This is a genomic window from Rhizobium leguminosarum (genome assembly GCF_001679785.1).
Taxonomy (GTDB): domain Bacteria; phylum Pseudomonadota; class Alphaproteobacteria; order Rhizobiales; family Rhizobiaceae; genus Rhizobium; species Rhizobium leguminosarum_R.
Map to the genome: position 1 here is coordinate 114095 of NZ_CP016287.1, position 229973 is coordinate 344067.

Sequence of the window (229973 nt, forward strand, 5' to 3'; positions counted from 1 at the left end):
ACTGTAGCGCTTTGCAGTAGGCCTCGTCCGCGGTTCGCGATTCCGTTGTTCCGCGACAGACCATGCCTCCCGATATCAGGCGAGGCAAGCCTATCCTGGCTCAACAAGCTCTTATCCAACGCTTATCTAATTCTGCGGGATATTCGACACCGTATCCATCCCGCTCACGGACGAGGACGGCTGCTAATACCGCCGGTAACCTCCGGGCGGAGTGCCGCCTGATCCTGGTTAGAACGGTTGAACACCACCATCTTGGCGTCGGCCATCTCTCAGACCTACAATATATCAGGGAGCCGTTCACGAAGCTCCTTCACCAGCACGCGCTCATTTTCCGAATAGTCGACCGGAACGTTCACCAGATGGACGCCACCTCCGGAGAATGCCTCTTCGAGAACCTGTTTGAACTGGCCGATATCGTCGACCCTGGTTCCCTTGGCGCCATAGGATTCGGCATATTTCACGAAGTCGGGATTGCCGAAGGTCATCCCGAAATCCGGGAATTCGTCCACGGCCTGCTTCCAGCGGATCATCCCATAAGCATTGTCCTCGATGACAAGAACCACGAGGCTGAGCTTCAGCCTGACGGCCGTCTCGAGTTCCTGGGAGTTCATCATGAAGCCGCCGTCACCACAGATCGCCATGACCCGCCGCTCGGGGTATAGCATCGAGGCAACCATCGCCGACGGCAGCCCGGCTCCCATCGTTGCAAGAGCATTGTCGAGCAGCAGCGTGTTCGCCATCCGCGTCCGGTAGTTCCGCGCGAACCAGATCTTGTACATGCCGTTATCGAGCGCCAGGATGCCGTCATGCGGCATCACCTCTCTTATATCGTGAACCAGCCGCTGTGGCGTGAAGCGATCTTCTGTTGCCCGCGCGGCGATGCGCTCGAGAATGCGCTCGCGGAGATGAAGAAGCGCCTGCGCGTTTGGCAGCTTGCCGTCGAGGCGATCCGCCAGCGCCTTGAGCGAAGGGCCGATGTCGCCGATGACTTCGGATTGCGGGAAATAGACCTGCTCGACGGTCGCCGGCTGATATCCGACATGGACGACCTTCGGGCCGCCCTTGCCCATGATGAAGGGTGGCTTCTCGATCGTGTCGTGCCCGATCGTGATGATAAGGTCTGCCTGTTCGATGGCCTCGTGGACATAGTCCCGCTCCGACAGCGCGGCGGTGCCCATATAAAGTTCGGTTCCGCCGGGCACCGTTCCCTTCCCCATCTGAGTGGTAAAGAACGGAATGCGCGTACGGATCACAAACTGCGCAATATCCGATGTCGAGCGGGGACGCGAGGCGGCGGCCCCGAACATCAGAAGCGGACGTTTGGCTGCGGCGATGAGGGCGGCGGCGCGATCGAGGGCCGCATCGCTCGCCGTCGGCAGTTCGAGCTGATGCGGTGCAATCAGTGCCACTTCCTGGCATTCTTCGGCCGCAATATCTTCCGGAAGCTCCAGATGTACCGGCCCCGGCCTTTCCTCTTGGGCGATGCGGAACGCCTCCCTGACCGTCGTCGGGATCATCTGCGGCGACACGATCTGCCTTGCGAGCTTGGTCAGCGGCTTCATCGACGCGACGACATCGACCACCTGGAAACGCGCCTGGCGGGACGAGAGGATCCCCTTCTGGCCGGTTATCATCACCATCGGCATCGCGCCGAGCAAGGCATAGGCGGCACCTGTCGAGAGGTTCAGAGCGCCAGGCCCGAGCGTTGTCAGGCAGACGCCGGGCTTTCCAGTCAGGCGGCCATAGGTCGCGGCCATGAACGCCGCCGCCTGCTCGTGTCGGGTGAGGACGAGCTCAATCGACGATTTTCGGATGGATTCGACGACGTCGAGATTCTCTTCGCCTGGGATGCCGAAAATGCGCTCGACACCTTCGTTCTCAAGCGCTGCCACTAGAAGATCGGAGCCTTTGATCATGGATGTGTGCCCGTGCTGTTTGGATCGAGGCTTCCAGAAAGGAAGGCCCCCTTGAAGATATGTTCTTTTCCGGGCCTGTCCATGCGTTCGGCGGCATCGGGTTGCCTCTATCTTAGTCGCCGAGAATTTCTAGATAGGACTTGCCGCGGGAATAAAAAAGCTCTCCGCGGTTCTGCTGGCAAACAGCTTTGACTGATGATGTGAGATGTCGCGGTTCAAGCCGGCACCTCCCGCCCGCAGCGCGCAGAGCCCTGTTTTGCTGTATCGAGGATATCAATGGCCTGGCGGCTAACCGGCTACAAGAGCCCCTTGGCCTTGAAGTCGGCGGCGAAGGTGGCAAGCGGCATAACGAGGGTGAGCGGTTTCCCTTGCAGCGGTTCGGCGCCATAGCTGGCATACCAATGGGCGGCGCGTTCGCTCTTGGCATCGATGATGAGCAGGATCCCGCCGCCCTCGCTGGCGAGCCGCAGGCAACGGAGCGCTGCAGCAGCGATGAGCTGGCCGCCTAAACCCTTTCCCGCCACCTTTATGTCGGTTGCCAAGCGCGCAAGCTTGAAGCCTGCGACTTCATGGCGTGCGAGGCCTCTCGTCAGCTTTGGAGGCACGGCCTCATGCGTAACAGCCGAAGGCGCGACTGTGTAGAATCCGAGGATGCGATCAGGTTGGGCTTTGTCGATAGCGCAGAAGGTCTTCGCCGCATTCTGCTCATGGCTCTGCCGAGCGAAGCGCCGAATGAACTCGTTCATTGCCGCATCACCGCAATCGAATGAGGCCCGATCGTGCGACTTAGCGATCGGCTCTTCATGCCAGACGGGGAGGGTCACAGGGCATCCGGTAGAGCAGAGATCGCAGCGCGTAGTTTCGCGTTCGGTTTGGGCGGGTGTTCAAGCAGGTCGAGGATGCGGATGAAATCGCGGCTCGACACGGTCTCAACTTCAGCAGCCTGGATGACGGCTTCGGCTTCAGGTACTATCTTATCGAGAATGAAATCGGCCATATCCTTGTTCGAGAGGGCAGCCGCGCGCGCGATCATTGCCTTCTGCTTTGGCGGGATACGCAGCTGGTAGCGTTCGGTTTTGTTGTCCGCGGTTCTCGGCATAATTATCTCCTTAATCGCAATGTAGCGTACACATAGTATGTGTACAAGAAGTTTCCTGAGATGATCGCAGCATTCATGGAATGTTCAGCGAACACTACTTCGAGAGCCTTCGGCGGGCTTGCGACCTCCTGACCCATTGCCCGTCCATTATCCTTCAAGCGTCCAGTTCGGCTGCTCGGCGTGACGCTTTCATCGCTCAATACGATGAAATCGTCGATGTTCAGCCACAGTTGCTTGATCTTGGATTGTGACGGGTGCTAGCGACGTCATTGAGCGCAGGTGGCTGATATGGACGTGCCCGAGCGCTCCCTGAGGATGAAGCTCGCTGGAACACGACGGGCATTCGGAGCCAGCGCTCGGTCGAAAAATACGCCTTAGTCCTCACCTGCGAACTTGATGTCGCCTTAAGACCAAGAACAAAATTAAAGATATTTGCGCCGCCGGCTTCGCGCGTGAAGCTGAGATAGGAGCCGAATCGGTCGTATTCAACGTTTTGAAGGTTTTGGATCGAGGCAAGAGTATCCTCGAAATCACGCCAGCACGCCTGCTTCACAATGATCTCGAAAATGCGCAGGACGGCTGGGGCGAGACGCCCCTGAGCGTCGGTCGTCGGCCCAATGATCTTGGCGCGGATCTCAAGAATATCGCCCAATTCATCTCCACGAACCTTAAGGAAGGTCGAGCTGAGTGGACGCACCTCGTCCCGTTCGTAGATGCGCTGAAAATAACATTCATAGCTGCGATTGCGCATCGATGCGGCTTTCCATTCGCTCATCTCGATGCCGGCTTCTCGAAGAGCACCGCAAAAGTTCGACCCCGAGACGCGCCACATCCGCAGAAATTGACTTGCCAACTCCAGCTTCGGGATCTCGATCAGCTGCAGCGACATCGACGTCGGCGGGAGTGGAGAAGGAGCCGCCGGATCAGGGCGGGCTGCTGTGCGAGATGATCGGGGAGCCTTATTGAGCGCTCGATTTTCGAAGGGTCCGACCGGATCTTCGAGATGATTTAATTCACGGTAAAAAACGACGATGCCTGCAAGGAGCGAAATTGATATCAAAAGCCCTGGCCAAAGCAGGGACCAGCGGTTCCTCGGCATTGGGAAATTCCGGCGCCAAGGTGGACTTTCGCGAGGAGGATCGACTGCTGATGGCACTTTATCCACGGCGCGACCTCACAAGCAAAATAGGAGCGGCTGCGAGTTCGAACTCAATCAACCTCGATCCTATTTGCAACCAACTGTCGGTCGGCGCTCGGACCAATCAGCGCCCTGCTGGCAACTCCTTCTGAGGTGAGCAACGGATGCGAAACGGTACAGTCTGTCCGACTCACCTCACTGCAAGTGTGAAGTCGCGTGCGTGGAGCGTCAAGCAGCAACCCCAGTGGATGGCGCTCGTCCTCTAGTATTCCCGTGGCGGCTTTGCAATGTCGGGAGCATCGGCGGGCGTTTCAAAGAACGAACGCAATCTGCGAGCAGACGGCAGCCCTAGACAATACTTTGAAGCAATGGTGTCACGCCGTCATATGACGCGCTTGACGCCAGGCCTCATAACGTTCGAGGGTCTCCTTGTTGGGCGGGTATACCCCCAAGGTCGATTTCCCTGACTCGATTTCCAGCTTGAGAAACTCTTCCTGCTCCTCCATCGCAACAGCTTCTTCGGCAATGTCATCGACATATTCCCGCGGAATAACGATCACCGCTTCGCTGTCGCCGAAGATGATGTCATCGGGATAAACGGCGACGCCGCCGCAGGCGATTGGCTGGTTCATGTCTGACGCATGGTGGGCAACCAGGTTCGCCGGCGCTGCCGGTCCCATGCAGTAGGTCGGGAGCCCCAGCTGCGCGACGTCGGCTGTATCGCGGACGCCGCCGTCGAGCACGAGGCCGGCGGCGCCACGATAGACGAGGCGGCGGGCGAGCATGGCGCCGATGCCGGCGACTTCCGCCAAGGAGCGGCAATCGAAGACGAGAACATGGCCCTCGGAGATCGTATCGATGGCCTTGCGCTGCTGATTGGATGGATCAGAACTATACGTCGAACCGTCGATATCTTCCCGTGCGGGAATGTAGCGTACGGTGACGGCTGGGCCGATCATCGGCCTGCCGGCGCTCGCCAGCGGCCGCACGCCACGAACCGCGGTGTTCTTCAGGCCACGCTTCAGCAGCAGAGTGCTAAGACTTGCAGAATTCGTCCGCAAAAGCTTTTCGTAAACCGATGGGTCCAAAGCCGTCATGAGATCCTCCATTGTCCGCAGGAAGCTCTAGCATAACGAGAAGATAGTTCAATACTGAATTTGATGTTTGCTATTTGGATCATGGCTGCTTGCCATTGATCACCTTTGTCAAGATGGCGGCACCGTCCACAACCTCGCGCTTGATTGCCCGTGCCCTGTCCGGCGTCGCTTCACCAATGAATGGGACGCTGATCGTCGCGACAAGCCGACCTTCGGAATCGAAGACGGGCGCGGCAAAAGCCCGGAGGCCAAGGTTGGATTCCTGATTGTCCTCGGCGCATCCGTTGCGCCGAATTTCAACGAGTGCTTCCTTCAGCGCCTCCGGATCGGTAATCGTATATGGCGTCTTCGACTCCAGCCCGCCGCTGCAGTAAGCCTCGATGTCACCGTAGTCCGAATAGGCAAGGGCGAGCTTGCCGGCGGCGCCGACATGTTTACGCGAGCGACTGCCGACCTTAATGAAAAGCGAATAATCGCCCGGGCTGGCGGCCGCAAATATCGTTATCATCTCGTTGCCTTCCGGGGCAGCCAACCTGAAGGACTCGAAAATGCGGTCGGCCGCAGCCGTTAGGATCGGCCTTGCCGCTTCGATCACCGTTGCCCTGTCGGCGCCGGGCGAGATGCGCCGCGCAAGCTCGATGAATTTTGGCCCCAACTCATAGGAAGCCCCACCATTCACCCGTGCCACGAGGCCGTGCGCGGCCAATGAATTGAGGATCCGATAGACGGTCGAACGCGGAGCTCCCAGCTGATCCACCAGCGCGGCCAGGGAAATTCCCGTCTTCGCATCGGCAACGGCCTCAAGCAGGTGGGCGGTCTTTTCAACGACGGGTGATCCGTGTTTTGGTTCAATCATGAACTTTGAAATCCATATAAGAATTATAATATTGACTTCGCTGGGCGGAGCGAGCATGTTCAGTGGTGCGGATGTCACATTTGACACTACGCGCTTGGCGGAGGAAGTAAAGCCATTTGGATACCCGCTGCGGCGGTGCGCAACCGGATGGTTTTCACAAGACGGCACTGCGATGGACGGGATGCCGCTCGTTTGGATCTGGAGGAGGGATTTCATGAAGAAGATGAAGGGAATTGGTGCGCTGAGCATTGGCCTAGCATTTCTGCTGGCTCCGGGCAGCGCAATTCACGCCGACGCTGCCTCGGATAAGCTGACGGTGGTGGTGACCGATGAACCGAAGTCGCTCGATCCTTGTGACACCGACCTTTCGGGCAATTCTCGCATTCTGCACAACAACATCACGGAAGCGCTGGTCAATCTGAGCCCGGCCGACGGATCGGTCGTCCCGAGCCTAGCCACCGGCTGGCGGCAATTGGACCAACTGACCTGGGAATTCAAGCTCCGCGACGACGTCACCTTCCATGACGGCAAGGCGTTCGATGCCAGTGCCGTCGTTGCCGCTCTCAAGCGGGCGCAGGATCCGGCACTGGCCTGCGAAGTCGGACTTGCGACGTTGAAGGGCGTCAAGTTCAATGCAGAAGCGGTGAACCCGACGACCCTCCTCATCAAAACGGATATCGTCGAGCCGATCCTGCCGAACAAGATGTCCGCCGTGGACATCGGTTCGCCGGCGACCCCGAACGACGGCAAGTCGCGCTCCCCGGCCGGAACCGGACCTTACAAGCTTGCAGCGTGGACGCCTGGGCAATCAGTCGACCTCGTGGCCTATGACGGCTATTGGGGCGACAAGCCGGCGATCAAGAACGCGACCATCATCTGGCGCGCCGAATCCGCTGTTCGCGCGGCGATGGTCGCCACCGGGGAGGCGCAGATCGCATATGAAATAGCGCCCCAGGACGGCACCACGGAACAGGATCATGCCTTCCCGAACGCCGAAACCTCGCTGCTGAGGATCGACGCAGAAATTCCGCCGCTCAACGACAAACGCGTGCGCGAAGCCCTTAATCTTGCGATCGACCGGGACGGCCTTGTCGGCACCATCTTCCACCAGGATGCCCAAAAGGCGATGCAGGCTGTGCCGCCGTCAGTCTTCGGCTTCAATCCCGACATCCCCATCTGGACGTACGATCCGGAAAAAGCGAAATCCCTGCTCGCCGCGGCGAAAGCCGATGGCGTGCCGGTCGACAAGGAAATCGTCATCTACGGCCGCATCGGCATCTATCCCAATTCGTCCGAAAGCCTGGAAGCCATTCAGGCGATGCTCGCGGATACCGGCTTCAATGCCCGGCTCGAAATGCTTGAAACAAGCCCGTGGCTGAAGAAGCTGCTGAAGCCTTGGGACAAGGAACGTCAGCCGTCGATCCTGCAGACGCAGATCGACAACACCGAAGGCGACGCCGTATTTACGCTGCCGAACCGTTTTACCACCGACGGCAACCAGTCGACCATCGCCGATACCAGGCTCGACACGTTGATTGCCGGCGCGTCGAAGGCAACCGGCGACGAACGCAAGAAACTGTTCGAGGAGGCGTTCAGCTACATCGCCGTCGATGCGGTCAATATCGTCCCGCTGTTCCACATGGTCACGATTGCCCGCGTCGCCGAGACCGTCACCTACACGCCCGATGTGCAGGCCGGCAACGAGATCAAGCTTAAATCGATCAGCTACCGCTGACCGCCAGACTGGTCGCCGAACGTCCCTTGAGGAGAGCGGATGTCCTTCACCTACTTCCTGAAACGTGCGGCCTTTGCGGCACTCGCGCTTGCCGCACTGATGACATCTGCCTTCTTCCTGGTGCGATTGACGGGCGATCCCGTCAACCTCTACCTGCCCGTCGATGCCTCGGATGCCGCGCGCGAAGCCATGCGTGTCCGTCTCGGCCTCGATCGCTCCCTCCCGTGGCAATTCCTCGATTGGGCCGGGGACATGCTGAGCCTCGATTTCGGCACGTCGCTTTGGCACAACCGCCCGGCCATGGACGTTGTCCTGGAGGCGTTGCCGAATACGCTGGCGCTCGGTGCCATCGCCTTGACCCTGGCCTTCATCGCTGCCGTCGTCATTGGATCGATTGCCGCTGTGAATGCCGGCGGCTGGATCGACCGGGCTGTCAACGTGCTGTCGCAGGCAGCGGCCAGCGTGCCGGATTTCTGGCTCGGGCTGATGGGCGTCCTGCTGTTTGCCGTCACCTTGCGCATTCTGCCGACATCGGGTTTCGGCGGTCCGATCTATTGGATCCTGCCGGTCGCCTGTCTTTTTGCCAGACCGTTCGGGACGCTGGTGCAGATCGTCCGCGGCTCGATGATCGAAGCACTGAATGCGACATTTGTCCGGACTGCGCGGGCCAAAGGCGCGCGCGGCGGCCGGGTTACCTTCGTGCATGCGCTGCGCAATGCCCTGCTGCCCGCGGTGACCGTCACCGGTGACCTCGCCGCCCAGTTCGCCGGTGGCGGTGGCGTCGTCGAGGTTGTTTTCGGGTTTCCCGGCATCGGCAAGCTGCTGATCGATGGCATCCTGAAGCGCGACTTCGCGATCGTCCAGGCATCGATCTTCGCGGTCGCCGTCGTCATCTTCTGCATCAATATCCTGGTCGACATGCTCTATGCATCGATCGATCCGCGCGTGAGGGTCGAATGACCAGCACGTCCGCCGACTTCCTCCCTGCCCGCGAGCGCCGAAGCCGCCGCATCTTGTGGTTCATGCGGGCGCTCGCGGGTGACCCGATGGCCGTCGCTGCGACAATCTGGCTGCTGATCGTCGTCCTTGCCATTCTTGCGGATGCATCGTCGCTGCTCGGCGAAAACCGTATTTCGCTGAAGGCGCGCAACCTGCCGCCCTTCGACTTTGGCCAGTCCTGGACGTTGTGGCTGGGCGCCGACGCCCTCGGGCGCCCGCTCCTCGTTCGCCTCATCCAGGCGGCATCGACGACGATCGGCATAGCGCTTGTGACTGTTCTGACGAGCCTGATCGGCGGAACGCTGCTCGGCGTGATCGCCGGTTACTTCGGTGGCATCATCGGCAACCTTGTCATGCGGATCTGCGACATCATCCTGGGTTTCCCGACGCTGCTGGTGGCGCTCTTCGGGCTCTACCTGTTCGGCCCGAGCGTCGGCAACCTCATCATCGTGCTCGCCGTTACCCGCATGCCTGCCTATATCCGCGTCGCAAGAGCCGAAACTCTGGAAGTCCGGGAGAGGCTTTTCGTTGATGCGGCGCGCGTCTTCGGCGGCGGGCCTGTCTGGATATTGCGCAATCACATTCTCCCGAGCGTCGCTCCCACGATGCTGACGCTCGCCTCGGTCAATCTCGCCATGGTGATGCTGTTCGAATCCGGGCTGAGCTATCTCGGTCTCGGCATCCAGCCGCCTGCCGTGAGCTGGGGTCTGATGGTGGCGCAGGGCCAGGGATATCTGTCATCCGCCTGGTGGCTCGGCTTTTTCCCCGGTCTGGCTGTGATGCTCACGACCATGTCCTTCAATCTCCTCGCCAACTGGTTCCGGATCGTCAATGACCCGTCGCAGCACTGGCGTCTTGTCAGCCGGAGGCGCTGATGGCTCTTCTCGAAGTCAAGGACTTGCAGGTCAGTTTCGATACGGCAGCCGGCCGCATCCTGGCGCTCAACGGCGTTTCTTTCTCGCTCGAGCGTGGGGAGGTCCTGGCGCTTCTCGGCGAAAGCGGCTCAGGGAAGTCGGTGACCGCATCGGCCATCATGGATCTCGTTCCCAACCCGCCGGGCGAAATCAATCAAGGATCGATCCGTTTCGACGGTGTCGAGCTGTTGCAGCTCTCGCGGAACGAGCGGCGCGATCTTTGCGGCGATCGGATCGCCCTGATTTTTCAGGATGCGCTCGCAGCGCTCAACCCGGTCTATTCCGTGGGCTGGCAGATTGCCGAAATGTTCCGTATCCACGGCCGCACTCCGGAAGGTGGCGTCGAAAAGGCCGTGATCGACCTTCTGACGGCCATCGGCATTCCTGACCCTGAAAGCCGTGCCAGGCAATATCCTCATGAGTTTTCGGGCGGTATGCGCCAACGCATCATGATCGCCATGGCAGTGGCGTTGGAACCGGATGTCATCATTGCAGACGAGCCGACGACAGCGCTCGACGTCACGATCCAGGCGCAGGTGGTCGATCTTCTGGAGACGATCCGCAAACGCAGCGATGCCGGCATGATCTTCATCACCCATGATCTCGGCGTCGTCGCCGAACTCGCCGATCGGGTCGCCGTCATGTATGCCGGCCGCGTCGTCGAGACCGCAGGCGTCTTCGAACTGTTCGAAGATGCCCGCCATCCCTACAGCGTCGGATTGCTTGCCTCGCAGCCGCGCATGGACACGGATGAAGACGAATTGGTGCCGATCCCCGGCTCCGCCCCCAATCCTGTCGCCCTGCCCTCCGGCTGCGCCTTCAGAACCCGCTGTCCACGCGCCGAAGGGCTCTGTGCCGAGGTCGTCCCCCATCTCGAAATCGTAGGGCCGGGCCGCCAGGCCGCCTGCCACTTCCCGGTATCACCAGTATGATCGAACCTCTGCTCAAGGTCCAAAACCTTTCCCGGCACTTCGGCAGCGCCTCGGCGCCGGTGCGTGCCGTTGACGATGTGAGCTTCGAGATTGCCAAGGGAGAGACGCTCGGCCTCGTCGGCGAAAGCGGTTGCGGCAAAACCTCGCTGGTTCGGACGCTCTTGAAGCTTGGGCCGGCGACAAGCGGCAGCGCTTTGCTCGACGGCGTGGACATTACGACAGCCAGCGGCCGGCGGCTGCATGAATTGCGCCGCAAGATGCAGGTCGTTTTCCAGGATCCTTACCAGTCGCTCAATCCCCGCATGCGAGTCGACCGGCTGATTTCCGAACCCTGGGCGTTGCACCCGGGGGTCGTGCCCAAGAGCAGCTGGCGGGAGGAGACGGTCAAGCTGCTCGAATCCGTCGGGCTGCGCGCCGAACATGCGGACCGTTATCCCTCGGAATTTTCAGGCGGCCAGCGGCAGCGCCTTGGCATTGCCCGCGCTCTCGCGCTTAATCCGACACTACTTGTCTGCGACGAGCCTGTCTCGGCCCTCGACGTCTCGGTCCAGGCGCAAGTGATCAACCTGCTCGCCGGACTGAGGCGCGAGCGCAATCTGGCGATGCTGTTCGTCGCGCATGATCTCGCCGTCGTGCGGCATGTCTCCGACCGTGTCATGGTCATGTATCTCGGCAAGATCATCGAAACGGGGCCGAAGCAATCGATCTTCAGCGCAGCGGCTCATCCCTACACGCAGGCGCTGATGTCGGCGGTCCCGACACCGGATCCGAGGCGTCGCGCGCAGCGCAAGCGCATCGTCCTGCAGGGCGATCTGCCGAGTCCCGCAAATCCGCCTAGCGGATGCCGTTTTCGAACGCGTTGCTGGAAAGCAACGTCGATCTGCGCAGAACAGGAGCCTACGCTGACCACGCGAACGGCGGCCCCTGGTCTTCTGACCGCCTGTCATCACGCCGATCCGGAAATCGCCACCGAGATCCCTCGTCTTGAAAGGACCTGAACCCAGGCCCATTATGCCAAGGTGATCGCAAAGCTGCGCATACTGTCACGCCGGTCAGCTATGACTATTTTCCGTTCGTGTTTCCCGTTTGTTTTATGGCTGCCTTGAGCACGCCTTCCTGCAGATCCGCCTGGTCTGCAAGAATGGCGGCGGCCTCGTTCAGCAAGACGTCTTTTGCATTCTTGCGGGCATTCTCGATGGCAATATCAGCGCTCAGGCTGCGCTCGCCTGCCTCCAGGCCGTCATCTCCAAGATCCTCGCCATCCCCTGCTTTCGCTCGATCTTTGAACCGTTTCTCGCGCGCCGTCGCTTCTTTGCGACGTTCGGCTTCATTGAGGGAAACAATTCCTTTTTCCCGCTGCGCCTTGAGGTCGGCAATGTCTTTTATCAGGCGTTGGAAGTCCGGATCGCTCTCAATCCGCGCATCATGGCGGCTTTGCAATGTCGGCAGCAACGTCGTGACAGTGTCGGCGGCCGTGTACTTCGCAGGTTTGATCTGCGCCCACGGCAGGGCATTGTCATAACTGGTCTCGCCGAAGCTCGTCGGATCGGAAAGTCCTGGCAAGGCGATATCGGGCGTTACGCCGTGCAGCTGCGTCGTACCGCCGTTGACCCGGAAAAACTGGGCAATCGTCACCTTCAGCTCCCCTAACTCGGGTTTGCTGTTGCGGACGATCCGGTCAAGATCGACGACGGTCTGAACGGTGCCCTTCCCGAAACTGGGTTCGCCGACGATCACGCCTCGGCCGTAATCCTGGATTGCCGCGGCAAAAATCTCCGAAGCCGACGCCGACCCGCGATTGATCAGGACACCCACCGGGCCTGTCCAGACAGGCGCTGCAAGCTCCGAGCTCCTCACTTCGACCTTGCCATCGCTGCCGCGTTGCTGAACGACCGGGCCATTGCCGATGAACAGGCCAGTCAAATCGATCGCCTCGTCCAACGAGCCGCCACCGTTGTTGCGCAGGTCGATGAGAACGCTGTCGACCTTTTCTTGGCTCAGCTCGCCGAGAAGCTTGGCGACATCGCGGCTTGCGCTTTTGTAATCCTCGTCTCCTTTGCGCTTGGCTTCAAAATCCTCATAGAATACCGGCAGAGTGATGATCCCGATTTTACGCGTGGCGTCGCCCGCTTTTACGGACAGCACAGTCTTCCTGGCGGCCTGCTTGTCGAGACTGATCTTATCGCGCACCAGGCTGATGACGCGATGCGTGCCATCTGCTCCGGCATCTGCCGGCAGGATGTCCAAACGCACGACGGAGCCTTTTTTCCCGCGTATCATCTGCACGACTTCATCAAGGCGCGTGCCCACCACGTCCTTGATCGCGCCGTCCTTGCCTTGACCAACGCCGGTGATGCGGTCTCCGACCGAGAGGTTGCCGGACAGCTGTGCCGGTCCGCCAGGCACGAGCTCGCGGATCGTCGTGTAGTCATCGCGCTCCTGCAGGACCGCACCGATACCAAACAGCGAAAGCTTCATCGAGACATTGAAGTCGGCTGAAGCGGCCGTACCGAAATAGTCCGTGTGCGGATCGATCGACGTTGCGTAGGCGTCCATGAACGATTGGAAAACGTCGTCGCTTTTGAACTTGTAAGCGCGCTCGAGTGTGTTTTCATAACGCTTGTCGAGTGTTTCGCGAATGGCCGCGTCATTTTGGCCGCCCAGTTTCAACCGCAACCAGTCGCTCTTGACGCGCTTGCGCCAAAGCTCATTGCTCTCGGCCTCCGACTGCGGCCACGGCGCTTTATCGCGCAGCACCGAATAATCTTCCTGCGCGCTGAAATCGAAGTCCTGCTTAAGCAGGTTGCGCGCATAGTTCATGCGGTCGACAACGCGCTGCTGATACGCTTTGAAGATCGCAAACGGGATCTTCAAGTCTCTCCGTTCGATCGCATCGTCTATTTCGCTGCGGTCGGACATGAACCCGTCGATGTCGGCTTGCAGGAAGAGCATGCGGTCCGAATCAAGTGACTTGATGAACCCATCCATGATCCTGGCCGACAAGGCATCGTCGAGTGGAACGGGCTTGTAGCTATACCGCGAAAGAAACTGTGCGCTCAACTCGGCGGCTTGCGCCTGTCGCTTTAGAGGCGCCAGAGCCGGCGGTGATGCAACTTCAGCATATGCGGACTGTGCAATTGCAAGAAATGCACCAAGGAAAAAGTAGGCTATGCGCATTCAGCGTTGTCCAATTCTTAATGCCGAGTGTCGATGTGCGATCTATGTGACGCAATCATGGTTTTTTGGCAACCAAATGGCAAACGACATGGTTTGCAAAGCTGCGGACATATCCGGCGCCTGGTTGGGGTCTCCGCAGCCGGCGCTCAATCCGCCTGCACGTCTTGCCAGGAATCGAATGTCGCAGCCTGACCGCGACGGCACCCGCTGCGGTCGACAAGATCCCAAACGATGGCTTTTTCGATATAGAAACGCCGCCCTGACTTGGCGATGCGAAGTCCGCGGTAGTCGGCGATAAAGCCATTCGCCGCCACGGCATTCAACAGCCTCTCACGTTCGGCGCGATCGGGCGCCTCTGCCGAAAGACGCGATGGCAAAGTGACGAACTCGTCCCATGAATATTCAAAGCAAGACTGGGCCGCGCGGTTGGCGTAGATGAAGCGCGGATCGGCGTCGGTGTTGTGGGCAAGGACAACTGCCGGCGACTGGTCGTAGAGCCATTCAGCACCCTCGCCTTCCGGCGTCAGGCTGCGTCCCACGCTTCGTTCGAAGCTTTCCGCCATCAATGCGTAAAATTCGAGATCGTAGGACAAGTCGAGTCCGGAGTCGCTATAGTTGGCAATCATGCTGCGCATCCTGGATAGCGGCGAGAAATGTCGAAAATGATGTTCTCGCTTGAAAGGCTAGCTCCAAATGCGACACGGTCAAGCTGGGCGAACGGGACTTCAGGCGTGATCCTGGAGGTAGCGTTCCGCGAGCCTTGCCCACATGGCTGCGCCAACCGTCAGGCTGGCATCGGCGAAGTCATATTTGGGGCTATGCAGGATGGCGGAATTCATGCCGTTGCCGAGACGCAGGAAGCTGCCCGGCTTGTGCTCGAGAAAGTGCGAGAAATCCTCGCTGCCGGGAATGAGCGGGCAGGTCGCGACCTTGTCTTCGCCGACAAGTTCTGCCGCGACGATCCGGGCAAAATCCGTCTCATGAGGCGAATTGACGACGACAGGATTGCCGCGATCGTAGTCGATCTCGATGGAAGCATCGTGACCTTCGGCCACCGAGCGGGCGAGCTTGGTGATGCGTTCCTGCAGCAGGTCGCGAATGCCAGGCTCGAAGGAGCGCACGCTCAATGCGAGCTTGGCATATTCCGGAATGACGTTGACTGCATCGCCGGCATGGATCGTGCCGACGGTGATGACCGCCGTCTGGGTCGGATCGAGGTTGCGCGAGATGATGGTCTGCAGCGAGACGACGAGGCTGCACGCCACGACCACGGGATCGACGGTCAGGTGCGGCCGCGACGCATGGCCGCCTTTGCCCTTGATGGTAATTTCGACGGTGTCAGACGCCGCCATCATCGGGCCGGATCGTAGCAGGATGGTGCCTTCGGGAGCGCCGGGGTGGTTATGGAGGCCAAAGATGGCGTCGAACGGAAACCGCTCGAACAGGCCGTCGGCGATCATCGCCTGGGCGCCGCTATTCTTGCTCGCCTCTTCCGCAGGCTGGAAGATCAGCGTCACCGTGCCGTTGAAGCGGCGGGTGCGGGCGAGATATTCGGCGGCACCAAGCAGCACGGTCGTGTGGCCGTCATGGCCGCAGGCATGCATCTTGCCGGGGGTGCCGCTGGCATAGGCAAGTCCGGTTTCCTCGACGATCGGCAGCGCATCCATATCGGCGCGGATGGCGATGCCCTTGCTGCCCTTGCCTGCGCTAAGGCGGGCGACAACGCCGTGACCGCCGACATTGCGGGTCACGTCATAACCCCAGCCTTCCAGCTTTTCCGCGACATACCGCGCTGTTTCCGCTTCTTCGAAGGAGAGTTCCGGATGGGCATGCAGGTATTGGCGGGTCGCTTTCAGCTCCGCCTCCATGGCTTCGAAATCGGAAACGCGGGCATAGGCATTGTCGAGCGTGGGCATGAAAACATCCAGTCTTGATCGAAAAGGGCGATTGCTCCGGCCCGAGGGTTGAAGCAGAAGCTGACACCAGTCAGAGAAAACGGGCGAGAAAAGCCTGTGTCCGGGGATGTTGCGGATTGCCGATGACATCCTCAGGCTTGCCCATCTCGACGACATTGCCGCCGTCCATGAACACGACGCGATCGGCCGCCTCACGGGCGAAACCGATCTCGTGGGTCACAACGATCATGGTCAGGCCCTGCTTGGCGAGATCGCGCATGGTGGAGAGAACTTCGCCGACGAGCTCTGGGTCGAGCGCCGAGGTGGGCTCATCGAACAGCATCAGCTTTGGCTTGATCGCCAGGGCGCGGGCGATGGCGACGCGCTGCTGTTGCCCGCCGGAGAGCTGACGGGGATAGCTGCCCGCCTTTTCCGACAGCCCCACCCGCTCCAAAAGCCGCATGGCGTTCTCCGTTGCGGCCTTGCGGCTTTCTCCGTGCACGCCAATCGGGGCCTCGACGATATTTTGCAGCACCGTCATATGCGGATAGAGATTGAACTGCTGGAACACCATGCCGATCTTGCGCCGCTGGCTGGCGATCCCGTTGCTCGACAGCTTTTCCAGCCGGTCTTTGCGAAGGCGATAGCCGATCTGCTCGCCATCGACTTCGATGAACCCCTTGTTGATCGCCTCGAGATGGTTGATGCAACGCAGGAAGGTCGACTTTCCCGAGCCGGACGGGCCGAGCACCACGACGACTTCACCCGGCATGACGTCGAGGTCGATCCCCTTCAGCACTTCGAGCTGGTCGAAGGACTTGTGGACATTGCGGGCTCTGACGAGAGGCTTTGCAATTTCGGCACCGGTCAATGGCTTGCCTCCTCGACAAGGGTCTCGGATTTGGCGGCGGCGGCATTGTTGCGCCGTTCGCTGCGGCCGTAATAGGCCTCGATATAGCTCTGGCCGAGATTGAGGATGGAGGTGATAAGCAAGTACCAGAGGACCGCGACCAGCAGCATCGGCACGATCTCGAAGGTGCGATTGTAGATCGACTGGACGGAATAGAGCAGATCGGCCATGGCGATGACGCTAACGAGGGACGTTGCCTTGATCATGCTGATCAGCTGGTTGCCCGTCGGCGGTACGATCGAGCGCATGGCCTGCGGAATGATGATCCGCCACAGCGCCCTCGCCTTGGTCATGCCGAAGGCTTCCGCCGTCTCGAACTGGCCGCGATCGACCGAGAGCAGGCCGCCACGAATGATCTCGGCCATGTAGGCCGCTTCGTTCAAGGCCAGGCCGACGATCGCGGCCGTCATCGGCGTGATCACCGAATTGGTCTCCCAGCTGGCGAGCGTCGGACCGAACGGAACGGTGATCGAAAGTTCGGGAAAGAGGGTCGAGAGATTGTACCAGAAGATCAGCTGTACCAGGAGCGGCGTGCCGCGAAAGAACCAGATGAACAGTGACGCCAGCGAACTGGCGAGCCGGTCATTCGACAGCCGGGCGATCGCCAGTCCGAGGCCGAGCACGATGCCGATGGCCATCGCGACCACCGTCAGCCCCAAGCTGACGTAAAGGCCGCTGATGACAGTCGGATCGAAGAAATAAGCAGCGACGACAGGCCAGCCGAAATTCTCGTTATGAGCGACGATCCACAGGAAGTTCGCGGCAATCAGAAGCACCACCACCCACAGGGCGAGCCGGCCCGTTTGAAAAGGCTTGTGGGCGTGGGCAACATCCCGGAAGTCCGCACCGCCCGAAGGCGGTGCGGCAGTCGTGCGGTCATTGCTCATTTCGGCACGGCTCCACCAAGATTGAGGCCGGGCTGCTTGATCATGTTGTTCTCAAGACCCCATTTCTTCATGATGGCGGCATAGGCGCCGTTATCCATCAACGCCTTGATCGAGTCGAGCAGAACGGGGCCGAGCGGCGAGCCCTTCGGCACGACGGCGCCCTGATAGAGATCCTCAAACCCGTTTTTCTGGCCGACGCCGCTCAATTCCAGCTGGCCGTTTGCCTGAGACACGAAATAGGTCAGCGGTGCTTGCGAGGAGAAGAAGGCATCGGCGCGTTTGGAGCGGACCGCCAGGATCGAGCTCGGCTGGTCGGTGTAGGACTGCACTTCGGGCTCGGGCTTGCCCGCCGCCTTGCACTTTTCGACCTGGGCCTGGATTACCTTTTCGGCGGAGCCGCCGGCCATGACTGCAATGCGATTGCCACAGGCGCTGTCGAGCGAGGTGATGGCCTTCGGATTGCCCTTCTGGACGGAGAAGACCACGTATTCCTGAACCCAGTCGACGAAATCATTGGCCTCTTCACGGGTCTTGAAGTCACCGATGGGGCCGAAGGCGAATTGGTATCGGCCGGAATTGATGCCGGCGAGCAACGCACTCAACCCGCTGACGGTTTCGTGCTCGATCTCGACGCCGAGCATCTGGCCGATCGCATCGGTCAGATCGGCGCTGGCGCCGGTCAATTTCGTACCGGTGACGATCTCATAGGGAGGAAAGGAACCGTTGTTGACGGAAATCATCTTGCCGTCCGTGCGGATCTTCTCCGGCAGGCGGGCGCGAAGAGCGTCGTTGACGGTCTGTTTTGGCACGGCCGTCTCCTGAGCGAAGACCGACGTCGTCATCATCAGGCCCAGCAGGGCGGCGGAAGCGGTCAGTTTCAAATGCATGTCATTCCCCTTTTTTCGTTTGCTAGTTTGGTGGTCAACGATGAGGCCGCTTTCACTACGCCATCTTCACCGGGACTTGGCGTGCCACGGAAACAGCTCGGCGGGCGTCAAAAGGCGCGGCATGATCTTCTGTTCATAGAGTTCCTCGGCAAAGTCGGCGATCATCGCCTCGTTCTCGGCAAGCCCGCTGGCCCTCCAGGTCGGCGGCAGATCGGCCGCGCAGCGGCGCAGTTCGTCGATCATCCAGGGCGTGGTTTCGGCGTATTTCTCACGCTTTTCCAGCCAGATACGCTGGGACTCGTCGATCAATTCGCTGAGTTCATCCATGATCCAGGGATGCTCCTGGACGATGTCAGCCTTGAAGCCGATCAGATGCATGCCCGGGACATAGCCGACCTCGTTGAGGTAAGCGACTTCAGCGGCGCGGAAATCATCTAGCACCTGGCGGAGCGGCGATTCCTGATCGAAGAAACCCTTCGGCATGAAAGGGGTGAACACGGCATCGAGCCCACCATCCAGCAAAAGGTCGACCATAGGGCGCTCGCCGGGAGCAGCCTCGATGCGGCCGGGCCGTCCAAAACCATCGAGACGGTCGACGATCGGATGAGCCTCCGTCAGGCGCCCGGCATACCACATCACGTCCTCGACGCCGACGCCTTCCCGGCGCAAAGCGGCACGGGTCCAGGTATTTCCGGAATCGCGCCAGCCGGTCACGCCGATGTTCTTGCCAGTGAGATCGGAGAGCTTGCGGATCGGACTTTCCTTGGTGGTGATGATGCAGCGATGGCGGAAGCCGCGCATGATGAAGTTCGGCATGCCAATGACCCGATCATCCCCGTCATGGCGCATCTGCGAATAGCGGCTGAAGGACATTTCCGCGGCGTCATGCGCCGCGTCATCGGCGAGGCTTGAGATCAGCGTGCCCACACGATCCACTTTGATATCGAGACGGGAAGAACTGACGTCACCGAGCACGAGCGGTGTCATGTAATCCCAGTCCCGGAGGGCGATGCGAAGCGTCACAGGCATGCAGAAGCTCACTGAAATGGCTCGACGAGGGGCAAATTAAATGTTCAAAGTAGAGAGTACAAATGTTATTACGTTATTGAACATTTAAAGTGAGCGAAAAATGGGCGACACCGTCGAAGCCTCCTGGTTTGCCGAAAAAATAGCCGACCGCAGCATCCGGGGGATCGCTCTCGAAACGAGCGCGCTGATCCGTGCCGGTGTCCTGCCCATTGGAACGCGGCTGCCGGCGATCCGCGATATCGCTTACGAATTGCATGTCAGTCCGGCAACAATCTCCGAAGCCTGGAGCGAATTGCGGCGGCAGAAGATCATCAGCGGCCGGGGGCGCAACGGCACCTGGGTCAGCGGCGACCGCTTTGTGGCCAAGCCGGAACGTCTCGCCAGCTCGGGAAATTATGCGGCAGGTGTGCTCGACCTCACCTTAGCCGGGCCGGATGCAGCACTTCTTCCGCGCCTCGCCGAAGCAATGGCCTATGGCGCGACCGTCGATGATCTCAACAGCTATGAGCGCAGCCGGATCGTCCCTGAGTTGAAGGACGCCGTTTCAGAGCGATGGCCTTACGAGGCGGAAGCCTTTCTGGCCACCAATGGCGGTTACAACGCCGTCTATACGATATTGCATGCTCTGGTTTCCTCGGGTTCGTCGGTCGCGATCGAACATCCGACCGCGATGCGGCTGCTCGATATTCTGGAAGATCTCGGCGTGAAAATCATCCCTGTCGCCTGCGACGGCGAAGGCCCCCTGCCGGATTCGCTGCGCGAAGCATTGCAGCAACGTCCGGCAGCTTTCCTGTTCCAGCCGCGGCTGCATTCCGTGACCGGCGTTACGGTCAGTTCATCCCGCCTCGGTCAGCTCGGCGATGTGCTGGAAGACAGCGATACGCTTGTCATCGAGGATGACGGCGTCGGCGACGTGTCGGCGGCACCTCCGCAGTCGCTCGGCGGCCGATTTGCGGAGCGGACGATCCATATCCTCTCACTCTCGAAAAGCCTCGGCCCGGATCTGCGTCTCGCGGTCCTGTCGAGTTCCGCGCCGATCGTCGACCAGATCCAGTCTTACCGCTCCTTCAGCGCCGGCTGGACCAGCCGTATCCTGCAAGGTGCCGCCGCCTGGCTACTGCGCGATCCGGCAACCTGGCGGCTCATCGCCGAGGCGCGTGAGATCTATCAGCAGAGGCGGGACGCTCTTGCCGATGCGCTCAGCGAACGGGGCATAGCGATAGCGGCAGGGCAGGGCCTGTGCCTTTGGGTGCCCGTCGTCTCCGAACCATTCGCGATGGTGACGCTCGCCGCACGCAATATCGCCGTCAACCCGGGCAGCAAATTCTCCGTCCTGCCAAGCAGTCATATCCGTGTCGCGACCAGCACGCTCGGCGATCGCTGCGAGGAAGCCGCCGATGCGATCGCGCTGGCTCATGCGCCGTGAAAGGCAGGGCCGCAGCCTCTCTGATTCCCAGTCATTCCACACAAATCCGGAAACTACTTTCCCTCAAGCCATTCCTGCAGCTCTGCCTCAGCCCGCTCCAGTGCGCTGTAGTTCAGGAGTTTGCGCAGGAAAGCGACGGTGACGGCGCGGGCGCGTAGATTGAAGCGGCCGTCCTCGTGGTCGTCGCCGGCGCTCTGGTAGACGTCGAGCTTGTCGTAGAGCTGCTGCAGGCGGTTCTGCACGCTGCGCAGCGAAAGGCCCCGACGTTTGGCGATGGCCCGGTCGGTGAGGCCGAGCGCGATATCGACGAGGATTTCGTATTCGGAATCGGTAAAGCCGTTCGTCTGGCCGAGGCTCTTCTGCTGCAGGCCCCGCACCTCGCGGTCGATGACGCACTGGCTCTCGATGAAGATCGAGCGCAGCGCAAGCTTCAGCCGCTCGTCGGAGGCGGATTTCAGCACATAGCCATAGGCGGCGCCATCCGGCACGATGCGGGAGACGCCGCGCACATAGGCCTCGTCCGAGTAGTTCGACCAGAACAGGATGCGGGTCTCGGGCCGCTCCTTCCAGATGGTGCGCGCCGCCTCGATGCCGTTGCGGTTCGCCATCTGCAGGTCCATGACGATATGCGCCGACTTGTGGTCGCGGGCGAGCTTCTCGCCGACGGTTCCGTTCTCCGCCTCGATCACCGTGTCGCATTCGGGCAGAGCCGCGTTGACCGCCTCGTGCAGATAGGATCGGTGCAGCGGGTCGTCCTCGACGATCAGAACCTTCATTGTGCCCTTCTCCTCAGTTTGGCCCGCTCGGCGGGTCGTTCGATGCGAGCGGCAGCACGACGCGCACCGCAGTCCCGCGATTGTTGTGGCCGGGCCCGGTCGTGAAGCGCGCCGAAATCAGCCGCGCACGGGTCTTCATATTGTCGATGCCGCCGCCGATCCGTCCCCGCGCCTTGGCGAGGCCGGTCCCGTCGTCGGAGATTTCGATCGACAGTCGATCGTCGTCGATCTCGAGCCGCACCATGACGGCCAGCGGGGCAGCATGGCGCACCGCATTGTTGATCGCCTCCTGGGCGATCCGGAACAGCGCGACGCTGACGGTCGGTTCCAGTCGCTCCAGCGCGCCATGCGTCTCGTCGACGAGGCCCCACTCGATCCCCGATCCCGTGTCGCGGGTCGATCGGTCCAGATGATGCTCGATCGCCTGGGCGAGGCCGAAGAGCTGGAGCACGGAGGGTTTTGCCTGCTCGATGATCTGCCGCAGATCCTGCATGCAATGCTGCAGCGAACGGGAGACGGGCTCCAGCGCCTCAGGCGCCACCTCGCCATTGCGCGACAGGCGATCGATCCGGCGGGCGAGCCGCGTCAGGTCGGCGAGCGTCTGGTCGTGCAGATCCATGCCGATGCGCTGGCGTTCCTGCTCCAGCGCTTCGGTAAGCTTCAGCGCACCTTGCCGCAAGCCCTCCTCGCGGGCGCGGGCCTCTGCCTCGACAATGGCCGAGCGTTGCGCCTGCTCGGCCGCCTGCAGCGCAAAGAAATAGGGCGTCAGCAGGTCGGCGATGATGCGGGCGCGTTCGATATCCTCCATCGTATAGACGCCCGCCCTGTGCGACGAACAGGAAAGTGCCGCGATGATCGTGCCCTGCACCTTCATCGGCACATGCAAGCGGCTCCTCAGCGACTGTTCGACGATCGGCCGCTTGAAGGCGCCTTCGAAGTGGAAACGCGGGTCGGTCATGGCGTCGTCCGCCAGCAGAAAATCCACCTCGCCCCAGAGCAGCGAACGGATGGGGCTGTTGACAACAGGCGCGCCGGCCAGGCCGCCCCAAGCGGTCTCGATGCCCGTCTCATAGGCCGTGTGGTAGTTGCCGCCCTCAAGCAGCACGCAGACATCGAGATGGTCGTGCGGGATGATATGGGCGACCTCGGCCGCGACGGAACGGATAGCCGAGCGGAAGTCGAGCTGGCCCGCGAGCAGCCGGGAAATGCCGAGATAATGGTCGAACATGGCTGCGGGTACGAGATGCAGCATCGTCAGTTCCTCCCCGAGGCGGCAGCAGGCTCCTCAACCCGCCGCGACCCTTCGCAGTAAGCGCCCGCGGAAGCGCCGCCGTCTTGCGTAAACCCGCAGCTTGTTGCGCAAATCCCGCAAACGGATTGCAGCCTTGCCCCTGTACAGGCCGGTCGATCTCCCGCATCCTGCCCTTACTGAGAGGAGGAAGCTCAGTGCAAGAACAATTTTCACTCGGACCCAATTGGGCCGGCAGGAGTGAAGCGATCCGCCGACCAGCGCGATCATTAGGGAGGAAGACATGACAATCCGTAAGATGCTTCTGGCATCGGCCGCTATTGCTTGCGCCGCGATGCCCGTTTCCGCCTTTGCCGACACGTCGGCCAAGAAGATCGCCCTTTCCAACAACTATGCCGGCAACTCGTGGCGCCAGGCCATGCTGACGAGCTGGGGCAAAGTGACGGGCGAAGCCGTGAAGGCCGGCACCGTTGCCGCAGCCGACCCTTTCACCACCGCCGAGAACCAGGCGACGGAACAGGCCGCGCAGATCCAGAACATGATCCTGCAGGGTTATGACGCCATCGTGCTGAACGCCGCCTCGCCGACGGCGCTGAACGGTGCGGTCAAGGAAGCCTGCGACGCCGGCATCACCGTCGTGTCCTTCGACGGTATCGTCACCGAACCCTGCGCCTGGCGTATCGCCGTCAACTTCAAGGAAATGGGCCGCAGTGAGGTCGAGTACTTGTCGAAGAAACTTCCGGACGGCGGCAACCTGCTCGAGATCCGCGGCCTTGCCGGTGTCTTCGTCGACGACGAAATCTCGGCGGGCATCCACGAGGGCGTCAAGCAGTTCCCGCAGTTCAAGATTGTCGGCTCCGTTCACGGCGACTGGGCGCAGGACGTGGCGCAGAAGGCTGTTGCCGGCATCCTGCCGAGCCTGCCTGACATCGTTGGCGTGGTAACGCAGGGCGGCGACGGCTATGGCGCCGCACAGGCGATTGCAGCGACCGACCGGAAGATGCCGATCATTATCATGGGCAACCGCGAAGACGAACTGAAGTGGTGGAAGGAGCAGAAGGACGCGAAGGGCTACGAGACCATGTCCGTGTCCATCGCGCCCGGCGTTTCCACGCTCGCCTTCTGGGTGGCACAACAGATCCTCGACGGCAAGGAAGTCAAGAAGGACCTCGTCGTGCCCTTCCTGCGCATCGACCAGGACAATCTCGAAACCAACCTCGCCAATACCCAGGCCGGCGGCGTCGCCAACGTGGAATACACGCAGGCAGACGCAATCAAGGTCATCGAGTCAGCAAAGTAATTCTCCCGGCGACTGCCGCGCGGCCGCAGAAGGTCGCGCGGCATTTTTTGCAAGCAGGCATGGCGGGCAGCATGGATGACGTTTTGAAGGCGGTGATCGCCGTCGATGGCGCCAAGGTGAGTTTCGGCGCAGTCAGGGCACTCGATGGCGTGACCCTTCGCGTCATGCCGGGCGAATGCGTCGGGCTTGTCGGGCACAATGGAGCCGGCAAGTCCACCATCGTCAGCGTCATCAACGGCGGTCTCACCCCGCACGAAGGAAGCGTTGCGAGCGACGGCGAACGGCTGGAGCGTTACGGCATCAACGCTGCGCGTGCCCGCGGCGTGCGCTGCGTCTTCCAGGAGCTTTCGCTCTGCCCCAACCTTTCGATCGTCGAGAACACGCGCATCATGCATCGCCATCTCGGAGGCTTCGGCTGGCGACGGCGCGCCGCAAAAATCATCGAGACGAGCCTCGACGCCGTCTTTCCCGGCCACGGCATCGACAGCAGCAGGGCCGTGGGAGATCTTTCGATCGCCGAGCGGCAGATGGTCGAGATCGCTATGGCCTTTTCCGACTCCGGCATTGCGCCGAGGCTGGTGATCCTCGACGAACCAACCTCGTCGCTCGATGCAAGCCTTGCCCGCCAGATGCTCGACCATGTCCGCCGCTTCATTGCCACGGGCGGGTCCGTCATCTTCATCTCGCATATCCTGCACGAGATCCTCGAAACCTCCGACCGCATCGTCGTCATGAAGGACGGCCGCGTCGTCGCCGAACGCCCGGCGCGGGGCTTTGACCATCACGGCCTCGTGGAGGCCATGGGAACCGTTGCGAAGGAGGAAACCAAGCGCTCGGCCCGCGAACAATCCACCGCTCCGCTCATTCTGTCCCATCAGGCGAAAGGCCTTTCCTTTGCGGCCCGCAAGGGCGAGATCATCGGACTGGCGGGCCTGGCGGGCCATGGGCAGACCGAGCTCCTGCTCGCCCTGCACACCGCCCAGTCCAGCAACTGGCTGCCTGAGCGCGATCCGCTCGTCACCTTCGTTGCCGGCGACCGCCGCCTCAACGGCGTCTTTGAACTCTGGAGCATCCTGCGCAACTTCTCCATCGCCTCGCTCGGTGACCTCTCCCGTCGCGGCCTCATCCTCGCGGGCGAAGAAGAGGCGAAGGGCGCCGACTGGAAGCGGCGGATCGAGATCCGCACCCCCGATATGGACAACCGCATCCTGTCGCTTTCGGGCGGCAACCAGCAGAAGGTGCTCTTTGCCCGCGCGCTTGCGACGCGCGCACCTGTTGTCCTGATGGACGATCCGATGCGCGGTGTCGACGTCGGCACCAAGCAGGAGGTCTACGCGATCATCCGCGAGGAAGCGGCGCGCGGCCGCACCTTAATCTGGTATTCGACCGAGATGGACGAGGTTCGCCTCTGCGACCGCGTCTACGTCTTCCGCGAAGGCCGCATCACGGCCGAACTCGCCGGCGACGCCGTCAACGAGAAGAACATCATCGCCGCCTCCTTCGAAGGGGTCGCCGCATGACGTTCCGGCTGTCGTCCGACGCCCTGCGTCTTGCCATTCCCGCCCTGTCGTTGACGCTGCTGCTTGCCGCCGTCTTTTGGCTGCAGCCGCGCGCCATGAGCTATGTCGGGCTCAACCTGCTGTTCAACCTGGCTGTGCCCATCGCGCTTGCGACGATCGCCCAGATGATCGTGATGGCGGTCAACGATCTCGATCTCTCGATGGGCGCCTTCGTCAGTTTCGTCGCCTGCGTCACCGCGACCTTTCTGCGGGATGCTCCCGTGATCGGCGTGCTGATCCTTGCCGGCGCGATCGCAACCTATGCGGCGCTCGGCGTCGTCATCTATCTGCGCAACCTGCCGTCCATTGTCGTGACCCTCGGCATGAGCTTCGTCTGGGGCGGCCTTGCCGTATTGCTGCTGCCGGCACCCGGCGGGCAGGCGCCGGACTGGGTGCGCTGGCTGATGACCGTCAAGCCGCCGCTGGCGCCGATGGCGATCGTTGCCAGCATCGTTATCGCTTTGGTCGCCCACCTTCTCGTCATGCGGTCGTCGCTCGGCGTGCTGATGCGCGGCATCGGCGGTAACCAGCGTTCGGTCGAGCGCGCCGGCTGGTCGATTGTCGGGGCGCGCGCTGCCGCCTATGGTCTTGCCGGCCTCTTTGCCGTGCTCGCCGGCATCGCCCTCGTCGGACTGACGACCTCGGCCGATGCCAATATCGCGCTGCGCTACACGCTGCTGTCGATCGCCGGCGTGATCCTTGGCGGCGGCGAGTTTATTGGCGGCCGCGTTTCCCCGATCGGCGCCGTCATCGGCGCGCTGACGCTGACGCTCGCCGGCTCGTTCCTCTCCTTCCTGCGCATCTCGCCGGACTGGCAGATCGGAGCTCAGGGCGCGATCCTGATCATTGTGCTGGCACTTCGGCTGATGCTGAACCGCCTGGAGAAGCGGGAGAAACGCCGATGACCCCGCTCCTTCGCCTGTTCCGCAAACCCTGGATCTGGTCGTGGCTTGCCGCCTTTGTCGTCTGGTTCCTGACGATCATGGTGACGCTCGGCGCCAGCACGCTTGGCCTGTCGCAGGCAGCCCTCACCTTCGCAGCCTTTTCGGTGATCGTCGGCATCGGCCAGATGTTCGTCATCACGCTCGGCCCCGGCAATATCGATCTCTCGGTTCCCGCCACCATGACGCTTGCCGGCACGGTGGCGCTGAAGCTGATGAATGTCGAAAACGGCATGATCCTGCCTGGTCTTCTCGTTGCCATCGTCATCGGCCTTGTCGTCGGCCTCGGCAATTATGCGCTCATCAAGGCGCTGCGCATTCCGCCGATCATCGCGACACTGTCCATGAGCTTCATCGTGCAGTCTGCGGCGATCTGGACGAACCGGGGCTTGCGCATAAAGCCGCCGAGCGTGCTGGCGGAATTCACCACGTCGACCACGCTCGGCGTGCCGAATGTGGCGATCGTCGCATTCCTGATCTCGCTGCTTGCCTGGTTCCTGCTCGAGAAGACGATCTACGGACGCTGGATTTCGGCGATCGGCCAGAGCATGCCGGCTGCGCGCATGGCCGGCATACCAGTCGACGGCACACGCTTCGTCACCTACCTCTTCTGCGCCGTGCTCGCATCGGTCGCAGGCTATCTGCTCGCCTGCTTCTCCGGCGGCGCGGCGCTCAACATGGGCTCGGAATATCTCCTGATGTCGATCGCCGTCGTCGTGATCGGCGGCACGGCGGTTGCCGGCGGCGATTCCAACGTGCCGGGCATCTGGGGCGCATCGCTCTTCATGTTCCTGGTCGTCTCCATGCTCAACACCTACGGGCTCGGCGCGGGCATCCGCCTGATCATGACCGGCCTCATCATCATCAGCGTCATCATGCTCGCCGGCGGTCGCCGGGCCGGCATGCGATAAACGGAAAGACCGCCATGGCCGAGGCCAGTATCTACGAAATCCACGACCCGCGCTTCCGGCAGATGATCGTAACGAGCGCCGGTCTCGACGAGCTCTATTCCGGCTGCCGCTGGGCGGAAGGTCCCGTCTGGTTCAACGATGCGAACCAACTGCTCTGGAGCGACATTCCCAACCAGCGCATGCTGCGATGGACGCCCGAAAGCGGCGTCTCCGTCTATCGCCAGCCGTCCAACTTCACCAACGGCCATACGCGCGACCGGCAGGGACGGTTGATCTCCTGCGAACATGGGACGCGCCGCGTCACACGCACCGAAATCGACGGCTCGATCACCGTGCTCGCCGACCGTTTCGAGGGCGCAAGACTCAATTCGCCGAACGATGTGGTGGTGAAATCAGACGGCACGATCTGGTTCACCGACCCCACCTACGGCATCATGTCGGACTACGAAGGCTTTCGCGCCGAGCCGGTGCAACCGACGCGCAACGTCTACCGGCTCGATCCGGCGACCGGCGAAATTGCGGCTGTCGTCACGGATTTCATCCAGCCGAACGGCCTTGCCTTCTCGCCCGACGAGACAATCCTCTATGTGGCGGATTCGGCCGCCAGCCACGACGAAAGCCTGCCGCGCCACATCCGCGCTTTCGACGTGGTCAACGGCAGCAGCCTGGCAAACGGCCGCGTCTTCTGCCTCATCGACAACGGCATCCCGGACGGTATCCGCACCGACGTGAACGGAAACCTCTGGTCGAGCGCGGGCGATGGCGTGCATTGCTTCGACCGGGCGGGCAAACTGATCGGCAAAATCCGCGTACCGCAAACCGTCGCCAACCTTACCTTTGGCGGCCCCCAACGCAACCGGCTGTTCATCGCGGCGACGCGGTCGGTTTATTCGGTCTATGTTGCAGTGAGTGGGGCTCAGGTGCCGTAACATCACGATTTCATCCCGCGTTGATCGAAATTGAATCGGGGACCCGCGGGTTAGGAGGACGGCGCGCCAGTCATTGACAGGCGCGCTGCAGCCGCGACATGCACTGGAACCAGCAGACGTACCCCATCATGGCGCTTGCGATCTCACTGCGTTCAGCAAGCCGACCCGACCTGCTCCTTCCCTTTACCGTCTTCCTGCTACTGCGCCGGCTCCAGAATCGCGCAATCCTCCCCGCCGGTGCACTCTCCCGAGAGAGTGCGCTGACCGAGGGCAATGATAAGGACGGTCGCGGTCCCGGCCGCCGCGGACACCCAGAATCCGCTCTGGGGACCGTAGCTGTCGACGACCCAGCCCGTGACGAAGGCGCCAAGCGCCATACCGATGCCGATGCCGGTCATCACCCAGGTGACACCTTCCGTCAGCACCGATTCCGGCACGCGACGTTCAATCAGTCCGAAGGCCGTTATAAAGGTCGGCGAGATCGCGATGCCGCTGACGAAGACGGCGATAGCAAGCAGGGTTACCGAACTGCCGGCGACGAGCAGCGGCAGCGAGGTCAGTGCGAGGATCGCAACGGCGATCAGCAACTGACGGTGCAAGGGGATACGCAGATTAAGCGCGCCGAGGGTCAAACCCACTAGGAAGGAACCGAGGGCATAGACACCGATCACTAGGCTTGCCGCATTCGGCTGACCAAGCTCCTTGGTGATGGCGACAACACTCACTTCAGCGGTTGCGAAGATCGCGCCGACGAAGATCAGCGCGAGCGTGATGATCTGCACCGGACGCTGGCGGATCGCGGAGCCAACCGAAGCCGCGCCGGCGACATGACGCACCTTCGGCTCGGTGCCGCGCTGCACGATGAAGGCGGCCGTCCCGAGCGCCAGAAAAGCTGTGCTCACCATCATGCCGGCTTCCGGGAACAGGGCCACGGCCAGCCCGACCGACAGCGAGGCGCCGGCGATATAGACCAGTTCGTCCGCGGCACTTTCGAACGCGAAGGCGGTGTTGAGCTCGGGCCGGTTGCGAAAGAGTTCCGTCCAGCGCGCCCGCATCAGCGCCGGAATGCTCGGCATGGCTGCCGCGAGGAAGGCTGAGGCGAACAGCGTCCATACCGGCCAGTTCTGGTTGGTCGCGGTGATCAGCGCGATAAACGCCAGCACGGATACGATGGTTGTGGGAACGACGACTGCCGTCTGGCCCAGTCGGTCGACCGCTCGCGAGATCTGCGGCGAGATCACCGCATTGGTGAGCGCATAGGTCGCCGACACGGCGCCTGCCAGCCAATATTCGCCGTGTGCCTGGGAGAGCATGGCAACGATGCCGATCGGCGCCATGGCGATGGGAAGCCGTGCGAAAAAGCCGGCTGCGGAGAAGCCCTTGGCCCCAGATGCCGCGAATATTTGTTTATACGGATTTGACATAGGATGATCCTTCCAGCTATCGGATAGAACACTTATATACGGAGCGTATGCGTTTAGATAATGCATACGTCCCGTATGTCAATGAAAAAGATACGCGGCGTATGCCAATGGAGAAGCCATGCGCAAACCGCGCCAGGAGATGATCGCAGAGACCCGCGGCAAACTGATCGCAGCCGGGCGGCGTGCCTTTGGCACGATCGGCTACGCGGAAGCCTCGATGGACGATTTCACCGGCGAAGCGGGACTGACGCGCGGGGCCCTTTATCACCACTTCGGTGACAAGAGGGGTCTGCTCCAGGCGGTGATCATGGAAATCGACGCGGAAATGACGGAGCGGCTGAACGAGGTCTCGGCCGCCGCTCCCACGCGCTGGCAGGGTTTTGTCGACGAGTGCTCCGCTTATATCGAAATGGCGCTTGAGCCCGAAATCCAGCGTATCATGTTTCGCGATGGCCCGGCTGTCCTCGGCGATATCTCGCAATGGCAGAACACCCCGGCTGTATCGCCGCCCTCTCCCGCAGTCTCGACCGTCTCAAGGCCGATGGCGAGATCATCGACATCGACACCGAAACCGCCGCTCGCCTCATCAATGGCGCCAGCAGCCATATGGCGCTTTGGATCGCCAATGCCGAGAGTCCGGAGGCGGTTTCGAAGCGGGCGGTCGCCGGATTCAAGGCTATGCTGGGGAGCCTTCGCAGGCAGGCATGAGGTGTTTGATGTCCTGTTCGGGAGCTTGGCGAGAGTTCCGATTGCGGCGCGGCACCGGGGCCACCTCGCTGTCTTCCGCAGGTCAGTTCATTACGCCACCGGCAGCCAATACCTCGTCCGGCGTGTCGACGTCGAGCAAGGCCGCGTCGCCAACATCGACATCGAGAACGGGCATGCCTGATGTGGCGATGATACCGCGCGCGCCGACATCACCTTGAAGTCGGAGGACTGCCTGATTGAGAGAACGTGGCAGAATGACGGGATTGCCGGGCTTACCCCGCGAGACGGCGCGCACCACAGCCTCGCCGCCCGAGTTGCGAAAGGCGGAAATCAGGGCATCGAGATGCGTCGTGGTAATGCCGGGCATATCGGCGAGCATGACGAGAATGCCTTCGGCGCTGTCAGCGTCCCTCGATGAGAATCCTGCTATGAGCGAGCTCGCCATGCCGCTGGCGTAATCGGGATTATCGATGAAAGTCAGAGCGAGCCCATCGAGCGCGGCCTCGATCTCGCTCCTGCGATGGCCCGTGACGACAATAACGGACGCGGCATCCGCAGCGAGCGCAGTCAATGCTGATCGCCGCACGAGCGGCACGCCGTCGAATTCGGCCAACAGCTTGTGCTTGCCGCCCTCACCCATCCGGCTTGCCTTGCCGGCAGCGAGAATGACGATCGCGACTGACGCCTTACGCATAAGCCACCAGTCTTGCCGCGGCGACATCCGCCAGAACCGACAGGGCGAGCGAGGTTGCATCTCGCGTCGGGCCGAACATCCCGATGGGCGCCTTGATACGACCGATGTCGTCGCGTCTGAACCCCATGGCTGTCAATCGCTCGACACGCCGATGATGCGTCCGCGCGCTGCCGAGTGCGCCGATGTAAAAGGCAGGCGAGTGAAGCGCAGTCTCGAGAATGGCGGCTTCGGCGTCGAGGTCATGATGCAGGAGCACAACGGCCGTGAAGGGGTCGATGATCTCGGCTGCGACCCTGCCCCCCTCGCCCTGTTCCCTGACGATCACGTCGTAGCCGGAAGCCTCGGCCAGTCGTGCAACGGCCTGCGCTTCGATCGTCTGCCCGGAAAGGACGACGCGGGTGCGGGGACGGTAGACGGTCACGAACTCCCGCTCGAGCCAGCATGCCCGTGGCAGTGGGTCTACCGGTTCGAGGGTCTGCCGCTCTGGCGAATATGCAAGGCGGGCTGCCTGCCTCCGTTCGAGACGATCCAGAACATGCCGCAAAGCGCCGACATCTTTGAGGACATGGATTGCAACGGTGATCCCGCCGCCGCAGGGAAGGACAATGTCGAAGAAGGGAGAGCCATCGCCGAACTTGACCGTGCGGTCGCGCCCTTGCGCCATGGCCAGAAGCGCTTCGGAAGCGACGGCGGCTTCGACGCATCCGCCGGAGACATAGCCGCAGAACCGCCCGTCCGCGGCAACCGCCATATGAGCGCCGAGCGCCCGCGCAGCGCCGCCGCGGATGTCGACAAGGGTGGCAAGTGCCGTCGCGCCAAGACCCTGGGCGTCTATTGCGAAGCGAAGCAGTTCCGCAGGATCGTCGGTGGACGATGCCCTGACGGGAATTGGCGCCGTGATGGGCGCGAGCGTCTGATCCATCGGAAATCCTACAGGAAGCGACGGCGGTCCGGGTTTGAGACCGCGGTAGTACAAGATGTCTCAATTCAGCGAAAGCACAGTGCGGCCCATCCACTTGCCGTCTTTGTTGAGGAATAAATCCACATCACGGCAACGGCCTGATAGTCCCACGCTTGAATCCTGTTGCTTCCAAACGCTCGCGCAAGTTTCTGTCGACCCGCCCGCGAAGCGACTGGCTCAGGACAGCGGCCGGAAACCCCTATGTCCGTAGCCGTGATCGTAGCGAAATCGGGTGCTAACCGTCAATGGCGTGGCTGGCCTGCTTTAACCCCCGCCTTGAAGGCGGTTTGAACTGCGGAGCCGGTTACAAGTCGCAGTGAGGACATCATCCGTGATCGGAGAGAGAGATCAACCAACGCTCTATATCGTCAGCATCCGTCACGTCTGCGTACTTCTGATGCATGTCGTAAAGATTGGCCTCATGCGGCGCCTGGGCCCGATCAGCGCAGCAATCGGCCGGGACCAACACGTTGAAGCCTGACTGCACGGCATCGACGACGGTTGCCCGGACGCAGCCTGAGGTCGTCGCACCGGCGACAACCAGCGTGTCGACGCCGGCACCGGTGAGAAGCGCGGCAAGAGACGTCCCATGGAATGCGGATGCGCCCTTCTTGGTGATCACAGGGTCGCCGGGCTGGATACCGGTGGCCGCATCGATCTCCACAAGCCGGCTGCCCTCGATCAGCGCCGTCATGCCGGTTGCCTTGCGCAACCAGGGCAGTTTGTTCAGTTCACCCGGATGATAGGCGATGGTCGTATAGATCACCGGCATCCCCTTGACGCGGGCAATATCGGTGAGCTGCCGTGTGGCAGCAATAGCCGTCGTCATGTCGGCAGCCGTCGGATAGGTCGTGTCGGTGAACCCGTAGGTGAAATCAACGACGACGATTCCCGGGCGAATGCCCCGCGGGACGGGCTGCCCGAACCCCGCGGTCTTGTAGGTTTCCTGCTGCGACATGTGTTACCCCTCAGGCTGGAAAGAGTGCTCGTCAGCCACGCACCATCTGGATTTCCTTCACAACAATGTCGCCGTCGATGACGACCGGTTCGTCGTCTAGGAACAGCGAGCATCCGCGCATGGGAATATCGAGGTGGCAGGCCGTATCGTTGGGGCCACCCAATTCGTTGTTGGGGCCGGTGGAGAACATAACGTTGCCATAGAAGCTGCGCGGTTCCATGCCCATGCCGCCCGGGAAGGCGCCGGGGACCAGGTTGTGCCATTTCGCATGCGGGTTCATGCCCCAGCCGACATGGCTCATGCCCATGCCACGCGGATCGTTGAAATCCTCCATGTAGGATTTGACCAATTGCGCGTCGAGCCCGCCACGAATGTCGGTCACCCAGCCCTTCTCGATGGTGTAGACGATCGGATCGCGGACGTAGATGTTCTGCGGCAGGAGAATGTCGCCGGGTGCCACCACGATCTGACCGTCCACACCGTCGTCGTCACCACCGGTGAAGACGAAGCCTGACGGCCAGTGGTCCCAACGGCCGGGCTCGTCGGTACAAGCATATTCGGTGATCGTCGGATAAGTATTGAGTTTGTAGCTAATGTCGGTTCCATGTGGCGAGGTGATCCGCATGACCTTGGCCTTGGCCAACATGACACCGGCGATTTCGACCTTCTCGCGGATCTCCTTCGTCGGCAACATGCGAGCCAGCAGTTCTGGTGGCTCCACGGCGGTCAGGATGCGCGTTCCAGCCGCCTGGATTGCCATCTGCTCCGGCGAAAACAACAGGAAGATGCAGTCGATCAGCATATCGCAGGCCTTCAGCGCCTCGACCGCATCGGGCATGGCGGCAAGGCCAGTGACGCCGACATTCCAGCCGCCGACCGGCAGGGGTGCGGGCAGGCGCATGTGATACATGCTTGCGCCGAGGCGCTGGCCCGCCGCCATGAAGGCGTCCGCATAGTCCAGTCGATCACTACCCTGCGTAAGCACGATCAGTTTTTCGCCTTCGCGAACACCAGACATCTTCAACTGGTGCAGGCAGATTTCGGTGAAGCTCGCATGGTCCATGGCTGGGTCCTTTTCAATTCGTCGCGCGGATGGGCTGGAAGTCGAGGGTGGCGGAGAGGAACCCCTCGAGGTCGTCCCAGGGGATCATGTGGCCGGCCTTTTCGACGATGCGCACGTCGATGCCGGGCTTCAGTTGCCGGATTTCGTCGATGTCGGCCGCGCCGATCACGGTCGCGCCACCGGCAACGACCAGTCGGGCCGGCGCGGTGATCTCGGGAAGGTCGGCATGGATGTCGTCGATGTGGAAACCGTCATAGGCGGTGCGGATCGCATCGAGCTGGCAAGTGTGCAGCCACTCGGCTCGCAGGGCATTCTGCCCATCTGTCCAACTCGGACAAAAACTGCGCATGTCTTGTCCCGAACAGCCCTTCTGCGCCATCCGGATGGAGTCCTCGTACCAGCTCCAGGCTGAGGGATAGGCACGCCGTCCCGGGCCTGAAACCGGAGGATCGACGAGTATCAAGCCCGAAAATGCATCGGGAGCCTGGCGGGCCGCACGGATAGCCGTGCGCGCACCCATTGAGTGGCCAAGCACAACCGGACGGCTGATCCCTGCCGTCGTCGCCAATGCCACGACGTCCGCTGCCATGGCATCCAGCGAATAATCAAGGTTGCCCGCCTCACTCAGTCCGCGACCGCGCACGTCGAGTACATGCACATCGAAGGCCTCGGCCAATCTCTCGGCCACAAAACCCCAGGTGATGGCAGGCGAAGTAATGCCGGGAACCAGCAACATTGTCGGCCCGTGCCCCGGGAAATGCAGGAGATGTTGGCGGATTCCATTTGCATGAACATGATATCCCTTTGCCATCTGTCCGCCCTCCTCAATAGGCGCCGGACAGCAGTGTGCCGCCGCCCGGTACCCACCTATTTAGATCAAGGGCCTGCAGCATCTGCCAGGTGGTGGCAATGGCGGCCGTCAGAACCGGCTTGCCCGTCATCGCCTCGACCATGGAAACGGCCGGCAGTGACGGCATCTGGACGCAAGCCGAAAGCACCACGACATCCACGTCGTTGGTTTTCATGCCCTTGACGATTTCCGGCAGGTTCATCGGGTCATGGGCGGCCACAGCCAAGTTGTCCGGGATTTCCAGCGCGCGCCAGTCCGAGACTTCGATCCCTTCGTTGCGAATGTAGGAAACGACCAACTCCGTGAGCGGCTTCATGTAAGGCGCCACCAGCGCGATGCGCTTGGCGCCGATAGCCTTGAGGCCGTCTACGAGCGCTCCGGCAGACGTCACCACCGGCGCCGGATTGCCGTTCGCGACCGTGATGCCATGCAGGCGCGCCTGGCTTTGGCGATGATATCCGAGCCCCATCGCCATGATTGCCACCAGACAGGCATAACCCATCACATCGACCCGGGCATCGGAAAGTTCTAGCGCGCAGCGGTCGCTGTCTGCATCCATGGCCGCCAGCTCCTCCTTCGTCACGTGCTTCATCCGCATGCGCGAGGAATGAAAGGTGAAGCGTTCGGGCGCGATCATCTCGCGTGCACGCAGCAGCGCCGGGATTTCCGTCTCCATCGTAACGTTCGAGCTCGGGACGATCTGGCCGATCCGATAGGTTCTCATTGCATGGCTCCATCGATCTGATGGAGGGATGTTAATTATTCATTTGAATAATAACAAGCACAAATTTTCGGCTGGCCTAGGAATTGGGCAGCGGCCGTCTAGACGGGTGCGCGCAGTCCCGCTGCGAGGAAGCGGACGAGCTGGTCGAGCATTTCGTCCTTGCCGAAGGATATCAGGTGACCTTCGGTGAGATCGCTGATGCGCCCCAAGTCGTTGAGCATGAAAAGATATGCGCCGACAAGAAAGGCCATACGCACGCTGATGATGTCCTTGGGAACCTGCGGCAGCACCTGTGAAAGCGCCGATATATAGCGCTTGACCGAAGCGTCGTAGACTTCCCTTCGAAGACGTAGCGCATGCTCCTCAGGCTCAGCATGCAGCCGCGCCTGCATCGCGACGAAGGCTGCGCCATTGGGGCTCGAATACTTCATGTCCCACTGTGGTTTGAGGTAGGCAAAAACAAGATCCTCGACCGATGGGTTTTCGCTGATCTCTAAAAGCCGATCCAGGTTGACGTGTCTATGTCCCGCCAAAACTCCGCCGCGCCGCCTGAAGCATTCATCGAAGAGGTCGGCCTTCGAGCCGAAATAATACCGGATCAGCGCCTGATTGACCCCCGCAAGAGAGGCAATTTCCCGCAGATTGGCACCTTCGAAGCCTGCTTCCGCGAACGCCAATTCGGCATGATCCAAAATACTGTCGCGCAAGTCCGAGGCCTTCCCAAAGCTATCGGTTCTCGGAGGTCGCCCCGGACTGCGGTTTTTTGTTTGGAGCTTTTGCTCGGCCACGCGATCGTCCTCGTCAGGCGCTTGCGCGCTTTTTCACTGGCAGTGTTTAGGCCGTTTATTATCTTAATGTATAATTTTATATCAGACGTTTCAGCAACTGCAGAAGTTGCTCCCTTTCCGAAGGCGCTAAAGGGGCAAGCGTAGTCTCGCTGCTGCCTTTCACGTCCGGCAGCACTGCATCGAGCAGCCGGCAGCCGGTGTCGGTGATGAAGAGCGTGTAGCGTCTTCGATCTTCGCCGTCCTTCTCCACATGGATCAGATCTCTCGCCAGCAGGCGCGACACGACGCCCTTGGTGGTGGCGCCATCCATCCCGACAAGACGGCCGAGAGCGTTTTGCGAAAGCGGCTCCGACGCCTCACGCAGCCGGTAGAGTGTGGAGAATTGCGTCGGCGTCAATCCGCCCGTCATACGTTCCATGAAGAGGGCCATATGCCTCTGATAGGCGAGACGCAGCAAGAAGCCGACCTGCTCGTCAAGGACGTAACTTTCGTTCGGGTCGGTCATCGGCGATTTCCAGCTTCTGAAGAAACATGGTCGAACTGCAACATCCCAATGCCTGACGTCAAGCCGGAATCCCGCATGCGCTGTCGATGAAGCGGCCGCTGGCGCAGCAAAGGCAAGCGCGGGGTACAGACTGCTTAAAAATCCAACAACCGCGTTTATTGCCTGCCGATTATGCAAAAAATCCGCTGGTGCCGCGCAAATTCGTTTGCATACAAACAAGTTTTCTGCTGAATTCCGGACAAGGGTCAAAAAGAGAGCCCGAGGGAACCGATGACGAATACGCTCGAACTGACGGTGAATGGGACAGTGCGCCTCCTTCAGCATCCCGGGGAACGAACACTTCTCGACGTCTTGAGAGATGAACTCGGTCTCAAGGGGGCAAAGTATGGCTGCGGCAAGGCGCAATGCGGCGCCTGCACCGTGCTCATCGACGGTTCGCCGGCACGGGCATGCATGCTGCGTGCAAAACGTGCCGTTGGACATGACGTTACCACGCTCGAAGGCCTAGCCGATCCTGTGACCGGAGCTCTTTCTTTGGTCCAGAGGGCCTTTCTCGAGTGCGAAGGCGCGCAATGCGGATACTGCCTGAACGGAATGGTCATGACCGCTGCCGCGCTCCTGCGAAATAACCCGTCACCGACGCGAGAAGACATTCGCGCGGCTCTGCGCCACAATCTTTGTCGTTGCGGAACGCATCTGGAGATCATCGCTTCCGTCGAACGCGCGGCCGAGCTGATGCGTGGAGCCCAGCATGACTGAAAGTCTTCCCCCCGGCAGCCTCTCGATCTATGACGAATTCTCGGTCGGCCCGGCCGTCTTCCTGAGAATGGACGAGCGTGGTGTTGCCACTGGTTACAACGGCCACGTGGATCTTGGCACCGGCATCGACACTGCGCTCTCCCAGATCGTCGCGGAGGAACTGGATCTGCCGTTGAGTGCGGTGCATATGGTGCTTGGCGATACGGCTTCGACCCCGGACCAGGGGCCGACCATCGCGTCCGAAACGATCCAGGTCGCCGCCATTCCGCTGCGCCTGGCAGCCGCCCAGGCCCGCCTCTTCCTGGCGGCGGAGGCTGCCCGTCGCTTCAACGCCCCCATAGATGGCATCGCGATCGAGGCAGGCTGCGTCGGCTGGCAAGACAAATCCTGTGGTTATGGTGACCTGATTGCCGGACAGGATGTTGCGCTCAAGCTCGACCGGACAACTCCGGTCAAGCCTCCGGCGAACTATCGCATCGTCGGCCAAAGGACCGGACGCCGTGACCTTTCGGACAAGCTGCGCGGGACACATCCCTACATTCATGACGTAGACATTGCGGGTATGGTGCACGGCCATGTCATCCGGCCGCCTTATGCCGGACGCGACAGCGGAGCCTTCGTCGGACACAGCCTCATCCGTTACGACGAAGCCGCCGTGCGAAACCTTCCCGGTTTCATCGCGGTCGTCCGCCACGGCGATTTCCTTGGTGTGGTGGCAGAGCGGGCCGACCAGGCCCAACTCATCGCGGAGGCCTTGCCGGCGCATTGGCACCTGCCGCCTGACATCCCTGACATGGCCGATCTGCGCCAGACGCTGAAGGATCATCCCTCCACGCCGCGCAGTCTTGATCGTGCCGGTGATTTTGACCGGGCTATTGCCGAATGCGACGTGGCCCGGCAACGCACCTATGTCTGGCCTTATCACGAACACGGTTCCATCGGCCCGTCCTGCGCCATCGCCGACTGGAACGGAGGCACGCCACTGGTCTGGTCCGGCACGCAGAACCCGCACATGCTGCGCGATGATCTGGCCATCCTTGTCGGAGTGCCGACTGAGCGGATCGAAATCCGCCGCTATCAGGCTGCCGGCTGCTACGGGCGCAATTGCGCCGACGATGTTTGCGGCGACGCGTTGCTTCTGTCGCGCGCCACCAGCCGGCCAGTCAGGGTCCAGCTCACCCGCGCGCAGGAGCATCTTTGGGAGCCCAAAGGCGCCGCGCAACTCATGGAGGTGAACGGTGGGCTAAAGGCCGGCGCGCTGCATGCCTATGCCATCGACACCTGGTATCCATCCAACCGGGGGCCGAACCTGTCGCTGCTGCTGACAGGCAGCACCAGCTCGGAGGCGCGACCTTCCGACATGGGCGACCGCACCATTATCCCGCCTTATCGGGTCCCTCACAGGCGCATCACGGTGCATGACATGGCGCCGATCGTGCGGGCTGCATGGATGCGCGGTGTTTCCGCCCTGCCCAACACCTTTGCCCATGAGAGTTTCGTGGATGAAATGGCTTACGAGGCCGGCGAGGATCCGGTTGCCTTCCGGCTGCGTCATCTCGACGATCCGCGGGAGGCCGATCTTGTCCGCCGCACGGCCGAACAGGCAGGATGGGCGGAGCGCGTCGGTCCGCGCCTGCGTCGCGAAGGTCGTATGGCCTTCGGTCAGGGTTTTGCCTTCGCCACCTATGTGCATGGCACCTTCCCCGGCACGGCGGCGGCTTCCGCCGCCTGGGTGGTGGATGTCGCTGTGGACACGGAAACCGGCGAGGTCGCGCTCACCCGCATCTTCATCGGCCAGGATCAGGGACTCGTCATCAATCCGGATGGCGTGCGCCAGCAGATCCATGGCAATGCCATTCAGACGGCAAGCCGGGTGCTGCTCGAGGAAGTCACCTTCAACGAAATTTCTCCCACACCGCGAAGCTGGGCGGCTTATCCGATCCAGACTTTTCCTGCCGTGCCCGAGATCGAGACCATGCTGATCGCGCGGCCGGACGATCCTCCGCTCGGCGTTGGCGAAAGCGCGGCGGTGCCGAGTGCGGCGGCCATCGCCAATGCTATTTTCGACGCAACGGGCGTGCGCATGCGCGAAGTGCCGTTTACACCGGAGAAAATGCGCGCAGCGCTCGCAGCTTCGGGGACCATGCCCGCCCTCGCCGCCGCAGAGGCTCGCCCGCTCCGGAGCCGGAGCCCGCTGCGCAAGAAACTGCTCGGGCTTGGCGCCGTCATCGGCGGCATGCTTGCGATGGGTACGATCGCCCTGCCGCTCAATCGGTCCATTGCACCTTCCGCTGCGCCTGCGTCCGGCATTTTCTCCAAGGAGACACTCGAACGTGGCCGGCAGGTGTTTGCGCTTGGTAACTGCGCCACATGTCACACCGCCGATGGTGGGCTGCCCAATGCAGGCGGGCGCCCAATGGTCACCCCCTTCGGCACGGTCTATTCCACCAATATTACCCCCGAGCCGGAAACAGGTCTTGGCCGCTGGAGTTTCGAGGCGTTCGAGCGTGCGATGCGTCATGGCATCAGCCGCGATGGCCATAACCTCTACCCGGCCTTCCCCTACACGTCCTTTGCCAGGATCAACAGCGAGGACATGCTCTCGCTTTACGCCTACATCCAGACGCTGACGCCCGTGCGCCAGGAAACGCCACCGTCACGAATGATCGCGCCGACCAACCTGCGCCCGGCCCTCGCCGCATGGAACTGGCTCTATCACGACGCCGCGCCCTTCACGCCCGATCCGGTCCGTAGCGAGACATGGAACCGCGGCAAATATCTGGTCGAGGCGGCGGGCCACTGTTCCGCCTGCCATGCCCCGCGCAATATCGCCGGCGCAGAACTGCCCGAGCTGACCGGAGCCATGATCAAGGGCTGGTATGCCCCGGCCCTTGCCGGGCCGCTGGCCGCCGCCCGCGGCTGGAACGAAGACACGCTGTTTTCCTATCTGCGCCGCGGGCATTCCGAAGCAGCAACTGCATCCGGCCCGATGGCGGAAGTCGCTGCCAGCCTTACCGCCCTGCCTGATGGTGATATCCGCGCTATGGCCACGTATCTGGCCTCATTGAGCGGAATTGATACCGCACCCGCCGTGTCCGTGCCTGAGGCCAGACTTGCACCCTCGCGGGCCAGCCGGATCTACGAAAGCGCCTGCGCCGTCTGCCATGAGCCCGCGCTTGCCGGGACAGTCACGGCGGCTCTTGCGCCGATCAGCCGGTCGGCGGCACTGCGCGCGCCCCTGCCCGATGCCCTCTTCTCCGTTCTGGACGAGGGTCTGAAGGCGCCGGACGGGCTGGATCTGCGCGACATGCCGTCCTTTAACGGCGAATTCACAGACACGGAGCGGGAAGCCCTCGCTAGCTATCTGCGGCAGCGCTTCGCCCCCGATTTGCCACCCTGGTAGCGCCGGAGGACCGCGATCGCGCTGGGTCCCCGGCCGATCAGGGTTCACTTCCGACAACGACAACGGCCGGTTCGCATTAGCATTGTTTGTTAGCCAACAATATGCCTGACAGAAGAAGGACAAACCCATGAGCATGAATATTGAGAAGGTCGAGATCGCCGTCATCGGAGCGGGCCTTGGCGGCGCCGCGGCAGCAGCCCTGCTGGCCGGCGCCGGGTTCTCCGTGCATAGCTTCGAACAGGCCCCCGCCTTCACGCGTCTGGGCGCCGGCATTCACATTGGCCCGAACGTGATGAAAATCTTCCGCCGCATCGGCATTGAGAAGAAGCTGGAGCAGATCGGCTCCCATCCGGATTTCTGGTTCTCCCGTGATGGCATGACCGGCGACTATCTCTCGCGCATTCCTCTCGGCGATTATGGCCGCAAGGAATACGGTGCCTCCTACATCACCATCCACCGCGGCGACATGCATGCGGTCCAGATAGACGCGCTGCCGCAGGACAAGGTTCATTTCGGCCACCGCCTGACCGGCATCGAGGAGCGCGAGACCGACGTGCTGCTCACATTCGAGAATGGACGGCGGGTTGCTGCCGGTCTTGTCGTCGGCGCCGACGGCATCAATTCCATGATCCGCGACATGCTGCTCGGGCCCGAAAAACCGCGCTTCTCCGGCTGGATCGGCCACCGCGCTCTCGTCAACATGGACAAGCTGGGTGGTTCCGGCCTCGAGTTCGAAGCTTGCGTCAAATGGTGGTGGGAAGCCTCTCGCCACATCATGGCCTATGCCACCAAGGGCAATGGCAGCGAATATTATTATGTCACCGGCGTGCCGGTGGACAGCTGGGAGCATGAAACCAGTTTCGTCGACAGTTCGCGAGAGGAGATGGAAGCGATATTCGGAGGTTCCCATCCGATGGTGCAGGCACTGGTCGATGCCACCGAAACCGTCACGAAATGGCCTTTCTGGAACCGCGACCCATTAAACCTTTGGAGCCGTGGCCGTCTCGTGATGCTGGGTGACGCATGCCACCCCATGCGTCCGCATATGGCGCAGGGCGCCTGTATGGCCATCGAGGACGCAGCGATCCTGGTGCGATGCCTCGAAGAAAGCGGCATGGCTGACTATAGGGACGCCTTCTCGCTTTATGAGGCTACACGGCGTGAACGGGCCACCAAGGTGCAGACCATATCCAACGCCAACACCTGGCTGAAGCAGCCGGAAGATCCTGCTTGGGTCTATGCCTACGACCCGCTGACCGCCCCCCTCGGCTGAACCAGCGACCGTTCACACTTTCGAAACAAGGCGCCGAGCGGGCCTGCCGGAAATAGTCCGGCCGGCCATGCAGCTGTTTTGTTGTTCGGAGCGATGGCCCGGGCATCAGGCGTTTGCGATAAACTCGACTTTTCCATCCACGACCAATTGCATGTGAGGGGCGTCCGGCCGCTCGATCTGGCGTACCAGCCCCTCGACCAGGCTGCGCCCGACGGCCACCATATCGACGGTATGGGCGATGAGAGGGGCGGACAGGTAGCGACACATATGCGTGTTGTCACGAACTACGATGTGAAAATCGCGACCAACGGTCAGGCCTTTTCGGCGCGCAGCACTCAGCGCTCCGAGAAGGCCGAGTTCGTTGGCACAGACCAGGCCTGTCGGCGGTTCCGGAAGATCCAGCAGACGCGCGACCCAGCGTTCACTCGCCTCCATGGTGAAATCCTCGTGCCCGATCAGCTGAGGATCGATTGAAAGCCCCGCTCCAGTCATGGCCTTGGCATAACCGGCCATACGCACGGTGCTGTACTGGTCCTCGCGGGTCAGCAGTTGAAGCGCAATGCGCCGGCACCCTCGTTCGAGCAGCATATTGGCGGCCTGGAAGGCTATGCCCTCGTTATCGACATCCACGAAAGCGTAGTCGAGCGCACTGCCGCTGCGGCCGAAGGCGATGAACGGAATGCTGCGGTCGAGGAGAAACGGTATGCGCGGATCTTCCGAGACCATTCGGGTAATCACGATTCCATCGGCGCCGCCGGCATGGATCAGTCGACTGAGATTCTCCTGCGGATCTTCCTCGGGTGTCGTGGAATATATCGAGAGGCTATACCCGTGTTCTCGTGCGGCGAGCGTCAGCCCTTCGATCAGTGGCAGCTTCGCGATGTCCGACAGGTAGTCGCGGGTTTCCATCGGAAGTATTGCGGTCAGCGCCTGTGTGAGACCTGTGCGCAAAGCCCTGCCATGGAAGTTCGGGACATAGCCCGCAGCGTTGGCGACAGCCTTTACACGCTTGATGGTGTCTGGATGAACCTCCGGTCCGTCCTTCAATGCCCTGGAAACTGTCGTCACCGAAAGACCTAGCTCTGTCGCGATCTGCCTCAGATTGGGTCTCGAATTCACTGCCATCGCGTCTGTCAATCTTCCGTGGTTCGCTTCTTCAATACACTGCCCTTTCCGCCGGAAGATTGGAAGTGGGATGGTTGAGGGACAAGATTCCACTTGACGAAAGCGCCGACATCTATCAATCGTAACGTTACGATTTCGAAAAATCGGGCGTTAGACCCCAAGAATCGTCATTCAGAGGTGAACAAAGGAGATATCGAATGTTTCGTATGCTGCGCCTATCCGTGGCTGCTATCGCCATGACCGCCGCCGGCCCGCTGGCTGCACAGACACTGACCATCACAACCGCCGGCGGGGACTATGGAACCGCCATGAAACAAGCCATGTGGGAACCTGCGGCCCGCGAGCTTGGCCTCGACGTGCGTGAAGAAACCCAGAGCGACGGCTTTGCAGCACTCAAAATGCAGGTCACTTCAGGTGCAGTCACGACCGACATTATCCACCTCGGGTCGCCGGAAGGTGCGCAGGCTGCCGCTCAAGGACTGCTGGAGCCGCTGGACTATTCCGTCATCGACGGCAAATCACTGCCGGCAGGCGCGCAATCGGAGTACTGCTATCCCTTCAGTTCCTACGGCACTGTGATGGCGTGGAACACAAAGACCATCGGCAACAATCCGCCGAAGACCTGGGCCGAATTCTGGGACGTCAAGGCATTTCCCGGAACCCGCGCGCTACGCGCCAATGCGCAGGATCTCATAGAGATAGCACTTCTCTCGCAAGGGGTGGCGCCAAATGAAGTTTACAACGTCCTGAGCGCATCAGGGGGGCTGGAGCGTGCAATCGCCCGTCTCGAAGAGCTGAAGCCAAATGTTGCGATCTGGTGGACGTCGGGTGCGCAATCGGCCCAGATCCTGAAGGACGGCGAAGCCGATCTGGTCGTCACCTGGAATGGTCGCGCCCAAAGCGTCAAGACAGACGGCGGTGCTGCCGACTACAGTTTCAAGGGCTCAGTCATCGGTACAGACTGCCTTGCCGTTCCGAAAGGCGCGGCAAACAAGGATGCCGCCATGAAGCTCATCGCGGCGATGACGAAGCCAGAAAGAGGCGCGAAGCTGACGGATTTCATCGCTTATGGACCGGTCAACCCGAAGGCCTATGAGGGTGGATTGATCCCGGCGGAACGGATGCAACTCCTCGCCACCGCTCCCGGCAATGTCGAGACTTCCGTTTTCTCCAAGGCCGACTGGTGGCTGAAAAATGGTGAAGCTGCCCAGGTCGCCTTCGACGAAATGATGAACCGTTGACGGACAGGGAGCAGGTATCAAGATGGCCATAACCTCGCTTCCCATAACCATCGACACCGTAAGGAAAGTCTTCGGTTCCTATGTGGCGCTGAACGATGTTTCGCTGGAGGTTGCTGCCGGCGAATTCCTCACCCTGCTCGGTCCTTCAGGATCGGGCAAGACAACGCTGTTGATGGCACTTGCGGGGTTTGTCCGTCCGGATAGCGGCTCCCTAACCATCGGCGGCCGGGATGTCACCCGGCTGTCCCCGGAAAGAAGGGAAATCGGAATCGTCTTCCAGAATTACGCGCTCTTCCCACACATGAGCGTGCTTGCCAACGTAGCGTATCCACTGATGCTGCGTCATGTGCCAAAGGTCGAGGCTCGCGAGCGGGCAATGGGCGCCTTGGCTAGGGTCGAGCTATCAGGTTACGGCGACCGCAACATCGCCGCCCTGTCGGGCGGCCAGCGGCAGCGCGTTGCACTGGCGCGTGCCATTGTATTCGAGCCGCGTGTCATGCTGATGGACGAGCCCCTCTCCGCGCTGGACAAGAACCTGCGTGAACACATGCAGTTCGAAATCCGACGCCTGCACGACGATCTCGGTATCACGACGATCTATGTGACGCATGATCAGAGGGAGGCACTGACGATGTCCGACCGAATTGCAGTTATGGATGCCGGCGAGATCCAGCAGATCGGCGCACCCTCCGAGATCTATCATCATCCGACCAACCGCTTCGTCGCGGAATTCATGGGCGAAGCCAACATTCTTCCCGCAGCAAGCCTGACGCGGATGAACGGATCGACGCAAGCCCCTCAGGGATTTGCAATGATCAGGGCAGAAAGTTTCCATCTTGACGCCGCCGATGCGGAACCTGACGCGATCGCGATCACAGGCAGCCTCTCCGCCAAGGCTTTCCGCGGCGAGAATTGGCTTCTCAATGTGGAAACCGAGGCCGGCGCTCTGGTCATGTTGAGCGTGCCCGCAACCCGCGCTGCGGGCTGCGCTGAGCTGAAAACCGGTCAGGTGATAACCGCCTATGCGGCGGCCGCGAGCGTGCATAGATTGCCCGAGGGGGCCGGGAAATGAACACTGCAGCTCTTTTGCAGGACGTCCGGCGAGAACGCCGCTTCTTCCTGTCGCTTGCCGTGCCGGCCTTGGTGCTTGTCGGTCTGGCGGCTATCCTGCCGGTGATATGGATCCTGCGCCAATCGTTCCTGACCATGGCGGGCGACTTAACGACCGCCAATTACGAAAAGATCCTTTCGAGCGGTCTCACCTGGTCCGCGGTCGGCACCACCCTCGCCTTGTCTGGCGCGACGTTGGTCATCTGCATGGTCCTTGGCATTCCTTTGGCATTGACCTTGGCCAGCACCAAAACGCGCATCGCAAACAGGGTCCTGATCCTGATCATGCTGCCGCTTTGGACATCCATCCTGGTCCGCACCTATGGCTGGCTGGTACTCCTGCGGCGTGACGGTCTCGTCAATTCTACCTTGCAGAGCCTCGGCCTCACGGACACGCCTTTGCCGCTGGCCTACAATTTCACCGGCACGCTGATCGGCATGGTTCACTACATGCTGCCGCTCTTCGTTCTGCCGATCTATGCCGCGATGCGAGATATCGACAACAATGTGATCCGCGCTTCCGCCAGTATGGGTGCGAGCCTCTGGCACTGCGTGCGAACCATCATCCTGCCGCTTTCAGCCGGCGGAATCCTGTCAGGCTCAACCATCGTATTCATCTACACGCTTGGTTTCTTCATCACGCCTGCAATTCTTGGGGGCGGCAAAGTCAACCCGATCTCCGTCCGCATCGATCGCACCCTCTCGACATTTCAGGACTGGGGTTCGGCCAGCGCGCTTGGCGTTCTGCTCCTTGTTCTGGTGCTGCTAACTGGTGGCATGCTGTTCGGCCTCCGCTGGTTTCTGATGAAGGGTGCACGCCATGCTTGACGCCTATTACGGCAGCCGACTGACCAAGGTGGCCCTTTGGATCTTCTCAGCACTCGTTCTCGTCTTTCTCATGCTGCCCACTTTGATCGTGGTGCCACTGTCCTTTTCGGCCTCGGATCTCCTGGAATTTCCGCCGAGGGCCTGGTCGCTTCGCTGGTACGAGGCTTTCTTCTCGTCGGCCGTGTGGATGGCTGCGTTGAGAACCAGCCTGCTTCTGGGTGTGCTGACGGCCGCGATTGCGGTGCCGATCAGCTTTCTGGCATGTTTCGCCATCAACAGGTTCGGCGGGCGAAGCGCGGGAGCGATCTACGGTTTTCTCCTGTCTCCGTCGGTGACGCCCGGCATCCTTCTGGCGATCGGGCTCTTCTTTATCCTCGCGAAGCTCGGCCTCGTGGGGACCCTTACCGGCGTGCTCGTGGGACATGTGGTTCTGGCAATTCCGGTGGTGGTGATCGTGCTCTACCCCGCCATCAATCGGTTCGACTGGGCTCAGGCCCAAGCGGCCCGCAGCCTTGGGGCGGGGTGGTTCCGCACCATGGGCGGCATCATACTGCCGCAGCTGGGCCTCAGCTTAATGACCGCCGCATTGATGGCGTTCCTGACGTCCCTTGATGAGGCGGTCATCTCGATCTTCGTGGCCAACGGCCCAAGCAGCACCTTGCCGAAGCTCATGTTCATGTCCCTGCGGGATCAGATCGACCCGACCATTGCCGCCATTTCCACCTTTTGGACTCTCCTGATCTCCGTCGCGCTCTTGTTTTTCAACTTGCGCGAACGCCGTCAGACGCCGTGAAAGATAATCCATGACTGATCCTGCAATTACTCCCGTCATTCCGAAGACCGAGCTGGCGATCATCACCGGTTCAGCCAATTGGGGCCTTGCCTTTCCCGAGGATGTCGCCATGGCGGGGGTTCGCGTGCTCGCCCGTGACCTATCGTTCGATACCCCCTATGGTGTGTCGGAGAACTGGAAACTCCTGGAATTCGACGCAAGCATTGTGCAGGATCGACAGAGCAAGCGCGCGCTCTGCATGTATTCCCATGGCAATCCCCGCGATCGCATAGACCACTCCTGCCATCAACGCGCTTTCTGGGTCCTCATGGAATCTGGTGTTCGTCACGTGCTGTCCTGCTCGACGCTTGGTGCTGTCAACAAGGCCATTCAGCCTGGTGATATGGTGATCAATGCCGACATCATCGAGTTGACCCAGACCCCGTACTCACTTCTTCCTGGCCGGCAGCGTTTCGATTGTTCCGGCAAACAGATCGTCTGCCCGCATTGCGCCGCCGTCTTGGCAGACACGGCCCGCAGCCTCTGGCCCTCATCCTGCCGTGTCCATGGCATCGAACAAGGGTTGGTTGCGGCGCACGCCTATGGGCCGCGCCTGACAAGTCCCGCGGAGGCGCTGGCCTTTCGCTCGATGGGCGCAGATGTGATCAACCATTCGATAGCGCCCGAAGCGACGCTATCGCGCGAGATCGGCGCGTGCTTCGTGCCGTGCGCATTCGTCACAGCCGGATTTAATGACTATATGGATCGGAGCCGCGGCACCTTGCTCCAGGAAGGCGTGCTGCCTAGCTTGTCCATGCTAGCCTCGCGCGTCGCCCTGGAAACGGCAGCACGACTGCCGTCAGACTCGTCCTGCGGCTGCCAAGCGCTAAAATCGCCCCAGCCTGAAGAACGTTACATTCGCTTCTGAACGGTGCCCAGAGGTGATGGGCCATCAGATGAGCAGCAACGTTTTCTTCAAGGTACCCATGTCCCCCATCAGATAGCGGGGGCGTGAGCGGCTCGGATTTTGACGAGCTCTCCGGGATAATGTCGACACCACAGTGTCGGATAAAAGTCACTGCAATCGTGACGACAATAACGGACGCGGCATCCGCACCGAGCGCGGTCAATGCTGACCGCCGCACGAGCGGCACGCCGTCGAGCTCGCCCAGCAGCTTATGCTTCCCGCCCTCACCCATCCGGCTTGCCTTGCCGGCAGCGAGAATGACGATCGCGACTGACGCCTTACGCATAAGCCACCAGTCTTGCCGCGGCGACATCCGCCAGAACCGACAGGGCGAGCGAGGTTGCATCTCGCGTCGGGCCGAACATCCCGATGGGCGCCTTGATACGACCGATGTCGTCGCGTCTGAACCCCATGGCTGTCAATCGCTCGACACGCCGATGATGCGTCCGCGCGCTGCCGAGTGCGCCGATGTAAAAGGCAGGCGAGTGAAGCGCAGTCTCGAGAATGGCGGCTTCGGCGTCGAGGTCATGATGCAGGAGCACAACGGCCGTGAAGGGGTCGATGATCTCGGCTGCGACCCTGCCCCCCTCGCCCTGTTCCCTGACGATCACGTCGTAGCCGGAAGCCTCGGCCAGTCGTGCAACGGCCTGCGCTTCGATCGTCTGCCCGGAAAGGACGACGCGGGTGCGGGGACGGTAGACGGTCACGAACTCCCGCTCGAGCCAGCATGCCCGTGGCAGTGGGTCTACCGGTTCGAGGGTCTGCCGCTCTGGCGAATATGCAAGGCGGGCTGCCTGCCTCCGTTCGAGACGATCCAGAACATGCCGCAAAGCGCCGACATCTTTGAGGACATGGATTGCAACGGTGATCCCGCCGCCGCAGGGAAGGACAATGTCGAAGAAGGGAGAGCCATCGCCGAACTTGACCGTGCGGTCGCGCCCTTGCGCCATGGCCAGAAGCGCTTCGGAAGCGACGGCGGCTTCGACGCATCCGCCGGAGACATAGCCGCAGAACCGCCCGTCCGCGGCAACCGCCATATGAGCGCCGAGCGCCCGCGCAGCGCCGCCGCGGATGTCGACAAGGGTGGCAAGTGCCGTCGCGCCAAGACCCTGGGCGTCTATCGCGAAGCGAAGCAGTTCCGCCGGATCGTCGGTGGACGATGCCCTGACGGGAATTGGCGCCGTGATGGGCGCAAGTGTCTGATGCATGGGAAATCCTACAGGAATTAACGGCGGTCCGGCTTTCGGACCGCCGTCGACATAATTAGGCCACGTCCGGCAAGCCGCCGATGAGCTTGTCAAGCGTCAGTGGATAGTGCCGAACCCTGACGCCGGTCGCGTTGTAGACGGCGTTGGCGATTGCTGCCGCGACGCCGCAAAGGCCAAGCTCGCCGACGCCCTTCGCCTTCATCGGCGAGGACATCGGATCGGTCTCGTCCATGAAGATCACCTCCTGGTGCGGAATGTCGGCATGCACCGCCACTTCGTAGCTGGCGAGATCGTGGTTGACGAAGAAGCCGCGGCGGGTGTCAACCGCCAATTCCTCGGACAGCGCGCCGCCCGCCCCCATCGTCATCGCGCCGATGACCTGGCTGCGGGCCGTGATCGGGTTGAGGATCCGACCCGCCGCGCAGACTGCGAGCATCCTGCGAATGCGGCTTTCTCCCGTGGCAATGTCGACGCCAACCTCCACGAAGTGCGCGCCGAATGTCGATTGCTGATGCGTCTCGGTAAGCTCGCCCCACTTGATGGTGTCCTCGCCGACAAGACCATCCGGACCGGCAGTCTCGGCAAGAGGCACCGAGCGATTGCCCGACCGCACCGCGCCATTCTCGAAGACGACGTCTTCGGAGTTGAAGCCGAGCTTCTTGGCGATGGCCTCACGCAACTTGACGCAGGCGGCGTAGACGCCTGACGTAGAAGAATTGGCGCCGAACTGACCGCCCGAACCCGCCGACACCGGAAAACGCGAGTCGCCCAATTGGACGGCGACCTTGTCGATCGTGACTCCCATCATCTCGGCGGCCGTCTGGGCGATGATCGTGTAGCTGCCCGTCCCGATGTCGGTCATGTCGGTTTCGACCGTCACGACGCCTTCCCGGTCGAGTTTTACCCGGGCTCCGGAGGGAAGGACGAGGTTGTTGCGGAAGGCAGCGGCAACGCCCATGCCGACCAGCCAGCTGCCGTCCCGCCTGGAACCCGGTTCCCCTTTCACCCCAGCCAAACCGCTCGGCACCGAGCGTCAGGCAGCCGACGAGATTGCGCTGGGAAAAAGGCCGCTGCGGCTTTTCCGGATCGACCTGCGTGTCGTTGACGATCCGAAACTGCACAGGATCGATCCCAACTTTTTCGGCAATCTCGTCGATGGCGATTTCGAGCGCCATCAATCCGGGGGCTTCGCCCGGAGCGCGCATGGCATTGCCCTCCGGGAGGTTGAGCGTCGCCAGTCGCATCGCGGTCATCCGGTTCGCACCCGCATAGAGGAGCCGCGTCTGGTTGACGGCGGTCTCCAGTCCGCCGCCCGGAAGGTCGCCGGACCAGCTTTCGTGCGCAATGGCGGTGATCTTGCCGTCACGCTCGGTTCCAATGCGGATCCGCTGGATCGTCGCCGGCCGGTGGGTGGTGTTGTTTATCAGGAAGGGGCGGGGCAAGGCGACCTTGACGGGCCGTTTTACCGCACGCGCGCCGACAACGGCCAGCACGGCATCGGCCCGCAGAAACAGCTTGCCGCCGAAGCCGCCGCCGATAAAGGGCGACATGAGGTGGATCTTCTCCTTGTCGATGTCGAGCGTCGTCGCAAGGTCGGAACGCCACCAGTCGATCATCTGGCTGGAGGTCCAGACGGTCACCTCGTCGCCGTTCCAGGCTGCGATCGATGCGTGCGGCTCCATCATCGCATGCGACTGGTCGGGCGTCGTGTAAGACGCGTCGAGAGTGACGGGAGCTGACCTGAAGGCAGCCTCGAAGTCGCCGACCGCGGTATCTGGCTGCTGCGATTCATCCGGCTTGACGGCTGAATCCTTTGCCTTGGCGAGGTCGAACACACCTTTTTCTTCGGCATAGTCGACCTTGATCAGGGAGGCTGCGGCGCGTGCCTGCTCGAAGGTCTCGGCGACGACAACCGCGATTGCCTGGTGATAGTGTTGAACCTCGTCGCCACCGAAAAGCTTGGCGGTGTTGAACCTGCCCTTCTTCCGCTCGCCGACGTCGAGTGTCGTCACGACGGCAAGCACACCCGGAGCCGTCTTGGCGGAGGAAACGTCCATGGACCTGATGCGGCCCTTGGCGATGGCCGCACCGACAGGATAACCATAGGCGTAGGACATATTCGGATCGTGCCACTCATAGGCGTACATCGCGCGGCCGGTCGTCTTGAGCTGACCATCGATGCGGTGGATCGGCTGGCCGACGACCTTCAGATTGTCGATCGGGTTGGTTGTCGCTGGCGTATCGAACTGCATGGCTCAACCCCTTGCTTCGGCAATGACCGCGCCGAGCGTGCGCTCGACTAGGTCCACCTTGAAACGGTTCTGTTCGGTCGGGCGGGCGCCGGCAAGAAGCACGCCTGCCACCGCCCGCGCGCCTTTCGGCAGCTCGGCTTCGGCGGCCTCGATGCGCCACGGTTTGTGGGCGACGCCGCCGACGGCGACCCGTCCTGTGCCATCCGGCTGTATCACGGCTCCGACCGAGACGAGCGCGAAGGCATAGGAGGCGCGGTCTCGCACCTTGCGATAGATGTGCTTGCCGCCGATCGGGGGTGGCAGCAGGACCGCCGTGATGAACTCGCCGCGCTCAAGAACGGTTTCGATATCAGGCGTGTCGCCGGGCAACCGATGAAAGTCGGCGATCGCAATCGCACGGCGACTTCCGTCGGCCTTGACCGTTTCCACAACAGCATCGAGCGCCCGCATGGCGATGGCCATGTCACTCGGATGAGTGGCGATGCAAGCTTCGCTGGTGCCGACGACGGCATGCTGGCGGCTGAAGCCGCCGATGGCGGAACAGCCGCTGCCCGGCTGCCGCTTGTTGCACGGCTGGTTCGGGTCATAGAAATAGGGACAGCGCGTGCGCTGCAGGAGGTTGCCGGCCGTCGTCGCCTTGTTGCGCAGTTGCCCGGAGGCACCCGCGACAAGCGCCCTGGAGATCAGGCCGTAGTCGCGGCGAACGGTCTCATGAGCTGCAAGATCGGTGTTGCGGACCAAGGCGCCGATGCGAAGCCCGCCCTCCGGCGTGGGTTCGATCTTGTCGAGGCCGACACCATTGACGTCGATCAGATGCGTTGGCGTTTCGATCTCGAGCTTCATCAGGTCGAGGAGGTTGGTGCCGCCGGCGATGAACTTGGTTTCAGGATTTAAGGCAGCCGCCTTGGCCGCGGCCTCGACGGACGAGGCACGTTCATAGGTGAAGGCTCTCATGCTTTTATCCCCGCGACTTCCGAAATGGCATCGACAATGTTGGAATAGGCGCCGCATCGACAGATATTGCCGCTCATGCGTTCGCGGATCTCGGCCGGAGTGACGGCCGCCTGCGCCGTAAGATCACCAGTGACGTGGCTTGGTATGTTCGCCTTGATCTCCTCGAGCACCGCCACGGAGGAACAGATCTGTCCCGGCGTGCAGTAGCCGCACTGGAAGCCGTCATGCTTCACGAAGGCCGCCTGCATCGGATGAAGGTTTTCAGGCTGGCCGAGGCCCTCGATCGTGGTGATTTGATCGCCTTCGTGCATGACCGCCAGTGTCAGGCAGGAGTTGATGCGGTGGCCGTCGACCATGACGGTGCATGCACCGCATTGGCCGTGGTCGCATCCCTTCTTCGTGCCTGTGAGATGCAGGTGCTCGCGCAGTGCGTCGAGCAGCGACGTTCTGTTGTCGACCTCGAGATCGCGCTTCTCACCGTTCACGGCGAAGGAAACTTTGGATGTATAGGCCATGTCATTTCCTGGGGACTGTGCCGCCGCGGGCGCGACGGCTCCGGTGACCGCAATCGTCGCGGCCGACGAGATAAGTAGGTCTCGCCGGGAAATTTCCAGTTGTGTCTGGCTTGGCATGAACTGTTCCACCTTGCTCGTTGGACATAGGCGCGTCAACGCCGTCTGCAGACTTAGTGCAACTCCGCCTCCTGATTAGACCCCTTCCGTTGCATACGGTTATCGATCTGGCTCATGAATTTCCCGAGCCGCGGTCATAAGATGCCGCGAGCCACGACTTCAATGAAGTTGCCTTGGACGGGGAAGCGCCAGCGGAGCAACGCCCGCCGATGCGCGCGAAAAAAAGCAGCGCCATGCGCAAAAAATGATGCTTTTCGGGCTCATCATTATTCCCTACTCCCTATCGAAGCAGGTGACGAAAGGGGAAGACCGCATGCCCACGCCGTTTTACTGGAACGAGCTCAATACATATGATTTTGCCGGCCTCTCCCCCGAGACCACGATTGCCGTTCTGCCCATCGCTTCAACGGAACAGCACGGCCCGCATCTGCCGATCGCAACGGATGTCGCCATTGCGACCGGCATGCTGACGGAACTGAAGAGGCAGCGGCCGGAGGATCTGGACATGCTGGTCCTTCCGACACAGGAGATCGGCAAGGCCAACGAACACATCTACGGCCCCGGCACGCTGTCACTCAGTGCCGAGCTGCTCATCCCCGTCTGGACGGCGATCGGTGCAAAGGTTGCCGAAGCCGGGCTGCGGAAGATGGTGATCGTCAATTCCCACGGCGGCAATGTCGACATCATGAGCATCGTCGCGCGCGAACTGCGCGTGCGCCATCAAATGGCGGTCGTCTCCACGCAATGGGGTCGTTTCGGCCATCCGGAAGGCATGGTCAGCGATCACGAGAGCAAATACGGCATCCACGGCGGCGATGTCGAGACGTCGTTGATGCTGCATTTCCGCCCCGAGCTGGTGCGGATGGACAAGGCCCAAAACTTCGCTTCGAAGGCCGAAGGGATGCGGGAGCAATCCAAATTTCTTCAGCCTCTGCCGCCGCATTCGCTGGCCTGGATTGCGCATGACCTCAATCCCCTCGGCGTGGTCGGCGATGCCTCGATCGCAACAGCCGAAAAGGGCGAGGCGATCTGCCGCCATCAAGTCAACGGGTTCGTCGAGCTGCTCCGGGACCTCAAGGCCTATCCGCTTTCGAATCTCTATGTGAAATAGGCTCAGCCGCGGGTTTCACATCCGCTGGGATATGACCCTTGGCCTGCAATTCCTGCACCAGGCCGAGAAGTTCGGCGAGCAGATATTCGACGAAAAGGCTGGTGGCTGCGTCGAGGGGCGCACGGGCACGGGCAAACAGCTTCATCTGCTGGTAACGCGCATGCGGCTCGGCGATCGGCCGGAAGACGAGTTCACCGCGCCGGCATTCGGTGATGACGTCGAGCGGATTGAGCAGCGTCAGCCCCGTGCCGCATTTGACGAGCTGTTTCAGCATCTCCGATGCATTCGTTTCCAGTACCGGCTCGACCGAAATGGGCAGGCGCGCAAAAGCAAGGTTGATCACCTCGCGCAGGCTGGTGCCCGGCTGCGCCAGAACCAGTTTTTCTTGGGTGACATCGGCGAGGTTGATCGGCCCGGGACCGATCAGCTGATGCCCCGGCGGCAGCACGACACCGATCGGGATATCGAAATTTCCGAGCGTGCGGATGCCGGGCATGGCGGGGATGTTGAAGCCCAGACCGATATCCACCTCGCCTGATACAACGGGGCTGGCCGTCGTGCCGCCGGTGTCGTTGCGCAGCTGGACGAAGACGCGCGGATGCTCTGACAGAAAGCGCGCGATGATTTCGGGAAGCGGCCCGGCGGCAAGCCCAACGGTCGTCACCATGCGCACCTTGCCTGCCTGCTGCATCTTGAGGCTGCGGATGCGTCCCTCCAGGCGCTCGTAATTCTTCAGCACGTCGCGAATATGCTCAATGCAGAGTTCGCCGGCAGCCGTCAGCCGCAGGCCACGCGGCAGCCGCTCGAAAAGCGGCGCCCCGATCTCCTCCTCCAGCGCCAAAATCTGCCTGTTGACCGCCGACGACGCCACGTTAAGGCGCGCGGCCGCCTTGCGGATCGAACCGCAACGGGCGATCTCGTTGATGTAGAGAAGGCGTCTGGAGTGCAGCATGGTCTCTCCGATGCATAAATTTTGCGCAGGGCGCACAAATTATTTTCAGCTTTCCGACAGATGCCGAAAAGGCATCAATGCGCACGAATTTTGATGCTTTTCAAAGCGCATGGCAATGGCTCAAATTCCCACAAAAGGAGGCCGAATAAGGCCTCCCTCGGTTACAAAAGGGGAACTGCCGACCATGTTGAAAGTACAGACGAAGATCCAATTCCTGAGCTGCCTCGGCCTCGCCTCGATGCTTGCCGCCGCCTCGCCGGCGCTTGCCCTCGACAAGGTGAGCTACGGGACGAACTGGCTTGCCCAAGCTGAGCATGGCGGATTCTACCAAGCCGTCGCCGACGGCACCTATGCGAAATACGGCCTCGACGTCACCATCGTCCAGGGCGGTCCGAACGCTGCAAACAGCGCGCTGCTGATCTCCGGCAAGCTCGACTTCTACATGGGTGGTCCTCAGGGAGAGATATCCGCCGTCGAGCAGGGCATTCCGCTGGTCGATGTCGCCGCGATCTTCCAAAAGGATCCACAGGTGCTGATCGCCCATCCGGACAATGGCGTCGACAAATTCGAGGACCTCGCCAAGCTGAAAACGCTGTTCCTCAGCAAGGACGGCTACCTCACCTATTTCGAATGGATGAAGGCCAACTTCAAAGGCTTCAAGGATGAGCAGTACAAGCCCTATAACTTCAGTCCCGCCCCCTTCCTCGCAGACAAGGAGTCTGCCCAGCAGGGGTACCTGACCTCCGAACCCTACGAGATCCAGAAGCAGGCAGGCTTCGAACCGAAGGTCTTCCTGCTCGCCGACAACGGCTACTCGCCCTATTCGACGATGATCACGACGACGCAGGCGATGATCGACGGCAAGTCCGACGTCGTGCAGCGCTTCGTCGATGCCTCGATCGAGGGCTGGTACAACTACCTTTACGGCGACAACGCCAAGGCGAACGCGCTGATCAAGAAGGACAATCCTGAAATAACGGACGGCCAGATCGCCTATTCGATCACCAAGATGAAGGAATACGGCATCATCGAATCCGGCGATAGCCTCGACAAGGGCATCGGCTGCATCACTGACGCCCATTACAAGAAGTTCTTCGACGAGATGGCCGCCATCAAGGTGTTCAAGGCCGATACCGATTACACCAAGGCCTTCACGACGAAGTTCGTCTGCAAGGGCGCCGGAATGGCGCTGAAGAAGTAGGCCGACCGACAGCTCTCCTGGTCCGCCATTGAGGACGTGGCGGGCCGTATCCTCCCGCATGAACGAGACAGCAATGCTCCCAGCAGAAGCCCAGGCGGTATCCCCGAAAGAGACGCGCAAGCGGCCGCTTGTTATCATGCAGTCGGTCTCGAAGGTCTTTTCCAGCGGCACTGTCGCCCTTTCGAACATGTCGCTCACGGTCGAAAGCGGCGAGTTCGTCAGCCTGCTCGGTCCTTCCGGCTGCGGCAAGTCGACGGCGCTGCGCATCATCGCCGGTCTCGGCGATGTCACCTCGGGAACGATCGACTGGCCGAGTTCGCGCATCAATTCCAGAGGTCTGCCGGAGGGCGATATCGGCTTTGTCTTCCAGGAGCCGACGTTGATGCCCTGGAAGAACGTATTCGACAATGTCCATCTGCCGCTGAGGTTGAGGCGCGTTTCGAAGGCAGCCGCACATGATCAGATCATGGAAGTGCTAACCACCGTCGGCCTTCAGGATTTTGCCAAGGCCTATCCGCGCGAACTTTCCGGCGGCATGAAGATGCGCGTCTCGATCGCCCGTGCGCTGGTGACGAAGCCGAAGCTGCTGCTGATGGACGAGCCTTTCGCCGCGCTCGATGAGATCACCCGCCAGAAGCTCAACGACGACGTGCTGCGGCTGAGGAAGGCTACCGGCATTACAGTGATTTTCGTGACGCATTCGGTCTTCGAGTCCGCCTATCTCTCGAACCGTATCGTCGTGATGAAGGCAAGGCCCGGGCGCGTGCATGCCGACGTCCCGCTGATCACCAGCCTCGAACGCGACGCGCACTACCGCACCTCGGAAGAATACCGCAAGGCCTGCGAAACGGTATCGCATTCGCTGATCGGGGCGATCAATTCGGCAGGGGATCATTGATGAGTGACGAAACAGACACATCGCCGCTGCTCGTTAAGGGTACCGCAAGCGCAAGGCGCCGCGATCGTGCGCTGCGCATCGCCATTCCCTTCCTCGTCATCGCCCTGTTGATCCTCGTCTGGTACGCCTATGTGAAACTGTCCGGCGTGCCGCCCTATATCCTGCCAGGACCGGCCGCTGTGGCAAACGCCTTCGTGACAGATTGGGGTACGCTTGCCCCTGCCCTCTGGGTCACCACCAAGATCACCTTCATGTCGCTGATGCTGGCGCTTGTCGGCGGCGTGGGTTTTGCGATCTTCCTGGTGCAATCGCGCTGGGTCGAGCTTGCCTTCTATCCGCTCGCGGTCATCCTGCAGGTAACGCCGATCGTCGCCATCTCGCCGCTGATCCTGATCTATGCGCCGTCGACGCAGGTTGCGCTGCTGATCTGCGCCTTCCTCGTCGCATTCTTCCCGATCCTGTCGAACATGGTGCAGGGCCTGAAAAGCGTCGACCATAACCTCATCAACCTTTTCGAGCTCTATGACGCCTCGCGCTGGCAGACGCTGCTCTTTCTCAAATTGCCTGCCGCCCAACCCTATTTCATGACCGGCCTCAGGATCGGCGGCGGCCTCGCACTGATCGCCGCCGTCGTCGCCGAATTTGCCGCAGGCTCGGCCGGTGCCGGATCCGGCCTCGCCTTCCGACTGCTCGAAGCGCAGTACCGGATGAACATCCCGCGGCTCTTCGCCGCCCTGTTGATGCTCTCCATGCTGGGCGTAGCGATCTTCGGCCTCACCACCCTCATCGCCTGGCTGAGCCTCCACCGCTGGCATGAGAGCAGCATCAAACGGGAAAACTGATGACCTATTCTTTCATATCCCCGCCGAATGCGGCTCGCTTCGTGCTGAGCAATGCGACAGTGCCCGCTGTCACCCTCGAGCATGTCGACGTGCCGGTCGCGGAAGGGCTGGCCACGGTCGATATCGTCATCAGCGACGGCATGATTGCCGCCATCCGGCCGGCCGGCGCCGCACCCGCTGATTATGCCAGGACCGATCTCAGGGACGGCATGGTCTGGCCGTGCTTTGCCGATATCCATACCCATCTCGACAAAGGCCATATCTGGCCGCGCCAGGCCAATCCCGACGGCAGCTTCATGGGCGCGCTCGATGCCGTCAGGGCCGACCGGGAAGCCAACTGGTCGGCGGCAGACGTCAAACGGCGCATGGAGTTCTCGCTCCGTTCCGCCTATGCCCATGGCACCAGCCTGATCCGCACGCACCTGGATTCGCTTGCGCCTCAGCATCGCATCTCCTTCGAGGCCTTTGCCGAAATCCGGGATGCCTGGAAAGACAGGATCGCATTGCAGGCAGTCGCCCTCTTCCCGCTGGATGCCATGTCAGACAGCACCTTCTTTGCCGATCTCGTCACGACAATCCGACAGGCCGGCGGCCTGCTTGGCGGCGTCACCAGGATGGGGCCGGAGCTTGTCTGGCAGCTTGACACCCTCTTCAGGACTGCCGCGGCGCATGGCCTTGATGTCGATCTGCATGTCGACGAGACGGATGATCGCGGCGCCGAGACGCTGAAGGCAATCGCCGAGGCCGTGCTGCGCAACGGGTTCGAGGGCAAGGTGACCGCCGGCCATTGCTGCTCGCTCGCCCGCCAGGACGAAGACACCGCCGCGCGCACCGTTGAGTTGGTCGCTAAGGCAGGTATCGCCGTCATCGCGCTGCCGATGTGCAACATGTATCTGCAGGACCGCTATCCCGGCCGCACCCCGCGCTGGCGCGGTGTCACGCTGTTCAAGGAGCTGGCCGCCGCCGGTGTCGCGACCGCGGTCGCATCCGACAATACCCGTGACCCCTTCTATGCCTATGGCGATCTCGATCCGGTGGAAGTCTTCCGCGAGGCCGTGCGAATTCTGCATCTCGACCATCCGCTCGATACCGCCGCCCGCGTCGTCACCGCCTCGCCTGCCGCCATCGTCGGACGGCCGGAGAAGGGCCGCATCGCCGCCGGCAATCCTGCCGATCTCGTGCTCTTCAGCGCGCGGCGCTGGAGTGAATTCCTGTCCCGTCCTCAGGCTGACCGCGTCGTGCTTCGCCGCGGCAAGGTGATCGACCGCAGCCTGCCGGATTACCGTGAACTCGATAGCGTCGTTGGAGCCTGACATGGCCGATTATCAGAAGATCAAGAAGGAACTCGAAGGCATCGCCGTCGAGGACAATCCGGCGCTCGTTCGCCAGAAGAGCCGGGATTTCTATTGGTACTCGCCGATCCTGAAGGCGCAGCTCGACAATGTGACGGCCGATCTCGTCGTCACGCCGAAGACCGAGGAAGAGGTCATCCGGACGCTGAAGGTCGCCTATGCCCATGGCGTACCGGTCACGCCGCGTGGCGCCGGCACCGGCAATTACGGCCAGGCCATGCCGCTTTCTGGCGGCATCGTTCTCAATCTTGCCGCCATGGACAAGATCAAGGAGATCCATCCCGGCCGCGTCATCTGCGAACCGGGCATCGTGCTTGCCCAACTCGACAAGCAGACCAAGGCCCATTCCGGCCAGGAGTTGCGCTTCCACCCCTCCACCGCCCAGACAGCGACGGTCGGCGGCTTCATCGCCGGCGGTTCCGGTGGCGTCGGCTCGATCACCTGGGGCGGCTTGCGCGACCTCGGGAATATCCTGCGCCTGCGCGTCGTCACCATGGAGGCCGAACCGCGCGTGCTTGACCTCACCGGCTGGGATCTGCAGAAGGTGAGCCACGCCTATGGCACCAACGGCATCATCACCGAGATCGAGATGCCGCTTGCACCCGCCTATGACTGGGTCGATGTGCTGGTCGGCTATGACGACTTCATGGAAGCGGTGCGCTTCTCCGACGCACTGGCGAAATGCAACGGCATCCTCGTCAAGGAGATTGCGCCGATCGCCGCTCCCATTCCTCACGACTATTTCACCCGCCACAAGCCTTACATCCGTCAGGGCCAGTCGATCGTCGTGCTGATGATCGCGCCGCACTCCATGGATGCCTTTCTCGCCTTCACGGCGGCGCAGAAGGGCGAGATCATGTTCCGCTCCGACAAGGTGGAAAGCATGCGCGGCATCCCGCACGCCTACGAGCTTGCCTGGAACCATACGACATTGCGTGCGCTGAAAGTCGACCCGAGCTTCACCTATCTGCAGGTGCAATATCCCGGACCCGATCATGTCGCCAAGGTTCGGAAGATGGTCGAAATCTTTGGTGACGAAGTGCCGGGTCATCTCGAATTCATCAAATTCGACGGCCAAATCCAGTGCTCTGGCCTGCCGCTGGTGCGCTATACCACCGAAGAGCGGCTGGAGGAGATCATCAAGATCCACCAGGACAATGGATGCCCGATCTTCAACCCGCACCGCTATACGTTGGAAGAAGGCGGCATGAAGCGGACCGACGCGGTGCAGCTCGCCTTCAAGCAGGAAACCGATCCAAAGGGCCTGCTCAATCCCGGCAAGATGATCGCGTGGGAAAATCCCGATTTCGATTTCAACGCCGGCAAGAACTATCTCTTCCCCGGCCTGGCGGCCCTGATGGAGGCCTCATGAGGGTTCTCGTCCTCCACTCTCACCCGGTCGAGGAAAGTTACGGCAAGGCGCTTTACCGGCAGACCGTCGAGAGCCTTGAGAAGGCCGGGCATATGGTGGATGGCTGCGACCTCTATGAAGAGCGGTTCGATCCGGTGCTCTCGCGCCAAGACCGGCTCGTCTATCACGACTATCCGGAAAATCTGAAGCTGGTGGAATCGCATGTCGAAAGGTTGAAGGCGGCCGAGGGGCTGGTGATCTGCACCCCGATCTGGAACTTCGGCTTTCCGGCAATCCTGAAGGGATATTTCGACCGAGTCTGGCTGCCGGGCGTTTCCTTCGAGCTGGTCAACGGCAAGGTGGAATCGCGGCTGCGCCACATCCGCAAGCTGGCAGCCGTCCTGACCTATGGCGCAACGCCCTTCCGGGCCTTCGCCGCCGGCAACCCGCCGAAGAAAATCGTCAAGCGCGTGCTGAGGGCGCAGATCAATCCGGTGAGGCCGGTGACGTTCCTCGCCCATTACGACATGAACAATTGCACGCCGAAAACGCGGGCAAAATTCCTCACCCGCGTCGGAGATGCGATGGAGCACTTTTAGAAGATTTTCGCGGCCGTCACTTCCACTTCGACCAGGAACTCAGGGCGCGTAAAGCCGCCGATGACGAGCAAGGTGGAAACAGGCTTCGGATCGAGCGTGTAGCGATCCCGTACAGCCATATAGGCCGGGAAATCCTCGCGGCGGGTGACGAAGCCCGAAATGCGGATGACGTCGGCAAAACTCATTTCCGCCTCTTCGAGGATCGCCTTGATCGCCTCAAAGCAGAGTTCAGCCTGAGCACTGATATCGCTCGGAACGGCATCGTCGAGACCGATACCAAGCTGGCCCGAGGTGACGAGAAGCGATGCGCCGGGCGGCACGAGCAGGCCGTGATTGTAATTTCCAAAAGGTCGGCGCACCGAGGCCGGATTGAAGGTCTTTTTCATCGATTGCTCTAAGTTTCCCATAGGTCCGCAGATCACGCGACCCTACAGGATGCGGCGGGATATGAGAATATCGCCGTCTTCCATGGTGCCTTGCGACAAAAGAGGCAGGATGACCGTGGCGGTATCACTTCGGGCTATGGGACTTGCGCTCGCCTGAATTTCGGCCAAAATCCTGATCGTAATCCGCAGGCCCCTGACAGCAGTGCGGCGTGCCTGGAGATATTCATTTAATAAATCAAAGATGATTGCAGATTGGCACCGTGGCGGCGGCAATCGGCCCGCCGAGTCCGAACAATTCGAGTTTAGATCTATCTTCGCGGCGTGGATGCGACATGACTTTCGTAGAATCGCAAGGGGACAGAAAGTATCGGACCAGCGAGCGGGTGGGCGGGCTCGTTGAATACTCATCGCTGCAGGTCGAGCTCCGGCGTTTCGATCCGGGCTGGCAGGTCGACCTTACACTCGAATGCACGGAGATAGCCGTCCTGCTGTCGGGTCAGTCGAAGATCAGGTGGACCGGTGACGGTCACAGGCAGGAGGCCATCGCTCGCCCCGGTGTCGCCTGGATATGTCCGGCGGGTGTCCATGAGAGCGATGTAGAAATCATCGGCACCATGCCCGAGTCCCTGCACATCTTCCTGCCGCCGTCGCTCGTCGGTGAGAGCGCGCTTTCGAACTTTGACATCGACCCGGCCAGGGCGCAGCTCGCCTATGCGGGCGGCGTCCCCGATCCCATGGTGCTGCATATCGGCCAGCTCTTTCGCGGTTTGTTGAACAGAAGCCTGGAGCCGACTGATCGACTCTTCCTCGATGGCATTCAGATGGCGCTGGTGGCGCACCTGCTCGGCACCTATTCGTCTGGTCGGTGGCATCCTGCCGTGCGGGTGCCGACCATCGATCCAAAAAGGCTGCAACGCGTCTTCGATTTCATCGAAGCCCGCATCGCCGCAGAGATCTCGCTGAATGACCTTGCTGCCGAGGCCTGCCTTAGCCCCTTTCATTTTGCCCGTATGTTTCGCAAGGCCACCGGCCTGACCCCGCATCGCTACGTCACCGAGCGACGGATCGAGGCGGCCAAGGAAAAGCTGCAGCTTGCGCGATCCTCGCTCGTGGAGATCGCGCTCGATACCGGCTTCGGCTCGCAGGCGAATTTCACGCGCGTCTTTCGCAAGATGACCGGTTTGACGCCCGGCCAATACCGCGCGCTCATCACCGGTTAGCGGTTTCTGCGTGCCGGAGAGAGTTCGCCGTTCGTGAACGCACGCACGGCGGAGCGCAAGATTTGCGCATAGCGCAGCAAGAGCTGAAAATACTGCAAAACCCTTTTCGGCCTACACCTGTCTTATCGAGCGGGGGCTCTAGTCCCCAAACGAAAGAGGAGGCAGGCAGATGATTACCATTGACGACGCTCGCCGGATCATCGCCGCAGGCGAGTCGCGGGCTAAAGAAATCGGCGTGCCGGTCAATATCACGGTCCTGGACGCCGGAGCCCATCTCAAGGCGTTCAGCCGAATGGACGGCGCCGTGCTCGGCTCGATTGACCTTGCTATGGGCAAAGCCCGGACGGCCGTATTGTTTCAAACCACAAGCGAGGCCGTCTGGGAATATTGCAAGCCCGGCGCTCCCGCCCATGCCCTCGAATTATCCAACGGCGGCCTGGCTCCCTTTCCCGGTGGCATCTCGCTTTTTGCTCACGACGGCACGGTGATCGGCGCCGTTGGCGTTTCCGGCGGAGCGGTTCCGCAGGATCTGGAAATCGCGCAGGCAGCCGCTGCAGCCGTCGCGTGATGCTCTTGCCAGCGCTTGATTTTAACCAACCCCAAAGTATCGAAAGGAATGTCGCATGACCAAGACCATTTTGATCACTGGTGCAGGCTCCGGCTTCGGCAAGTCTGCCGCCATCGGCATGGCCAAGAACGGCCACAGCATTATCGCGACCACGCAGGTTTCGTCACAGGTCACGCCGCTGCGTGAGGAAATCGCCGCCCTCGGACTCAACGACTTCCGCGTCGAGCGTCTCGACCTCACCGACCCCTACGACATCAGGCAGGCGCAGGGCTGGGACTTTGACGTCCTCTGGAACAATGCCGGCATGGGCGAAGCCGGCCCGGTTTGGGAAATCCCGATCGAGCTCGTTCGCAAGAACTACGAAGTCAATGTCTTCCTGCCGCTGGTGCTGACCCAGGGCGTCGTCCAGAAATGGGTACGTGAACGCAAGAAGGGCAAGGTGGTCTTCACGTCATCGATGGGTGGCCTCTTTACACCCGCCAACTGGGGCACCTATGTCTCCACCAAACACGCTTTGGAATCGATCGCCGAAGCGCTGCAGCAGGAACTCGCCCCGTACGGCATCAAGATCCAGACGATCAATCCGGGCGCCTACTACACCGGCTACAACGAGACGATGGCCGACAATCCGTTCCGCTGGCTGGATGACAGCAAGAACTTCACCAAGCGCGCAGATCTGCGCAAGGGCTTCGACGATTTCTTTGCCACCCCCGAAGGTAAGATGGACCCGAAGGAAATGATCGACCGTATGATCGGCGTCGTTCCGGCCGACACCGGCAGATTCCGCAACGTGGTTCCGAAGGTCGTCGAGGACATGTTGAAGGAGCATCAGTTGAAAGCCTGGGAAAACCAGATCTAAGCAGAATTTTGGCGACGAGCTCTGCAAGCGGCACCCGGCCAGCGGGTGTCGCGCCACCAACTCGACCCATTGAGGAAACTATGTCCAACGCCACAACCGCAACTGTCCGCAGTCCGGCATCCTTTGTCCGCCGCATCTTCAACGCTGCCCTCGGCATCGCCGCCACCATACTGGCTCTGGGTGGGTTGGAGGCACGCGCCGCATCGCAGACGCTGACCGAAACCGAACGCCGCAACAAGACGACCGTCGAGGCTGGCTTTGAAGCGTGGGCGGCCGGCACAGGCAGCCCTTATGACCTCCTCGCCGACGACGCCCGCTGGACGATCGAGGGCTATTCGCTGGCATCGAAGACTTATCCCAGTCGCGAGGCGTTCTTGCGCGAAGTGGTCCGCCCGTTTAACGCCCGCATGAAGGCGCCGCTGAAGCCCGCGATCCGCAACGTCTATGCTGACGGCGACACTGTGATCGTCTTTTTCGACGCCCGCGGAATCGCTCGCGACGGGGAGCCCTACGCCAACACCTATGCCTGGTTTCTCGACATGCGCGACGGCCGTATCGTCCGGGCCTCGGCCTTCTTCGATTCGATCGTGTTCAACGCGTTCTGGACCCGCGTGACGCCGGCCGACTAGCCGGAATCAATATGCCGTTCCCAAGTGGCGCGGCGGACATCTTGCGTAGATCGCCCAGATACCCGCCGCCTCTAAGCTTTTGATGGAATGAGAGGCGGGAACAGCAGTCAGAGGCATTCGATATCAAGCGGTATCTGATCCGACCTCAGTCGCGCTTCATCTGTGGATGACGCGCCGCTGAGCGACCAAGTGGATTGGGCTGTTGCCCTCAAAGGCTCGCCCGCCGCGCTGTACGTCCGCCGCGCTTTTGTTGCCGTCCAATTGGAACTGGTTGACCAGATCACGCAGGCGGCCTGCCTCGGAGGACAATGAGGCAACTGCAGCTGTCGACTGTTCGACCATCGCCGCATTTTGCTGAGTCGCCTGGTCCATCTGATTGACTGCCGTGTTGATCTCGGCAAGTCCAATCGATTGCTCACGCGCGGATGTGGCAATCGCATCCATGAGTTGGTTGATCTGTATGACGTATTCCCCAATCGACTTCAGCGACGTTCCGGTTTCGAGAACCAGTTTCACGCCATTTTCCACCTCAGTCGATGACTTTTGAATGAAGCCCTTGATCTCCTTGGCGGCTTGAGCTGCCCGCTGGGCAAGCTCGCGGACTTCCTGTGCGACCACGGCAAAACCTTTGCCCGCCTCACCCGCACGCGCGGCTTCAACGCCGGCGTTAAGCGCCAGGAGGTTCGTCTGGAAGGCGATTTCATCAATTGCACCAATGATGTTCGAAATCTGCTGTGAACTGTCTTCGATGCGGCGCATGGCCTGTTCCGCCTCAGAGACGACCGTTGCCGACCGCTGGGCACTGATATCGGCTTCTTTGGCGACATTGCGCGCCTCGTCGGTGCGTTTGGTCGCCATCGTCACATTCGACGTGATCTCGTCCAAGGCTGCAGCAGTTTCTTCGAGAGAGGCTGCTTGCTGTTCGGTGCGTTTGGAAAGATCCTGTGCGGCAGATGCAATCTCACCGGTGCCATTATCGATGCTGTGTACCGTCTCGAGCACGGCACCGATCGTCGCACCCAATTGCCGGAGCGAAGCGTTGAAGTCTTCCCGCAAGGTTTCGTATTGGGCCGCAAACTGCTCCGAAAGCTGGAAGGATATGTCGCCTGCTGCAAGCCGCCGGAGCCCTTCGCCCAAGGTCGTGGTTGCGAAGCGCAACTGTTCCGCCTCGCGTTCGGCGCGCTGCTGGGATGCGGCGCGCGCTGCCTCACTCTCGCTACGGGATTCGGCGGCTTCCTTCTCAAGCCTGACGACGTTGAGAGCATTCTGGCGGAAGATTTCAACCGCACCGGCCATTTCGCCGACCTCGTCGGCGCGACCGGCATAGGGAATATCGCTGTCAAGATCGCCATCGGACAAGCGTCTCATGGCGGAGGCGATGCTTCGGATTGGGCTGGCGATGCCGGAAATTGCAAAGAAGATGCCGGCCACGGCAAGAAGCACGGCCAGCGCTGCGATCGTGGCCGTCAGCATGAACGCGGATTGTGCGGAAGCACCGCTCGCGGCCACAAAGCCTTCGGCCTGGCTGAGAATAAAAGCAGCCAGATCTGCCACCGCCTTGTTCACCAGCTCGGCTTGTGGCTCCATATTTTCCTTGAAGAAGCGGATTGCTTCAGGCGTCTTTCCGTCATTTTCAAACGCGATCATCTGCTCTGCCAGCGCGCGATATTTGGCGAGTTCCGGCTTGATCTGATTGATCAGTTCGCGCCCCCGCTCGGTGCGGACGCCTTTTTCGTATTCGGCGACAACTTTCTCGAGCGCGGCAACGGCGGCATCGATTCGTTGCTGCCCGACATTCCGCTCCTCCGCTGTATCCTCCAGGAGGTAGTGGGCATGGACCAATTTCAGGTTGAGGAAGTCATCCTTGATCTCGCGAGCCGTCACAAGCCGCTGCATCCAGAAGGTCCCGATCTGCTCGGTATTGGCGCGAAGTGTCGAAATCGTGCTCAGCGAGACATAGGACAGGCCAACTAGGAACAGGCTGATGATCGAAAGCTTTAAGATCAGGGCTTGCTTGATGCTCGGGCGCTTCATGCGGGTCTCCTCGAAGGTAGCTGGGACGACGGGCGTGCCGACTGATGCAAGATCTCGCACCAGATTCAATAATTTAGTATTAACTAAAAAATGTTCCGGCCTCATTTTCGAAGATCTTCTGAGTTGACCAATACTTCCGCGATCAATTAAACGCGTTACGACCCAGAGTTCCTGAAAATTCAGGAAGATAGCAGCCACGGCGAGCGGAAATGCACCAACCTGAAGACCATGCCGCCGGCATTGAAATCGCGCTCTGGCAGTATTCTAAGAACGAAGGCGACCGAAACCGCTGGATGCAGTCGCTTTCACCGGATGAACGGGAGCGCGCCGCGACCTACTATTTTGACCGGGATCGGGCCTCCTTCGTTGCCGGCCGGTATCTCCTGCGGCGGCTGTTGAGCGTGCATACCGGGATATCGCCGAGCAAGCTCCTGTTGTCCCCGGACAACCGCGGCAAGCTGAGGCTTGAGGGTGATGACAGGCTGCAGTTCAGCCTCGCCAATGCCGATGGGCTTGTGGCCGTCGCTGTCGCTTCAGCATGTGACCACCTGGGAATAGACTGCGAACGCGTCGATACGGAGATCGAAGCGGCGGCAGCAGATAGCTATTGCAGTGCAGACGAACGGCGCTGGCTCGCGGAATTGCCTGCGTCCGAACGCGGGCGCGCGGCGGCCGCACTCTGGACGCTCAAGGAGAGCCATCTGAAGGCACTCGGCGTCGGGCTGCGCGAGGATCCCCGCAACGTCGCCTTTTCCTGGAAGGATGGCATCCCAGTCATGGTCGATGGCGGCGATCGTGACCGGCAATGGCATCACCGTCTGGTCGAAAGTGGCAGCCAGCACGTCGTTGCGCTGGCTGTTTGCTCTCAATCCGGGTTCCCCGGCATTTCGACGCGCCTGTTTCAGGACGACAGCATGCCGTCCGAATAGCCGGTTCGGAGCTGATGAGGCATTGCAGAAGCGGTCTCCGTCGCCCAGGCGAGTTGCCCGTTGTCGGGTTCCGCATCGAAGTGCTGCCGGCCGAGAAGCGTATTGACGATGGTTGCGCTGCGCCAAGCCATGAGGCTGAGCTGAGAGTCGGCGATACCGTGCGAGTACCGCCCCGCATTCTGCGCAAACAATCGGTTGGCCCTCGGACCCGTCCACTGCATCGTGTAGTCGTCATTGAGAAGCGGATAACCGTTTCTATCGAGCGTTATCCTGTCGCCCAGCGAGCCGAGAGCATCCGGCAATCGGAACCGGTATCCGGTTGCCAGAACCACCGCATCCGCATGAAGCACCTCGATTCCGCCGTCGAATTGGTTCCTGACGATGAGCCGATAGGCATTGCCGTTCCGCTCCATCTGGATCACATCGCGATTTGGCGCCAGAGATGCATTGAGCGTGCTCGGTTCGAGATAACGCAACGCATAAAGGCGGCGATAGATCGAATGAATCGTCGAAATCGACAAGCCGTCGCTGGTCAGGATCGAGTTCCTCAACGCGGCCTGCTTCTGCTCGCCGCTAAGCTTCAGATAGGCCTGCACGTATTCCGGTGAGAAGACCTGGTTTGAAAACGGTGTATCGTTAATCGGCTCGAAATTATGACGCCGGCTGATCCATGTCAGCTCCTTCATGGAACCGGGATCGGCAAGCAAGGCTTCGACGACCTCGCCGCCGCTTTGACCGCCGCCGACCACGACGATGCGGGCGGCGCCGAGATCGCTGAGACGCGACTTGGCCTCGCTGTTATGAAAGCAATCGGCACCCAGGAACGGTTTTGCCCAGTCTGGCACGAAGGGCGACGACCCCGTGCCGATCACCAGGTTTCGCGCCTCCTCCTGACCGTTGTCGAACCGCAGGAAGAACCGGTCGTCGCGGTGCTCGACGTCGCGGATCTCCGTTCCAAAGCGCAGGCCGTCCACGCCGTTAGCGACCCAGGCGAGATAGCGCGCGAACTCCTGCCGGGGAACGGCGTCATAATTGGCGTTCAGGAAGGCGTAGAGCCTCTTATGGGCAACCAGATAGGAGACAAATGACCAGCGGCTGGTCGGCAGGATCGGGGTGACGAGGTCTTTCAAAAAGGACGACTGCAGTTCGACGCCGGGCATCATCATGCCGGGATGCCAATCGAACGATGGGCGCCGCTCGAAGAAGCAGCTCCTGATCTCGGGCACCGACTCGAACAGGCAGGCGAGGCTCAGATTGGAGGGCCCGATACCGATGCCGGCAATATCGAGCGGCTCGCTCACGGCATCCCTGCGAGCAAAAGCGACGGTCATGCGATATCCTTCTCTGTTTCCTTGAGACGCAGGGCAAGCCTTGAGTGGAAGGCGGGAGACCCGATCATATGCAGATGGTTGGTGCCGGTGATGATTTCGGCCGCATGCGCCCGCGGCGACAGGCGGCGCCAATCGATCAGGTTGAGGCCGCGGTTGAGGCTGTCGTCGGCAGCCCAGGGATAGATCGGCACATCGTGAGGAACGAGCCGATGCTTGCGGAAGATCAGGGCATTGTCGATCAGCACCCAGAAGGTATGCTCCCGGCTGCTGATATCAGGCCCGTCGTTCGGAAGCGGGTCCTTCTCGTCGCCGACGAAACGCAGGAATTGATCGTAAGTATCCGCGTCCATCGTCGACAGCAGCCGGTCCCATTCGGGACGCATCGCCGTTTTTCCTAGCCACGCCTCTACGTCTCGATGAAGTTCGTCGCGCTCGCCCGGCCGGAACTTCGGCTTTGCGCCGATCGCAAATTCCGATCCGAGATCGCAAACGTCGACCATCGCCATCATCCTGACGTCGACCTCGTTGCCGAGGGTGCGGGCAGCCTCGTAGGCCAGCAGACCGCCCCAGGACCAGCCGAGGAAATAGCAGGGTGCTCCCTGACTATGTGTCCTGATATGGTCGACATAGCTCTCGATGATGTCTTCGATCGGAGCGCCGACTTCCTTTTTCTCGGAAAGCGAGTGGCAAATGAAGCCGGTCGCCGGCTGATCTGCCCCGAGATAGTCGACGAGTTTGACATATTCGCGGGTGCTGACGAGCAAGCCCGGGAAGCAATAAAGCCGCGGCTTGGCGCCGGAAGCGCGCAGCACGATCACCTCCGACAGATCCCGTTGGTCTCCCTGCTCCATCACGCCCGCAAAGGAGCGTATGGTCGGGTTGTTGAAGATATCGGCGACAATGAGCGGAATTTTCGGCCGGCGTTGCCGCAGCAGCGAAAGGATGCGGATCGCGCCGAGCGAATTGCCGCCGATCGCGAAGAAATTATCCTCGACGCTGATTGCTTCCAGCTTGAGAACCTGCCGCCAGACATCCAGCACCTCCTCTTCGAGCGCTGTCGCCGGCTCGACGATTGTGCGTTTGACCGGTTGTGGCGCTGGCAGCGCAAATCGATCGAGCTTGCTGTTCGGATTGGTCGGCATTTTCTCCAGTTCGACCACGGCCGCCGGCACCATGTAGGATGGCAGGCTGCGCTCGAGGGCGGCGCGGATCGTCTCGACGTCCAACCTCTCGTCTTTCTTGGGAACGACATAGGCAACGAGCGCCTTGTCGCCGCCGGCATCGTCATCGCGCAGGACGACCAGGGCTTCGCCGACGCCGGGCTGCTGGAGCAGAGCCGCTTCGATCTCGCCGAGCTCAATCCGGTAACCGCGAAGCTTCACCTGATGGTCGACACGGCCGACGAATTCGACGGTTCCGTCATCACGCCAACGCGTCAGGTCGCCGGAGCGATAAAGTCGGCCGCCATCGCTCGAGAACGGATCGGGAATGAAGCGATCCGCCGTCGTGTCCGGCTTGCCGAGATAGCCGCGTGCGATGCCTTCGCCGCCGATATAGAGCTCGCCGGTCACGCCGATCGGGCACGGATTGAGATCGGGGTCGAGCACATAGACGCGCCTTAACCCGACAGCGCGGCCGAGCGGAGCATAGACCCCCTGGAATTTCGTGCCGGCCCTCACCTTCCAGACCATCGGCGTCATGATGGTTTCGGTCGGCCCGTAGCCGTTGATCAGCCATTCCGATTTCAACGCCCGCGACAGCAAATCGAAGGTCGGCTGCGCCAGCCCCTCGCCGCCGAAGGAATAAAGCCGCATCGGCGGCGCGCCATCGGTTATATCGGCCCATTCCGCCAGTTGCTGCAGATAGGTTGTGGGAATGCTGGCATTGTTGGCGCCGTGCTTGCGCATGGCCGTCAATGTCTCTTCCGGCGTCCACAGCGGCTGGTCCGGAAGAATGATACTGCCGCCCTCCATCAGCGGGTTCATCCACCGCTCGTGCCCGCCATCCGAACTGAAAGGCAGGAACGGCAGCTCGCGGGAGGCCGAGCTCATGCCGTAGACACGCGAGGTGTTCTGCAGATGGTGCGTCAGCGGACCGTGCTCGACGGCGACACCCTTCGGCAGTCCGGTCGATCCGGAGGTGTACATGACATAGGCGAGCTGATCCTTGTGAGTGGGAATATCAAGTGGCGTATCCGGCTCGCCGTCGAGGTCGATCTTGTCGAGTTCGAGGATGATGGTGTCGAGTTCTTCCGGCAGCCGATGCCGAAGCCAGCTATGGGTCAGAACGATCTTGACACCGCCGTCGCGCAGAATGTGATGATTGCGGACCGGCGGATGGTCAGGCTCGACCGGGATATAGGCGCCGCCCGCCTTCACCGTCGCGAGGATACCGACGATGGCCTCCGGCGAGCGCTTGATGAAGATGGCGACCGTCACCTCGGCGCGAACGCCCAGATGCCGCAACCGGTGTGCGAGACGGTTGGTGCTGGCCTCCAGCCAGCCATGGCTCCATTCCTCGTCGCCGTAGACGATCGCCGTCTTCTCCGGCGTCTGGCGCGAATGGGCCGATATCAGCTCGTGGACCGGCCGGTCATCGTTGACGACCTCGTCTTCGTAGGGCGCCGACAACTGGTCGAGTTCATCACTCCCCACGAGTTCGATGTCCTTGATTCGCACATTCGGCCGCACAACGATCTGTTCGAGCACAAGGGTGAAATGCCGGGAGACACGGGCAATCAGCGCGCCGTCATAGAGATCCTGCGCATAATCGATCAGCCCGGATGCGGCCCCATCCAGACGTGCCTCGATCACTAGGGAAAGCTCGCTGTCGGCACGCGCGCCCAGAGGTTCCAGATTTGTCGCATGGCGGGGGACCGGATACGGCTCGCGGAATTCGAACAGCGCCTTGACCACGGCTTCCTGGGCAGCCGCTTCGTCGACGACCAGTTCCTGGGTGATGCGCTCCAGCGGAACGAGCCGGGCAAGCCCCTCCTCCGTTGCCGATGAGATCGCTGCGATGACATCGTCGAGAGAGCTTCTTGATGTCAGCGACAGGATGAGGGGAAGGACCTGTTCGGCACGGCCGCGGTTCGCAAGGTGTTCCTTCTCCGGCCGCGCGATCAGGAGCCCGGTCAGCAAAGCATAGTTGCCGCTGTAGCGCGCCAGCAGCGCGCAAAAGGCGGCGTGAAGCACGGGCTCGACCTGATATCCATTATGCTGCGCATGTCGACCGAGCTTTGCCCAGAGATCAGGCTCGATCGAAAATCGATGTTGAGCGCGCGCCACACCTGCCAATCCGCCACTGTTGAAGCGGGTGGGAAAGGTCGAGGCGGCGTAGTCGAGACCGATCGTGTTCCGCCAATAGGAGAGGGATTCCTGCGCCCGCTCGGTCTGCAGCCATTCAGCCTCCCGCGTTCCGGCCAAGATTTCGGCCGGCTGTGTGTCGCCGGCGGGTGCGCCGTCGAGAATTCGCGTCAGGGAGCCGGCAAGAAGCGACTTCTCGCGATCGTCCGAGATCACAGGATGAAGCATGATCGTCAGAAGCGACTGCCCATCGGCAAGCAAGACAATCTGAACACGCGCCGGCGGGCCAGCAAGGAGATCGAAGCGCCTGTCGCGGAAGGCTTTCTGGGCGGCGAACGCGTCGGCCTCCGCAAGAGCAGCGCCTTCGCCGACCATCTCGATCGGTATTGCGGTCAATGCGCCGCAGTATTGCTCGACGCGGCCGCCCGCCAGCCGGCGGAAGCGAGTGGCAAGGGACGGATGTTGCGCCACGAGCGCCCGGCAGGCGCCGGTAATGGTCTTGACGTCGACGGCCGGGCTTAATCGCAGCGAAATAACCTGGTCGGGAAACACCGTGCCGTTGCCGATCTGCTCCAGCGACCAGATACGCTTCTGCGCGATCGTCAGCGGGAAGCTCTCGAAGACTGCGTCCGTCGCGACATCGGTCGGGTAGGCATCTGCGAAGTTTGTGATCTGTTTGTTCATCCGTGCCATCCAGCCGTTTTCAGAGACGCGCATCGCCGGCGATTGCCGAGCGCAAGGAGAGGGGGCGCGGATCCGCCCAGACGTCAGCGATATGCGCCAGGCATTGCTGGCGCGAACCGGCAAAGCCCGCCGGCTCCCAGCCCAGGGGAATCCGCTTGTCTTGCGGCCAGACCGAGTAGCGACGCTCGGTGTCGATGACGGCGATCCAGAGATCGTCGCGAGGGTCAAGATTATCCATTCGCAGCTCCTGCGGTGATGATGGTCATGCGCAAGTGACGGATCCGGCAGGCTGCAGTTTAGAAAATTGATGAGAATTTTTTTCTTCGCTTCCCCCTAAACTCAGCGGGAGATGGATCGTCATTCTACTAAATCGGCGCGAGAGCACGCTTCATGCTCGCAGCGCCAAAAGCCCGACCGGTCCTCGACCGGCCAAGGAGAACATCATGGATTTCGACGCCGTCAAACAAAGGCGCGCTCTTCAGTCGCGCAGCTACGTCAGCCTCGCCCCCAATCTCATCCACCTCAAGACCGCTTACGGCCACCACGAAGCCGTATTCGAGGTCGATGCCGGCATCGCGTCGGTCACCTTCTACCATGGCGATCCGGTGCAATCGGCAGAGCTTCTCATGGCGGCCGCCGAAGCCGTGACGGCAGAAGATCGCTCGATCACCTCAGTCGTCTTCGAAGGGCATCAGACAAGTCTTCCCAGACACATTGCGGATGCAAGCGGAAGGCTCGATTCGGCGATCCTGTGGCAATGGCCTTCACTGTGGCTGCCGCAACTGTCCTATCCGCTGCCGCCCATGCAGGAGATGACTGCGGGCCGGTATCATCCGCGCCGGCCCGCAAAGCCGAAGGGCACGGTCTACAGGCGTTTCATCCCCTGGCTGGAACGGGAAATCATCTTCACGGTGGCCGATCCGGAGACCGATCTTGCAGCATTTCATCGCTGGATGAACGACGAACAGGTCAACACAATCTGGGAGGATGCGGGTTCGATCGACAAGCACCGGGAGATCCTGGAGGAAAGGATCGCAGATCCGCATGTCCTGCCGCTGATCGGCAGTTTTGCGGATATTCCCTTCGGCTATTTCGAGGTTTATTGGGCGAAAGAGAACCGGCTCGGCCCCTTTTACGATGCCGACGACTATGATCGTGGATGGCATGTGGCGATCGGCGAGCCCGGCTATCGCGGCAAGAAATGGATCAGCGCATGGCTTCCTTCGCTGATGCATTTCATCTTCCTCGACGATCCACGCACGATGCGCATCGTCGGTGAGCCGCGCGCCAGTCACGAGCAGCAGATCCGCAACCTCGATCGTTCGGGTTTTGCCAAGGTCAAGCATTTCGATTTTCCGCACAAGCGGGCGCTCCTGGTAATGCTCGGCCGCGAACGTTTCTTCGGCGATCGTCTCTGGGTGCCTGCGTCATGAACGATATGAGCGACGTCAGCGGCAGCTTTCGGAGACGGCAGCGCCTCGCACCGGAGGACCTTGCCAGTCCTGAGCTTCTGAGGCTGCTGCTTCGGCTCGGACTGCCGGCCATGTTCGGCCTGTCGATCAATGCCGCCCATCATACGATCAACATGATCTTCGTCGGCATGATCGGTGAAGACCAGATCGCGGCGATCATGATCGTCCTGCCGATCCTCATGCTCATAGCCGCCTTCGGCGAGGGGATCGGCGTCGGTGTTGCAACGGAGGTCGGACGCACGCTCGGAGCCGGCAACCGATCCCGGGCCGGCGCTATTGCCTCGATCAGTCTTGCTGCCGGCGTCGTTTTCGGCGCGGCAAGTGCCATCGCAATCGTCGCATTTCCAGATTTTTTGCTGTTCGGCGCCATGCCTGCCCTTCAGCCGCTCGCGCAGCATTATCTGATGATCATTGCGATCTCGGTGCCGCTGACGATGGCGCAGATTATTCTCGATTTCCTGGCGATCGCAGAGGGCAATGCCCGCTTCGGCATGTGGACGCTGGTCGCCTGCTTTGCGCTGAACATGATCCTCGACCCGATCATGATCTTCGGCTTCGGCCTCGGCCTGCAGGGCGTTGCAATCGCAACCATCCTGTCCCAGCTCGTCGCGCTTTGCATCTATGCTGCCTACCACGCCAGGCGACTTGGGACGGTCCGGCTGACGTTTGGCCGGCGGTGGGGAGATATCGGCTATCTCAGGCCTGTCCTTGCTGTGGGCGCACCGACGACGCTGACCAGTCTCGCAACCGCAGGCGCGATTGCGGCAATGGTATCGCTCGCCGGCACCTATCACGGAGAAGCCGGCATCGCCGGCGTCGGGATTACCTTGCGGCTGCTGGCGGTCGGAACCCTCCCCGTCATCGGCATCTCACTCGGAGCCCAGTCGATCCTGAGCTTTGCCTGGGGTCGAGGCGATACCGCGCGGATGCTGTCGGCAGCCCGCATCCTCACAGTGGTCACAACTGCCATGAGTGGCGCCTATGGATTGGCCGCGCTCGTTTTCTCCGAAGAACTTGCCTCGTTCTTCACCGACGATGCGGTGGTGATCGGGATCGCCGGGCAAGCGATCATCGCGACCCATCTTCCGCTTCTGCTGTTCGGTTTGCGGCAAACGGTGCTGATCCTCTTCCAGGCCCAGGGCAGACCGAAAGCGGCGGTTGCCATCGGCCTGGCGCAGAATGGCTATCTTCTCTTTCCGCTGCTGGCGCTCTTGCCGCCCTTTTTCGGCTTTTCAGGCTTGCTGGCAGCCATGTTCCTGGCCTCGGCCCTGACCGGCTTGCTGTCGGCCGTCTGCCTGATGTGGGCACTTCGCGCGCTGCGGCAGCGCTCCGCCGACCATCTGACCTCCATCCGTCCATATCCCAGCTTTTGTCCATGAGAGGATGACCATGAACCAGTCGATCAACCCGCACGACCTTGGCGCTCATGCGGCCGCTGACGATCTCTTTACACCTGTCGATCCGGCGGCATTCAACGCCGTGTCTCCGCCGATCTTCCAGACGTCGCTCTTCACCTACGACAGTTATGAGGCGATGGAGGATGTTTTCGCCGGCCGCACGCGCAACTACATCTATTCGCGCGGCGACAATCCGACGGTCCGCGAATTCGAACTCCTGGTCGCCCGCCTCGAGGGCGCGGAGGATGGACGTGCCTTCTCGAGCGGAACGGCCGCCATTACATCGACAATTCTCAGTCTTGTTGAGGCGGGAGACCGGGTCGTTGCGGTCCGCCATCTCTACAACGATGTCTACCGCCTTCTGGTGAAGCTGCTCGCCAGGCTCGGTGTCGCGGTGGATTTCGTCGATCCCGCCGACCACGACGAGGTCCGCAAGGCGCTGTCGGGTGCCAAGCTGCTCTACCTTGAAAACCCCACATCCTTCGTCTTCGAGCTGCAGGACATTGCGGCGCTGTCGGCCATGGCAAAGGGGGCCGGCGTCACCACCATCATCGACAATTCCTGGGCAACGCCGCTCTTTCAGAAACCGATCCAGCATGGCGTCGATATCGTCATTCACGCCGCCTCGAAATATCTCGGCGGTCACAGCGATACGGTCGCCGGCGTCGTCGTCGGCTCGAAAGAGGCCATCGCCAGGATCAATTCAACGTCTTACCCCTATGTCGGTGCCAAACTGTCACCGTTCGAGGCCTGGCTGCTGCTGCGCGGCATGCGCACGTTGCGTGTCCGTCTCAAGGAGCATGAGCGCAGCGGGCTTTTGCTGGCCGGGCGGCTGAAGGAGCATTCTGCGATCGGACGCGTTCGTCACCCGGCATTCCAGGAGCATCCCGGAAGGGCGACGCTGACGGGTTATGCCGGGCTGTTTGCCTTCGACCTCAATCCCGATATCGATGTCGCACGCTTTGTGAATAGCCTTCGCGACATCCGTCTCGGTGTCAGCTGGGGGGGACCAGAAACGCTGGTGGTCCCCGCCAAGGTCGCGCTGCAGATCCCCGACCGGATGACTTCCTTCATCCGGTTCGGCGTGAGCGAGCAGACGGTTCGTTTCGCCGTTGGCCTGGAAGAGCCGGAACTGCTGTGGAGCGATTTGCAGCAGGCGCTGCACGCAGCGAAACGGTAGGCTCCTGCCGGTGCGCATGATCGGGGCGGGAAGCAGGTTCGGCGATCGCCAGATGGCAATGTTCCTCTGCCGCCTTGATCATGAAGTTGACGAGCGTCCTTGAGACGCCGAGTTCGGCTGCAATATCCTTCTGCGGCACGCCGTTGAGGCGATGGCGAATGAAGGCATCGTTGGTTCGCTTCGGCAGCGCCTCGAGCGAGGCAAGCACATTGCGCAGGGTCTCGGCAGCGACGAGCTGGTCGAGCACGGTGGGGATGGGAGCCGTGATCTCCTGAATCTGGTCGATCGACCTATGGTTGTTCATCTTCTGGCGTCGCCGGCGGCTCTCATCGAGTGCGAGATTGTAGACCATTCGGAAGGCGTAGCCGATCGGGCAACGAATATCGTCGGTCTTGACCCCATAGGCTTTAATGACTCCATCTTGAAAGATATCCTCGGAACATGACTTTGATTTGACAACGCTTTCAATCGTTTTAAGGAGCTTGTCCTTGTTTTCGATCATGGCATTGACCACGGCATTTCCGTTCACATCACGATGCAATGTGTGCATTGTCCTGTACCCTTTTTACAAATGGAAAATCAGGCGCTGTCGTTTCTGGCTGGTTCGGTCTTAGCCTTCCTTTTTCGAGGAAAGTACACGATTTGATTGCAGTGTCTATTTTAAGGTGATAACAGGAGTCAAGTTTAAATCGACCGATCGGAGGCGAGAAAAAATGGGAAAAACAATTGAGATCCTGACCGGCAAGGCAGAGCTCTGCCGATCGATCATGGGGGCTTTGCCGGACTGGTTTTCAGAACCTGAGGTCATCGATGCGAGCGCCCAGGCGATCGAAGACCTGCCGGTGTTCGGCTATGTCGAAGCGAATGTCGTGACCGCGTTGATCGCCTTGAAGCCGCACCCGCCCGACGCCGTCGAGATCGCGTTGATTGCGACACGACCGGAACATCACGGTCGCGGCGCCGGACGCCATCTCATCGATGCGGCCGAACGTTTCGGCCATGAATCGGGTGCCCGGCTGCTGACGGTCAAGACACTCGCCCCGCGCGGCCTCGACGAACCCCAGTTCGAGGCGACGCGGCGCTTCTATGACCGGAACGGCTTCGTTAGGGCCGAGGTCTTTGCAAAGCTCTGGCACGAGGACCATCCATGCCTGTTCATGGTCAAGCCACTCGCCGACGCCGAGGCAGGTGAGGCTGCGCTTTGAGACGACGAGACTTCTGTTTGGCGCATTCGCGATAACTGGTGCGCAGGGCACCCGTCTCTGCGCGCGGTAGACGATAGGAGCTAGTGGCGCCCCTCAGGCAGCGGGCAGGCTTCGCCGCAGCCGCCGACGCCCGGCAGGTTATAGCGCAGGCAGCAGACTTTCCGGCGCACGAATTCGAGCCCGCATTGCTGGCGCGCAATGCGGATCATGCCGAACATCGGGTTGCGCCCGCCGCCCGGCCATTGAGCTTCTTCCAGCAGCGCCAGGCCGCCTTCGGCGAAGACGGGCTCACGGCGATGAGCGATCTCTTTCAGAATCCAGGAGAGATAGGCCGCGACATTGTTCCAGAGAAGCTTCGGCGCAACGCCGGCGTTGACGGCGATCGCCGCGATGACGGGCCGGGCATGACCGAGCATCAGCCGGTGAAGCTCGCCGGCCGGGTCACTTGTCACCTCGGGCCTGCCGGACATCACGAATGCTTCCGGTTCGCCTGTCTGCTCGTTGCAGACGAGCGAAAGCCGATCGATCTCCATCCGCAGCGCGATCCGGTGCACGAACATGTGGACGCTGGGGGCAATCGTCAGCATGCTGAAATAGTAGAGCGTCCACATGGAGACGATCGCGCGGCGGTCGCTGCCCGGAAATTTTTGCGCATATCGGCCAATGATCTCGTCGAAGATCGCTCGGTCGCAAAGATCCCTGCAGGAAACGACGATGCCCGTCTGCGGGAGAGCGCTGAGCAGCTTGCCGCGGCAATAGGAGAACGGGCCGTCGCCCACCAGACCGTCGAGGTCGACGGCTTGGTGGGCGACAGGATAGTCAGCGATTAAGGTCGGGCGTTGGAAGACCCAGTTTGTCTCCATTGCAGTGCCTTACCACCGGTATTTCAGGGTTCCGGTCATGTTGCGGCCCTGGCCGAGATAGCAAAAGCCCTCTTCGCAAACTGTTTCGCGCTCATCGGCGATGTTGCGGATGGCGAAGGCTGCAGTCAGGCCCTCGTATTTCTTGTCGACTGCGCCGAAATCATAGGAGGCGGATGCATCGACGTAGAAAGTCGCAGGATTCTTCGAGGTATTGGCCACATCCGTCCAGGTCTCACCGATGTAGCGCACGCCCGCGCCAACCGACAGACCGTTGAAGGGATTGCTTTCCTGGAAAGTGTAGTTCGCCCAAAGGCTCGCAATATGGGTCGGGGTGATGGCCGGAGTATTTCCGACGTTGTTGCCCCCGGTCACTTCGGAGTCGTTGTAGGTGTAGGCCGCAACAATATCGAGACCGTCGGCGATCGCCGCGCGGGCTTCAAGCTCGATACCCTTTCCGGTCACCTCTCCCTGAGAATCGTAGGCAAATGTCAACGGATCAGCGAGCCTCGGCTTGTTCTGCTCGACGATGTGATAGGCGACGGCCGACAGCAGGATATCGGAGCCGGGAGGCTGGTACTTCACGCCGACTTCGTATTGCTCGCCCTTCGTCGGCGGAAGAATTGTGTTGGTGGCCGATCGGTTGGTGACCGGATCGAAGGAGGTCGCGTAGGAAACGAATGGCGCGATGCCGTTGTCGAAGAGGTAAAGCGCGCCGGCCTGTACGGAGAAGGCGTTCTTGTCGACCTCCTCCGAGCTGACCGTGGGCAATGTCGCATCTCGCGTCTGATTCACCCAGGTCTGCCGGCCGCCGAGGTTGAAGCGCCAATTTCCGACCTCGATTTGGTCCATGACGTAAATGCCCACCTGCCGCATGTCGGCATCGGAAGCCAAGACATTATAATCCGGCGTAGCGCCCGAGACTCCATAGGTCGGATTGGCGATATCGAAGTCGAATGCCGGATCGGCAGCTCCGGCGCCATAGCCAAAGCTCGACTGGAGATTGGAATAGTCGAGCCCGAACAGCATCGTATGCGCAAGCGGGCCTGTGTCGAATTTCGTCTCCAGTTGATTGTCGACCTGGAAAACGTTCATCTCGTCCCGGATCGCATTCGTGCCACGATGCGCGACTGTCCCGGTCCAGCTGGTAACGCCGAGGTAGCGAGCCTCCAGATCGAGGTGCGAATAGCGCAGGTTCTGCCGGAAGGTCAGGCCGTTGTCGAATTCATGCTCGAACTGATAGCCGACCTGCTGCTGCTTGACCTTCTGGTAGTCATAGTCGGGATCGCTCGCCCTGATATCGAGGATCCTGCCGTCCAAGGTCGTGATCGCGCCGACATTGGAGTCGGTCTCATCTGCCTGCGCCAAGCCGTAAACCGTGAAGGATGTGCCCTCGTCAGGCTTCCAGGTAAAGGACGGCGCTAGCAAATATCGGTTGTCGGCAATATCGAAATTGGTGTCGCCGCGGCGGGCGACGCCGACGATGCGATAGAGAAAATCCTCGTTGTCTTCGCTGATCGGCCCGCCGAAATCGAACATCCCCTGCACCCGATCTTCGGTGCCGTAGCTAATGCCGACTTCGCGGATCGGCTCCTCGGTCGGAAGCTTCGATATCTTGTTGACGAGGCCGCCCGGCGAACCAGAACCGTAAAGAACGGAAACCGGTCCCTTTATCACTTCGACCCGCTGCAACTGATAGGGTTCGGTGCGGAACATGCCGTAATTGATATAGGGCTGGCGCAATCCGTCGCGATAGTCACCGACCGTCGTGGCGTTGTAGCCGCGAATGTAGACCTGGTCGAAACGCGGATCGAAGCCGCTCGTTCCTGTCGTCACGCCAGCCGAATAGCGCACAGCCTCGATGATGCTCTGGGCGCCGCGCTGCTCGATTTCCTTCTCCGTCGTCACCGAGATCGAACGCGGCGTCTCGACGAGCGGCGTGCTGATCTTGGTTGCGCCAGCGCTGTTTTTGGCTGTCACCGACGTCCGGTCGGTCTTGCTATCAGAGGCTGCACCTTGAATGACGATCGGTTCCAGCGCGGTCGCGTTGGCATCTTCGGAAGCGGTCTGGGCGAAGGCCGGCGGCACCGCAACGCCAATCAGGAGGATCGCTGTCGTGGCAAATAGCGTCTCTCTGTAAATTGTTGGTAGATTATTAGAAACGTTCAAAAAAACATACGCCATTGCTTGGTCCCTACGTCACGGATGCGGGCGGAACCTATGGAGCGAAATTCGCCTTGTCAACATAAGATGATTATTTTAGTCACCTTTTAATCCATAAATTCCCGCACCCACATTCTCGAAGAGGTTGCACGTAGCATCGAGGCCTCGTAACTTTCTGTGCTAGGTGAAATGCCCAACGCAGGCGGTTCTGTCGTGCGAGGAAGGGCCTAACTGCGGACCGAGACGACTGTCAACCTACCGCTCTTGATGGGTCGAGCTGGCGATTGCGGCTCCGCAATCATCTGACGCTTTGTCGCTGCTATGTTGGTGCGTACCACGGGTTGATAACGTTAAGTCCTGCGGCTTCGAAGGGACTAGTGTCGCGGGTGGCGACAATAAATCCGTTCGCCGCGGCAGTTGCGGCGATATAGGCATCTGCTTTACCGATTGCCCGACCTGCTACGCGTGCTCGCGCCATCAATTCCGAATAGCTCTGTGACGCAGCCATGTCGAAGGATAGAACGCGCCCTGAAAATAGAGGCAGAACTTCCTGTTCTAGTCGATCGTAGAGGACGGTCTTTCGTCTTCCGCTAGGCATCGCGGCAATGCCGAACCGCAACTCAGCTACTGTAATCGCTGAAACGAACAGCGTTTCCACTGCTTGAGCATCGATCCACGCCAGCACCTGATAATCGGGTGTGGGCTTCCATGGCTCCGAGATGACGTTGGTATCGATCAGGATCATTCGAAACTCATAGGTTCCGCAGCTGCTTTGTCTCGGACGAGCTGCAGATTATCCACGTCGTTGTTGGAAAGCCCTGCCTCGCGGCCGATCGATGCTAGCAACGAGCCCAACATGACGCGCTCAGCTGGCCGTACCGCTGTTTCAAGGATGTCACGGATTTCTGCTTCTGTACTGCGGCCGTGATGAGCTGCTCTCACTCTTAAGGCACGATGTGTCTCGTCAGACAAATTGCGTATTGTAACTGCAGCCATCGATTGCACTCCCTTAACACTGATGGTTATGCTATCAATATATGGAGTGCGATATCACCTGGCAACTCTCGCGTGGTTTGAAATGGCGCTTTTGGAACTGCGACAAATTGCAGCCGTCATCCACCATCCATTTGCCGCTGAAGTGGCTCGCCGGATAGGTCGGCCGCCGGATTTGCGCAAAACCCTATCGCGCTCAGTTGAGCAACTGCCACTCCCATTACAGCCGCCGGTCAAGAGGCCCGTATTGTCCGGTCATAGATGCCGATGTCAGCGATGGGAGTGAGCAGCCATCGAGATGCACCACAACGCAGCGCAGACGGTCAAGATCCTGCTCAACGAGGGCTGGCTGGAAATCAGGTCACTCGGCTTTTTGGCGAACGCTCCTGGCCGCGGACTGCCAAGATCATCCGCGCGTGGATGGTTTGGGTTATCGTGCTCGACGTCCTGACGTTGGGCCTCAACGCGATCTTGCTTCCGACTGAAGCCGTCATGTCGATGCTCTGGCCTGCGTCCATCCTTCCCCGCGGCGCTTGTCGCCGCGATAGCCTTCCTGCGGCCGCGTGCTTTGTGGGTGCAGGGAGTTTTCCTGCTCTCTGCTGTTTTTCTCATCCTCCTGTCGGTCGCCTTGGTGGGCGTTAATACGGGTGGCGAGTTTTATGAGCGGCATTTGACCATCATGCTTTTTGTGGCCGTCACTGCCATTATCATATTTCCCATTCCACTCGGTTGGGCGATGGCGATCGGTGCATCTGCCCTCGCTATCTACCTTGTGTTTCAACTGCGCAATCCAGACATTGAAGCGGGAACTGCTCTGGCCGGGACGCTGTTTTTCGCCAGCGGTGTGGCTGCAACCGTCGTCGCTCGACGCACCGCCACCATCTTCGCTCAGAAGACCTTCTTGCTCGAGTTACGAGATCGGAGTCGCCTCGCGGAGCTTACCGACGCCAACTCGCAGCTGGAATTGCTGGCAAGGACCGACCCGCTGACGGGTGTCGCCAACCGGCGTTCGATGATGGAAACGCTAAATCACTTCTGGAACAAGGACCTGAAACGAACGAGCGGCGCGGCGATGCTGATGTGCGATGTCGACGACTTCAAGCATCTCAACGATAATCTCGGACATGCCGAAGGCGACCGCTGCCTGGGGAAAGTTGCCGGCATCATTCAGAGCAGCATGAGAGACGAGCGGGACCAGGTCGCCCGGTATGGAGGCGAAGAATTTCTCGTCTTTCTCCCAGGCTCCGATCAACAAGAGGCCGGGGTGATCGCTGAGAGAATTCGCAGCCGAGTAGAAGCTGCGTCTCTTCCAAACCCTACCTCCCGCGTCGTTCCCTATGTCACTGTCAGCATTGGAGTGGCCACGATGATACAAGACAGTGAGCTTGTGTCAGCAGAGCACATGCAACGCCAAGCGGATGCGGCGCTCTACCTTGCCAAAAAGACCGGCCGCAACCGTGTGGTGGTCCATGCCCTAAAGGTCGACCAGTCCTCACACTAAAGCCGTTCGGCTATCGTGGTGTCCAAGAACGGCTGCCTTAAAAGGCCGCAAGCTGGGTCCTGTGTTGGCCCTCTCTCAGCCTGACCATTTGACAGATATCCTACAAGTCGATATGTAACATGCGTCTTATCGGCGATGCGGGAAAGTGACCGGCCATGACATTGAAATCGATGAAGCCGCTGACGCGCGCGCCGCTGTTGCATGTCTCCGTGCAGGAAAGTCTTCGCGCCTATATCGATGACAATGGCCTTGCGCCCGGAACCTTGCTTCCGGCGGAAGGAGAGCTTGCCACCCAGCTCGGTGTCAGCCGCAATTCGCTGAGGGAAGGCATCAAGGCGTTGGAATCGCTCGGCGTGCTGGAGACTCGGCGCGGTGTCGGTATCTTCGTGAAGGCCTTTTCCTTCGAGCCGCTTCTCGACAACCTCGCTTACGGCCTCGGCGGCGCCCTGCGGCAGATCGAGGAGGTCCTCGAAATCCGGCGTACGCTGGAAGTGGGATTGATCGGCAAAACGATCGACGTGATCGGCGAGGAGGATATCGCCGAGCTGCGCGCCACGGTCAATCGGATGCGCGCCCATGCCGAGCGGGGCGAAACCTTTGCGGAAGACGATCAGCTGTTCCACCGGCTGCTGTTTCGCTGCCAGGACAATGAAACGCTGGTGCGGCTGATCGATGTCTTCTGGCTCGCCTTCTACAAGGCGTCGGATTTCGTCAATCTTGAAAATGCCGATCCGATGGCGACGTGGCGCGACCATGCCGCAATCGTCGATGCGATCGAGGCAAAAGATCTGGAGGAGGCGCGCAGACGCCTGGATCGTCACTACGAGGGCATTGCCCGGGTGATTGCCAACAACAAGACAAGTTCAAACGTGGGAGGAACACATGAAAAGACTGTCTAGACTATCCGTTATTGCGCTTGGCGCCCTGCTGTCGACGGCTGCCGTTCCGGCTCTTGTCGTTTCGGGCGTTGCGACCCAGGCTCAGGCAGCCACGCTATCGGGCGGCTTCGATGTCGGCCCTGGAGGCTTCCAGGGCAACTTCAATCCGCTCGCCGCGACCGCCGGCTTCACCTGGCTCAGCGTCTACTACGAACCGCTGATCGCCTATGACGAAAAGCTGCAGAAGGTCGTCGGCGCGCTGGCAAGCTCGTATGAGGTCAGCCCGGACCAGATGACCTACACGTTCAAGCTGGCGGACGCCACATGGCATGACGGCAAACCGTTCACTGCCAAGGATGCGAAGTTCACCATGGGCCTTGCTATGGATGCGAAAACCGGCTCGGTGCTCGCTGCCCGGCTGAAAGGCATATCGTCCGTCGAGACACCGGACGATGACACTGTTGTCATTAAGCTCAGCGCGCCGAGCAGCAGTTTTCCCGACACGATGACCAAGGTGATGATGCTGCCCGAGCATGCGCTCTCCTCGATTCCGGCCGACCAGCTGGCGAAGAACGCCTGGTGGTCCACAGCTCCGATCGGCACCGGTCCGTTCAAATTCACCAAATACGTCTCGGATCAGTATGTCGAACTTGCCGCAAACACCGATTATCGCGGTGGCAAACCCGCACTGGAGCGCGTCATCAATCGCTATTTCGCCAACCCGGCCGCAGCAATCGCTGCGCTGAGATCCGGCGAAATTCAGTTCACCTATGTCGATTCCAATGACGTGCCGACCTTCAAGGACAACAAGGACTTCCAGGTCATCGAAGGCAACTCTTTCGTCGTCAACTATCTCGGCTTCAACCACGATTCCTCGCTCTGGAAGGATGTGCGCGTCCGCCAGGCGGTGATGTACGCGATCAATCGCGATGCCATCATCCAGAGCCTTTATGGTGGTGCGGCCAAGCCCGCTAATTGCGCTTATGTCGCCGAACAGCTGATACCCCCTGATATCGACAGCTATGCCTATGATCCCGAGAAGGCCAAGCAGCTTTTGACGGAAGCCGGCTGGGACCAGATCAATGGCAGCAAGCCGATCACCCTTCTGACTTATTACACCACGCCGCTGGCAACCAACGTGCTTGCCGCAGTCCAGGCAATGCTTGCCCAGGTCGGCATCAACATCGTCCCGCGCGCCGTGGATGCCCCGACCTATAACAGCATCGTGCTCAATGCGACGCCGGATATTGCCCAGTTCCAGTTGGTTTATGCCGGGCTGCAGAATGGGCCGGATGCCGGAAGCATCAATGTCGGCCTCAACGAGAAGCAGATCCCTCCGGCCGGACCGAATGTCGCCAGGGTTCGCATGCCTGACCTCACCAAGGCGCTCGATAGTGCCTTGGCCGAGCCTGATAGCGCCAAGCGGGATGCCGCCTACCAGGACGTCTGCAAGGTGATGAACACGAACCTACCCTGGGCGACGCTCTGGGTGGCAAACCGCTACGGCATCGTCTCGACCAAGGTGAAGGATTTCGTCTGGACGCCGGCGCCGGGCGGCGGCCCCTACCAGGCCAACCCGCAAAAATGGTCGATCGCCGAATAGGCGTTTTCCGGGAAAGCTTGAGGTGGCTTCGGCCACCTCACAACGGCCCGGCAAGACGGCCCGGCACACGGATTGACGATGCTACAATACAGTCTCAGACGCCTGATCATAGGATTAGGCATGCTCGTCGCCCTCAGCATGCTGATCTTCCTGCTGCTGCGCCTGACACCCGGCGATCCGATCGATGCCTATATCGATCCGAACCTGCCGATGTCGCCGTCAGACCTTGCCGATCTGCGCCGAAGCCTCGGGCTCGATCAGCCCTTGCCCGTGCAGTATTTGGGCTGGCTGCAGCAGGCGCTAACCGGCAATCTCGGCTATTCGATCAAGCGTCTCGATCAGCCGGTTCTGGGCCTGGTGCTGTCGCGGATCGGCCCGACAGTACTCTTGATGGGCACCGCACTTGTCTTCGCCATCGTCGCAGGCATCACCTTCGGGGTGATCGGCGCCGTTCGCCGCAATTCGATTGCCGATCTCTCCTTGTCGGTGGTTGCACTTGCAGGGATTTCCAGTCCGGCCTTCCTCAGCGCGCTGATCGGCCTTTATATCTTCTCCGTCCGTCTGCACTGGATGCCATCAGGCGGCATGCTGACGCCGGGCGAGGAATTCTCGGTGGGTGATCTCCTCCATCACCTCATCCTGCCGGCGGCACTCCTGTCTGTCGCGCAAGCCGCATTGATCATGCGTTACATGCGCGCTTCGCTGCTCGAAGTCCTGAACCAGGATTACGTGCGCACGGCCCGCGCCAAGGGCGTTCGCGAGTTCTGGGTCATCACCAAGCATGCCTTGCGCAATGCCCTTCTTCCGATCGTCACGCTGATCGGCTCCACCATCGGGCTTGCAATCGGCGGCGCCATCTTCATCGAGAGCGTCTTCAACTGGCCGGGCATGGGTCTGTTGCTCGTCGATGCCGTGCAGACCCGCGATTACCCCGTCATCATGGGAGCAACGCTCGTCATCGGCACCTGCGTCATCGTCGTCAATCTTCTGACCGACATCACCTATGCGGTCGTCGACCCGCGCATCAAGGTGGGCTGATCATGCTGGCACGCTCTTCCGAACGCCGGAGCCCAGGCCCGCTGGCCCGCGCCTTCAGCCGGTTTCTGCTCAACCGCGCAGCCGTTGCCGGCGTCTGCATTGCCATTCCAATGCTGCTGCTGATCCTCTCCTATCCGCTATGGTGGGCTTTCCGGCCGAACGACATCGATCTTCTGGCCATGAATAGCGGCCCGACGGCAACGCACTGGTTCGGAGCCGACGGCGTTGGACGCGACGTCTTCGCCCGCGTGCTCGAAGGCGGCCGCATTTCGCTGCTGGTCGCCGTCGCATCGACCGCGATTTCCGCGGTCATCGGGTTTCTTTTCGGGGCAATCTCGGCGCTTGCAGGACGCTGGACGGACGCCGTCTCGATGCGCTTCGTCGATCTGGTGATGACCCTGCCGCCCGTCATCTTCCTGCTTGTGCTCGCCTCGATTGCCGGCACCGGCATCTGGCCGACGGTGCTGGTCATCTCGCTGCTCTCCTGGCCGCTGCTTGCCCGCATGATCCGCTCGCGGCTGCTGGAATTGCGTGAACGGGACTTCGTCATGGCCGCCCGCGGCATGGGCGCCGGCATCGGACATCTGCTGTTTCGCCACGGCCTGCCGAACTCGATCGATATCCTCGTGGTCTATGCAACGCTGCAGATCGCCAATGCCATCCTGCTCGAGGCGGGGCTGTCCTTTCTCGGTCTAGGCATCGCCCCGCCGGCGGCAAGCTGGGGCAACATGCTGAATGCGGCCCGCTCAACCGCCGTGCTCGAACAATATCCTTGGCAATGGCTCTTCCCCGGCGCCGCGCTGATCCTTGCCGTCCTGGCAATCAACTTCATTGGCGATGGCCTCAGAGATGCCTTCGACCCGCGTGCCGAACTGAATTGACAATCGAAAGAAGCGAAAATGACCAAATTCAAGGGTGTCGTCCCCCCCGTCGTAACACCGCTCAATCCGGATCTCACCGTCGACTACGCCTCCTATACACGCGTGCTCGAGCATCTGATCGGTGCCGGCTGCCATGGCGTATTCGTACTCGGCTCGACCAGCGAGGTGATATTCCATGACGAGAAGACCCGGCGGGAAATCATCGAACATTCGGCCAGGGTGGTGAATGGCCGGGTGCCGCTGATCGTCGGCGTCATCGATCCGACCACGGATCGCGTCATCGCCCATGCGAAGGTCGCAAAGGCCACCGGCGCCGATGCGGTCGTGGTGACGGCGCCATTCTATACGGTCACCAGCCAGTCCGAGATCCTCGACCACTTCCGTTATATCCGCGACGCGGTGGAAATTCCGCTGGTCGCCTACGACATTCCCGTCTGCGTTCACGTCAAGCTGCAGCGCCAGACCGTGGTCACGCTTGCCAGGGAAGGCGCCATTATCGGCCTCAAGGATTCCAGCGGCGACGACGGCAACTTCCGCTATGCGCTCCTCGATCTTGCCGAACAAAAAGACGTCTTCCTGATGACCGGCTCCGAGATCTCCGTCGACACCGCCCTGCTGATGGGCGCTCATGGCGTTGTCCCCGGTATCGCCAATGTCGATCCGCACGGCTATGTCCGCCTTTGGGATGCTGCCCAGCGCGGCGACTGGATCGCCGCGAAGAAGGAGCAGGAGCGACTCTGCCGTCTCTTCGAAATCGTTTGGGTCGCGCAGGGCCGCGTCAGTGGCGGCGCGGCGGGTATCGGCGCCTTCAAGACCGCCATGCGTAGCCTCGGCATCATCGATTCCGCCGTCATGCCGCGGCCGCGTGCCTCCCTCAACGAAGCCGAAACCGCGCGGATCGATGAGATCCTGCGTGCAACCGGTCTGCTGAACTGAGCCAGCTGATGGAACAGATCGCCGAACCCGTGCTCGACATCAGAGGATTGCGAACGATCTTTCGCATCCGCGGCGGCGAGATCACGGCGGTCAACAATATCGACTTGACCGTTGCCGCCGGCGAGACGCTTGCGCTCGTCGGCGAATCCGGCTCGGGAAAGTCGGTCACCAGCCTGTCGGTCATGCGGCTGCTCACCCGCAACATCGGCGTGATCGCCGCAGGCAGCATCCGCCTTGCGACGAGCGACGGCATGGTCAGAGATCTCGTCTCCCTCGACGAAGAGAGCATGCGCAGGATCAGGGGCGACGACATCGGCATGATATTCCAGGAGCCGATGTCGAGCCTCAATCCCGTCTTCACCGTCGGCGACCAGATTGGCGAACCGATCCGCATCCATCGCGGCGCCGATCGCAAGGCGGCGATGAACGCAGCCGTCGCGTTGCTTGAAAGCGTCGGCATACCGGACGCTCGACGCCGCGCCGGCCAATATCCGCACGAACTCTCGGGCGGCATGCGGCAGCGAGCGACGATCGCCATGGCGCTCGCCTGCGATCCGGCGCTGCTGATCGCCGACGAGCCGACCACGGCGCTCGACGTGACGATCCAGGCGCAGATTCTCGACCTGCTCCTCAAACTGCAGCGCGAGCGCGGCATGGCCATGCTCTTTGTCACCCACAATCTCGGCGTCGTCGCCGAAATCGCCCATCGCGTGGCTGTGATGTATGCTGGCCGGATCGTCGAAGAAGGGCCGGTCGGCGAGGTTTTCCGCAATCCCAAGCACCCTTACACGATGGGCCTTCTCGCCTCCATGCCGCGCCTTGGCGATGCCGCGCGGATGAAGCTAGTCGGCGAAAAGCTTGCGGCCATTCCCGGCATGGTACCGAGCCTGATGAACATGCCGAGCGGCTGCGCCTTTTCCCCGCGCTGCAAATTCGCGATCGATGCCTGTCGCGCTGCCGTTCCCGCGCTCGAACAGGTCAATCCGCAGCACCGCAGCCGCTGCATCAGATGGCAGGAGATCTAGATGAGCGCACCGCTGCTCTCCGTCCGCGACCTTTCGAAACATTATACCTCCCGCGGTACGCGGCTGAACATCCTCCAGGGCATCTCCTTCGATATCGGCAAGGGTGAAGTCGTCGGGCTTGTCGGCGAATCCGGCAGCGGAAAGACCACGATCGGGCGTTCCGTCCTTCGCCTCGTCGAACCGTCTTCCGGCAGCGTCCGTTTCGACGGGACGGAACTCACAGCACTTTCCGCCTCGGCGCTCAGACGGCAACGGCCGCGCATGCAGTATATTTTCCAGGACCCCTTCGCCAGCCTGTCGCCGCGTATGACCATCGGCGAGATCCTGACGGAAGGCCTGAAGATCCAGGGGATCGGCACCGCCCGTGACAGGCTCGAACGGGCGCAGTCGGCCTTGGCAAAGGTCGACCTGCCCGCCGATGCGATCAATCGATATGCCCATGAATTTTCGGGTGGCCAGCGCCAGCGCATCGGCATTGCCCGTGCGCTGACCTTGTCGCCAGAATTCATCGTCGCCGACGAGCCGGTCTCGGCGCTCGACGTGTCTATCCAGGCGCAGGTGATCAACCTGCTGCGCGACCTGCAGCAGCAGCTTGGCCTGACTATGCTGTTCATCTCGCATGACCTTGCAGTTGTCGAATATATCTGCGACCGGGTGATCGTGCTCTATCTCGGCCGCATCATGGAAATCGCGCCGAGTGCCGATCTCTATGCGAGACCGCAGCATCCCTATACGCGCGCGCTTCTCTCGGCGATTCCGTCGCCTGATCCGGATGCCCGCCGTAACAGGCAGATCCTGAAAGGCGATATTCCCAGTCCGGCCAATCCGCCGAGCGGATGTGTTTTTCGCACGCGCTGTCCGAGCGCGCTCGATGCCTGCGCCGGCGCCGTTCCGCAATTGCGGGAAATTGCTCCCGGTCACTTCAAGGCCTGCATCCGCGACGACCTCAACTGATCCGTCATCCATCGGAGAAACAAGAGATGAACGCAACGACGCCGCGCCCCGCCATCGGCGGAAATTGGGCGAGCCTGCTTCTGCCGATCGCAGCCGATGACAGCATCGAATTCGACAAGCTCCGCGAAGAGATCGACATCCTCATCGATGCCGGCGTCGATGGTATCTATTCGAACGGTACTGCCGGCGAATTCCACAATCAGACCGAAGCGGAGTTTGACAGGATCCAGGCAATGCTGGCCGAACGCTGCAAGGCATCCTCAACGCCATTCGTCATCGGCGCCTGCCAGCCCGACCCGCTGATCATGCTCAATCGCGTCCGCCGCGCCGCCGCGTTCGATCCCCGCGCCATTCAGGTCATATTGCCGGACTGGTGGCCGCTCACCGATGCCGAAGCGGTCGACTTCCTGAAACGAGCGGCCGAGGCTGCCGACGGAATTCCGCTCATCCTCTACAACCCGCCGCATGCAAAACGCGTGCTGGCGCCAAAGGAGCTCGGCATGGTCTGCGCAGCAGCGCCTGAGGTGATCGGCATCAAGCTCGCCGATGGCGACGCCTCCTGGTATGCCGAGGCACGCCGGCATCTGTCCGGGCTTTCGCTCTTCGTCCCCGGCCATCATCTCGCAACCGGCATCAAGGAAGGTGTGGCAGCAGGCTCCTTTTCCAACGTTGCCTGCCTTAGTCCCCGCGGTGCTCAGGCCTGGACGGTCTCGATGCGAAACGAGATCGACGCCGCACTCGATCTGGAGCGACGCATCTGCACGTTTATGGACGCGCATATCGGCCCGTTTCGGCAGGAATTTGGCTATTCGAACGCCGCTCTCGACAAGCTTTTGAGTGCGATCGGCAATTGGGGACCCGTGGGCACCCGTTTGCGGTTTCCCTATCGTTCGATAGACGCGGCAGAAGCGGTCAGGCTGCGCCGCATCGCAGGCTCCGAACTCCCCGAACTCTTCCCCTGAGTTGCTCAAAGGACGGGCTTGGCACGAAACAACCTGCGTTGGCTCGCCTTGATGGGCGTCGACCGAAGAGACCAGGTCCGATATGGCGCAGAACGAAAAGCTCTACCATCCCAGCCGAGCCGATATCTTGCTGGAGGCCTCCTTCAGCAGAACGATGAAGCGGTCGACATCGCTTTTTTGCGTGCGGAAGGCCGGGGCGCCGACATTCACCGCGGCGATCACGGATCCGTCGAATGCCAGAACCGGCACTGAGACGGAGACGAGTTGCTCGCTGACTTCACCATAGCTCACACAAAATCCCTGGCGGCGGATTTTATCCAATTCAGCAACCAGCTTGCCACGATCCGTAATCGTGCGCTTGGTCAGCCGCGGCAAAGTCTCGGGGATCATTTGCAACTGCACCTGGGGGTGGAGATAGGCGAGAAGCACCTTGTACGAGCCGGCCGTGAGCGGCCGCCTTCGACCGATCATCGCCTGCACCCGCAAGTCGCGCATCGGTTCGAACTTTGCAATGCACAGGGATTCCCCATTGTCGATGATCCTGAGCTGGGTCGTTTCGTTCGCCTTCTGGCCGACTTCTTCAAGAATAGGATTGGCTATTCGCACCAGATCAACCTGTGTTGAGGCAGCGGTCCCGAGAATGATCGCAGTCGTCCCCAGCCGGTAAGTGCTTGTATCGCTCTTCCGCACCACGCCGCGCCGTTCCAGTGTGCGTAACATGCGCAAAATTCTCGGCTTGGTTTCCCCGAGGTTCTGCGCCACCTCGGTCAGTCTGATATCCGGGTTTTTAGCGACATTCAGCAATACGTCGATGCAGACATCAACAGATTGCACAATATCGCTTTTTGATGGTTGTCTTTTGTCCATGGGACCAGAATTTTCTCCGCGACCAAGGCTGAAGGATTGGCTTAGTTTCAAGTTACGCCTAGCGTAACGCGCTTGTTTTCCGTTTGACAGCCCCCTTGAGGCCCCCTTACCAATTTGTGTCAAGAGCGGACGGGAACCTGCTCGTACCGACCAGCAAGGTCGGCCCAAAAACGCTAAACCGGGATGGAAGAAATGGCCGCAAAAATATTGACGCGGGCAGCGATCGGGCTGCTCGGAACGATTGCTATTCCTGCAATGGTCGTCGCACAGGAAACCCCGCTGACGATCGGGATGTCGACTACGCCGACGACGCTGGATCCTCATGAAGACAGTTCGGCGCCAAACAATGCGACCTCGCGCCATATCTGGGACAGCCTCATAAACCTCACGGGAACGTCGGCAAATGCGCCGGAACTCGCCACCGAATGGAAAGTCGTCGACCCTACCCACTGGGAATTCAAGCTGCGGAAGGGCGTGAAATTCCATGACGGCAGCGAGTTTAACGCCGATGACGTCATCGCTTCGCTTCTGCGTGCCCGCGACAAACCCAGCCAGAGCTTTGCTTCCTACACCCGCAATATTGTCAATGTCTCGGCCACCGATCCCTATACCATCGTCGTCGAGACAAAGGTTCCGGATCCGATCCTGCTGAATTCCGTCAGCCGAATTCGCATTGTCAGCGCCGATTGCAAGGAGGCACCGGTCCAGGATTTCGACAACGGCAAGTGTGCAATCGGAACCGGGGCCTATTCCTTCGTCTCCTATTCGCCAGGCAGCAACCTGACCTTGAAGCGCAATGACGGCTATTTCGCTGGCCCCTCGCACTGGTCGAACGTTTCGCTGCGCTTCCTGCCCGATGACGGCGCCCGTCTGGCATCGCTTCTTTCCAACGAGATCGACATTGTCGAAACTCTTCCTGCCGATGGAATGGCACGCGTCGAAGCGAGCGATAATCTGCAAGTCATCAATGGCCTGTCGTCCCGCTTCGTTTATCTTGGCCTCGATGTCAGCCGCGATGTTTCGCCTTTCGTGAAGGCTGCGGACGGCTCCGATCTCGACAAAAACCCGCTCAAGGATGAACGGGTGCGTCGCGCAATGCTGATGTCGATCAACCGGCCGGCAATCGTCGACCGCGTCATGCAGAAGAATGGCACGGTGGCCGATCAATTCGTCGTCCAAGGCTATGCAGGCTATTCCGAAAAAGTCGAGAAGGTGGGCTATGATCCTGCTGCAGCCAAGGCGCTTCTGGCTGAGGCCGGTTATCCGGATGGCTTCAGCCTGACCCTGCATGGCCCCTCTGGCCGTTACGTCAAGGATGCCGAAGTTCTGCAGGCGGTCGGCCAGATGTTTACGCGCATCGGCATCAAATCGAAAGTCGAGGTCCTGCCCTGGTCGATGTATTCGGAAGCCTATTCCAAGGGCACCTACAGCACCTATTTCGGCTCCTGGGGTGTGAACACCGGCGAAACCACCAACCCGACTGTTGCGCTCGTCGCCACGCGCGACGAGAAAAAGGGGACCGGCAGATATAATGGCGGCGGCGTGTCCGATCCGAAGATCGACGAGGTGCTGGCCAAGGCCAGTTCGACGCTCGATGAAGCTGCACGCGCGCCCCTTCTCGAGGAACTGTCGACCGAGACCTTCAACAACCTCTGGCTCCTCCCAATGCATTACGAAAACGTCGTGCTGGGTGCAAAGAAGACCGTGTCCTACACCCCGCGCGGCGACAAATATACGCTCGCTTACGATGTGAAGCCGGTGGATTAATGCATGGCGCCCAAAAGCGCGCAGCAGTTTTGGGCACCAGGCATCCAGTAAAGACTTGAAGTGCGTCGCATGGATCCATTCGATGCGACGCGGTTTAAGAACAGCAGCATGGGGCTGCACCAGGGCCGTCCCTTTCTTCATCTCCCAGGAGACATTCATGCAGGAACTTGGAACGGGCGAAGCCGTCGCCCGGGCGAAGGCCATCTATGACTATGGCCAGACGGCCATCTTCGCCTCTCAGGCCGATCCCCGCCTCCATATAGTGCTTTATGTGCCGCCGACGGCGGCAGACGGCCGCAAGCTCGACCTCCTGGTCGCGGTCCACGGCACCGGGCGCACGTCGGCAATCGACTTCCGCGACGGTTTTGCCGAATTCGGGCTCTACAACGACTGCGCCATCCTTTGCCCGATCTTCCCGGTTGGCGTTCTCGGCGATGGCGCCCGTTCCGGCTACAAGTTTCTTGAGGAGGGCGACATCCGCTACGATGAGGTCGTCCTCGCCATGGTCGCGGAGATGGCCGACAAATACCGCCAGGACTGGTCCAAATTCGCCATGTTCGGCTTCTCCGGCGGCGGGCATTTCGTGCATCGTTTCACCATCCTGCATCCGGAAAAGCTCTGGGCTGCATCGATCGGCGCACCTGGTTCCGTCACCCTTCTGGATCCGACGCGTGACTGGTGGGTCGGCATTCGGGATCTGGAAGCGCGCTTCGGCAAGTCCTTCCGGCCCGAAGATCTCGCCAAGGTGCCGGTGCACATGATCGTCGGGGACGCCGATCTGGAGACCTGGGAAATCACCCACAAGCCGGGCGGCAAATATTATATGGATGGCGCAAACGACGCCGGCAAAACGCGGCCCGAACGCCTTGCTGCCCTAGCGAGCTCATTCCGCAAAGCGGGTGTCGACGTGACGTTCGATCGTGTTCCGGGCGTCTCCCACGACCGGATGAAAGTTCTCGGTCACGTCAAGGCCTTCCTGGCAAAGGTGCTCGAGGAGCGGCGCGCGAAATGAGAAATGCAACGATCGTGGCGCCTCAGCCGGAGGCAGTCGAAGCCGGCGCGGAAGTTCTCGAACGCGGCGGCAATGCCGTCGACGCAGCACTCGCCTGTGCTTTCGTCCAGGGCGTGGTCGACCCGCAGATGGCCGGCATCGGCGGCTTCGGCTCCATGCATGTCTACATGCCGAAAAAGGGCGTGCACGAGATCCTCGAATTTTATGCGCGCGCGCCGTTGAAGGCCGCGCCGGACATGTGGCTCGACAAGATCAAGCACCAAAGCCGCGATGGCTTCGGCTATGTGCTTGAAGGCAATATTTCCGATATCGGCTACCTTGCTGTCTGCACCCCCGGCTCGCTCAAAGGTTATGAGGCTGCGCTGCGCGACTACGGCACCTTCGATTGGGCCGATCTCATCAAGCCGGCTATCCGCCTTGCCCGCAACGGTTTCATGATCCGAAACCACATGCACTGGTATTGGGCAAAGGACCAGTCGAATGACGGTTTTGCCAACACGCTCGACAAGCTGCGCTTTTCTGAAACGGGCCGGAAAGTCTATTTCCACGACGACGGCACGCTCAAGAACGTCGGCGATCTGCTCGTCAACAAGGATTTGGCAGAAACCCTCGAACGCATCGCGCGAAGCGGCGGCTCGGACATCTTCTATCACGGCGAACTGGCCGAACAGATCGCCGGCGATTTCAAGGCAAATGGCGGCTTGATCGATGGGGAGGATCTGGCGCGTTACGAATTGTCGAAGGTAGAGCCCGTTTGGGGCGACTACCGCGACAACCGCATCGCCACCTCACCTCCGCCAGGCTCGGGCTTCCCGATGCTGGAACTCCTGCATATCATGGAGCAGTTCGACGTCGGCTCGCTGCAGCATGGCAGCGCCGAACATGTGCGCATCCTGTTCGAAGCCATGAAGCGGATGACGATCGACAAGGACGCGCATATGGGCGATCCCGCCTATGTCGACGTACCCTATGCAAAGCTGCTGTCGAAAGAGCATGCAAAGGCGCATGCCGGCGCGATCAAGGCGGGTGAGATCGCCAGTGTTTCGCGTCTTGATGGCTCGCAGCGCGACACCACCCATATCTCGGTGATCGACAAGGACGGCAATGCCGTCGCGATGACCCATACCCTCGGCAGTCCCTCGGGCGCGATCACCGATGGCCTCGGCTTCATGTACAATGGCACGATGAGCCGCTTTAATCCGCTTCCGGGCAAGCCCGGCTCCATCGCGCCCGGCAAGCGGCGTCCCAGCTCGGCGGCACCGACGATCGTCTTCAAGGGCGACGAGCCCAGCATCGTCATCGGAGCGCCAGGCGGCAGCTATATCGCGCCGGCCGTTGCGCAATGCCTGATGAACATGATCGATTTCGACATGTCCGTGCTCGAAGCCGTCTCGGCGCCAAGGATTGTAGGGGTGTCAAACACGATCGACATCTGCAACCGCATTCGACACTCTGTCGAAGACGAGCTGCGGGCGCAGGGCTATCAAGTGGCGCGGTCGCCGCAGACATATGCGTTCGCCGCAGTCCACGCGATCAAGATTGACGGCGGCATCTCGAAAGGCGCGGCCGATCCACAGCGCGATGGGATGGCGATCTCCGTCGGCTAAAGCATGTCGCGCAAAAGTGCGAAGCGGCTTTGCGACAACGACATGCGTAAAAACAAAGACGTCGATTCAAAATGTTACAGCGTCCTTTGCGGTTCTCGAAAAAGACGCGCGGCGCTGTAGGGAGAGGCTCAAATGGTCACATCCATTATCAGGCGGTTGATACAAGCGCTGTTCGTCATTGTCGCGATGACGATCATTGTCTTCATCGGCGTCAATGTGATCGGCAATCCGGTCGACATCCTGATCAACCCGGACGCCAATCAGGCGGAGCGGGCACTCGTTATCGCGCATTACGGTCTGGATCAGCCGCTGTGGAAACAATATCTGCTGTTTCTCCAAGGGCTTCTGCACGGGGATTTCGGCAACAGCTTCGTTTATGGCCGGCCGGCGCTCGGTCTGATCCTCGAACGTCTCCCGGCAACGCTCGAACTGGCGATCACGGCTCTCGGCATCGCGCTGCTGTTCGGCCTGCCGCTTGGACTATATGCCGGGCTCTACCCCAATCGGATTTCCTCCAAGCTGATCATGAGCGGCTCGATTCTAGGCTTCTCGCTTCCGACCTTCTGGGTCGGCCTCATGCTGATCATGGTATTTTCCGTCGAGCTCGGCTGGTTGCCGACGAATGGCCGCGGCCCAACGCGGGAGCTGCTTGGCGCACAATGGTCGTTTCTGACCGGGGACGGCATCCGGCATCTTCTATTGCCGGCCTTCAACCTGGCTCTGTTCAAGACGTCGCTCATTCTTCGGCTGACCCGCGCCGGCGTGCAGGAGGTCCTTCCCCAAGACTATGTGAAGTTTGCCCGCGCCAAGGGATTGCGAGAGCGGCGGATCATTTCCGTGCACGTTCTCAAGAACCTGATGATCCCGGTGGTGACCATCATCGGTCTCGAGTTCGGCTCACTGATCGCCTTTTCGGTCGTCACCGAAAGCATCTTTGCGTGGCCGGGCATGGGCAAGCTCATCATCGACTCGATCAACCTTCTCGATCGCCCCGTCATCGTCGCCTACCTGATGATGATGGTGCTGCTCTTCGTCGTTCTCAACTTCATCATCGATATCTGTTATACCCTTCTGGATCCGCGGGTCCGGCTGGAAGGAAAGGCTTGACCCCATGGCCGAACCACAAACGCAAGACACAAGCGCTCCAACGCCCGAACCCAGTCGTCTGTCGAAAGGGATCGCGGATTTCTTCAGCTCTCCGGCAGCCGCGATCGCCTTCCTCACGCTGGTGATCATCTGTAGCCTGGCGCTCTTCGCGCCATGGATCTCTCCGCAAAATCCCTATGATTTGATGCAGCTCGACATCATGGATGGACGACTGCCGCCGGGGTCCGAATCCATGACCGGGCTTGTCTACCACCTCGGTACCGACAGCCAGGGCCGCGATATCCTGTCAGGCATCCTCTATGGCCTGCGCACCTCTTTGCTGGTGGGCATTCTGTCGGCTTTCGCCGCTGCCATCATCGGAACCTCAGCCGGACTGTTCGCCGCTTACATGGGAGGGCGCACGGAAACCGCGATGATGCGGCTCGTTGACCTGCAGCTGTCGTTTCCCACCATCTTGATGGCGCTCATGATGCTCGCCGTGCTCGGCAAGGGCGTGCCCAATGTCGTGATCGCACTGATCATCGCCGAGTGGGCGACCTATGCCCGAACGGTCCGCGGCACCGCTCTGGTCGAGCGCGAGAAGGAATATATCGAGGCGGCCCGGATGCTGCGCCTGCCTGGATGGCGCATCCTCTTCAGGCACCTGCTGCCGAACTGTCTTGCGCCGGTCATCGTCATCGCCACCATGCAGATCGCCCGGGCAATCGGTCTGGAAGCAACCTTGTCCTTCCTCGGCCTCGGTGCATCTGTGACCGAACCCTCGCTCGGCATGCTGATCTCGACGGGCTACCAGTATCTTCTGACGGGCCTCTACTGGATCAGCTTCTTTCCCGGCATTGCCCTTCTGGTCACGATCGCGGCGATCAATCTCGTCGGCGACCGGCTGCGCGATGTCCTCAACCCGAGGAACATGTCATGACCCCATTGCTGCAAGTGAGCAATCTCGTCACAGAATTCGGCAGCGGCAGGGGCCGCCCCAGCCTTTGCGCCGTCAATGATGTGTCGTTCACGGTGGAGCGCGGCAAGGTCCTTGGTCTTGTGGGAGAATCCGGATCCGGAAAGTCGGTGACCGGCTTCTCGATCATGCGGCTCCTCGATAAGCCCGGCCGGGTTGTCGGCGGCAGGGTCATCTTCGACGGCGCCGACATCGCGAAATATTCGGATGAAGAGATGCGGCAGCTGCGCGGCAAGCGGATCGCCATGGTATTCCAGGATCCGATGATGACGCTCAATCCGGTCCTGACGGTCGGGACGCAGATGGTGGAAGCCGTCCAGGCACACGAGCGAGTCTCGAAGGATGCCGCCCGGCAGCGGGCGCGGGATGCTTTGGCGCTGGTCGGAATACCAAGCCCTGAAGAAAGACTTGCCGCCTATCCGCATCAGTTTTCCGGCGGAATGCGCCAGCGCGTGGCGATTGCCATCGCGCTTCTTCACAAGCCGGACCTTATCATCGCCGATGAACCGACAACAGCGCTGGATGTGACGATCCAGAGCCAGATCATTTCCGAATTCCAGAAGCTCACCGAAGAGGGAAATACGGCGGTGATCTGGATCACCCACGATCTGGCGATCGTTTCACGATTGGCCGACGAGATCGCCGTCATGTATGCCGGCCGCCTCGTCGAGACCGGACCGGTGGGCAAGGTTCTGACCGATCCTCACCATCCCTACACCGCCGGCCTGATCGCGTCGGTGCCTTCGCAAAACAGACGCGGAGAACCCCTTCACCAGATCCGCGGCATGACGCCGGCCATCAACCGGCTCCCACAGGGGTGCAGTTTTCGTACGCGCTGTGATCGGGCAACCGACGGCTGTCTGGTCATGCCGGCGCTCGTGCCGGAAGGCGATCGCTCGTTCCGCTGCATTCATCCCGTAACGAAAGAGGTAGCATGATGACGGCGACCGCCGCGCCCCTGATCGAAGCGAGGAACGTGTCGCAGCGCTTCGGAGCCAAGCCCGATCTCGCCGCCAAGATCGCGCTCAAGCTCAAACTGGCCAAACCGGCGCCTGTCGTTCACGCGCTTGATAATGTCAGCCTCAGCATTCGGCCCGGAGAGGTTGTCGGCCTCGTCGGTGAAAGCGGCTGCGGGAAGTCGACGCTCGGCCGCGCCATTGCAGGGATCACCTCGCCGAGCCAGGGCCAGATTCTCTGGAAGGGAATGGATCGAAGCGCCATGTCGAAAGGCGAGCAGCATCAGTTTGGTCTCGCCAGCCAGATGATTTTCCAGAATCCGATGGCGGCTCTCAATCCGCGCATGACCGTCGAGGAGCTTATCTGGGAGGCGCCTCGAACACATGGGCTTGCCCGCTCGACGGAACGCGACGCCTATGTCGACAGATATTTGATGCTGGCCGGTTTCGACCCGGCCATGAAAAAGCGGTACCCGCACCAGTTTTCCGGTGGCCAGCGGCAACGCGTCAATATTGCGCGTGCGCTTGCCGTCCAGCCGAAATTCCTCGTCTGTGACGAAAGCGTCGCCGCACTCGACGTTTCCATCCAGGCCCAGGTCATCAACCTGTTCATGGAACTTCGTGACAAGCTCGACCTGACCTATTTGTTCGTCAGCCATGATCTCGGCGTCGTGGAACATATTTCCGACCGCGTTGCGATCATGTATCTCGGTCGCATCGTCGAAGAGGCGCCCGTCGAGGAGGTTTTCAGGCGGCCCAATCATCCTTATACGAAGGCGCTCTTGGCCGAGGTGCCGCGCATCGAACCCGGCAAGCGACAGTTCAAGCCCGTCGATGGCGAACTGCCCAGCCCGATAAACCCGCCGAAAGGCTGTCACTTCCATCCGCGATGCCCGTTTGCGATGGACCGCTGTCATGTGGAAGTGCCGGTGAAAAAGGAGATTGCACCGGGGCACTTGTCGGCTTGCCACCTCAACGATGAATGATCTCAAGCGATAGGATCGCTGATTGCTTCAGGCCAAAATCATCCCTGTTCTAATGTGCATGAGCGCCGCCCGGACGGGAAACTTTTTTCAATCCGGCTCCGGCGGCGGCGGTGTCCGCCAGGGACGCATCGCCGAGCGAGATGACGCCAGTAAGGCGTTTGTCACGATTGACGACGGGAAGGCGGCGGACCTGGACCTGCCCCATATTGCGGGTCACGTCGTCGACATCTTCGTCTTCGAAACAATATTTGACATCGCGCGACATGACTTCGCGCACCTTTGCATCGCCCCCTAATCCGTCGGCAAGCCCGCGCACGACGAGATCGCGGTCGGTGATGGTTCCGACGAGCCGGTCGTTGTCGCCGACCGGCAGGAAGCCGATCTGCCTGTCGGCCATGCATCTCGCGATTTCGGCTATAGTCTGATTTGGGTTGGCGATTTCTACATCGCGCGACATGATCTCTGACACTTTCATGGTCTTTCCTCCTGTTGTGCGGTTAGCGGAACGTCAAACGTTGCGGTGAGAGTCGTTCCGAAAGGAGGCGGCTCCATTTATGCCCGCTCCTCCTGGTCACTCCTCGACCCATCTTCAACGGGGCTTATCAGGATCCGACCAGAGGGCCTGGACTTCTGCCGGCAGTCCGTGGCGCACTTTCCGCACCTTGCTCGGATCACTATAGTAACATGGGCCCCGAAACCGACCTTACGGTGGCGTCGATTGAACATGATGATGGTTCGAATCTATCAAACCAGCCAGGGAGACGAAAGTTCCGGAAGCCATCGTTAATTGCTCCGGCCGCATCGTCAGGAATCCGACGTGCCCTCCTCCTCCACGAATATCCCCCAAGCGGCGATGAAGAGAGCGGCTATCAGCGGCCCGATCACGAAACCATTGATGCCTAGTAGAGAAATGCCGCCAATGGTGGAAATGAGGACAACATAATCGGGAAGCTTGGTCTCCCTGCCGACCAGGCGCGGCCGCAGAAGATTATCGACAAGACCGATGACGAGGGCGCCGACCGCAACCAGCACAATCGCCTTCACCCAAAAACCGGCCAGGGCCAGGTAAATGGCCGTGGGGACCCAGATCAATGCGGCGCCGACCGCAGGCAGCAGCGACAGGAAGCTCATCAGTACGCCCCACAGCAGGGCTGGCTCGACGCCGAGGGCCCAGAAGGCGATGCCGCCGATCGAACCCTGGATGATGGCGATGATAATATTGCCTCGCACGGTCGCGTGAACGACCGAAGTGAATTTGGAGGTGAAGCGAAGGGTATGGGCATCGCTGAGAGGCAGCGCTCTTCTGATGGCGCGGGCAAGGGCGCGCCCATCCCGGAACATGAAGAACAGGATATAGAGCATCACGCCGAAGGTGACGAAGAACCGCAGGGTGTTCTGACCGAGGCTCAAGGCGCGTCCGGCAAAAAAACCGCCGCCCTGCATCAATGCCGAGGAGACGCGGTCCTGAAACGTATCGACGCCGTTCACCTCGATGCTCCGGAGCCAGTCGCGGAGGAACAAGGGCAATGCTTCCTGCAGATTATGAATAAAGCTCCGGACGTCGATCTCGCCAGTGTCCATACGTTGGTAGAGATGGTTGCCCTGCTGGACGAGTGAACTGAGGACGATCAGCCCGGGAATGATAACGACGCAGAGACAGATCAACACAGAGAGCGCTGCAGCAAGGTTTCCCCGCCCACCCAGCCGAGCCTCTATACGGGCGTGAAGCGGGAAGAAGATGATGGCGAGGACGACTGCCCAGAATATCGCCGAATAGAACGGTAGCACGACGGCGACGAACGCAATGGTCACGAGGACCAGAAGCACATAGAAACTGACACGCTGAAGGAGCATTCGATCTTTCCGCTTCGAGACCGCGATGATGGTAGCACAGATAAGGCGGCAGCGCTGGGCCTCCCTTCCATCCTACTCTAACGGCTCGATGCCGCAGGCGCCGTCCCGCAACCGGCCGGAACTTCTTCTTCCGATCTTAGTTATGCGGCTCATGTTAGTGAAGCCAGTCCAGCCGACACTCGGAACAACAATTCACGTTGAAGATCAGGATGTTCACATCCTTGACGGTGGCAACCCACATGGCATTCCAGTCCTCCTCCTGCATGGCTGCGGCAGTCTTGCGCAGGAAATTTTGCTTCCCTTCGACAACAGCGATTTCCGGATCATTGCACCCGACCGGCCTGGCTATGGACGGAGCACGCCGCCTGCCCCGGCTGAGCGTGGACCTGAGGGACAGTCCTTCTGGCTTGAACGCCTTCTCGCGTCTCTTGACCTGCCGGAGGTGAGGATCGTCGCGCACTCGATCGGCAGCGCAGCGGCGTTACACCTTGCTGCAAGAAGACCAGACCTCGTCAGGGGACTTCTTCTCATTTCCCCATGTTGCGCGCCTGTGCCATCGAAGCCGTTGATTGTGCTTAGATCGGCGGTCGCTCCGGTGGTCGGGCCGTTGATCCGCCAGCACGTCATTGGCCGGTGGCCCGCATTCTTTCTCGATCGAGGTCTGAGGTCGTCCTCTTTTCCCAATCCCCTGCCTTCTCATCTCTCGGATCTGCCGGCCTCTCACGTGGTCAATCCCATTACCATCCGCACGATGGCCGACGAGTTGCGCGCCTTCAACCGAGACATGGAGCGACTTCCGGATCTGCCTGGCGATCTTCCCCTGCACGTTCTCTTCGGGATGGCGGACCGCGTGATTTCACCAAACTGGCATATTGATTGGCTTTGCAGGAAGCATCCGGGGCCGATCGTCAGATTGCTGGAAGGTGTCGGGCATTTGCCCCATCATGTGGTCCCTGGCGTGGCGCGAGAGATGCTTTGTGATCTTGTGGAGGCATTCGAAGAAACGGAACTGCCGCGTGTGAGGACCATCGGCTCGCAGGCGGTTGCGGAAAGAGTACATGCGATCTTCAGAGGAGATGAATGCCCGACCCTTTAACTCGAAGCGCCGCGGCATTCCAGAGTCACGATGGGGCAATGCCAGACACAGGAGGCCCGTGACCCAATCTCCGCCGTTAGGGAGGAGATGATTTTTCTGTTGTGGCAAATGAAAAATCTGATTTACTGACGCTTCGCTGCTTGGCTTTAAGGGGGATATTGCCGATGCCGTGGACTCGCAGAAATATTGTGCTGGGTGGTTTGGCGTTACTTGGCGCCGGTGCAGTCCGGAAACCGGTATTTGCCGCGGCGTCTTCCTATTTCGACGGCACTACCGTCGACAATGGTGTGACGTTTCGAAGGACCAACTTCGCCAAGATCGACAGACAGTGGCACCGCCAGGTTGTCAAATATTTCAGCAGCGAGCCGATCGGCACCGTCGTCGTCGACACGAGGCACCATTTTCTCTACGTGATCATGGAGAACAAGACGGCGATCCGCTACGGCGTCGGCGTCGGTCGCGAGGGCTTCAAATGGTTTGGCCGTGCCACGATCGACAGCAAATCGCTGTGGCCGCGTTGGACGCCGCCGCCGGAGATGCGCAAGCGCCATCCGGAACTGCCCGAATTTGTGGCGGGAGGTTCACCGAAAAATCCACTCGGTCCCCGCGCCATGTACCTGCATCGCGACGGCGTCGATACCGGCTATCGCTTCCACGGCACGCTGGAGCCGTGGAGCATCGGCAAGGATGCCTCCAGCGGCTGTATCCGCATGTTCAACGAAGACGCCATCGATCTTTACCAGCGTTGCCCGATCGGCACTGCGGTGCAGGTTCTGCCGCATATCGCAGACCAGGCTGAAAGCGCCACTCAGGTCAGCCAGACAACCCCGGCCGAATAAGGAATATCACCTTGATCTCTATTGCGACCGGATTTACCAGGCGCCTTCTCGCCGCGACAATGCTCTTGGCGCTTGCCGCCTGCTCCACCACCGAACTCGCCTCGCTGGAAGAACCTGCGGCGGTGCCAATGACCGGCCAGACGAACGATCCGGCGCCTGGTTTCGAAAACGTCGCGGCTGGCAGCGGGGAAGATTTTATCCTGAATGTCGGCAGACGGATCTATTTTACGCAGGACTCTGCCAAGCTCGATTCCGTCGCCATGGCGACGTTGGACAAACAAGCCAGCTGGCTCAACAACAACCCGACCTGGATGCTCAAGCTGCAAGGATTCGCCGACGATTCAGGGTCCGCCTCCAACATGGAGACGCTGTCGCAGAAGCGTGCCGACGCGGCAATGGCTTATCTTATCTCAAAGGGCGTGGACGCGAAGCGGATGTGGGCCAAGGGTTACGGGAACGAGCGCGAAGTCCGCGATTGCACGGAGCGCTCCTGCAAAGTGCAGAACCGGCGCGTCGTCTCCAATCTCCGCAAGCAGCCCGACGCCGTCTGATCTCTTCGCGAAAGCCCCTTGTGCAAAAGGGGATGAAGCCACGTAATCCGCGGCAAGACGACGTCGCTTAGGGGGCATTTGCGGGGGATGCGGCGAAGCCATTATGGCGGTCCGTCGGACAAAGGGCCGGCCACCAAGCCGGCCCTCCTTGCATGCAACTCAATTCAGGATCGCGCTACCGGAACCGAGGCTCCCGAGCGGGCCTTGTCAAGAAGCTTCGAGAGCACACGCTTTCCTGCGTCCTTTGCACTTGCCCCGCGGCGTTTCCTGATTTCGACCGTGAACGGCTTTTTCCGGGACTTCATCGAGAAGCCCTCCTTAAGCCACCTGGCGCTCGGCTTCGATCTGAAGAGGCGCCTGCTGAAAGGAGCCGTCTCCAATGGCGATTTTGCGCGGCTTCATGGCTTCCGGCACCTCACGCTTCAGCGCGATCGAGAGAATACCGTTCGTCAGGGAGGCATTCTCGACCCTGACGTGGTCCGCGAGTTCGAAGCGACGTTCAAACGCGCGCCCGGCAATGCCGCGATGCAGATATTCGCCATCCTTCCCTTCGGCCTTCTGGCCTTTCACCACGAGCACGTTCCGCTCCTGGGTGATCTCCAGATCGGCCTCGGCGAAACCGGCGATTGCCATCTGGATACGATAGTCGTCTTCGCTCGTCTTGACGATGTCATAGGGCGGCCAGGTCTCGATCGCCTGCAGCCGCTGCGCATTGTTTAAGAGGTTGAAGACCCGGTCGAAGCCGATGCTGGACCGGTAAAGGGGTGCGAAGTCAAGTTCGTTTCTCATAGCCATATCCTCCGTAAAGCAACATGGAATGGAGACGCGTCCAAAACGCGTCCCCGGTCTGGTCGACCCGCCTTTGCGCTGTCGACGAAAATGATCTGGTTTCGAGCGTTTTTCGATTCAAGAGGACATCTAAAAAAATTTTTGGCCGAAGCTCGAGGCCGGCTGTAAGCCTCTTGAACGCTGTTTTCCTTCACCTAAATCGAATGGTGCCTGAAGATGTTCTTCGCTTTGTGTGGAAATTTTTGGGAGAAGTTCATGACCGGCAAAAGCACCAGCACGACGCCTCCGGATAGCGTTATCGAGGCGATCTCCGCCTCGCTCATTCTTCATCCCCATCTCCATTTCACCTCTCCGAACGAAGTTCTCGCCGCCGACATTTCCGCACAGGAGAAGAGAGCGATCCTGGCGTCGTGGGCTTCGGATCTCTATGCGGTAGAGTCCGTTCCGGAACTGCGGCGGCCGCCTGGCGTACCGTCCCCGGTGCGTTATGCCGACATCCTCGCCGCGCTCAAAGCCCTTGATGGCGAAGGACCTCGGGAAAGGACTGCGACGCGCGCTTCCCTGGACGACGTCCAGGGCCCAAGCCGGTTGAAATTCAGTTGAGAGATCGGCGCGCCCGAAATTGCCCTGTCGAGCGCGCACCTCGTCGGTCGAATAGTCGGCATAGTCGAGGCAGCGAGCTACCTGATGAGGCTGGCCGGTGCGTATGCAGGCGGCAACAGGGTGTCGAGCGGTGACGGCAGATCGATGATGAACCTGATGTCCGCGGCATTTGCCGCAACGACCAGCTGGTAGTCGCCGGGCTCGGCGCGGAAGGCGCCGGCCTCAACGTCGAAATAAGCGAGATCACGCGGCAGGATCTTCATCACGGCTGTCCCTGTTTCGCCGGGCAGCAGCGAAACCTTTGCGAAGGCGCGCAGTTCCTTGTCAGGCCGCTCCACCTTGGACTTTGGCGAACGTACATACAGCTGGACCAGTTCCGACCCGGCCCGGTCGCCGATATTGGTCAGATCGACGCTGACGGTGACGCCTTCGGCACCCATGTCGCTGGCCGACAGGCGCGGCTCCCCCCAGCTGAAGCGCGTATAGCCAAGGCCGAAACCGAAGGGGAAGAGCGGCTCGACGGCGCGTGTATCATGGTGCCGGTAGCCGACGAACACGCCCTCGGCATAGCGCACATGGCCGTCCCTGCCGGGATAGACGGCCGGATCGCCTGTTATTGCGGAATTGTCGGCAAGCGCTTTCGGGAATGTCTGCGGCAGGCGTCCACCGGGCTCGACGTCGCCGAAGAGGACATCAGCGACGGCATTGCCCAGCTCCTGCCCGGGATACCAGATCTGCAATACGGCGCGAACCTTGCCGAGCCAGGGCATTTCCGCCGGACCGCCGGTCTGCAGGACGACCACGGTGTTGGCGTTGACGGCTGCAACCCGCTCGATCAGCTCTTCCTGCCGGCCCGGAAGCCGCATGTCGGGCAGGTCCAAGCCCTCGGTATCCCATTCGCCGTCGCGGCCGACGAAGAGAAGCGCCACGTCGGCATTCAGCGCCGTCTCGACGGCTTCCTGCATATCGGCCTCGCCCAAGGGCTTTTCGACGCCGAAGCGAATGGCCGTGAGGTTGATCCCCTCTCCGTTCGCCACCGGCGGATCATATTCGACGGTGACGGAATGGGCCTTGCCCGCATCGAGCGCCACCGTGCCGCGCTGTTCGTCATTGGCGGTGCCGAAATAGTTTTCGCCGCGTGTCCAGCCGTCATGGCCGTCGACCGTGAGCCTGCCATCGACGAAAAGCCGCGCCAGTCCGGCATTGGTCATGCCGAAGACATGATCGCCGCTCTCCTCCGGCACGAATTGCATCGTCATCCGCGCCGAGAAATTGGTGGGGTCGAGTTCGCCTGAGGGCAGCTCGAACCAGAAGAACTCGCCCTTGTCGACGGTCTCGACATGAAGCGGATTGCCCCGGCAGCCCCGCCCTCTAAAATATTCGACGGTGATCTTTGCCTTGAACACCTCGATCAGGCGGTTGTGGCGGCAGCCGACCGCCTGGCTGACGCTGTTGGCATTGGAAAGGGCTGCTCGAATGCCTTCGAGCGGGCTGACTGTGTAATGGGCGGCGATCTGCGCGCTGCCGCCGCCCATGACGCGCGCGCTCGCGGCATTGGGTCCGATGACGGCGATCCGGTCGAGCGACGTTTTGGCAAGCGGCAGGATGCCATCGTTCTTCAAAAGGACTGCGCCTTCCGCGCCGAGACGCCGGATCAGCGCCCGGTCTTCCGGCAGATCGACTGCCTGCTCCATGAGTTCGGGCTTCTTCTCGAACGCACCGACCCGCTCGAGCAGAAGCAGGATGCGCCGCGCCGCCGTCCGCACGGTCGCCGCCTCGACCTTGCCCTCACGCACGGCCGCAACCAGCTTCTCGCCGCGATCGCGCGCCGGGCCGGGCATTTCGAGATCAAGACCGGCATTGATCGTCTCGGCCGTCGAATGCGAACCGAACCAGTCGGACATGACGATGCCGTCGAACCCCCATTCCTCGCGCAGCACCGTGGTCAGCAGCCACGCATGCTCGCTCGTATAGGTGCCGTTGAGGCGGTTATAGGAAGACATGACGGCCATCACGCCGGCGCGCCTGACAGCCTGTTCGAAAGGCGGAAAGTAGATTTCGCGGAGCGTCCGCTCGTCGATATCGGAAGACATGGTCTGCCGCTCGATCTCGGATTCGTTGCCGGCGAAGTGCTTGATCGTCGCTGCAATCCCCTGGCTCTGCACGCCCTTGATATAGGCGACGGCGAGTTCGGCGGTCAGCATCGGATCCTCTGAATAACATTCGAAATTTCGGCCGTTGAGGCCGGAACGATGGATATTCACCGTGGGCGCGAGCAGCACGGCGGCACCCTTGCTCTTTGCCTGGTGGGCAAGCGCGACACCCATGCGCTCGACGAGATCGGGATTCCAGGTGGCGCCGAGCGCGATGGCGACTGGAAAACAGGTCGCCTTGACGCCGCCGACCAGCGAGCCCGCGCCGCGAGCCCCATTCGGCCCGTCCGTCACCTTGATCTTCGGCACATCCAGACGCTCGACGGGAACCGTCGTCCAGAAGTCGGCGCCGGACAGCAGGGAGACCTGCTCCTCGAGCGTCATCTTGTCGAGAATGGAATCTATCATGCAAACCTCCCCTTCAATGGCATTCGGGTGCTGCGAAGTATTGCCGGAGCATACGCGGTGCTAACTCATCCGGCGGCAAACGCGCACTTCTCAGCACGCAAGGTAGTTCTTAAACCTACCGATTACTCGGTATTTTTAAGATGTCAACTGGCGAAGCCTGATGTATGGATAAAGAGCGCCGGAGACCGACGGGAGAGACGATGGCAGAGTTATTCGAATCGAAGACCGGACACGACGAAAAGCGACGACGCAGATCCCGCAAGGGCGAAGCGCGCCGCGCGGAGATCCTGACGGCTGCGATGCGGCGCTTCGCCGAAGACGGCTACCAGAGTGCCGCCATCGCGGATGTTGCCCGCGACGCCGGCCTGTCGCTGCCCGGCCTGCTGCACCATTTCCCGACCAAGGTCGATCTGCTGCTCGCCATTCTGGACAAGCGCGATCTCGAAAGCGAAAGCTTCATCTGGCCCTATCGTTCCGATCTCCGCGGCCTGCTCAATGGCATGGTTGAGGTCTTCCGCCGCAACGCCGACATGATCGAAGTCATCAGGGCCTTCGCCATCCTGAATGCCGAAAGCCTGATGAAGGATCACCCGGCCAAGGCCTGGTTTCTCGATCGCGCCACCCAGCTGCAGAATGACATCGCCGCGACCTTCGAACAGGCCGTCGCCGATGGCTCGATAGACGGCAAGATCGATGGCCGGGCGATGGCAGCCGAGCTGATCGCCGTGATGGACGGGCTTCAGATGCTCTGGCTGCGCGATCCAACCCGCTTCGACATGGTCGGCGGGTTGGAAGCCTATATCAGCCGCCTGCTGGCGAGCCTTGGTTTCGACGGTTGAGCTTCGGCTTGCGGCTTCCGGACGACGCCTCGTTAGAAGAGAGATCTAGCACCCGTCAAAGCGGGCCAACCAGATCATGATGCGGTTTACGGCTTCGGGATATCTTTGGCCGACCAGCAAGCCATACGAGCGGCTGCTTCTGCCGAGAAGTCTTACATTCAACAATATGGATGCAGGGCTGCGGCTAGCCCAAGATGGTCTCGGCCTCGCGCATTTGCCCGGTCTACGTCGCAGAGTCGCACATGCGAGCCGGAACTCTGGTCCCCGTCCTCACCTCCTTGACGATGCCGTTCGGCGCGCTCTCGCTCGTCTGGCCACCGAAAGTGCGCGCTTTCGTGGATTTCGTGGTCAAAAACTTTGCCGCCGGACCCGACGCTTTCCGGCCGGCGCCAAGTTTGTCGCGATGATCGAGATCGGCCGAATGCCGAAGCACGACAGCGCCGCGCGCCCTTCTCACCGATGGGACATCATTCCCTATCTACGACCGTAAGGTGCAAGGCATCGAGTATCGGGCCGAGCGCGGACAAGCGGATGAGATCCCATGCGGGGCTGTCGGCCTCAATGCTGGCCGTAGCGCGATCATAGATGGCAACGCACTGCTTGTTGGTAATCCGGGACATGTAGAGAATGCCGTCAAAATCGGTGCGATCGTAGATTTCCTGACTGAGCCGGCGTCCGCTGGTCTGTGCTCTGGCTCGAATGGCATCTGTCGAGACCCCGAGCAGGTTTGCGCCTTCATAGCGCAGGTCCAGCAGGAAAAGCGGATTGGGGTTTCGGATAACGGCGATCGAATAGCGGTCGAACTCCTCCCGCAGTATCAATCGCTCGGCCTTGCCTTGAAACCGGTCACGAACGATCGTCTCGGCGATCGCCGTCGCGGGATCCTGAGCGAGATAGAGCAACCGGAACTTATCCCTCGGGCTCGAAAACCGCGTCTTGCCGAAGCCCATACCGAGAGGCGTCGCGGCGTGAGCGCGCGAGATGATTCTGACATAGTCGGTGACGTCGGCGCGAACGGCGAGGCGCTGCAGGACGGCCTTGTCGAGCGTCATTGCGCGGCGAAATAGGTCTTGGCCGCGTCGACGACCTCGTCCGCATGATCCTGTTTCAAGAGGTTTATGGGTCTGCGCCCGCCCAGCATGGGGTTCGGCTGGCTGAGCCACAGCCATGCCACCCGCTGATTGGAAACGAGAGCGGCAATCGTTCCAATGCCCTTTACCGGACGCCCGTCGATGAATTGTTCGATCGGATAGACATGCTTCCTCGTTCCTTTCAGCAGTGCGATGACCTCGCCGGCATGCTGCCAGCGATTGAGGGTGGAGCGCGCTATTCCGAAATCGCGCTGGAGTTCGTTTGCGCCGGCGACCGGCCCCGCCCATTCCTCGAGCTTGCGGGCAACCGCAAGCTCGCCCAGCAATCGCTCGCCTTCCTCCGCCGTGGCGATCTTCCCAAGCCCTTCTCCTTTGGAGGGTTCCACGGCCTTCGGAATTTCAAGCGCGATCTTGCCGCCATCAGGTGCATCGCTGAAGGTCTCCACCAGACCACGAATGCGGCGGGCAAGTTCGCCCTGTCGCTTGCTGAGTTCGCGTCGCACGCTAACGGGAAGATCGACAATGGCCGCGGCCGCCGCTCCCGCAATTCTGGCGGACAGGGCAACCGAGCCGGACTCGAATGCAGCGTCGGCTTTCAGCACATCGGCGACTTTGGCGGCAACACGATCGGCGACCTTTGCCTGACGAGCGCGATCCAAATGCACATGGGAACCAGCCATGAAACAATCTCCATTCTTACAGGAGCTGATATAGTCTCAAATCACCCATTTGTCCAGTTTGTCTCATTTTCTGGTGAGTCCGTAGCGCCCCGCGGCATCGAAGTGGCGAGGCGCGGTGCCCGGAAATGAACATCAGGCTCTTTGCAGCTTCCACGTCCGGATTTCGAACGGCATGATATCGGCGGGCCCTTTCCGCTCCATCGGCTCTTCCAGAATGTTCAGCGGCTGCGATGCTGCCCATCCGGACGGCGGGTCGAGGGCGAGCCTACCGCGCCGGCCGGCCGGTTCGTAGAGGCGCAGGATGAGGCCGTCGCCCTCTTCCGCCGGCTTCAGGCCTGAGAACGCGACGGGGATGCCGGTGACCGCAAGAGGCGCGAAAGTGCCGGCGGAGAGGCCGCTGGATTCTGCCGAGATGAGCGGTTGGTTGAGATCGATCGCCTCGTCGAGAACGCCGCCTTCATGCCAGGCGCCTTCATGCGGCATCAGCGCATAGGTGAAGCTCTGCTCACCTTCGTCGGCGAGCGGATCCGGATAGATCGGCCCGCGCACGAGGCTCATGCCGATCACGTTGCCGCGGGCGCTATGGCCGTATTTGGCATTGTTGAGCAGCGCGACCCCGAAATCCGGCTCGCTGATATCGACGAAGCGGTGCGCAACGGCCTCGAACATCGCCTGCTCCCAGGACGTATTCGTGTGCGTTGCCCGCTCGACGATGCCGAAGGCGCATTCGAACGTCGCCTTGCGGGCCTGCGCGGCGACCGGGTTCAAGGTGCGTAGAAGGGTGCGGCGGTCATGCCAGTCGATCGTCGTTTCAATGTCGAGCCGCCTGGCGTTGGCCGTCAGTACATAGGTCTGCGTGACACTCGAATTCCGGTAGCGGTAAACGACGCGGATTGCCGCGCGGTGCGGCCCGTCATCAACGAGGGTGATACTATCAGGCGCATCAAGGCGGACGGCCTTTTCGGCATAATCCGCGTCGATATCCCAGGCGTCCCAGTTGCGCGGCTTGTCGGCCGGATAGACCCAGAGCTGATTTGCCGAGCCGTCGACTGCTTCCCGGCCCGTTGCCTTGTGAACGAGGCTTACAACCGCCCCGTCCTTGCCGATGCCAACGACGAGGTGGTCGTTTTCGAGACGCTCGGGGTCAGCCTTCAGCTCGCCCGCCGGCTTGAGCGAGCCCTTGTCGAAGACCGCGACGGACAAGGGCGCGACGAGATCGGCGGCCGCGATGACCGTGCCATCGGAGAGTGTCGCGCTGAGCGGCCTCGGCGCAAGAGACGGATTGACGACGACGAGGGCATCGCCAACCCCACCCTTCGGCAGCTTGGCCGACAGCGCTTGCAATCCCCCCACCTGTTCGGCCTTGGCATGTTCGATGACGCCGTCCAGTTCCTGCTCGGCATCCTGATAGACTTCACGGATGCTCGAGCCCGGCAGAATGTCGTGAAACTCGTTCTTCAGCACAACGCGCCAATCCGCTTCGAGGCTTTTCGGCCTGTCTGCTCCGAGCATATGCGCCAGCGAAGCGATGGTTTCGGCGGTAATCAGCGCCCGTTCGGCCTGGCGGTGCTTGCGCTTGACGCCGCTTTGCGACGTCAGCGTGGCGCGGTGCAGTTCGAGATAGATTTCACCATCCCACACCGGAAGGTTCTTTTTCGATGCGGTACGGTGGGCCTGCTCGTAATAGCTTTTGACGGTGCCCCATCGCGCCTGCGGGATTGCCGGGAAATCGCGCAACTGCACTTCGCGCTCGACCATCTCGGGCGTGACGCCCCCGCCGCCGTCTCCGTAACCGACAGCCAGCAGCGAAGTATCGTGCTGGGTCTTGCCGCGGAAATTCTTCCATGTCGGCACGTAGCAATCGGGTTGCACGAAGCCGTTATAACCCTGCATCGGATTGTCGAACGTGTGGGTCAGCACCCGGCTGCCATCGAGGCCCTTCCACCAGAAGAGATCGGAGGGGATATGGTTGGTCTCGCTCCAATTGACCTTGATCGTGAAGAAGCTGTCGATGCCGCCCTGTCTCAGGATTTGCGGCAGCGCGCCTGAAAAGCCGAAGCAATCGGGCAGCCAGCAGACCGTATGGCGTGTGCCGAAGGTCTTTTCGAAATAACGCTGGCCATAGAGAACCTGACGGGCGAGGCTTTCGCCGGTCGGCATGTTGGTGTCGGGCTCAACCCACATGCCTCCGACGGTTTCCCACTTTCCGTCCGCGACCTTCTTCTTGATGCGCTCGAGAAGTTCCGGGTCTTCCTCTTCCATCTGCGCGTAATAATGGGCGGTCGATTGATTGAAGCGGAAATCGTCGGAGCGTTCCATCAGCGACAGCGCCGTATTGAAGGTGCGCCGCATTTTCCGCCGCGTCTCGCGATAAGGCCAAAGCCAGGCGAGATCGATATGCGCATGGCCCGTCAGCAGCAGTTCTCCATTCGGCGGGAAGCGCTTCTGAAGCTCCTTCAACCGCGCCGTCAGAGCCTCGAAGGCCGTGGCTGCCGAGCCGCTCTGCTCATCCGTGAGTCCTGCCGGATTAACCTCAAGCTCCGGCAGTTCCCAGATCTTCTGCTGCATGACGGCGCTCGATGTGCGGGAGATATAGGCTGCCGTATCCGACGGCCAGTCGAGGCTGCGCAAGGCATGCTCGGCGGCATCCATCAGGTGCGGCACAACTTCATGCTCGCTGAGCGCATCGATCGCCTCGGCAACCTGCTTCAACAGAAGATGCAGACGGTGAGCGGGACCGTCGAGCCAGATAAACCGGGCCTTGTTGAGCTTGGGCGTTCGATTGGGCTCGCCGAACGGAAAGCGGGCGACGGTTTCGGTCGCGATCGAGAAGCGCCGGCCCTTCACCGGGAACTCCTGATGATGGGGATCAAGACCGAATGTTTCCGTCTCGCCGTCGGGATAGTTCAGCGTAATCAGGCTCTCGCCGCCGAGATCGAGCTGCAGGCGAATATCGTCGAGAGGCCACGCCTCCGGCGCTTCAGCGGTCGCGGAAAAATGCACGACTCCGCGGCGGTGCGGCCAGTCCTGGTGATGTGCCAACGGCTCGCCCTCGAAAGTCCAGCCGTCGATCGCAGCACTTTGTCGATCCCGCCAATGGGCCAACTCGGCAATGCGAACTTTGAGACGATCGAGGCGCTGGGCAATGGTCAGAGGCATGGCTTATCCTGTTGAAAAATCGACGGAGAACGATCCGGAGTCATCGCTTTGGGAGATGAAGATGGTGCGACAAGGATCGCGTTTTGCCGGCCCCTCCTCCCAGTGGGTCCTACTGGCGCTTAGATTAAGTAACTTTGATTTGCCGTCAAGTGCGAATGAAGTGAACCACTCCGGGTTTGCGGGAGTCCCAGCCCTTCCCGATCGGAAACGGTGATTGGACCTTCACCGAATAACGAGATCTTGATCGACAACAACAGTTATCGAAACTCCCGTCGGCCCTATTTGACCGAGAATTGCACTGATATGGCAGATTTCAGGCAGCGCTGGGGAGGGTGGGATGCTTCAAGTCCGCAAATTATTGACAGCCGCGATAGCCGTCATCGTGGTTGCCGTATCGTCGTCATCCTGCACGACGACCTCGAATGACTCGATGCAGACCGGCTCGGTTGGATATACCGGCGCCGACTATTCGCTCAGGCCTGCCTGCCGCGATGGATTCGGCAACGATCATCCTTGCAGCTACTAACGACCGATAGAGTGAAGCTCCGATTGCCGTGTCGTTTCGAGGGTCTGTTGACGCATTTTGCGGCATTCGCCCCGCCGCGCTTCGTCAGCGCCGTGATAGCCCTGTTCCAGATTGATAGGACGTTCAGCCGAAAAAGCGGCTGCTAGGCCCGGCTTTCCCATAGCCCGTTGATGAAGTACACAACCGATATGGTGCTCTAGGAAAGTCAGTCATGCGGTATCTTCGGTCAGGGCCGCGTCGGGTTCACACTCAGGAGGTGGGCGCCCAGCGCGCCAAAATGGTCGGCCTGAGGTCCGGTGAAATCGCCGACCGGAATATTCGCGTCATTCTGGAGGCGATCCGCCGCCATGGCCCGCTGACGCGGATGGAGCTTGGCCGGCATTGCGGCCTGACCGGCCCCGGCATTACCAATATTCTCCGCCGATTGGCTGAGGAGAAGCTTGTCACCTCCAACCGCCGCAATGGCGTTGGCGGCGGGGCCACCGCTACCGAGTTTGCCTTGCGCCCGGAAGGCGCCTTCTCGATCGGCGTCAAGCTTCGCCAAAAGCGTGGCGAGGCCGTGCTCATTGATCTGAGTGGCCAGGTCCATGACCGAGCCTATATCGAGCTGAACCCCTCAGACAAAGTTGGCCTGCTGCATGCGGCCGTCAGGGATATGGTCGATCGCCACGCGGCAGTGCCGATCATCGGCCTTGGCATCGCCGCCAACGACTGGACAGAGGAGCAAAGCGATCAGATCGCCGCGATGTCGACGATCGCGCGTCCCTATGTCGAGAACGAGTGTACGGCGAGCCTTCTCGCCGAACGCACGATCGGCAACTCCGGCAGGGAAGGCGGACTTGCGATGATCATCATCGACGACGACGTTCAGGCCGGCTTTCTCATTCGCGGTATTCCCTATTCCGGCGTGCATGGCCGGGCAGGCAGCATCGGCGAAATGCTGACCGGCCCGGACAATGTCCAATTGAACACCGTCGTCGGTTTCGAATCTCTGCGATCACGGATCGGCGACCAGGCATTCACCCGCCTGCTGCAAGGGGAGGAATTCTCCTCGCCGTCACTGTCGCAATGGATACGCGAAGCCGCAGGCCATCTGCTCGACCCGGTCATCGCTATGGCTGGTTTCCTCGCCCCGAGCGTCGTCATGATCGGCAGCGATCTGCCGCAGGGCGTGATCGAAGCGCTGATCCATCAGCTTTCGATCGAGCGGCGCGACACGTCCACGCGACCGCTGCTGACCCCCTGGATTTCGCCGATGAAACCCGCAAGCTTCAGCGGCGGCGGCGTTGCGCTCGGTGCAGCTCTCCTGCCCTTCCTCAACACTTTGCTGCTGCCGCCTGCTTCGGCGTGATGCATGTTGCCTCAGGCGAGCGCTTCATCGGTGTGGCTGAGATCGGAGGCCAGCGCCATGTCCAGGACTTTCTGGATATTGGCCGCCCGCCGGAACGAGGGTTCCTGGGTCCTGCCCGCCCGCACGGCCTGGACGAAACGCTGGTAGTTCGTCTCGACCGGATCGAAGGGCACGTCGCGCCAGGTCGCCGAGTGCACGTCTTCTCCAAGACAGGCGCGTAGCGTCGATTTTCCGGTATCGTAGATCATCTCGATCGAGCCGGTTTCGCCATAAACCCTGAGGCGCAGCTGGTCCATCTGTCCGGCCGCCGTGCGCGTCGCCTGGATCGTCCCGATCGCACCATTGGCGAAATCGACATTCATCGTGAAGCTGTCATTCGCATCGAGATCATATTCGCCGATCTTGTGGCCCGGCGCCTTATCGAAAGTCTTCAGCCGCGCGAAGACATGGGCGATGTCGAGCCCTGAACCGTAGGATGCGAAATCAACGATGTGGATGCCGATGTCGCCCAGCGCACCGTTGGATCCATGCTTCTTGCTCAGCCGCCACAGCCATTTGCTTTCGCTCTTCCAGTCGCCCCAGTGACGACCGACCAGCCAGCTTTGCAGATGCGACGCCTCGACATGGCGCACTTGCCCGATTTCGCCGGCGAGCACCATTTGCCGGCCTTTCTGAAGGGCGGGCGAATTGCGATAGGTGAAATTGACCATGCCGACCTTGCCCGATCGCTCGATGGCCTCGGTCATCTCCATGGCCTTGACCGCATCGGTGGCGAGCGGCTTTTCGCAGAAGACGTGCTTGCCGGCGGCGATTGCCTGAAGCGTCGTCGGGTGATGAATGCGGTCGGGTGTGACGTTCGCCACCGCGTCGAACTCGCCCCAGGCGAGAGCATCCTCAAGGGTTGTGAAATGATTGGCGATGCCATGTTCGGCGCAAAAGGCCGCGAGCCGCTCCGGGACGACATCGACGCCCCCCACGACGCTGACGCCTTCGATTGCCTTGAAGTTAGCGGCATGCTGGTTGGCCATTCCGCCGGTACCGAGAATGAGTAGACGCATCTTATCCTCCATGGAATTAACTTCCCGCGGCAGTTCAGCCGGGCAAAACCGCACTCGCGCCATCGCAGCCATCCGCGATTGCCTCGTGCTCTTCTTCAGGAAAATAGTGGTGGATGCGCCGCGCGTGGCGCGGAACGCTCCATCAATTTCGCGGCGCATATCCTTTTCCGGAGATCGATCTCGATTTTCAGGAACTGTGCGCTAGCTGCTGTTGATTGTCGCCAGCATCTCAACCTCCCAGGTTCTGGCCTCCCAAGCTGTGGCTTGACATCAAATCAAAGTAACTTAATCTAATTAATGCAGCACGGAATTGAGGAGAGGTCAACTGACCGCCAAGGCTGTATCCGTTCAAAATGGGGAGGAGACCCATCATGAAGAGCGCCACCGTCAGCGCATTTGCGCTGAGCACCATGTTATTTTCAGCATCCGTTTCATTTGCCCAGGAACTTGCCACTAAGGACAGGATCGGCCTAGCCGATGCGCCAAAATCCCTCGTCGTCCGTTTGACGAACGATAGTCCGAACAATTCGGATCCGGCGATCGCCGAGGGCTACCAGAAGCTCTTCGTCGATTTCATCAAAAAGCATCCGGACTGGAAATTGCAGCTGCAATTCATGTCCTCGGACATTGGAACCGAACAGGCCAAGATGCTGGAGCAGGCCAAAGCCGGCAACGCGCCTGACTGCGCTGCGGTCGACTCCTTCGTTCTTTCGCAGTTCATGGTCAATAATGTTCTTGCGGACTTCACATCGTATTTTTCGAAGGAGGAAGTGGATGACCTGTTCCCCTTCATCCGCAGCGGCATCACGGATAAGGACCAGAAGGTCCGCGCCTGGTGGTGGGATACCGACCTTCGTGTGCTCTACCGCAACAAGTCGATCGTGGCGGATGCGCCGCAGACATGGGACGACCTGAAAAAGGCCGCGCTCGCCTCCACCAAGGAAGGCATGGAAGGCGTTCTCTTCAATGGCGGGCGCTGGGAAGGGACGACGTTCGACTGGCTCGCAAATTACTGGGCGCTGGGCGGCAAGCTCGTCGACGACTCGGGCAAGCCAGTGTTCGGCGAAGGCGAGAACAAGGAGAAATTCCTAAAGGCGCTGAATTATTTCAAGGATCTCGTCGATTCGGGTGCCGCGCCCAAGCGCGTCAGCACGATCGCGAATTACGACGATATGAATGCCGCGGCCGCCGCGGCGACGACGGCTCTCTTCATCGGCGGCAACTGGCAATATGCGCAGCTGAAGGCCACGCTCGACGAGGACGAGTTCAACAACTGGACCTTCTCGCCGATCCCCGGCCCCAGCGCCGATCAGCGTTCGACCGGCACCGGTGGCTGGACGATCGCCTCCTTCAGCAAGGACAAGGACAAGATCGAGATGCGCGCCAACCTCGCACGCGAGGTCTATATGGGGCCGGCAAACGCGCTGCAGCAGCAGTTGCCGACCAGGAAGTCGCTGTTCGACAAATATGAGGTCTTCTCCACCGAAGCCAACAAGACCTTCGCCGCGGCTCTGGTCGATGGACAGGCACGCCCGGGTGTGCCGATCTATCCTGAAATCTCCAACCAGATCCAGATCATGATGGGCGACGTGCTCTCGGGGACCAAAAAGCCGGAAGACGCCTTGAATGCCGCCTTCAACGCGGCGCTGGAGGCCTACAAGCGTCTCTAGTGCTTCCGACCGTGACGGCGCCTGCCCGCCGGGCGCCGTCGACATTGCGAAACCCCGCATAGAGAAGCCAATGAGCCCCATTGCCATCGAGGCTGACAGCCCGCCTCAAAGCAGAACGTTCATGCGCCGTTTCGCCGGTGCGCCCCTGCCCTGGATCATGCCTGTGATCGTAGTCATCGGCATCTTCTATCTTTACCCCGTCATCGACGTTTTCAGGCTTTCATTCACCAATGCCACGCTGATCGGCGACAATCAGGACTATACGCTGGGGTCGATCACCAATGCGTTGAGCTCGCCGCAGCTGCCCGACATTCTGTGGGCGACCCTGATCTTCGTCGGCGGCAGCGTCATCGGCCAGCAAATTTTAGGTCTTGCGGTCGCCGTCGTGGTTATCCGCGGCGAAAAGCGCGGCCTGTTCGGCACCACCATATTGAGGACGACGGCGCTCGTTGCCTGGGTCGTTCCCGGAATTGCCGGCGGCATCATCTGGCAGATGCTCTTTTCCGAAGCGCCTTATGGTGCGCTGAACAGCATTCTGAGGCTGATGCACATGCCAACGGTCGCCTGGCTCTCCGACCCCGCAATCGCACCGTGGTCTACCCTCATCTCCAACATATGGCGTGGCACGGCATTTTCGATGGTCGTCATGTATGCGGCGCTGAAGTCGATCGATCCCTCGCTCTATGAAGCGGCCGAGGTCGACGGCGCGACGGCATCGCAGCAGTTTTTCTTCGTCACGCTTCCGCAGCTGCGCGCGGCAATCCTCGTCAACATGATCCTCATCACGATCCAGACGGTGAATACCTTCGATGCGATCATCACGCTGACGGGCGGCGGTCCGGGGCGTGCGACCGAGGTCATCTCGCTCTACGTCTTCAATATCGTCTTTAGAAACTACGACCTGTCCGGCGGCAGCGTGCTCTCCGTGCTCATGCTGATCATCAGCCTCGGGCTAGCCTTTATCTATGCGTCGTTCCTGCCGAAGGAGGAAGAGCAATGAGTGGACGGACCGGAACGCGGCTCGGCGATGCCATGAGCTATCTGTTCATGCTGGTGATGTTCGTGTTCTTCGCCGGCCCCCTTACCTATCTCCTGTCGATGGCGATGCGCGACAAGCGTGAGATCTATCGCGGCGCGGCGCGGTATATTCCCAACAACCCCACCATCGACAATTTCATCACCGTTTTGAACAACAGCTATTTCCCGATCTATCTCTGGAACGGCCTCAAGCTTGCCGCCCTCAGCGGACTGGGCGTCCTGATCGTCGCACTGCCCGCGGCATATGCCTTTTCTCGCTTTCAGTTCCGCGGCAAGGGCCTGTCGATGATGGGGCTGCTGCTTTTTCAGATGATCTCGCCGCTTGTCATCATGGTGCCGCTCTACCGCTACATGAACCGCCTCGGCCTGCTGGATACGCATTTTGCCGTCGTCATGGTCTATATCGCCCTTGGCGTTCCGCTGGCGACCTGGCTCTTGAAGAGCTCGGTCGACGGCATCCCGCGCAGCCTCGACGAAGCCGCCATGATCGATGGCTGCAATCGATTTTCGGTCTTCTGGCGTATCATTCTGCCATTATCGGCGCCGGGCATCGCCTCCGTTTTCATCATCACGGTGATTGCCGGCTGGTCGCAATTTCTGGTGCCTTTTCTGTTGCTCACGAAAAATGATCTGATGCCGATCGGCGTCGGCATCTTTAACTTCCGCGGCATGCAGACCGACTCATCCATCCAGCTGCTTGCCGCCGCCTGCCTGATCGCGGTCGTTCCGGCGATCGTCGCCTTCCTGTCGCTCCAGCGGCTGATCCTCGGTGCGATGACCAGCGGCGCGGTCAAGGGATGACGAGTGGAAGCTATGCGCAAGGAAGGATTTCGGGCATGAACCAGACACTCGGCGCCAGGCTCTCCCCGGATCTAACCGGCGCCAATGTCGAAGATGCAGGTGAACACAACAGGGCCGTCGTCCTGCGCTGCATTCATCGCCAGGCGCCGATTTCGCGGGCCGAAATCGCCAGGCGGACGGGTTTTACCAAACCGGCGATCGCCCGGATCGTCGATCGCCTGCTGGATGAGGGCCTGATCATGGAAGCCCGCCGGCGGCATGGGCTGAGAGGCCAGCCGGCGATCGAACTCGAAATCAATCCGGATGCCTGTTTTGCCATCGGCATCAACATCGATCGCGATCATCTGACGATCCTGGCCGTCGATGCCGTCGGCAATGTCCGCGCCCGCGTGCATCACGAGAAACGCTTCATCCTGCCGGCGGAATTCCTGCAGCTCACCGCCGATGCGATTTCGCATTTCCAGCGCAGCCGGCTCATCGACGACGCGCGCCTCGCCGGTATCGGTCTGGCGATGCCGGATTGGCTTGGTGAGATTTCGCTCCTCGGCAAGCCCGACGCCTATCAGGAATGGACGGCATTCGATGTGCGCGCCGCATTGGAGAATCTGACGCAGCATCCCGTCTTCATCGAAAACGAAGCCAATGCCGCAGCCCTTGCCGAACTCGACTACGGATTGGGTGCTGAAAGCAGCAGCTTCTTCTACATCGCAATCAATCCATGCCCGGGTGGCGGCCTCGTGCTCGACGGTAACGGTCATCGTGGCGCCATGGGCCTCAGCGGTGAAATCGGCTGGCTGCCGATCGCCGACGGCGGGGACGGGAAGGCCCATAAGGTCCAGCTTCTCGGCGAGATATTTTCGCTGTTTTTCCTTTATGATTTCCTCGCGCGGCATGGCGTGGAGGTGAGTGTTCCGCATGATCTTCTGACGTTGGATGCGCATGGCAGGCGCCTCGTTTCGCAGTGGCTGAAGGAAATGAGCGCGCATCTGGCAGTCGCCGTCAAGCATATCGGCATGGTCGTCGACCCAGACGCCGTCCTTGTCGGCGGCCGATTGCCGATTCGCATCGTCGACGAGTTGCTGCGTTATGTGCACGAGCATCTCGATGCCGAAGACACCAACCTTCCCTCGCTTCATCGCGCCTCGCTCGGAGAGGATGCCTCTGCCATGGGGGCGGCGGTCATGCCGATGGCAGCAGCCCTCATGCTCGCATCGGCAGATCCGGCTCAACGCACACGTTCTCCACTCAAGAACATGGACCGTCTGAACAATTGAAACGGCCGTATGGCCAGGAATTTTGGTGAAGATGGGAGGATTTTGGTGAAGATCGGCTTTTACACCTCGACATTCAACGATCGTCCCCTTGAGGAAGTGGTGGATTTCGCCGCATCGGCCGGGTTCGACGCCATCGAGATCGACGTCGGCGGCCATATCAAGACGCCGGATCGGGTGGAGGCCGCCGTCGCGCTCGCGCGCAGCCGCGACCTCTTCGTGTCGTCGATCACCTATTTCGGCAATCAGCTCGATGCCGACCGGGCAAAACGAAAGGCACTTCGCGAAAGGACTGCCGAATTTGCCGGCGCGATCGGTGAAGCAGGTGTCCCGATCTTCGTGATCTTCCCGGGCCGGGACGACACGGCAAGCGACGAAGCCAATTATGATGACTTCGCCGACTTCGCCAACGGGCTGATCGCTGAGACGCAGCCCTATGGCCTCACGTTTGCAATCGAGAACTGGCCGGGTCCGAATGACAATTTCATCGGGACGACGCCGAAAGGATGGCAGGAGCTCTTTCAGAGGATCAGGGATCCTCGTTTCGGGTTGGAATTCGACCCCTCGCACCTCATCCGCATCGGCGTCGATCCGTATCAGGCGATGGAGGCGGTGAAGGATCGCATCGCCATCCTTCATGCCAAGGACACGGCAATCGATCCGGAGAGCCTGCAGGCTGTCGGCTATCACGGCAAGGGCTGGTGGCAATACAAGCTGCCGGGGCTCGGCCTCATCGATTGGCCGAGGTTTCTGCGCCGGGCCTGCGAGGCTGGTTTCGACGGCACGCTGTCGATTGAACACGAGGATGCCGCCTATGGCTGGCCGGGCAAGGACTTAGGCGCGCGCGAAGACGGCGAGCGCCTCGGCCTCGATTATTTGAGAAATGTCCTGAGCGGACTTTGACAGCGATTTCGGGAGGACGGTAATGGCCCATGTTTCGGTCAACAATGCGCGCAAGGATTACGGCGCGTTCAAAGCCATCAAAGGCGTATCAGTCGACATCGGCGACGGCGAGTTCGTCGTTCTGGTCGGCCCCTCGGGCTGTGGCAAATCCACGCTTTTGAGGATGATTGCGGGCCTTGAGGGCATCACCGCGGGGCAGATCCAGATCGGCAAGCATATCGTCAATGAGCTTGCGCCCAAGGATCGGGACATCGCCATGGTGTTCCAAAATTACGCGCTCTACCCGCATATGACCGTTGCGAAGAACATGGGCTTTTCGCTGCGGCTGAAACGGATGCCGAGGACGGAGATCGATCAGCGGGTCGGCAACGCCGCGAAGATCCTTGGTCTTGAAAGTCTCCTGGAGCGGTATCCGAAGCAGCTGTCGGGTGGCCAGAGACAGCGTGTGGCAATGGGGCGGGCGATCGTGCGCGACCCGGCGGTCTTTCTCTTCGACGAGCCCCTGTCGAACCTCGACGCCAAGCTCAGAGTGCAGATGCGCTCGGAGATCAAGGAACTGCATCAACGGCTGCAGACGACGACCATCTATGTCACCCACGACCAGATCGAAGCCATGACCATGGCCGACAAGATCGTCGTCATGAAGGACGGCCTGATCGAGCAGTCGGGTTCTCCGCTAGAATTGTACGATCGTCCGAACAATCTTTTCGTCGCCGGCTTCATCGGCTCCCCGGCGATGAATTTCATCAGTGGCAACATGACGGAAGATGGGTTCCGCACCGCCGACGGCCTGCTCCTGCCGAGTGACCGGCATCCACCTGCAGCCGTGACCTACGGCATTCGACCCGAACATATCCGGTTGGACCCGGGCGGCATCGAGGTTACGACGGTGGTCGTCGAGCCGACGGGTTCGGAAACGCTGGTCATCGTCCGGCTGGGGACACAGACGCTGACCTGCGTCTTCAGGGAACGGATCAGGGCCGCCCCCGGCGAGGTGCTGAGGATTGCGCCAATCCATGATGCTGTTCACCTGTTTGCCGGAAACGAGCAGCGGATCACATCAGGCGAAGCCCCTTTGAACTGACCCGGCCGATTGCCCCTCCCCCTTCGGCCGGCGCCAGCCGGGGGCGCGTTTTCCGCGCCCCCGGCCCCGAATGGAAACTCTATAGAACACTGCTACGAGAAAGCCGTCAGCCAGCTCTAGCTGGCGGCGTTCCTTTTGCCGAGGAGGGCTGCGCGGATCTGTTCGCTTTTGCTCAACAGGGGAGCGGGGATCGGTGCTGTCTGCTCGGGCGCGTCTGTCTTACCGGTGGTCTGCTTGAGGCTCAGAAAGCGTTTTTGCGCGACCAGCCGGTCTTCGGACGACAGTGGTTCGACAGGTTCACCGTCAAGACCATGGCGCATGGAATCGGGTTGGGCGCTGGCGAAATAGTAGCGCCGGCCGTGGACGTAGGCCGCGGTCGCTCGCCTGAGCGTGGTGACGCCGGCATCGGGCTTCAGGAGCGGGCGGAGTTCGTTGAAAAGGCCGACGGCAAAAGGAAGGACCGGATCTCCCGCCTTGGCAGGAAGGACGCCAACCGGCCGGATCAACAGCATGTTGATCGCGTTTGCCTTCTCCACGTCGAGCTCGGTTGCCGCAATCGGTCCGCGGCTGATCTTCCAGGGCTTGTCCATGCGTCCTCCATGTAACGTCCATAGCGACCGACTGTGATGGTATCTTGACGGACAGGGCGAGTAACGGAAGTCGCACATCGTCGGTTCCACTGCAAGCAGATGAGACGCGGGAAAAGGAGCTTAGTGCCGAAATGCCGTTTCCCGGGGCTGATATGGTCCGGTGTCATCGGCTGGCGTTTCATCTAATCGTTTTTATCCAGGAATATGCATTGACCTGCCGCATCGATTACACTTCTTATCCGCGCCCAAGATGGAGTGACCGCCAGGGGAGGATATATGCGGGTTTTCTCGAGCATTGACGAGCTGCGCCACACGCTCGACGCGCTGCGGCGGCAGGGGCGAACCGTCGGCCTTGTTCCGACGATGGGCTATCTCCATGCCGGTCATATGGAGCTCGTCTCGCGCGCTCGAGCCGAGAATGACATCGTCGTCGTCTCGATTTTCGTCAATCCGCTGCAGTTCGGCCCGGCGGAAGATCTGAGCAAATATCCGCGCGATCTGGAACGCGATGCCGCCATGCTGAGGCAAGCCGGCGTCAATTTTCTTTTTTCGCCTGGCGTCGAGGACATGTATCCCCGCCCGATGCTTGCTGTCGTCGACGTTCCCGATCTCGGGCGCGAACTGGAAGGGGCGGTACGGCCTGGGCATTTTGCCGGCGTCACCACTGTCGTCTGCAAGCTTTTCAACATCGTGCAACCGCAAACCGCCTATTTCGGAGAGAAGGATTACCAGCAGGTCATCATCATCAAGCGCATGGTGGACGATCTGGCCGTGCCGGTGCGCGTGATATCGGTGCCGACGGTCAGGGACAGCGACGGCCTCGCATTGTCGTCGCGCAACGTCTATCTCAGCGAGGCGGAGCGGCGTGCCGCGGTGATCGTCCCTCAGACCCTTGACGAGGCCGAGCGTCTGGTCGCCGGCGGCCTGACCGATCCGGTGGAACTCGAGGCAAAGCTCACGGCATTTCTCAATCGCGAGCCTCTGGCAAAGCCCGAGGTCGTCGCCATCAGGGATGCCGCAACGCTGAAGCCGGTCACATCGATCGCAGATCCTGTCGTCGTGGCGCTCTTCGTTCGGGTCGGCTCGACACGGCTGCTCGACAACAGGGTCGTCAGTAGCAACCGAGTTGTCGGAGACAACCGGGTTGTCGGGAACAAAAGGGTTGTCGGCGGGCGGAGCTTGCCGGGAAAGGGAGTGACCAGATGAGCGCGGCCGGAATTCAGAAGCGCCTTACACCAGTGCGCATCTCAGCTATGAAAGGCGGCAAGCCAATCGTCTGCCTGACCGCCTATACGACCTCCATGGCGCGGCTGCTCGATGAGCATTGCGACCTCCTGCTGGTCGGGGATTCGCTTGGCATGGTGCTCTACGGCATGGAGTCCACCATCGGCGTGACGCTCGACATGATGATCGCGCACGGCAAGGCGGTGATGCGCGGCGTCGGCAAGGCCTGCGTCGTCGTCGACATGCCGTTCGGCAGTTATCAGGAATCGAAGGAGATCGCCTTCCGCAATGCTGTTCGCATCCTGCAGGAAACCGGCTGCGATGCCGTCAAGCTGGAGGGCGGCGAGGAGATGGCCGAGACCATCGCCTTTCTGACGAAGCGGGGGATTCCGGTTATGGGCCATATCGGCCTGATGCCGCAGCAGGTCCAAACCGCAGGCGGTTATCGGTCCGTCGGCCATTCCGAACACGAGACGTCGAAAATCCGCCGCGATGCCCACGCCGTTGGCGGCTCGGGCGCCTTTGCGGTCGTCATCGAGGGCACGGTGGAGCCGCTCGCCCGCGAGGTGACGGCCGCCATGCACGTTCCGACCATCGGCATCGGCGCTTCTTCCGCCTGTGACGGCCAGGTTCTGGTTTCCGACGACATTCTGGGGCTCTTCAACGATTTCACCCCGCGCTTCGTCAAGCGCTACGACGAACTCGGCAAGAGGATTTCGGCCGCCGCTGCCGCTTATGCCGACGAGGTCCGATCGCGACAGTTTCCGGCAGCGGAGCATACGTTCAAACGGCGATCTTGAGGCGAGGCCATATCAGGTCCATCACCGGGCGGCATACTGTTCGCGCATGCTGTCGGCCGACCGGCGAACCGCCTCGGAAACCTGCTGGAGTTGTTTGGCCATCGGCGTCGAATTGCGCCAGATCATGCCGATCGTTCGCGACGGCTGCGGAGACTGAAAACGGGAGATGGAGACATGCGCCGAGCGCGTTTCGAGAGGAACAGCCATTTCGGGAATCAGGGTGATGCCGATACCGGCGCTGACCATCTGGACCAAGGTGGAGAGAGAGCTGCCTTCCATGACTTCCCGGGGACGGGCCTGCCCTATCTTGCAGAACGACAGGGCCTGATCGCGAAAGCAGTGGCCTTCCTCGAGCAGCAGCAACCGCATTTCGCGCAGCGCCTCGCGTTCGGGCACCGGCTTGCCCTCGTCTTCGGGCCGCCGGACCAGCACGAACTCTTCCTTGAAGAGCTCGAGTTCTGCCAAGAAGGGTTCCGACACCGGTAAGGCAACGATTGCCGTGTCCAGCTGGCCTTGCGCCAGCTCGTGAACCAGCTTCGACGTCTGCGTCTCGCGCACCTCGATCTGGATGCCGGCAAAGCTCCTGTTCAGATCGTTGATGATCGCCGGCAACAGATAGGGCGCAATCGTAGGGATGATGCCGATGCGCAGCCGCGTCAGGAAAGGATCGCGCGCGGCACGCGCCAGATCCGCCAGCTCGTCCACGCCACGCAGGATATCGCGGATCCTGAGCGCGACGCTTTGGCCGAAAGCGGTCAGCTTCACCTCACGCGCGTTGCGCTCAAAAAGCTCACCGCCCAACTCTTGCTCAAGTTCTTTGATCTGCATTGACAATGCCGGCTGGGAGATTGCACAGGCGTCGGCGGCACGTCGGAAGCGGCCATCTCTAGCCAGTGCTTCAAAATAACGTAGCTGTTTCAGGGTAAGGTTCTTCATAAGTTCAGCTTATCGTACCGATCAGTAAATCCAACTTAAATTTATTACATGCTTCCGATATGAAGACTGCAGGGAGAGAGTGGGGCGCCAGCTCGGCTCATCTTTTTGGACCGCAGACAGATCAAGAAATCAAGGAGACGATCATGGACAACCCCACTGACAGCGCAGGCAAATGTCCTGTTGCACATGGCAATACGCCTCGCGGCAGATCCAACCGCGAATGGTGGCCCAATCAGTTGAACGTGCAGATTCTTCACCACAATTCCGGCCGCGCCGATCCCATGGGTGAGGCGTTCGACTATGCCGAGGAGTTCAAGAAGCTCGATCTCGACGGCCTGAAGAAGGATCTTCACGCGCTGATGACGGATTCGCAGGATTGGTGGCCGGCCGATTTCGGCCATTACGGCGGCCTGTTCATCCGCATGGCTTGGCACAGCGCCGGCACATACCGCATCACCGACGGCCGCGGCGGCGCCGGTCAGGGGCAGCAGCGTTTCGCGCCGCTGAATAGCTGGCCCGATAACGTGAACCTCGACAAGGCCCGCCGACTGCTCTGGCCGATCAAGCAGAAATACGGCAACAGGATCTCCTGGGCTGACCTGTTGATTCTCACCGGCAACGTCGCGCTCGAATCCATGGGTTTCAAGACCTTCGGTTTCGCCGGCGGCCGCGCCGACGTCTGGGAGCCGGAAGAACTCTACTGGGGTCCTGAGGGAACCTGGCTGGGTGATGAACGCTACAGTGGCGAACGCGAACTAGCAGAGCCGCTTGGCGCCGTGCAGATGGGCCTTATCTATGTCAACCCGGAAGGCCCGAACGGCACTCCGGATCCGCTGGCATCCGCCCGCGACATCCGTGAAACCTTCGCCCGTATGGCGATGAACGACGAAGAAACCGTGGCGCTGATCGCCGGCGGGCATACCTTCGGCAAGACCCATGGCGCTGGCGATCCGTCGTTTGTCGGTATCGACCCGGAAGGCGGCGAGCTCGAAGCTCAGGGCTTGGGCTGGAACAGCAAGTTCAACACCGGCGTCGGTCGCGATGCCATCGGCAGCGGCCTCGAAGTGACCTGGACCCAGACGCCGACCCAGTGGAGCAACTACTTCTTCGAAAACCTGTTCGCTTTCGAATGGGAGCTGACCAAGAGCCCGGGCGGCGCGCATCAGTGGCAGGCCAAGAACGCCGATGCCTCCATTCCGGATGCCTATGATGCATCCAAGAAGCATCTGCCGACCATGCTGACCAGCGACCTGGCGCTGCGTTTCGATCCCATCTACGAAAAGATCTCGCGCCGCTTCCTGGAAAACCCTGCCGAGTTCGCCGATGCCTTCGCCCGCGCATGGTTCAAGCTGACCCACCGCGACATGGGACCGAAGGTGCGCTATCTCGGTCCGGAGGTTCCGGCCGAAGACCTGATCTGGCAGGACGTGATCCCGGCCGTCGATCATCCGCTTGTCGACGACCAGGATATCGCCGCCCTCAAGGCAAGGGTGTTGGCGACCGGCCTCACCGTGCAGGAACTGGTCTCGACGGCCTGGGCATCCGCCTCGACCTTCCGCGGCTCCGACAAGCGCGGCGGCGCCAACGGCGCGCGCATCCGCCTTGCCCCGCAGAAAGACTGGGACGCCAACCAGCCGGCCCAGCTCGCCAAGGCCATTGGCGTTCTCGAAGGCATCCAGAGGGACTTCAACGCGGCTCAGACCGGGGCCAAGAAGATCTCGCTGGCCGACCTGATCGTTCTCGCCGGTGCAGCCGGCGTCGAGAAGGCGGCAGCGGCCGGCGGCAACGCCGTCAGCGTGCCCTTCACGCCGGGCCGCACGGATGCTTCCGAAGCCCAGACCGACGCGCATTCCTTCGCAGCACTCGAGCCGCGCATCGACGGCTTCCGCAACTATGTGAACGGCAAGCGCCATCAGTTCATGAAGCCGGAAGAAGCACTCGTCGACCGCGCCCAGCTCTTGACGCTGACCGGCCCCGAAATGACCGTCCTCGTCGGCGGCCTGCGTGTGCTGAAGGCCGGCGCGCCCGAGCATGGCGTCTTCACCTCCCGTCCGGAGACGCTGACGAACGACTTCTTCGTCAACCTGCTCGACATGGCCACGCAGTGGTCCCCCGTTGCCGGCAAGGACGGCGTTTACGAAGGGCGCGACCGCAAGACCAACGAAGTCAAGTGGACCGGCACCCGCGTCGACCTGATCTTCGGCTCGCACTCGCAGCTGCGCGCCTTTGCCGAAGTCTACGGCCAGGCGGATACCAAGGAGAAGTTCGTCAGGGACTTCGTCGCGGCCTGGACCAAGGTCATGAACGCCGATCGTTTCGATCTCGTCTGATCGGCAGCATTTCGCCCGGGCGCAGTTTCGGCTGCGCCCGGGCATTTTTCATCGGAGACCGGACCTACTACCCGACCGTCCAGTTCTCGAAACGCCTGATGCTCGATTGGGCGGCCACTACCCCTCCTCCGTCATCCCTGTGCCCTCAGTGCTTTGCCCGAGTGATGTCACAGGGATCCAGCGCGTCCAAGTCCTTGGGCGCGGGCGACCTCCTTGCTTTGATAAGAGTCATTCACCGCGCAGACGCGCCGTGGCTGGATTCCTGTGCCTGTCACAGGAATGAGGAGTGTGCCCCGATCGCGACACCGTCTCTGGGCTTTTAGCGAGGCAGAATGCCGAAAGGCGAAAGTGACAGCAGATCGGGATCGGTCGTCGCCGTTACTGTCGCTACCTGGGCATGGCTTATGCTGTAGCCGTAGGTGAGGACGCGGTCTCCGTCGATCATGAAGAATTGCGCCTGATCCAGGCCGGGCCGCAGGTTACCCGTCACGGTGACGGTCTCGTACATTCTTGCCAGGTGCAAAGGCTCTTCCGGAACGACACGAACCAGTTGGTTGGGCGGAGGGGACGGCATGTGACTGCAGGCTCCGGCCCAAGGCACCAGCATGAATTCGTAGACAAGATCGCCATCCTGGTCGATCGGCAGAACGAAGCCCGTCAATTGGATCGGATGTTCCTCGCCATGCCAGGCGAGTGTTTCGCCTTGTGGGCCGCTTACCGCCTTGCCCGACGGCGGAACTGTCGCTTTGGGCTGATCGGCCGGCCGTAAAGCGTTCCAGAAAATAGGCTGCGTTGCAGCGAAGGCGTCAGAAATTGGGCATGCGAAACCAAATGCCAGCGCCGCGAACGTCAGGAGCAAAGGTTTGTGCTTCATCATTGCATCTCCACGGGGCCGGCCGCTTGACCACCTTGCCGCTGCCGTATGGATGCTACTCCCGATCCCGCTCGGCCGTCAAAGCTTCCGGCGCGGATTACTCAGGGCTTTGCAGAGAAAAGGGAGAGGGTGTGCCGTGCATGCCCTCTCTTTCGTCATATTCGAGCCCGTCCTGCTGCTGTTCGGCAAGAAAGTGACGGCAGCGCCAAGGAATCGCTGCCCTCGACCGGAGGCAATAGCTCGGGGGAACGACGACCGAGTGGTTGGCAGTCAGGAGACCCCGCGTGGGGTGAACACGGGATCTCCCTGTCGGACAGGTGGGCTGGTGAAGCCTTACTTTTCCGGCATCATCGAAGAGTGGTGCGAGGTAATCAGCCAGTTCTCGTCCTTGAATTCATAGGTATAGGTGTAGCGGGCGGGAACCTTCGAGCCGTCCTTCAGGCTGAAGGTGTAGGTGCCGGTGTCGACGGCCCAGTTGCAGCCGATCTTGATGTCGCGGCTATCGATATGGCCCTTGGGCTCATTCACCAGGAAGTGCTCGAAATAATCGATCCGTTCCGCCTGGGTCAGACGAGGCTTGTCCGACAAGGTCGCGAGCAGCACGGAGTCCTCACTGTAGTTCTTGGCGACCTCCTGGGGGCTCAGGGTCGCGAGTGAGGTATTCCAGCGGTCGAAGAGCTTGGCGATTTCCGCCTCGCTTGTCGGCGCACAGGTTGCGGTTTCGGCAGCCGCCGCGGCTGACTGGACCTGAACGAAACCGAGAACGAGGGCGGCAGCAATGATGGTACGCATTTTGACTTTCCTATGTGGCGGTTCCGGCGGACATCGCATCGGTCGACCGCATGATCGACATCTAAGGTGCCCAGTGCCGCCGCCCCATCTGCCGGGTGGCTCCGATCGGGTCTGCCGAACGGCATAGATGACATTCCCGCCGGAATGACTATCGTGCCGGCGTCATTCATATCGGAGCAGTCCCGTCAGGCATGAACCACGATACAGGCGCGACGCATTCGCCGAACGTAACGGAATTGAAGGCCCTTTACCGGGCAGCGGAAGCGCGCGCGGCTCGTCTGCGCTTCATCATGGAGGCGCGAAACCTGCTTGACGCACAAACTTTCGAAGCGGCTGCTCAGGAGGTTCTGTCCCGTCTCGCCGACTTCGCGGGAGCATCTTTTGCCGAGCTCGTTTTCCCGTCCTCGCAAGAAGAGCTGCCTGTGCAGATGACGGTCGGCAAGTCGACAAGCCCCGGAAGCGACAGCATCTTGTTTACCTCGCAAGACGGCTCCGGTCTCTGCCTGACGCTGATCGGTCCGCTGAGGGGGCGCGGCGTCGATGCCGACGATCGGCAAACATTGGAGGTGGTGGCGGGACAGCTCGCCGACGCCTACAATCTCAATCGGCAGGCAGCGGAAAACCAGGCGCTTCTCGGCGATCTCCAGCGGCAGCGAAGTGAACTCGCGGCCCTTGTCGCGCAATTGATCCAGGCGCAGGAACAGGAGCGGCAGCGGGTGGCGCTTGATCTTCACGACGGCTCGGCGCAGCTGGCTGCAGGCCTCAGCTATCGCCTGCAGGACCTCGCGGCCCGTATCGGCGAGGCGCATGTCCTGAAGCCCGAGATCGACCAACTTGCTGCACTGGCGCGCCATTCCGTTGCCGATCTCAGGGCGGCCATCGCCGATCTTCGCCCGCCCGAACTCGATGATCTCGGTGTCGCCGCGGCCCTGCGCACGCGTCTCGATGCGATCGACGGTCTCGAAGTGATCGCCGACCTCGATGTCGCCTCCGACCGCTGGCCGGCATCGACCGGGATCATCTTCTATCGCGTCGCGCAGGAAGCGATCACCAATGTGATCAAGCACGCCGAGGCGAGCCGCTTGGTCGTGCGGCTCTTCGAGGACGGCGAGGGCGAAGCGCATCTCGAAGTGATCGATGATGGCAAAGGCATCGGCGAGCTGCGCCATCCCCAGATGCGGGGCGGGCAACTCGGCATCGTCGGCATGCGGGAACGGCTGGCGCTGCTCGGCGGCCGGATCGAGATCGAGGCCGGGTCTTCGGGCGGCACGCATGTCCGCGCCGCCGCCCCCCTTGCGCAGGAGACGACATCAGAATGACGGCATCGATCCTTGTCGCCGACGATCACGACATCGCCCGCGCCGGTCTTATCGCCATGATCGGCGGTCAGGACGATTTCCATGTCGGCTGGGACGTGTGCGACGGCGTCGAAGCGGTGGAGGCCTCAGCTCACCACAAGCCGGATCTGGCACTGCTCGACATCCGCATGCCGCGTATGGATGGCCTCGCCGCGACGAGGGAGATCCGACGCGTGTCGCCGGGAACACGCGTCATGATCATTACGATGCATGACAGTCTCGACTACCTGGAAGCGGCGATCGAGGCAGGCGCCACGGGCTATCTGCTCAAGGACGCCAGCAGGGAAGACATTCTCCGCACGATCCGCCGCGTCCTTCAGGGCGACGCCTTCTTCGACGGTCCGCTCGTCGCCAAGCTGTTGCGCCGCGCCGCCACCAAGCCGCAGACCAACAGCAGCGCCCTGGAGACGCTGACGATCCGGGAGCGCGAAGTCCTGTCGAAGGTGGCCGAGGGGCTGACGAACAAGGAGATCGCCAGGACCCTGAAGATCTCGCCGGGTACCGTGAAGATCCACGTCGAGCGGATCATCGGCAAGCTCGGCGCCGGCGACCGGACGCAGGCCGCGGTCATGGCCGTGCGCGGCGGGCTCGTGTCAAGATCCGGGGAAGAGCAGCAATGACCGCGACGACGCGCCGGCAGGCGCTACGCTTCGCCGACCTACCGCTTAGGGCGAAGGGCATCGTCATCATCACGGTGCCGCTGGCGCTATTGCTGGCGGCCCTCGCCTCGGTCTTCGTGGCCGACCGGCAAAGCCGGATTGCCGAGGATCAGGTGCGGGTAACGCTCGAAATCCAGTCGGGCATTCAGGAGATCCATGCCTCGATCGCGGAAGCGGCGACCGCGATGCGGGGTTATCTGCTGACCGGCAGAACCGATTTTCTTGATCCCTTCAACCGAGCTGAGGACAGATTGCCCATCGTGCTCGACGAGGTCGGCCGGCGATTGCGGGATGAAGAGCAGAAGAGCCGCCTCGAACGCATCCGCACCCTCGTCGTCGCGAAAGTCGATCGTCTCCAACTCCTGAAACAGGCCGACATCCTGCGCGCCGGCGGGCGCGAGGACCTTGCGGCCAAGCTCATCGAGGGCAAGCAGGTCCTCGATGTGCTGAGACAGGAAATCGACGCGATGAGCCGGCGGGAGGCCGATCTGCTTCACGCGAGGACCGAGGCCGCGGAGCGGGTTCGCACTCTGTCGCGAAGCCTGATGATCGCATCCGGCTTTCTTGGTTTTGCCGGCGCGCTTGTCGCCGTCTTCCTGTTTTCGGCAAGCATCGTGCGCCGTGTGCATGCGCTGAAAGCTGAGGCGCATCGGCTGTCGCAAGGCGAGGTCGTGACGGTGGCGGACCCCTTCCGCGATGAACTCGGGAGCCTCGGACAGGCGCTCGAGGATGCGAGCGTCCTTCTGAAAAAACGCGAGGCTGATCTGACCGAGAGCGAGGAGCGTTTTCGGCAACTGGTCGAAGGCGTCAGCGACTACGGCATCTTCGGGCTCGATACTTTAGGACGGGTGATAAGCTGGAATGCAGGTGCCGAGCGGATCACCGGTTATGGCGCCGAGGAGATCGTCGGGCAGCATTTTTCCCGCTTCTATCCCACGGAAACCAGGGACACATTTCCGGCAGAAGAGCTTGCCGAAGCAGCTCTTCACGGACGCACCGAAGCTGAAGGCAGGCGCGTTCGCAAGGACGGGTCGCAATTCTGGTCGCACGTCGTCGTGACCGCACTCCATGACGAGACGGGCCGGTTGCGCGGCTTTTCCAAGATCACGCGCGATATAACCGAGCGCAAGCAAATCGAAGAGGCCCTGCTTGGCGCCCGTGAGGATGCGATCCGAGCGAGTAACGCCAAGAGCGAATTTCTGTCGCGCATGAGCCACGAACTGCGCACGCCGCTGAATTCCGTGCTCGGTTTCGCGCAGCTTCTGGAAATGGACGTCACCGATACCGAGTCCAAAGACAGCGTCGCGCAGATCTTGAGGGCCGGACGGCATTTGCTCAGCCTCATCGACGAGGTTCTCGACATGGCGAGGATCGAGGCCGGGCGCATGGATCTCGCTGTTGAAGCACAGCCCGTCGCCGAGGTGATCGATGAAGCCGTGTCGCTTGCAAGACCGCTCTGCGGCAAGCAGCAGATCACGATCGAGGTCGTCGAGCCGGCCGAGCCGGATATTTCGGTGCTCGCCGACCGACGGCGTCTGCTGCAGGTGTTCCTCAACCTCCTCTCCAATGCGGTGAAATACAATCGCCCCCAAGGAAGCGTAACCGTCAGCCACCGCGCGATGGATGGCGGCCGTATCCGCATCGAGGTCAGCGATACCGGTCCCGGCATTCCGGCCGAACGCGTCTCCCGGCTTTTCACCCCGTTCGATCGGCTGGGAGCGGAACGGATCAGCCAGGATGGAACGGGTCTCGGGCTCGCGCTGTCGAAACATCTGACCGACGCCATGGGCGGAACGCTCGGCTTCAGCAATCGGGAAGGCGGCGCCACTTTCTATGTCGATCTGCCGCGCGCGCCTGCAGCGCCAGAGGCAAGACCGGTTGCGATGGGAAGCCCGCCGTAAGGCATCGCCTTTGATTTGGCCGCGCCGCTTGATATCAGTTCGGCATCGCTTCAACGAAATATTGGGTCCATGACAGATTCCACCGATATCGTGCGCCGATCGACGATCCTGATCGTCGACGACGAGCCCGCCAATGCCTCGCTGCTGGAGCGTATCCTCAAGCGCGAAGGCTTTACGGCGCTGATCAGCACCACCGAACCGCGCGAGGCCTTGCGGCTCTTTCGCGAACATTCTGTCGATCTTGTTCTTCTCGATCTGATGATGCCCGATCTGGACGGTTTCGCCCTGCTCGAGATCTTTGCGAGGCTCATTCCCGAAAACAGCTATCTGCCGATCCTGGTTCTAACCGCGGATGCGACACTACCGACGCGCCGGCGGGCGCTTTCTCTCGGCGCGAAGGATTTTCTGACGAAGCCGTTCGATGCGATCGAGGCCATTCTGCGTATCTTCAACCTTCTCGAAACCCGCATCCTGACCCTGGAGCTTGCCAAACACGGGCTGACAACGCCGAAATCGGAGCGTCCCCGAATTGATTGATGCGGATCGCGCCGACAATGGGGGCCAGCCAGGGCCCCCACTCAACTCAGAACATGGTGTTCTTGTTTGCCGCCTCTTTCGGAACGGCCTGGATCACGTCCCAGTGCTCGACGATCTTGCCGTCCTTGACGCGGAAAATATCGACGATCGCCTGGCCGCGGTCATCGGCGCCGTTCGTCGCGTGCACATGCAGCCAGACGAGATCGCCATCGGCGGCGCTACGGACGATCTCGGCTTTCGATTGGGCATTCTCCTTGAAGAAGCCGGTGAAGAAGGAAATCAAAGGCTTCTTCCCATCGGGAACTTGGGGATTGTGCTGCCGGTAGTCGTCAGCGACGACCGAGGCGGCCTCGATATCGTGCTTGTTGAAGAACCTGTCGTAGAATTCCACCACCAGCTTCCGATTGGCTTCCTCGATCTTCAAATCCCGCGAGGCCGATTCAGCAATGGCCCCGGCCGGCGCGGCGACGCCTGCCAAAATGACGAGTGCGAAAAGCGATTTCCCGAATGTCATGCATCAAGCTCCTTGGTATGGATTCGCGATCTAGTCTAGTTTCCGTCCATAAACGCTGGTTTTCTTGAGCTTGCAGCGCACTTGGGTTCCGCTTGGTGGCCGCTTTGAAGCCATGCGGTGTGGCTCATGGGTGCTAATTGCGGCGGCCAGGATTTCTGGTGGACATGCGCGCATTGGCAACTGCCGGCGTCACGCCGGTCCGGTTTTGGCTGGCGACATGGGATGTCAGGTCGGCCTGAGGCGGGCGAAGAGGGCGAGATTGTATGCGACCACCGAGGACCAGACATAAGCCTTGAAGTGGTCGAGCCCACGCCAGGTGCAGCGCCCCAAGCCGTAGGCGCGTTTGAGGCAGGAGATGCCGGCCTCGATGCCGGCGCGGAAGTTGCGCAGCTTGCGATAGACCCAGCGGCTCTTGACCATGTCTTCGATCCTGAGGCCGCACTTCTTGTGGAAGGCCATGTCGCAGATGCCCCAGGCTTTGGCTCGGCTCAAATTATCGCGGCTGGCATAGCCGCCGTCGGCCGCCGCCTGACGCGGCGCCTCGCCCCAGATGCCGATGTGGCGTTCCAGCATCGGCAGCAAGCGCTCGCTGTCGGCCGGGTTGCCGGTTTCGACGACGAGGTCGAGGATCAGCCCGCTTGTGCCGGTGGTCAAATTGATCTTATGGCCATACTCGACGTCGCGGCTGCCTTTGACGATGATGTCGGCATGCGGCTCGAACAAACTGACCAGCTTGTCGCCAGCCGGCACCGCCTCGCCGGCCAGGACCCGCCGCTCGGTCTGGGCGATGATCCGTTCGATCAGCGGCTTATAGTGGCGGAGTTGGGCCTGCCAGAGTTCGACCGCCGGGCCCGCCGCCAAGGGCAGTTGCGCCGCCGCCTGTTCGAGATAGCTCAAGGTGGTGCGCGTGATCCTGAGCAGCGCGCGATAGTGCTGAACTCGTTTCGGACGACCGCGGGTAAATTGGATCGCCCGGGATCGCTTCTTCGCCGCGCGGCAGTGATCGTGCCATGAGATGGCGCTGCCCAAGGAAGCCGCCTGCTGCAACAGCCGCACCATCACCCGCACGCAGTCCCACAAAAGACTACTGTCGCTCGGTTCGTGCATCAGCGCCGAAGTGACGGTGCTGTCGATGCGCACGACCTTGCCGCGTTCCACCTTGTCCTGCCGGGCGCTCGTCAACAGCACGCGATTGATCGCTTCAAAGGTCCCGGCCCGGATCGCGCTGATCGTCTTGTGCAAGACCGACTTCTTCGGGTTCCACCCCCACGGCAGCCGGGCAAAGGCCCGGAACGAGGCGGAATCTTCCAGATGAAAGGCCAACTCCTCATAACTCAACTGACGGTGTTGTTTGAGCAGGGCGCAACGCAGCACGGCCTCCGCCGGCAGGCCCTCGCGGCCGGTCTCCTTGACGCCGTGGCGGCGCAGGTCCTGCGCTACCAGCCCGAGCAGATCACGATGCTCATCCAGCCATTGCGACATGGCTTTCAGCTCGCGGCCGATCTCGTGTTCGGCGAAAAGATCGAATATATTGGCTTGGACGGTGCGTTCTTGGCGCATTGTCGGCTCCGGCGGTTGCGGGTTTGTCTTTAGAATCAATGGCTTGATCTAAAGTATACCTGAAACCGCCGGGCTTTGCCCGTCGCAATATCGCTATTCCTCCAATAATTTCAGTGGTTTACCGTTTGTGGACGGGCACTAGTCTAGAAAGCAGACTATAAGAGCTGGTCTATGAAACCGCGGCATGCCTAGCAAGAAGGCAGGTTTTAGTGGCAAGGTCAGCCAACGATGACCGAGGACGGAGCATGCCCAAGGAAACGGACGAGCCGAAACAACAGCCCGGGGCGGGATGCCCGATCAGAGGCGTGCTCGATCGTATCGGCGATCAATGGAGCCTGCTCACCCTCGAGGCACTGGAAGACGGAAAGAAACGCTTCAACGAGCTGATGCGCGAGATCGGTGACATCTCGAAGCAGATGCTGTCCAAGACGTTGAAGCATCTGGAGCAGGACGGCTTCGTGCGGCGCACCGTCTATCCGGAGGTTCCGCCTCGCGTGGAATATGAGCTGACGGAGCTGGGGCAATCCTTCCTCATTCCCTTGAAAACCCTGATCGGATGGGCCGAGCAGAACCATGCGGCAATCACCATCGCGCGGCAACGGCACGAAGACGCCTGGGGACAGCGTCCGTCAGGCCAAGAGCACCTTGCCGCCCGCTCGGAAGGGAAGAGCGGATTGCAGGGCTTGCCGGACATTTTCCAAGGGGAATACCTCCCGCACCTCGGTCGCGATGACCTTCGAAGCAATGTGCGCCGCGATCTCGGAATAGGCCCGCTGGACGTCGCCCATAGCTTGCGAATGAACCCATTCCCGGAGGTGACAATAGGAAAAGGCGATATCGGGATGGGAGGCCCAGAAGGAAGCCGGAATGCTTTGGCCCGAAAGCAGGCCGTAATGCACGAAATGCCCGCCGGGCTTCAGCGCATCGGCGAGGGTCGCGGCGCGTGCGCCTCCGACGCAATCGAGCACCGCGTCGAGCCCATGCCGGCCGGCGAGCCCGGCGACCAGATCGCTTTCGCTTTCCTCCCTATCGACGATGACAGCCTCGACCCGGCCGCGTAGGCGCTCGAGCGATCCCTCGCTACGGACGATGGCGACCGGCTCTACGCCTGCGGCATTGGCGAGACCGATCAATATCGCTCCGATCGAAGAGGCGGCGGCGTTGATGGCGATGCGCATGCCCGGCCTCAGCCCGATCTTCTTATGCAGCATCAGCCAGGCCGTCATCGGATTGACGTAGCTCGTCGCAGCTTCGAAGTCGGTGAGCTCGTCTGGAACACGCAGGCACCAGCCGGGATCGGTATCCTTGAATTCCTGCCAGCCACCGGCGCTGCGCACCGGCAGCACGCGTGTTCCCGGCGAAAGCCCATGAACCTCCTCGCCGCACTGTTCGACCACGCCGAACGCTTCGAAGCCGGGAATGAAAGGCAATGTCGTGCGTCCACCATAGGCCCCTGATATGGTGATGATATCGGACGGATTGATCGCCCGCGCCAGCAGGCGCACTCTCACCTCGTCGCGCCGCAGCGGCGGCAGCGCAGCCTGCTCGAGTTCGACGACATCCTGAGCCGGGCCGAATTTTCGCACGACCGCCTGATATTGCATTGCATCCCCCACACACTGCGGTTAGATCACCCCGTCGAATTTTCGGTGATCGAATGAGCGTTGACGACAGGCCTTTAGCATCGTTCCGGGTCTCGATGCGAGACATCGACATCTATGGTCATGTCCACAATTCCCGTTATCTCGACTATTGCGAGGATGCGGTCGTCGAGTTTCTGCGGCAACGGCAAATTCTCAGCCATTTCCGTCACACCTCCTCCGGCGTTGCCTATCACGTGAAGAAGGCGGAGATCACCTTTCACAGCCCGATCGACCTCGACGACGTTGTCGAGGCAAAGGTGGACGTGGAAAAAATCGGGCGCACGAGTCTGTCCTTTGCCATAGAACTCTTTCGCCAGCGCGATGGCGCTCATTGCGCCTCGGCGCATTTCGTCTGGGTCTGCGTCGGCCTCTCCGACAGCCGCCCGACGCCGATTCCCGAAGCGACCAGAGCCGCTCTGTCTCCCGGCTGATTGCCGATCATTCAAACCAGCGGGTGTCCATGCCGATCCATGCGCAGCTTCTTCGACATGCAACGGAGACACCGGACAAGCCGGCGCTGGTAATCGACGGGCGCTCGCTCAGCTATGGCGAGCTCCATGTGTGCGCCAAGGCAATTTATCGGTTTCTCCAAGATCTCCCTCGCTCGAACCGCCGCACGCTCGATCTGCCCGGTGTGGACAAGCTTGCCGCTCTCAGCCTTGGCAACCATATCGGCTTTGCCGAGTATTTTGCGGCGGCCACCGCTTTCCCGAATGCCTGCGCGGTCATCGACCCGATGATGCCGGCGGAAAGGATCGAACGCATAGTCGAGCGCCTGGCGCCTGACGTTCTGATTGTCGACGACGATGCCGGGCCGAGTGCTGAAATTGCCCGGAGATTCGGCATTCCCGTCGTCACCGCCGGAGCGGAGGCTTTCGAGCTCGCTGCAGCGGAAGGTGAAGCCGAGCTGCCGGCCGATACTGACAAGATCTTTCTGATCGGCTTCACCTCGGGGACCACCGCCGAGCCGAAAGCCTATTATCGCTCGCGCGAGCAGTGGCGCCGGAGCCTCGATCGCGGACGCGTCGTTTTCGAACTCGAAGACGCGCCGTCGACAATGTGCCCAGGAGCCTTGGCTCATGGCCTGGCGCTTTATGCATTGGTCGAAGCTGTTGATGTCGGGGCAACCTTCCATTCAGTCCGGAAATGGGATCCCGTCGCAGCCGCACGCACGCTCTCCTCCTGGCACGTCGAACGGCTCGTCGCCGTGCCGACACATATAGCCGGCATTGCAAGAGGGTGGGCGGGTGAACCCGCTCTGACCTCCTTGCGCGACGTCCTGACCGCCGGCGCAAAGCTTGACAGGAACGGTGTCGAATCCATGCGCTGCCTGTTTCCGAAGGCCCGCATCCGGGAATATTACGGCGCATCCGAGCTCGGTTTCATGACGGTCTCGACCCTTGTCGGCGGCGAGATCGATTTTCCGATCGACCGGGTGGGACAAGCCTATCCCGGCGTGGAAATTTCCATTCGCGACCCCGATGAAAACGACGCCGGGACCGATGTGGCGGGAACCATATTCGTCGACAGCGACCTGATCGCGGATGGATATCTCTGGGGCGACGATGGTCAGGCGTTCCGGGTCACAGAAGCCGGAGCGACGGTCGGAGATCTAGGCGAACTCGATGCCAATGGCATGCTGCGGGTGATCGGCAGGGCGGGCGGCATGATGATCACGGGTGGCAACAATGTTTATCCTGCCGAAGTCGAGAGCGCTCTCAAAGCCTGCCCCGGGGTAGAGGATGCCGTCGTCTTCGGGCTGCCGGACGCCTATTTCGGCCAGCGGATCGTCGCTGTCGTCTCGGGTGAGACGGTGGACCCGAAAATCCTGGCCGATCATTGCGCGCAGATGCTCGGGAAGTACAAGATCCCCAAGCAATTCTACCATATAAGGTCCTGGCCGATGACGAGCAGCGGGAAGATCTCGAGGGGGCAAGTGGAGCGGGCCGTGGTTTCTGGAGACGATCTTGTCCTACACCTATCAGCCTGACGACGATTGGCAGCCGGTCGTGGTTGCCGCCTACCGGTCGCCGATCGGCCGGGCTTTCGGATCGCTTGCGACTGTCGCGGCAGAAGACCTGCTTGCGCCGCTCATCCATCGAATCCTGTCCGAGACGGGAATAGCGCCCGAAAGCATCGACGATGTGCTGGTGGGCAATGCCGCCGGCGGCGGCGGAAATATCGCGCGGCTGGCGGCGCTGACCGCAGGTCTGCCCATGGCGGTTCCGGGCGTGACCATCGATCGGCAATGCGGCTCGGGCCTGGAAGCGATCATCACGGCAGCCCGGCTGATCCAGGCGAAAGCCGGCTCGTGCTTTCTGGCCGGCGGCGTCGAAAGCGTCAGCACCGCACCATGGCGCGTCGAAAGACCAAAGGCGAATGGGATGCCACCGCGATTTTACGGGCGCGCCCGGTTTTCGCCTGACACGATCGGCGACCCGGAAATGGGGATTGCCGCCGAAAACGTCGCCCGTCAGTTCAGCATATCGCGGCAGAGACAGGATGAATTCGCCCTGCGCAGCCACCGGCTCGCCGTGCAAGCGGCCGAGGCAGGCGTCTTTCGGCCTGAGATCGTTGACATTTCCACCGGCCACGGTCTGATCGAACGGGACGAGTGCCCACGCGCGGCTACATCCCTTCCGGCGCTCGCAAACCTCCGGTCGGTCTTCCTGGCCGATGGTTCGGTGACAGCCGGCAATGCCTGCCCGCTGAACGACGGCGCCTGCCTGGTGCTGGTCATGAGCCGCGCAATGGCCAGAAGTATCGGCATCGAAAAGGGCCTTGCCTTCATCGACAGTGCCGCTGCCGGTGTGGATCCCAATCTGCTCGGCATCGGCCCGGTCGCCTCGACTAGGAAGCTGCTGCAGCGTCAGCCCGGGCTCTCACTCTCCGACATCGATGCCATCGAATTCAACGAGGCTTTCGCGGCCCAGGTTCTGGCATCGCTGGACCAGCTCGCTATCCCTGCCGACGCGATCAACAAGGACGGCGGAGCCATTGCGCTCGGCCATCCATTCGGGGCCTCCGGCGCAATCCTCGTGACCCGGCTGTACAGCCAACTGATCCGCGACGCCGGGGAAGGCTGGGCGCCGGGTGCGACTGCCTTGGCCATGATCGGCATCGGCGGAGGCATCGGGTTGACCGCCATGTTCGAGGCTACCCAGCTTTCCTGACCCGGCGAAGGCGCAGACAGTCAGGCGGCGGCGCGTTTGTGATCGGCCGGATGCTGAAGCCGAAAGCCGATCGCCAGCCTGTTCCAGGCGTTGATCATCGTAATACCGATCGAAAGCGCCACGAACTCGTCATCCGAGAAGTTGGCGTGCGCCTCTTCATAAACGTCATCCGGCGCATGGCTTTTCGCGATCTGAGTGAGTGCCTCGGCCCAGGCGAGTGCGGCTCGCTCCCGAGTGGTGAAGAGCTGCGACTCCCGCCACGCGTTCAGAAGCAGCAGCCGGTCATCTGTTTCGCCGAGCTTCAGTGCGTCCTGGCGGTGCATGTGCAGGCAGTGAGCGCATCCATTCATCTGGGAAACGCGCACTTTGACGAGTTCGAGCAGCTTCGGATCTAAGCTTCTCGCAATCCAGGCTTCAACGGCCACGAGGCCGTCGATGCCGCTGTTCTTATGAGCCATGAAGTTCAGACGCTTGATCATTCTTATCTCCATCGTGCGGATTGATGGCCGAAGTCACCGGCTTGCAGGCCAGTGAATACGCCTTGCCTTCCGGGTCGGTCATCTGCCCTGACGGTAGGTTCGGCCCATGCCTGTTGACGTGATGTTCCTCCATTTCAGCCAGCTGGCTCATCGCAGAGCCAGCTGGCCTACTACGTTCGCATAGGGTGACAGCGACCGAGGAAGAATAGTTTGGGGCCGCGATCCGGCGCATTCTCCGGCCCATCGGTTACACCAGCCGCACCGGCGACGGTCCCGATGAAGTCGCTTCGCTCATCGAGGGCGCGGGCATGCCGAGCAGTTGCCTGCTCACCTTCAGGTCACCAGAGACATTTCTCGTAAAGGACAAGGAGACTACCCATGAAAATCGTCGTTATCGGCGGCACTGGCCTCATCGGCTCAAAGACCGTGGAAAGATTGCGCAACAAGGGGCACGAGGTATTGGCGGCTTCGCCGAACTCGGGTGTGGACACGATCACCGGCAAGGGCGTGGCCGAAGCGCTCGCCGGGGCACAGGTGGTGCTCGATCTCGCAAACTCGCCCTCGTTCGAGGACAAGGCCGTCCTGGAATTCTTCCAGACGTCGGGCCGCAATTTGCTCAAGGCAGGGGCTGTCGCCGGCGTCAAGCATCACATCGCTCTGTCGATCGTCGGATTGGAGCGGCTGCAGGGCAGTGGCTACATGCGCGCCAAGATGGCCCAGGAAGAGCTGATCAAGACGTCCGGCATACCCTATACCATCGTACACTCGACGCAGTTCCACGAATTCATGGCTGGCATCGCCCAGTCAGGCACCGTCGGTCAGACCGTGCATCTGTCGCCGGCCTACGTGCAGCCGATCGCCTCGGACGATGTCGCAGACGTCATGGCCGAGGTGTCGCTCGGCACGCCTGTGAATGGCACCATCGAGATCGGCGGGCCGGAGAAAGTCCGCCTCACCGAAATCGTGACGCGTCTCTTCAAGGCGACGAACGATCCGCGCCAGGTGGTCGCCGATCCGCACGCCCGCTATTTCGGCGTCGAGCTCGAGGACAATTCGCTCGTGACCGGAGCCAAGGCGCGGCTTGGCCAGATCCGCTTCGACGATTGGCTCAGCCGGCAGCCGCCGCAGAAAAAGAGCGCCTGACAGCGAGGCTGCGCCCGTCGACCCATTCTATTAACTGAGGAGACCAGACATGCTCAGGAAAATGATCTCGGCAGCGGCATTCGCGCTTGTCCTTGCCGCCGGCACTCAAGCTCACGCCGGAGGTGGGAAAGCGAAGATAAGCGTCGTTTTCGACCAGAAGCTTCCCAATGTTCCCGGCAAGAGCATGAAGGCTGTGATGGTGGAATATGAGCCCGGCAGCATGTCGCCCGGCCATACCCATCCGGATTCGGCCTTCATCTACGCCACCGTTCTCGAAGGGGCGATCCGCAGCGCGGTGAATGACGGCCCGGTGAAAACGTATAAGGCCGGAGAAAGCTTCGCCGAATTTCCCGGCGATCACCACAGCGTCAGCGCAAACGCCAGCGACACCAAGCCGGCGCGCCTGCTTGCGGTCTTCGTGCTGGACACGGACGAGACGGAACTGACGATTGACGACAAATAAAGTGGTACTCGATGCCCGGCGCCGCCGGGCATCGTTTCCCCCGATCACGCAGCCTGCAGCGCTATCTCCAGGTCGGCAATCAGATCGTCCGGATGCTCGATGCCGATCGAAAGGCGGATCGTCGATTCCAGAACGCCGATACGCTGGCGGACATCGGCGGGCACGCCGGAATGCGTCATGGTGGCAGGATGGCTCGCAAGCGATTCCGTGCCGCCGAGGCTGACCGCGAGCTTGAAGATCTGCAGCGCGTTCAGGAATTTGAACGAGGCTGGCTCACCGCCGCGAATGTCGAAAGAAAAGGTGGAGCCGGCGCCGGTGCATTGCGCGATGAAGGTCCGGCCGGCCGGCGATTCCGGATCGTGGTAGGGCAGATAGTGGACCTTCTCGACTTTCGGGTGATCGCGCAGATAGTCGGCGACGGCACGCGCGTTGCTATTTGCCCGTTCCATGCGGAGCTGCAGCGTTTCCAGCGAACGGCCGAGCATCCAGCAGGAATGTGGATCGAGCTGGGTGCCGATCGCGCCGCGCAAGGCCTTGATCTGCTTGATCACCGCCTTGCGACCAAGAACGGCGCCGGCGATCAGATCCGAATGACCACCGACATATTTCGTCAGCGAATAGAGCGAGATATCGGCGCCGTGCTCGATCGGCCGCTGGAAGACCGGTCCGAGCAGGGTGTTGTCGCAGACGATGATCGGCATATGGCCCTGTCTTGTACCGATCATGTCGGCCACGCGTCGGATCATCGCGACATCGACCAGGCTGTTGGTCGGATTGGCAGGCGTCTCGATCAGGATGACAGAGACGCGACCCTTGGCCATCGCCTCTTCTGCCGACTTTTGCACCGATCCCTCGCTGACGCCGTCGGCAAACCCAATAGCGGCGACGCCGAAGTTCAGAAAAGTCTTTGCCAGCAACGTTTCGGTTCCCCCGTAGAGCGGCTGCGAATGCAGGATCGCATCGCCCGGCCGGACGAAGGCGAACAGAGTGGTGGCGATCGCCGCCATGCCGGATGAAAACAGCACGCCGCTTTCCGTCCGTTCGTAGACGGCGAGCCTGTCCTCGACAATCTCGCTATTCGGATGGTTGAAGCGCGAATAGACGAGGCCGGCCCCCTTCCCCTCGGGCGGCTCGCGGCGGCCCGACACATAATCGAAGAAGTCGCGACCATCCTCGGCCGTATTGAAAACGAAGGTGGAGGTGAGGAATACCGGCGGCTTGACCGCCCCTTCCGAGAGCTCAGGATCGTAGCCGTAATTCAGCATCTGTGTTTCGGGATGCAGAGCATGATTGCCGATATGGGTTTTGGAAGGATGCGGGGCGGTCATCATCGTCTCCTGTTTCGGGACTGGCGAAATGGCAGAATACATCAAAACCATATGAGAGAAGCAATCATCGCGGTCAGCTCATGGTCTCGCCCAGAGTGTCCGCAACATAGGCTCCGCGCGCTCCCATCGGCAGCGGCGTTCCCGTCGTCGTGTCCTTCGCGGTCTGATGCTCCAGTTCGGCGTTCAGCTCGCCGCCGACGATGAGAATGACGACGGAAAGCCAGATCCAGATGAGGAAGCCGATCAGTGCGCCGAGTGTGCCGTATGTCGCGTTGTAGTTGGCGAAATGATCCAGATAGTAGGAGAAGCCGAGTGACATGGCGGTCCAGGCGACCGTGGTCAGGACCGCGCCCCACGTCATCCACCGGAGCTTGGCAGGCTCTCGGCTGGGGCCGAAGCGGTAGACCGATGTAACGGCCACCGCGACGAGCAGCAGAAGCAGCGGCCATCGCATGAGAAGAGCCATGTGTTCCTTGAATTGATCGAGCCAGAGATAGGAAAGGACAACCGGCATGACCCCGACGAGCGCCACCATGACCACTGTCAAAAGCACTGCGCATAAGGTGAAGCAGAGGCCGATCAGGTTCAATCGGATAAGCCCCCGCTTCTCGTCTTCCTCATAGGCGACGTTCATCGCGTCGAAGATCGCCAGCGTGCCGCTATGCGTGCTCCAGAGGGCGATGCCGAGGCCGACGAAGAAGGTGATGCCGAGCGTAGCATCGCGCCGATCAACGAGTTCCTTGATCTGATTGGCAAGAAGATCGAACGCTCCGGATGGCATGAGGCCAGCCAATTCGCGAAGATGTTCGGATATGGTGGCCGGATCTGCAACCAGCCCGTAGAGTGATACCAAAGCCGCCATGGCTGGAAACAGCGCCAGCAGCAGATAAAACGTCACGCCCGCGGCAATCAAAGTGACCCGGTCGGCGAGGACCTCGTGGAAGACGCGCCAGAAGACGTCGCGAAGACCGCTGAAGGGGATAGCCTCGGGTGTGCTGGCGCTGCGGCCATGATCGTCAGCTGTGCGGCTGGTATCCGCAGACGGGGCGACCGACCTGCGCTCAGTCGCCTGCATCACGACAAGTGCGCCAATCGCTGCGGCCATCATTGTCGCCGCAATGGAGAATCTCTTGAGGTGAAGCACATCAGGCATGAGGATGTTCTCCGATCTGGTGCGGAGATAACGCAGGGTGCCGCTAAAGGATGCAAGCCGTTGCTTTCCTGCTGACATTTAGGGCGGAGCCGGAGATCAGTCCACTTCCCCCGGTCGGGTCAGTCGGCAGGGATTGGAGGTGATTGAGGGCTCGTCAAGCTGCGCCGCCACTGCTAATGCAAGGGATTGTAAGTAGTTTCAGAAATCATAAGTCATTGATATAAATGTGATCTCCTCCTACTGCGGAAGCGAACCTGGACTTTAGTTTCGTTACTGCGTTGCTGGATGTCTTTTTCACAAGTCGACCGATAGGACGGCTTGGCGGCTGCGAGGCCGGTAGATCGGTGCGCAGCTCGTATCGGGAGCGCGACTTGGACGTCAATTCCACCTGTTGCTATCTGATACCGGCGCCTGTCAGCGACCGGAACCTGCCGCTGACGCGTTGTGCAACAAGCCCAACAAAACAATAGCGCCGGTGACAATGGCCTGCAACAGCCGTTTACGTTATCAACGGGCAAATACCGGGGCCGGCCCATTGCCTTGGCTCGGCGTGTCTCAAGACCAAGCGTCGTCGAGGACCGAGACACTACCTCTGCAGACGCGATCTCGATGGCCTCGATGGTTGCTTGATGGCGTCTCGGCAATCGACAGAACAGTGCGCCGCGATCGACCAGGTCGCCACGCGAAAGCAACTGCGCGGCAAGGAGGCGGCGACAGGATGCGCGCTGCTCCGGATGCCGACTAGCTCGCAGCCTGACGTTAATTGCCATAGGCGGCCCCTCCCCGACCGTCACTGGAGGCGCTGTTCAGGCAGTTCATTGCGGGGCATCTCCGGCTCAATGTTGATGGGAGCAGGATCATCTCCTGGCGTATCGCCTGGGATAAACAGGTCTCCCACATTGCCAGAGGGAGGATCTGCGCGTCATCAGATAGCGCGCATCGATCACAGCGCCGCCCCATCTGATATGACGTCGCGGCCTTGGTGCCACGGTCGGTTATCCCGGGACAAAGCGGACCCCGAGGCTGTCGTTCCCGCATATGCTCAACTCGTCGCCGCAAGCAAATCGGCGCCAACCGCTGGCGTGTCATGTGCGCTGCCGGAGGGTCGGTCGATATCCGCGGCCACTCGTTCGGAACGGGCTGACGCGCCCGAAAGCCTAAGCTGTCGGCCGCCGATCCTGTAGGGTCGAAAGCGGCCCCTCCCCTGCCGCATGACCCTTCGGCTCTATAGCATGAAGAACCAGATGCGGTGGCAGTGAGGCAGCGTTCTGTCGGCCGGCTACCGCACCGGAGACCGGATTCAGTGGCGGATGGGCCGCGGCCACTGCGGCCTTTCCCAGGCGATTCCGTGAACCGCAGTCGCGCGGCGAATGTAGCCTGATCGTGCCGTTGTCCGCGGACAACCGGATTATCAACGGGATAGCCGTCAGGTTGTTTGCGCATGAGCCGACCCGCACAGCAATTGGTTGGCACGGCAGGGAAAGCATTCCTGATGTCGCCCTGCTGGTGGATGCCATGGACTTGCGGCATTGCGGCCGCCTCGATGGCTCTGCCTGGTATCGCAGAGCAGTGGTTTCATGCCCTTGCCGGACAGGCTTGTATGTCGGCTCCAAGGGTTCCGAAGAGCCCCGGCGGGTCTGCCGACAGGTCGGCAATGCTTAAACATGGTCCCCGGGGAGTGGAATGCATTCGAAGAAGCTGTGGGCTGCTGGCGCGGCGGCTTCGCTTATCGAAAAGGATGCGCGGCAACGGATGGCGGGGTGGTCGCGACGTCGTCATCCTCGCCGCTCTCGCGTCTCCTAGGCTTAGGCTAGGCGGCAACGAGGTCGTCCGTCGCTCGGCGGGAGGCTGCCTGGCCAGCGGCAGCGCTTCGGCGGCAATCTCAGATCAGGTGACTTCGTTGGTCCGTTTAATCAGTTGATCGGGCGGCAGTGGCCAGCCCCGTCCTTCGAGGCCCTGCAGGTACCTCCGGACGAGGCTGGAGAGGGTGGCATGTGACGGCGGCGAATCCATTATCCCGTCACCTTGCGCTGCATCGATCGGTTCGTCCGTCCGAGCTATGCCGATTGATACGGTGGATGGCTGAGGCCGACCGCAGCATCCGCATATGGCAGGGTGGATGGTTGGATCTTGTCGCCGTCGTTGGTGATTGGCGGCAGGTCAGTCAACTTGGTGATCGCCCCGCTCGATATCTCGGTCAATTCGGCCGTCAGTCAGGTGGAGAGCGAGGCCATGCCCTCGGGCGAAGGGCTGAGCAAGGTCCACGGCGGATCGTCGTCGATCATTGAGGCAATCTCCATTCGCGCGTCCGGCTCTTGGCGCATCAGCGGTGCGATCCACTGCCCTCATCAATCACTTTGTGGCGGCGGATCGGTCCGCTAAAAGCTGGAGAATTCCCTCGCTGTGATCGCTGCTCGGCAAGTTGTCCGCGGACAACCCGGCGCCTAGCCCTGCTCACGTACGAGAGAAGGCTGTATGCGCCTGACCCTTCGTCTGCGACATCCACGGCAACCGCCAGGCTTGAATTTACTGCATTGCGACATTACCTCGTGATGGATCGAAGCGCTTTCCCCTCGTAGCCGCTTCGGTCCGACGGACAGCACTCCTCCTCCCATGCTGTCGGTCACTATCGAAGCCCGGCGCATCTCTCCCGCGCCGGGCTTTTGTCGTCTCGGCGACCCACTGTCGTCACGATGCACGGAACGTTTCCTCGCCCCTCCATTTCTTATCGGTCTGGTCCTCACGCGAGGTGTGCCGGCAATTCACGATGCCGGCGCCGGCGATTAATTGCGTGCGTCGCCAATCTGTGTCGCTGCTGCCGTGCTGCCGCCAGCAGAGGAGCCGCGATCGGTCGTCTTCGTCCGATGGTTGGCGTGTGAGCCACCCGCCAAAACGCCGCCCATCGAGGGCCGTCGCTTGCTGGTGTCTTCACCGCCAGTGTGAGCGCCACCGTCCAAGAGGGGGCGTCGCAGGCTTAGTGGGATCGCGCCGGCAAGTTCGGATCGGCCAGCAGGTCACCCGACGGCGCGGCCTGTCCGTCTCATGCGGATCACTGATTTCGATAAGCCGGTGGTGCGTAATCCTGCCTCATCTCAGTCGGCATGGCCGCCGCTCGGATCCTTGGCAGGCTTGGTCCGACATCAATGATGATGGGCAGAAAATTTCAACAGCAGGCTTTTCGGTGTCGGACAGGGGAGGGGCGCCGGTGGTAAGCCTGCACTAAGCTTTGAGATGGCTAGATCTGATGTCGGCGCCCTGGCGTGTTTTCGCGAATGCCTTGCTCCGGATGTTTGAGCGTGGCGACGGCATAGTCCGTCAGAAGTGCGGCGAACTGATCGCGCCGGGCGAAAGGAGGATGGTGTCGAGGGCGTCGAGCTCATCGGTGCCGCGGCGCGCTATATTGCTCGCTGAGGTGCGGCGGCCGACTTTCGCGGAATCGGCGCGGATGTTTCAGACGTCGTCATAGCAGAGCGCCCATTGGTTCCCGATATACCAGCAGCGCCCTATCCGCGGCTCCGTCTTCCAAAGCAGGCTTTTGACGAACTCGATGCCGCCGCGCCTGAATGCGGCTGTCAGCGCCTCGATCTCGTTATCGTCGATTGACAATCCACCATTGGCGCAGACGAAATAGGCTGTGCCGATCCAACGCGCCGCAAATCCACTCTCGCCGCGCTCAATCCGAAGTGCAGCGCCGTAGGATGCATGACGGCCGCCTTTCGACGGTCGGTCCTGGCGCGGTACGCCGAGTGGCAGCACGAGGCGTCCTCCGGGCCGTAGCCTTTCGATCCAGGGTTCCGCGGGCCGCGCCGCGGCGAAATTCACATAGATCGCATCCACCTCTTGCTGCGGCCATTGGCTGCCGTCGGCGTTGATGACGCTGACATTGGCGCGATCGGTAAGCGCTGTTTGAGCGTGGGCAGCCAGATCCGGATCCATCTCGACGGCATAGACATGACCGGAAGTGCCGACAAGCTCCGAAAGAATGGCGCTGTAATAACCGGTGCCGGCGCCGATATGGGCGATGCGATCGCCGATCTGTACGTCCAGTTCCGCCAGGAGTCGAGCATGCAGTGAGGGACTGCCATTGTTGACACCCTTGTCGGGCTGCAGGGCGAATAGCACGTCCTGATAGGCCAGAACTAGGTCGGAGGAGGGGAGGGGGCGATATCCGCCGCCTAGGTTGGCGATCTGCCATGGCGGCGGACCGAGGAATTTTGGGCGCGGGACAGTAGCAAAGGCAGCTTCGATCCGCGGGTTCGTCGTCGCGGCGGTTGCCACCACCTGATGGGCGTAAGCGCGGCGGATCACCGCCAGTTCGTCGGCCGTAAACATCGCAGTTGGCATGGGCAAATCTCCGGGCATGGCTTTGACCTGTTCCCTTTTTACGTCCTCGCGGCTCCAAATCTATCTCTATCCCAAATGCTTGATTTCATGGGTAGGAACTCATGACGGAAGTTAAAGGTCACTTCTCTTCCATTGTGGAAAACTATGCTGTTACTTCAGAAGCTTAATACGCGAGCGCCTGCAACGATGCAGTATCGGCCTCGTTCCCTTACAACAGGCGACGCTGGGCAAGGCGGTCCGGCCCTTGGATGGCAAGCGCTCCCACAGCGCCATCGACACGTTTCAGGCGTCGGGTATCGCGCGATACCCAGCGTCCACTCTGAAACGCTTCTTGATCCTGTCGACGGGCGTCCCGTCCTGAAGCGGAACCTGGATCAGCCGGTCATAGGTCTCGAAGCCCATCTTTGCGTAATAGCCAAGGCCGCTGACATTGTCGGCCCGGATGGTCGCATTGATGAATTCGAGCCCGAACTGTTCCGCTGCGGCTCGGGTTGCCGGGAAAAGAGCGCTGCCAACGCCGCGAGTTCTTGGGCTGATTCGGGCAAAGGTCGCGATGTCAGCGACGCCTCTCGGCGGGTCGCCGTATAAGCTGAGCGATTGAAAGCCGACGAGCGCCTGATCGTGCTCGGCAACATGGCAGGTCAGGGGAAACTCGCCGTCGATGAACCAGTCCGCGAACTCGGCAGCCGAAAGCGGCGTCTCGAGCGCGGTCGTTCCGCCGGCCCGGATGATCTCGTTCAGGAGACTGCTCAGTTCCGCCGCGTCGGCGGAGTCGGCCCTTCGAATGTGCATGTCTTCACCACGTCGTCTGGGGCCTACAGCCTAGGCCCAGGCCGTTCTATTCACGTGTTTAAGCGTGCTGCGTCTGTTCGTCGAACGAGCGAGCAAATTTGGCCATTGCGGCGATGATGATGACGGCCGAGGCCGCACCGGGATCGATGTGCCCGATCACGCGGTCCCCCAATCGCGAAGCCCGTCCCTTGGCCGCCGTCATGTTGCTGGTCGCTTCACAGCCTGCCCGCGCTGCCCGCTCGGCTGCCTCGAAACATTGGGGGAGGGTCTTTCCCGACTGCCAGGCATCGAGTGCCGCGTCAGCCGCGGGCTTCCAGGCGTCAACCATCGTCTTTTCACCGGGTTCGGCCTTTCCGCGTTCCTGGATTCCCTGCGCCATCGCGGCGAAGACACGCAGGAAGTCGTCGTCGCTCAATGTCTGCTTGTCTTTGGCGGCCGCTCCGGCACGCATGAAGGCCGTGGCATATAGCGGGCCGGACGAAGCGCCGACCGCATTCAGGAAAGCCCTTGCAGCGACATTGAATGCGGTTGTCGGGGCAATCCCGGCGTCAAGCTCGCCGACCGCTTTCGCCGCGGCCTGGCAGCCCGCATCCATGGCAAGGCCGTGATCTCCATCGCCGATGGCGCCGTCCAACGCGCAGAGATGGTCGCTCTCTGCTGCAATATCCTTGGCAATCGCGGCAAACATGCGCTGCAGGTCTTCGGTCGTAAACGTCATCGATTACCTCGCAAACATCGCGCAATCACAGGGGTAGTCGATCAATTGCTGAAGCTCGTCGTCGAGATGCATGAGCGTGATCGACGCGCCGGCCATTTCGAGCGAGGTGCAGTAATTCCCGACGAGCGACGTATGGAGGACGAGCCCGGCATCGTCGAGCCGGGACTTCACACGCCGCATCATGATGTAGAGTTCCATCATCGGGGTCGAACCCAGCGAATTGACGAGCACGGCGACACGATCGCCCCGGTCTGCCTTCATCTCCCGAAGAATGCTGTCCATGAGTTCGTCGGTCACAGCGTCAGCCGGCCTCAGCGGCTCGCGCGCCACGCCAGGCTCCCCATGGATGCCCATCCCGATCTCCATCTCGCCTTCGCCGATCAGGAAGTTCGGCCGGAGGGTCTGGGGCAGCGAACAGGGCGAGAGCGCCACACCCATCGTATAGGTTCGCGCATTGGCATGGCGAGCGACACGCTCGACATCGTCAAACGAGTAGAGAAGATCGCAGGCTGCGCCGGCGGCCTTGAAGATGAAGACGTTGCCCGCCACGCCTCGTCGTTTGTCCCGCTGATCGGCAGGGGCGGACGCTACATCATCCGTGGTGAGGACGGTGCGCACTTCGATCTCGTCAAGCGCAAGCATCTCGGCGGCCATGTCGAAGTTCATCACGTCGCCGGCATAATTGCCATACATGAACAGCACGCCGGCGCCGCCGTCGACCGCCATGGCGCAGGCGATGATCGGATCGGGCGGCGGCGACGCGAAGACGTTGCCGATCGCGGCCGCGTCCGCCAGCCCCTTGCCGACAAACCCCAGAAATGTCGGTTCGTGCCCCGATCCGCCGCCGATGACCAAGCCGACCTTGCCCTTGCGGGGCCCGTTTCTGGCAATGATCGCGCGGGGCATGTTCTCCACGGCGTACAGATGGCGCGGATGCGCCGCCAGAACTCCTTGCAGCATCTCATCGACGGCATCTGCGCCGGCATTGATAAGCTTCTTCGTCTGCATGCTGATCCTCCCAGTGCGAGCTTCACCTGCATAAATGCGGTTGCACCGCCGAAGGTCAATCCGCCAGCGGGAGGGCTGCGGTCGCAAACGGCGCGAGCAGCAACTCTTTGCCCGCATCTACCGGCCGGCATGCGCCGCAATCGACCTTTCGTTCTTCGCCCGTCAGATTGACGACGTGAAGCCTGGCGCCTGCGGCATTCCGTGCAACGAAAGACAGGACCTCGGAGGGCGAGGAGGAGACGCATTGCTGCCAGGATGCGCCAGCCAATCGGGACAATGTGTGCACGGTGTTGAACAACGGGCGCCGTCCGCCTTGCTCGGTGGGTTCAGCCGGACCGGCGATCAAACCGAATGGCCCTGACAAGGCCGATAGCGTCAGGCATTCCAGACCGGCATCCAGCACCCGTATCGCGTAACCGAGCGCGAAGGCCTCCGCGAAGCGCCCATTGTGGCGTGGGTCGCGGTTGGCCATCGGGATGCGCGCGCCCGCCGGATTGTCCATCGTGCGGCTGCCATAGGGGTTCTGCCGCATCGGGATCGTTGACGGACCTATCCGGTAGGGCTTGTCGCCATAGATCGCACGCACCGACCGCGTGATGAAGGGTAGCGCTTCCAATGTCTGCATAACGCTGAGATCGTCGGCCGCATGCACGATCGGATTGGTGCAGTGGCTGACGAAGTCGAGCTGTCCGTCCGGCACGCGCTTCCGGTTGAGTTCGGTGAAATAGCTCAGCATGCCGCCGCCGATGCGAATGCCGGGAAAGGCGGCGCGGGCAGCTGTATAGACTTCATCCAGGGGCGGGCAGTCTGGCCATTTGCTGCCGGGCGGCGTCGATTGCCGGTCGACGGATGGCGATATCATGATCGCATCCGGCCGGAATTCCGCCAGCCGCATCTGGTGGGCGATCTCGGCAGCCTCGCTTGAGGGGGACGATTTGCAGGGAAGGGCGATCTCCAGCGTCGAGCGGCCGCGATGGGCCGCGGCGAGTACGGCGAACTGCGCGAGCGCGTCGATTCCGTGCCCGGCGCCCGGGTCGAAGTGGAAGAGGAGTTCCTGGGGAGCGATCTCCGCCAGGACGGACTTTGCCGAGAGGGTCGCATCGGCCTCTTCGGGCGTAATGATCACACCGATAGCAGGCATAGTGCCGATGCGCGCACCGAGTTCAAGTTTTATGGCGCCGCCTGACGCCGCAGCTGGAGAATGCCTTGTCGAACCACTGGTATCCTTGATAACAAGCGATGTTTTCTGTCGGACCGGCCGATCAGCGGGCATTTGGTACGGCCAGGGAAGAGCGAGCGGTCTGACATAGGTCTTGTAGGATGCGTCCGACCAGTTCCTTTGATCTTCCATTTCAAAGGTGTCGCCCTCCATGCGGCATTCCGCCTGAACATCAGGCATGACAGCGTGTGTGATGGCCCGCATGTCCTTGAACGGCTGCCAGGGCTCGATGACATCGGGAAACCGTGTCGCCACGGTCTGCCCGTCGACATGCTCGACCGTCGCCGGTGAACCCGCCACGCCGACGATCGGATGCAGGATGCAGAAGCCGCAACGGTTGGTCGCGAATCCGGTTGGTGCGATGGCTTCGGCCTCGAAGTCAAGCCGGTCCGGACTCCCGACGATGCGAACGTCGATGATGAGTTTGGTATCATCCGGTCCATCGCAACGGGCGAGGTAGGTGACCTCGAAACGATCGTCACTCTGCTCGATCTTGAGATCAGCGATCTCGGGGTTGTAAGTGCCCCAGTCCCGGTCGCGAACGAGATAGGAAATCGCCCGCAGCACCTCGGTTCCATTGTAGCGGATCGTGCGGAGGTTGCCGTTGGCGAGATCGGCTTCCAATTTTCCGGCTCTCAGGCGAACCGGTTGCGGATCGACGAGATGGGTTCCGTAGAGCTGGAATGCATCGATCGTCATCGCAGCATAGCTCCGACATCAATCGTCTGTCCCTCGGCAGCGCTGTCATAGGCAGCCTCGACCAGGGCGAAGGTCTTCAGATTGTCCGCCCCTGACGTCGAATGTTCGGCGCCGCGCATCAACTGGTCGACCCAATGCTGCTGGATGGCGTAGACGCTCTCCTGGATATTGTGCCAGGGCAGCGAGGCCCACGACAGCAGCTTCGGAGATACGTCGGTGGTGGTGCTGCCCTTGGCGTTGGTGATTTCAAGGCCGTAACCCTGGGTCAGGCGGATCGTGCCCTCCGAACCGTCGAGCTCGATCAAGGTCTCGGGGAACGGCTCCTTCGAGAGCTTGGTGGCGTAGCTGACGTCGACGACCGACGTGGCGCCGTTTTCGTGATCGAGCAGAATGGTCGCGACATCCTCGCCCTTGATGGTGGGATTAACCCGCTTGGTGCGGGCCGTGAGCGAGCGAACGTCGCCGAGGATATAGCGGGCGATATCGAGCGTATGGATGCCGAGGTCTTCGATGATGAACCGCTCGCCATCGGCGAGATAGGGCTGGCCGGAAAAGACGTCGTAGGCCGAACGGAAGGAGAAACGGCCCCAGAAGGGCGTCCCGATGACATCCGCGTCCAGCGCCCTCCGCACCGCCTGGATCGGCGTCTGCCAGCGAAAGTTCTCGTGCACCATCAGGGGTATGCGGGCATTGCGACACGCCTCGACCATCGCCTTCGCGTCCGACAAGGTCTTGGCGAACGGCTTCTGGCAGATGGCCGGCACCTTGTTCCGAGCCGCCATTTCGACGAGAAAGCGATGGCTTTGGACGGTCGTGGCAATATCGACGAAATCAAAACCGCCATCGGCGAACAACGCCTCGGCATCGCCATAGCGGCGATCGATGCCGAATTGGTCGCCGACGATCTTCAGCCGCTCCGGATCGCGATCGCAGATAGCGACGATGCCGGCACCTCGAACGTCGTTCCAGGCATGCATCTGGTTGATCGCAAAGAAACCGCAACCGATCAAAGCCCCTTTCAATTCCGTCATCTCAACCTGCCTTTGCCATCTGCATGAGGGTGACGCGCTGCTGCAGGCGGCGCTGCGCCTGGTCGACGACGACGGCAATGATGATGACGAGGCCCTTGATGACCATCTGCCAGAAAGAGGAGACGCCCATCATTACCAATCCGTCGGAGAGGATGCCGATGACGAAGGCGCCGATGATCGTGCCGCCGATCGTGCCGCGGCCGCCCGACATCGAGGTGCCGCCAAGCACGGCTGCGGCGATCGCATTGAGTTCGAAGCTTTCGCCGGTCGCCGGGTGGGCTGCCATCAGCTCGGAGGAGATGACGACGCCGACGATAGCGGCGCAAAGTCCGGAGAACATATAGACGAAGATCTTCACGACATCGACCCGGATGCCGGACATGCGCGCGGCGCGCTCATTGCCGCCGACGGCGAAGATGTGACGGCCAATCGGCGTCGAACGCGCGACATAGGCCGCCAGCAGGGCAAGCACGATCAGAGTCCAGATCGATACCGGCAGACCGAGAATGCGTCCCGCGCCAAAGAAATCGAAGCCGGTCGTGGCATATTCAGGCCGGCCGACAAGGTTCGGAAAGGTCTGGCCGTCCGACGACAGCAAAGCGAGACCGCGGGCGATATAGAGCGTACCGAGCGTGGCGATGAAGGGCGCGACGTTGAGCTTGGTGATCAGCAGGCCGTTGATCAGCCCGATGAGCAGGCCGATCGACAAGGTGATCAGCACGATCTCGAAGAGGTTGAAAAAGATCGTGTAGCCGATCGGCAATTCGATACCGTAAAGGATCAGACCGCCGGCGACCATGCCGCAAAGCCCGACGATCGATCCGACCGAAAGATCAATGCCGCCGGTGATGATCACGAAGGTCATGCCCATCGCCAGGAAGGCGTTCAGCGCCACATGCTTCGACATCAGGATCATGTTCGCCGTCGAGGTGAAGTTCGGAGCGAAGATCGCGAAGAAGATGATGACCGCGAATAGCGCAATGAACGTCCTGAGCTTCATCAGCGTCAGAAGCGTCGAGCCGTTGGCGCCCTTCGGCGCAAGAGTGGTTGATGTTGCCGCCATCATGACGCGAGTTTCCCTTGATGTCCGTGTCCCTTGGCCGAAGCCGCGATAATGGCTTCTTCCGTGGCCTCGTTGCGGTCGAAGACGGCGACCAGCTGGCCGTTGCTCAAGACCGCGATGCGATCGGAAAGCGCCATGACCTCCTCGAGGTCGGAAGTCGAAAACAGAATGGCGAGCCCGTTTGCCGCCAGCCGCCGCATGGTGCGGAAGACATCGGCCTTGGCGCCGACATCGATGCCTCGGCTCGGCTCGTCCATCAGCAGCACCTTCGGATTGGTCATCAACGCCTTACCGATGACGACCTTCTGCTGATTGCCGCCCGACATCGAGGTCACCTCGAATTCCGGGTTCGGCGCCTTGATCGAGAGATCGCGGATTGCATCGCGAATGGCATTCTTTTCCGCACCCCTGTCGATATGGAAGAGCCGGGTGAAGCGGCCAAGGCTCGCCAGCGTCAGATTGGAGGCGATCGAGAGCACCTGGACCAGACCTTCCCGCTGCCGGTCTTCCGGAATGAGCGCAAGGCCGCGGCGGATGCGCCGGGTGGTGTCGCGGGCACGAACGTGCTTGCCGTCGATGAAGATCTTGCCGGTCGAGTGCGTGTGGCGACCGATCACGCATTCGAAGAATTCGCTGCGCCCGGCGCCCATCAGGCCGTAGATGCCGAGGATTTCGCCCGCCTTGACCGATAGCGAGACGTCGTTGACCGAAAGCCCACCCGTCGGCCGCGGCAGACTGATGTTTTCGGCGCGAAACATCTCGGCTCCGACGACGTGGTCAACGGATTTGGCAAAATCCTTGGCATCCGAACCGATCATGGAGCGCACGATCCAGCGCGTGTCGATGTCGCGGACCATTGCTTCACCGGTGACCTGACCGTCACGCAGCACCGTGATGTAATCGCCGATCCGCATCAGCTCTTCGAGCCGGTGGGAGATATAGACGATCGCCACACCCTGGGCTTTCAGTTCCGCGATCACCTTGAACAGAATCTCGACCTCGGCTGCCGAAAGCGCCGACGTCGGCTCGTCCATGATCAGGATCCGGGCATTCAACGACATTGCCTTGGCGATCTCGACGAGCTGCTGCTGGCCGATCGGCAAATCCTCGACCATCGTATCCGCCTCGATCCCGGCATCCAGACGCTTCAGAAACGCATTGGCCTTTTGCACCTGTGCCTTGTGATCGATACCGAGGATGCCACGGGTGATTTCGCGTCTGGCGAAGATATTCTCGGCGACCGACATGTTGGCGAAGAGATTGAGCTCCTGAAAGATCATGCCGATGCCGTGCGCCTGCGCATCTGCAGGGCTGTCGAAGGATACGGGCTTGCCGTCCAGAATGATGCGGCCGAGCGTCGGACGCTCGACACCGGCGATGATCTTCATCAGCGTCGACTTGCCAGCACCGTTTTCGCCGACAAGGACGTTCACCGCGCCGTGGCGAAGTTCGAGATTGGCGCGCTTGACGGCGACGATGCCCGAATAGACCTTCGACACGTCGTCGAGGCGCAGGATGACATCGTCCTTTTGTGCCTCTGCTGTGGTCATGGGCCGACCTTCAGTTCCGAAGGCGTGACGAGCGGCAACTCGCCGCTCTTCGGCAGCGGAAAGGCGCCGATCGCAGTCACCGTCTTGCCGGGGAGGCCCTCACGCGGGATGGCGGAGAGAAAGGTGGTATTGGCCTTCTCGTTAAAGGCTTTGCCGAACTGCGCCCACTCGATCTGGTTCTTGAATTCGTTGAAATTGACGAACTCCAGCGTGTCGCGCAGCGCCGTGCCGCGCAGCGCCGGCCCGATCTGCACCTTCGCATCGGCCTTGCCGTCGCCATCTGCGTCGACATCGAGCGTTGCCGCGCGCGAGGCTGTATCGGCCGCGACAACCTTGCCGGTGATCTTCACCGCATAGGTCCATGGCGAGCTGCTCTGCTTGCGGGGATTACCGTATTTCTCGCCTGCGGCGTCGGGGCTGGAGGTGGCCAGTTGCATGACGTCCTTGAGGTCGCCGGCGCGCTTCTCGAAATAGGGCACTGCCTCGGACTGCCAGATCGCCTCGACCTTGGCATTCGGGTCGAAGGCGGTCTTGGCCGCTGCCGCCGCCTTCTCCTCGGCCGTCGGCGTCTTGATGATCTTGCAACCGGGCAAGGCGGCCGCCACGAGGGCGGCGAGCAGGGTGCCCTTCATTCTCAACATGCTTTAAACCTCGACGTCTTGCGAAATGCATTGCGGAGGGCGCAGCGCTGCGCCCTCCGCAATTCGCTGCTGATCAGTTCTTCAGGGCGAAGGTTTCGAGCTTGCCGGCATTGTCGGCATTGATGAGAACGCAATCCATCAACTGCTTCTCTTCCTTTGGCGTCGTCTTGTTCTTGATGTAGGCGTCTGCCTGTTCCACCGCCAACTGAGCCTGCGCATAGGCGGGCTGCAGGACCGTTGCCTTGATGCCGCCCGACTTGATTGAGTCGCGCACGTCGTTGGAACCGTCGAAGCCGACGACGATCACGTCCTTGCGGCCGGCCGCCTGCAGCGCAGCGATCGCACCCATGGCCATGGTGTCATTGCCTGAAATGACGCCCTTGATGTCCGGATTTGCCTGGAGGATGGTTTCCATCTTCGAATAGGCTTCCGTCTGGCTCCAATTGGCCGACTGCTTGGCGACGGACTTCAGGTCCGGATAGTCGTCGATGACGTCGTGATAGCCTTGCGAGCGGATGCCGGCATTGGTGTCGGACTCTTTGCCCACCAGCTCGACGTAATTGCCCTTCTCGCCCATCAGCTTGACGAATTCCTGCGCTCCGAGCTGGGCGCCCTGATAGTTGTTCGAGACGATCTGGGCGACGGCAACGCCGGTCGCGTTGATTTCGCGGTCGATCAGGAAGGACGGGATGCCTGCATCCTTCGCCTTTTTGACGGCCGCGACGGAGGCGTCGGCTCCGGCATTGTCGAGGATGATCGCCTTGGCGCCGCGCCCGATTGCCGTGTCGATCATTTCGGACTGCTTGTTGGCGTCATCGTCATGCGTCATGACGAGCGTTTCGTAGCCGAGCTCCTTCGCCTTGGCTTCAGCGCCGACGGCTTCGGCCTTGAAGAAGGGATTGTCATGCGCCGGCGTGATAATGGCGATGAGATCGGCCGCAAAGGCCGGAAGAGCCGTTCCAAGCGCCAGTGCGCCGGCAAAAGCTGCAAGTGTCAGTCTGCGCGTCAGTTTCATTGTTTCCTCCCTGTTGTAAATGAAGCCCCTTCTCCCTGGGGCGGCTATACCCCGTCTCCCCGGGGCAGTTGAGGGGGAGGACTTGCCTCCCCAAGCCGGTTCAGGTGATGCGCCGGATGCTTTCGGCGATCTCCTGCGGGTCGAATACCTTTTTCCAGTCGTCGCGCATCAGCGCCGGGATGCCGAACTCAATCGCCTTGTTACAGGCATCCGAGAACACGCCGTCGACTTCCTTGAAGATGACCGCGCCGAGCACGTTCATATGGCCGAGCAGGAAGTCGCGGGCAGCCTGTTCCGGCACGCCGCGTGCCACGCATTCGTCCATGGCCTGTCGCATCACGACGAGCAGCGATGCACAGACGGTTTCCGACAAGCCCGGTTCGAGCATGGCAAGCTGATCGACCGTGACCCGGTGCGAGCGCATGACCGGGGCCCAGATCAGCTTGGCGATTTCCTCGCCGAGCGCGTAGGCGCTCTCCGGCCCCTGCATCAGTGCCGAAACGATATGCTGCTTAGCGAAGAGGCCGCCGAAGTGGTCCTTTTTCGCCTGCATGTCCGTCTCGTCATTGAAAATCGGCGGATGGCAGGGATGGGTGACGAAGTAGGTGAGATCATCGCGCTTCGGCAGGTGGCCGGCAAAGGGAGCCGCGGCGTCCAGCGCGATCACCATGGTGCCTGATGTGAGCTTGTCGGCGATGCCTGCAGCGACTTTGCCGATCGCCGTATCCGGCACGGCGAGGATCACCACGTCGGCGCCGTCGAGCCCGACATCGACGGGTACGCAATCGACACCGAGATCATTCTTCAAACGGGCCTTGCCTGCGTCGCTCACCTCGACATGGCGAACGTCGAAACGCGAGCCTTTGAGATTTTTGGCGAGCCGGTATCCCATTTTTCCGCCTGCGCCGAAGAGGGCAATCTTAGTCATGTTTCCTCACCTTTTCCGTTTCTGGATAGGATCATAAACTGGTATGATGAGTCAATCACCATATCACCTAATTCGTATGATCCACACGTTTTTCCGCGCCAAGCCGGACGGAAACCATCAGTGTTTCCTTCCCTCGCGGATCTGCATGAAATAACCGTCAGTCCCGACCTGGCCGCCTTTGAGGGCGATCTGCAGGCCGTTTGTCGGCTGATAGTCGCCATGCGCAAGGCAAAGCGGAGAGCCTGGCGTCTGAGGCAGTGGAAGGAGCGTCGTCAGCGCGTCGATCTTCAACTGCCTGAGTGCGTGACTGGATGTGTCGCCGCCGGCGACGACCGCACGTGATAGTGCTTCGTTCTCGATCAGGCGGCGCAAGATCGTGCCGAGCGCGCTCCCGAGCCGGTGACGAGCGCCCGGAAGCCTGTCGATATCGGCGCCGCGGTCGGCAGACGGGCCAAGCGCGGTGTACAGAATAACGCTTTTCCCTTGCCTGAGCTGCTGGATGCCAGCCTCCACGGCCGCATCCATCGCCCCTTCGCCGTGCTCCGAGACCAGTGCGAGCGGATCGAGGGCGATGCTCTCGAAGCCGTTCTCGACGGCCGTCCGGATCTGGCGCTCGGTTGTTGGCGACACGCTGCCCGACACGACGGCGAGGCGGTTGACCGGGCCGACATCAGGAAACTCGGCGCCGCTGTTGCCGATGAAGCCGCTCCGCCGCCAAGCACTGAGCATGGCATACTCGACGCCGGAGGAGCCGGCGACAAAACTTCCGGAGCGGCCGGTGACACGAAGTATTTGTCGGCCCGCGGCCTCCTGCGTCGTCTCGGAGTCGACATCGATGAGCAGGATCCCTTCTGAAGTCGACGCGAGTTCATCGACACGCGCATCGGCATCCGTCGCGGTGATGGCGACGAGATCGGCGACCAGGACGGGAAGGCGGGTCTGCTTCGACAGGTGGACCGAAAGGTCCGCCTCCTCCATCGGAGTGACGGGATGGCGGCTCATGACCGGATGGCGGTCGATGCGGAAGATCCGGCCCTGGTAAGCGGCAAAGAGATTGCCGAATGCCGTGTAGCGTTTCAATTGCGGCGCGCCGACGACGACGGGCACGACGGATTGCCCGAAAACCGATCGGCCGATTTCGATCGCCTTGCCGATATTGCCGATGTCGGGGCTGGAATCGAAGGTCGAGCAGACCTTGTAGTGGCAGATGCCGGCGCCGAGCGAATTCAGCCACTCGAAAGCGCGCGAAAGGTGCTCTTGCATCCAGGCGGGGGTCTCGCTGCGGCTTGTCCCGGCGATGCCGATTGCGCGGCAATCCCCAAAGCGCCCAAGCAGTTCCGGCGTCGGAATGTCGAGGAAAAGCACGGTCGACACGCCGTTCGAGGCTAAGGCCTCCATGACATCGGTGGAGCCGGTGAAGTCGTCCCCGTAATAGCTGACGAGAGGTTGATCCATCGCTGTCACGCGCCCTTGCCGTCGCTGAATTTCGCTATCGAAGCGGCAAGCTCTGGATGATCTTTCGCATAGGTCTCCAACGGGATGTCTGCGACCGCTGCCTGCCAGGCCTGCTGCACGGCCCGAACACCTGCCGCCGGGCCGCCGGGGTGGCTGACGATGCCGCCGCCGCAGAGATAGAGAAGATCGATGGTGCGGCCGGTCCGTTGATAGGTCTCGGGCGCCTGTCCTCCCCACTGGCCCGAACCGGCAACAGGAAGCGGGCAATCGGAGGCATCAAACAACGGCGTGCTGACGGCCTTGAAGGACGAGACGAAACTGTCGTCCGGCTCCCAATATTTGACCCTGATGCCGTTGATCTGAAACTGGTCGACGCCCAGCAGCCGCCAGAACTGCTGGTAGACCTTGAAATCCATGCCGGCGCCCGGATCGCGCGTCAGCACGTCCCAACCATTTCGATGCGCGTGCAGCACTAGGTTGGAGCGCTTGCGCAGAAAGCTCATGCCGCCGAAGCCGATCGAGTTGATGTTGACGACGGCGCAATTGCCGCCGGCCTTGGCGACGATGTCGTGGTTGCGCATCATCTCGTCGGGGTCTGCATGCGAGATGCCGAAGGCATACATGACCTTCTTGCCGGTCTTTTGCTCGTGATCGAGAATGCGCGGCATGATCGCCGCAACGCGGTCCTTGAGCGGCGAATAGGCCGGGCTCATCAGTTTTTCGTCATCCTTGATGAAGTCGACGCCGGATGAGATCAGTTCGCCGACGAGTTCCGCCGTTTCGTGCGGTCTGAGACCAAGCGCCGGCTTGACGATCGTTCCAATGATGGGGCGACCTTCGACGCCGGTGAGGCGGCGGCTTCCAGGGATGCCGAACTGCGGTCCGGGATGCGCATTTTTGAAGGCTTCGGGCAGCGTCATGTCGACGATGCGGATGCCGGTCATGCCCTTGATGGAGTAGACGCCGCCGATCACAATGGTCATCAATGCCGAAAGGTCTGTCCCGATCGCGTCCAGCGGAAAGGCGATGTCGACATCGGCGCGATGAAGCAGCGTGCCGGGGGCGATCTCGGGCCAAGTCGGGTGACGGGCGCCTTCGAGCGGACGGATCGCCAGCACACGGGCGGCGACACGCGATTTCAGCTCTTCGGTCTCGCCGGGGACGGGCACGAAGGTTCCGGTCGACTGGTCGCTCGCGATCTTTTCCGCCATCGCCTCGACGTTGCCGGGCGTTTCGATACGGTAGGTCAGGGTAATCATCATGAAACTGGTGGTTGCTCCTCTCGCCAGGCAGATTGCCATGGCGTCAACTCATGATCTGGTATAATGAGTATTCCAAATTATGAAAAGTAGAATCTTCGGATCCGCAAATTTTCGCCGACAGCTTTGTTCTCGACCCGGAAACTGTTAGGAGGAAACATTTTGAGCCAGCGAGATGTGATGACCCAGCCCCTCGAACAAATCGTCCGCCGGAAACTCTCTGACGAAGTATTTGATCGACTTGAGCGAATTATCACCTCGGGCGAGCTTCAGCCCGGCGACGAAATGCCCTCCGAGCGCGTGCTGATGGAACGCTTTGGCGTCGGCCGGCCGGCGATCAGGGAGGCCATGCAGTCCCTTGCCAACAAAGGTCTGGTCAGCATTTCGCATGGCGAGCGGGCGAAGGTACTCAGGCTGACGGCAAAATCGATATTCCGCCAGGTCGATCTCACCGCCAAGATCATGCTGTCGCAATCGTCGGACTCGCTGGAATATCTGAAGAGCGCCCGCATCTTCTTCGAGCGGGGCATGGCGCGCGAGGCCGCGCAGCGCGCCTCTGTAAGCGATATCGCCGATCTCAGGAACATCATCGAGCGCCAGCGAATGTCGCTTGGGCGGGCCGAAGAGTTCATCGACGCGGACATGGAGTTTCACACCCGTATCGCGCAGATATCAGGCAACCCGATCTACATCGCCGTCAGCGAAGCGATGCTTGCCTGGCTGAAGGAATATCATACCGAGATGCTGATCTGGACCGGCAAGGAAAAATTCACGCTCGCCGAACATGACGAGATCGTGGATCGCCTAGAAGCAAACGACGTGGATGGCTCGGAAACGGCACTCCTCAAGCATCTGGAGCGGTCGCGCGCGCTTTACGCGAAGTAGTCGCCATTCCCCTTGCGCGTCATAGCGGTCCCTTTTGCTGTTTCAGACCTCAACCTTGACTGCGCGATGGCTGTGGGCGCGGCAGTGCATTTTGTCGGCTGCAGCCGGAACAATGATCTAAGAATGAGGTTCTCAGTGGGTCAACAAGGATCCCAAGGAGGACATCACAATGCGTATGAAACTCGTAGCAGCGTCACTTTTGGCTATCGGCATGGCCACATCCGCCTTCGCCCAATCGAATCCGGCCCCGGCTGGTGCGACCATTGATAAGAACCAAGCCGACCAGGGTGGCGGCGCAGCCAGCGACACGAAGACCAAAAAGCCGATGGCAACGGATACCACCACGACGGGTTCCACGACCAGCGGCACAATGAAGATGGATAAGACCAAGTGCCCCAATCCGGTTAATAACTCTGCCAATCTTCAGACGCAGGGCGGTACGAGCAACGCCACCCCTATGGATGAAGCTTGCGCCGCGCATAATAATTGATCGGCCGCTTCACCCAAAACCCCGCTCCGTGAACTGACCCCGAGGTTGGATGTCCAACTTTACGGGGTCAGTTCATCCGGCGGGGTTTTTGCGTGGGTACTAGAGCAAGCACGGCCGCCGACACGTCATGGGTTTTAAGCCGCCTCCTCCTGGCATTTGCGGACGACTATGCGCGCTGCGTAAGTTTTCCTTTCGGTTGCTTCTTCGGCGAGTGTTGCCTGTAGCTGCGGGAAGGGATCGTGCTGCTTTGCTCACGCGATCAACGGCCGTAGCGGGCGATCCACAGTGCCCGCCCGCGCTGGAAGAAATCAGGCCGATCTTAGAAGGCGACCGAATGCCATTATTTCGGGAACCGGCTGCTTTCCACCCAAACGGTGGCCATTGTATTGGTCCGCTATCGTACGGCAACGATTGGGACGTCCAGAACTTTCCTTTTCATCCAAGAGGAAAGAAAAATGACGTCTTTAACTACAGTACACTCTGCTTCTAACACCAAAGAAACTTCCGCAATCGAACTAGAGATCGTTGAACTGACTCCGGCATTACGTGCCTTTGCCAGAAGGTTCCTGCGCAACGACGACGATATCGATGATCTCGTGCAAGAAACACTGATGAAGGCCCTGAACTCGCTCCATCTCTACCACCCTGGCACCTCGCTCAAATCCTGGCTGTTCACCATTCTTCGAAACACGTTTTGCACCAATTATCGCAAGCAAAGACGGGAGCCGGCTGGAATGGGCGTGGCGATGGAACAGGTGTCGATCGCGCCAACCCAGGAGTGGGCGCTGCGGGAGCGGGAGTTGCAACAGGCGCTAACGCTTCTTCCCGACGACAGGCGCCGCGCCCTAACACTGGTGGCTACCGGAACGAGTTACGTGGACGCCGCGAGGATGTGCGGGTGCCGGATCGGTACATTGAAAAGCCGCGTGAGTCGCGCCCGCGAGTCCTTGCTGTTGATGCTGGGAAACCAGCTCCTGGACTGACCACACTTGCAGCGAGGCGATTCGACCGGCGAGCCAGCGTCACCGAGGCTTTGCACATGCTTGGAAGTGGCACTTCCGTATTCCACGCGTCCCCCAGAGCCTTCACGGCTGATTCCTATCAACTTCGTTGTATGCGAGGCGACTGGCTGGGCTCAGTCGCCCGCGCACAGGCCGGCCAGCCAACAATCGGGGCCCCCCGGGCTCATGCGTGTATCAGGCGCAATTCCGACGCGTTCGGCGGATTTGCCACTCCTTGTAAGGCTTTAACAGCTGTCCCGGGAAACGTCTCTCTATGGCGCTTTCGGTAAGAACGATTTTTGCGAAGTCTTCGTCATGAGGCGAAGGCTTAACCCAGGTTTCACTGCGGATTTCCAGGTCAGCCATCGTTGCGAAGAGTTCTTCATCCGTCATCGCCTCGAGAGCGGAGGCAAACGCCCGTTCCGCGACAGCTACAAAATATGTCACAGTGCACCTCCTGCCGAGCACCGCGTCTGTACACTCTATGCACAGCACGCCGACGGCGGTTTGATTCTTGGTTACTTTCCAGGGGAATCCTTTTAGGTCGTCGCAGCCGCCGGAAGCCTGTTCTGCGGCCCTTCTCTGTCGGACGTGCGCAGAGGAGCCGTTGGCGGACTGGCGAAACGCCCGACGGCGCGATCGCGACGACGAAAGCACCTGCGATGGCAGCGGCCGACCGCTGTCTATCCTGCCTGATCATTCCAAAGCCAAGAGCAATTCCCAGGAAGGCTGCTCCGCCCGCTAGTGCAAGCCAGAGGTAATTCAACGGCTCTACTCCAGATATCCGGCCACCGAACCCTGAACGGCGACGAAGGTTCCAGTGATCTCACAAACGCCTGGGTAGAGAGGGTGGACGCCTTCATAGAAACTTGAGTCTTGCGTTTGTCCGGCGGATTGACACACAACTCCTGCGATGATACTCATCTCTCAATTGGTCAGGCCAGTTGACCAGCTGCGCGGCTTGAGGAGAAGTCGCCGGGGAGGCCCACGATGTTTTCGCCCGTTGAATCACGCCGTCTTTATAGACAGGTTGCGGATCAGATTCGCTTCATGATCGCTAGCGGCGAGCTTGCCGTCGGCCAGCGGCTGCCGGCTGAGCGCGACCTTGCGGAGCAACTATCAGTCTCACGTCCGACTGTCCGCGAGGCGCTGATCGTCCTGGAGGTCGAAGGCCTCGTCAACATCCGCATGGGATCCGGCATCTATGTGGTGCGCCAGCATGCTGCGACCGTCACTGGGGCCGAGCGCGAGCCGGTGGAGGGGCCCTTCGAGCTGCTGCAGGCGCGCACCCTCATCGAATGTGCCATTGCCGAAGAAGCTGCGGGCCGTGCCAAGCCGGACGATATCGCTCTGCTCGATGAAGCTCTGACGCGCATGGGTGGTGTGGTCAACGATGCAATCGCAGTGCTCGATGCAGATCGCGCCTTCCACACCGGCATTGCCGCCATCGTTGGGAATGCGACATTGATCCGCGTAACGGGCGAGATGTTCGACATGCGCATGACCCCTTATTTCGCAAGGCTCGCCAGCCACTTCGAGGGGCCAACGACTTGGCGCAGCGCCCTGGACGAGCATCGCGCCATTCGCGACGCGATCGCCGCCGGCGATGCGGCCGGCGCTAAGGCTGCCATGCGCGCCCATCTCACCATGTCGCAGAAGAGGTTTTCCGAGAGCTTCGGGGAGGAGTTCTCGGGAGAAGAGGAGCGCGGACGCAACGAGCGGCCGTCGAAAAGAACGACTAAGACTTAACCCAAGCTCGGGAGGAGAGAGCAATGAAAAGCAGACTGGCAACGATACTTTGCACCGCAGCCGCGATCATGGCGAGTAGCGCGATCGCGCAGGCCCAGACAGTGCTGAAATGGGCGCATGTCTATGAAACGTCTGAGCCGTTCCACACGGATTCCGTATGGGCCGCCGAAGAGATCAATAAGCGCACCGATGGGCGCTACAAGATCGAGGTCTATCCGGCGTCGCAGCTCGGCAAGGAAGCCGATATCAACCAGGGCCTCAAGCTCGGGACGGTCGACATCATCATCTCGGGATCGAGCTTCGCGGCACGCGACTACAAGCCGATCGGCGTGACTTACTTCCCTTATATCTTCCGCGGTCCCGATCACCTGATCGCCTATACCAAGAGCGATGTCTTCAAGCGCCTTGCCAAAGGCTATGAAGACAAGACCGGCAACCACATCGCCGCCGTCAGCTATTACGGTACGCGCCATACGACATCAAACAAGCCGGTCGCCAAATGCGCCGATATGCAGGGCTTGAAGATCCGCGTGCCTGACGTTCCCGCCTATCTCGCCATGCCGCGCGCCTGCGGTGCCAACACGACGCCGATCGCCTTTGCCGAAGTCTATCTCGCTTTGCAGAACGGCACGGTCGAGGCACAGGAAAACCCGCTGACGACAATCGAGGCGAAGAAGTTCTACGAAGTCCAGAAGAACATCATCCTCACCGGCCACATCGTCGATCACCTCAACACCGTGATCTCGAAGACGCGGTGGGCGAGCCTTTCCGACGAGGACAAGAAGATCTTCGGCGAAGTCATGCAGGAAGCCGCCGAGCGCACGAGCAAGACGATCGCCGGCAAGGAAAACGGCCTCATTGCGACCTTCAAGGAAAAGGGTCTTAACGTCGCCGAGGTCGACAAGGCCGATTTCGAAAAGACCGTGATGGAAAAGGTCAATTTCGAGGATTTCGGCTACGAGAAGGCCGATTGGGAAGCAATCCGCGCGATCCAGTAAACTACGCGGCGCGGCGCCTTACAGCGCCGCGCGTCTTTCAGACGCGCAAGGACGCTGTAACACTTTGGCTGCTGCAGGCGCCGCGCTCCTTCATTCCGAACTGGAACAGGGCCGATCATGTCGCAAGAAATTCATACGCAAATCACGGCCGAAGAAATCGGTCACGAGTTCGAAGGGCACGCACCCACTGCCAACGTCTCGGACTACGCTATCGAAGACTGGATCACGCTGATCGTCTTCTGGTTGATGGCCGGTTGCGTCTTTCTGCAGTTCTTCACGCGCTATGTACTGAACGACAGCTACGCATGGACCGAGGAGATCGCGATCAATTGTCTGATCGGCGTCGTCTTTCTCGGTTCCGTCATGTGCGTGCGCACCTCGCGGCATATCCAGGTGGATGTGTTCTATCACTATATGCCGGCAGGCCTTGCGCGCGTGCTCGCAACCTTCGTCGATGTCGTCCGCATCGGCTTCTTCGCCTATGGCTGCCACCTGATGTGGCGCTATGTCGACATCGTGGCGGATGAGCAGATGGTCACCATCGACCTGCCGCGCAACATCGTCTTCTACACCGTTCTCGTCGCTTTCGTGCTGATGCTGATCCGCGCGGTTATCGTCTTCATCGCCAACATGCGCCGCGGCTACTCCGTTCTGGAGCGCCCCGAAGAATTCCAGACCATCGAGGGTTGATCCGATGCTACTGCTTCTTGGCTCGTTTCTGGTGCTAATGCTGATCGGGGTGCCCGTCGCCATCTCGATGGCCGTCGCATCCGTGCTTTACATCGTCCTTAACGGCGTCGCTCCCGACATCATCGTCGCCCAGCGGATGATTGCCGGGGTCGAAAGCTTCCCGCTGCTCGCGGTGCCCTTCTTCATCCTCGCGGGCAACCTGATGAACTCGGCCGGCGTCACCGGCCGCATCTATTCCTTTGCCGTTGCTCTCGTCGGCTGGATGAAGGGCGGTCTGGCGCAGGTCAACATCATCGGTTCCGTCATCTTCTCCGGCATGTCCGGCACGGCGCTCGCCGATGCGGCCGGTATCGGTACGATCGAGATTAAGGCGATGAAGGATCACGGCTATCCGGTCGAGGCCGCGGTCGGCGTGACGGCGGCGTCTGCCACGCTCGGTCCGATCTTCCCACCGTCGCTGCCTTTCGTGATCTATGGCATGATGGCGAACGTCTCGATCGGCGCTCTTTTCATGGCGGGCATCCTGCCCGGCATTGTCATGACGCTCCTGATGATGATCACCGTCGCCGCCTTCGCCTATAAGAAGCGCTGGGGCTCGGACGCGCCGTTCGATGTGAGGCAGCTGCTGTCGGCGGGGATGGAAATCGTCGTCGTCCTGGCAGTGCCGCTGGCCATCTATCTGATGATGCAGGCGGGCGTATCGATGAATGTTGCGGCGGGCATTGCCCTTGCCCTGCTTCTCGCCCTCGACTGGTATTTCCGCTTTTCCGCCGTCATGGCGCTGATGACACCCGTCATCCTGATCGGCGGCATGACGATGGGCTGGTTCACGCCGACGGAGGCCGCCGTCGCAGCCGTCCTCTGGTCTCTGTTCCTCGGTCTGGTCCGTTACCGGACGATGACGCCGTCGACGCTCGCCAAGGCAAGTTTCGATACGATCGAGACGACGGCATCCGTTCTCTTCATCGTCACCGCGGCATCGGTCTTTGCCTGGCTGCTGACGGTGAGCCAGGCGGCCCAGCTGCTGTCCGATGCAATCCTGTCGATCACCGACAATAAATGGGTTTTCCTGATCCTCGTGAACCTGCTGATGCTCTTCGTCGGCTGCTTCCTGGACACGATCGCGGCCATCACCATCCTCGTGCCGATCCTTCTGCCGATCGTCCTGAAATTCGGGATCGATCCGGTCCAGTTCGGTCTCATCATGACGCTGAACCTGATGATCGGCCTGCTGCACCCGCCGCTCGGCATGGTGCTTTTCGTGTTGTCGAGGGTCGCGAAACTCTCCGTCGAACGCACGACCATGGCGATCCTGCCCTGGCTGGTGCCGCTCTTCCTGGCGCTGATCCTGATCACCTTCGTGCCTGCAGTATCGCTGTGGCTGCCGCAGCAACTCGGGCTGCTGAGATAGGAGCGCAAGATGCGGACACGCGTGGCACGGCTTTACCAAAAGGGCGATCTCAGGATCGAGACCGCCGCGGTTGCGGCCCCTGGTCCCGGCGAGGTGCTTCTCAAAATGGCGGCCGCAGGCATTTGCGGCTCCGACCTGCATTATTATCAGGACGGCGGCTTCGGGCCGGTCCGGGTTCGCGAGCCGATCATACCCGGCCACGAGGCCTCGGGGACCGTGAGCCAAGCGGGCGAGGGGGTCGACCTAAAGGCCGGGACGCTGGTGGCGGTCAATCCCAGCCAACCCTGCGGGCATTGCGAATATTGTCAGAAAAACATGCCGATCCATTGCCTGGAAATGCGCTTCATGGGCAGTGCGATGCGCCTGCCGCATGAGCAGGGCATGTTCCGGGAATGGCTGGTGGTGCCGGCCAAGCAGTGTTTTGCGGTCGGAGTTGCGACAACTGCCGCGGAAGCTGCTTGCAGCGAGCCGCTCTCCGTCTGTCTGCACGCGGCATCGCGCGCTGGAGATATCACAGGCAAACGGGTGCTGGTCACCGGTGCCGGCCCGATCGGGGCCTTGATGGTTGCCGTCGCCTCCTATCATGGGGCAAGCGAGATCGTGGTGACCGATCTCGCGGATGCGGCGCTGGACCGGGCCAAAGCGATGGGCGCCAGCCGCACGATCAATGTTTCCAAGAATGCCCAGGCACTTGCGGAATACGAGGCGGGAAAGGGCTATTTCGATCTCGTCTTCGAATGCTCGGCCGCCGCCCCGGCCATCCGCGGCGCGATTGCCGCCATCAGGCCGCGCGGGACGATCGTGCAGGTCGGCGTCACGGGAGACGTGCCGATCCCCCTCAACGCCATCGTCGGCAAGGAGCTTCAACTCCACGGAACCCAGCGCTTCCACGAGGAGTTCGGTACTGCCGTCGAGCTGATCTCCAGCCACAAGATCGATGTGCGGCCGATCATCAGCCACAGCCTGCCGCTCGAAGAAGCCACTTCAGCCTTCACTCTCGCTGGTGACCGCGCGACGGCTTGCAAGGTACAACTGACTTTTTAGGCGCGGGGCCAGTCCGTCGACGGAGCGGAGTAAAAGACAGGCTCATACGATCGTCCGCGCCCATCAACAGGCGGCGAGCGCCACATGCTCAACTCATTGGCTGAGTGGCTGCGATCGCACGGCCAAGATCTTCGAAGATAGAACCTAGCTCGGGTTCGAACTACTTGCCCGGTTCTCGGACCGCCCGGCTGGTCGTGTCCACCTTCTGCCGGCAAGCGGCCGTGTGCCGTCGGAGACCGCGTCAATCGACTTGCAGCGGAAGCTGTCGCAACGGGACGGGCGACGATTGGGCGATCGACGTCGTTGTTTGCCCATGCACGAGGAAGCGATCGAGCAACCCGTCGAGGTCATCAAGGCTGGGCAGATGGGCCTTGAGGATGAAGCAATCGTCGCCGGTAATCCGATGACACTCGACAACGTTCGGAATTTCGCGGGCAAGCTCGGCGACCTGCTGCACTTTTCCCGGCATCGGCTTGACGCGAACGAACACGGTGATTTCGTAACCGAGCGCACGCGGATCGAGCTGCGTCTGGTATCCACGGATGATGCCGGCCTCTTCAAGGCGTTGCACACGCTCGCGGACGGCGGGCGCGGACATGCCGACCCGTCGCGAGAGCTCCGACGTGGACAAACGCGGCTGTTCGACCAGCGCCTGGAGAATCTCCAGATTCACCGGATCGCGCAGGAGTTTCGATGATCTGGGCAGAAACATTCGCGCATGAACCTTCATTTTGAAGGAATTGTCAACAAGAAACCTTCGTCTTGACCTTCACGGCATCGCCACAAAGGCCGATAAGGTTGTAATGCAGCCGATCCGCCTCCTGCCTCACAAACCGAACAATCATGCCGGCGTTGTCGACGTCGCCGCACGGCTGCCGCCGCATCTCTTCTTCATCGTCAGCGCCGTCTTTCACTATCTGGGCCCAGCCTTCGCCGTCCTGCTCTTCGCTTCTGTGCCGCCGCTCGGGGTTGCCTGGCTGCGGATATTGACCGCGGCGGCGGTTTTCGGCGCGTGGCGGCGACCCTGGAAGGCGTTCGCTCAACTGGACGCATCCAGGCGCTGGAATGTCGTCGCCCTGGGAATCGTGCTGGGCGCCATGAATGCCAGTTTCTATCTGGCCATTTCACGACTGCCGCTCGCGACGGTTGGCGCGATCGAATTTCTGGGGCCGATCGGGCTTGCCGCCATCGCGGTGCGCGGCCCACGCAACATCGCCGCCCTGTTGCTCGCGATGGGCGGCGTGTTCCTCCTGACGGAGGTTCGGTTCTCGGGGGCGCCGCTCGGCTTTCTGTTCGCCTTCGTCAATTGCGGCCTGTTCGTGCTCTATATCGTGCTCGGCCATCGTCTGGCGGAAGAAGGCGGCGGCGAAGGGATCGACCGGCTTGGCGCGGCCATGCTGGTCGCGGCGGTCGTGGCCGGCCCGATAGGCTTTGCCGACGCCGTCCCGGCTTTTGGAAATCCGACCCTGCTGCTGGCCGCGATCGGCGTGGGCATATCGTCGTCGGTCATTCCCTATGTCACCGACCAACTCGCGATGGCGCGGCTGTCGCGTGGGACATTCGCGCTGATGTTGTCGCTGCTGCCCGCCACCGCCACGGCGATCGGCTTTGTCGTGCTGCGCCAGACCCCCGCGATCCCCGAACTCATCGGCATCGCCTTGGTCATCGCCGGCGTGGCGATTCATAAACCGAAGAAGGAAACACCATGAAATATGCCAATCTGGGCCGCTCAGGCCTCAAGATTTCCCGGATCGGGTTGGGCTGCATGAGTTTCGGCGTCGAGCCCAGGGCTTGGCGGCTCGACGAAGCGGCGAGCCGACCCGTCATCCAGCACGCGCTCGAGAGGGGCATAACCTTCTTCGACACCGCCGATATGTACGGTGCGGGCGAGAGCGAGATCGTACTGGGCCGCGCGCTTGCCGATTTCGCTCGGCGCGACGCGGTGGTGATTGCGACCAAGCTTTTCTATCCGGTGCGGCCCGATCCGAATGGGCGCGGCCTGTCGCGCAAGGCGGTGTTCACTGCGATCGACGCCAGCCTGACGCGGCTCGGAACCGACTATGTCGATCTCTACCAGATCCACCGTTGGGACGAGGAAACCCCGATCGAGGAAACGATGGACGCCCTGAACGACATCGTGCGGGCGGGCAAAGTGCGCTACCTCGGGGCCTCCTCGATGTTCGCCTGGCAGTTGCTCAAGGCCCAGAGCGTCGCGGCGGCCAACGGCTTCAGCCGTTTCACCTCCGTGCAGCCGCACTACAATCTTCTCAACCGCGAGGAGGAACGTGAGATGCTGCCGATGTGCCGGTCCGAAGGCATTGGCGTCATTCCGTGGAGCCCGTTGGCGCGCGGGCGGCTTGCGCGGCCCTGGGAGGCGGGATCAACCTCGGACCGCGTGCGCCATGATCGCACCGCGGAGCTGCTCTATGCCCAGACCGAAGCGGCAGACCGGCGCGTCGTCGAAGCGGTCGGCAAGATCGCTCAAAAGCGCGATGTTTCGCGATCGCAGGTTTCGCTCGCATGGTTGCTGTCGCGGCCGGGTGTGACGGCGCCGATCGTCGGTGCGGGCAAGCTAGCCCATCTCGATGACGCGCTGGGCGCGCTCGAGCTGCAGCTCGACCACGCGGAGATGTCGGCGCTCGAAGCCCCCTATGTTCCGCACGCCGCCAGCTTCTATCAGGAGGTTCCCGGTTCCGATCAGGATCGGTGACACAGCCGTAGCGATCAGAGCGTCCGCGCGACGTGGTTTACTGCCTCGTCGATAGGGCAAAAGCTCGCGCTCACCTAGCACGCAGTTATCCGCGTGGTGATCGCCGTTCAGCGCCTGCCCCTCGTGCGCGTCGCCAGAACATTGCGGATCGAGAAGCTGGAATGAATCCTGAGGACACCGGGCAAGGTCGACAGGATCTCCTTGTGGATCCGCTCGAACTCGCCCGCATTGGCGACCTCCACGCGCAGCAGGTAGTCCGAACCACCCGTCATCAGAAAACATTCCCGGATCTCTGGATGCCGGCGGACCGCCGCCTCGAGGCGGTCGAGATAATCCTCCGTCTGCCGCTCCAGGGTGATGTTGATGATCACGGCGATCATCTCATCCGCATTGCCGGTGTCGACCAGCACCGTATAGCCACGGATCACGCCTGATTTTTCCATGATCTTGATGCGCCTGAGACAGGCCGAGGGAGAGAGACCAATCTCGGCGGCGAGCTTGGCATTGCTCATGCGGGCATCGAGGCGCAGCAGTCTCAGGATATTGCGATCGATCGCGTCGAGAGCGGGCATGAGAGATCGTTCCAAATTTTCGTTGATTATGCAGATAATAGGCAAATCATGCAATAATCGACTACCAAATGATAGGCAATTTCGCTCGTTATTTCATAAACTCCCAGAGATCGAAAAGGAGTGGACATGGATAGCGATATTTTGGTTTCCCGCACACGCACTGCCACGACCGCGCAGGGAGCCACGGGCTATCTGACGATCGATCTTGCTGCCCTTGGACGTAACTATCACAAGCTCGTATCGATGCTGGCGCCGGTCCGCGCGGGCGCCGTCGTCAAGGCTGACGCCTATGGTCTCGGCGCCGAACGGGTGGCGAGAACGCTTCACAGTGAAGGTTGCAGGCATTTCTTCGTCGCCCAGTTTGTCGAGGCCGTGAGGCTCAGACCGGCCCTTGCGCACGACGCCCAGATTTTCGTGCTGAACGGCTTGCAGCCGGGCAACGAGATCGCCTGCGCCGAGATGGGCATTGTCCCGGTTCTCAATTCACTGGCGCAGTGGCGGCAATGGTCGGCGGCTGCGCGCATTCTGAAGCGCTGCCTGCCAGCCGTCCTGCAGTTCGACACCGGCATGTCGCGGCTCGGTTTTCCCGAGGAGGAAAGAGCGGAATTGGCGGCAGCCCTTAGCGACAGCACCAATGTCGAAATCCTGTTCATCATGAGCCATCTGGCTTCGGCCGATGATATGGACAGCGAGCAGAACGGCGAGCAGTTTGCCGAGATGTCCCGCATCGCCGACGAGTTTCCGGGCTTTGATATGTCCTTCGCCAATTCCGGCGGCGTTTTCCTGGGCGACGCCTATCACGGCGTGCTCGCCCGCCCGGGCATCGCGCTTTATGGCGGCGCTCCGAACGCCGGCGAGAAGAACCCGATGGAACCGGTCGTCAGTCTCAATGTCGCCGTCGTGCAGACGCGCACCGTGCCGGCGGGTGCGAAGATCGGCTATGGCGGCGCGCATGTGACGCAACGGGAAACGCGTCTCGCCACCATTGCCGCCGGCTATGCCGATGGCCTGCCGCGTTGCCTCAGCGACCGCGGCGCCGTCTATTTCAAGGGCATCCGCCTGCCGATTGTCGGCCGCGTGTCGATGGACAGTGCGACCGTCGACATATCAGCAATGCGCGAAGGCGCGCTGACCTTGGGTAGTCTCGTCGAAGTGCTTGGTCGCCATCAGACGCTCGAAGACATCGCCCGCGACGCCGGCACCATTTCTTACGAAATCCTAACCTGCCTGGGCGATCGTTACGACAGGCAATATCGCTGAGAGCCGGCGGCTCCATCATTGGGAACATCATGAAGGTCATCGTTCTAGGAGCCGGCATCGTCGGCGTCACATCCGCTTATCAACTGGCCAAGGCCGGCCACGAGGTCACGGTCGTCGACCGGCAGCCGGGTCCGGCGCTGGAGACGAGCTTTGCCAATGCCGGCGAGGTCTCCTTCGGCTATTGCTCGCCTTGGGCGGCGCCCGGCATCCCCATGAAGGCCATGAAGTGGCTGTTCATGAAACATGCGCCGCTCATCCTGCGCCCGAAACTCGACATGGCCATGCTCTCCTGGATGGCGAGGATGCTGTCGAACTGCACCTCCGAGCGCTACGCGATCAACAAGAGCCGCATGCTGCGCCTTGCCGATTACAGCCGCATCGCGCTGGCCGATCTTCGCGCCGAGACCGGCATCGCCTATGATGAACGCATGCAGGGAACCCTGCAGCTGTTCCGCACGCAGCAGCAGCTCGATGCCTCGGCAAAGGATGTCAAGGCGCTGGCTGCCGACGGCATTCCCTATGAGGTGCTGGGCCGGGATGGCTGCATCCGCTTCGAACCAGCACTGAGGCATGTGCGCGACAAGATTGTCGGCGGTCTGCTGACGCCGAAGGACGAAACCGGCGACTGCTTCAAGTTCACCAATGTGCTGGCGGCCAAAGCCGAGGCGCTCGGCGTCCGTTTCGCTTACGGGACGACGATCAAGGCGCTGGATGTCGAGGCCGGCCGGGTGCGTGGGGTCATCACCGATCGTGAGCGGATGAGCGCGGAGGCGGTGGTGGTCGCGCTCGGCAGCTATTCGCCGCTGCTGCTCAAGCCGCTCGGCATCAGGCTGCCGGTCTATCCCGTCAAGGGCTATTCGCTCACCATCCCGATCACCGATGCGTCACGCGCGCCGGAATCGACCGTCATGGACGAGACCTACAAGATCGCGATCACCCGGCTCGGCGATCGCATTCGTGTCGGCGGCATGGCTGAAATATCAGGCTACACCAATGATCTCGGCCTGGCCCGCCGCAGCACGCTGGAATACTCGGTCACCGATCTTTTCCCCGGCGGCGATATTTCCAGGGCCTCCTTCTGGTCCGGCCTGCGCCCGATGACGCCCGATGGCACGCCGGTCATCGGCCCGACAAAGGTCGCCGGTCTCTTCCTCAATACCGGCCACGGCACGCTCGGCTGGACCATGAGCACCGGTTCGGCGCGGCTCATCGGCGATCTCGTCGGCGGCCGCCAGCCGGAAATCGATGTGACGGATCTCGCCATCAGCCGCTACGGCTGAAACCGCCCCGGGACAACACAAAAAAAGAGGGATGAACATGATTGCGCAAATCCATTATCACTTATACACATCGTCTTTCGAGGTCGAGAATGTCCGTTAATTCTCATATACATAACGATGGCAGCCTCGCCCGACAGCTGGCGGTGCAGACATGTTGTTTCGGGAAACGGCGCACAGCGGAACAGACGCGGACGAGCTCTCGGAAATATTGTCGACGCCAAACTCCCCGATCAAGGTTGCGGCGGAAGGCCATATGCCGATTGCATACGACTGCAATTTCGTCACCGTGGGAGAACAGGTAACCGTAGCCGACTGTACCTACGAAGGCACAATCCTGATCAGGCGGGAGGCGCCCAGCGACAGGATGATCGTTTTTCTGCCCATGGAAGGGAACGCGTCTTTCGAAGGCATGCGGGAGCAAATCTATTCGGTTCCCGCTCGCGGCACGATCCTTGAGGCAGGTCGTGCCGCGGGTGCTCGCCTGTTTGGGCCCCGCCGTCATTTCGGCCTGTTCGTCGATCAGGCGAAGATCACCAGCCACCTGACGCATATGTTCGAGAGAACGATCAGCGGCGACGTCGATTTTCATCCTCATATTGATCTGACGACCGGTCCGGGGCTCGTATTGCAGCAACTTGTCTCGAGCCTCCATCGCGGCCTCAGCGGGAACGGACCGCTGCAGCGCTCGCCGCTGGCCGCCGGTTCGCTCTGCGACGCGGCGATCTATCTGCTTCTGGAGACCTGCCCCAATCGCTATTCGAACGAGCTTGCGCTGCCCGCTCCGGCACCGGCCCCACGCCATGTGAAATGGGCCATCGACTTCATGCAGGAACACATCGCCGAGCCGATTTCGCTCAGCGATATCGCGATGGCAACCAAGGTAAGCGTTCGGACTTTGCAGCAGGGTTTCCGGCAGTTCAGGGATACGACCCCGATGGCCTACCTGCATGAGCTTCGGATGGTTGCCGCCCATCGCGATTTGCTCGAATCTGACGCGAGGCAGGGCATCGCCGACGTCGCGCTCAGATGGGGATTTACGCATCTGGGGCGGTTTGCTGCCGAATACAGGAAGCGCTTCGGTCAGCTGCCGTCACAGACCTTGAAGCGTTGAGCTTCGTCTCGGTGTGCCGGATGGTTCCGTCGACGATGGACCAGGTGTCCGATCGCCGGCGGGAACGGCAAGCCGTGCGGGTCTATGCTGCGCGCTTCAAGGCGTCGCTGAGGATCGAAACGATCGTGTCGATCTGGGTTTTCTCGATGATGAGCGGCGGAGAAAGCGCGATGATGTCACCGGTCACCCGGATCAGCAGGCCCTTTTCGAAGCAATCGACGAAGATGTCGTAGGCGCGGGTTCCCGGCGCCCCGGTACGAGGAGCCAGTTCGACTGCGCCGACGAGTCCGAGATTGCGGATGTCGACGACATGAGGCAGGCCATTCAGCGAATGGAGGGCCTCCTGCCAGTACTCGGCCAAGTCGGATGCGCGCGTCAGCAGGCCTTCCTCCTCGTAGATCTCCAGCGTAGCGAGCCCGGCTGCGCAGGCGACCGGATGGCCGGAATAGGTATAGCCGTGGAAGAGTTCGATCGCGTTTTCCGGTCCGACCATCAGGCCGTCATAGACCTTCCTGCTGGCAAAGACCGCGCCCATCGGGATCGTGCCGTTGGTGATGCCCTTTGCCGTGGTGATGAGGTCGGGCACGACGCCGAAATAGTCGGTCGCGAAAGGGGTGCCGAGACGCCCGAAGCCGGTGATGACCTCGTCGAAGATCAGCAGGATTCCGTGCTTGTCGGCCGTCGCACGCAGCTTTTCCAGATAGCCCTTCGCAGGCAGGACTACGCCCGCCGATCCCGACATCGGCTCGACGATAACAGCTGCGATGGTTTCAGCGCCGTGCAACTGCACCAGGCGCTCGAGATCGTCCGCCAGTTCGGCGCCGTGCAGCGGAAGGCCCTTTGAAAACGCATTACGCTCGACGTCGAGCGTGTGGCGCATGTGGTCGGCCGGTATTTGCGGGAAGACCCGCCGGTTGTTGACGAGACCGCCGACGGAAATGCCGCCGAACCCGACGCCATGATATCCCTTCTCGCGCCCGATGATCCGCGTGCGGGTACCTTGGCCGATCGCCCGCTGGTAGGCGATGGCGATCTTCAGCGCCGTATCGACCGATTCCGAGCCAGAGCCGGTGAAGAAGATCCTGTCGAGCTTGGCTTCTGGACCGCCCGGCGCGTTCGCAGCCAATTTCGCGGCGAAGTCGAAGGCGATCGGATGCCCCATCTGAAAGGTCGGCGCATAGTCCAGTGTCGCAAGCTGTCGCTCGACGGCTTGGGCGATCTTCTTGCGGCCGTGGCCGGCATTGCAGCACCAGAGACCGGCCGTGCCGTCAAGCACCTGATGTCCATCGACGTCGGTGTAGTACATGCCCTCTGCTGCCACGAGAAGGCGCGGCGTGGCCTTGAATTGCCGGTTCGCGGTGAACGGCATCCAGAAATTTTCGAGTACGGGCGCGTTCGTTTTGCTGAGCTGGTCCATCCTGGCCTCCTTTGGGGATGGCGCCGAGAATGGCAATTTCTCCATTTCAAACAAGTCCTTTTCTTTGTCGGTGCAAGTTGTTGAAATTCAACAAATTCAGCGTTATGATTTTGGATATTCTGGACAACACAAACAAACCCCATCATGTCAGTCGACATCGGCAGCCGCCTTCGCCATCTCCGCATTACCCATAAGCTTTCCCAGCGCGAGCTCGCCAAGCGCACCGGAGTGCCCAATTCGACGATCTCGCTCATCGAATCGAACGCCTCCAATCCGTCGGTCGGGGCCTTGAAGCGAATCTTGGACGGCATCCCCATCGGTCTGGCGGAGTTCTTTGCCTTCGAGCCCGAGCGTCCAAGGAAGGCCTTCTATGCGGCCGAGGAACTGGTGGAGATCGGCAAGGGCGCCATTTCCTACAGGCAGGTTGGGGAAAACCTTTTCGGCCGCAGCCTGCAGATCCTCAAGGAATGCTACCAGCCGGGCGCCGACACCGGAAAGGTTCCCCTTGTTCACGAGGGGGAGGAGGGCGGGATCGTTCTGTCGGGAAGGCTCGAGGTGACGGTCGATGACGAGCGGCGGATCCTTGGGCCGGGTGACGCCTATTATTTTGAAAGCAGACGCCCGCACCGCTTCCGCTGCGTCGGGCCGGTACCCTGCGAGGTCATCAGCGCCTGCACGCCGCCGACTTTCTAAAGTATTCGTCGCGTCGAATTGGATTCATGCGCCGCACATGTTTGGGCGACATGCATCAGTTGAGGAGAAAATCCAGAAGCGCCGCGTTGAACGCCTGCGAGGCTTCGATATTGACGATATGGCGGCCAGGCAACGACAGGTGCCGGCCCTGCTGCACACGGGCAGCAATGTATTCCAGATCGGTTGGCGGGCATACCGGATCGTCATCGCCGGAGATGGTCAGGAGCGGGTTAGCGATCTGGTTGATTTCCTCACGAAAGTCGGCGTCGGCCAGCGCCGCGCAACACCCGGTGTAACCCTCGACCGACGTCGCGGCAAAGCTTTCGAGCACTGTGCCGACGATGCCGGGTTCGGTGGTGCTGAATGCCGGGGTGAACCAGCGTTCGGCAGTGGCGGCAGTGAGAGCCGAAAGCCCGTTCATCCGCACCTCATCCCTGCGCGTCGCCCAGCCTTCGGCTGTGCCGATCTTCGCCGCCGCAGCACAGATGATGAGCTTGTTCAGGCGCTGCCCGGCATTGATGCCCAGCCACTGCCCCGTCAGGCCGCCGATCGACAGACCGCAGAAATGCGCCCGCTTTATCCCCAGGGCGTCGAGCAAGGCGAGCACATCGCCGCCGAGATCGGTCAGCGAATATGGCGGCGGCGGGGCCGACGACCGGCCGTGACCGCGGCGATCGTATCGCAGCACGCGAAAGTGCAGTGACAACATGGCCGCCTGCGCATCCCACATGCGTAGGTCGGTTCCGAGAGAGTTGCAGAATAAGAGCCAAGGTGCAGCCTGATCGTCCCCGTCGATGCGGTAATGAAGGCGATGGCTGGGAAGATTGAGATATTCCATGAATTCAGTCGCCCGCATTGGCGAAAGCCGCGCTCATCGCGGCTTTCTGTGTTGAACTTGTCGCACGGATGAAGACGGTGCGATGGTGAAAACCCAAAGGTGAGGCCAGCGGTCCGGTAACGCGGGGCAGCATCAGCCCCGCACGTTTCGCAACCGCTGCGCGTCGCCTTATGCCGCCGCCAGGCTTACGGCGCTCACGCGACGCGCGTTGCTGACCGCGAATACGAGCATCGCGGCTGCCGAGATGACGGCCGGAATGGCGAAGATCAGGAAGTTCTGCTGAAGCGGGAATTCCTTCGCCAACAGGAGGCCGCCAAGGGTCGGGCCGACGATCGCGCCGATGCGTCCGACGCCGGAGGCCCAGCCCAACCCCGTGGAGCGCACGGAGAGGTTATAGAGTTGCGCCACGCTGGCATAAAGCAGGATTTGCGTGCCGATCGTGGTGGCGCCGGCGATGAACACCATCACGAACAGCATTCCGGCGGGCAGATTGAAGCCGATCAGTGCGATCGAGACCGCAGCAGCGGCGAAAAAGCCGACCACGACCTTCGGGAGCCCGAACCGGTCGCCAAGCCAGCCACCGGCGATCGCCCCGGCCATGCCGCCGAAATTGAGGGAGAAGAGACTGAGCAGGCTCGCCCTTTCGGCATAACCGGCTTCCTGCAGCACCTTCGGCAGCCATGAGGACAGGAGGTAGACGAGCAGCAGGCAGCAGAAGAATGCCACCCACAGCATCGCCGTGCGCAGGGCGCGCTGATGCCGGAACAGTTCTGCAATCGAGGCGGCGGCCCCGGTTGTTTCGGTAAAGGTCAGCTTGTCGTTGGCGGACAGATGCACGGACGGCGCGATTTTCGCATAAATCCGCTTCGCCTGCTCCTGCCGGTCCTGACGGATCAGGAAACCGAGCGACTCAGGCAGTTTCCATAGGATGACCGGAAGCATGAGCAGCGGGACAGCGGCGATGTAGAACATCGGCTGCCAGCCGAATTGAGGAATCAGGCCGATGCCGAGTGCCGCAGCGACCATGCCGCCAACGGAGTAACCGGAGAACATCAGCGCGACCATGGTTCCGCGGAGGCGTTTGGGAGCATACTCGTTCATCAGCGCCACGGCGTTCGGCATCAAACCGCCGCAGCCAAGCCCCGCAATGAAACGAAAGATCTTGAACTCTGTCGGCGTGCTGGCAAAGCCGGTTGAAAGTGTGGCGACGGTGAACAGCACGAAGCTGATCGCGATGCCCTTCTTGCGGCCGATCTTGTCCGCCAGCGGACCGAAAATAAGCGCGCCAAACATCATCCCGAACAGCGCCCAGGCCTGCAGCGCTCCCGCCTCCGGCTTGCTGAGCCGCCATTCTGCCATCAGGGTCGGTAGCACGGTTCCGGCTATGAAGACATCATAACCATCAACGATCAGCAGCAGGGCGCAGAGCCCGACCACCATCCACTGAAAGCGTCCAACCGGATTGTTGTCTATCGCTTCATTCACATCAATAGCGCGCATGTTCGCTCCTCCACGAGTCGTTGCGTAGGTCAGTACATAGATTTCAGCCGAGGTCTCCGCCGGCGACCGGCAGCACGATGCCGGTGATGTAGGACGCCTCGTCAGAGGCGAGAAACAGGATCGGCGCAGCCTGCTCGTCAATCGTGCCGTAGCGCTTCATGAAGCTCGAATGCTTCACCTGCTGCACGACCTCGGCCATCCAGCCACGCTCCGCCGCGGTATCCCCGGCTGCATTGCGCGGGATGCGGCGCAGCGGCGCGTCCGTGCCGCCGGGCGCGGTGGCCACGACACGGATGTTGCGCTCGGCCAGTTCCATGGCGAGCGACTGGGTGATGGCATTGACGCCGCCTTTTGCCGCCGAATAGGGCACACGATGGATGCCACGCGTGGCATTCGAAGATACATTGACGATTGTTCCGCCGCCGCGCTCGAAAAGATACGGAAGAACAGAATGGCAGCAATAAAGCGTCGGCATCAGGGAACGACGGATTTCGGCGTCGATCTGTTCCGGTTCGAATTCCGAATAGGGGCGCATACGGATAGCGCCGCCGACATTGTTGATCAGGATGTCGATGCCCCCGAATTTTTCCTTGGCAAAGCGCATCGCCGCGGCGGCCCCTTCACAGGTTTCAAGATCCGCATTGAAGGCAGCCACCTCCGCGCCCGCCACTTCGGCCGCGATGTCGGCAACGAAGGCAGCGCGGTCGACGAAGAGCACCTTCCCGCCCTCGTCAGCGGCGCGTTGCGCCACGGCGCGGCCGATGCCTTGCGCGGCGCCCGTGACGACCAGCACCTTGCCTGCAAAACGGTTCGCAAAGCGCGCGGTGCTCATGCGGCCTCCTTGGCAACGGCATTCGGCGTAAACTTCTCGTAGTAGAAGCTGTTAGGCTTGACCCCGTTGTCGTCGAAATGCTTGCGCACGGCATCGACCATCGCCGGCGGGCCGCAGAGATAGACATCGACGTCGCCGCCGTTGAGCGCCTCGGCCGGCATATGCTGGGTTACCCAGCCCTTGCGCGGATGGTTCGACGCCTGCTCGGCGACCACTGTGCTGTAGGCGAAGTTGGGCAGCCGGCCGGCATATGCCTCGAGCTCATCCACGAGGACCAGGTCCAGATCGCGGGTCACGCCGTAGATCAGGTGAATCTGCTGCTGCGAATTTTCACGTGCCAGCACCTCCAGCATGGATAGGAACGGCGCAAGCCCCGTACCGCCAGCCAGGAACAAGAGTGACCGTTCGACCTTCCGCATATAGAAGCTGCCAAGCGGGCCGGTCAGGTCGAGTTTTTCTCCGACTTCGGCGCGCTCCAGCCAGCTGCTCATCACGCCGCCCGGGATCTTCTTGATTAGAAAGCCGATACGCTGTTTACCGGGCGCTGTGCTGAACGAATAGGAGCGATGCTGGCCGCTGCCCGGCACGGCGATGTTGACGTATTGGCCGGGCAGAAAGGCGGGCGCATCGGCATCCACCTCCAGTTCCAGAACGATCGCCGCATCGTTGTGCGGCGCCACCCTGGCAACCGTGGCGGCGAAGGTCTGCTGCCCGGTCTTGCAGGCGATCGAGGTGGTCGCTACGGCGATGACGCAATCGGAGGTCGGCCTCATCTGGCAGGTCAGGATGAGACCGCTCTCCGCCTCGTCGACGGTCAACGCATCGTCGATATAGTCGTTGCCGAGTTCATAGGAGCCGCTTTCGGCGCGGCACTTGCAGGTGCCACAAACGCCGTCGGAACAGTCCATCGGAAGGTTGATCTTGCTGCGGTAGGCAGCGTCGAGAATCTTCTCGCCGTCCTTGCAGTTGATAAAACGGGTAACGCCGTCCTCGAAGTTCAATGCGATGTTGTAACTGGCCATGGAACCCTCCTCGAGTTTCCTGCCGCCCGGCGACGCACGTCAGATGTGATAGACGTCGATGACCTGGCGGATGTAATCGTTCTTCAGCACGATCTTCTTGGCTGAAATCAACAGCTGGTCGCCACTCCTGCGCAGCGTGACGAACATTGTCCCGAAGAAGTGATCGGTCACTTTGTAGCGGTGGTTGAGCGTGTTGAAGTTGTAGCGGACGTCCACCTCCTCGCCGCGCGTTTCCAGGACCTCGACATTGGTGACGTTGTGGCTGGTGCGCGGCTCGGGTGTCGATGCGCCGGACCGCTCCGTCTTGATCCGGAAGACCCGGTCTTCCAGGCCGTCGCGGTTGGGATAGTAGATCAGCGAAATCTGCGAGTGCGGATCTTCGGTGATTTGATCGTCGTCATCCCAGGCCGGCATCCAGTAGCTCACGTCCTGCGCATAGCAGGTGAGCCATTCGTCCCAATCGCGGTCGTCCAGCAGGCGCGCCTCCCTGTAGAGAAAGGCGCAGATGGTCTCGTAGGAGACGCTCATGCCGCCACCTCCTTGCGCTCAAAGGAGAGCGCTTCGCGCATCACCCTTGCCCAGTATTCGTGCTGGCGGACGAACAGCCCCTCGTCCTCGCTGCGCTCGCCGGAAAGCAGCGGCTTCATGCCCATCTGCTTTGCATTGTCGTCCGGACCTTCGATCCAGAGCGGCGCACCGCGCGACATGTCGTTCCAGAGCGCGGCGATACCGGCATATCCAGCCTGGCAGGCCCGGAATTCCTCCAGGTCGTCGGCCGTGCCCATGCCCGAGACGTTGAAGAAGTCCTCGTACTGGCGGATGCGGAGCGCGCGGTTCTCGGCGCTTTCGCCCTTCGGCGCGAAGCAGAAGATACTGATTTCGGTCTTATCAACGCTGATCGGCCGGGTGACGCGGATCTGGGTGCTGAACTGGTCCATCAGGAAGACATTCGGATAGAGGCAGAGGTTGCGGGTCTGGTTGACGATGAAGTTCGCCCTGTCCTTGCCCACGCGCGCCGTGATCTCGTCGCGCTCGCTGTAAACCGGGCGTACCTCCGGGTTCATCGTCCGGGTCCAGAGTAGGATATGGCCGTTTTCGAAGCCATAGACGCCGGCGGTCGACTTGCTCCAGCTGTTGGCGTCCACCGCCTTGGTGCCCTCTTCGGCGCGACGACCCATAGTCGCCGCATAGTTCCAGTGCACGGAGCTGACGTGGTAGCCGTCGCAACCGTTCTCCATCTGGAGCTTCCAGTTGCCGTCATAGATGTAGGAGGAATTGCCGCGCAGCACTTCCAGCCCGCCCGGTGCCTGGTCGACGATCTGGTCGATGATCACCCTGGTTTCGCCGAGATAGTCCTCGAGCGAGGCGACATCGGCGTTCAGGCTGCCGAACAGGAAGCCGCGATAGCTCTCGAAACGAGCAACGCGCTTCAGGTCGTGCGAACCATTGTTGTTAAACTGTGGCGGATACTGCGTGGTCTTCTCGTCCTTCACCTTGAGCAACTTGCCGGTGTTGGAGAAGGTCCAGCCGTGGAACGGACATGTGAAGCTGCCCTTGTTGCCGTGCTTGCGACGGCACAGCATCGCACCGCGATGCGCGCACGCATTGATCACGGCATTGAGTTCGCCGGTCTTGTCGCGCGTGATAACCACCGGCTGACGGCCAATATAGGTGGTGTAATAATCGTTGGTGTCGGGGATCTGGCTCTCATGGGCCAGGTAGACCCAGTTGCTCTCGAAGATATGTTTCATCTCCAGTTCGAATAACTCGGCGTTGGTGAAGATGTCGCGCCGGCAACGAAACACGCCGGCCTCCTTGTCATCCTGCACCGCCGTCGCAAGCAACTGGTCGAGGTCGTGGGCCTTTTCGATAATCGCAGACATGGTTCTTCTCCCGCTCCCGGCGCACCTCTCCCGTGCTGCCTTTGCAACAATAAATCGATTTCACGGTGTTGGGGCGGCGGCATCTTTCAGCCGCCGCGTGCGGCCTTACGCTGCGGCGCGCTGGCGCTGCTCGTTGACCTGGTTGTCCACCCCGTTCACGAGCGCGGTGAGATGAATGTCGAATTCGATCTCGGCGAACGGACCGGCGAGATTGTTGGCCTTTATGCTGACCTCGTCGGTGCGTTCGACGATGGGCGGAACGAGACCCTCCCGGGTAGCGTAGGCAAAGTCGTCGTTGACCAGCGGGTCGCCGTCGATGTTGATCTGGGTGGTCAGCTTGCGGTGGCCATGGGCACTAATGAAGAAGTGGATATGCGCCGGACGCTGACCATGGCGGCCGAGCGCGGACAATAGTTGTTCGGTCGGACTGCCGGGAGGAACACCGTAACCGTGCGGCACGATGCTCTGGAACTTATAACAGCCCTTGGCATCGGCGACGATCGTGCGGCGCATATTGAACGGCGCCTGCTGTCCGGTCGGGTCGAAGTGCGAGTAGAACCCGCGGGTGTCGCAGTGCCAGACTTCGACGGTCGCACCCGGCAGCGGCTTGCCGTCGGCATCATATACGATTCCGTGCATGATGAGCGCATGGCCGTTGGTGTCCCTGCCATCGTCAAGACGGGCAAAGCCTTCAGAGACCGGGGCACCGGCCACATAGAGCGGGCCTTCGATGGTGCGTGGGGTCGGATTGTTGATGCCGAGCGCCGCGTCGATGGCATCGAGGCGCTCGTCGAGGAAATGGTCGAGGCCGAGACCGGGCGAGATCAGGCCGGCCTGCCCCGCCGCACCGAGTTCGTTGAGCCAGGCAATGCCGGTCCAGTATTCGTCAGGGGTGATGTTGAGGTCGTCGATTGCCTTGAACAGGTCGGACATCACCCGATGAACGATCTGCTTCATGCGCGGATTGCCGCCGGCGTTGTTCAAGCCGCTAAGAACCTTCAGGAAGTCCTGCACCTCGGGCTTGTCGAAAATCTTTACGTCCATTGCCATACTCCTCCTCCTTGGATGTTGCGAAGCCGATCGAGACGCTCGCCATCCGGCAGAGCGCCGCTGCCGGCGCCTTGCTCAGCTGTCGTCGTCGCTGATCGACGACGGATGCCGCACCAGCGGCGTGACAGTGATGGTCATGAACTTGAACAGGGGCAGACCCGACAGGATCTGGTGCAGCTCGTCATTGTCCCTCACGTCGAAGATGCTGTAGTTCGCGTATTCGCCGACGATCCTCCAGATGTGGCGCCATTTGCCGCTGCGCTGCAGTTCCTGCGAATAGGCCCGCTCCTTCGCGATGATGTCTGCCGTTTCCTCCGAGGCGAGATCTCGCGGGATGCTGACATCCATTCGAACTTGAAACAGCATGGTCTGGCTCCACTATTTGGCGATGCTGACGGTCTTGCGCAGTCCATCGCGCTGGAAGAACCTGACGCGATCCTCATCCAGCGTGATGCCCAAGCCCGGTCCATCGGGAACGGTCAGTTCGAAGTCGCTGTAATCCAGCGGCGTTACGAGGATCTCCTCAGTCAACAGGAGGGGGCCGAACAGTTCCGTGCCCCATTGCAGGTTGGCGAAGGTGGAAAAGGCATGCGCCGAAGCGACCGTGCCAAAGGCGCCTTCGAGCATGGTGCCGCCGTAAAGCTCGATCCCGGCCGCATCGGCGATCGCCGCCACGCGCAGCGCATTGAACAGGCCGCCGCTCTGCTCGACCTTGATCGCGAACACGTCGGCGCCGTGGACCCTGGCGATCTCGAAGGCCGATTCCGGGCCGTGCAGGGATTCGTCCGCCATCAGTGCCGCGGGGAAACGGCGCATCAAGTGCGCCAGCCCCGCAGCCGAGGCTACCGGCTGCTCGATCAGTTCGCAGCCGGCATCGGCCAGCGCCGCCATGCCATAGACGGCTTCGGTCTCGCTCCAGGCCATGTTGACATCGACGCGCACCGCACCGCGGTCGCCCAGCGCATGCTTGATCGCGGCGACATGGGCAACATCCTCGCGGATCGACCTGGCGCCGATCTTCAGCTTGAAGACCTTGTGCCTGCGGATGGAGAGCATGTGTTCGGCTTCAACGATATCCTTTGCGGTGTCGCCCGACGCGAGCGTCCATGCGACCGGAAGGCGATCGCGGCGGCGCCCGCCGAGCAATTCGCTGACCGGAAGCCCAAGCCGCTTGCCGTGTGCGTCGAGCAGCGCGGTTTCGACTGCGCTCTTGGCGAAACGGTTCTCCTTGACCATCTTGCCGAGCCTCGCCATCAGCGCCTGCACACGGGTGGCATCCTGGCCGACCATCACTGGCGTAAAATAGGTATCGATGGCCAGCTTCATGCTCTCCGGGCTTTCTCCGCCGTAGGCCAGTCCGCCGATTGTGGTTCCCTCGCCGATGCCGACGATGCCGTCGCTGCAATGTATTTTGACCAGCATCAGTGTCTGGCCATTCATCGTCGTCATCGACAGCTTGTGCGGCCGGATGGTCGGCAGATCGATGAGCAGCGTCTCCAGACGCTCTACCAGGGGTAACGCTGCGGCGGTCGAGACAATGGATATTGAGGTCGTGTTCATGGTTGGACTTTGCGCCGGCCACGGACGCTCGTCCAACATCATTTGCGTCTGCTACGATACCTATATGGTATCAAATTGGAAAAAATGCTAAGTTATCTATACTTGCCGCACTGCAACATATCGTGGGTGGTAGTAAAATTAATCATGAAGGAATGGGCCGGGGATGGATCTTCGCCAGTTGCGCTATTTCGTGGCCGTCGCTCGGGAGAGAAACTTCACGCGCGCCGCCGAGACGCTGCACATCGCTCAACCGCCGCTGAGCCGGCAGATCCAGTTGCTGGAGGGTGAATTGGGCGTCCCGCTCATCATCCGCAAAACCCGACCCGTCCGGCTGACGGAGGCGGGGCGGCTATTCTACGAACAGTCCCTGCAGGTGCTCGGTCGGGTCGAGCAGATGCTCGCGGCAACGCGTCGGGTCGGTCTGAACCAAAACAGCGTGCTTTCCATCGGCTTTGTGGCGTCGACCTTGTACGGCGGACTGCCTTCACTGGTGCGAAAGCTGCGGCAGCACGCGCCGGAGCTGGACATTCAGTTGCTGGAGATGGTCTCCGTCCAGCAGATCCCAGCGCTCAAAGAAGGCCGCATCGACATTGGTTTCGGTCGCCTGCGGCACAGCGACCCGAACGTGATCGGAACGGTTCTGCGCGAAGAACGGTTGGTCGTGGCAATTCCGAAAGGCATGTCGCTCGCCCAAGATGCTTCGCCCCTCCGGGTCGCGGCCTTGGCCGGCCAAAAGGTCATCGTCTACCCGAAAGAGCCGCGACCCGGCTATGCCGACCATGTGTTGAATCTCTTGCATAGCCACGACGCGCGGCCGGCCGAAGTGCAGGAAGTGCGTGAAATCCAGACCGCATTGGGATTGGTCGCCGCCGAAGCCGGCCTGTGCATCATTCCCGCTTCCGCGCGCCAGATACGCTCGGACGTGCACTATCGGTTGCTCGACGGAAAGGACGCCACCTCACCGGTGATCCTCAATCACCGGGTTGGCGACAACTCGAACTATATCGACCTCGTCAAGCAGCTGATTGAAGAAATGTATGCGGAAGATCCGCCGTGGCTGGACTTGGAACACAATCTTCTTCACCGTTCACTTCTAAGCCGCTAGACTGGCCAGATGCGCCTCAGCTCCTGCGGCCCTCGATGCGGGCAAGCACGCCGTCGAGTGCGGCGGTCAATGCGGCAAGGCCGCCCTTCTTCTCGAAGTCCGAAAGAACCTGCTCGTTCAGTCCGCCCTTGGTCGCGAATTCGCGGCTCAGCGCGCTGAACGGTTCGTTGCTGGGGCTGTTCGCTTTCTGCGCGAGGCTTGCAAAGAGCGGGGCAATGTAGGCCTGTCCCTTCGCCTTTTCGAGGCCGCTTCTTTCCAGCCAGACGGCAACCTGCTCCATGATGCCGAAATAGGTCGACATCATTGCGCTCGCTGCCGCGAGAAGATCATATTCCTTCCTCGACTGGCATTGGACAGCCGTTCCGAGCGCATCGAAAAGCGCTGCGACGGTGGTATCGGTCGGATAGATGGCGGTGACGCCTTGCCGGCCTGCGACGAAGGGCAGGGGGATCGCCTGCACCAGATGCACGTCGGCGCCGATCCATTCGGAGAGAGCCTGGCGCTCCGTCGCCGCAACGAGACTGACGACCATTTGGCCATCCCTGAACGATAGCGCGCGCACGACCTCCTCGGCGACCTGCGGCCGTATCGCCAGGAACACCATGTCGCTGCGCTCGACGACGTCCTGATTGTCCTTGGCAATTCTGACGGCGGCGAATTCGTCGGCCAGCGTCGCGGCGATGTGAGCGCTTCGTGGAGACACGTGAATCTCGGAGGCATAGGCCGGCTCACTGAGAAGCCCGCGAACCATCGCTTCGGTGATCGCGCCGGTTCCGACGAATCCGATACTGTCGATTTTCATTTGACTACTCCGCAGCCCGCAACGGGGCCCAACGCGACATCCCTGCGCCGAACCACATCGCCTACAAGACGACAAAGACGGCCGTTGCCGCCCTCACCCAGAACTTCGCCCGCGACTATGCACCTGACAAGGTCGGGGTCAATGCCGTCTGCCCCCGGCGAAATCCATACGCCGATGCTTGACGCCGTTATTATGCGCGCCGGCGGACGCTTGATCCTGCTTTTGTTTCGGATTTCATCCGGTTACAAGCGAGGAGGCTGCGAACATTCGACCGAACGGAAGGCATCGATCTTGAATCTCCTGCGTCGCGCGCTCTTGGCGTCCATCGGGGCGATGATCGGCTGGAAACCGTCGTGGTCCAAGCAAATCAGCCCGGATTCCGGCGAGGAAACGGTGACCCAAAACGAGGTGGAGAAATCGTCGGTGACGCCCCGGCATGTCCTTTGTTTCCTCGGCAAGGGACGTGACCTCAGCCCCTTGTCCGACGCCGCATCGCAGGCGATCCGTGAGTTCGCAACGGGCTTCAGCATCGACGAGGACTATTCCCAGGCCGAGCCGGATGATCGGATGAGCCAGTCATTCGCCGTGTGCTGGGATCGGGTCGAGGCCGATGCGTGGAGCCCGGCAGACGAAGATGCCGTCACCGATCATCAGTCGGTCCTCTATATCCTCGGGCCGAGCATGCAGCAGGCGGAGACGGTGAAGGTTTCGATGGTAGCGCTAAGCCTCATCGAACGGTTGATCGATGCGGGAGCGGTTGCGGTAAAGGGCGAAAGCGCCGGTATTGCCCATGGCCTCGACCGATGGAGAGAGCTGATCCGGCAAGGCGCCGAGGTGGTAAAGGACGCCGACCCACTGGCTGAGCAGCGGATCGGCCGACTGGCCTTTGCGAAACGGCCGCTATCGGTTTCGGGATATCTGGAGAGCGTCGGTTTCCATCTCGTCGGATTGCCGGAGGTCTATGTGCCGGAAACGGCCGGCAGCGAAAGGCAGATCGTCGCCATCATGGATGCGGTTGCCGACGAGATCGCGCAGCGGGGCCTCGAGCCGACGCTGAAGGCTCGCCGCGCAAGCCTCTCCTTCGATTCGACCTACGAACCGGATGAGTTCAAGTTCAATCCATACGGCATCGTCAGGATGCCCAAGTGAGCCCGGGCTGTCGTCCCGCAGGGGCTTCGATCTCCGGCTTATTTGTAAGTGATCGTGTCGCCGACTCTCGGGCGATTGAAGTAATGGCGATCGAAGCTGTAGCCATTCTGCCCGGTGAAGTTTGAAAAGAACGCCGAGACCGGCGTCGTCAATGTGTATTGCACCCTGGTCAGCACGACCTGCACGCCGTCATCCTGGATCTCCGAAGGGACCTCGATTGTGCTCGCCGAGCCGGAGGTAAGGGCGGAGGTGTTGAGCGCTGCAGACCAGTTGACGGTCGCGCTGCCGCTCTTGGCGATATCGTCCACCGCAAGGGTGATCGTGAGCCCCGTCGTGTCATAGGGCTGCAGGATGAAGCTGGCGCCGGAGAGAAGCTTGGTGACGTCGGACTTCGTCCAGGCGCCCTGCTGCGAAATCATGTCGCCGGTGGAAGAGGCGATCTCATCTATCTTCCGGCTGACTGTGAGTGCATGGCCGAGATCGACGGTGCCGAACAGGAGCATCACCAGGATCGGCAACACCAGCGCGAATTCCACGCCCGAAGCTGCCGACCGGTCGCGCATGAGATGGCGGGCGCGGGAGCGGACAAAGCGGAAGAAGGACTGGCTCCGTTTCATCATGTCAGAAAGGCTCATTGCGGAACAAAACGGAAGATCCGAGCAGGTAGCGGCCGTCGGAAAGCTTGGCGCTCGACAGGCTGAAGAAGTTAACGACGGCTGTCCATGGCAGGAACGTCTGAACCAGGATGTAGTCGCTGCCCTTGCCGATATCATAAGTCTCGGTGACCGTAAGATTACCGCTCTCGTCGATGGGGTCGGTGCTGGCGGCCGAGGAGAGGTCGGAAAGCACGATCACCTTGACCAGCAGACCGCCGGAGCAGCTGAACGAGAGAAGCATGTCGTTGCAGATCTTCGCCTTGAAATCGGCCAGCGTGATGTTGGAGGACGCAACCTCGCCGGTGCGGATCATCCGGGAGATCTTGTGCACGGACGCGTCCAGCGCCGAGTTGACGAAGAACATCAGCGACACTTCGATAATGCCGAATATCATGATGAAAAGCGGTAGAGCCAGGATCGCAAATTCGATCGCAGCGACCCCTTTGCGATCGCCAAGCAGACGGCGCAGCGATGCGAAGCGTTTTTTTCGTCTCATTGGGTCAGCCGGACGGATGCGAGATATTGGGTGAAAAGCGCCGACAGGCCTGCGGTAATCTCGGTCGACGACGACGCGGACAGGAACAGGCTCTTGGAAGATGCGCAGTCGGAAAGCGCATAGGGGATGTAGTCGCGTCTCGTGATGCTGGTCGACACGCCGCTTTGCATGGTGCCGCCGTAGGTGCTCTTCCAGCTGGCGCTTGCCATGGTCGAGCCGACGGTTGCGTTGTAACCCCAGTCCGAGGTGATCGGCAGGTATTCGGTGTAAAGAACCGCCATGGTGGCGGACTGGTTTTTGACGTAGGCGCACCAGTCCGGATTGAGAGGCGCCACCTTGTTCCAGTATGCTCCGTACGTGGCCTTTCCGTTTTTCCATGTCACCTTGTCGGTCACCCATTCGCGCTGCGACTGGACGCCGTCCGTCAGCAGGAGAACCAGCTTGAGCGGCGAGCCCGAGGATGTTCCGTCCCCTCCGGTGCCGACTTTCTGTTTGAGCGTCGCAAGCGACACGTCAAAATAGGTGGCTGCCTTCGAGGTCGCGCTGGTGAGGCCGTAACTTGCGTCCGCAAGGCGATTGCGCGCCGTGTCCGTGCTGAGCGTCGGGGTCAGAACTTCCGTGAGGGTATCGCCGAGGCTATATAATCCGACCTTGATGCGTTGATGATTGCTGTCGGACGTGTCGATCATGTCAAGCACGTCTCTGACGGCGTCACCGGCAACATCGGCGCGCAGCTTTATGTTCTTGGCCGTGCTGTATTCGTAATTGTTGGCGTATTTCGTCTTGCCGATAGTGTGCGCGTCGCCCGTGTGGCAGGCGAACTGGCATCCGATGCCGGAATACATGGCCGACTGGCCGGCCGTTGTTGCCGCCAGAAGCATCGACGGGGATGTGTCGATGACGATATAGACGTTAAGATAGGAGGTGGCCGGCCCCTTGACTGCGCTTGCCACGCTGACGTCAACGGTGTCGATGTTGGCGATCTTCATCAGCGTCGTCGGAACCGTGCCGCTGGCCGTCGCCGTGATCTTATGGTTCGATGTATCGATGTCGATGTCGCCAAGCGTATAGCTGTTTTCCACCTGCGCGTGGAACCAGTCTGCAACCTTTTCCTTGAGGGCGTCGGTGTCGTCGGTATCGATCTCTTTGACTGCGGCGATCAGGGCCGTGTCCAGGTCGCTCTGCATCCTCTGGCGGACATTGTAAGTACGGATGTAATCAAAGCTCGCGCCGACAGCGACGATCATCGGCACCAGGGTGAGGGCAACGACGATCGCGACATTGCCGCCCCTGTCCCTTCCGAGACCGCGAAGGGTTTTGAAGACCCCAGCAAGTGAATATGAAAGACCCGAGCGCAAAAGAGATCACCGTCACATAAGTCATACTAATGTGCGAGATGTATCCAAGGTGCTTGAGTCTTTGTTAATTCCTGCATTTTTCGAGGGAAGCTGGGCTGCCGACGCACTGATTCCTGCGCAAATCGTACATGTCTGCGAATTATGGATATTTGCCGAACGATATATCATCGTCTTTCACGCTGATGGGATCCGCATAAGTGGATTGTCTGCGCCCATCGGTGTTCAGCGGACGGGCTGGCCAAACGCGGCGATCAGCGCATCGGGGCAATTGGTGGAATTGATCGTTCCGATCGCCAAGGATCGGTCGTTCTCTTGTCCAAGCCCGGCGTAGAACCGTTTGAATTGCAGCCCTGGGCACTATATCCGTATTCTCGTCAAAATCAGTTTTGGATAAATCATGCTGCCTGAAAACGACCACCAAGACTGCGGTGGACGACCGTTACCGTGCTCTTGTCGACGGAATAACCGACTACGCGATCTGGAATGCCGGCACGCGCGTCCGAAAGGATGGCACGCGCTTCTGGGCTCACGTGGTCATCGATGCCATCAGGGACCGGAACGGAGATCGCCTCGGCTTTTATCTCGATAACCCGACGTGCGTGCGAGCGTTATGAGGATGCAGGCTCCTTGCCTCGCTTACCTATCGCAGCGACTAGCTCTACGGGCCGTCAACGGCTCTATGTGTCCTCAGATCCTGTACATAAGACCGTAGACAAGGATGGTGACGTAAAGCAGGAAAGCGATGGCGGCAACTGTCACGATCAAGGTAACGACTATCTGCCCCCTCTCAGGCTGTTTTGCTGCTGTTTCAGCTGTGGGTCGGTTTGCCTGAATGGGATGGTTTTCGTGGTTTTCCATCAGGGGTTTGTCTCCGTGGAAATCTGTGCAGGCGCATCACTTTTGCCGCCTGCGTTCCATGAGAGAGTTGCGCCAAGCACGATCAACAGCCCGACCAATATGATGGCTCCGACGTAGATGGCTAAAGCTCGGCGGTCCGATTCCAGGTTCATCTGCCTCTCCCTTGGTCCTCGAACCATACCACCCGTACAATGTTCCCGATAACCGGTTCGTAGTGCTTTTTCTTTCCATGCAGATTCTAGGCCCGCATGAACCGCCATCCCATTTAGCCGCCATCGCGTCATTTTTGAGAGGTCCGATGAGCCGCTCATACTTCTCCTCCGCCATTCCACAGGTGTCGGAGGCGAATCCTCCAGACTCGCGCGAGCACTCACGATCACCAGATCGCAGATGGAGCGGATGAAATGGTTCCCATCCAGTAGCTGCAGAGCCGTGGTGACGCTTGGCCCCAGCATCGCCGGCATCAAGGCGATGGGCTCGTGCGTCACGGCGAGCTCCTCATCATCCTGGTGTCAATGGCCTCTAACTATATGCTCGATATGGGTACACGACGAAGTTCGGGCCAACTCCTTCATCAAGCGTACGTTCCCGCGCGACGATCAATGACGGTAGGCCGTTCCCGATCCGAACAATGCGGCAATCATCGCGTCGATATGTGAAGCACGACTGCTGAGGATAAACCCGCCGGCAGGCGCGCGGGTGTGACGCTCATGGGCAAAGACGAAGGGTATTCCTCGCGCTTCCAGACAGTTGCTCATCGACAGCATGGCCTCGTCAGAAACCGTAACGTCGACAATCGCAGCATCACACACCAAGCGTCCGCTCAAGCTCTGCAGCGCACTCGAAACGGCGAGCGGACCGATGACGACTGCCTGGCGCGCGACCAATGCTTGTCTGACGTCGTCCGGGAGAAAGCTGGCGTCACCGATGATGGCAATTGTTTTGCCCGCGGCCGGACTGAGCGATTTCATGGGGGACGCCTGCAAATCCTTTTCAATGGCACTTCAGATCGGACGGTCCGGGCGCCGCGCCGCGCCTACCATAGTCGAGGCTGCCTCGCGAGCTTTTATCGACTGTCGAACCTGGATCGCGTCACCTTGGTTCCCTTAGCCATGGCCAAGATTGCCTGGCGGCTGGATCGGTACGCTTGCGAACACGCGGTTGAAATCGAAAATCGAAATTATTGAATCAGCCGGTAAAGTAATGGAGGGTCGCCCGTCCCTTGCACGAGATGTGGCGTTATCACCGCGCCAATCGTTCGGTCCTTATCTTCCAATCCTTGTACGGCAGCAGCCAATGGCCGGGAGACCGCTTTTCGGTCGCACGCTCCGTAAGAGCAATTTTTTGCGAAGACCTCATCTGCAGGACTGTTTGGCTATACACATCTTCTTGGCGGCTCCAGCGGGGGCAGGCCGAGTACCTGCGTGGCTGAAGGCGAGCCACCGCGCCCCGAGATCATTCGCAAGATCGGTACCATCAAAAGTCGGGTTTCGAGAGCCGCCGTTATTTGGCTGGCCTCCTCGATGAAAACGATCCTCTGCAGGCAGTTTCCACGAGTTAGTAGGGCGGCCAATTAGTCCGGACATGGAGAACAAGACCAAGGATCACATTACCGCTCGTGACGAAGACCGCTTTCTCTTTTGGGTAGCGCTGCTGTCTCGACCCGCGATGTTGAACAATCATTGCTTGCAGGTGCTGGTAAGCGTTTTTGCTCGCATCAGAAACTAGCTGGATAACTTCGGTCATTCCCTCGCGCTTTGAATTGCGTCAGGATGGGCCATGGCCGATAGGGGCTATGTGACATGCCGAAATTCAAGCGGCTAGCGAGCCGCGCGTCATAATAGGGGTCGCAAGATGGAAGGTCAGCCGGGATGCGACAACGGATTGATTAAATTGCTTCCAGAAGAAGAGCGCCGGTCTTTCACCGAGCGCCTGGAAAGGGTTTACTTACCTCAAGGTCATCAGATCGCGCAGGCGGGAAAGCCGCTGGAGTCAGTCTATTTTCTGTCGTCGGGCATCGGTTCTGTTTTGGCTGTCTCGGATAGCGGCCTGAAAGCCGAGGCCGGCATGTTTGGGCGAGAAGGATTTGCGCCCACCGCGTCATCGGTGGGGGCAAATACCAACCCTTACGATATCGTGATCCAGGTTGAAGGATTTGCACATCGCCTTCCTGTCGTACTTTTTCAAGAAATCGTTGCCGAAAACAGAGCCTTCGCAGACTTGCTGTCCCGCTACCTCTATGTCTTTGCAGCGCAGGTGGCCTATACCGCCCTTGCAAATGCAGCATTCAAAATTGATCAACGTTTGGCGAGATGGCTCTTGATGTGCCACGATCGTCTTGTAACGGACAGTATGCCGATCACCCACCAGTTTATCTCCTTCATGCTGGCAGTCAGACGGCCAAGCGTGACCACCGCCTTGCATATGTTGGAGGGAGAGGGGTTAATTCGGTCGGACCGGGGACGCGTTGTCCTCAGAGACAGACCGGGACTGGAGGAATATTCCGCCGGGTCTTATGGGCAGCCGGAACACGAGTACCAGGTGCTGCTGCAAGCGCGCCACGCGCAGCCCTAAAGAACGATGCATCCCATGCTGCCAATACGGCCCATCACGACGCAAGCGTGGCAGCTTCAACGTCTGACACAGAAGTCTGGATTGTCATCCCCGATCAACGGTGCCAATCAACGGCAGGATCACGTCGTCCCATGACGCCTTCTATGCAAGTACCTGCAGAAAAGTAGAGAGCATGATCCATCGCCTACAACTGTTCAGCCAGCATCGATCGACCGCCACGACGGGTCGGCACCGGCTGGATGACCTCGGCCACATCGAAAGGGCTCCACATCATCGCCGTTGCGCTGCCGCCGGGCGGGCGCCGAGTGTGGCTACATCCGGCGTCAGTTATGACGCAGATCCGATGTTTCCCTGGCCGATAATATCGACGGTCTTTAAACCGACCGACGAATATTAAGCGATAGTCGCATCATCAGGCGCGCGCCGCTTATGCGGCGCGCGCGGTCTTTCAGGCGGCAGCCGCATTGACCGCGGTTTCGGCGATCTCCGATAGGAGCTCGTCGGTCGACTCTTCTTCGTCGAGTGTCTGGCCGAGAAGCTCGGCAACCTCGTCGTGGCCGAGCGTCTTTGCCCAGGAACGCATAGTGCCATAGCGGCTGATTTCGTAATGTTCAACAGCTTGGGCGCCGGCTAGAAGGCCGGGATCAAGTGCGGCGGTTCCCTTAAACTCTTCCATCACCTCCTTACCTTCCTCGATTATTCCGAGGATGGCGCTACAAGTTTTCTGCTTTGCCGGCTTGCCAATCAGTTCGAAGATCTGCTCCAAACGTTTGACCTGGCCCTCGGTTTGCTCCCTATGTTTCTGGAAAGCCTGCTTGAGGTCAGGAGACCGGGCCGCCTCTGCCATTTTCGGCAAGGCGGTCAGGATCTGGTTTTCCGCAAAGTAGATGTCCTTGAGGGTTTCGTAGAGAAGATCGCTCAGATTTTTCGGTTCGATAGACATGATCTTTCCTTTTCTGGTGTGATCAAAGCCGATTGGTGGAAGTGTGTTCTTCGACAAATAAAGCGGGCTTCGTGCCGGCCGTGCCGCCGACCCAGGCTGCGATTGCGCCGAGCACGAGCGCGAGGAAACCCAGAAGCGCACCCCGTGACACGACTTTCGTCGCCGTCTGGGCCGCGGCCAACGCTTGCTGTTTCGCCTGTTCGACCGAAGCTTTGTAGCTGGCCTCGTATTCATCCACCTTCGCCCGTGCCTGATCGACTGGGATGTTCTGGGCCTTGGCCAGGGCGTCGGCGGCACGTGTTTTGGCGTCGTCTATCTTCGACTGATCGCCGGTGGCAACCGCTGTCATGGCCGAGACCGCTGCAGTCTGCAGAGCCGCGGGATCGCTGCCTCCGCTGGCATTTCTGATCTGCTGTTCGATGGTGCCCATCGGGTCGGTTGCTGTGGCCAACGCCGGAGCGGCCGCGGTCGCAGCCGTTGCGACCGTCTGGCCGACTCCGCCGACGATACTCGACAGGCCGCTGAACGCACCGCCGACGAGCGATCCTACCGACGTTGTCAGAAGAAAGAGAACGACAAGCGTGGTCACGGCCCAGGATGTGACCCCGTGATAACCGCCCGTGGATTTGCTCGGTCTGCCGGAAAGCCTCGCGGCAACATAGGCACCGATGAAGGATGCGATGATGCCGGCGACGACAAACCAGAGACCGCCGACAATCGAGAACGTGCTGGCCGCTGGATTGTCCGAGGTCGCCGGATCGAGGACAGCCGCACCAATGCCAACGCCAAGCAGATTTAGGAGGAGCTGTGTGGCAAGGGCGAGAACGACACCGGCAAACACGGCTCCCCATGCAATCTTGTTTAATGATGTCGTTAGGGAAGGATCGACAGTATGTGCGACGTCGCCGGGTATTCGGTTGGTGGCGAGTTTTGACATGGATTGAACTCCTTTGAGTTCTCGAGTGCGTGGTGACGTCGTACTCACGGGTCGAGGAATTGTTCCCGCAGAGCGAATTATCTTATGAGCGCAGGCCTTCGATCACGACCGCTGTATCCTGCCTAGCGGTCGGCGCATGACGAGACCCTGGTCTGCGCGTAAGGCTAAATCTGCCGTCCCATTGTCATCGGGCGGCTCGCGACGGGATGTATTTTTGGCCGCCTCGATCGGTTGCGAAAGTCATCCCAGCTCGCGCCGCTTGAATAGCGGCCGCAAGCGGTGCGTATGCAGTTCGTCCGGATCCCGTGACCTCCGTCGAAAGAACGCCATTTGCGCACTGGCGGCCATTGTCCCAACCCGGATGATCTACGATCGGATAGAGGCATAGTCCCTCCAGCGGAACGCCAGACTGCATTGCCAGGGAAGCTTGGCCAACAACATATTCGAACCAAGTCGCGCGTCGCTCGTTCTCGATACCGGTCTCGGCGATGAGGATCGGCCTGCCGTATCGCGCGAAAGTCTGGCGCAAAATCTCATTGAGGGGCTTGTATAGCTCGTGCCCGATGTCGATCGGTGTGCCCCCATGAATCCACTGGTTGTTGAAGTAATAATTCACGCCAATGACGTCGAGATAGCGCTCGCTTCCCCCGATCTGTGGCCACAACCGACCGCCGATGAGATCCCACGCCTGGTATTGCGATTGACGGTGACCTTCGGCAATACCTCTGTCTTCGGGCCGTGAGGGATGCGCGGTGACATTGATCACTGGCTCGCAGTGAACGAAGCGCGCCCGCTGGTCGACTGAACTGATTTCGTCCATCGCGGCGATTGCGGCGCGCGCCAGCTGCACTTTCAGTTCGAAACCTCGGCCATTGGCAAACGGATTCAGATAGCCCGCATCGCCGCCGCCCCAGGAAAAAAACGAGATCTCATTGACTGGGCAATAAAAGGGAACACTGTCGCACTCCCCGCGCACCAGCTTTGCGCAAGCGCGGGCGAACGCGGCGAAGCGATCGACAAAACGCGGCGACCAGATGTCGAGATCGTCCGGCCAGCCATAATGCAGCAGATCCCAGATGACCTGCGTGTCGGTCATCGCGGCCGCCCGTATCATCGGTCGCACGCTCGACCAGTCATAGCCACCGGATTTCTCGATGAGGTGCCATCTAAAGCCGTCGCGCACTGTGCGGATCCCCAGGCCTAGAAGTTGACGGTAGTCGTCTTCGGCGTAGCGATCGTGGCTGACGGAGGCAATCATGTCGAGACGGCGGCCCTTGGTCTCACCTTCCCGCGGCCGAAGCCGATGGGTCGAGCATTCGAAACCGCCCTGCAGAAATGACCGGAACAGACCGGTCGGACCGGCCGCTTTGCCCTTGCCGCAGACATTAGCCAGCAGCTGCTCCCACTGCGGCAAAACCGCCTCGATTGAATAGGTGTTCTCCACCTTCCGCCGTAGTGCGGTCCCGAGTGCATGTCGACGCCGCGTGTCCCGCAAAAGAGCGATCATCTGTCCGGCCACGGCGGCGGCATCCCGATAGGGGACGAACCGACCAGATATGTGGTCGTCAATCTGCTGCTTCGCGCCGTTGTCGGGCGTTGCGATCACCGGGAGGGCTGCTGCACCGGCTTCTGCAATGACATGCGGCATGCCTTCGCCGCTTGAAAGCCAGGCAAAGATATCGAATGACGCCATGAGGGCAGGGATATCCTTCCGGTCGCCCAGAAACTGAAGCACACCGCCGAGCCCGCGTTGGGCCGCCAAGGCCTTGAGTTGGATCGCATAGTCCGGCACGAAGGCGTCAGGCCCGCCAACAATCACGAACCTGGCATGCTTGGCCGCGACGCTCACCAGAGCGGCGGCTTCGATGAAGTCCTCGACGTTCTTCTTGGGGTCGAGCCGGCCGACCCAGCCAATCAGAACCTCGTCCTCGGCAATCCCCAGAGCCCTACGGGTCGGCCCCCGCAGGGCTGGATCGAACGCCGAGAGGTCGACCATCGAAGGAATCTCAAGCGCATCATGCTCGCGTCCCGGCATCCGCGATGCGGCGGCGTCGCGGATGGAACGGCATACGCCGACGTAGCGGGTCGTCAAATGTTTGGGGCCGGCCAGTGCTTCAGAAACGAGCCCGCCATGTTCGATCAGCGGCGGGCGAAGATGCAGGCGCTCCAACGCAGGATAGATATCCGCGACGTTCTGACAGGAGATGACGACGTCGTAGCTCGAGATTTTCCCGGCAAGGTAGCCGACCGTGTCGTTAAACGACAAGTCGTAGGGTGTGGTATCGACGTCGATCCCGAGCGAGCGGAGCTGTACATGGGTCTGCTCGGGCATGCCGGGCTTTTTGAAGCAGGCCACGACGTCGATGCGGTAACGGCGGCGATCAAGGTGTTTGGCCAGCAGCCGCACTTCGGTCTCCTCCCCGCCGACGACCAGCCACGCGAAGACGAAGAGGATCCGGATGGGCGTCGGTTCGATGGTCATTCGCCAACCTTGAAGACTATTTGCAGGAACTCCGGTCGGTTCTCGACCAGATCGGCGAGGAAGGATGGTGCCTCGTCGATTGGGACGACGTGGGTAACCATGTGCTGACGGATCGTTGTTCCGTCTGAGGCAAGGAGGTCGACCGTCGCACGCGCAAGGCGGCGCCGATCCCAGAGTGGAGCGAGCCCGCGGGGAACGCGGTTGATTTGAGCGCACCGTATGTTCAGGCCATTGTGGTGGAATTCTTCGCCAAGTCGCAAGGCATCCGCTCCGTGCTGGTAGAAGGCAAGGTCGATCACAGTACCCTGCGGCCGCAAAGCTTTGAGCGCCGTATGCAGGCTGCCGGGATGAGCTCGTGTCTGAAACGCGAGATCGGCACCGCGTCCCATCGTCCCGTCGTGCCAGCGTGCCTTGGCATGCTGCCAAGCCTGATCTTCCGTCATCGCGGTCAGCCCCATCGCCTCCGCCTTTTTCCGGCGAAAGTCGGAGGGGTCGGTGATCACCACGTCGGAGGCGCCAAGCACGCGGGCAAAGAGCGCCGTCATCAGACCGACGGTGCCGGCTCCAAGAACGATCACCGGACGACCGGCGACACCCGCACCGAGTGCAGGGACATTCGCCCCGAACGTTTCCGCGTCGGCATGGAGGATCCCGTTGGCGGCGATCGGCCCCATCTGGGCGACGAAGATGCCGAGCAGGGGATCGAGCTCCGGAGGCACCTGGACCAAGAGATCGTGAAACGGGTCTGCCGTATGGCCGGTCTTATGACCATAACTCGCCGCGAGCACCGCGCCCTCGGAGAAAGCATGTGCACGGGACTGCGAAACGCGCGCGACCTCCATGTAGCCGAGGAATGGAACGGGATAATGCAGGTCGGGCTCGTTTTCGATAAAGACGCCGCGCCCGCCATCGAAGCGGGAACGGAAATAAGGATTGGTGTTCTTCAGGAAGGTCAGTTCGGTGCCCGCGGACAGACCAGTGAACAGCGTGTCAAGCCGCAAGTGGCCGTCGGCCGGCGGGCCTTCCTCGTAGTCGAAGAAATAGGCACGGCCCGGTGCCTCGACACCAAGCGAGCGTATCTTGCGATGGCCTGGTGGAAGCCCCTGCGGCGGCCGCGGCTGCGGCTGCAGCGGCGCTGGTTGATCCCGTCTAATCCCGGAGGGGTCGAGATGCACGACCGACCCACTGCGGGCCGAGGACACCACGGCCAGGGCAAGGCGGTGGGTTGCTACAGCGTCGCCGTAGGGGCACCGGATGCGGTTTTCACCACCGCGTACGGCATCGATAAAATCGCGGTCCTCGCGCCAGACCGGATCACCGTCGGCGGTGCGCACGGGGCGACCTCGTCCGACATCAACCATGATCTCGCGATCGGTCAGCTCGATTGCCAGCCTATCGGCAAAAATGTGCAGCCCGACCCGATGGCTCCAGCTGAGAAGGCAGGTGGAAGCTATATTGGCGACCACGCCCGTTTCAAAGGTGAGGCTTGCCGTCGTCACCGTCGGTACGTCCAGGCCTGGAAATTCCGGTCTGTCCTTGTAGCCGGCGCGCCCGTAGACTTCCGTGACGTCTCCGATGAGCCACCTGGCGAGATCGAGGAGATGGGTTGCCTGCTCGACCATCTGACCGCCTGATTTGCCCTCTTTCCACCACCATTCCGGCGGGGGGGTCGAGTCCAGCCAGTAGCCTGATAGAAGCTGCGCGGGATTGTCTGCCAACAGGCTTTTGGCCTCGTCGACGATATCGAGATAGCGCCAATGATAGCCGACAGCCGTTACGAGGTTGGCGTTGGCTACGCCCGCAGCGATGTCTTTTGCCTGCGCCAGGTCCAGCGACACCGGCTTTTCGACAAAAAACGGCATGTGGCGCTGGATGAGATCGCGCTCGGGCTCGCCATGGGCAAAAGGCGGGATGCAGATATAGACCGCATCAAGCTGTTGCGTATCGAGCATTTCGCGATGATGCGCGAACGATCTCGCGCCGAAGCGCATCGCCGCCTCGTCGGCCCGGCCAAGATCAGGGTCGGCAAATGCCACGAGTTCGACGTCGTCGAAGCTCGCCAGCACGTCGAGATGCCGGCGTGCGATACCGCCGACGCCGATGAAGCCCAGCCGTGTTTTTTCCATGGAAGTGTCCTTTTGTGTCTGGTTTCCCGGCTGGGTCAGGAACCGCTCGTAGACCGCCCCGGTCTCGGCAGCCATTCGAAAGACGGAAAAGTTCCGTTTGAAACGTTCAAGGCCGGCCCGGCCGCTTGCCGCCAGACGATGAGGATCGGCCAGCGCTTGATGGATGACGGCAGCAATCGCCGCTGGATTGCCCGGCTCGGTGAAATAGGGATGACCATCGCCTAGCGCCTCCACCGTCCCGCCAATGCGTGTTGCAATCACGGGCACGGCAAGCGACATGGCCTCCAGAACGGCCAGCGGAAGGCCCTCGAAATGCGATGTAAGAATGAAGAGATCAGCGATTGCCATGGCGTCGGCGACATCGGATCTGTGCCCCAGAAACTGGACGTGATCGCCCACGTCCAACTCCTTGACCAGGGCCCTGACGCGCTCTTCCTCTGGGCCCGTCCCAACAAAAAGCAAGACAACGGACGGGTGATCCTTCAAGACGGCCGGCAAGGCGCGCACCAGCGACGCCTGGTCTTTCTGTTCGGTGAAACGCGCGACCGTCAAAAGGACCGTCTTTCCGACAAGGCCGAGTTCCTGCGAAAAATCGATGGCGGATCGCACGGGCAGAAGTGGAAAGATGCCGTTTCGAACCACCGTCAAACGCGAGGGCGCGACCCGTGCCTCACGGAAAGTTTGACGTGAGGCTTCGGAAACGACGATGAGATGCGCCAATCTCTCGGTTTCGCGTCGATAACACTCGATCTGTTCCGGGTCATTGAGAAGATATGGGAGATGCTCGGTGCGTATGATCGGAATGGCGTGGGCATCGGCCGCCGCTGCCAGATCGTGCCCTTCCCATCCGATCCCTGCGTGGACGTGCAGGATATCGACGCTGGATCTCGACAACCACTCGTGAAACTCGCCGATATCCTGGATCAGCTTGACCGCAAGGCCGCAGCGCGCGGCGCGCGCTAGCAAGCCCGTTCGATCCTCGGCCATCACCGCGATGGTGACATTCCAGCGGTCGCTCAAACCGCGGCCGAGCGCAAGCATGTGTTCGCCCATCCCGGAGGGATTGGAGCTATCGGTTGCCAGAAGGACGTGGGGCTTTTTAGTCATGCTGGGCGACGGCTAGGGCTCTGCTGGCTCCATGGCGATCCCGCAGGCGCCGGTATGTCGCCAGCGCCTGGGCGACGACCTGATCCATATTGTAGTACTTGTAGGTGCCAAGCCTCCCGACGAAGGTGACGTCGTCGCGCGTACGCGCCAGGGTCTCGTATTGTTTGTAAAGCGCCTGGTTTTCCGGGCGCGGGATCGGATAGTAGGGCTCTCCTTCGGCGCTCGCATATTCATAGCTGATGCTGGTCACCGGATGGACCTGGCCGGTCAGGTGCTTGTATTCCGTGACGCGCGTATAGGGCACATCCTCCGACGGGTAGTTTATGACGGCGACCGGCAACAGACGCCGCACATCCTGCGTTTCGTGGGTGAACTTGAGACTGCGATAGGGCAGACGCCCGAAGCAGTGGCCAAAGTATTCGTCGATGGGACCCGTGAAGATGGTATGATCAGCCAGGCCCTCACGCCTGAGATCGGCGAAATCGGTGCCGACCATCACCGTGATATTGTCATGGTTCAGCATCCGCTCGAACATGCGGGTGTAGCCGCCAACCGGCATGGCCTGAAAGCGATCCAGGAAGTAGCGGTCATCGGTATTGGTTCGGGTCGGGATACGTGCCGTCACCGAGCGGTCAAGTTCGGACGGATCGAGCCCCCACTGCTTGCGAGTGTATCCCTCGAAGAAGGTCCGATAGAGCTCCGCGCCAACCTGCGATATCACCACGTCGCGCGATGTCTTCACCGGATCGCAAGGCTCGGCACGGTCCGCCAAAAAACGTGCCGCCTCGGCGTCGCTCGTCAGATCGATGTTGTAGAGGGCATTCAGTGTCGTGCGATTGATCGGGATCGGAAGGCGCAGATCGCCGACCTGGGCAAGCACTCGATGTTCGTAGGGCCGCCATGCCGTGAAGCGGGAAAGATAGGCAAAGACATCCTCGCTGTTGGTATGGAAGATATGCGGCCCATATTTGTGGACCAGGATCGCCGCCTCATCGTAGTGATCGTAGGTGTTGCCGCCGATATGGGGCCGTCTGTCGCAGACAAGGACCCTCTTGCCGCCGTCGGCCGCGAGCCGCTCGGCAAGAACCGACCCGGCAAATCCTGCACCGACGATCAGATAGTCGTAGGTATCCGAAGGCGCCCTGCGCGAAGTTCCGACGCGAAATCGTTCGGGAAGGGTGGCCGAAACGATTTTTTGCGCTGCCGCCTGTTCGACAAGCGCGGACATTCTGCGAAAGGTACGGTCCCATGACGATTGCGCCAGAACCCCGTCCACCACTTCCAACCACGCCGTGTCGGAGCGGGACAACAAGAGTGCCGCGTCGCACGCCTCGGCAAAGGCCTCGGCGCCGTTTGCCAACAACACCCCCGGCACGTCGCCGTAACCTCGCACGACATCGACGATCTGGGTTCCAACCACCGGCCGGCCGGCGGCGAGATATTCAGGGGTCTTGGTGGGGCTGATGAAGCGCGTGGCCTCGTTCAGCGCGAACGGCATCAGCGCAGCCTGCCAACCCGAAAGATATGCGGGAAGATCGGCATAGGCCTTTTGTCCGAGGTAATGGATATTCGCGCGCCGGGGCAGATCGTCCGGCGAAATCTTCACAATCGGCCCCAGGAATACGAAGGAAAGATCAGGCCGGGCGGATGCGACGCTGCCGACCAGGTCGAGGTCGAGCCTTTCGTCAATCACCCCATAGTATCCGAGACGAGGATGAGGAATACCCGCCTGGTCGGCTGGATCGGGCAAAGGGCATCGGGCGGCGCGGAAGTGATGTGTATCAACCCCCGACGGGAACGGATGGATATTGTCGTGTTGGCCCCGTCTTGCCTCATAGAGGCTGAGACCGCCGGCAAAAACGACATCGGCACAGGCCATCAGGGCCCGCTCTGAGGCGTTGAGATTGGCCGGCGCGAATTTGAAGTTCGCGAGTTCGTCCATGCAATCATAGACAACCGCGACGGCGTCGACATGCCGGGCAAAGCCAAACATCAGCGGTGTATAGAACCAAAGGATCGGACGTTTGGCGCCGTGGAGCCAAATCAGTTCGTCCAGCAGTCTGCCAAGAGCGGCTTCTCGATCGACCTCGTTCCACCAATGTGGGATCCGCGGACGGACCGCCTTGACGCTCGTTCCTTCGAAGGGATGAATCTCCAGATAGGCGAAATGGTGGTCGGTGGGGATAAACTCCTCGAAAAAGAAGACCGGCCGCTCACGCGAAAACCGTTCCATCAGGTGTTGCGGTCTCTGGAGCACAAAATCCCATCTGAGATGCGAAAAACAAATGAGCGGCGCGTCATCCAACAAGCTATTGTCGGACAATTGCGGGACGGAATTCAGCAGGTTCATGGAGCACCTCGCAATCACGATGACCCCGAACCGCGAATGGCGACGAATGTTCCCGATAAGGCGCTATCTGGCTGATCCGCCAAGGAAGGGCCTCAGTTTTCGCAGACTGTGCGGCCACGTCCAGTTGGCGAGCACCACATGGCGCGGGTTGAACGTCCCGAGCCGGCCCAGCATGTCGCAAATGCCTTCGTGGAAGTTCTCGGGCGAGGCCACTCGACCCGTCTCCGGGGTGATAAATTGCAACCCGCAGCGCAGCTGGCTGTTGGCGAGGACGGGTATGCCCGCCAGCATGTATTCGGTCAGGATTGCCGGTGCCCCGTCATCGATGCCGCAAACCACGCCGATACGCGCTTGGTTCATCAGCCTGTTCACCTCCGCAAACGGCACGCCGGGTGGGTCGATGAAGTCGACATTGATGCCAAGTTCGCCGACCTCGCTTCGCAATGTGTCCATCATCTCGCCGTAGCCGCAGACGCAAAGGGCCCGCATCGAACGCGGAAGCTTGGCAAGCGCGCGAAACAGGATGTCGTGGCGCTTATAGGCTTGCGCGGCGGCAACGTAGATCACGTCGTAGGTCTTCGGCATGTCGATCGGCGTGAAGGTGAGTTCGGAGGCAAACTCGGGTCCGATCGGCATGATGATCGTCGGTATCGTCGGATGGCGCGAGTACACCGCCTCAGACTGCCATTCGGAGCCGGTGAGGATAAGGTCGAAATGCCGGCTCACGTCAAATGGAACGCGCAAGGCAGGTGCGTCGATCGAGTTGTAGATCTTGAAACTGTCGCGGCAAGCCAGCAACACGTCTTCACTCACACCGAGGCCCCAGACACAGAGGATCGACGGCGGGCCGAAGGCGGCAATGTGCCCGAGCATGTCGTTGGAAGAAAACGGCGCGTCGGACCCGTTTGCCTGAAATGCCCGGCGCATCAGGAAAGGGCTGGCGCCAGGCGGTTCAATCGGCGGTGTCGCGCCGTGCCAATGTGTCCAGACCTCGGCGCAGTCCGCAAGGCCGGCTTTGAGAACGGCAAGCGGCAGCCGTTCGATATAGCCGCCGATCACCTGAAGGTTTGGGCCGCGATCGGCGGGTTGTGGACGAGGTCCCCGATTGCCTGCGAGCCACTGTTGGCGAAACCACGCCGGGGTCCGAGGCTCTGCGTTTTCGCCATCGCCGTCCTGGAAGTCGCTGATGATGACTATTCGTCGTAGCGCTCTCGGCGCAGCTGGCAATAATGGCATGGAGGTCCCGCGGCATGATTTCTGCAGCTCGAACCATGCGATCGCAAATAATGTTCCCACTTGTCGCATTGCTTCCCACCGCGCTCGAGCTGGAGCGGTCTAGGCATCTCATTGTCGTGGGGCGATGGTTGCGGCTTTTCCTGCCGAAAGAAATGCTCTCCTGTCGCTGCGGTTACGGCCGTCGTGTCCAACAGGTGCACAAGCAGATTGTCTTTAAAGCCCAGCGCGTCATTAGGAGGCTTCGTTGGCGAGTTTCCTCCGCGCCATGCGGACGCGACAGGGATGTTGAACGAAGCGATATTGCGGTTTTCTGTTGTCGCCGGCGAATGACAATCGAGCGCCAATGTGCCGGCACGCTCACCTTCACCGCATGTCATGACCCTGGCGTTGCGATGTCAACCAATTCTCGCAGCTGCAGGCGTTGCGGTGAGTTCGAAGCAACTGACAAGCAGGCAAATTCATCAGTTAAAACCGCTGTCATCCGGCTGCGAAAGAACTCAGTTTCTCCAGAAGCGCTTCTGAAATCTCGAACTGACGGGCCGTTCCACGTCCCATCGAATTCTTGACGATCGTCTCGTCCAGCATCCCCCGTTTGACCAGGAGATCGACTGTCTCTTTGACGCCGCTGCGCGTTAGTGCGGTAATTTCCATGATATTAGAGAGGGTTAACTTCTGATGCGCCTGGTTCATGCTGTAGAGGACCGTCATCATGCCGACCTGCTTCAGCCTTGCCTGAGGCGTCTCGTCTTCGAGCGGATGGTCGAGGATTTCGTGCAGGATGAGACCTGAGAAAGCCAGGTTACGCCATTGGGTTGTGAGTGCTCTTGCCATGCTCTTTTACTGTGTTATATAAATCAGTATAAACGCCTTTACAGGCAAGTCACCTCTTCCGCAATCAGATGTCCTCTGGAGGGTCGTACTCATGAAAAACCTTCTGCTCAACTCGGTCGTCGCGGCCTGCTGCATATTGCCACCCTACCTTACTTCACCTGGCCAGGCGCAGGCAAATGAATGGGGCTGCGAGGTTATCCTGTGCCTTTCCAACCCTGGAGGTGCGACGCAGTTCGCGGCATGCCGCCCGCCGATCCAGAAGCTGTGGCGAGAGCTCGCCGAGGGACATTCGTTCCCGACATGCAGCGGCGTCGGTTTTACCAGTTCGCGCCCGGGCTATGAGCCCTATTACTGCGAAACGGGTTACCGGCTGGAAAGCGATTATGGTCCGCGCGGGCAGGAAACTACCTGCGTGTCGACGTCCCTCCAGGCGGTGAACGACGCATACTGCCCCAATGTTGGAGAAGACTACAATTTCAACAAGGATTCGGTGCGGTCACCACGCTGGCAGCGGGAGGATGGGCGCCGCCAGTGCATGGGCTATTCGACGGCTCGCCCGAACGTGCGCCCGCAGCCCCACTATGTCGACGTCACCATCGACGGCGCGGCAACGCAGCGGGTCTGGTACTGAACGATGGCCATCACTTTCGTGGATCTCGCGCAGAACTGCGCGCCCATGGTGGAGGTCAGAACGCTTGCCGCCGTCATCAGTCTCGAGAGCCGTTTCAAGCCCTTCGCCATTCGTATCAACAGCGGCCCGCCGCTTGAGCGTCAACCCGCGTCGAAAGCGGAAGCCATTGAGCTCGCGAGCTCGCTTGCCGCTGATCATCAGGACATCCAGATCGGCCTTGGCGGTATCGACATGGAAGAGTTGCGCAAGCTGAAGCTTTCGATTTCGGATGCGTTCGATCCCTGCCTGAATCTCAAGGCCACGGCTACGTTGCTCGACGGCTACTATCGCCTTGCCTTGCGTGCCGGCGCCGATACGACCCAGGCCGAGAAGATCATGCTCCAATCCTATTATGGCTGGAACGATCCGTCTGTCGGCCAGATGGTTAGATATGACGAGCAGGTCCGCAAGGAAATGGTCCGCCTGTCTTCCAACCTGGCCTCTGTCGCCATCGGCGAACCGCGCGAAGAAGCCCCGCTTGATGAACGGTCAGACAGCCGGCAGGCGTCAGTAATCACAGAACCCATTCCGCAGTCCAGTGAAGCCGCATCGTGGGATGTCTTCAACGCCCGGCGGCAGACGCAGGTCCTCGTATTTCAGAATGAACGATCGGAGCAAAGCCAATGATCTCAACAGCAACCCTTCGCCCTGTCGCGGCTCCCGCGTTGATGGCGGTCGCCATCGTCGCCTGCCTGGCAGAACCGGCTTTTGCCCAGGCAGCCGGCGTCGAAACCGTCTTGCAGAACATCGTCGACATGCTGACCGGCAACATCGCCCGGCTGCTTGCCGTCATCGCCGTCATCATCATCTGCATCGCCTGGATGTTCGGCTACATGGATCTGCGTCGCGCCGGCTTCTGGATCATCGGCATCGGCGGGATTTTCGGGGCGACGGAACTCGTCAATACGATCGTCGGAAGCTGATGAACATGCCGACAGCTGCCGCCATCGAGGAAGACACCCTGTTCCTTGCCTGCACCCGCCCGGCGATGATTGCCGGTGTGACGATGGAGGCAATGGGCGTCAACGTCATGCTGACGACGATCCTTTACATCACTGCGGGATCGATCGCTTACGCACTGGTCGGCGTCATCTTTCATTTCATATTCCGGACGCTCGTCAAGCATGACCACAACATGTTCCGGATCTTGATCTCGTGGATCGACACCCGCGGCCGGTCACGCAACACCGCCTATTGGGGCGGCGCCACGCTCTCGCCGCTGACGCTCATCCGGCACTATGACGAAAGGGATCTAAGCCTTGCCTAGCATCGCAACGCTTCGCTCACGCGAACTCGGCCCCGAAACCTTCATTCCGCACGTCCGCCATGTCGACGAGACAACGATCGCGCTTAAATCCAGGGCGCTGATGGTGATGCTCGCGCTCGATGGCGTATCCTTCGAAACCGCCGATGTCCTGGACCTGAACAGCCTCCACCGCGACCTCAATACGCTCTACCGCAACATCGCCGACGAGCGGCTGGCGCTGTGGACACATGTCATTCGCCGTCGCGACAACGCCTACCCGGACGGAGAGTTCGCCAATCCATTCTCACAGGGGCTGAACGCAAAATACCGCGAACGCATGATCGATGAGGATCTGTTTCGAAACGATCTTTATCTCTCGCTCGTCTGGCATCCGGGCCGCGATCCCGCCGAAAAAGCCGCCAACCTTGTTTCGCGCCTGCGCAGGGCAGGCCGCGCCGGCGTCGAAGTCGACGAGGATGGCCTGAAGCACCTGAAGGACAAGGTATCCGACGTCACCGCGGGCCTGAAGCGCTTCGAGCCTCGAGTGCTCTCCCTTTACGAGCAGGACGGCATCCTCTTTTCCGAACCGAGCGAGGTGCTGCATCAGATCGTTGGCGGCCGGCGGGAACGCGTCCCGTTGACGGAGGGCAGGATATCTTCGGCGATCTATTCGGATCGGGTGATCGTCGGGCGGGAAACCATCGAGATCCGTCATGAGGCTGATAGCCGCTATGCCGGCATCTTCGGGTTCAAGGAATATCCGGCGACGACCCGTGGCGGCATGCTCGACGGCATCCTGACGGCGCCCTTCGAGCTCATCCTGACGCAGTCTTTCGCCTTCGTCTCGAAAGCCGATGCGCGCACGATCATGGGGCGCAAGCAGAACCAGATGGTGAGCGCCGGTGACAAGGCGGCCTCGCAGATCGAAGAACTCGGCGAAGCCATGGACGATCTGGAGTCGAACCGCTTCGTGCTCGGCGAGCACCATCTGGCGCTGTCGGTGCTTGCGCCTTCGGTGAAGGAGCTTAGCGACCACCTGGCCAAAGCACGGGCATACCTCACCAATGGCGGTGCGGTGGTCGCCCGCGAGGATCTCGGGCTTGAGGCGGCCTGGTGGGGGCAATTGCCGGGCAACTTTCGCTATCGGGCACGGTCGGGCGCCATCACCTCGCGGAATTTTGCAGCACTCTCTTCCTATCATTCCTATCCGACGGGCAGGAAGGACGGAAATGAATGGGGACCGGCCGTCGCCATGCTGAAGACTGCCTCCGGATCGCCCTTCTATTTCAATTTCCATCATAGCGACCTTGGCAACACCTTCGTCTGCGGACCGTCGGGCACCGGCAAGACGGTGCTCTTGAACTTCATGCTCTCCCAGCTCGAAAAACACGATCCCCACATGGTCTTCTTCGACAAGGATCGTGGCGCCGACCTGTTCGTCCGGGCCGCGGGCGGCACTTACCTGCCGCTGCGAAACGGTGTTGCCACCGGCTGCGCGCCGCTAAAGGCACTCGACCTCACGCCGGAAAACAAAGTGTTCCTCACGGGCTGGGTTGGCAGGCTGGTGGGAGCGGCGACGCGGGAACTGACCGTCACCGAGCTGCGCGACATCGCCTCGGCCGTCGACGGTCTGGCGGACCTTCCTGTCGAGCGCCGCTCCATTGGCGCCTTGCGCACCTTCCTCAACAACACCGATCCCGAGGGCATCGCCTCGCGGCTGAGGCGGTGGGAAAGGGGAGGTCCGCTCGGCTGGGTGTTCGACAACGAGACCGACGACATCGGCGTCGGTGCCAAGTTCATCGGCTACGACATGACCGACTTCCTCGACAACGAGGAAATTCGCGCTCCGCTGATGGCCTACCTGTTCTTCCGCATCGAGCAGCTGATCGACGGGCGGCGCATCATCATCGTCATCGACGAGTTCTGGAAGGCCCTGCAGGACGAGGGCTTTCGCGATCTCGCCCAGAACAAGCTGAAGACGATCCGCAAACAGAATGGGCTGATGCTGTTTGCGACCCAAAGCCCGCGCGATGCGATCGTCTCGCCGATCGCCCATACGATCATCGAGCAGTGCCCGACGCAGATCTTCCTACCCAATCCGCGCGGCGACCATGCCGATTACGTCGACGGGTTCAAACTGACGGAGCGCGAGTTCGAGCTTCTCTCCCGCGAGCTTCCGGTCGAAAGCCGCCGCTTCATCGTCAAGCAGGGGCACAACAGCGTCGTTGCCGAACTGAACCTCAGGGGTTTCGACGACGAGCTCGACATTCTCTCCGGCCGCACCGCCAGCGTCGAACTCGCCGAGGCGATCCGGAAGGAGGTCGGCGATCGGCTCGAAGACTGGCTACCAGTGTTTCGGCAAAGAAGGAGAACGGATTGATGGAAAGGGTCACAATTGGATTTTCTCTGGCGATGATGGCTGGGCTGTTGCCGGTTGCAACGGCATCGGCGCAGGGCATTCCGGTCATCGATGAAACGGCGATCGCCAAGCAGATCGAAAGCATCACCCAGCTGAAATCGCAGCTCGATGCGCTCAATCAACAGCTTCAGCAGGCACAACAGCTTTACGCATCGCTGAACAAGGTCACCAACATGGCCGATGTCGCCGGTCTGCTGAACGACCCTTCGATCCGCAAGGCGTTGCCGCAGGATTTTGATGCCATCGAAGGGCTGCTCAAAGGGTCGGGCACCGGGGCCTTCGGCACCTCCGCGTCGAAATTCCTTGAGAATAATTCCACCTATCGCACCGACGCCAATGATTTCTATGCGCAGGAACTGGCGCGCGCCCAGAACCGCAATGCCGGCCAGATGAGCCTCGGCCAGCAGATCTACGATGCCGCCACCAAGCGCATCGACGGCATCGATCAGCTGCGACAGCAGATCTCCAGCGCCGCGGATGCCAAGGATATCGCCGATCTTCAGGCACGGCTGCAGGCCGAAACCGCCTTCCTGCAGACCGACGTGCTGCGCATGCAGGCCCTGCAGATGGTCCAGCAGGCTGAGGTTCAGGTCGACGACCAGCGCAAGGCCGAGGATTGGCGCAAGCGCCTGGATGCCATGGGAGAGGCGCTCAAATGAAACATCTCCTGCTTGGCATCGTCATGCTCACCCTTTCTGGCTGCTTCGGCGAGGAAGACAGGATCTACACCGTCGGCGAGCTGATGGCTGATGAGGTCCTGCTGGCGAAGATCACAAGTGAATGCGGCAACAACCCCGGCACCTTGCGTCAGACGCCCAATTGTCAAAACGCCGCGGCGGCGGACTGGAAGCTGCGGCTTGAACGCATGAACAGGGCGCTTGGAGGCTGAGCTATGTACCAGGTCTTCAGCTTCGTCGACGGCCAGTTCAAGGCACCGCTGGAAAATTTCATCTCGTCGGGCACCTCGAACATCGCCAGCTGGATCGGCGGCCCGCTCACCGCGGCGCTAACGCTCTACGTCGTGCTCTATGGTTACCTTGTCCTGCGGGGCTCGGTCCAGGAGCCCATTCTTGAATTCGCATTTCGGGCGATGAAGCTTGCCATCATCGTCATGCTGGTGCGCAACGCCAACGAATATCAAACCTACGTCACCAACATCTTCTTCGAGACGTTGCCGCGCGAGATCTCGCAGGCGCTGAACTCGGGGACGGCGCCCAGCGCTTCCACCTTCGACAGCCTGCTCGACAAGGGCCAGAAATGTGCTCAGGAGATCTGGGCGCGCGCCAGCTGGCCCGCCGACATCGTCAACGGCATCGGCGGGATGATGGCCATCGGCGCGAGCTTCACCGTGGCGGCGATCGGCTATATTGTCTCGCTCTATGCGCGGCTGGCACTCGCTATCGTGCTGGCGATCGGCCCGATCTTCGTCGCGCTTGCAATGTTCCAGTCCACCCGTCGTTTCACCGAATCCTGGATCGGTCAGCTCGCCAACTTCGTCATTCTCCAGGTCCTGGTCGTAGCGATCGGTTCACTACTGATCAGCTGCATCGACACGACCTTCACGGCAATCGAAAGCTACACGGATGTCATGATGCGTCCGGTCGCCCTTTGCGCCATCTGCCTTGCCGCCCTTTACGTCTTCTACCAACTGCCCGGCATTGCCTCAGCGCTTGCGGCGGGCGGGGCGTCTTTGACCTACGGCTATGGTGCCAGCCGTGACGCCCATGAAAGTACGCTTGCCTGGGCCGCCTCGCATGGCACCAGAGCGGTTGGGCGAGGCGCCCGTTTCGTCGGCCGCCGCCTCAGATCTTAAGGGGTCGGATGACGACTTCTCCACGACAAATGTTTCAGAGGTTTGCATTTCAATGATCCGCATTATCGTCTCGCTCCTCCTTGCCATGGAGCTCACCGGCTGCGCATCGAGGTCCCACCCTCTGCCCAAATGCGATGGCTATTCGCGCCGGCCGCTCAACCGCGCCATGTGGCAGTGGGAGGATAACAAGCCCGCCAAGCAAAGCGGCAATGACCCAGTCCCGGCGACGGCGACCGGCCAGGTGTCTTCCTATGGAGAAGTGCCGCTGACGGAGGGACCCGCCTTCGCGCATTTCGACGTCGTTGGTTCCTATCGGTCATGCCAGGAGGGGTGAGATGGTGAGTGAGGACAGTCTGAAGAGCTATTTCGACAAGGCGCGCCGCTTCGATCAGGATCGGCTTCTCCAGGTGGAGCGGTCGGCGCGAATCGCCTGGTCCATCGCGATCGCCGCAAGCGTGCTTGCCGCCACCTCGATCGTCGCCGTTGCCGGCCTCACGCCCTTGAAGACGGTCGAGCCCTTCGTGGTTCGGGTCGATAATTCCACCGGCATCGTCGACGTCGTCTCGGCGCTGACCTCGACGGCCGGCACCTATGACGAGGCGGTGACCAAGTATTTTGCGGCCAAGTATGTGCGTGCGCGGGAAGCCTATGTCTGGAGCGAGGCAGAGGAGAATTTTCGCACCGTCGCCCTGCTCTCGACCCAGCCGGAGCAGGCGCGTTTTGCGGCAATCTACCGAGGCGGCAATCCGGACTCTCCGCAGAATATTTATGGCCGCGGCGCGACGTCGCGCATCAACGTCGTGTCGATCTCGCTGATCAACGCCAATGTCGTATCGGTGCGCTATACCCGGACCGTTACCCGCGGTGACGACGTCAGGACCACCCATTGGGTGGCAACGCTCACTTTCTCTTATGTCAACGCGCCGATGTCCTCGACCGACCGGCTGACCAATCCGCTTGGTTTTGTCGTCAGCGAATATCGCGCCGATCCGGAGGCCATCAATTGAGACAGCGTCTTCTGATCGCATTTTTCCTGGTCGCCAGTTTGTCTTCGACGGCACATGCGCTCGAAACCCCGCGCGGCGCGGCGCAGGACGGCCGCATCCGTTTCGTCGACTACCAGCCCTATAACATCACGAAGATCGTCGGCACCTTGCGCTCCTCGGTGCAGATCGAGTTCGCCGCCGACGAGGAGATCGCCCACGTGGCCCTCGGCAACAGCGTCGCATGGGAAGTGGCGCCTGCCGGCAATATCCTGTTCCTGAAGCCCCGCGAAAACCAGCCGGTGACCAACATCTCGGTGGTGACGACGAGACGGGACGGCTCGACACGCAGCTACCAGATGGAGCTCACCGTCCGCGACGGCACGGTCGAGGCGGGGCAGAACACTTACTTCTATGTGAAGTATCGCTATCCCGCCGACGAGGCCGAACGCCGCAGGCTCGATGCCGCTGCTCGTGCGCAGGCGGCCCAGGCCGGCGAAGCGGAGAAGGTTCTTGCCCTTCACGAAGCCTATGGCCCACGCAACTGGCGCTATTCGGCGCAAGGGTCCGCGGCTCTTGAACCCCAGGCGGTCTACGACAACGGCAAGGTCACCACCTTCGCCTTTGCCGGTAACCAGGAAATGCCGGCGATCTACATGGAAAATTCCGACGGAAGCGAGAGCCTCGTGCCGAAGTCCGTCGAGAACAACCTGGTGCTGGTACACGCGATCAGCCGCAAGTTCATCCTGCGCAGGGGAGGTGACGTGCTGTGCGTCTTCAACGAGGCTTATGATCGGATCGGCATCAATCCCGACACCAATACGACCTCACCCTCGGTCGAGCGTGTTGTGAAGACGCAGGCAGCGAGTGGACAATAGGAGGACGTCATGGCCGAGGAAGACAGCACCCAAATTCCTGGTGAGCGCGCGGAAACGTCGACGGGCCGGAGCCTCGACACCAATCCGACGGTGAGACGTGGCGCCGTGGCGCTTGCAATCATCGCATTCGTCGGCTTTGCGCTCTGGTCGATGCGCGGGCAGGATAAACCCGCCGACGGGGTCCAGCCTGAACGCGTCGTGATCCGCCAGACGTCCGATTTCGAGCCGGCGAAGGAGCCGGTGCAACCCGTTACGACAACGCCGGAAACAATCCTGCCAACGCCCGGAATGCCCGAGCAGGACGGCGAGGATGAAAAGCTTCTCGACGCTGCCCGTCGCGCGCCGGTCATCGCCTACGGCGGTGAAAAGTCCCCCCAGCCTCATGCTCGAGAGCAGGATGCCGGTGCCGATACCGCGTCGAACTACGTTCCATTCGAAAACAGTCCGGGCGATCTCGGCGCCCAGGCGGAAAACGAGGACCAGCGCTTCAATCGCCTGTTGACACCGACACAGCTGCAGGGCTCGCGTGCCGGGACCCTTGGCAATCGCGACTTTATCGTCGCCATGGGGACCTCCATTCCATGCGTCCTCGAGACGGCGCTGTCCTCCGACCAAGCCGGCTTCACGAGCTGTGTCATCAACCGCGACGTCCTGTCGGACAACGGCCGCGTCGTGCTGATGGAGAAGGGCACGCAGGTCGTCGGCGAATATCGTGGCGGCCTTCGCCGGGGCCAGAAACGGCTGTTTGTTCTCTGGAACCGGGCAAAGACACCGACTGGCGTGATCATCACCCTGGCATCGCCGGCAACCGATGCCCTTGGGCGTGCCGGTGTCGACGGTTACGTCGATACCCATTGGTGGGAGCGTTTCGGCAGCGCGATCCTGTTGTCGATCGTCGGCGACGCGACCTCCTATGCCAACAGCCAGCTGCAGGATAGCGATGTCGAGGCAGACAACACGACGAGTGCCGGAAAGCAGGCGGCGACCATCGCCGTCGAGCAGTCGATCAACATTCCGCCGCCGCTGTTGAAGCATCAAGGAGAGCTGGTCTCGATCTTCGTGGCGCGTGATCTCGATTTCTCGAGCGTCTATCGGCTTCGCGTGAGCGAACCGCGCAACCGCATCTACGACCGGGCGGTACTTGGCGATTTCAGTCCAGCCTCGACCCTTGTCACGAAATAGTCCGGCCATGACAGAGGGAGCCGACTCCGGCGTCGTGCGCGAGCTGCTGGCACCGCTGTCGCCCTTCCTGCGCGACAAGTCGCTTTACGAGATCATCGTCAACTGGCCGACCCAGGTGGTCACCGAGGGCACGGCCGGGTGGCAAACCCACGATCTGCCGGAGCTGTCATTCGACAAGCTGATGCGCCTGGCAAGGGCTGTGGCCAGCTTTTCCAACCAGTCGATCGACGAAACCCGGCCCATCCTCTCGGCAACGCTGCCCGGCGACGAGCGCATCCAGATCGTCATCCCGCCCGCGACGACAAAGGGAACCGTCAGCATCACGATCAGAAAACCGTCTTCCGTGTCCCTGAGCCTGAACGATCTTGAGCAGCGCGGCTTGTTCGCCGAGGTCGCGAGGCAAGAGGCTGACATCTCCTCGGTCGACCGTAGGCTCCTGGAGTTCTATCGCACAGGGTCCTACCAGGCCTTTCTTCGAGAGGCCGTCTGCGCACGCAAGAACATCATCATCTCCGGGGCGACTGGATCCGGCAAGACGACGCTTTCGAAAGCGTTGATCCGTCATATCCCGTCGAGCGAACGCATCATCTCGATCGAAGACACGCCCGAGCTCGTCATCCCGCAACCGAACCATGTCCGCCTCTTCTATTCCAAGGGCGGCCAAGGGCTGGCGAAGGTCGGGGCGAAGGATCTCCTCGAATCTTGTCTGCGCATGCGGCCCGATCGGATTCTGCTGCAGGAACTGCGCGACGGAACCGCCTTCTACTACATTCGCAACGTGAATTCAGGTCATCCGGGTTCGATCACCACCGTGCATGCCGACTCGGCCAGGCTTGCATTCGAGCAGCTGACACTGCTGGTGAAGGAATCCGACGGCGGGCGAGACCTGGAGCGAAACGACATACGCGAGATGCTGAAGATCGCCATCGACGTCATCGTCCAGTGCAAACGCATCGATGGTCGGTTTCGGGTGACGGAAATCTACTATCGTGCCGCCGCCTGAAGGCGTTCGCCAGCTCCGTGTGGCTTCAGCGGACGGTGAGCGCCGACAAATCCGGCGCACAGGCAATCCGATCCGGTAGATCTCCTCGCGATAGACGGGTGACTTTGACCTTCCCTCGCCGATCCAGATCTATGGTCTAACTGCCGAGATGCGCAAAGATCGAGAGGTTGAAGTAGCGCTCTAGATGGGTGCGCGCGACGAAGCGGCCGAATAGCCCCGATAGAGCGACCTTCACCTCTTGGGCCTGGCCGAGCGGTTCGCGGGAGATGGAGGGCTTTCCCAACACCGGACGGAGAGCATAGGAGCGCGTCGAGGATAGACCATGGGCCATACGCGGCACCGGCGTCTGAAGCACTTCGCGAATGCCGTCGATCTCGATGTCCGCGACATCGAGATCGACGGTCGCGCCGGTGATCGGGCTGGCGGGCGGATCGAAACTGTGGAGGAGGGTTCTCATCACAGGGCTAGCGCTCGCTGCAAATCGTCGTGCTCGAACGCACTGGCCATACGGTTGATCTCGGCCGACCGCGCACCGACCGCTTTTGCGGTCTCGCGCCACGTCGCGGTGGAAGTCGCGACTTCCTTGATGATCGCGCGAGCCTGGGCGAGCGTGAGGGCGAAGAACCCGGCAGCTTCTTCCAGCAGATCAAGCGAGCAGGTGCCTTCATCAAGATCGATGTTGGTCGTCAGGACGCGCGCTTTGACGTCGGTAGGCACTGGATTGAGGTCATAGGCAGGTGACAACGACCAACCGGCTTTGCCGAGCCACAGAAAGCCGTGATTTCGCAAGTGGTCGTCGACGTTGGAAACCAGCACATTGAAGGCCACGCGGCGATAAAGCGCGTGGGCATCGGTTCTTCCCTGCGCGCCGTGTTCGGCCAGGGCGTCTACGATCTCCGGGTAACTGCCGCGTTCGCCGTCCTTTGCGCCCACCATCGCCATCGCAGACAAGAAGGGGATCCGGACGGCACCATCGCGGTCGAAGCGACGCGAGAGCATGACCTTCTTGCCGGCGACGTCGATGAGTTCGTGGATGGGCGTGACAATGCCGGCTTGTTCAGCCAGTCGCAGAGCAATCCCATGTCTCCATGCTGTAGTCGTCGGTTTCCTTGGGAAACTTGGCAATCGAGAGATGGCCATGCTGATCGATGACAGAGGCCTTCGGGCGCGATCCACCAAGCGACGAACCAGGCGCGAAGATAAGTTGGAGGTCTTCGTCGGTTTCCTCATCGCGCAGAATACGTTCAGTGATCTGCAGCAGGCGGCCGAGCTTGATGAGGGCGGGAACACCGGCGCGGTTCGGCGCTCGGAACTGCTCCTCGCCAACCCCGCGAAAGCGGAGCGCGCCGAGCCGCGTCTCGTCCGCGACGCCAAGCAGATAGTCGCTTTCGGCCAGTGTGCGAACGGCCCGGCCATCGCGCTCAGCCGTACGGCGCTCCGAGCGTTGCATGAGGCGTCGGCTCCAGGTATCTGGTGCAGAGTCGCCAATGGAGCCAAAGGTTGCCAGGCCGGCGGGTGGCGCGAAAGCGCCCCGGGTCAGGGATAGCGCGGGCTCTAGCGAGAAGCGGTCGGGGTCCTCAAGCCAGGCCCGGTGATACTCGAACATGATCGTCTCGGCACCGCGCACGCTATTGCTCCCGGCCAGTCCGATCGGACGTGCGCGGCCGTGTAGGTCGAGATGAACTTCGAAATCAGCCATTACGCGACGATCCCGGCGATCGTTTCAGGTGCGCGTGCTTAGGTAGTTCCGCACTGGCGAGCAACTGACCGACGCTGTCGTTACTGATGTCGGCGACGTGGCTCAGTCCCTCTAGCAAACCGAGTGCCTGTAGAACACCTGCATAGATGCCGATGTTGACATTGGTGTTTCCGGCTTCGATCTTCTGAAGCGTTGAGCGTGAGGTAAAGGCGCGTTCGGCCACTACAGCCATAGGCAGGCGGCGACGTCGACGAGCGTCGCGAATGTCTGCGCCCAGTTTGCGCAGCGCGCGCCGCACAGCGGCCGGAGGATTATGAGGTGTTGGCATTTGCCACCTTCGCACTACAGATCTGAGGGATATGTATCACGAAGCTTACAATTATTCCAGAGGGAGGCGTTTAGCGACCCGTACGTCGGGGCGTCGCTCACTGCTACCCAACCTTGTGGTCCGTCCGCCGGGGGATCTGAGTTCTAGCCGATGGCCTTGATCTTGGAAGGCGGGAGGCCATCCGAATTTGGTGGACCCCAAGAGCTCCGGCAACTTTTGACCGCATCGCATGGATGTCAAGGACATGGTGAGTTGGGTTACCGGACAATGGAACCATTACCGTTTGCCGAGGTTGGCCATGTCGCCCACACTGGTGCAATCCCGGTTGGGGCCAACAGGATACGGAATGGCATGATGACGAACGCATTTGAAGAGAAAGTGTACGACTGCGTTGTCATCGGGGGTGGTCCGGCTGGCCTGACCGCGGCGATTTACCTGGCGCGCTACCACCTTTCCGTGGCGGTCTTCCATGATAACTCCAGCCGCGCTTCCACCATCCCTATGTCGCACAACCACGCCGGATTCCCGGACGGCATCAGCGGCACTGAGCTGCTGGCGAGAATGAACGCCCAGGCTCAGCTCTACGGGGCAGCCATTCGACGCCGCAGGATCACGACGCTTCATAAAGTCGACAACCTGTTCGTGGCAGAATTCGAGAACGGCACCATCCGCTCTCGGACCGTACTTTTGGCTACCGGTGTCGTCAATCGACGGCCTGCGATGCCACAGGCAACCCATGATGAAGCCGTGGCTCGTGGCCTTCTGCGCTACTGTCCCGTCTGTGACGGTTTTGAGGTAACGGACAAGCCCCTCGGTGTAATCGGAACGGGAACGAAGGGGTTCAAGGAGGCCGTTTTCCTTCGAAGTTACACGAAGGATCTCACGCTGATATCGCCCGAGGGCATCCATGATCTGTCCGAAATCGAGACGTCGTCCTTAACCCACCTCGGAATAAGAGTGGAGGTCGGCCCCGTAACCTCGACCGATCTGGACAATGATATGATCCGCGTCACAACACCAACGGAAACCTATTCATTCGCGTCCATATATCCGGCTCTTGGATCCGACATCTGTTCGCACCTGGCATCACGTCTTGGAGCGAGGCTCTCAGACGAAGGATGTGTCATCGTCGATGGTCACCAGAGGACCACGGTTCCATTATTTTACGCCGCAGGAGACGTGGTCGCCGGCCTTGACCAGATCAGCCATGCCATGGGGCAGGCAGGGGTTGCTGCTACGACCATCCGCAACGACCTTGGCGAGCAAGCAGCCCTGGTGCGCTGTTGACCTTAATTTCGCGGCTCGGGCGCATGTTGCGGGCACGTAAAAGAGTATAGCTGGCGTCGCCGATTAAGCTGCTCAACAAAGGCAGACTTCCGATCGGCCTCCTTGCTCAAACATCCTCGCCGACCACGAATGGATCAATGGGCACGACGATGGCAGACGGTTGCAGGGGCAGCGATCCGCAAGCTCCACCGCTTCAGGCTCCGTCCAGATCCAGGGTGGTTTTAAAAGGTAGCACCGAGCGGCAGCCAGCAAAGATCATCAGCTGCCGTTCCCTCCGAGCGTCTACCGCCACGGGCTCAAGAAGGTAGGCGACCTTACTCCCCCGCATCGGAAACGACATTGTTGGCGCGAATGACCTTGCGTCTATCGCAGAGTTGTCGCCCGTATTTGTCCACTGAAAGGCGTTGCTGGCAAGAAACGACGAGAATTACGCGGCCTTCTCTTGGGGATATCTTTAAGAACCTCTGGGGAAATGGTGAACGGGAACCAACGAGCATTTTCCGCTTGGTGCAGTTGCCGGACGTGATGAAGCGAACTGGACTCTTGAACGTCGCCCAGCTAGCTTGCGCGGGCTTCGAAACCGGAGGCGGACGATGCTCAACGAAAACGCCCAGACGGAACTTGTGAAAACCCTGTCTGGTCGCGATGTGGCGCAGGCCGGTGCTCGTTGCTACCGCCGGACCGAAAACGGTGGATTTGAAATGCTCTTTGTAGGTAGCCGACGGAACGGTCGCTGGGGCATTCCGGAGGGGCGGGTCGAAGATGGTGAAGCCAGCAGCGCTGCGGCGCTGAGAGAGGCCTTCGAGGAAGCCGGAGTGGCAGGCATCGTCGACAAAACAGTGTTCGGTTCGTTTTCGTATCGGAAGGACACGAGTCCCAACCGCTACCAAGTGGCCGTCCATCTTGTCCACGTGTCGAGGATCGCGGACAAGTTTCCGGAGAAGGATGTCCGAAAGACGCGATGGTTCTTGGAGACCGCGCTGCGGGAAGCGGCGCAGCCGGGCTTGCGGATGCTCCTGTCGCGGGTTGAGACCCTTAACCTATGAAGCTCAGTCTCGGCAGATCGCTATTAAAGGTCCTCAGAGCCCAAAAGAAGATCAGCAAGCGGATCGAGAAAGCCGTCGCAAAGACCCGAGGCAGAACGAAGCGTTCAGCATCCCGTCCCGCGAAATCGATTTTGATCGAGACAACCGCGTTTGGCAGTAATCCGGGCCACCTGGTGATGAAATCCTTCGTCCCGACCACGCGGCTGCCGAAAAACCCCGCGCTTGTCGTCTTGCTTCATGGCTGCCATCAGACTCCCGAAAGCCTGGATGCTGCGGCCGGCTTCTCCAAGCTTGCGAAAGAGCGCGGTTTCGTTCTTCTTTATCCGCAGCAGAAAAGGGCAAACAATTCGCAAAATTGCTTCAACTGGTTTCGACCAAGCGCCGTCACTCGAGACCGCGGCGAGGTGCGTTCAATCAAGCAGATGGTCGAGCACATATGTGAGCGACATCGCATCGACCGTTCGAGGATCTTCGTCGCGGGGCTGTCCGCCGGCGGGGCGCTGACGGGCGCACTCGTCGCGAACTACCCGTCATTGTTTGCCGGCGCCGCGATCATCGCCGGCATGCCATTCGGATCTGCTCGCGACGCGATGTCGGCCCTGCGCGCGATGAAGTCAGGTGCGCCGTCGCCACCGGGCGGATGGGGACGACCCATTGCTGACATTTCCCCGGAAGCCGGGGCATGGCCTCCGATAACCATCTGGCAGGGCATGGAAGACCGGGTGGTCAAGCCCGTCAATGCGCTCGCGTGTGTTGCCCAGTGGCTCGAAGTCCAAGGCATCGCAGAAAACAGCGGCCGTTTGGAGGAGAAGCCATGGGGCAGGTTGCAGTCGTGGAAAGTCACAAACGAGCTGAAAGTTGCCCTCTATTCAGTCAGCAACATGGGCCACGGGCTTCCGATCAAGAAGCGCAAGAGCGTCACGGCGCCACGATCTGGAGATCCCTACGTGATCCCGGTAGAAATCTCGGCTCCAGCAGAGATGATGCGATTGTGGGGTTTGTCGAGGCTTCGAATATAATCAGCTCGTAGCAAGTTCGGCGGTAGCTGGCAAATTCCTCCCAGCGAAGGGTCCCGCGGGCAACGAAACGCCAGGCTTGCATTCGAGCAGCTGACGCTGCTGGTGACCCGCGCCCGCCTGCAGCCGCTCGTTCC

Annotated in this window: 208 protein-coding genes and 9 pseudogenes; 114 read left to right on the top strand and 103 right to left on the bottom strand. The window is 60.9% G+C overall.

The genetic code is table 11. The features are described from left to right. Positions 1-275: 275 nt before the first annotated feature. The 6 genes from BA011_RS24970 to BA011_RS24995 form a co-directional block, all read right to left on the bottom strand. Positions 276-1916, bottom strand: a complete 1641-nt coding sequence (locus BA011_RS24970; protein WP_065282741.1) for an acetolactate synthase large subunit — start codon at positions 1914-1916, stop codon at positions 276-278. Positions 1917-2212: 296 nt separating this feature from the next. Then, positions 2213-2740 (bottom strand): GNAT family N-acetyltransferase, encoded by a 528-nt coding sequence (locus BA011_RS24975; RefSeq protein ID WP_065282742.1) that lies wholly within the window; start codon positions 2738-2740, stop codon positions 2213-2215. Beyond that, the gene (locus BA011_RS24980; RefSeq protein WP_020046930.1) at positions 2737-3015 is read right to left on the bottom strand and encodes a DUF1778 domain-containing protein; all 279 of its coding nucleotides are present in this window, start codon (positions 3013-3015) and stop codon (positions 2737-2739) included. The genes BA011_RS24975 and BA011_RS24980 overlap by 4 nt, the downstream gene beginning before the upstream one ends. Before the next feature lie 220 nt (positions 3016-3235). Continuing rightward, positions 3236-4114 carry a DUF6030 family protein gene (locus BA011_RS24985; RefSeq protein WP_065282743.1) on the bottom strand — a complete coding sequence of 293 codons (879 nt, stop codon included), beginning with the start codon at positions 4112-4114 and terminating at the stop codon, positions 3236-3238. A 413-nt stretch (positions 4115-4527) separates the two neighbouring features. Continuing rightward, a complete protein-coding gene (locus BA011_RS24990) occupies positions 4528-5250 on the bottom strand; it encodes a ribonuclease activity regulator RraA (protein ID WP_065282744.1) in 723 nt (240 codons plus the stop codon). A gap of 79 nt (positions 5251-5329) precedes the next feature. Then, complete coding sequence (locus tag BA011_RS24995) at positions 5330-6106, bottom strand: IclR family transcriptional regulator (RefSeq protein WP_065282745.1); 777 nt, start codon at positions 6104-6106, stop codon at positions 5330-5332. Positions 6107-6320: 214 nt separating this feature from the next. Between BA011_RS24995 and BA011_RS25000 the strand changes: the two genes are divergently transcribed. Genes BA011_RS25000 through BA011_RS25020 form a run of 5 tightly spaced genes read left to right on the top strand, consistent with a single transcriptional unit; the run spans position 6321 to position 11684 of the window. After that, positions 6321-7841, top strand: coding sequence for an ABC transporter substrate-binding protein (locus BA011_RS25000; RefSeq protein ID WP_065282746.1), 1521 nt, complete (start codon positions 6321-6323; stop codon positions 7839-7841). 39 nt (positions 7842-7880) lie between these two features. Next, positions 7881-8801 carry an ABC transporter permease gene (locus BA011_RS25005; protein WP_065282747.1) on the top strand — a complete coding sequence of 307 codons (921 nt, stop codon included), beginning with the start codon at positions 7881-7883 and terminating at the stop codon, positions 8799-8801. Next, on the top strand, positions 8798-9715 hold the full coding sequence (locus tag BA011_RS25010; protein WP_065282748.1) for an ABC transporter permease: 918 nt from the start codon (positions 8798-8800) through the stop codon (positions 9713-9715). Before BA011_RS25005 ends, BA011_RS25010 begins: the two co-directional genes overlap by 4 nt. After that, positions 9715-10686 carry an ABC transporter ATP-binding protein gene (locus BA011_RS25015; protein WP_065282749.1) on the top strand — a complete coding sequence of 324 codons (972 nt, stop codon included), beginning with the start codon at positions 9715-9717 and terminating at the stop codon, positions 10684-10686. Before BA011_RS25010 ends, BA011_RS25015 begins: the two co-directional genes overlap by 1 nt. Beyond that, entirely contained in the window at positions 10683-11684 is a 1002-nt protein-coding gene (locus BA011_RS25020) for an ABC transporter ATP-binding protein (RefSeq protein ID WP_065282750.1), read from the top strand. The genes BA011_RS25015 and BA011_RS25020 overlap by 4 nt, the downstream gene beginning before the upstream one ends. 64 nt (positions 11685-11748) lie before the next feature. Here the strand turns inward: BA011_RS25020 and BA011_RS25025 are convergent, their stop codons facing one another. The 7 genes from BA011_RS25025 to BA011_RS25055 form a co-directional block, all read right to left on the bottom strand. Beyond that, positions 11749-13863, bottom strand: coding sequence for a tail-specific protease (locus tag BA011_RS25025; RefSeq protein ID WP_065282751.1), 2115 nt, complete (start codon positions 13861-13863; stop codon positions 11749-11751). A 146-nt stretch (positions 13864-14009) separates the two neighbouring features. Next, positions 14010-14489 (bottom strand): MEKHLA domain-containing protein, encoded by a 480-nt coding sequence (locus BA011_RS25030; protein WP_065283504.1) that lies wholly within the window; start codon positions 14487-14489, stop codon positions 14010-14012. A 99-nt stretch (positions 14490-14588) separates the two neighbouring features. Continuing rightward, positions 14589-15779, bottom strand: a complete 1191-nt coding sequence (locus BA011_RS25035; RefSeq protein ID WP_065282752.1) for a M20 aminoacylase family protein — start codon at positions 15777-15779, stop codon at positions 14589-14591. 70 nt (positions 15780-15849) lie between these two features. Continuing rightward, positions 15850-16629: an amino acid ABC transporter ATP-binding protein gene (locus tag BA011_RS25040; RefSeq protein WP_033183125.1), complete on the bottom strand. Its 780-nt coding sequence runs from the start codon at positions 16627-16629 to the stop codon at positions 15850-15852. Further along, positions 16626-17555: an amino acid ABC transporter permease gene (locus BA011_RS25045; protein WP_065282753.1), complete on the bottom strand. Its 930-nt coding sequence runs from the start codon at positions 17553-17555 to the stop codon at positions 16626-16628. Before BA011_RS25045 ends, BA011_RS25040 begins: the two co-directional genes overlap by 4 nt. Beyond that, positions 17552-18442 carry an ABC transporter substrate-binding protein gene (locus BA011_RS25050; RefSeq protein WP_065282754.1) on the bottom strand — a complete coding sequence of 297 codons (891 nt, stop codon included), beginning with the start codon at positions 18440-18442 and terminating at the stop codon, positions 17552-17554. Before BA011_RS25050 ends, BA011_RS25045 begins: the two co-directional genes overlap by 4 nt. Before the next feature lie 66 nt (positions 18443-18508). Further along, positions 18509-19471 (bottom strand): nitrate ABC transporter substrate-binding protein, encoded by a 963-nt coding sequence (locus BA011_RS25055; RefSeq protein WP_065282755.1) that lies wholly within the window; start codon positions 19469-19471, stop codon positions 18509-18511. A 100-nt stretch (positions 19472-19571) separates the two neighbouring features. Between BA011_RS25055 and BA011_RS25060 the strand changes: the two genes are divergently transcribed. Next, positions 19572-20897: a PLP-dependent aminotransferase family protein gene (locus BA011_RS25060; RefSeq protein ID WP_065282756.1), complete on the top strand. Its 1326-nt coding sequence runs from the start codon at positions 19572-19574 to the stop codon at positions 20895-20897. A gap of 53 nt (positions 20898-20950) precedes the next feature. Here BA011_RS25060 and BA011_RS25065 read toward each other — a convergent pair whose 3' ends face one another. Both BA011_RS25065 and BA011_RS25070 read right to left on the bottom strand, forming a co-directional pair. After that, the gene (locus BA011_RS25065; protein ID WP_003562390.1) at positions 20951-21673 is read right to left on the bottom strand and encodes a response regulator transcription factor; all 723 of its coding nucleotides are present in this window, start codon (positions 21671-21673) and stop codon (positions 20951-20953) included. Positions 21674-21686: 13 nt separating this feature from the next. After that, positions 21687-22925, bottom strand: a complete 1239-nt coding sequence (locus BA011_RS25070; RefSeq protein WP_065282757.1) for a GAF domain-containing sensor histidine kinase — start codon at positions 22923-22925, stop codon at positions 21687-21689. A gap of 280 nt (positions 22926-23205) precedes the next feature. On the opposite strand from BA011_RS25070, the gene BA011_RS25075 reads away from it, so the two are divergent. From BA011_RS25075 to BA011_RS25095, 5 genes are all read left to right on the top strand, one after another. Further along, complete coding sequence (locus BA011_RS25075; protein ID WP_065282758.1) at positions 23206-24222, top strand: ABC transporter substrate-binding protein; 1017 nt, start codon at positions 23206-23208, stop codon at positions 24220-24222. A gap of 71 nt (positions 24223-24293) precedes the next feature. Then, on the top strand, positions 24294-25742 hold the full coding sequence (locus tag BA011_RS25080; RefSeq protein WP_065283505.1) for a sugar ABC transporter ATP-binding protein: 1449 nt from the start codon (positions 24294-24296) through the stop codon (positions 25740-25742). Then, a complete protein-coding gene (locus BA011_RS25085) occupies positions 25739-26686 on the top strand; it encodes an ABC transporter permease (protein ID WP_025396864.1) in 948 nt (315 codons plus the stop codon). Before BA011_RS25080 ends, BA011_RS25085 begins: the two co-directional genes overlap by 4 nt. Then, positions 26683-27633: an ABC transporter permease gene (locus BA011_RS25090; protein WP_065282759.1), complete on the top strand. Its 951-nt coding sequence runs from the start codon at positions 26683-26685 to the stop codon at positions 27631-27633. The genes BA011_RS25085 and BA011_RS25090 overlap by 4 nt, the downstream gene beginning before the upstream one ends. A 14-nt stretch (positions 27634-27647) precedes the next feature. Continuing rightward, positions 27648-28562 (top strand): SMP-30/gluconolactonase/LRE family protein, encoded by a 915-nt coding sequence (locus BA011_RS25095; RefSeq protein WP_065282760.1) that lies wholly within the window; start codon positions 27648-27650, stop codon positions 28560-28562. Between the two features lie 197 nt (positions 28563-28759). Here the strand turns inward: BA011_RS25095 and BA011_RS25100 are convergent, their stop codons facing one another. Continuing rightward, complete coding sequence (locus BA011_RS25100) at positions 28760-29986, bottom strand: MFS transporter (protein ID WP_065282761.1); 1227 nt, start codon at positions 29984-29986, stop codon at positions 28760-28762. Between the two features lie 118 nt (positions 29987-30104). Between BA011_RS25100 and BA011_RS25105 the strand changes: the two are divergent. Next, positions 30105-30694 (top strand): annotated as a pseudogene (locus BA011_RS25105) (TetR/AcrR family transcriptional regulator). Between the two features lie 82 nt (positions 30695-30776). Here BA011_RS25105 and BA011_RS25110 read toward each other — a convergent pair. The 8 genes from BA011_RS25110 to BA011_RS25145 form a co-directional block, all read right to left on the bottom strand. Then, positions 30777-31388, bottom strand: a complete 612-nt coding sequence (locus BA011_RS25110) for a nucleotidyltransferase family protein (RefSeq protein WP_065282762.1) — start codon at positions 31386-31388, stop codon at positions 30777-30779. Further along, positions 31381-32310 carry an XdhC family protein gene (locus BA011_RS25115; protein WP_065282763.1) on the bottom strand — a complete coding sequence of 310 codons (930 nt, stop codon included), beginning with the start codon at positions 32308-32310 and terminating at the stop codon, positions 31381-31383. Before BA011_RS25115 ends, BA011_RS25110 begins: the two co-directional genes overlap by 8 nt. A gap of 364 nt (positions 32311-32674) precedes the next feature. Continuing rightward, on the bottom strand, positions 32675-33307 hold the full coding sequence (locus BA011_RS25120) for an isochorismatase family protein (RefSeq protein WP_065282764.1): 633 nt from the start codon (positions 33305-33307) through the stop codon (positions 32675-32677). Between the two features lie 31 nt (positions 33308-33338). After that, positions 33339-34370, bottom strand: coding sequence for a hypothetical protein (locus BA011_RS25125; RefSeq protein ID WP_062945233.1), 1032 nt, complete (start codon positions 34368-34370; stop codon positions 33339-33341). A 13-nt stretch (positions 34371-34383) separates the two neighbouring features. Beyond that, complete coding sequence (locus BA011_RS25130; protein ID WP_065282765.1) at positions 34384-35181, bottom strand: alpha/beta fold hydrolase; 798 nt, start codon at positions 35179-35181, stop codon at positions 34384-34386. A 13-nt stretch (positions 35182-35194) separates the two neighbouring features. Then, the gene (locus BA011_RS25135; protein WP_151343641.1) at positions 35195-35896 is read right to left on the bottom strand and encodes an Asp/Glu racemase; all 702 of its coding nucleotides are present in this window, start codon (positions 35894-35896) and stop codon (positions 35195-35197) included. 146 nt (positions 35897-36042) lie between these two features. Beyond that, entirely contained in the window at positions 36043-36732 is a 690-nt protein-coding gene (locus BA011_RS25140; RefSeq protein ID WP_065282767.1) for a TetR/AcrR family transcriptional regulator, read from the bottom strand. Between the two features lie 76 nt (positions 36733-36808). After that, on the bottom strand, positions 36809-37237 hold the full coding sequence (locus BA011_RS25145) for a MarR family winged helix-turn-helix transcriptional regulator (protein ID WP_062945229.1): 429 nt from the start codon (positions 37235-37237) through the stop codon (positions 36809-36811). A gap of 270 nt (positions 37238-37507) precedes the next feature. On the opposite strand from BA011_RS25145, the gene BA011_RS25150 reads away from it, so the two are divergent. The 3 genes from BA011_RS25150 to BA011_RS25160 all read left to right on the top strand — a co-directional run bounded on the left by BA011_RS25150 (position 37508) and on the right by BA011_RS25160 (position 42672). Continuing rightward, on the top strand, positions 37508-37996 hold the full coding sequence (locus BA011_RS25150; RefSeq protein ID WP_065282768.1) for a (2Fe-2S)-binding protein: 489 nt from the start codon (positions 37508-37510) through the stop codon (positions 37994-37996). Further along, positions 37989-41399 carry a molybdopterin cofactor-binding domain-containing protein gene (locus BA011_RS25155; protein ID WP_065282769.1) on the top strand — a complete coding sequence of 1137 codons (3411 nt, stop codon included), beginning with the start codon at positions 37989-37991 and terminating at the stop codon, positions 41397-41399. The genes BA011_RS25150 and BA011_RS25155 overlap by 8 nt, the downstream gene beginning before the upstream one ends. A gap of 127 nt (positions 41400-41526) precedes the next feature. Beyond that, a complete protein-coding gene (locus BA011_RS25160) occupies positions 41527-42672 on the top strand; it encodes an FAD-dependent monooxygenase (protein ID WP_420493440.1) in 1146 nt (381 codons plus the stop codon). 105 nt (positions 42673-42777) lie between these two features. Here the strand turns inward: BA011_RS25160 and BA011_RS25165 are convergent, their stop codons facing one another. After that, positions 42778-43797 carry a LacI family DNA-binding transcriptional regulator gene (locus BA011_RS25165; protein WP_065282770.1) on the bottom strand — a complete coding sequence of 340 codons (1020 nt, stop codon included), beginning with the start codon at positions 43795-43797 and terminating at the stop codon, positions 42778-42780. A 197-nt stretch (positions 43798-43994) separates the two neighbouring features. Here BA011_RS25165 and BA011_RS25170 point away from each other — a divergent pair, with 197 nt between their 5' ends. From BA011_RS25170 to BA011_RS45235, 5 genes and pseudogenes are all read left to right on the top strand, one after another. Beyond that, the gene (locus tag BA011_RS25170) at positions 43995-45038 is read left to right on the top strand and encodes an ABC transporter substrate-binding protein (RefSeq protein ID WP_065282771.1); all 1044 of its coding nucleotides are present in this window, start codon (positions 43995-43997) and stop codon (positions 45036-45038) included. A gap of 22 nt (positions 45039-45060) precedes the next feature. Further along, entirely contained in the window at positions 45061-46110 is a 1050-nt protein-coding gene (locus tag BA011_RS25175) for an ABC transporter ATP-binding protein (RefSeq protein WP_151343563.1), read from the top strand. Then, positions 46107-46976 carry an ABC transporter permease gene (locus BA011_RS25180; protein ID WP_062945225.1) on the top strand — a complete coding sequence of 290 codons (870 nt, stop codon included), beginning with the start codon at positions 46107-46109 and terminating at the stop codon, positions 46974-46976. Before BA011_RS25175 ends, BA011_RS25180 begins: the two co-directional genes overlap by 4 nt. After that, positions 46969-47769, top strand: a complete 801-nt coding sequence (locus tag BA011_RS25185) for an ABC transporter permease (protein ID WP_065282772.1) — start codon at positions 46969-46971, stop codon at positions 47767-47769. The genes BA011_RS25180 and BA011_RS25185 overlap by 8 nt, the downstream gene beginning before the upstream one ends. A 307-nt stretch (positions 47770-48076) precedes the next feature. Further along, positions 48077-48436, top strand: a pseudogene (locus BA011_RS45235) (5'-methylthioadenosine phosphorylase); the annotation flags it as partial. Between the two features lie 115 nt (positions 48437-48551). Here the strand turns inward: BA011_RS45235 and BA011_RS45240 are convergent. From BA011_RS45240 to paoA, 5 genes and pseudogenes are all read right to left on the bottom strand, one after another. Next, positions 48552-49001, bottom strand: coding sequence for an NTP transferase domain-containing protein (locus BA011_RS45240; RefSeq protein WP_237352730.1), 450 nt, complete (start codon positions 48999-49001; stop codon positions 48552-48554). Then, positions 48994-49923 (bottom strand): XdhC family protein, encoded by a 930-nt coding sequence (locus BA011_RS25195; protein WP_065282774.1) that lies wholly within the window; start codon positions 49921-49923, stop codon positions 48994-48996. The genes BA011_RS45240 and BA011_RS25195 overlap by 8 nt, the downstream gene beginning before the upstream one ends. 55 nt (positions 49924-49978) lie before the next feature. Continuing rightward, positions 49979-52175: pseudogene (gene paoC, locus BA011_RS25200) on the bottom strand (aldehyde oxidoreductase molybdenum-binding subunit PaoC). 3 nt (positions 52176-52178) lie between these two features. Continuing rightward, complete coding sequence (locus tag BA011_RS25205; RefSeq protein ID WP_065282775.1) at positions 52179-53129, bottom strand: FAD binding domain-containing protein; 951 nt, start codon at positions 53127-53129, stop codon at positions 52179-52181. Continuing rightward, on the bottom strand, positions 53126-53773 hold the full coding sequence (gene paoA / locus BA011_RS25210; RefSeq protein ID WP_186806587.1) for an aldehyde dehydrogenase iron-sulfur subunit PaoA: 648 nt from the start codon (positions 53771-53773) through the stop codon (positions 53126-53128). Before paoA ends, BA011_RS25205 begins: the two co-directional genes overlap by 4 nt. A 232-nt stretch (positions 53774-54005) precedes the next feature. On the opposite strand from paoA, the gene BA011_RS25215 reads away from it, so the two are divergent. Further along, complete coding sequence (locus BA011_RS25215) at positions 54006-54872, top strand: creatininase family protein (RefSeq protein WP_186806588.1); 867 nt, start codon at positions 54006-54008, stop codon at positions 54870-54872. On the opposite strand, the gene BA011_RS25220 is transcribed toward BA011_RS25215, so the two are convergent. Beyond that, on the bottom strand, positions 54835-55824 hold the full coding sequence (locus BA011_RS25220) for a LysR family transcriptional regulator (RefSeq protein ID WP_065282777.1): 990 nt from the start codon (positions 55822-55824) through the stop codon (positions 54835-54837). The two genes, BA011_RS25215 and BA011_RS25220, sit on opposite strands and share 38 nt — an antisense overlap. A 184-nt stretch (positions 55825-56008) precedes the next feature. Between BA011_RS25220 and BA011_RS25225 the strand changes: the two genes are divergently transcribed. From BA011_RS25225 to BA011_RS25250, 6 genes are all read left to right on the top strand, one after another. After that, a complete protein-coding gene (locus tag BA011_RS25225; protein ID WP_065282778.1) occupies positions 56009-57025 on the top strand; it encodes an ABC transporter substrate-binding protein in 1017 nt (338 codons plus the stop codon). Between the two features lie 73 nt (positions 57026-57098). Continuing rightward, the gene (locus BA011_RS25230) at positions 57099-57923 is read left to right on the top strand and encodes an ABC transporter ATP-binding protein (RefSeq protein ID WP_065283509.1); all 825 of its coding nucleotides are present in this window, start codon (positions 57099-57101) and stop codon (positions 57921-57923) included. Beyond that, positions 57923-58765 (top strand): ABC transporter permease, encoded by an 843-nt coding sequence (locus BA011_RS25235; RefSeq protein WP_065282779.1) that lies wholly within the window; start codon positions 57923-57925, stop codon positions 58763-58765. The genes BA011_RS25230 and BA011_RS25235 overlap by 1 nt, the downstream gene beginning before the upstream one ends. Further along, positions 58765-60078, top strand: coding sequence for a cytosine deaminase (locus tag BA011_RS25240; protein WP_065282780.1), 1314 nt, complete (start codon positions 58765-58767; stop codon positions 60076-60078). The genes BA011_RS25235 and BA011_RS25240 overlap by 1 nt, the downstream gene beginning before the upstream one ends. A gap of 1 nt (position 60079) precedes the next feature. Then, entirely contained in the window at positions 60080-61489 is a 1410-nt protein-coding gene (locus BA011_RS25245) for an FAD-binding oxidoreductase (RefSeq protein ID WP_065282781.1), read from the top strand. Then, positions 61486-62067, top strand: a complete 582-nt coding sequence (locus tag BA011_RS25250) for an NAD(P)H-dependent oxidoreductase (RefSeq protein ID WP_065282782.1) — start codon at positions 61486-61488, stop codon at positions 62065-62067. The genes BA011_RS25245 and BA011_RS25250 overlap by 4 nt, the downstream gene beginning before the upstream one ends. Here the strand turns inward: BA011_RS25250 and BA011_RS25255 are convergent. Further along, positions 62064-62453 (bottom strand): RidA family protein, encoded by a 390-nt coding sequence (locus tag BA011_RS25255; protein WP_065282783.1) that lies wholly within the window; start codon positions 62451-62453, stop codon positions 62064-62066. The two genes, BA011_RS25250 and BA011_RS25255, sit on opposite strands and share 4 nt — an antisense overlap. Positions 62454-62785: 332 nt before the next feature. On the opposite strand from BA011_RS25255, the gene BA011_RS25260 reads away from it, so the two are divergent. The 4 genes from BA011_RS25260 (at position 62786) to BA011_RS25275 (ending at position 65729) form a co-directional block, all read left to right on the top strand. Continuing rightward, positions 62786-63673: an AraC family transcriptional regulator gene (locus tag BA011_RS25260; protein WP_065282784.1), complete on the top strand. Its 888-nt coding sequence runs from the start codon at positions 62786-62788 to the stop codon at positions 63671-63673. Positions 63674-63842: 169 nt separating this feature from the next. Further along, a complete protein-coding gene (locus tag BA011_RS25265) occupies positions 63843-64241 on the top strand; it encodes a GlcG/HbpS family heme-binding protein (RefSeq protein WP_065282785.1) in 399 nt (132 codons plus the stop codon). 55 nt (positions 64242-64296) lie between these two features. Beyond that, the gene (locus BA011_RS25270) at positions 64297-65100 is read left to right on the top strand and encodes an SDR family oxidoreductase (protein WP_065282786.1); all 804 of its coding nucleotides are present in this window, start codon (positions 64297-64299) and stop codon (positions 65098-65100) included. Positions 65101-65180: 80 nt separating this feature from the next. Then, positions 65181-65729, top strand: coding sequence for a nuclear transport factor 2 family protein (locus BA011_RS25275; protein ID WP_065282787.1), 549 nt, complete (start codon positions 65181-65183; stop codon positions 65727-65729). Positions 65730-65885: 156 nt separating this feature from the next. Here the strand turns inward: BA011_RS25275 and BA011_RS25280 are convergent, their stop codons facing one another. Further along, a complete protein-coding gene (locus tag BA011_RS25280; protein ID WP_065282788.1) occupies positions 65886-67763 on the bottom strand; it encodes a HAMP domain-containing methyl-accepting chemotaxis protein in 1878 nt (625 codons plus the stop codon). A 209-nt stretch (positions 67764-67972) separates the two neighbouring features. On the opposite strand from BA011_RS25280, the gene BA011_RS25285 reads away from it, so the two are divergent. Next, complete coding sequence (locus tag BA011_RS25285; protein ID WP_065282789.1) at positions 67973-68692, top strand: 4'-phosphopantetheinyl transferase family protein; 720 nt, start codon at positions 67973-67975, stop codon at positions 68690-68692. Here the strand turns inward: BA011_RS25285 and BA011_RS25290 are convergent. From BA011_RS25290 to BA011_RS25300, 3 genes are read right to left on the bottom strand one after another with little or no spacing between them, the layout of a single operon-like run. Further along, on the bottom strand, positions 68665-70023 hold the full coding sequence (locus BA011_RS25290; RefSeq protein ID WP_065282790.1) for a lysine N(6)-hydroxylase/L-ornithine N(5)-oxygenase family protein: 1359 nt from the start codon (positions 70021-70023) through the stop codon (positions 68665-68667). The two genes, BA011_RS25285 and BA011_RS25290, sit on opposite strands and share 28 nt — an antisense overlap. Then, positions 70020-74012, bottom strand: a complete 3993-nt coding sequence (locus BA011_RS25295) for a non-ribosomal peptide synthetase (RefSeq protein ID WP_065283510.1) — start codon at positions 74010-74012, stop codon at positions 70020-70022. The genes BA011_RS25290 and BA011_RS25295 overlap by 4 nt, the downstream gene beginning before the upstream one ends. Before the next feature lie 19 nt (positions 74013-74031). Next, positions 74032-74250 (bottom strand): MbtH family protein, encoded by a 219-nt coding sequence (locus tag BA011_RS25300; protein WP_065282791.1) that lies wholly within the window; start codon positions 74248-74250, stop codon positions 74032-74034. 205 nt (positions 74251-74455) lie between these two features. Between BA011_RS25300 and BA011_RS25305 the strand changes: the two genes are divergently transcribed. Genes BA011_RS25305 through BA011_RS25315 form a run of 3 tightly spaced genes read left to right on the top strand, consistent with a single transcriptional unit; the run spans position 74456 to position 78061 of the window. Beyond that, positions 74456-75445, top strand: a complete 990-nt coding sequence (locus tag BA011_RS25305; RefSeq protein WP_065282792.1) for a GNAT family N-acetyltransferase — start codon at positions 74456-74458, stop codon at positions 75443-75445. Then, positions 75442-76863, top strand: a complete 1422-nt coding sequence (locus tag BA011_RS25310) for an MATE family efflux transporter (RefSeq protein ID WP_065282793.1) — start codon at positions 75442-75444, stop codon at positions 76861-76863. The genes BA011_RS25305 and BA011_RS25310 overlap by 4 nt, the downstream gene beginning before the upstream one ends. A 10-nt stretch (positions 76864-76873) precedes the next feature. Next, entirely contained in the window at positions 76874-78061 is a 1188-nt protein-coding gene (locus tag BA011_RS25315; RefSeq protein WP_065283511.1) for a PLP-dependent transferase, read from the top strand. On the opposite strand, the gene BA011_RS25320 is transcribed toward BA011_RS25315, so the two are convergent. Then, a complete protein-coding gene (locus BA011_RS25320; RefSeq protein ID WP_065282794.1) occupies positions 77952-78611 on the bottom strand; it encodes a sigma-70 family RNA polymerase sigma factor in 660 nt (219 codons plus the stop codon). The two genes, BA011_RS25315 and BA011_RS25320, sit on opposite strands and share 110 nt — an antisense overlap. 163 nt (positions 78612-78774) lie before the next feature. On the opposite strand from BA011_RS25320, the gene BA011_RS25325 reads away from it, so the two are divergent. Further along, positions 78775-79266, top strand: coding sequence for a GNAT family N-acetyltransferase (locus BA011_RS25325; RefSeq protein WP_065282795.1), 492 nt, complete (start codon positions 78775-78777; stop codon positions 79264-79266). Between the two features lie 80 nt (positions 79267-79346). Here BA011_RS25325 and fhuF read toward each other — a convergent pair whose 3' ends face one another. The 4 genes from fhuF to BA011_RS25345 all read right to left on the bottom strand — a co-directional run bounded on the left by fhuF (position 79347) and on the right by BA011_RS25345 (position 83285). Further along, the gene (fhuF, locus tag BA011_RS25330; RefSeq protein ID WP_065282796.1) at positions 79347-80129 is read right to left on the bottom strand and encodes a siderophore-iron reductase FhuF; all 783 of its coding nucleotides are present in this window, start codon (positions 80127-80129) and stop codon (positions 79347-79349) included. A 9-nt stretch (positions 80130-80138) separates the two neighbouring features. After that, on the bottom strand, positions 80139-82310 hold the full coding sequence (locus tag BA011_RS25335; protein ID WP_065282797.1) for a TonB-dependent siderophore receptor: 2172 nt from the start codon (positions 82308-82310) through the stop codon (positions 80139-80141). A 298-nt stretch (positions 82311-82608) separates the two neighbouring features. After that, positions 82609-83034, bottom strand: coding sequence for a type II toxin-antitoxin system VapC family toxin (locus BA011_RS25340; RefSeq protein ID WP_065282798.1), 426 nt, complete (start codon positions 83032-83034; stop codon positions 82609-82611). Then, entirely contained in the window at positions 83031-83285 is a 255-nt protein-coding gene (locus BA011_RS25345) for a FitA-like ribbon-helix-helix domain-containing protein (protein WP_065282799.1), read from the bottom strand. The genes BA011_RS25340 and BA011_RS25345 overlap by 4 nt, the downstream gene beginning before the upstream one ends. Positions 83286-83543: 258 nt before the next feature. Here BA011_RS25345 and BA011_RS25350 point away from each other — a divergent pair. The 9 genes and pseudogenes from BA011_RS25350 to BA011_RS25390 all read left to right on the top strand — a co-directional run bounded on the left by BA011_RS25350 (position 83544) and on the right by BA011_RS25390 (position 93060). Continuing rightward, a pseudogene (locus tag BA011_RS25350) lies at positions 83544-84783 on the top strand (GGDEF domain-containing protein). Positions 84784-84938: 155 nt separating this feature from the next. Further along, the gene (locus tag BA011_RS25355) at positions 84939-85682 is read left to right on the top strand and encodes a FadR/GntR family transcriptional regulator (RefSeq protein WP_003550551.1); all 744 of its coding nucleotides are present in this window, start codon (positions 84939-84941) and stop codon (positions 85680-85682) included. After that, positions 85666-87264, top strand: coding sequence for an ABC transporter substrate-binding protein (locus BA011_RS25360; protein WP_065282800.1), 1599 nt, complete (start codon positions 85666-85668; stop codon positions 87262-87264). Before BA011_RS25355 ends, BA011_RS25360 begins: the two co-directional genes overlap by 17 nt. A 78-nt stretch (positions 87265-87342) precedes the next feature. Next, entirely contained in the window at positions 87343-88302 is a 960-nt protein-coding gene (locus tag BA011_RS25365; RefSeq protein WP_065283512.1) for an ABC transporter permease, read from the top strand. Between the two features lie 2 nt (positions 88303-88304). Then, on the top strand, positions 88305-89183 hold the full coding sequence (locus tag BA011_RS25370) for an ABC transporter permease (protein ID WP_065282801.1): 879 nt from the start codon (positions 88305-88307) through the stop codon (positions 89181-89183). A gap of 18 nt (positions 89184-89201) precedes the next feature. Beyond that, entirely contained in the window at positions 89202-90119 is a 918-nt protein-coding gene (locus tag BA011_RS25375; protein ID WP_065282802.1) for a dihydrodipicolinate synthase family protein, read from the top strand. An 8-nt stretch (positions 90120-90127) separates the two neighbouring features. Beyond that, complete coding sequence (locus BA011_RS25380; RefSeq protein WP_065282803.1) at positions 90128-91144, top strand: ABC transporter ATP-binding protein; 1017 nt, start codon at positions 90128-90130, stop codon at positions 91142-91144. Further along, the gene (locus BA011_RS25385) at positions 91145-92098 is read left to right on the top strand and encodes an ABC transporter ATP-binding protein (RefSeq protein WP_065282804.1); all 954 of its coding nucleotides are present in this window, start codon (positions 91145-91147) and stop codon (positions 92096-92098) included. Positions 92099-92124: 26 nt separating this feature from the next. Beyond that, a complete protein-coding gene (locus BA011_RS25390; RefSeq protein WP_065282805.1) occupies positions 92125-93060 on the top strand; it encodes a dihydrodipicolinate synthase family protein in 936 nt (311 codons plus the stop codon). A gap of 102 nt (positions 93061-93162) precedes the next feature. On the opposite strand, the gene BA011_RS25395 is transcribed toward BA011_RS25390, so the two are convergent. Beyond that, positions 93163-93927, bottom strand: coding sequence for an IclR family transcriptional regulator (locus BA011_RS25395; protein WP_065282806.1), 765 nt, complete (start codon positions 93925-93927; stop codon positions 93163-93165). A 192-nt stretch (positions 93928-94119) separates the two neighbouring features. Here BA011_RS25395 and BA011_RS25400 point away from each other — a divergent pair, with 192 nt between their 5' ends. From BA011_RS25400 to BA011_RS25430, 7 genes are all read left to right on the top strand, one after another. Then, positions 94120-95694 (top strand): ABC transporter substrate-binding protein, encoded by a 1575-nt coding sequence (locus BA011_RS25400; protein ID WP_065282807.1) that lies wholly within the window; start codon positions 94120-94122, stop codon positions 95692-95694. A gap of 157 nt (positions 95695-95851) precedes the next feature. Continuing rightward, complete coding sequence (locus BA011_RS25405; RefSeq protein ID WP_065282808.1) at positions 95852-96706, top strand: hydrolase; 855 nt, start codon at positions 95852-95854, stop codon at positions 96704-96706. Beyond that, positions 96703-98313, top strand: a complete 1611-nt coding sequence (ggt, locus tag BA011_RS25410; RefSeq protein ID WP_065282809.1) for a gamma-glutamyltransferase — start codon at positions 96703-96705, stop codon at positions 98311-98313. Before BA011_RS25405 ends, ggt begins: the two co-directional genes overlap by 4 nt. A gap of 132 nt (positions 98314-98445) precedes the next feature. After that, the gene (locus BA011_RS25415) at positions 98446-99420 is read left to right on the top strand and encodes an ABC transporter permease (protein WP_065282810.1); all 975 of its coding nucleotides are present in this window, start codon (positions 98446-98448) and stop codon (positions 99418-99420) included. A 4-nt stretch (positions 99421-99424) separates the two neighbouring features. Then, positions 99425-100339 (top strand): ABC transporter permease, encoded by a 915-nt coding sequence (locus BA011_RS25420; RefSeq protein ID WP_065282811.1) that lies wholly within the window; start codon positions 99425-99427, stop codon positions 100337-100339. Further along, on the top strand, positions 100336-101313 hold the full coding sequence (locus BA011_RS25425; protein WP_065282812.1) for an ABC transporter ATP-binding protein: 978 nt from the start codon (positions 100336-100338) through the stop codon (positions 101311-101313). The genes BA011_RS25420 and BA011_RS25425 overlap by 4 nt, the downstream gene beginning before the upstream one ends. Next, positions 101313-102317, top strand: coding sequence for an ABC transporter ATP-binding protein (locus tag BA011_RS25430; RefSeq protein WP_065283513.1), 1005 nt, complete (start codon positions 101313-101315; stop codon positions 102315-102317). Before BA011_RS25425 ends, BA011_RS25430 begins: the two co-directional genes overlap by 1 nt. Before the next feature lie 49 nt (positions 102318-102366). Here the strand turns inward: BA011_RS25430 and BA011_RS25435 are convergent, their stop codons facing one another. Beyond that, positions 102367-102792, bottom strand: coding sequence for a CBS domain-containing protein (locus BA011_RS25435; protein WP_017957358.1), 426 nt, complete (start codon positions 102790-102792; stop codon positions 102367-102369). Positions 102793-103121: 329 nt separating this feature from the next. Then, positions 103122-104171 (bottom strand): AI-2E family transporter, encoded by a 1050-nt coding sequence (locus BA011_RS25440; protein ID WP_065282813.1) that lies wholly within the window; start codon positions 104169-104171, stop codon positions 103122-103124. A 142-nt stretch (positions 104172-104313) separates the two neighbouring features. Between BA011_RS25440 and BA011_RS25445 the strand changes: the two genes are divergently transcribed. The 3 genes from BA011_RS25445 to BA011_RS25455 all read left to right on the top strand — a co-directional run bounded on the left by BA011_RS25445 (position 104314) and on the right by BA011_RS25455 (position 106657). Beyond that, positions 104314-105267, top strand: coding sequence for an alpha/beta fold hydrolase (locus BA011_RS25445; protein WP_065283514.1), 954 nt, complete (start codon positions 104314-104316; stop codon positions 105265-105267). Positions 105268-105431: 164 nt separating this feature from the next. After that, positions 105432-106106, top strand: a complete 675-nt coding sequence (locus BA011_RS25450) for a L,D-transpeptidase (RefSeq protein ID WP_065282814.1) — start codon at positions 105432-105434, stop codon at positions 106104-106106. A gap of 14 nt (positions 106107-106120) precedes the next feature. Then, positions 106121-106657 (top strand): OmpA family protein, encoded by a 537-nt coding sequence (locus BA011_RS25455; RefSeq protein ID WP_065283515.1) that lies wholly within the window; start codon positions 106121-106123, stop codon positions 106655-106657. 318 nt (positions 106658-106975) lie between these two features. On the opposite strand, the gene BA011_RS25460 is transcribed toward BA011_RS25455, so the two are convergent. Then, a complete protein-coding gene (locus tag BA011_RS25460; protein ID WP_065282815.1) occupies positions 106976-107446 on the bottom strand; it encodes an Hsp20 family protein in 471 nt (156 codons plus the stop codon). A gap of 255 nt (positions 107447-107701) precedes the next feature. On the opposite strand from BA011_RS25460, the gene BA011_RS25465 reads away from it, so the two are divergent. Then, positions 107702-108049, top strand: coding sequence for a hypothetical protein (locus tag BA011_RS25465; RefSeq protein ID WP_065282816.1), 348 nt, complete (start codon positions 107702-107704; stop codon positions 108047-108049). A gap of 77 nt (positions 108050-108126) precedes the next feature. Here BA011_RS25465 and BA011_RS25470 read toward each other — a convergent pair whose 3' ends face one another. Beyond that, the gene (locus BA011_RS25470) at positions 108127-110610 is read right to left on the bottom strand and encodes a beta-glucosidase (RefSeq protein WP_065282817.1); all 2484 of its coding nucleotides are present in this window, start codon (positions 110608-110610) and stop codon (positions 108127-108129) included. Between the two features lie 200 nt (positions 110611-110810). On the opposite strand from BA011_RS25470, the gene BA011_RS25475 reads away from it, so the two are divergent. Beyond that, the gene (locus BA011_RS25475) at positions 110811-111449 is read left to right on the top strand and encodes a TetR/AcrR family transcriptional regulator (protein WP_065282818.1); all 639 of its coding nucleotides are present in this window, start codon (positions 110811-110813) and stop codon (positions 111447-111449) included. Positions 111450-111522: 73 nt separating this feature from the next. Then, positions 111523-111856 (top strand): annotated as a pseudogene (locus BA011_RS45245) (LysR substrate-binding domain-containing protein); the annotation flags it as partial. 60 nt (positions 111857-111916) lie between these two features. Here BA011_RS45245 and BA011_RS25485 read toward each other — a convergent pair. From BA011_RS25485 to BA011_RS25495, 3 genes are all read right to left on the bottom strand, one after another. Continuing rightward, positions 111917-112501: an RES family NAD+ phosphorylase gene (locus BA011_RS25485; RefSeq protein ID WP_065282820.1), complete on the bottom strand. Its 585-nt coding sequence runs from the start codon at positions 112499-112501 to the stop codon at positions 111917-111919. Continuing rightward, entirely contained in the window at positions 112498-113220 is a 723-nt protein-coding gene (locus BA011_RS25490) for an antitoxin Xre/MbcA/ParS toxin-binding domain-containing protein (protein WP_065282821.1), read from the bottom strand. Before BA011_RS25490 ends, BA011_RS25485 begins: the two co-directional genes overlap by 4 nt. Positions 113221-113352: 132 nt before the next feature. Further along, positions 113353-116379: an alpha-mannosidase gene (locus BA011_RS25495; RefSeq protein ID WP_065282822.1), complete on the bottom strand. Its 3027-nt coding sequence runs from the start codon at positions 116377-116379 to the stop codon at positions 113353-113355. Positions 116380-116716: 337 nt separating this feature from the next. On the opposite strand from BA011_RS25495, the gene BA011_RS25500 reads away from it, so the two are divergent. Both BA011_RS25500 and BA011_RS25505 read left to right on the top strand, forming a co-directional pair. Continuing rightward, on the top strand, positions 116717-116905 hold the full coding sequence (locus BA011_RS25500) for a hypothetical protein (protein ID WP_065282823.1): 189 nt from the start codon (positions 116717-116719) through the stop codon (positions 116903-116905). 211 nt (positions 116906-117116) lie between these two features. Next, positions 117117-118256, top strand: a complete 1140-nt coding sequence (locus tag BA011_RS25505; protein WP_065282824.1) for an ROK family transcriptional regulator — start codon at positions 117117-117119, stop codon at positions 118254-118256. An 11-nt stretch (positions 118257-118267) separates the two neighbouring features. On the opposite strand, the gene BA011_RS25510 is transcribed toward BA011_RS25505, so the two are convergent. Then, the gene (locus tag BA011_RS25510; RefSeq protein ID WP_065283516.1) at positions 118268-119314 is read right to left on the bottom strand and encodes a Gfo/Idh/MocA family protein; all 1047 of its coding nucleotides are present in this window, start codon (positions 119312-119314) and stop codon (positions 118268-118270) included. A gap of 371 nt (positions 119315-119685) precedes the next feature. Here BA011_RS25510 and BA011_RS25515 point away from each other — a divergent pair, with 371 nt between their 5' ends. The 6 genes from BA011_RS25515 (at position 119686) to BA011_RS25540 (ending at position 126081) form a co-directional block, all read left to right on the top strand. After that, positions 119686-120984: an ABC transporter substrate-binding protein gene (locus tag BA011_RS25515; protein WP_065282825.1), complete on the top strand. Its 1299-nt coding sequence runs from the start codon at positions 119686-119688 to the stop codon at positions 120982-120984. 70 nt (positions 120985-121054) lie between these two features. Beyond that, the gene (locus BA011_RS25520; RefSeq protein ID WP_020047456.1) at positions 121055-121984 is read left to right on the top strand and encodes a carbohydrate ABC transporter permease; all 930 of its coding nucleotides are present in this window, start codon (positions 121055-121057) and stop codon (positions 121982-121984) included. Beyond that, positions 121981-122823 (top strand): carbohydrate ABC transporter permease, encoded by an 843-nt coding sequence (locus BA011_RS25525; protein ID WP_011649125.1) that lies wholly within the window; start codon positions 121981-121983, stop codon positions 122821-122823. The genes BA011_RS25520 and BA011_RS25525 overlap by 4 nt, the downstream gene beginning before the upstream one ends. A gap of 35 nt (positions 122824-122858) precedes the next feature. Beyond that, on the top strand, positions 122859-124097 hold the full coding sequence (locus BA011_RS25530; protein WP_065282826.1) for an ROK family transcriptional regulator: 1239 nt from the start codon (positions 122859-122861) through the stop codon (positions 124095-124097). 45 nt (positions 124098-124142) lie between these two features. Beyond that, positions 124143-124997 (top strand): sugar phosphate isomerase/epimerase family protein, encoded by an 855-nt coding sequence (locus tag BA011_RS25535; protein WP_065282827.1) that lies wholly within the window; start codon positions 124143-124145, stop codon positions 124995-124997. Between the two features lie 22 nt (positions 124998-125019). Then, positions 125020-126081, top strand: a complete 1062-nt coding sequence (locus tag BA011_RS25540; protein ID WP_065282828.1) for an ABC transporter ATP-binding protein — start codon at positions 125020-125022, stop codon at positions 126079-126081. Between the two features lie 116 nt (positions 126082-126197). On the opposite strand, the gene BA011_RS25545 is transcribed toward BA011_RS25540, so the two are convergent. Next, complete coding sequence (locus BA011_RS25545; protein ID WP_065282829.1) at positions 126198-126671, bottom strand: ProQ/FINO family protein; 474 nt, start codon at positions 126669-126671, stop codon at positions 126198-126200. A gap of 276 nt (positions 126672-126947) precedes the next feature. Here BA011_RS25545 and panC point away from each other — a divergent pair, with 276 nt between their 5' ends. Both panC and panB read left to right on the top strand, forming a co-directional pair. After that, the gene (gene panC / locus BA011_RS25550; protein ID WP_065282830.1) at positions 126948-127877 is read left to right on the top strand and encodes a pantoate--beta-alanine ligase; all 930 of its coding nucleotides are present in this window, start codon (positions 126948-126950) and stop codon (positions 127875-127877) included. After that, the gene (gene panB, locus BA011_RS25555) at positions 127874-128695 is read left to right on the top strand and encodes a 3-methyl-2-oxobutanoate hydroxymethyltransferase (RefSeq protein WP_065282831.1); all 822 of its coding nucleotides are present in this window, start codon (positions 127874-127876) and stop codon (positions 128693-128695) included. Before panC ends, panB begins: the two co-directional genes overlap by 4 nt. A gap of 21 nt (positions 128696-128716) precedes the next feature. Here panB and BA011_RS25560 read toward each other — a convergent pair whose 3' ends face one another. Further along, positions 128717-129631 carry a hydrogen peroxide-inducible genes activator gene (locus BA011_RS25560; protein ID WP_065282832.1) on the bottom strand — a complete coding sequence of 305 codons (915 nt, stop codon included), beginning with the start codon at positions 129629-129631 and terminating at the stop codon, positions 128717-128719. 143 nt (positions 129632-129774) lie between these two features. Between BA011_RS25560 and katG the strand changes: the two genes are divergently transcribed. Beyond that, positions 129775-131961: a catalase/peroxidase HPI gene (gene katG, locus BA011_RS25565; protein ID WP_065282833.1), complete on the top strand. Its 2187-nt coding sequence runs from the start codon at positions 129775-129777 to the stop codon at positions 131959-131961. A 319-nt stretch (positions 131962-132280) separates the two neighbouring features. Here the strand turns inward: katG and BA011_RS25570 are convergent, their stop codons facing one another. After that, positions 132281-132838, bottom strand: a complete 558-nt coding sequence (locus BA011_RS25570; RefSeq protein ID WP_065282834.1) for a DUF3299 domain-containing protein — start codon at positions 132836-132838, stop codon at positions 132281-132283. Positions 132839-133168: 330 nt separating this feature from the next. Then, on the bottom strand, positions 133169-133627 hold the full coding sequence (locus BA011_RS25575) for an SgcJ/EcaC family oxidoreductase (RefSeq protein ID WP_065282835.1): 459 nt from the start codon (positions 133625-133627) through the stop codon (positions 133169-133171). A 191-nt stretch (positions 133628-133818) separates the two neighbouring features. Here BA011_RS25575 and BA011_RS25580 point away from each other — a divergent pair, with 191 nt between their 5' ends. The 4 genes from BA011_RS25580 (at position 133819) to BA011_RS25595 (ending at position 138082) form a co-directional block, all read left to right on the top strand. Next, positions 133819-134946, top strand: coding sequence for a sensor histidine kinase (locus BA011_RS25580; RefSeq protein WP_065282836.1), 1128 nt, complete (start codon positions 133819-133821; stop codon positions 134944-134946). After that, positions 134943-135605, top strand: a complete 663-nt coding sequence (locus BA011_RS25585; RefSeq protein ID WP_065282837.1) for a response regulator — start codon at positions 134943-134945, stop codon at positions 135603-135605. The genes BA011_RS25580 and BA011_RS25585 overlap by 4 nt, the downstream gene beginning before the upstream one ends. Then, positions 135602-137545: an ATP-binding protein gene (locus BA011_RS25590; RefSeq protein WP_065282838.1), complete on the top strand. Its 1944-nt coding sequence runs from the start codon at positions 135602-135604 to the stop codon at positions 137543-137545. Before BA011_RS25585 ends, BA011_RS25590 begins: the two co-directional genes overlap by 4 nt. A 69-nt stretch (positions 137546-137614) precedes the next feature. Beyond that, positions 137615-138082 (top strand): response regulator, encoded by a 468-nt coding sequence (locus tag BA011_RS25595; protein WP_065283517.1) that lies wholly within the window; start codon positions 137615-137617, stop codon positions 138080-138082. 46 nt (positions 138083-138128) lie between these two features. Here the strand turns inward: BA011_RS25595 and BA011_RS25600 are convergent, their stop codons facing one another. Together BA011_RS25600 and BA011_RS25605 are read right to left on the bottom strand one after the other, a co-directional pair. Then, a complete protein-coding gene (locus BA011_RS25600; RefSeq protein ID WP_065282839.1) occupies positions 138129-138596 on the bottom strand; it encodes a nuclear transport factor 2 family protein in 468 nt (155 codons plus the stop codon). A 225-nt stretch (positions 138597-138821) separates the two neighbouring features. Next, positions 138822-140156 (bottom strand): ISNCY family transposase, encoded by a 1335-nt coding sequence (locus BA011_RS25605; protein WP_065279157.1) that lies wholly within the window; start codon positions 140154-140156, stop codon positions 138822-138824. A gap of 245 nt (positions 140157-140401) precedes the next feature. On the opposite strand from BA011_RS25605, the pseudogene BA011_RS42150 reads away from it, so the two are divergent. Further along, positions 140402-140770: pseudogene (locus tag BA011_RS42150) on the top strand (winged helix-turn-helix transcriptional regulator); the annotation flags it as partial. A gap of 15 nt (positions 140771-140785) precedes the next feature. Here BA011_RS42150 and BA011_RS25615 read toward each other — a convergent pair. Next, positions 140786-141760 carry a zinc-dependent alcohol dehydrogenase family protein gene (locus BA011_RS25615; RefSeq protein ID WP_065282841.1) on the bottom strand — a complete coding sequence of 325 codons (975 nt, stop codon included), beginning with the start codon at positions 141758-141760 and terminating at the stop codon, positions 140786-140788. A gap of 53 nt (positions 141761-141813) precedes the next feature. Here BA011_RS25615 and BA011_RS25620 point away from each other — a divergent pair, with 53 nt between their 5' ends. From BA011_RS25620 to BA011_RS25630, 3 genes are read left to right on the top strand one after another with little or no spacing between them, the layout of a single operon-like run. Continuing rightward, positions 141814-142230 (top strand): acyl-CoA thioesterase, encoded by a 417-nt coding sequence (locus BA011_RS25620; protein ID WP_011649139.1) that lies wholly within the window; start codon positions 141814-141816, stop codon positions 142228-142230. Positions 142231-142259: 29 nt separating this feature from the next. Beyond that, positions 142260-143789, top strand: a complete 1530-nt coding sequence (locus BA011_RS25625; protein WP_065282842.1) for an AMP-binding protein — start codon at positions 142260-142262, stop codon at positions 143787-143789. Further along, on the top strand, positions 143767-144972 hold the full coding sequence (locus BA011_RS25630) for a thiolase family protein (protein ID WP_065282843.1): 1206 nt from the start codon (positions 143767-143769) through the stop codon (positions 144970-144972). Before BA011_RS25625 ends, BA011_RS25630 begins: the two co-directional genes overlap by 23 nt. Positions 144973-144992: 20 nt before the next feature. Here the strand turns inward: BA011_RS25630 and BA011_RS25635 are convergent, their stop codons facing one another. Then, the gene (locus tag BA011_RS25635; protein ID WP_065282844.1) at positions 144993-145451 is read right to left on the bottom strand and encodes a carboxymuconolactone decarboxylase family protein; all 459 of its coding nucleotides are present in this window, start codon (positions 145449-145451) and stop codon (positions 144993-144995) included. A gap of 378 nt (positions 145452-145829) precedes the next feature. Between BA011_RS25635 and BA011_RS25640 the strand changes: the two genes are divergently transcribed. Both BA011_RS25640 and BA011_RS25645 read left to right on the top strand, forming a co-directional pair. Beyond that, positions 145830-146594, top strand: a complete 765-nt coding sequence (locus BA011_RS25640) for an SDR family oxidoreductase (RefSeq protein ID WP_065282845.1) — start codon at positions 145830-145832, stop codon at positions 146592-146594. Positions 146595-146643: 49 nt separating this feature from the next. Continuing rightward, a complete protein-coding gene (locus BA011_RS25645) occupies positions 146644-147057 on the top strand; it encodes a cupin domain-containing protein (RefSeq protein WP_065282846.1) in 414 nt (137 codons plus the stop codon). Positions 147058-147101: 44 nt separating this feature from the next. On the opposite strand, the gene BA011_RS25650 is transcribed toward BA011_RS25645, so the two are convergent. Both BA011_RS25650 and BA011_RS25655 read right to left on the bottom strand, forming a co-directional pair. Continuing rightward, entirely contained in the window at positions 147102-148385 is a 1284-nt protein-coding gene (locus tag BA011_RS25650; RefSeq protein WP_065282847.1) for a cystathionine gamma-synthase family protein, read from the bottom strand. A gap of 73 nt (positions 148386-148458) precedes the next feature. Continuing rightward, positions 148459-149538 (bottom strand): YihY/virulence factor BrkB family protein, encoded by a 1080-nt coding sequence (locus tag BA011_RS25655; RefSeq protein ID WP_065282848.1) that lies wholly within the window; start codon positions 149536-149538, stop codon positions 148459-148461. Between the two features lie 2130 nt (positions 149539-151668). On the opposite strand from BA011_RS25655, the gene BA011_RS25660 reads away from it, so the two are divergent. Beyond that, positions 151669-151920: a hypothetical protein gene (locus BA011_RS25660; RefSeq protein WP_151343565.1), complete on the top strand. Its 252-nt coding sequence runs from the start codon at positions 151669-151671 to the stop codon at positions 151918-151920. 1068 nt (positions 151921-152988) lie between these two features. On the opposite strand, the gene BA011_RS25670 is transcribed toward BA011_RS25660, so the two are convergent. From BA011_RS25670 to oiaX, 13 genes are all read right to left on the bottom strand, one after another. Then, positions 152989-153900 (bottom strand): protein-L-isoaspartate O-methyltransferase family protein, encoded by a 912-nt coding sequence (locus tag BA011_RS25670; RefSeq protein ID WP_065282851.1) that lies wholly within the window; start codon positions 153898-153900, stop codon positions 152989-152991. Positions 153901-154164: 264 nt separating this feature from the next. Then, entirely contained in the window at positions 154165-154674 is a 510-nt protein-coding gene (locus tag BA011_RS25675; protein ID WP_065282852.1) for a GNAT family N-acetyltransferase, read from the bottom strand. Between the two features lie 58 nt (positions 154675-154732). Further along, positions 154733-155392 carry a dihydroxyacetone kinase subunit DhaL gene (gene dhaL, locus BA011_RS25680; protein WP_065282853.1) on the bottom strand — a complete coding sequence of 220 codons (660 nt, stop codon included), beginning with the start codon at positions 155390-155392 and terminating at the stop codon, positions 154733-154735. A 3-nt stretch (positions 155393-155395) separates the two neighbouring features. Next, positions 155396-156400: a dihydroxyacetone kinase subunit DhaK gene (locus BA011_RS25685; RefSeq protein ID WP_065282854.1), complete on the bottom strand. Its 1005-nt coding sequence runs from the start codon at positions 156398-156400 to the stop codon at positions 155396-155398. 55 nt (positions 156401-156455) lie between these two features. Next, positions 156456-158318, bottom strand: a complete 1863-nt coding sequence (gene apnL / locus BA011_RS25690; protein WP_065282855.1) for a hypothetical protein — start codon at positions 158316-158318, stop codon at positions 156456-156458. Next, positions 158315-159349: a Gfo/Idh/MocA family protein gene (locus BA011_RS25695; RefSeq protein ID WP_065282856.1), complete on the bottom strand. Its 1035-nt coding sequence runs from the start codon at positions 159347-159349 to the stop codon at positions 158315-158317. Before BA011_RS25695 ends, apnL begins: the two co-directional genes overlap by 4 nt. 1 nt (position 159350) lies before the next feature. Further along, the gene (locus tag BA011_RS25700) at positions 159351-160415 is read right to left on the bottom strand and encodes an ABC transporter permease (RefSeq protein WP_065282857.1); all 1065 of its coding nucleotides are present in this window, start codon (positions 160413-160415) and stop codon (positions 159351-159353) included. Then, positions 160412-161962 (bottom strand): sugar ABC transporter ATP-binding protein, encoded by a 1551-nt coding sequence (locus BA011_RS25705; RefSeq protein WP_065282858.1) that lies wholly within the window; start codon positions 161960-161962, stop codon positions 160412-160414. Before BA011_RS25705 ends, BA011_RS25700 begins: the two co-directional genes overlap by 4 nt. Continuing rightward, positions 161959-162603: a DUF2291 family protein gene (locus BA011_RS25710; protein WP_065282859.1), complete on the bottom strand. Its 645-nt coding sequence runs from the start codon at positions 162601-162603 to the stop codon at positions 161959-161961. Before BA011_RS25710 ends, BA011_RS25705 begins: the two co-directional genes overlap by 4 nt. A gap of 73 nt (positions 162604-162676) precedes the next feature. Beyond that, a complete protein-coding gene (locus BA011_RS25715; RefSeq protein ID WP_065282860.1) occupies positions 162677-163618 on the bottom strand; it encodes a D-ribose ABC transporter substrate-binding protein in 942 nt (313 codons plus the stop codon). A 100-nt stretch (positions 163619-163718) separates the two neighbouring features. After that, on the bottom strand, positions 163719-164546 hold the full coding sequence (locus tag BA011_RS25720) for a phosphogluconate dehydrogenase C-terminal domain-containing protein (RefSeq protein WP_065282861.1): 828 nt from the start codon (positions 164544-164546) through the stop codon (positions 163719-163721). A gap of 117 nt (positions 164547-164663) precedes the next feature. Continuing rightward, a complete protein-coding gene (locus tag BA011_RS25725) occupies positions 164664-166001 on the bottom strand; it encodes a four-carbon acid sugar kinase family protein (protein ID WP_065282862.1) in 1338 nt (445 codons plus the stop codon). Between the two features lie 5 nt (positions 166002-166006). Further along, a complete protein-coding gene (gene oiaX, locus BA011_RS25730) occupies positions 166007-167302 on the bottom strand; it encodes a 3-oxo-isoapionate-4-phosphate decarboxylase OiaX (RefSeq protein WP_186806590.1) in 1296 nt (431 codons plus the stop codon). Between the two features lie 138 nt (positions 167303-167440). Here oiaX and BA011_RS25735 point away from each other — a divergent pair, with 138 nt between their 5' ends. The 3 genes from BA011_RS25735 to BA011_RS25745 all read left to right on the top strand — a co-directional run bounded on the left by BA011_RS25735 (position 167441) and on the right by BA011_RS25745 (position 169618). Beyond that, positions 167441-168145, top strand: a complete 705-nt coding sequence (locus BA011_RS25735) for a transcriptional regulator NanR (protein ID WP_065282864.1) — start codon at positions 167441-167443, stop codon at positions 168143-168145. A 169-nt stretch (positions 168146-168314) separates the two neighbouring features. Next, on the top strand, positions 168315-168635 hold the full coding sequence (locus BA011_RS25740) for a hypothetical protein (RefSeq protein ID WP_065282865.1): 321 nt from the start codon (positions 168315-168317) through the stop codon (positions 168633-168635). A 455-nt stretch (positions 168636-169090) separates the two neighbouring features. After that, the gene (locus BA011_RS25745; protein WP_062940958.1) at positions 169091-169618 is read left to right on the top strand and encodes a sigma-70 family RNA polymerase sigma factor; all 528 of its coding nucleotides are present in this window, start codon (positions 169091-169093) and stop codon (positions 169616-169618) included. A gap of 213 nt (positions 169619-169831) precedes the next feature. Here BA011_RS25745 and BA011_RS25750 read toward each other — a convergent pair whose 3' ends face one another. Beyond that, complete coding sequence (locus tag BA011_RS25750; RefSeq protein ID WP_237352731.1) at positions 169832-170083, bottom strand: hypothetical protein; 252 nt, start codon at positions 170081-170083, stop codon at positions 169832-169834. Positions 170084-170626: 543 nt separating this feature from the next. Between BA011_RS25750 and BA011_RS25755 the strand changes: the two genes are divergently transcribed. From BA011_RS25755 to BA011_RS25775, 5 genes are all read left to right on the top strand, one after another. Further along, entirely contained in the window at positions 170627-171385 is a 759-nt protein-coding gene (locus BA011_RS25755; protein ID WP_065282866.1) for a FadR/GntR family transcriptional regulator, read from the top strand. 23 nt (positions 171386-171408) lie between these two features. After that, positions 171409-172383, top strand: a complete 975-nt coding sequence (locus BA011_RS25760) for a sialic acid TRAP transporter substrate-binding protein SiaP (protein ID WP_065282867.1) — start codon at positions 171409-171411, stop codon at positions 172381-172383. A gap of 117 nt (positions 172384-172500) precedes the next feature. After that, complete coding sequence (locus BA011_RS25765; RefSeq protein WP_065282868.1) at positions 172501-173073, top strand: TRAP transporter small permease; 573 nt, start codon at positions 172501-172503, stop codon at positions 173071-173073. A gap of 4 nt (positions 173074-173077) precedes the next feature. Further along, complete coding sequence (locus BA011_RS25770; RefSeq protein WP_065282869.1) at positions 173078-174484, top strand: TRAP transporter large permease; 1407 nt, start codon at positions 173078-173080, stop codon at positions 174482-174484. Positions 174485-174493: 9 nt separating this feature from the next. Next, on the top strand, positions 174494-175528 hold the full coding sequence (locus BA011_RS25775; protein WP_065282870.1) for an L-idonate 5-dehydrogenase: 1035 nt from the start codon (positions 174494-174496) through the stop codon (positions 175526-175528). 241 nt (positions 175529-175769) lie between these two features. On the opposite strand, the gene BA011_RS25780 is transcribed toward BA011_RS25775, so the two are convergent. Beyond that, entirely contained in the window at positions 175770-176240 is a 471-nt protein-coding gene (locus BA011_RS25780; RefSeq protein ID WP_196764607.1) for an Lrp/AsnC family transcriptional regulator, read from the bottom strand. A 91-nt stretch (positions 176241-176331) separates the two neighbouring features. Between BA011_RS25780 and BA011_RS25785 the strand changes: the two genes are divergently transcribed. Continuing rightward, complete coding sequence (locus BA011_RS25785) at positions 176332-177237, top strand: EamA family transporter (protein WP_065283518.1); 906 nt, start codon at positions 176332-176334, stop codon at positions 177235-177237. Next, positions 177234-178238, top strand: a complete 1005-nt coding sequence (locus BA011_RS25790) for an aldo/keto reductase (protein ID WP_065282871.1) — start codon at positions 177234-177236, stop codon at positions 178236-178238. Before BA011_RS25785 ends, BA011_RS25790 begins: the two co-directional genes overlap by 4 nt. Before the next feature lie 107 nt (positions 178239-178345). On the opposite strand, the gene BA011_RS25795 is transcribed toward BA011_RS25790, so the two are convergent. After that, the gene (locus tag BA011_RS25795; RefSeq protein WP_003550368.1) at positions 178346-178810 is read right to left on the bottom strand and encodes an Lrp/AsnC family transcriptional regulator; all 465 of its coding nucleotides are present in this window, start codon (positions 178808-178810) and stop codon (positions 178346-178348) included. Between the two features lie 126 nt (positions 178811-178936). Here BA011_RS25795 and alr point away from each other — a divergent pair, with 126 nt between their 5' ends. The 3 genes and pseudogenes from alr to BA011_RS25810 all read left to right on the top strand — a co-directional run bounded on the left by alr (position 178937) and on the right by BA011_RS25810 (position 182461). After that, positions 178937-180070 (top strand): alanine racemase, encoded by a 1134-nt coding sequence (gene alr, locus BA011_RS25800; protein WP_065282872.1) that lies wholly within the window; start codon positions 178937-178939, stop codon positions 180068-180070. Positions 180071-180099: 29 nt separating this feature from the next. Next, positions 180100-181350: a D-amino acid dehydrogenase gene (locus tag BA011_RS25805; protein ID WP_065282873.1), complete on the top strand. Its 1251-nt coding sequence runs from the start codon at positions 180100-180102 to the stop codon at positions 181348-181350. Between the two features lie 89 nt (positions 181351-181439). Continuing rightward, a pseudogene (locus BA011_RS25810) lies at positions 181440-182461 on the top strand (AraC family transcriptional regulator). 82 nt (positions 182462-182543) lie between these two features. On the opposite strand, the gene BA011_RS25815 reads toward BA011_RS25810, so the two are convergent. Then, a complete protein-coding gene (locus tag BA011_RS25815; RefSeq protein WP_065282874.1) occupies positions 182544-183878 on the bottom strand; it encodes an aspartate aminotransferase family protein in 1335 nt (444 codons plus the stop codon). 144 nt (positions 183879-184022) lie between these two features. Between BA011_RS25815 and BA011_RS25820 the strand changes: the two genes are divergently transcribed. Beyond that, entirely contained in the window at positions 184023-184571 is a 549-nt protein-coding gene (locus BA011_RS25820) for a cupin domain-containing protein (RefSeq protein ID WP_065282875.1), read from the top strand. A 55-nt stretch (positions 184572-184626) separates the two neighbouring features. On the opposite strand, the gene pcaD is transcribed toward BA011_RS25820, so the two are convergent. From pcaD to BA011_RS25865, 9 genes are all read right to left on the bottom strand, one after another. Continuing rightward, entirely contained in the window at positions 184627-185409 is a 783-nt protein-coding gene (gene pcaD / locus BA011_RS25825; RefSeq protein ID WP_065283520.1) for a 3-oxoadipate enol-lactonase, read from the bottom strand. A 168-nt stretch (positions 185410-185577) separates the two neighbouring features. Continuing rightward, positions 185578-186909, bottom strand: a complete 1332-nt coding sequence (locus BA011_RS25830; protein WP_062940946.1) for an MFS transporter — start codon at positions 186907-186909, stop codon at positions 185578-185580. 43 nt (positions 186910-186952) lie between these two features. Beyond that, positions 186953-187741, bottom strand: a complete 789-nt coding sequence (benD, locus tag BA011_RS25835; protein WP_062940945.1) for a benzoate diol dehydrogenase BenD — start codon at positions 187739-187741, stop codon at positions 186953-186955. Continuing rightward, positions 187738-188763 (bottom strand): benzoate 1,2-dioxygenase electron transfer component BenC, encoded by a 1026-nt coding sequence (gene benC / locus BA011_RS25840; protein WP_062940944.1) that lies wholly within the window; start codon positions 188761-188763, stop codon positions 187738-187740. The genes benD and benC overlap by 4 nt, the downstream gene beginning before the upstream one ends. Before the next feature lie 39 nt (positions 188764-188802). Further along, positions 188803-189291: a benzoate 1,2-dioxygenase small subunit gene (gene benB, locus BA011_RS25845; RefSeq protein ID WP_062940943.1), complete on the bottom strand. Its 489-nt coding sequence runs from the start codon at positions 189289-189291 to the stop codon at positions 188803-188805. After that, positions 189288-190646 carry a Rieske 2Fe-2S domain-containing protein gene (locus BA011_RS25850; RefSeq protein ID WP_062940942.1) on the bottom strand — a complete coding sequence of 453 codons (1359 nt, stop codon included), beginning with the start codon at positions 190644-190646 and terminating at the stop codon, positions 189288-189290. The genes benB and BA011_RS25850 overlap by 4 nt, the downstream gene beginning before the upstream one ends. A gap of 105 nt (positions 190647-190751) precedes the next feature. Further along, positions 190752-191690, bottom strand: a complete 939-nt coding sequence (gene catA, locus BA011_RS25855) for a catechol 1,2-dioxygenase (RefSeq protein WP_065283521.1) — start codon at positions 191688-191690, stop codon at positions 190752-190754. A gap of 81 nt (positions 191691-191771) precedes the next feature. After that, positions 191772-192062 carry a muconolactone Delta-isomerase gene (gene catC, locus BA011_RS25860; RefSeq protein ID WP_065282876.1) on the bottom strand — a complete coding sequence of 97 codons (291 nt, stop codon included), beginning with the start codon at positions 192060-192062 and terminating at the stop codon, positions 191772-191774. 12 nt (positions 192063-192074) lie between these two features. Further along, positions 192075-193256 (bottom strand): muconate/chloromuconate family cycloisomerase, encoded by a 1182-nt coding sequence (locus BA011_RS25865; protein WP_065282877.1) that lies wholly within the window; start codon positions 193254-193256, stop codon positions 192075-192077. 163 nt (positions 193257-193419) lie between these two features. On the opposite strand from BA011_RS25865, the gene BA011_RS25870 reads away from it, so the two are divergent. After that, on the top strand, positions 193420-194361 hold the full coding sequence (locus tag BA011_RS25870; RefSeq protein ID WP_065282878.1) for a LysR family transcriptional regulator: 942 nt from the start codon (positions 193420-193422) through the stop codon (positions 194359-194361). A 16-nt stretch (positions 194362-194377) separates the two neighbouring features. Here the strand turns inward: BA011_RS25870 and BA011_RS25875 are convergent, their stop codons facing one another. Further along, entirely contained in the window at positions 194378-195163 is a 786-nt protein-coding gene (locus BA011_RS25875) for a pyrroline-5-carboxylate reductase (RefSeq protein WP_065282879.1), read from the bottom strand. A gap of 41 nt (positions 195164-195204) precedes the next feature. Between BA011_RS25875 and BA011_RS42160 the strand changes: the two are divergent. Continuing rightward, positions 195205-195367 (top strand): annotated as a pseudogene (locus BA011_RS42160) (SDR family oxidoreductase); the annotation flags it as partial. Between the two features lie 87 nt (positions 195368-195454). Further along, entirely contained in the window at positions 195455-196312 is an 858-nt protein-coding gene (locus BA011_RS25880) for a hypothetical protein (protein WP_065283522.1), read from the top strand. A 38-nt stretch (positions 196313-196350) separates the two neighbouring features. On the opposite strand, the gene BA011_RS25885 is transcribed toward BA011_RS25880, so the two are convergent. From BA011_RS25885 to BA011_RS25905, 6 genes are all read right to left on the bottom strand, one after another. Then, the gene (locus tag BA011_RS25885; RefSeq protein WP_065282880.1) at positions 196351-196932 is read right to left on the bottom strand and encodes a TadE/TadG family type IV pilus assembly protein; all 582 of its coding nucleotides are present in this window, start codon (positions 196930-196932) and stop codon (positions 196351-196353) included. A gap of 1 nt (position 196933) precedes the next feature. Then, entirely contained in the window at positions 196934-197464 is a 531-nt protein-coding gene (locus BA011_RS25890) for a TadE/TadG family type IV pilus assembly protein (RefSeq protein WP_065282881.1), read from the bottom strand. Then, a complete protein-coding gene (locus BA011_RS25895; protein WP_065282882.1) occupies positions 197461-198822 on the bottom strand; it encodes a TadE/TadG family type IV pilus assembly protein in 1362 nt (453 codons plus the stop codon). The genes BA011_RS25890 and BA011_RS25895 overlap by 4 nt, the downstream gene beginning before the upstream one ends. Before the next feature lie 687 nt (positions 198823-199509). Beyond that, positions 199510-199680 (bottom strand): hypothetical protein, encoded by a 171-nt coding sequence (locus BA011_RS44435; RefSeq protein ID WP_186806591.1) that lies wholly within the window; start codon positions 199678-199680, stop codon positions 199510-199512. After that, positions 199680-199832, bottom strand: coding sequence for a hypothetical protein (locus tag BA011_RS44440; RefSeq protein WP_186806592.1), 153 nt, complete (start codon positions 199830-199832; stop codon positions 199680-199682). Before BA011_RS44440 ends, BA011_RS44435 begins: the two co-directional genes overlap by 1 nt. 447 nt (positions 199833-200279) lie before the next feature. After that, positions 200280-200651, bottom strand: a complete 372-nt coding sequence (locus BA011_RS25905) for a hypothetical protein (RefSeq protein ID WP_065282884.1) — start codon at positions 200649-200651, stop codon at positions 200280-200282. 883 nt (positions 200652-201534) lie between these two features. Here BA011_RS25905 and BA011_RS25910 point away from each other — a divergent pair. Further along, positions 201535-202254, top strand: coding sequence for a Crp/Fnr family transcriptional regulator (locus BA011_RS25910; RefSeq protein WP_065282885.1), 720 nt, complete (start codon positions 201535-201537; stop codon positions 202252-202254). A gap of 448 nt (positions 202255-202702) precedes the next feature. Here the strand turns inward: BA011_RS25910 and BA011_RS25915 are convergent, their stop codons facing one another. The 7 genes from BA011_RS25915 to BA011_RS25945 form a co-directional block, all read right to left on the bottom strand. After that, positions 202703-203197, bottom strand: a complete 495-nt coding sequence (locus tag BA011_RS25915; protein ID WP_065282886.1) for a ferritin-like domain-containing protein — start codon at positions 203195-203197, stop codon at positions 202703-202705. Between the two features lie 22 nt (positions 203198-203219). After that, positions 203220-204134 (bottom strand): PhnA-like protein, encoded by a 915-nt coding sequence (locus tag BA011_RS25920; RefSeq protein ID WP_065282887.1) that lies wholly within the window; start codon positions 204132-204134, stop codon positions 203220-203222. 184 nt (positions 204135-204318) lie between these two features. Next, positions 204319-206616, bottom strand: coding sequence for a glycosyltransferase family 4 protein (locus BA011_RS25925; RefSeq protein ID WP_065282888.1), 2298 nt, complete (start codon positions 206614-206616; stop codon positions 204319-204321). Next, complete coding sequence (locus BA011_RS25930) at positions 206613-209849, bottom strand: glycosyltransferase (RefSeq protein ID WP_065282889.1); 3237 nt, start codon at positions 209847-209849, stop codon at positions 206613-206615. The genes BA011_RS25925 and BA011_RS25930 overlap by 4 nt, the downstream gene beginning before the upstream one ends. Continuing rightward, complete coding sequence (glf, locus tag BA011_RS25935; RefSeq protein WP_065282890.1) at positions 209842-212199, bottom strand: UDP-galactopyranose mutase; 2358 nt, start codon at positions 212197-212199, stop codon at positions 209842-209844. Before glf ends, BA011_RS25930 begins: the two co-directional genes overlap by 8 nt. A 63-nt stretch (positions 212200-212262) precedes the next feature. Next, positions 212263-213435 (bottom strand): glycosyltransferase, encoded by a 1173-nt coding sequence (locus BA011_RS25940; protein WP_186806593.1) that lies wholly within the window; start codon positions 213433-213435, stop codon positions 212263-212265. Positions 213436-213912: 477 nt separating this feature from the next. Next, on the bottom strand, positions 213913-214266 hold the full coding sequence (locus tag BA011_RS25945; protein WP_065282891.1) for a transcriptional regulator: 354 nt from the start codon (positions 214264-214266) through the stop codon (positions 213913-213915). A 91-nt stretch (positions 214267-214357) separates the two neighbouring features. On the opposite strand from BA011_RS25945, the gene BA011_RS25950 reads away from it, so the two are divergent. Genes BA011_RS25950 through virB11 form a run of 13 tightly spaced genes read left to right on the top strand, consistent with a single transcriptional unit; the run spans position 214358 to position 224460 of the window. Beyond that, complete coding sequence (locus tag BA011_RS25950; RefSeq protein ID WP_065282892.1) at positions 214358-214897, top strand: hypothetical protein; 540 nt, start codon at positions 214358-214360, stop codon at positions 214895-214897. A 3-nt stretch (positions 214898-214900) separates the two neighbouring features. Continuing rightward, positions 214901-215563, top strand: coding sequence for a lytic transglycosylase domain-containing protein (locus tag BA011_RS25955; RefSeq protein WP_065282893.1), 663 nt, complete (start codon positions 214901-214903; stop codon positions 215561-215563). Then, positions 215560-215859 carry a TrbC/VirB2 family protein gene (locus tag BA011_RS25960; RefSeq protein WP_065282894.1) on the top strand — a complete coding sequence of 100 codons (300 nt, stop codon included), beginning with the start codon at positions 215560-215562 and terminating at the stop codon, positions 215857-215859. The genes BA011_RS25955 and BA011_RS25960 overlap by 4 nt, the downstream gene beginning before the upstream one ends. A 5-nt stretch (positions 215860-215864) precedes the next feature. Further along, complete coding sequence (locus tag BA011_RS25965; RefSeq protein ID WP_065283524.1) at positions 215865-216203, top strand: type IV secretion system protein VirB3; 339 nt, start codon at positions 215865-215867, stop codon at positions 216201-216203. Continuing rightward, complete coding sequence (locus BA011_RS25970; RefSeq protein ID WP_065282895.1) at positions 216196-218562, top strand: VirB4 family type IV secretion/conjugal transfer ATPase; 2367 nt, start codon at positions 216196-216198, stop codon at positions 218560-218562. Before BA011_RS25965 ends, BA011_RS25970 begins: the two co-directional genes overlap by 8 nt. Beyond that, complete coding sequence (gene virB5, locus BA011_RS25975) at positions 218562-219260, top strand: P-type DNA transfer protein VirB5 (protein ID WP_065282896.1); 699 nt, start codon at positions 218562-218564, stop codon at positions 219258-219260. The genes BA011_RS25970 and virB5 overlap by 1 nt, the downstream gene beginning before the upstream one ends. Next, positions 219257-219490, top strand: a complete 234-nt coding sequence (locus BA011_RS25980; RefSeq protein ID WP_065282897.1) for an EexN family lipoprotein — start codon at positions 219257-219259, stop codon at positions 219488-219490. The genes virB5 and BA011_RS25980 overlap by 4 nt, the downstream gene beginning before the upstream one ends. 3 nt (positions 219491-219493) lie before the next feature. Continuing rightward, the gene (locus tag BA011_RS25985) at positions 219494-220414 is read left to right on the top strand and encodes a type IV secretion system protein (RefSeq protein WP_065282898.1); all 921 of its coding nucleotides are present in this window, start codon (positions 219494-219496) and stop codon (positions 220412-220414) included. Positions 220415-220466: 52 nt separating this feature from the next. Further along, entirely contained in the window at positions 220467-220748 is a 282-nt protein-coding gene (locus BA011_RS25990; protein ID WP_065282899.1) for a hypothetical protein, read from the top strand. A 1-nt stretch (position 220749) separates the two neighbouring features. Then, a complete protein-coding gene (locus tag BA011_RS25995) occupies positions 220750-221421 on the top strand; it encodes a virB8 family protein (protein WP_065282900.1) in 672 nt (223 codons plus the stop codon). Then, positions 221418-222275: a P-type conjugative transfer protein VirB9 gene (gene virB9, locus BA011_RS26000; protein ID WP_065282901.1), complete on the top strand. Its 858-nt coding sequence runs from the start codon at positions 221418-221420 to the stop codon at positions 222273-222275. Before BA011_RS25995 ends, virB9 begins: the two co-directional genes overlap by 4 nt. A gap of 9 nt (positions 222276-222284) precedes the next feature. Then, complete coding sequence (gene virB10, locus BA011_RS26005) at positions 222285-223457, top strand: type IV secretion system protein VirB10 (RefSeq protein ID WP_065282902.1); 1173 nt, start codon at positions 222285-222287, stop codon at positions 223455-223457. A gap of 7 nt (positions 223458-223464) precedes the next feature. Then, positions 223465-224460 (top strand): P-type DNA transfer ATPase VirB11, encoded by a 996-nt coding sequence (gene virB11 / locus BA011_RS26010; RefSeq protein ID WP_065282903.1) that lies wholly within the window; start codon positions 223465-223467, stop codon positions 224458-224460. 136 nt (positions 224461-224596) lie between these two features. On the opposite strand, the gene BA011_RS44445 is transcribed toward virB11, so the two are convergent. The 3 genes and pseudogenes from BA011_RS44445 to BA011_RS42165 all read right to left on the bottom strand — a co-directional run bounded on the left by BA011_RS44445 (position 224597) and on the right by BA011_RS42165 (position 226487). Continuing rightward, complete coding sequence (locus BA011_RS44445; protein WP_237352732.1) at positions 224597-224920, bottom strand: hypothetical protein; 324 nt, start codon at positions 224918-224920, stop codon at positions 224597-224599. Then, positions 224917-226159, bottom strand: a pseudogene (locus tag BA011_RS26020) (type II toxin-antitoxin system HipA family toxin). The gene BA011_RS44445 and the pseudogene BA011_RS26020 overlap by 4 nt, the downstream one beginning before the upstream one ends. Beyond that, positions 226152-226487 carry a helix-turn-helix domain-containing protein gene (locus tag BA011_RS42165; RefSeq protein WP_151343566.1) on the bottom strand — a complete coding sequence of 112 codons (336 nt, stop codon included), beginning with the start codon at positions 226485-226487 and terminating at the stop codon, positions 226152-226154. The pseudogene BA011_RS26020 and the gene BA011_RS42165 overlap by 8 nt, the downstream one beginning before the upstream one ends. Before the next feature lie 354 nt (positions 226488-226841). Here BA011_RS42165 and BA011_RS26025 point away from each other — a divergent pair, with 354 nt between their 5' ends. The 3 genes from BA011_RS26025 to BA011_RS26035 all read left to right on the top strand — a co-directional run bounded on the left by BA011_RS26025 (position 226842) and on the right by BA011_RS26035 (position 229839). Further along, positions 226842-227774 (top strand): NAD(P)/FAD-dependent oxidoreductase, encoded by a 933-nt coding sequence (locus tag BA011_RS26025; protein WP_065283525.1) that lies wholly within the window; start codon positions 226842-226844, stop codon positions 227772-227774. A 593-nt stretch (positions 227775-228367) separates the two neighbouring features. Further along, complete coding sequence (locus BA011_RS26030; protein WP_065282904.1) at positions 228368-228820, top strand: NUDIX hydrolase; 453 nt, start codon at positions 228368-228370, stop codon at positions 228818-228820. Then, positions 228817-229839, top strand: coding sequence for an alpha/beta hydrolase family esterase (locus BA011_RS26035; RefSeq protein WP_065282905.1), 1023 nt, complete (start codon positions 228817-228819; stop codon positions 229837-229839). Before BA011_RS26030 ends, BA011_RS26035 begins: the two co-directional genes overlap by 4 nt. Positions 229840-229973 lie beyond the last annotated feature (134 nt).

Excerpts from the sequence above, each read along its gene's own strand:
- BA011_RS24970 (WP_065282741.1), bottom strand. The coding sequence starts at position 1,916 with ATGATCAAAGGCTCCGATCTTCTAGTGGCAGCGCTTGAGAACGAAGGT.
- BA011_RS24980 (WP_020046930.1), bottom strand. The coding sequence starts at position 3,015 with ATGCCGAGAACCGCGGACAACAAAACCGAACGCTACCAGCTGCGTATC.
- BA011_RS24985 (WP_065282743.1), bottom strand. The coding sequence starts at position 4,114 with ATGCCGAGGAACCGCTGGTCCCTGCTTTGGCCAGGGCTTTTGATATCA.
- BA011_RS24990 (WP_065282744.1), bottom strand. The coding sequence starts at position 5,250 with ATGACGGCTTTGGACCCATCGGTTTACGAAAAGCTTTTGCGGACGAAT.
- BA011_RS24995 (WP_065282745.1), bottom strand. The coding sequence starts at position 6,106 with ATGATTGAACCAAAACACGGATCACCCGTCGTTGAAAAGACCGCCCAC.
- BA011_RS25000 (WP_065282746.1), top strand. The coding sequence starts at position 6,321 with ATGAAGAAGATGAAGGGAATTGGTGCGCTGAGCATTGGCCTAGCATTT.
- BA011_RS25005 (WP_065282747.1), top strand. The coding sequence starts at position 7,881 with ATGTCCTTCACCTACTTCCTGAAACGTGCGGCCTTTGCGGCACTCGCG.
- BA011_RS25010 (WP_065282748.1), top strand. The coding sequence starts at position 8,798 with ATGACCAGCACGTCCGCCGACTTCCTCCCTGCCCGCGAGCGCCGAAGC.
- BA011_RS25015 (WP_065282749.1), top strand. The coding sequence starts at position 9,715 with ATGGCTCTTCTCGAAGTCAAGGACTTGCAGGTCAGTTTCGATACGGCA.
- BA011_RS25020 (WP_065282750.1), top strand. The coding sequence starts at position 10,683 with ATGATCGAACCTCTGCTCAAGGTCCAAAACCTTTCCCGGCACTTCGGC.
- BA011_RS25025 (WP_065282751.1), bottom strand. The coding sequence starts at position 13,863 with ATGCGCATAGCCTACTTTTTCCTTGGTGCATTTCTTGCAATTGCACAG.
- BA011_RS25030 (WP_065283504.1), bottom strand. The coding sequence starts at position 14,489 with ATGATTGCCAACTATAGCGACTCCGGACTCGACTTGTCCTACGATCTC.
- BA011_RS25035 (WP_065282752.1), bottom strand. The coding sequence starts at position 15,779 with ATGCCCACGCTCGACAATGCCTATGCCCGCGTTTCCGATTTCGAAGCC.
- BA011_RS25045 (WP_065282753.1), bottom strand. The coding sequence starts at position 17,555 with ATGAGCAATGACCGCACGACTGCCGCACCGCCTTCGGGCGGTGCGGAC.
- BA011_RS25050 (WP_065282754.1), bottom strand. The coding sequence starts at position 18,442 with ATGCATTTGAAACTGACCGCTTCCGCCGCCCTGCTGGGCCTGATGATG.
- BA011_RS25055 (WP_065282755.1), bottom strand. The coding sequence starts at position 19,471 with ATGCCTGTGACGCTTCGCATCGCCCTCCGGGACTGGGATTACATGACA.
- BA011_RS25060 (WP_065282756.1), top strand. The coding sequence starts at position 19,572 with ATGGGCGACACCGTCGAAGCCTCCTGGTTTGCCGAAAAAATAGCCGAC.
- BA011_RS25065 (WP_003562390.1), bottom strand. The coding sequence starts at position 21,673 with ATGAAGGTTCTGATCGTCGAGGACGACCCGCTGCACCGATCCTATCTG.
- BA011_RS25070 (WP_065282757.1), bottom strand. The coding sequence starts at position 22,925 with ATGCTGCATCTCGTACCCGCAGCCATGTTCGACCATTATCTCGGCATT.
- BA011_RS25075 (WP_065282758.1), top strand. The coding sequence starts at position 23,206 with ATGACAATCCGTAAGATGCTTCTGGCATCGGCCGCTATTGCTTGCGCC.
- BA011_RS25080 (WP_065283505.1), top strand. The coding sequence starts at position 24,294 with ATGGATGACGTTTTGAAGGCGGTGATCGCCGTCGATGGCGCCAAGGTG.
- BA011_RS25085 (WP_025396864.1), top strand. The coding sequence starts at position 25,739 with ATGACGTTCCGGCTGTCGTCCGACGCCCTGCGTCTTGCCATTCCCGCC.
- BA011_RS25090 (WP_065282759.1), top strand. The coding sequence starts at position 26,683 with ATGACCCCGCTCCTTCGCCTGTTCCGCAAACCCTGGATCTGGTCGTGG.
- BA011_RS25095 (WP_065282760.1), top strand. The coding sequence starts at position 27,648 with ATGGCCGAGGCCAGTATCTACGAAATCCACGACCCGCGCTTCCGGCAG.
- BA011_RS25100 (WP_065282761.1), bottom strand. The coding sequence starts at position 29,986 with ATGTCAAATCCGTATAAACAAATATTCGCGGCATCTGGGGCCAAGGGC.
- BA011_RS25110 (WP_065282762.1), bottom strand. The coding sequence starts at position 31,388 with ATGCGTAAGGCGTCAGTCGCGATCGTCATTCTCGCTGCCGGCAAGGCA.
- BA011_RS25115 (WP_065282763.1), bottom strand. The coding sequence starts at position 32,310 with ATGGATCAGACGCTCGCGCCCATCACGGCGCCAATTCCCGTCAGGGCA.
- BA011_RS25120 (WP_065282764.1), bottom strand. The coding sequence starts at position 33,307 with ATGTCGCAGCAGGAAACCTACAAGACCGCGGGGTTCGGGCAGCCCGTC.
- BA011_RS25125 (WP_062945233.1), bottom strand. The coding sequence starts at position 34,370 with ATGGACCATGCGAGCTTCACCGAAATCTGCCTGCACCAGTTGAAGATG.
- BA011_RS25130 (WP_065282765.1), bottom strand. The coding sequence starts at position 35,181 with ATGGCAAAGGGATATCATGTTCATGCAAATGGAATCCGCCAACATCTC.
- BA011_RS25135 (WP_151343641.1), bottom strand. The coding sequence starts at position 35,896 with ATGGAGACGGAAATCCCGGCGCTGCTGCGTGCACGCGAGATGATCGCG.
- BA011_RS25145 (WP_062945229.1), bottom strand. The coding sequence starts at position 37,237 with ATGACCGACCCGAACGAAAGTTACGTCCTTGACGAGCAGGTCGGCTTC.
- BA011_RS25150 (WP_065282768.1), top strand. The coding sequence starts at position 37,508 with ATGACGAATACGCTCGAACTGACGGTGAATGGGACAGTGCGCCTCCTT.
- BA011_RS25155 (WP_065282769.1), top strand. The coding sequence starts at position 37,989 with ATGACTGAAAGTCTTCCCCCCGGCAGCCTCTCGATCTATGACGAATTC.
- BA011_RS25160 (WP_420493440.1), top strand. The coding sequence starts at position 41,527 with ATGAGCATGAATATTGAGAAGGTCGAGATCGCCGTCATCGGAGCGGGC.
- BA011_RS25165 (WP_065282770.1), bottom strand. The coding sequence starts at position 43,797 with ATGGCAGTGAATTCGAGACCCAATCTGAGGCAGATCGCGACAGAGCTA.
- BA011_RS25170 (WP_065282771.1), top strand. The coding sequence starts at position 43,995 with ATGTTTCGTATGCTGCGCCTATCCGTGGCTGCTATCGCCATGACCGCC.
- BA011_RS25175 (WP_151343563.1), top strand. The coding sequence starts at position 45,061 with ATGGCCATAACCTCGCTTCCCATAACCATCGACACCGTAAGGAAAGTC.
- BA011_RS25180 (WP_062945225.1), top strand. The coding sequence starts at position 46,107 with ATGAACACTGCAGCTCTTTTGCAGGACGTCCGGCGAGAACGCCGCTTC.
- BA011_RS25185 (WP_065282772.1), top strand. The coding sequence starts at position 46,969 with ATGCTTGACGCCTATTACGGCAGCCGACTGACCAAGGTGGCCCTTTGG.
- BA011_RS45240 (WP_237352730.1), bottom strand. The coding sequence starts at position 49,001 with ATGCGTAAGGCGTCAGTCGCGATCGTCATTCTCGCTGCCGGCAAGGCA.
- BA011_RS25195 (WP_065282774.1), bottom strand. The coding sequence starts at position 49,923 with ATGCATCAGACACTTGCGCCCATCACGGCGCCAATTCCCGTCAGGGCA.
- BA011_RS25205 (WP_065282775.1), bottom strand. The coding sequence starts at position 53,129 with ATGAGAGCCTTCACCTATGAACGTGCCTCGTCCGTCGAGGCCGCGGCC.
- BA011_RS25215 (WP_186806588.1), top strand. The coding sequence starts at position 54,006 with ATGATGCTTTTCGGGCTCATCATTATTCCCTACTCCCTATCGAAGCAG.
- BA011_RS25220 (WP_065282777.1), bottom strand. The coding sequence starts at position 55,824 with ATGCTGCACTCCAGACGCCTTCTCTACATCAACGAGATCGCCCGTTGC.
- BA011_RS25225 (WP_065282778.1), top strand. The coding sequence starts at position 56,009 with ATGTTGAAAGTACAGACGAAGATCCAATTCCTGAGCTGCCTCGGCCTC.
- BA011_RS25230 (WP_065283509.1), top strand. The coding sequence starts at position 57,099 with ATGCTCCCAGCAGAAGCCCAGGCGGTATCCCCGAAAGAGACGCGCAAG.
- BA011_RS25235 (WP_065282779.1), top strand. The coding sequence starts at position 57,923 with ATGAGTGACGAAACAGACACATCGCCGCTGCTCGTTAAGGGTACCGCA.
- BA011_RS25240 (WP_065282780.1), top strand. The coding sequence starts at position 58,765 with ATGACCTATTCTTTCATATCCCCGCCGAATGCGGCTCGCTTCGTGCTG.
- BA011_RS25245 (WP_065282781.1), top strand. The coding sequence starts at position 60,080 with ATGGCCGATTATCAGAAGATCAAGAAGGAACTCGAAGGCATCGCCGTC.
- BA011_RS25250 (WP_065282782.1), top strand. The coding sequence starts at position 61,486 with ATGAGGGTTCTCGTCCTCCACTCTCACCCGGTCGAGGAAAGTTACGGC.
- BA011_RS25255 (WP_065282783.1), bottom strand. The coding sequence starts at position 62,453 with ATGAAAAAGACCTTCAATCCGGCCTCGGTGCGCCGACCTTTTGGAAAT.
- BA011_RS25260 (WP_065282784.1), top strand. The coding sequence starts at position 62,786 with ATGACTTTCGTAGAATCGCAAGGGGACAGAAAGTATCGGACCAGCGAG.
- BA011_RS25265 (WP_065282785.1), top strand. The coding sequence starts at position 63,843 with ATGATTACCATTGACGACGCTCGCCGGATCATCGCCGCAGGCGAGTCG.
- BA011_RS25270 (WP_065282786.1), top strand. The coding sequence starts at position 64,297 with ATGACCAAGACCATTTTGATCACTGGTGCAGGCTCCGGCTTCGGCAAG.
- BA011_RS25275 (WP_065282787.1), top strand. The coding sequence starts at position 65,181 with ATGTCCAACGCCACAACCGCAACTGTCCGCAGTCCGGCATCCTTTGTC.
- BA011_RS25280 (WP_065282788.1), bottom strand. The coding sequence starts at position 67,763 with ATGAAGCGCCCGAGCATCAAGCAAGCCCTGATCTTAAAGCTTTCGATC.
- BA011_RS25285 (WP_065282789.1), top strand. The coding sequence starts at position 67,973 with ATGCACCAACCTGAAGACCATGCCGCCGGCATTGAAATCGCGCTCTGG.
- BA011_RS25290 (WP_065282790.1), bottom strand. The coding sequence starts at position 70,023 with ATGACCGTCGCTTTTGCTCGCAGGGATGCCGTGAGCGAGCCGCTCGAT.
- BA011_RS25295 (WP_065283510.1), bottom strand. The coding sequence starts at position 74,012 with ATGAACAAACAGATCACAAACTTCGCAGATGCCTACCCGACCGATGTC.
- BA011_RS25300 (WP_065282791.1), bottom strand. The coding sequence starts at position 74,250 with ATGGATAATCTTGACCCTCGCGACGATCTCTGGATCGCCGTCATCGAC.
- BA011_RS25305 (WP_065282792.1), top strand. The coding sequence starts at position 74,456 with ATGGATTTCGACGCCGTCAAACAAAGGCGCGCTCTTCAGTCGCGCAGC.
- BA011_RS25310 (WP_065282793.1), top strand. The coding sequence starts at position 75,442 with ATGAACGATATGAGCGACGTCAGCGGCAGCTTTCGGAGACGGCAGCGC.
- BA011_RS25315 (WP_065283511.1), top strand. The coding sequence starts at position 76,874 with ATGAACCAGTCGATCAACCCGCACGACCTTGGCGCTCATGCGGCCGCT.
- BA011_RS25320 (WP_065282794.1), bottom strand. The coding sequence starts at position 78,611 with ATGCACACATTGCATCGTGATGTGAACGGAAATGCCGTGGTCAATGCC.
- BA011_RS25325 (WP_065282795.1), top strand. The coding sequence starts at position 78,775 with ATGGGAAAAACAATTGAGATCCTGACCGGCAAGGCAGAGCTCTGCCGA.
- fhuF (WP_065282796.1), bottom strand. The coding sequence starts at position 80,129 with ATGGAGACAAACTGGGTCTTCCAACGCCCGACCTTAATCGCTGACTAT.
- BA011_RS25335 (WP_065282797.1), bottom strand. The coding sequence starts at position 82,310 with ATGGCGTATGTTTTTTTGAACGTTTCTAATAATCTACCAACAATTTAC.
- BA011_RS25340 (WP_065282798.1), bottom strand. The coding sequence starts at position 83,034 with ATGATCCTGATCGATACCAACGTCATCTCGGAGCCATGGAAGCCCACA.
- BA011_RS25345 (WP_065282799.1), bottom strand. The coding sequence starts at position 83,285 with ATGGCTGCAGTTACAATACGCAATTTGTCTGACGAGACACATCGTGCC.
- BA011_RS25355 (WP_003550551.1), top strand. The coding sequence starts at position 84,939 with ATGACATTGAAATCGATGAAGCCGCTGACGCGCGCGCCGCTGTTGCAT.
- BA011_RS25360 (WP_065282800.1), top strand. The coding sequence starts at position 85,666 with ATGAAAAGACTGTCTAGACTATCCGTTATTGCGCTTGGCGCCCTGCTG.
- BA011_RS25365 (WP_065283512.1), top strand. The coding sequence starts at position 87,343 with ATGCTACAATACAGTCTCAGACGCCTGATCATAGGATTAGGCATGCTC.
- BA011_RS25370 (WP_065282801.1), top strand. The coding sequence starts at position 88,305 with ATGCTGGCACGCTCTTCCGAACGCCGGAGCCCAGGCCCGCTGGCCCGC.
- BA011_RS25375 (WP_065282802.1), top strand. The coding sequence starts at position 89,202 with ATGACCAAATTCAAGGGTGTCGTCCCCCCCGTCGTAACACCGCTCAAT.
- BA011_RS25380 (WP_065282803.1), top strand. The coding sequence starts at position 90,128 with ATGGAACAGATCGCCGAACCCGTGCTCGACATCAGAGGATTGCGAACG.
- BA011_RS25385 (WP_065282804.1), top strand. The coding sequence starts at position 91,145 with ATGAGCGCACCGCTGCTCTCCGTCCGCGACCTTTCGAAACATTATACC.
- BA011_RS25390 (WP_065282805.1), top strand. The coding sequence starts at position 92,125 with ATGAACGCAACGACGCCGCGCCCCGCCATCGGCGGAAATTGGGCGAGC.
- BA011_RS25395 (WP_065282806.1), bottom strand. The coding sequence starts at position 93,927 with ATGGACAAAAGACAACCATCAAAAAGCGATATTGTGCAATCTGTTGAT.
- BA011_RS25400 (WP_065282807.1), top strand. The coding sequence starts at position 94,120 with ATGGCCGCAAAAATATTGACGCGGGCAGCGATCGGGCTGCTCGGAACG.
- BA011_RS25405 (WP_065282808.1), top strand. The coding sequence starts at position 95,852 with ATGCAGGAACTTGGAACGGGCGAAGCCGTCGCCCGGGCGAAGGCCATC.
- ggt (WP_065282809.1), top strand. The coding sequence starts at position 96,703 with ATGAGAAATGCAACGATCGTGGCGCCTCAGCCGGAGGCAGTCGAAGCC.
- BA011_RS25415 (WP_065282810.1), top strand. The coding sequence starts at position 98,446 with ATGGTCACATCCATTATCAGGCGGTTGATACAAGCGCTGTTCGTCATT.
- BA011_RS25420 (WP_065282811.1), top strand. The coding sequence starts at position 99,425 with ATGGCCGAACCACAAACGCAAGACACAAGCGCTCCAACGCCCGAACCC.
- BA011_RS25425 (WP_065282812.1), top strand. The coding sequence starts at position 100,336 with ATGACCCCATTGCTGCAAGTGAGCAATCTCGTCACAGAATTCGGCAGC.
- BA011_RS25430 (WP_065283513.1), top strand. The coding sequence starts at position 101,313 with ATGACGGCGACCGCCGCGCCCCTGATCGAAGCGAGGAACGTGTCGCAG.
- BA011_RS25435 (WP_017957358.1), bottom strand. The coding sequence starts at position 102,792 with ATGAAAGTGTCAGAGATCATGTCGCGCGATGTAGAAATCGCCAACCCA.
- BA011_RS25440 (WP_065282813.1), bottom strand. The coding sequence starts at position 104,171 with ATGCTCCTTCAGCGTGTCAGTTTCTATGTGCTTCTGGTCCTCGTGACC.
- BA011_RS25445 (WP_065283514.1), top strand. The coding sequence starts at position 104,314 with ATGCGGCTCATGTTAGTGAAGCCAGTCCAGCCGACACTCGGAACAACA.
- BA011_RS25450 (WP_065282814.1), top strand. The coding sequence starts at position 105,432 with ATGCCGTGGACTCGCAGAAATATTGTGCTGGGTGGTTTGGCGTTACTT.
- BA011_RS25460 (WP_065282815.1), bottom strand. The coding sequence starts at position 107,446 with ATGAGAAACGAACTTGACTTCGCACCCCTTTACCGGTCCAGCATCGGC.
- BA011_RS25465 (WP_065282816.1), top strand. The coding sequence starts at position 107,702 with ATGACCGGCAAAAGCACCAGCACGACGCCTCCGGATAGCGTTATCGAG.
- BA011_RS25470 (WP_065282817.1), bottom strand. The coding sequence starts at position 110,610 with ATGATAGATTCCATTCTCGACAAGATGACGCTCGAGGAGCAGGTCTCC.
- BA011_RS25475 (WP_065282818.1), top strand. The coding sequence starts at position 110,811 with ATGGCAGAGTTATTCGAATCGAAGACCGGACACGACGAAAAGCGACGA.
- BA011_RS25485 (WP_065282820.1), bottom strand. The coding sequence starts at position 112,501 with ATGACGCTCGACAAGGCCGTCCTGCAGCGCCTCGCCGTTCGCGCCGAC.
- BA011_RS25490 (WP_065282821.1), bottom strand. The coding sequence starts at position 113,220 with ATGGCTGGTTCCCATGTGCATTTGGATCGCGCTCGTCAGGCAAAGGTC.
- BA011_RS25495 (WP_065282822.1), bottom strand. The coding sequence starts at position 116,379 with ATGCCTCTGACCATTGCCCAGCGCCTCGATCGTCTCAAAGTTCGCATT.
- BA011_RS25500 (WP_065282823.1), top strand. The coding sequence starts at position 116,717 with ATGCTTCAAGTCCGCAAATTATTGACAGCCGCGATAGCCGTCATCGTG.
- BA011_RS25505 (WP_065282824.1), top strand. The coding sequence starts at position 117,117 with ATGCGGTATCTTCGGTCAGGGCCGCGTCGGGTTCACACTCAGGAGGTG.
- BA011_RS25510 (WP_065283516.1), bottom strand. The coding sequence starts at position 119,314 with ATGCGTCTACTCATTCTCGGTACCGGCGGAATGGCCAACCAGCATGCC.
- BA011_RS25515 (WP_065282825.1), top strand. The coding sequence starts at position 119,686 with ATGAAGAGCGCCACCGTCAGCGCATTTGCGCTGAGCACCATGTTATTT.
- BA011_RS25520 (WP_020047456.1), top strand. The coding sequence starts at position 121,055 with ATGAGCCCCATTGCCATCGAGGCTGACAGCCCGCCTCAAAGCAGAACG.
- BA011_RS25525 (WP_011649125.1), top strand. The coding sequence starts at position 121,981 with ATGAGTGGACGGACCGGAACGCGGCTCGGCGATGCCATGAGCTATCTG.
- BA011_RS25530 (WP_065282826.1), top strand. The coding sequence starts at position 122,859 with ATGAACCAGACACTCGGCGCCAGGCTCTCCCCGGATCTAACCGGCGCC.
- BA011_RS25540 (WP_065282828.1), top strand. The coding sequence starts at position 125,020 with ATGGCCCATGTTTCGGTCAACAATGCGCGCAAGGATTACGGCGCGTTC.
- BA011_RS25545 (WP_065282829.1), bottom strand. The coding sequence starts at position 126,671 with ATGGACAAGCCCTGGAAGATCAGCCGCGGACCGATTGCGGCAACCGAG.
- panC (WP_065282830.1), top strand. The coding sequence starts at position 126,948 with ATGCGGGTTTTCTCGAGCATTGACGAGCTGCGCCACACGCTCGACGCG.
- panB (WP_065282831.1), top strand. The coding sequence starts at position 127,874 with ATGAGCGCGGCCGGAATTCAGAAGCGCCTTACACCAGTGCGCATCTCA.
- BA011_RS25560 (WP_065282832.1), bottom strand. The coding sequence starts at position 129,631 with ATGAAGAACCTTACCCTGAAACAGCTACGTTATTTTGAAGCACTGGCT.
- katG (WP_065282833.1), top strand. The coding sequence starts at position 129,775 with ATGGACAACCCCACTGACAGCGCAGGCAAATGTCCTGTTGCACATGGC.
- BA011_RS25570 (WP_065282834.1), bottom strand. The coding sequence starts at position 132,838 with ATGATGAAGCACAAACCTTTGCTCCTGACGTTCGCGGCGCTGGCATTT.
- BA011_RS25575 (WP_065282835.1), bottom strand. The coding sequence starts at position 133,627 with ATGCGTACCATCATTGCTGCCGCCCTCGTTCTCGGTTTCGTTCAGGTC.
- BA011_RS25580 (WP_065282836.1), top strand. The coding sequence starts at position 133,819 with ATGAACCACGATACAGGCGCGACGCATTCGCCGAACGTAACGGAATTG.
- BA011_RS25585 (WP_065282837.1), top strand. The coding sequence starts at position 134,943 with ATGACGGCATCGATCCTTGTCGCCGACGATCACGACATCGCCCGCGCC.
- BA011_RS25590 (WP_065282838.1), top strand. The coding sequence starts at position 135,602 with ATGACCGCGACGACGCGCCGGCAGGCGCTACGCTTCGCCGACCTACCG.
- BA011_RS25595 (WP_065283517.1), top strand. The coding sequence starts at position 137,615 with ATGACAGATTCCACCGATATCGTGCGCCGATCGACGATCCTGATCGTC.
- BA011_RS25600 (WP_065282839.1), bottom strand. The coding sequence starts at position 138,596 with ATGACATTCGGGAAATCGCTTTTCGCACTCGTCATTTTGGCAGGCGTC.
- BA011_RS25605 (WP_065279157.1), bottom strand. The coding sequence starts at position 140,156 with ATGCGCCAAGAACGCACCGTCCAAGCCAATATATTCGATCTTTTCGCC.
- BA011_RS25615 (WP_065282841.1), bottom strand. The coding sequence starts at position 141,760 with ATGCAATATCAGGCGGTCGTGCGAAAATTCGGCCCGGCTCAGGATGTC.
- BA011_RS25620 (WP_011649139.1), top strand. The coding sequence starts at position 141,814 with ATGAGCGTTGACGACAGGCCTTTAGCATCGTTCCGGGTCTCGATGCGA.
- BA011_RS25625 (WP_065282842.1), top strand. The coding sequence starts at position 142,260 with ATGCCGATCCATGCGCAGCTTCTTCGACATGCAACGGAGACACCGGAC.
- BA011_RS25635 (WP_065282844.1), bottom strand. The coding sequence starts at position 145,451 with ATGATCAAGCGTCTGAACTTCATGGCTCATAAGAACAGCGGCATCGAC.
- BA011_RS25640 (WP_065282845.1), top strand. The coding sequence starts at position 145,830 with ATGAAAATCGTCGTTATCGGCGGCACTGGCCTCATCGGCTCAAAGACC.
- BA011_RS25645 (WP_065282846.1), top strand. The coding sequence starts at position 146,644 with ATGCTCAGGAAAATGATCTCGGCAGCGGCATTCGCGCTTGTCCTTGCC.
- BA011_RS25650 (WP_065282847.1), bottom strand. The coding sequence starts at position 148,385 with ATGACCGCCCCGCATCCTTCCAAAACCCATATCGGCAATCATGCTCTG.
- BA011_RS25655 (WP_065282848.1), bottom strand. The coding sequence starts at position 149,538 with ATGCCTGATGTGCTTCACCTCAAGAGATTCTCCATTGCGGCGACAATG.
- BA011_RS25670 (WP_065282851.1), bottom strand. The coding sequence starts at position 153,900 with ATGCCCGGAGATTTGCCCATGCCAACTGCGATGTTTACGGCCGACGAA.
- BA011_RS25675 (WP_065282852.1), bottom strand. The coding sequence starts at position 154,674 with ATGCACATTCGAAGGGCCGACTCCGCCGACGCGGCGGAACTGAGCAGT.
- dhaL (WP_065282853.1), bottom strand. The coding sequence starts at position 155,392 with ATGACGTTTACGACCGAAGACCTGCAGCGCATGTTTGCCGCGATTGCC.
- BA011_RS25685 (WP_065282854.1), bottom strand. The coding sequence starts at position 156,400 with ATGCAGACGAAGAAGCTTATCAATGCCGGCGCAGATGCCGTCGATGAG.
- apnL (WP_065282855.1), bottom strand. The coding sequence starts at position 158,318 with ATGACGATCGATGCATTCCAGCTCTACGGAACCCATCTCGTCGATCCG.
- BA011_RS25695 (WP_065282856.1), bottom strand. The coding sequence starts at position 159,349 with ATGACGGAATTGAAAGGGGCTTTGATCGGTTGCGGTTTCTTTGCGATC.
- BA011_RS25700 (WP_065282857.1), bottom strand. The coding sequence starts at position 160,415 with ATGATGGCGGCAACATCAACCACTCTTGCGCCGAAGGGCGCCAACGGC.
- BA011_RS25705 (WP_065282858.1), bottom strand. The coding sequence starts at position 161,962 with ATGACCACAGCAGAGGCACAAAAGGACGATGTCATCCTGCGCCTCGAC.
- BA011_RS25710 (WP_065282859.1), bottom strand. The coding sequence starts at position 162,603 with ATGTTGAGAATGAAGGGCACCCTGCTCGCCGCCCTCGTGGCGGCCGCC.
- BA011_RS25715 (WP_065282860.1), bottom strand. The coding sequence starts at position 163,618 with ATGAAACTGACGCGCAGACTGACACTTGCAGCTTTTGCCGGCGCACTG.
- BA011_RS25720 (WP_065282861.1), bottom strand. The coding sequence starts at position 164,546 with ATGACTAAGATTGCCCTCTTCGGCGCAGGCGGAAAAATGGGATACCGG.
- BA011_RS25725 (WP_065282862.1), bottom strand. The coding sequence starts at position 166,001 with ATGGATCAACCTCTCGTCAGCTATTACGGGGACGACTTCACCGGCTCC.
- oiaX (WP_186806590.1), bottom strand. The coding sequence starts at position 167,302 with ATGGCAATCTGCCTGGCGAGAGGAGCAACCACCAGTTTCATGATGATT.
- BA011_RS25735 (WP_065282864.1), top strand. The coding sequence starts at position 167,441 with ATGACCCAGCCCCTCGAACAAATCGTCCGCCGGAAACTCTCTGACGAA.
- BA011_RS25740 (WP_065282865.1), top strand. The coding sequence starts at position 168,315 with ATGCGTATGAAACTCGTAGCAGCGTCACTTTTGGCTATCGGCATGGCC.
- BA011_RS25745 (WP_062940958.1), top strand. The coding sequence starts at position 169,091 with ATGACGTCTTTAACTACAGTACACTCTGCTTCTAACACCAAAGAAACT.
- BA011_RS25755 (WP_065282866.1), top strand. The coding sequence starts at position 170,627 with ATGTTTTCGCCCGTTGAATCACGCCGTCTTTATAGACAGGTTGCGGAT.
- BA011_RS25760 (WP_065282867.1), top strand. The coding sequence starts at position 171,409 with ATGAAAAGCAGACTGGCAACGATACTTTGCACCGCAGCCGCGATCATG.
- BA011_RS25765 (WP_065282868.1), top strand. The coding sequence starts at position 172,501 with ATGTCGCAAGAAATTCATACGCAAATCACGGCCGAAGAAATCGGTCAC.
- BA011_RS25770 (WP_065282869.1), top strand. The coding sequence starts at position 173,078 with ATGCTACTGCTTCTTGGCTCGTTTCTGGTGCTAATGCTGATCGGGGTG.
- BA011_RS25775 (WP_065282870.1), top strand. The coding sequence starts at position 174,494 with ATGCGGACACGCGTGGCACGGCTTTACCAAAAGGGCGATCTCAGGATC.
- BA011_RS25780 (WP_196764607.1), bottom strand. The coding sequence starts at position 176,240 with ATGTTTCTGCCCAGATCATCGAAACTCCTGCGCGATCCGGTGAATCTG.
- BA011_RS25785 (WP_065283518.1), top strand. The coding sequence starts at position 176,332 with ATGCAGCCGATCCGCCTCCTGCCTCACAAACCGAACAATCATGCCGGC.
- BA011_RS25790 (WP_065282871.1), top strand. The coding sequence starts at position 177,234 with ATGAAATATGCCAATCTGGGCCGCTCAGGCCTCAAGATTTCCCGGATC.
- BA011_RS25795 (WP_003550368.1), bottom strand. The coding sequence starts at position 178,810 with ATGCCCGCTCTCGACGCGATCGATCGCAATATCCTGAGACTGCTGCGC.
- alr (WP_065282872.1), top strand. The coding sequence starts at position 178,937 with ATGGATAGCGATATTTTGGTTTCCCGCACACGCACTGCCACGACCGCG.
- BA011_RS25805 (WP_065282873.1), top strand. The coding sequence starts at position 180,100 with ATGAAGGTCATCGTTCTAGGAGCCGGCATCGTCGGCGTCACATCCGCT.
- BA011_RS25815 (WP_065282874.1), bottom strand. The coding sequence starts at position 183,878 with ATGGACCAGCTCAGCAAAACGAACGCGCCCGTACTCGAAAATTTCTGG.
- BA011_RS25820 (WP_065282875.1), top strand. The coding sequence starts at position 184,023 with ATGTCAGTCGACATCGGCAGCCGCCTTCGCCATCTCCGCATTACCCAT.
- pcaD (WP_065283520.1), bottom strand. The coding sequence starts at position 185,409 with ATGGAATATCTCAATCTTCCCAGCCATCGCCTTCATTACCGCATCGAC.
- BA011_RS25830 (WP_062940946.1), bottom strand. The coding sequence starts at position 186,909 with ATGCGCGCTATTGATGTGAATGAAGCGATAGACAACAATCCGGTTGGA.
- benD (WP_062940945.1), bottom strand. The coding sequence starts at position 187,741 with ATGAGCACCGCGCGCTTTGCGAACCGTTTTGCAGGCAAGGTGCTGGTC.
- benC (WP_062940944.1), bottom strand. The coding sequence starts at position 188,763 with ATGGCCAGTTACAACATCGCATTGAACTTCGAGGACGGCGTTACCCGT.
- benB (WP_062940943.1), bottom strand. The coding sequence starts at position 189,291 with ATGAGCGTCTCCTACGAGACCATCTGCGCCTTTCTCTACAGGGAGGCG.
- BA011_RS25850 (WP_062940942.1), bottom strand. The coding sequence starts at position 190,646 with ATGTCTGCGATTATCGAAAAGGCCCACGACCTCGACCAGTTGCTTGCG.
- catA (WP_065283521.1), bottom strand. The coding sequence starts at position 191,690 with ATGGACGTAAAGATTTTCGACAAGCCCGAGGTGCAGGACTTCCTGAAG.
- catC (WP_065282876.1), bottom strand. The coding sequence starts at position 192,062 with ATGCTGTTTCAAGTTCGAATGGATGTCAGCATCCCGCGAGATCTCGCC.
- BA011_RS25865 (WP_065282877.1), bottom strand. The coding sequence starts at position 193,256 with ATGAACACGACCTCAATATCCATTGTCTCGACCGCCGCAGCGTTACCC.
- BA011_RS25870 (WP_065282878.1), top strand. The coding sequence starts at position 193,420 with ATGGATCTTCGCCAGTTGCGCTATTTCGTGGCCGTCGCTCGGGAGAGA.
- BA011_RS25875 (WP_065282879.1), bottom strand. The coding sequence starts at position 195,163 with ATGAAAATCGACAGTATCGGATTCGTCGGAACCGGCGCGATCACCGAA.
- BA011_RS25885 (WP_065282880.1), bottom strand. The coding sequence starts at position 196,932 with ATGATGAAACGGAGCCAGTCCTTCTTCCGCTTTGTCCGCTCCCGCGCC.
- BA011_RS25890 (WP_065282881.1), bottom strand. The coding sequence starts at position 197,464 with ATGAGACGAAAAAAACGCTTCGCATCGCTGCGCCGTCTGCTTGGCGAT.
- BA011_RS44435 (WP_186806591.1), bottom strand. The coding sequence starts at position 199,680 with ATGGAAAACCACGAAAACCATCCCATTCAGGCAAACCGACCCACAGCT.
- BA011_RS44440 (WP_186806592.1), bottom strand. The coding sequence starts at position 199,832 with ATGAACCTGGAATCGGACCGCCGAGCTTTAGCCATCTACGTCGGAGCC.
- BA011_RS25905 (WP_065282884.1), bottom strand. The coding sequence starts at position 200,651 with ATGAAATCGCTCAGTCCGGCCGCGGGCAAAACAATTGCCATCATCGGT.
- BA011_RS25910 (WP_065282885.1), top strand. The coding sequence starts at position 201,535 with ATGGAAGGTCAGCCGGGATGCGACAACGGATTGATTAAATTGCTTCCA.
- BA011_RS25915 (WP_065282886.1), bottom strand. The coding sequence starts at position 203,197 with ATGTCTATCGAACCGAAAAATCTGAGCGATCTTCTCTACGAAACCCTC.
- BA011_RS25920 (WP_065282887.1), bottom strand. The coding sequence starts at position 204,134 with ATGTCAAAACTCGCCACCAACCGAATACCCGGCGACGTCGCACATACT.
- BA011_RS25925 (WP_065282888.1), bottom strand. The coding sequence starts at position 206,616 with ATGACCATCGAACCGACGCCCATCCGGATCCTCTTCGTCTTCGCGTGG.
- BA011_RS25930 (WP_065282889.1), bottom strand. The coding sequence starts at position 209,849 with ATGACTAAAAAGCCCCACGTCCTTCTGGCAACCGATAGCTCCAATCCC.
- glf (WP_065282890.1), bottom strand. The coding sequence starts at position 212,199 with ATGAACCTGCTGAATTCCGTCCCGCAATTGTCCGACAATAGCTTGTTG.
- BA011_RS25940 (WP_186806593.1), bottom strand. The coding sequence starts at position 213,435 with ATGCCATTATTGCCAGCTGCGCCGAGAGCGCTACGACGAATAGTCATC.
- BA011_RS25945 (WP_065282891.1), bottom strand. The coding sequence starts at position 214,266 with ATGGCAAGAGCACTCACAACCCAATGGCGTAACCTGGCTTTCTCAGGT.
- BA011_RS25950 (WP_065282892.1), top strand. The coding sequence starts at position 214,358 with ATGAAAAACCTTCTGCTCAACTCGGTCGTCGCGGCCTGCTGCATATTG.
- BA011_RS25955 (WP_065282893.1), top strand. The coding sequence starts at position 214,901 with ATGGCCATCACTTTCGTGGATCTCGCGCAGAACTGCGCGCCCATGGTG.
- BA011_RS25960 (WP_065282894.1), top strand. The coding sequence starts at position 215,560 with ATGATCTCAACAGCAACCCTTCGCCCTGTCGCGGCTCCCGCGTTGATG.
- BA011_RS25965 (WP_065283524.1), top strand. The coding sequence starts at position 215,865 with ATGCCGACAGCTGCCGCCATCGAGGAAGACACCCTGTTCCTTGCCTGC.
- virB5 (WP_065282896.1), top strand. The coding sequence starts at position 218,562 with ATGGAAAGGGTCACAATTGGATTTTCTCTGGCGATGATGGCTGGGCTG.
- BA011_RS25980 (WP_065282897.1), top strand. The coding sequence starts at position 219,257 with ATGAAACATCTCCTGCTTGGCATCGTCATGCTCACCCTTTCTGGCTGC.
- BA011_RS25985 (WP_065282898.1), top strand. The coding sequence starts at position 219,494 with ATGTACCAGGTCTTCAGCTTCGTCGACGGCCAGTTCAAGGCACCGCTG.
- BA011_RS25990 (WP_065282899.1), top strand. The coding sequence starts at position 220,467 with ATGATCCGCATTATCGTCTCGCTCCTCCTTGCCATGGAGCTCACCGGC.
- BA011_RS25995 (WP_065282900.1), top strand. The coding sequence starts at position 220,750 with ATGGTGAGTGAGGACAGTCTGAAGAGCTATTTCGACAAGGCGCGCCGC.
- virB10 (WP_065282902.1), top strand. The coding sequence starts at position 222,285 with ATGGCCGAGGAAGACAGCACCCAAATTCCTGGTGAGCGCGCGGAAACG.
- virB11 (WP_065282903.1), top strand. The coding sequence starts at position 223,465 with ATGACAGAGGGAGCCGACTCCGGCGTCGTGCGCGAGCTGCTGGCACCG.
- BA011_RS42165 (WP_151343566.1), bottom strand. The coding sequence starts at position 226,487 with ATGCCAACACCTCATAATCCTCCGGCCGCTGTGCGGCGCGCGCTGCGC.
- BA011_RS26025 (WP_065283525.1), top strand. The coding sequence starts at position 226,842 with ATGACGAACGCATTTGAAGAGAAAGTGTACGACTGCGTTGTCATCGGG.
- BA011_RS26030 (WP_065282904.1), top strand. The coding sequence starts at position 228,368 with ATGCTCAACGAAAACGCCCAGACGGAACTTGTGAAAACCCTGTCTGGT.
- BA011_RS26035 (WP_065282905.1), top strand. The coding sequence starts at position 228,817 with ATGAAGCTCAGTCTCGGCAGATCGCTATTAAAGGTCCTCAGAGCCCAA.